This is a genomic window from Abyssibacter profundi (genome assembly GCF_003151135.1).
GTDB classification, from domain to species: domain Bacteria; phylum Pseudomonadota; class Gammaproteobacteria; order Nevskiales; family OUC007; genus Abyssibacter; species Abyssibacter profundi.
In genome coordinates this window covers 1-228,451 of the sequence record NZ_QEQK01000003.1, presented here as the reverse complement: position 1 = coordinate 228,451, position 228,451 = coordinate 1, and the positions used below count along the sequence as shown (strand labels likewise).

The 228,451-nt window shown below is 63.9% G+C and carries 221 protein-coding genes, 2 tRNA genes, 1 other RNA gene, 1 pseudogene and 1 CRISPR repeat array (1 of these 226 cut by a window edge); of the genes and pseudogenes, 103 read left to right on the top strand and 122 right to left on the bottom strand.

The genetic code is table 11. The features are described from left to right. The 7 genes from hflX to DEH80_RS04260 form a co-directional block, all read right to left on the bottom strand. Positions 1-646, bottom strand: partial view of a ribosome rescue GTPase HflX gene (gene hflX / locus DEH80_RS04290; protein WP_109719233.1) — the 5' portion only. Its footprint begins 638 nt before the window's first position; 646 of the gene's 1,284 nt are visible here — the first part of the coding sequence; its start codon is at positions 644-646; its stop codon lies off the left edge, out of view. Positions 647-741: 95 nt separating this feature from the next. Beyond that, positions 742-990: an RNA chaperone Hfq gene (gene hfq / locus DEH80_RS04285; protein WP_109719232.1), complete on the bottom strand. Its 249-nt coding sequence runs from the start codon at positions 988-990 to the stop codon at positions 742-744. Between the two features lie 83 nt (positions 991-1,073). Beyond that, positions 1,074-2,027, bottom strand: coding sequence for a tRNA (adenosine(37)-N6)-dimethylallyltransferase MiaA (gene miaA / locus DEH80_RS04280; protein ID WP_109719231.1), 954 nt, complete (start codon positions 2,025-2,027; stop codon positions 1,074-1,076). Further along, positions 2,024-3,877, bottom strand: coding sequence for a DNA mismatch repair endonuclease MutL (gene mutL, locus DEH80_RS04275; protein ID WP_109719230.1), 1,854 nt, complete (start codon positions 3,875-3,877; stop codon positions 2,024-2,026). Before mutL ends, miaA begins: the two co-directional genes overlap by 4 nt. A 66-nt stretch (positions 3,878-3,943) precedes the next feature. Next, positions 3,944-5,284 (bottom strand): N-acetylmuramoyl-L-alanine amidase, encoded by a 1,341-nt coding sequence (locus DEH80_RS04270; protein ID WP_109719229.1) that lies wholly within the window; start codon positions 5,282-5,284, stop codon positions 3,944-3,946. Between the two features lie 99 nt (positions 5,285-5,383). Beyond that, positions 5,384-5,869, bottom strand: a complete 486-nt coding sequence (gene tsaE, locus DEH80_RS04265) for a tRNA (adenosine(37)-N6)-threonylcarbamoyltransferase complex ATPase subunit type 1 TsaE (protein WP_109719228.1) — start codon at positions 5,867-5,869, stop codon at positions 5,384-5,386. Then, entirely contained in the window at positions 5,866-7,362 is a 1,497-nt protein-coding gene (locus tag DEH80_RS04260) for an NAD(P)H-hydrate dehydratase (RefSeq protein WP_109719227.1), read from the bottom strand. The genes tsaE and DEH80_RS04260 overlap by 4 nt, the downstream gene beginning before the upstream one ends. Before the next feature lie 12 nt (positions 7,363-7,374). On the opposite strand from DEH80_RS04260, the gene queG reads away from it, so the two are divergent. Further along, positions 7,375-8,466 (top strand): tRNA epoxyqueuosine(34) reductase QueG, encoded by a 1,092-nt coding sequence (gene queG, locus DEH80_RS04255; protein WP_109719226.1) that lies wholly within the window; start codon positions 7,375-7,377, stop codon positions 8,464-8,466. Positions 8,467-8,611: 145 nt separating this feature from the next. Here queG and DEH80_RS04250 read toward each other — a convergent pair whose 3' ends face one another. The 9 genes from DEH80_RS04250 to pcnB all read right to left on the bottom strand — a co-directional run bounded on the left by DEH80_RS04250 (position 8,612) and on the right by pcnB (position 16,356). Beyond that, positions 8,612-9,448, bottom strand: coding sequence for a PA2778 family cysteine peptidase (locus tag DEH80_RS04250; protein ID WP_165831286.1), 837 nt, complete (start codon positions 9,446-9,448; stop codon positions 8,612-8,614). Positions 9,449-9,531: 83 nt separating this feature from the next. Further along, the gene (locus DEH80_RS04245; RefSeq protein ID WP_109719224.1) at positions 9,532-9,900 is read right to left on the bottom strand and encodes a PA2779 family protein; all 369 of its coding nucleotides are present in this window, start codon (positions 9,898-9,900) and stop codon (positions 9,532-9,534) included. A 69-nt stretch (positions 9,901-9,969) separates the two neighbouring features. Then, a complete protein-coding gene (gene pgi, locus DEH80_RS04240) occupies positions 9,970-11,616 on the bottom strand; it encodes a glucose-6-phosphate isomerase (protein ID WP_109719223.1) in 1,647 nt (548 codons plus the stop codon). A gap of 49 nt (positions 11,617-11,665) precedes the next feature. After that, a complete protein-coding gene (panD, locus tag DEH80_RS04235) occupies positions 11,666-12,046 on the bottom strand; it encodes an aspartate 1-decarboxylase (RefSeq protein ID WP_109719222.1) in 381 nt (126 codons plus the stop codon). A gap of 160 nt (positions 12,047-12,206) precedes the next feature. Further along, complete coding sequence (panC, locus tag DEH80_RS04230) at positions 12,207-13,067, bottom strand: pantoate--beta-alanine ligase (RefSeq protein ID WP_109719221.1); 861 nt, start codon at positions 13,065-13,067, stop codon at positions 12,207-12,209. Continuing rightward, a complete protein-coding gene (gene panB, locus DEH80_RS04225) occupies positions 13,064-13,888 on the bottom strand; it encodes a 3-methyl-2-oxobutanoate hydroxymethyltransferase (RefSeq protein ID WP_109719220.1) in 825 nt (274 codons plus the stop codon). The genes panC and panB overlap by 4 nt, the downstream gene beginning before the upstream one ends. Positions 13,889-13,937: 49 nt before the next feature. After that, the gene (locus DEH80_RS04220; RefSeq protein ID WP_165831285.1) at positions 13,938-14,561 is read right to left on the bottom strand and encodes a deoxynucleoside kinase; all 624 of its coding nucleotides are present in this window, start codon (positions 14,559-14,561) and stop codon (positions 13,938-13,940) included. Beyond that, entirely contained in the window at positions 14,558-15,058 is a 501-nt protein-coding gene (gene folK / locus DEH80_RS04215) for a 2-amino-4-hydroxy-6-hydroxymethyldihydropteridine diphosphokinase (protein ID WP_207774461.1), read from the bottom strand. Before folK ends, DEH80_RS04220 begins: the two co-directional genes overlap by 4 nt. A gap of 2 nt (positions 15,059-15,060) precedes the next feature. Beyond that, entirely contained in the window at positions 15,061-16,356 is a 1,296-nt protein-coding gene (gene pcnB / locus DEH80_RS04210; protein ID WP_207774471.1) for a polynucleotide adenylyltransferase PcnB, read from the bottom strand. A 118-nt stretch (positions 16,357-16,474) separates the two neighbouring features. Between pcnB and DEH80_RS04205 the strand changes: the two genes are divergently transcribed. Together DEH80_RS04205 and DEH80_RS04200 are read left to right on the top strand one after the other, a co-directional pair. Continuing rightward, positions 16,475-16,550, top strand: a tRNA-Glu gene (locus tag DEH80_RS04205). Positions 16,551-17,187: 637 nt separating this feature from the next. Beyond that, on the top strand, positions 17,188-18,594 hold the full coding sequence (locus DEH80_RS04200) for a DegQ family serine endoprotease (protein ID WP_207774459.1): 1,407 nt from the start codon (positions 17,188-17,190) through the stop codon (positions 18,592-18,594). Positions 18,595-18,652: 58 nt separating this feature from the next. Here the strand turns inward: DEH80_RS04200 and DEH80_RS04195 are convergent, their stop codons facing one another. Together DEH80_RS04195 and DEH80_RS04190 are read right to left on the bottom strand one after the other, a co-directional pair. Then, positions 18,653-19,330, bottom strand: a complete 678-nt coding sequence (locus DEH80_RS04195; protein ID WP_133249113.1) for an NUDIX hydrolase — start codon at positions 19,328-19,330, stop codon at positions 18,653-18,655. Between the two features lie 5 nt (positions 19,331-19,335). Further along, positions 19,336-19,746: a hypothetical protein gene (locus tag DEH80_RS04190; RefSeq protein WP_133249112.1), complete on the bottom strand. Its 411-nt coding sequence runs from the start codon at positions 19,744-19,746 to the stop codon at positions 19,336-19,338. A 4-nt stretch (positions 19,747-19,750) separates the two neighbouring features. Between DEH80_RS04190 and DEH80_RS04185 the strand changes: the two genes are divergently transcribed. The 3 genes from DEH80_RS04185 to DEH80_RS04175 all read left to right on the top strand — a co-directional run bounded on the left by DEH80_RS04185 (position 19,751) and on the right by DEH80_RS04175 (position 22,518). Then, positions 19,751-20,158 carry an RDD family protein gene (locus DEH80_RS04185; RefSeq protein WP_109719214.1) on the top strand — a complete coding sequence of 136 codons (408 nt, stop codon included), beginning with the start codon at positions 19,751-19,753 and terminating at the stop codon, positions 20,156-20,158. A gap of 72 nt (positions 20,159-20,230) precedes the next feature. Then, positions 20,231-22,003 carry a cellulase family glycosylhydrolase gene (locus DEH80_RS04180; protein ID WP_109719213.1) on the top strand — a complete coding sequence of 591 codons (1,773 nt, stop codon included), beginning with the start codon at positions 20,231-20,233 and terminating at the stop codon, positions 22,001-22,003. A gap of 26 nt (positions 22,004-22,029) precedes the next feature. Then, on the top strand, positions 22,030-22,518 hold the full coding sequence (locus DEH80_RS04175) for a DUF1579 family protein (RefSeq protein WP_165831284.1): 489 nt from the start codon (positions 22,030-22,032) through the stop codon (positions 22,516-22,518). A gap of 27 nt (positions 22,519-22,545) precedes the next feature. Here the strand turns inward: DEH80_RS04175 and DEH80_RS04170 are convergent, their stop codons facing one another. From DEH80_RS04170 to DEH80_RS04160, 3 genes are all read right to left on the bottom strand, one after another. Beyond that, entirely contained in the window at positions 22,546-23,175 is a 630-nt protein-coding gene (locus tag DEH80_RS04170) for an outer membrane beta-barrel protein (protein ID WP_133249111.1), read from the bottom strand. 101 nt (positions 23,176-23,276) lie between these two features. After that, positions 23,277-23,909, bottom strand: a complete 633-nt coding sequence (locus DEH80_RS04165) for a peroxiredoxin (protein WP_109719308.1) — start codon at positions 23,907-23,909, stop codon at positions 23,277-23,279. A gap of 104 nt (positions 23,910-24,013) precedes the next feature. Further along, positions 24,014-25,318 (bottom strand): MATE family efflux transporter, encoded by a 1,305-nt coding sequence (locus DEH80_RS04160; RefSeq protein ID WP_165831283.1) that lies wholly within the window; start codon positions 25,316-25,318, stop codon positions 24,014-24,016. Positions 25,319-25,608: 290 nt separating this feature from the next. On the opposite strand from DEH80_RS04160, the gene DEH80_RS04155 reads away from it, so the two are divergent. After that, on the top strand, positions 25,609-27,855 hold the full coding sequence (locus DEH80_RS04155) for an Ig-like domain-containing protein (RefSeq protein WP_133249109.1): 2,247 nt from the start codon (positions 25,609-25,611) through the stop codon (positions 27,853-27,855). A 15-nt stretch (positions 27,856-27,870) separates the two neighbouring features. Here DEH80_RS04155 and pspF read toward each other — a convergent pair whose 3' ends face one another. Then, positions 27,871-28,890, bottom strand: a complete 1,020-nt coding sequence (pspF, locus tag DEH80_RS04150; RefSeq protein WP_109719208.1) for a phage shock protein operon transcriptional activator — start codon at positions 28,888-28,890, stop codon at positions 27,871-27,873. Positions 28,891-29,074: 184 nt separating this feature from the next. Between pspF and DEH80_RS04145 the strand changes: the two genes are divergently transcribed. The 4 genes from DEH80_RS04145 to DEH80_RS04130 are packed head-to-tail and all read left to right on the top strand — an operon-like array spanning position 29,075 to position 30,687. Then, on the top strand, positions 29,075-29,314 hold the full coding sequence (locus DEH80_RS04145) for a hypothetical protein (protein ID WP_109719207.1): 240 nt from the start codon (positions 29,075-29,077) through the stop codon (positions 29,312-29,314). A gap of 37 nt (positions 29,315-29,351) precedes the next feature. Beyond that, positions 29,352-30,026 (top strand): phage shock protein PspA, encoded by a 675-nt coding sequence (gene pspA, locus DEH80_RS04140; protein WP_109719206.1) that lies wholly within the window; start codon positions 29,352-29,354, stop codon positions 30,024-30,026. Between the two features lie 32 nt (positions 30,027-30,058). Continuing rightward, positions 30,059-30,286 (top strand): envelope stress response membrane protein PspB, encoded by a 228-nt coding sequence (gene pspB / locus DEH80_RS04135; protein WP_109719205.1) that lies wholly within the window; start codon positions 30,059-30,061, stop codon positions 30,284-30,286. Beyond that, a complete protein-coding gene (locus DEH80_RS04130; protein ID WP_109719204.1) occupies positions 30,283-30,687 on the top strand; it encodes a PspC domain-containing protein in 405 nt (134 codons plus the stop codon). The genes pspB and DEH80_RS04130 overlap by 4 nt, the downstream gene beginning before the upstream one ends. Before the next feature lie 15 nt (positions 30,688-30,702). Here the strand turns inward: DEH80_RS04130 and DEH80_RS04125 are convergent, their stop codons facing one another. The 3 genes from DEH80_RS04125 to queA are packed head-to-tail and all read right to left on the bottom strand — an operon-like array spanning position 30,703 to position 33,322. Beyond that, positions 30,703-31,128, bottom strand: coding sequence for a PaaI family thioesterase (locus DEH80_RS04125; protein WP_109719203.1), 426 nt, complete (start codon positions 31,126-31,128; stop codon positions 30,703-30,705). Between the two features lie 59 nt (positions 31,129-31,187). After that, the gene (gene tgt / locus DEH80_RS04120) at positions 31,188-32,285 is read right to left on the bottom strand and encodes a tRNA guanosine(34) transglycosylase Tgt (RefSeq protein WP_109719202.1); all 1,098 of its coding nucleotides are present in this window, start codon (positions 32,283-32,285) and stop codon (positions 31,188-31,190) included. After that, a complete protein-coding gene (gene queA / locus DEH80_RS04115) occupies positions 32,282-33,322 on the bottom strand; it encodes a tRNA preQ1(34) S-adenosylmethionine ribosyltransferase-isomerase QueA (protein WP_109719307.1) in 1,041 nt (346 codons plus the stop codon). Before queA ends, tgt begins: the two co-directional genes overlap by 4 nt. Positions 33,323-33,435: 113 nt before the next feature. Here queA and DEH80_RS04110 point away from each other — a divergent pair, with 113 nt between their 5' ends. From DEH80_RS04110 to hemH, 3 genes are read left to right on the top strand one after another with little or no spacing between them, the layout of a single operon-like run. After that, entirely contained in the window at positions 33,436-34,764 is a 1,329-nt protein-coding gene (locus DEH80_RS04110; protein ID WP_109719201.1) for a sodium-dependent transporter, read from the top strand. Then, on the top strand, positions 34,764-36,401 hold the full coding sequence (locus DEH80_RS04105; RefSeq protein ID WP_109719200.1) for an alanine/glycine:cation symporter family protein: 1,638 nt from the start codon (positions 34,764-34,766) through the stop codon (positions 36,399-36,401). The genes DEH80_RS04110 and DEH80_RS04105 overlap by 1 nt, the downstream gene beginning before the upstream one ends. After that, positions 36,394-37,485, top strand: coding sequence for a ferrochelatase (gene hemH / locus DEH80_RS04100; protein WP_109719199.1), 1,092 nt, complete (start codon positions 36,394-36,396; stop codon positions 37,483-37,485). The genes DEH80_RS04105 and hemH overlap by 8 nt, the downstream gene beginning before the upstream one ends. 79 nt (positions 37,486-37,564) lie before the next feature. On the opposite strand, the gene DEH80_RS04095 is transcribed toward hemH, so the two are convergent. Beyond that, positions 37,565-38,281, bottom strand: coding sequence for a thrombospondin type 3 repeat-containing protein (locus tag DEH80_RS04095; RefSeq protein ID WP_165831282.1), 717 nt, complete (start codon positions 38,279-38,281; stop codon positions 37,565-37,567). Between the two features lie 120 nt (positions 38,282-38,401). Further along, positions 38,402-39,556 (bottom strand): OmpA family protein, encoded by a 1,155-nt coding sequence (locus DEH80_RS04090; RefSeq protein WP_109719197.1) that lies wholly within the window; start codon positions 39,554-39,556, stop codon positions 38,402-38,404. Between the two features lie 221 nt (positions 39,557-39,777). On the opposite strand from DEH80_RS04090, the gene sohB reads away from it, so the two are divergent. From sohB to DEH80_RS04050, 8 genes are all read left to right on the top strand, one after another. Further along, the gene (sohB, locus tag DEH80_RS04085) at positions 39,778-40,812 is read left to right on the top strand and encodes a protease SohB (RefSeq protein ID WP_109719306.1); all 1,035 of its coding nucleotides are present in this window, start codon (positions 39,778-39,780) and stop codon (positions 40,810-40,812) included. Positions 40,813-40,852: 40 nt separating this feature from the next. Then, positions 40,853-41,485, top strand: coding sequence for a YbhB/YbcL family Raf kinase inhibitor-like protein (locus DEH80_RS04080; RefSeq protein ID WP_109719196.1), 633 nt, complete (start codon positions 40,853-40,855; stop codon positions 41,483-41,485). A 19-nt stretch (positions 41,486-41,504) separates the two neighbouring features. Next, the gene (locus DEH80_RS04075; protein ID WP_438938286.1) at positions 41,505-42,866 is read left to right on the top strand and encodes a DegQ family serine endoprotease; all 1,362 of its coding nucleotides are present in this window, start codon (positions 41,505-41,507) and stop codon (positions 42,864-42,866) included. A gap of 46 nt (positions 42,867-42,912) precedes the next feature. Beyond that, complete coding sequence (locus DEH80_RS04070) at positions 42,913-43,104, top strand: hypothetical protein (protein WP_109719194.1); 192 nt, start codon at positions 42,913-42,915, stop codon at positions 43,102-43,104. Between the two features lie 26 nt (positions 43,105-43,130). After that, positions 43,131-43,442: a cell division protein ZapA gene (locus tag DEH80_RS04065; protein WP_109719193.1), complete on the top strand. Its 312-nt coding sequence runs from the start codon at positions 43,131-43,133 to the stop codon at positions 43,440-43,442. A gap of 62 nt (positions 43,443-43,504) precedes the next feature. Next, a non-coding RNA gene (gene ssrS, locus DEH80_RS04060) (6S RNA) lies at positions 43,505-43,688 on the top strand. Further along, a complete protein-coding gene (locus DEH80_RS04055) occupies positions 43,685-44,290 on the top strand; it encodes a 5-formyltetrahydrofolate cyclo-ligase (RefSeq protein WP_109719192.1) in 606 nt (201 codons plus the stop codon). Before ssrS ends, DEH80_RS04055 begins: the two co-directional genes overlap by 4 nt. Positions 44,291-44,497: 207 nt before the next feature. Beyond that, positions 44,498-44,974, top strand: a complete 477-nt coding sequence (locus DEH80_RS04050; RefSeq protein ID WP_109719191.1) for an EVE domain-containing protein — start codon at positions 44,498-44,500, stop codon at positions 44,972-44,974. A gap of 22 nt (positions 44,975-44,996) precedes the next feature. Here DEH80_RS04050 and ilvA read toward each other — a convergent pair whose 3' ends face one another. Further along, positions 44,997-46,550 (bottom strand): threonine ammonia-lyase, biosynthetic, encoded by a 1,554-nt coding sequence (ilvA, locus tag DEH80_RS04045; RefSeq protein WP_109719305.1) that lies wholly within the window; start codon positions 46,548-46,550, stop codon positions 44,997-44,999. Positions 46,551-46,610: 60 nt separating this feature from the next. Between ilvA and proC the strand changes: the two genes are divergently transcribed. The 5 genes from proC to DEH80_RS04020 are packed head-to-tail and all read left to right on the top strand — an operon-like array spanning position 46,611 to position 50,167. Next, positions 46,611-47,462, top strand: coding sequence for a pyrroline-5-carboxylate reductase (gene proC, locus DEH80_RS04040; protein WP_109719190.1), 852 nt, complete (start codon positions 46,611-46,613; stop codon positions 47,460-47,462). Beyond that, entirely contained in the window at positions 47,462-48,016 is a 555-nt protein-coding gene (locus DEH80_RS04035; protein WP_109719189.1) for a YggT family protein, read from the top strand. The genes proC and DEH80_RS04035 overlap by 1 nt, the downstream gene beginning before the upstream one ends. Beyond that, on the top strand, positions 48,016-49,140 hold the full coding sequence (gene metX / locus DEH80_RS04030; RefSeq protein ID WP_109719188.1) for a homoserine O-succinyltransferase MetX: 1,125 nt from the start codon (positions 48,016-48,018) through the stop codon (positions 49,138-49,140). Before DEH80_RS04035 ends, metX begins: the two co-directional genes overlap by 1 nt. After that, on the top strand, positions 49,137-49,736 hold the full coding sequence (metW, locus tag DEH80_RS04025; RefSeq protein ID WP_243412744.1) for a methionine biosynthesis protein MetW: 600 nt from the start codon (positions 49,137-49,139) through the stop codon (positions 49,734-49,736). Before metX ends, metW begins: the two co-directional genes overlap by 4 nt. Further along, a complete protein-coding gene (locus tag DEH80_RS04020) occupies positions 49,733-50,167 on the top strand; it encodes a DUF4426 domain-containing protein (protein ID WP_109719187.1) in 435 nt (144 codons plus the stop codon). Before metW ends, DEH80_RS04020 begins: the two co-directional genes overlap by 4 nt. A gap of 24 nt (positions 50,168-50,191) precedes the next feature. Here the strand turns inward: DEH80_RS04020 and DEH80_RS04015 are convergent, their stop codons facing one another. From DEH80_RS04015 to DEH80_RS03990, 6 genes are all read right to left on the bottom strand, one after another. Then, positions 50,192-50,650 carry a tellurite resistance TerB family protein gene (locus DEH80_RS04015; RefSeq protein WP_109719186.1) on the bottom strand — a complete coding sequence of 153 codons (459 nt, stop codon included), beginning with the start codon at positions 50,648-50,650 and terminating at the stop codon, positions 50,192-50,194. After that, positions 50,650-51,360 (bottom strand): hypothetical protein, encoded by a 711-nt coding sequence (locus DEH80_RS04010; protein ID WP_109719185.1) that lies wholly within the window; start codon positions 51,358-51,360, stop codon positions 50,650-50,652. Before DEH80_RS04010 ends, DEH80_RS04015 begins: the two co-directional genes overlap by 1 nt. Before the next feature lie 75 nt (positions 51,361-51,435). After that, a complete protein-coding gene (locus tag DEH80_RS04005; protein ID WP_109719184.1) occupies positions 51,436-52,074 on the bottom strand; it encodes an alpha/beta hydrolase in 639 nt (212 codons plus the stop codon). Further along, complete coding sequence (locus tag DEH80_RS04000) at positions 52,071-53,975, bottom strand: cation:proton antiporter (protein WP_109719303.1); 1,905 nt, start codon at positions 53,973-53,975, stop codon at positions 52,071-52,073. The genes DEH80_RS04005 and DEH80_RS04000 overlap by 4 nt, the downstream gene beginning before the upstream one ends. Positions 53,976-54,193: 218 nt before the next feature. Beyond that, positions 54,194-54,865 carry a TIGR04211 family SH3 domain-containing protein gene (locus DEH80_RS03995; RefSeq protein WP_165831280.1) on the bottom strand — a complete coding sequence of 224 codons (672 nt, stop codon included), beginning with the start codon at positions 54,863-54,865 and terminating at the stop codon, positions 54,194-54,196. A 101-nt stretch (positions 54,866-54,966) separates the two neighbouring features. Then, positions 54,967-56,349, bottom strand: coding sequence for a hypothetical protein (locus tag DEH80_RS03990; protein WP_109719182.1), 1,383 nt, complete (start codon positions 56,347-56,349; stop codon positions 54,967-54,969). A gap of 213 nt (positions 56,350-56,562) precedes the next feature. Here DEH80_RS03990 and DEH80_RS03985 point away from each other — a divergent pair, with 213 nt between their 5' ends. Both DEH80_RS03985 and DEH80_RS03980 read left to right on the top strand, forming a co-directional pair. After that, on the top strand, positions 56,563-57,012 hold the full coding sequence (locus tag DEH80_RS03985) for a hypothetical protein (RefSeq protein WP_133249108.1): 450 nt from the start codon (positions 56,563-56,565) through the stop codon (positions 57,010-57,012). Between the two features lie 69 nt (positions 57,013-57,081). Further along, entirely contained in the window at positions 57,082-57,888 is an 807-nt protein-coding gene (locus DEH80_RS03980; protein WP_109719180.1) for a TatD family hydrolase, read from the top strand. Here the strand turns inward: DEH80_RS03980 and lptG are convergent. After that, on the bottom strand, positions 57,878-58,954 hold the full coding sequence (lptG, locus tag DEH80_RS03975) for an LPS export ABC transporter permease LptG (RefSeq protein WP_109719179.1): 1,077 nt from the start codon (positions 58,952-58,954) through the stop codon (positions 57,878-57,880). The two genes, DEH80_RS03980 and lptG, sit on opposite strands and share 11 nt — an antisense overlap. Then, on the bottom strand, positions 58,951-60,045 hold the full coding sequence (gene lptF / locus DEH80_RS03970) for an LPS export ABC transporter permease LptF (RefSeq protein WP_109719178.1): 1,095 nt from the start codon (positions 60,043-60,045) through the stop codon (positions 58,951-58,953). The genes lptG and lptF overlap by 4 nt, the downstream gene beginning before the upstream one ends. A 222-nt stretch (positions 60,046-60,267) precedes the next feature. Between lptF and DEH80_RS03965 the strand changes: the two genes are divergently transcribed. From DEH80_RS03965 to DEH80_RS03950, 4 genes are all read left to right on the top strand, one after another. Then, entirely contained in the window at positions 60,268-61,788 is a 1,521-nt protein-coding gene (locus DEH80_RS03965; protein ID WP_109719177.1) for a leucyl aminopeptidase, read from the top strand. Positions 61,789-61,878: 90 nt separating this feature from the next. Next, the gene (locus tag DEH80_RS03960) at positions 61,879-62,385 is read left to right on the top strand and encodes a DNA polymerase III subunit chi (protein ID WP_207774455.1); all 507 of its coding nucleotides are present in this window, start codon (positions 61,879-61,881) and stop codon (positions 62,383-62,385) included. Further along, on the top strand, positions 62,378-65,158 hold the full coding sequence (locus tag DEH80_RS03955; RefSeq protein WP_109719175.1) for a valine--tRNA ligase: 2,781 nt from the start codon (positions 62,378-62,380) through the stop codon (positions 65,156-65,158). The genes DEH80_RS03960 and DEH80_RS03955 overlap by 8 nt, the downstream gene beginning before the upstream one ends. Positions 65,159-65,201: 43 nt before the next feature. Beyond that, positions 65,202-65,624, top strand: coding sequence for an FxsA family protein (locus DEH80_RS03950; protein ID WP_109719174.1), 423 nt, complete (start codon positions 65,202-65,204; stop codon positions 65,622-65,624). On the opposite strand, the gene DEH80_RS03945 is transcribed toward DEH80_RS03950, so the two are convergent. Next, entirely contained in the window at positions 65,621-67,093 is a 1,473-nt protein-coding gene (locus tag DEH80_RS03945) for a patatin-like phospholipase family protein (protein ID WP_109719173.1), read from the bottom strand. The genes DEH80_RS03950 and DEH80_RS03945 overlap by 4 nt on opposite strands. A 184-nt stretch (positions 67,094-67,277) precedes the next feature. Here DEH80_RS03945 and DEH80_RS03940 point away from each other — a divergent pair, with 184 nt between their 5' ends. The 3 genes from DEH80_RS03940 to DEH80_RS03930 are packed head-to-tail and all read left to right on the top strand — an operon-like array spanning position 67,278 to position 71,174. Further along, complete coding sequence (locus tag DEH80_RS03940; protein WP_109719302.1) at positions 67,278-68,210, top strand: AAA family ATPase; 933 nt, start codon at positions 67,278-67,280, stop codon at positions 68,208-68,210. A 22-nt stretch (positions 68,211-68,232) separates the two neighbouring features. After that, positions 68,233-69,219, top strand: coding sequence for a DUF58 domain-containing protein (locus DEH80_RS03935; protein ID WP_109719172.1), 987 nt, complete (start codon positions 68,233-68,235; stop codon positions 69,217-69,219). Continuing rightward, a complete protein-coding gene (locus DEH80_RS03930; protein WP_133249107.1) occupies positions 69,216-71,174 on the top strand; it encodes a transglutaminase TgpA family protein in 1,959 nt (652 codons plus the stop codon). Before DEH80_RS03935 ends, DEH80_RS03930 begins: the two co-directional genes overlap by 4 nt. Here the strand turns inward: DEH80_RS03930 and DEH80_RS03925 are convergent. The 4 genes from DEH80_RS03925 to DEH80_RS03910 all read right to left on the bottom strand — a co-directional run bounded on the left by DEH80_RS03925 (position 71,105) and on the right by DEH80_RS03910 (position 76,077). After that, positions 71,105-72,991: a M14 family zinc carboxypeptidase gene (locus tag DEH80_RS03925; protein WP_109719170.1), complete on the bottom strand. Its 1,887-nt coding sequence runs from the start codon at positions 72,989-72,991 to the stop codon at positions 71,105-71,107. The genes DEH80_RS03930 and DEH80_RS03925 overlap by 70 nt on opposite strands. Then, entirely contained in the window at positions 72,976-74,043 is a 1,068-nt protein-coding gene (locus DEH80_RS03920) for a hypothetical protein (RefSeq protein ID WP_133249106.1), read from the bottom strand. Before DEH80_RS03920 ends, DEH80_RS03925 begins: the two co-directional genes overlap by 16 nt. Then, positions 74,040-75,275, bottom strand: a complete 1,236-nt coding sequence (locus DEH80_RS03915) for an MFS transporter (protein WP_109719168.1) — start codon at positions 75,273-75,275, stop codon at positions 74,040-74,042. Before DEH80_RS03915 ends, DEH80_RS03920 begins: the two co-directional genes overlap by 4 nt. Positions 75,276-75,336: 61 nt before the next feature. After that, positions 75,337-76,077, bottom strand: coding sequence for a sulfite exporter TauE/SafE family protein (locus tag DEH80_RS03910; protein WP_109719167.1), 741 nt, complete (start codon positions 76,075-76,077; stop codon positions 75,337-75,339). A gap of 144 nt (positions 76,078-76,221) precedes the next feature. Between DEH80_RS03910 and DEH80_RS03905 the strand changes: the two genes are divergently transcribed. From DEH80_RS03905 to dksA, 3 genes are all read left to right on the top strand, one after another. Beyond that, a complete protein-coding gene (locus DEH80_RS03905; RefSeq protein WP_109719166.1) occupies positions 76,222-77,037 on the top strand; it encodes an SDR family NAD(P)-dependent oxidoreductase in 816 nt (271 codons plus the stop codon). Between the two features lie 60 nt (positions 77,038-77,097). After that, positions 77,098-77,182: transfer RNA gene (locus DEH80_RS03900), tRNA-Leu, on the top strand. A 293-nt stretch (positions 77,183-77,475) separates the two neighbouring features. Next, positions 77,476-77,853: an RNA polymerase-binding protein DksA gene (gene dksA / locus DEH80_RS03895; RefSeq protein ID WP_330408655.1), complete on the top strand. Its 378-nt coding sequence runs from the start codon at positions 77,476-77,478 to the stop codon at positions 77,851-77,853. Positions 77,854-77,924: 71 nt separating this feature from the next. Here the strand turns inward: dksA and DEH80_RS03890 are convergent, their stop codons facing one another. Next, a complete protein-coding gene (locus tag DEH80_RS03890) occupies positions 77,925-78,506 on the bottom strand; it encodes a putative outer membrane beta-barrel protein (protein WP_109719164.1) in 582 nt (193 codons plus the stop codon). A 143-nt stretch (positions 78,507-78,649) separates the two neighbouring features. On the opposite strand from DEH80_RS03890, the gene DEH80_RS03885 reads away from it, so the two are divergent. Genes DEH80_RS03885 through fdxA form a run of 3 tightly spaced genes read left to right on the top strand, consistent with a single transcriptional unit; the run spans position 78,650 to position 80,634 of the window. Continuing rightward, positions 78,650-79,690 (top strand): L,D-transpeptidase, encoded by a 1,041-nt coding sequence (locus DEH80_RS03885; RefSeq protein WP_165831279.1) that lies wholly within the window; start codon positions 78,650-78,652, stop codon positions 79,688-79,690. A 21-nt stretch (positions 79,691-79,711) separates the two neighbouring features. Continuing rightward, positions 79,712-80,266 (top strand): NUDIX hydrolase, encoded by a 555-nt coding sequence (locus tag DEH80_RS03880; RefSeq protein ID WP_109719162.1) that lies wholly within the window; start codon positions 79,712-79,714, stop codon positions 80,264-80,266. Between the two features lie 44 nt (positions 80,267-80,310). Then, positions 80,311-80,634 (top strand): ferredoxin FdxA, encoded by a 324-nt coding sequence (gene fdxA / locus DEH80_RS03875; protein WP_109719161.1) that lies wholly within the window; start codon positions 80,311-80,313, stop codon positions 80,632-80,634. 79 nt (positions 80,635-80,713) lie between these two features. On the opposite strand, the gene DEH80_RS03870 is transcribed toward fdxA, so the two are convergent. Both DEH80_RS03870 and xerD read right to left on the bottom strand, forming a co-directional pair. Then, on the bottom strand, positions 80,714-81,529 hold the full coding sequence (locus DEH80_RS03870; RefSeq protein WP_133249105.1) for a DsbC family protein: 816 nt from the start codon (positions 81,527-81,529) through the stop codon (positions 80,714-80,716). A 63-nt stretch (positions 81,530-81,592) separates the two neighbouring features. After that, the gene (gene xerD, locus DEH80_RS03865; protein WP_109719159.1) at positions 81,593-82,522 is read right to left on the bottom strand and encodes a site-specific tyrosine recombinase XerD; all 930 of its coding nucleotides are present in this window, start codon (positions 82,520-82,522) and stop codon (positions 81,593-81,595) included. A gap of 61 nt (positions 82,523-82,583) precedes the next feature. Between xerD and DEH80_RS03860 the strand changes: the two genes are divergently transcribed. After that, positions 82,584-83,306: a lysophospholipid acyltransferase family protein gene (locus DEH80_RS03860; RefSeq protein WP_165831278.1), complete on the top strand. Its 723-nt coding sequence runs from the start codon at positions 82,584-82,586 to the stop codon at positions 83,304-83,306. Then, a complete protein-coding gene (gene zapE, locus DEH80_RS03855) occupies positions 83,303-84,403 on the top strand; it encodes a cell division protein ZapE (RefSeq protein ID WP_109719158.1) in 1,101 nt (366 codons plus the stop codon). The genes DEH80_RS03860 and zapE overlap by 4 nt, the downstream gene beginning before the upstream one ends. A 27-nt stretch (positions 84,404-84,430) precedes the next feature. Here the strand turns inward: zapE and DEH80_RS03850 are convergent, their stop codons facing one another. Then, entirely contained in the window at positions 84,431-89,203 is a 4,773-nt protein-coding gene (locus DEH80_RS03850; protein ID WP_109719157.1) for an NAD-glutamate dehydrogenase, read from the bottom strand. 144 nt (positions 89,204-89,347) lie between these two features. On the opposite strand from DEH80_RS03850, the gene DEH80_RS03845 reads away from it, so the two are divergent. Continuing rightward, the gene (locus tag DEH80_RS03845; RefSeq protein WP_109719156.1) at positions 89,348-89,851 is read left to right on the top strand and encodes a hypothetical protein; all 504 of its coding nucleotides are present in this window, start codon (positions 89,348-89,350) and stop codon (positions 89,849-89,851) included. Positions 89,852-89,863: 12 nt separating this feature from the next. On the opposite strand, the gene maiA is transcribed toward DEH80_RS03845, so the two are convergent. The 16 genes from maiA to msrA form a co-directional block, all read right to left on the bottom strand. Next, entirely contained in the window at positions 89,864-90,511 is a 648-nt protein-coding gene (maiA, locus tag DEH80_RS03840; protein ID WP_109719155.1) for a maleylacetoacetate isomerase, read from the bottom strand. Positions 90,512-90,519: 8 nt separating this feature from the next. Continuing rightward, complete coding sequence (locus DEH80_RS03835; RefSeq protein WP_279323112.1) at positions 90,520-91,413, bottom strand: ROK family protein; 894 nt, start codon at positions 91,411-91,413, stop codon at positions 90,520-90,522. 196 nt (positions 91,414-91,609) lie between these two features. After that, positions 91,610-92,017, bottom strand: coding sequence for a type IV pilin protein (locus tag DEH80_RS03830; protein WP_165831277.1), 408 nt, complete (start codon positions 92,015-92,017; stop codon positions 91,610-91,612). Further along, positions 92,014-96,519 carry a pilus assembly protein gene (locus tag DEH80_RS03825; RefSeq protein WP_109719153.1) on the bottom strand — a complete coding sequence of 1,502 codons (4,506 nt, stop codon included), beginning with the start codon at positions 96,517-96,519 and terminating at the stop codon, positions 92,014-92,016. The genes DEH80_RS03830 and DEH80_RS03825 overlap by 4 nt, the downstream gene beginning before the upstream one ends. Continuing rightward, positions 96,519-97,106 (bottom strand): pilus assembly PilX family protein, encoded by a 588-nt coding sequence (locus DEH80_RS17290; protein ID WP_165831276.1) that lies wholly within the window; start codon positions 97,104-97,106, stop codon positions 96,519-96,521. Before DEH80_RS17290 ends, DEH80_RS03825 begins: the two co-directional genes overlap by 1 nt. Then, positions 97,103-97,957 carry a PilW family protein gene (locus DEH80_RS03815; RefSeq protein ID WP_109719299.1) on the bottom strand — a complete coding sequence of 285 codons (855 nt, stop codon included), beginning with the start codon at positions 97,955-97,957 and terminating at the stop codon, positions 97,103-97,105. Before DEH80_RS03815 ends, DEH80_RS17290 begins: the two co-directional genes overlap by 4 nt. Next, positions 97,954-98,484 (bottom strand): type IV pilus modification protein PilV, encoded by a 531-nt coding sequence (pilV, locus tag DEH80_RS03810; protein WP_109719152.1) that lies wholly within the window; start codon positions 98,482-98,484, stop codon positions 97,954-97,956. The genes DEH80_RS03815 and pilV overlap by 4 nt, the downstream gene beginning before the upstream one ends. Beyond that, positions 98,481-99,122: a GspH/FimT family pseudopilin gene (locus DEH80_RS03805; protein WP_165831275.1), complete on the bottom strand. Its 642-nt coding sequence runs from the start codon at positions 99,120-99,122 to the stop codon at positions 98,481-98,483. Before DEH80_RS03805 ends, pilV begins: the two co-directional genes overlap by 4 nt. 168 nt (positions 99,123-99,290) lie before the next feature. Further along, positions 99,291-100,649: a DUF1329 domain-containing protein gene (locus tag DEH80_RS03800; protein WP_165831274.1), complete on the bottom strand. Its 1,359-nt coding sequence runs from the start codon at positions 100,647-100,649 to the stop codon at positions 99,291-99,293. 273 nt (positions 100,650-100,922) lie between these two features. Further along, a complete protein-coding gene (locus tag DEH80_RS03795; RefSeq protein WP_109719150.1) occupies positions 100,923-103,298 on the bottom strand; it encodes an EAL domain-containing protein in 2,376 nt (791 codons plus the stop codon). Positions 103,299-103,420: 122 nt separating this feature from the next. Continuing rightward, positions 103,421-104,089 carry a glutathione S-transferase family protein gene (locus tag DEH80_RS03790; RefSeq protein ID WP_109719149.1) on the bottom strand — a complete coding sequence of 223 codons (669 nt, stop codon included), beginning with the start codon at positions 104,087-104,089 and terminating at the stop codon, positions 103,421-103,423. 837 nt (positions 104,090-104,926) lie between these two features. Beyond that, positions 104,927-107,032 (bottom strand): M3 family metallopeptidase, encoded by a 2,106-nt coding sequence (locus tag DEH80_RS03785; RefSeq protein ID WP_207774451.1) that lies wholly within the window; start codon positions 107,030-107,032, stop codon positions 104,927-104,929. A gap of 137 nt (positions 107,033-107,169) precedes the next feature. Then, a complete protein-coding gene (dinB, locus tag DEH80_RS03780) occupies positions 107,170-108,249 on the bottom strand; it encodes a DNA polymerase IV (protein ID WP_109719148.1) in 1,080 nt (359 codons plus the stop codon). 94 nt (positions 108,250-108,343) lie between these two features. Next, complete coding sequence (locus DEH80_RS03775) at positions 108,344-108,937, bottom strand: hypothetical protein (RefSeq protein WP_109719147.1); 594 nt, start codon at positions 108,935-108,937, stop codon at positions 108,344-108,346. Positions 108,938-109,106: 169 nt separating this feature from the next. After that, a complete protein-coding gene (locus tag DEH80_RS03770) occupies positions 109,107-110,897 on the bottom strand; it encodes an acyl-CoA dehydrogenase C-terminal domain-containing protein (protein ID WP_109719146.1) in 1,791 nt (596 codons plus the stop codon). A 67-nt stretch (positions 110,898-110,964) separates the two neighbouring features. Beyond that, positions 110,965-111,585 (bottom strand): peptide-methionine (S)-S-oxide reductase MsrA, encoded by a 621-nt coding sequence (gene msrA, locus DEH80_RS03765; protein ID WP_109719296.1) that lies wholly within the window; start codon positions 111,583-111,585, stop codon positions 110,965-110,967. 129 nt (positions 111,586-111,714) lie between these two features. Here msrA and DEH80_RS03760 point away from each other — a divergent pair, with 129 nt between their 5' ends. After that, positions 111,715-112,131: a hypothetical protein gene (locus tag DEH80_RS03760; RefSeq protein WP_109719145.1), complete on the top strand. Its 417-nt coding sequence runs from the start codon at positions 111,715-111,717 to the stop codon at positions 112,129-112,131. Positions 112,132-112,184: 53 nt separating this feature from the next. On the opposite strand, the gene DEH80_RS03755 is transcribed toward DEH80_RS03760, so the two are convergent. Continuing rightward, positions 112,185-112,991 (bottom strand): substrate-binding periplasmic protein, encoded by an 807-nt coding sequence (locus DEH80_RS03755; RefSeq protein WP_109719144.1) that lies wholly within the window; start codon positions 112,989-112,991, stop codon positions 112,185-112,187. 221 nt (positions 112,992-113,212) lie between these two features. Between DEH80_RS03755 and DEH80_RS03750 the strand changes: the two genes are divergently transcribed. Next, on the top strand, positions 113,213-113,689 hold the full coding sequence (locus DEH80_RS03750) for a DUF4864 domain-containing protein (protein WP_109719143.1): 477 nt from the start codon (positions 113,213-113,215) through the stop codon (positions 113,687-113,689). 91 nt (positions 113,690-113,780) lie between these two features. Here DEH80_RS03750 and DEH80_RS03745 read toward each other — a convergent pair whose 3' ends face one another. Beyond that, positions 113,781-114,488 carry a FecR domain-containing protein gene (locus DEH80_RS03745; protein ID WP_109719142.1) on the bottom strand — a complete coding sequence of 236 codons (708 nt, stop codon included), beginning with the start codon at positions 114,486-114,488 and terminating at the stop codon, positions 113,781-113,783. Between the two features lie 131 nt (positions 114,489-114,619). Here DEH80_RS03745 and DEH80_RS03740 point away from each other — a divergent pair, with 131 nt between their 5' ends. The 3 genes from DEH80_RS03740 to DEH80_RS03730 all read left to right on the top strand — a co-directional run bounded on the left by DEH80_RS03740 (position 114,620) and on the right by DEH80_RS03730 (position 117,619). Then, positions 114,620-115,969 carry a hypothetical protein gene (locus tag DEH80_RS03740; RefSeq protein WP_109719141.1) on the top strand — a complete coding sequence of 450 codons (1,350 nt, stop codon included), beginning with the start codon at positions 114,620-114,622 and terminating at the stop codon, positions 115,967-115,969. Between the two features lie 2 nt (positions 115,970-115,971). Next, positions 115,972-116,844 (top strand): hypothetical protein, encoded by an 873-nt coding sequence (locus DEH80_RS03735; RefSeq protein WP_109719140.1) that lies wholly within the window; start codon positions 115,972-115,974, stop codon positions 116,842-116,844. Positions 116,845-117,247: 403 nt separating this feature from the next. Continuing rightward, positions 117,248-117,619, top strand: coding sequence for a DUF423 domain-containing protein (locus tag DEH80_RS03730; RefSeq protein WP_109719139.1), 372 nt, complete (start codon positions 117,248-117,250; stop codon positions 117,617-117,619). On the opposite strand, the gene DEH80_RS03725 is transcribed toward DEH80_RS03730, so the two are convergent. Beyond that, positions 117,614-118,009 (bottom strand): hypothetical protein, encoded by a 396-nt coding sequence (locus DEH80_RS03725; RefSeq protein ID WP_109719138.1) that lies wholly within the window; start codon positions 118,007-118,009, stop codon positions 117,614-117,616. The genes DEH80_RS03730 and DEH80_RS03725 overlap by 6 nt on opposite strands. A gap of 155 nt (positions 118,010-118,164) precedes the next feature. Further along, positions 118,165-118,644, bottom strand: a complete 480-nt coding sequence (locus DEH80_RS03720; RefSeq protein WP_165831273.1) for a Spy/CpxP family protein refolding chaperone — start codon at positions 118,642-118,644, stop codon at positions 118,165-118,167. Between the two features lie 124 nt (positions 118,645-118,768). Between DEH80_RS03720 and DEH80_RS03715 the strand changes: the two genes are divergently transcribed. Genes DEH80_RS03715 through DEH80_RS03705 form a run of 3 tightly spaced genes read left to right on the top strand, consistent with a single transcriptional unit; the run spans position 118,769 to position 121,518 of the window. Continuing rightward, entirely contained in the window at positions 118,769-119,482 is a 714-nt protein-coding gene (locus DEH80_RS03715) for a response regulator transcription factor (protein ID WP_109719137.1), read from the top strand. Beyond that, positions 119,472-120,821 carry a sensor histidine kinase gene (locus DEH80_RS03710; protein WP_165831272.1) on the top strand — a complete coding sequence of 450 codons (1,350 nt, stop codon included), beginning with the start codon at positions 119,472-119,474 and terminating at the stop codon, positions 120,819-120,821. The genes DEH80_RS03715 and DEH80_RS03710 overlap by 11 nt, the downstream gene beginning before the upstream one ends. After that, a complete protein-coding gene (locus DEH80_RS03705) occupies positions 120,796-121,518 on the top strand; it encodes an SAM hydrolase/SAM-dependent halogenase family protein (protein WP_109719135.1) in 723 nt (240 codons plus the stop codon). Before DEH80_RS03710 ends, DEH80_RS03705 begins: the two co-directional genes overlap by 26 nt. A gap of 8 nt (positions 121,519-121,526) precedes the next feature. Here the strand turns inward: DEH80_RS03705 and dusB are convergent, their stop codons facing one another. The 4 genes from dusB to purD are packed head-to-tail and all read right to left on the bottom strand — an operon-like array spanning position 121,527 to position 125,357. Continuing rightward, positions 121,527-122,531 carry a tRNA dihydrouridine synthase DusB gene (gene dusB, locus DEH80_RS03700; RefSeq protein ID WP_330408654.1) on the bottom strand — a complete coding sequence of 335 codons (1,005 nt, stop codon included), beginning with the start codon at positions 122,529-122,531 and terminating at the stop codon, positions 121,527-121,529. A 34-nt stretch (positions 122,532-122,565) separates the two neighbouring features. Then, positions 122,566-123,048 (bottom strand): hypothetical protein, encoded by a 483-nt coding sequence (locus tag DEH80_RS03695; RefSeq protein ID WP_133249104.1) that lies wholly within the window; start codon positions 123,046-123,048, stop codon positions 122,566-122,568. 57 nt (positions 123,049-123,105) lie between these two features. After that, positions 123,106-124,056 carry an alpha/beta fold hydrolase gene (locus DEH80_RS03690; RefSeq protein WP_109719133.1) on the bottom strand — a complete coding sequence of 317 codons (951 nt, stop codon included), beginning with the start codon at positions 124,054-124,056 and terminating at the stop codon, positions 123,106-123,108. Positions 124,057-124,064: 8 nt separating this feature from the next. Beyond that, the gene (gene purD, locus DEH80_RS03685) at positions 124,065-125,357 is read right to left on the bottom strand and encodes a phosphoribosylamine--glycine ligase (RefSeq protein WP_109719132.1); all 1,293 of its coding nucleotides are present in this window, start codon (positions 125,355-125,357) and stop codon (positions 124,065-124,067) included. Positions 125,358-125,480: 123 nt separating this feature from the next. Between purD and pepF the strand changes: the two genes are divergently transcribed. From pepF to DEH80_RS03635, 10 genes are all read left to right on the top strand, one after another. Next, positions 125,481-127,352, top strand: a complete 1,872-nt coding sequence (pepF, locus tag DEH80_RS03680; RefSeq protein ID WP_165831271.1) for an oligoendopeptidase F — start codon at positions 125,481-125,483, stop codon at positions 127,350-127,352. Positions 127,353-127,356: 4 nt separating this feature from the next. Then, the gene (locus DEH80_RS03675; protein WP_109719130.1) at positions 127,357-127,878 is read left to right on the top strand and encodes a YIP1 family protein; all 522 of its coding nucleotides are present in this window, start codon (positions 127,357-127,359) and stop codon (positions 127,876-127,878) included. 92 nt (positions 127,879-127,970) lie between these two features. Next, entirely contained in the window at positions 127,971-128,570 is a 600-nt protein-coding gene (locus DEH80_RS03670) for an RNA polymerase sigma factor (protein WP_165831270.1), read from the top strand. Continuing rightward, complete coding sequence (locus DEH80_RS03665; RefSeq protein ID WP_109719128.1) at positions 128,543-129,061, top strand: hypothetical protein; 519 nt, start codon at positions 128,543-128,545, stop codon at positions 129,059-129,061. The genes DEH80_RS03670 and DEH80_RS03665 overlap by 28 nt, the downstream gene beginning before the upstream one ends. Then, positions 129,058-130,218 carry a PDZ domain-containing protein gene (locus DEH80_RS03660; protein ID WP_109719127.1) on the top strand — a complete coding sequence of 387 codons (1,161 nt, stop codon included), beginning with the start codon at positions 129,058-129,060 and terminating at the stop codon, positions 130,216-130,218. The genes DEH80_RS03665 and DEH80_RS03660 overlap by 4 nt, the downstream gene beginning before the upstream one ends. 125 nt (positions 130,219-130,343) lie before the next feature. Further along, on the top strand, positions 130,344-130,544 hold the full coding sequence (gene thiS / locus DEH80_RS03655) for a sulfur carrier protein ThiS (protein WP_109719126.1): 201 nt from the start codon (positions 130,344-130,346) through the stop codon (positions 130,542-130,544). 70 nt (positions 130,545-130,614) lie between these two features. Continuing rightward, on the top strand, positions 130,615-131,418 hold the full coding sequence (locus DEH80_RS03650; RefSeq protein WP_109719125.1) for a thiazole synthase: 804 nt from the start codon (positions 130,615-130,617) through the stop codon (positions 131,416-131,418). Beyond that, complete coding sequence (gene trmB / locus DEH80_RS03645; protein ID WP_109719124.1) at positions 131,415-132,128, top strand: tRNA (guanosine(46)-N7)-methyltransferase TrmB; 714 nt, start codon at positions 131,415-131,417, stop codon at positions 132,126-132,128. Before DEH80_RS03650 ends, trmB begins: the two co-directional genes overlap by 4 nt. After that, positions 132,121-133,014 carry a phosphoribulokinase gene (locus tag DEH80_RS03640; protein ID WP_109719123.1) on the top strand — a complete coding sequence of 298 codons (894 nt, stop codon included), beginning with the start codon at positions 132,121-132,123 and terminating at the stop codon, positions 133,012-133,014. Before trmB ends, DEH80_RS03640 begins: the two co-directional genes overlap by 8 nt. A gap of 3 nt (positions 133,015-133,017) precedes the next feature. Beyond that, positions 133,018-134,049 carry an NADP(H)-dependent aldo-keto reductase gene (locus DEH80_RS03635; protein WP_109719122.1) on the top strand — a complete coding sequence of 344 codons (1,032 nt, stop codon included), beginning with the start codon at positions 133,018-133,020 and terminating at the stop codon, positions 134,047-134,049. Between the two features lie 171 nt (positions 134,050-134,220). After that, positions 134,221-136,889: a CRISPR direct-repeat array (repeat unit 28 nt; unit sequence TTTCTGAGCTGCCTACGCGGCAGTGAAC). Positions 136,890-137,016: 127 nt separating this feature from the next. Here DEH80_RS03635 and cas6f read toward each other — a convergent pair. The 9 genes from cas6f to DEH80_RS03585 form a co-directional block, all read right to left on the bottom strand. Then, entirely contained in the window at positions 137,017-137,586 is a 570-nt protein-coding gene (gene cas6f / locus DEH80_RS03630) for a type I-F CRISPR-associated endoribonuclease Cas6/Csy4 (RefSeq protein WP_109719121.1), read from the bottom strand. Positions 137,587-137,591: 5 nt separating this feature from the next. Then, the gene (gene csy3 / locus DEH80_RS03625) at positions 137,592-138,632 is read right to left on the bottom strand and encodes a type I-F CRISPR-associated protein Csy3 (protein WP_109719120.1); all 1,041 of its coding nucleotides are present in this window, start codon (positions 138,630-138,632) and stop codon (positions 137,592-137,594) included. Positions 138,633-138,656: 24 nt separating this feature from the next. After that, entirely contained in the window at positions 138,657-139,631 is a 975-nt protein-coding gene (gene csy2 / locus DEH80_RS03620; protein WP_207774449.1) for a type I-F CRISPR-associated protein Csy2, read from the bottom strand. A gap of 26 nt (positions 139,632-139,657) precedes the next feature. Beyond that, entirely contained in the window at positions 139,658-140,983 is a 1,326-nt protein-coding gene (gene csy1, locus DEH80_RS03615) for a type I-F CRISPR-associated protein Csy1 (protein ID WP_109719119.1), read from the bottom strand. 115 nt (positions 140,984-141,098) lie between these two features. Further along, complete coding sequence (gene cas3f / locus DEH80_RS03610) at positions 141,099-144,458, bottom strand: type I-F CRISPR-associated helicase Cas3f (RefSeq protein WP_109719118.1); 3,360 nt, start codon at positions 144,456-144,458, stop codon at positions 141,099-141,101. Further along, positions 144,455-145,570, bottom strand: coding sequence for a type I-F CRISPR-associated endonuclease Cas1f (cas1f, locus tag DEH80_RS03605; protein ID WP_207774447.1), 1,116 nt, complete (start codon positions 145,568-145,570; stop codon positions 144,455-144,457). Before cas1f ends, cas3f begins: the two co-directional genes overlap by 4 nt. A gap of 201 nt (positions 145,571-145,771) precedes the next feature. After that, positions 145,772-145,957 carry a hypothetical protein gene (locus tag DEH80_RS03595; RefSeq protein ID WP_109719115.1) on the bottom strand — a complete coding sequence of 62 codons (186 nt, stop codon included), beginning with the start codon at positions 145,955-145,957 and terminating at the stop codon, positions 145,772-145,774. After that, positions 145,954-146,454, bottom strand: coding sequence for a DUF6036 family nucleotidyltransferase (locus DEH80_RS03590; protein ID WP_109719114.1), 501 nt, complete (start codon positions 146,452-146,454; stop codon positions 145,954-145,956). The genes DEH80_RS03595 and DEH80_RS03590 overlap by 4 nt, the downstream gene beginning before the upstream one ends. A gap of 16 nt (positions 146,455-146,470) precedes the next feature. Then, positions 146,471-147,457: a helix-turn-helix transcriptional regulator gene (locus DEH80_RS03585; RefSeq protein WP_109719113.1), complete on the bottom strand. Its 987-nt coding sequence runs from the start codon at positions 147,455-147,457 to the stop codon at positions 146,471-146,473. A 286-nt stretch (positions 147,458-147,743) separates the two neighbouring features. Between DEH80_RS03585 and DEH80_RS03580 the strand changes: the two genes are divergently transcribed. The 3 genes from DEH80_RS03580 to DEH80_RS03570 all read left to right on the top strand — a co-directional run bounded on the left by DEH80_RS03580 (position 147,744) and on the right by DEH80_RS03570 (position 149,844). Continuing rightward, positions 147,744-148,028, top strand: coding sequence for a DUF6763 family protein (locus DEH80_RS03580; protein WP_109719112.1), 285 nt, complete (start codon positions 147,744-147,746; stop codon positions 148,026-148,028). Between the two features lie 188 nt (positions 148,029-148,216). Then, a complete protein-coding gene (locus tag DEH80_RS03575) occupies positions 148,217-148,840 on the top strand; it encodes a MarC family protein (RefSeq protein ID WP_109719111.1) in 624 nt (207 codons plus the stop codon). Positions 148,841-149,367: 527 nt separating this feature from the next. Continuing rightward, a complete protein-coding gene (locus DEH80_RS03570; RefSeq protein ID WP_109719110.1) occupies positions 149,368-149,844 on the top strand; it encodes a VOC family protein in 477 nt (158 codons plus the stop codon). 17 nt (positions 149,845-149,861) lie between these two features. On the opposite strand, the gene DEH80_RS03565 is transcribed toward DEH80_RS03570, so the two are convergent. The 6 genes from DEH80_RS03565 to coaBC all read right to left on the bottom strand — a co-directional run bounded on the left by DEH80_RS03565 (position 149,862) and on the right by coaBC (position 155,150). Further along, positions 149,862-151,469, bottom strand: coding sequence for an alkaline phosphatase PhoX (locus tag DEH80_RS03565; RefSeq protein WP_109719109.1), 1,608 nt, complete (start codon positions 151,467-151,469; stop codon positions 149,862-149,864). Positions 151,470-151,599: 130 nt separating this feature from the next. Further along, on the bottom strand, positions 151,600-151,968 hold the full coding sequence (locus DEH80_RS03560) for a hypothetical protein (RefSeq protein ID WP_133249103.1): 369 nt from the start codon (positions 151,966-151,968) through the stop codon (positions 151,600-151,602). A 118-nt stretch (positions 151,969-152,086) separates the two neighbouring features. Beyond that, entirely contained in the window at positions 152,087-152,536 is a 450-nt protein-coding gene (locus tag DEH80_RS03555; RefSeq protein ID WP_109719107.1) for a YaiI/YqxD family protein, read from the bottom strand. A gap of 39 nt (positions 152,537-152,575) precedes the next feature. After that, positions 152,576-153,451 carry an acetylglutamate kinase gene (gene argB, locus DEH80_RS03550; RefSeq protein WP_207774445.1) on the bottom strand — a complete coding sequence of 292 codons (876 nt, stop codon included), beginning with the start codon at positions 153,449-153,451 and terminating at the stop codon, positions 152,576-152,578. Further along, the gene (gene dut, locus DEH80_RS03545; RefSeq protein ID WP_109719106.1) at positions 153,451-153,906 is read right to left on the bottom strand and encodes a dUTP diphosphatase; all 456 of its coding nucleotides are present in this window, start codon (positions 153,904-153,906) and stop codon (positions 153,451-153,453) included. Before dut ends, argB begins: the two co-directional genes overlap by 1 nt. After that, positions 153,903-155,150 carry a bifunctional phosphopantothenoylcysteine decarboxylase/phosphopantothenate--cysteine ligase CoaBC gene (gene coaBC, locus DEH80_RS03540; RefSeq protein WP_109719105.1) on the bottom strand — a complete coding sequence of 416 codons (1,248 nt, stop codon included), beginning with the start codon at positions 155,148-155,150 and terminating at the stop codon, positions 153,903-153,905. The genes dut and coaBC overlap by 4 nt, the downstream gene beginning before the upstream one ends. Positions 155,151-155,280: 130 nt before the next feature. Here coaBC and DEH80_RS03535 point away from each other — a divergent pair, with 130 nt between their 5' ends. The 11 genes from DEH80_RS03535 to cls all read left to right on the top strand — a co-directional run bounded on the left by DEH80_RS03535 (position 155,281) and on the right by cls (position 165,116). Beyond that, positions 155,281-155,613, top strand: coding sequence for a DUF1330 domain-containing protein (locus DEH80_RS03535; protein ID WP_109719104.1), 333 nt, complete (start codon positions 155,281-155,283; stop codon positions 155,611-155,613). Continuing rightward, the gene (locus DEH80_RS03530; protein ID WP_109719103.1) at positions 155,610-156,401 is read left to right on the top strand and encodes a class I SAM-dependent methyltransferase; all 792 of its coding nucleotides are present in this window, start codon (positions 155,610-155,612) and stop codon (positions 156,399-156,401) included. The genes DEH80_RS03535 and DEH80_RS03530 overlap by 4 nt, the downstream gene beginning before the upstream one ends. Continuing rightward, the gene (locus tag DEH80_RS03525) at positions 156,394-157,065 is read left to right on the top strand and encodes a hypothetical protein (protein ID WP_109719102.1); all 672 of its coding nucleotides are present in this window, start codon (positions 156,394-156,396) and stop codon (positions 157,063-157,065) included. Before DEH80_RS03530 ends, DEH80_RS03525 begins: the two co-directional genes overlap by 8 nt. 85 nt (positions 157,066-157,150) lie before the next feature. Continuing rightward, positions 157,151-157,768, top strand: a complete 618-nt coding sequence (locus DEH80_RS03520; protein ID WP_165831269.1) for a peroxiredoxin-like family protein — start codon at positions 157,151-157,153, stop codon at positions 157,766-157,768. Next, positions 157,765-158,334 (top strand): GNAT family N-acetyltransferase, encoded by a 570-nt coding sequence (locus DEH80_RS03515; protein ID WP_165831268.1) that lies wholly within the window; start codon positions 157,765-157,767, stop codon positions 158,332-158,334. Before DEH80_RS03520 ends, DEH80_RS03515 begins: the two co-directional genes overlap by 4 nt. Positions 158,335-158,477: 143 nt before the next feature. Beyond that, the gene (chrA, locus tag DEH80_RS03510; protein ID WP_109719099.1) at positions 158,478-159,662 is read left to right on the top strand and encodes a chromate efflux transporter; all 1,185 of its coding nucleotides are present in this window, start codon (positions 158,478-158,480) and stop codon (positions 159,660-159,662) included. Positions 159,663-159,742: 80 nt separating this feature from the next. Next, positions 159,743-160,342 carry a hypothetical protein gene (locus DEH80_RS03505; RefSeq protein ID WP_133249102.1) on the top strand — a complete coding sequence of 200 codons (600 nt, stop codon included), beginning with the start codon at positions 159,743-159,745 and terminating at the stop codon, positions 160,340-160,342. After that, a complete protein-coding gene (locus DEH80_RS03500) occupies positions 160,300-161,301 on the top strand; it encodes a hypothetical protein (RefSeq protein ID WP_133249101.1) in 1,002 nt (333 codons plus the stop codon). Before DEH80_RS03505 ends, DEH80_RS03500 begins: the two co-directional genes overlap by 43 nt. A 188-nt stretch (positions 161,302-161,489) precedes the next feature. Continuing rightward, positions 161,490-162,872: an oxygen-independent coproporphyrinogen III oxidase gene (gene hemN, locus DEH80_RS03495; protein ID WP_109719096.1), complete on the top strand. Its 1,383-nt coding sequence runs from the start codon at positions 161,490-161,492 to the stop codon at positions 162,870-162,872. Between the two features lie 109 nt (positions 162,873-162,981). Next, the gene (locus DEH80_RS03490; RefSeq protein WP_165831267.1) at positions 162,982-163,641 is read left to right on the top strand and encodes a helix-turn-helix domain-containing protein; all 660 of its coding nucleotides are present in this window, start codon (positions 162,982-162,984) and stop codon (positions 163,639-163,641) included. A 41-nt stretch (positions 163,642-163,682) separates the two neighbouring features. Further along, positions 163,683-165,116: a cardiolipin synthase gene (gene cls, locus DEH80_RS03485; protein WP_207774444.1), complete on the top strand. Its 1,434-nt coding sequence runs from the start codon at positions 163,683-163,685 to the stop codon at positions 165,114-165,116. Here the strand turns inward: cls and DEH80_RS03480 are convergent, their stop codons facing one another. From DEH80_RS03480 to ccoN, 10 genes are all read right to left on the bottom strand, one after another. Continuing rightward, positions 165,117-165,971: a universal stress protein gene (locus tag DEH80_RS03480; RefSeq protein WP_165831266.1), complete on the bottom strand. Its 855-nt coding sequence runs from the start codon at positions 165,969-165,971 to the stop codon at positions 165,117-165,119. A gap of 153 nt (positions 165,972-166,124) precedes the next feature. Continuing rightward, positions 166,125-166,742, bottom strand: coding sequence for an urease accessory protein UreH domain-containing protein (locus DEH80_RS03475; protein ID WP_109719093.1), 618 nt, complete (start codon positions 166,740-166,742; stop codon positions 166,125-166,127). Beyond that, the gene (ccoS, locus tag DEH80_RS03470) at positions 166,742-166,909 is read right to left on the bottom strand and encodes a cbb3-type cytochrome oxidase assembly protein CcoS (protein ID WP_109719092.1); all 168 of its coding nucleotides are present in this window, start codon (positions 166,907-166,909) and stop codon (positions 166,742-166,744) included. Before ccoS ends, DEH80_RS03475 begins: the two co-directional genes overlap by 1 nt. Further along, positions 166,906-169,128 carry a heavy metal translocating P-type ATPase gene (locus DEH80_RS03465; RefSeq protein WP_109719091.1) on the bottom strand — a complete coding sequence of 741 codons (2,223 nt, stop codon included), beginning with the start codon at positions 169,126-169,128 and terminating at the stop codon, positions 166,906-166,908. Before DEH80_RS03465 ends, ccoS begins: the two co-directional genes overlap by 4 nt. Positions 169,129-169,240: 112 nt before the next feature. Then, positions 169,241-170,596 (bottom strand): cytochrome c oxidase accessory protein CcoG, encoded by a 1,356-nt coding sequence (gene ccoG, locus DEH80_RS03460; protein ID WP_109719090.1) that lies wholly within the window; start codon positions 170,594-170,596, stop codon positions 169,241-169,243. Continuing rightward, complete coding sequence (locus tag DEH80_RS03455) at positions 170,593-170,886, bottom strand: hypothetical protein (RefSeq protein ID WP_109719089.1); 294 nt, start codon at positions 170,884-170,886, stop codon at positions 170,593-170,595. The genes ccoG and DEH80_RS03455 overlap by 4 nt, the downstream gene beginning before the upstream one ends. After that, the gene (gene ccoP, locus DEH80_RS03450; protein WP_109719088.1) at positions 170,883-171,767 is read right to left on the bottom strand and encodes a cytochrome-c oxidase, cbb3-type subunit III; all 885 of its coding nucleotides are present in this window, start codon (positions 171,765-171,767) and stop codon (positions 170,883-170,885) included. Before ccoP ends, DEH80_RS03455 begins: the two co-directional genes overlap by 4 nt. Next, on the bottom strand, positions 171,764-171,925 hold the full coding sequence (locus tag DEH80_RS03445) for a cbb3-type cytochrome oxidase subunit 3 (protein ID WP_109719087.1): 162 nt from the start codon (positions 171,923-171,925) through the stop codon (positions 171,764-171,766). The genes ccoP and DEH80_RS03445 overlap by 4 nt, the downstream gene beginning before the upstream one ends. After that, on the bottom strand, positions 171,922-172,533 hold the full coding sequence (gene ccoO, locus DEH80_RS03440; protein ID WP_109719086.1) for a cytochrome-c oxidase, cbb3-type subunit II: 612 nt from the start codon (positions 172,531-172,533) through the stop codon (positions 171,922-171,924). Before ccoO ends, DEH80_RS03445 begins: the two co-directional genes overlap by 4 nt. A 3-nt stretch (positions 172,534-172,536) precedes the next feature. Then, positions 172,537-173,976 carry a cytochrome-c oxidase, cbb3-type subunit I gene (gene ccoN, locus DEH80_RS03435; protein WP_109719290.1) on the bottom strand — a complete coding sequence of 480 codons (1,440 nt, stop codon included), beginning with the start codon at positions 173,974-173,976 and terminating at the stop codon, positions 172,537-172,539. Positions 173,977-174,129: 153 nt separating this feature from the next. On the opposite strand from ccoN, the gene DEH80_RS03430 reads away from it, so the two are divergent. After that, on the top strand, positions 174,130-174,915 hold the full coding sequence (locus tag DEH80_RS03430) for a GGDEF domain-containing protein (protein ID WP_109719085.1): 786 nt from the start codon (positions 174,130-174,132) through the stop codon (positions 174,913-174,915). A 72-nt stretch (positions 174,916-174,987) separates the two neighbouring features. Then, on the top strand, positions 174,988-175,662 hold the full coding sequence (gene radC / locus DEH80_RS03425; RefSeq protein WP_109719084.1) for a RadC family protein: 675 nt from the start codon (positions 174,988-174,990) through the stop codon (positions 175,660-175,662). Positions 175,663-175,706: 44 nt separating this feature from the next. Here the strand turns inward: radC and DEH80_RS03420 are convergent, their stop codons facing one another. Further along, the gene (locus DEH80_RS03420; protein ID WP_133249098.1) at positions 175,707-178,385 is read right to left on the bottom strand and encodes a hypothetical protein; all 2,679 of its coding nucleotides are present in this window, start codon (positions 178,383-178,385) and stop codon (positions 175,707-175,709) included. A gap of 166 nt (positions 178,386-178,551) precedes the next feature. Here DEH80_RS03420 and DEH80_RS03415 point away from each other — a divergent pair, with 166 nt between their 5' ends. From DEH80_RS03415 to mutM, 5 genes are all read left to right on the top strand, one after another. Next, entirely contained in the window at positions 178,552-179,019 is a 468-nt protein-coding gene (locus tag DEH80_RS03415) for a hypothetical protein (protein WP_109719082.1), read from the top strand. Next, positions 179,016-180,500 carry a hypothetical protein gene (locus DEH80_RS03410; RefSeq protein WP_109719081.1) on the top strand — a complete coding sequence of 495 codons (1,485 nt, stop codon included), beginning with the start codon at positions 179,016-179,018 and terminating at the stop codon, positions 180,498-180,500. Before DEH80_RS03415 ends, DEH80_RS03410 begins: the two co-directional genes overlap by 4 nt. A 145-nt stretch (positions 180,501-180,645) precedes the next feature. Further along, positions 180,646-180,882 (top strand): 50S ribosomal protein L28, encoded by a 237-nt coding sequence (gene rpmB, locus DEH80_RS03405; RefSeq protein WP_109719080.1) that lies wholly within the window; start codon positions 180,646-180,648, stop codon positions 180,880-180,882. Continuing rightward, entirely contained in the window at positions 180,882-181,052 is a 171-nt protein-coding gene (rpmG, locus tag DEH80_RS03400) for a 50S ribosomal protein L33 (protein WP_109719079.1), read from the top strand. Before rpmB ends, rpmG begins: the two co-directional genes overlap by 1 nt. 82 nt (positions 181,053-181,134) lie before the next feature. Then, positions 181,135-181,956 carry a bifunctional DNA-formamidopyrimidine glycosylase/DNA-(apurinic or apyrimidinic site) lyase gene (gene mutM / locus DEH80_RS03395; protein WP_109719078.1) on the top strand — a complete coding sequence of 274 codons (822 nt, stop codon included), beginning with the start codon at positions 181,135-181,137 and terminating at the stop codon, positions 181,954-181,956. 8 nt (positions 181,957-181,964) lie between these two features. Here the strand turns inward: mutM and DEH80_RS03390 are convergent, their stop codons facing one another. After that, complete coding sequence (locus tag DEH80_RS03390; protein WP_109719077.1) at positions 181,965-183,242, bottom strand: DUF445 domain-containing protein; 1,278 nt, start codon at positions 183,240-183,242, stop codon at positions 181,965-181,967. Between the two features lie 178 nt (positions 183,243-183,420). Here DEH80_RS03390 and DEH80_RS03385 point away from each other — a divergent pair, with 178 nt between their 5' ends. Next, entirely contained in the window at positions 183,421-184,260 is an 840-nt protein-coding gene (locus DEH80_RS03385) for an SDR family NAD(P)-dependent oxidoreductase (protein ID WP_109719076.1), read from the top strand. 4 nt (positions 184,261-184,264) lie between these two features. On the opposite strand, the gene ggt is transcribed toward DEH80_RS03385, so the two are convergent. Genes ggt through DEH80_RS03345 form a run of 8 tightly spaced genes read right to left on the bottom strand, consistent with a single transcriptional unit; the run spans position 184,265 to position 195,233 of the window. Next, positions 184,265-185,968 carry a gamma-glutamyltransferase gene (gene ggt, locus DEH80_RS03380; protein ID WP_109719075.1) on the bottom strand — a complete coding sequence of 568 codons (1,704 nt, stop codon included), beginning with the start codon at positions 185,966-185,968 and terminating at the stop codon, positions 184,265-184,267. After that, positions 185,965-186,459, bottom strand: coding sequence for a pantetheine-phosphate adenylyltransferase (coaD, locus tag DEH80_RS03375; RefSeq protein ID WP_109719074.1), 495 nt, complete (start codon positions 186,457-186,459; stop codon positions 185,965-185,967). Before coaD ends, ggt begins: the two co-directional genes overlap by 4 nt. Continuing rightward, positions 186,456-187,067 (bottom strand): 16S rRNA (guanine(966)-N(2))-methyltransferase RsmD, encoded by a 612-nt coding sequence (gene rsmD / locus DEH80_RS03370; RefSeq protein WP_109719073.1) that lies wholly within the window; start codon positions 187,065-187,067, stop codon positions 186,456-186,458. Before rsmD ends, coaD begins: the two co-directional genes overlap by 4 nt. Then, positions 187,045-188,493, bottom strand: a complete 1,449-nt coding sequence (gene tldD, locus DEH80_RS03365) for a metalloprotease TldD (protein WP_109719072.1) — start codon at positions 188,491-188,493, stop codon at positions 187,045-187,047. Before tldD ends, rsmD begins: the two co-directional genes overlap by 23 nt. Continuing rightward, complete coding sequence (locus DEH80_RS03360; RefSeq protein WP_109719071.1) at positions 188,490-189,329, bottom strand: carbon-nitrogen hydrolase family protein; 840 nt, start codon at positions 189,327-189,329, stop codon at positions 188,490-188,492. Before DEH80_RS03360 ends, tldD begins: the two co-directional genes overlap by 4 nt. After that, positions 189,326-193,129 (bottom strand): YhdP family protein, encoded by a 3,804-nt coding sequence (locus DEH80_RS03355; RefSeq protein WP_109719070.1) that lies wholly within the window; start codon positions 193,127-193,129, stop codon positions 189,326-189,328. The genes DEH80_RS03360 and DEH80_RS03355 overlap by 4 nt, the downstream gene beginning before the upstream one ends. A gap of 41 nt (positions 193,130-193,170) precedes the next feature. Beyond that, a complete protein-coding gene (gene rng / locus DEH80_RS03350; protein WP_109719069.1) occupies positions 193,171-194,631 on the bottom strand; it encodes a ribonuclease G in 1,461 nt (486 codons plus the stop codon). Then, a complete protein-coding gene (locus DEH80_RS03345) occupies positions 194,628-195,233 on the bottom strand; it encodes a Maf family protein (protein ID WP_109719068.1) in 606 nt (201 codons plus the stop codon). The genes rng and DEH80_RS03345 overlap by 4 nt, the downstream gene beginning before the upstream one ends. A 93-nt stretch (positions 195,234-195,326) precedes the next feature. On the opposite strand from DEH80_RS03345, the gene DEH80_RS03340 reads away from it, so the two are divergent. Next, a complete protein-coding gene (locus DEH80_RS03340; protein WP_109719067.1) occupies positions 195,327-195,866 on the top strand; it encodes a GNAT family N-acetyltransferase in 540 nt (179 codons plus the stop codon). Here DEH80_RS03340 and rlmH read toward each other — a convergent pair. From rlmH to holA, 5 genes are all read right to left on the bottom strand, one after another. Then, complete coding sequence (rlmH, locus tag DEH80_RS03335) at positions 195,863-196,327, bottom strand: 23S rRNA (pseudouridine(1915)-N(3))-methyltransferase RlmH (protein ID WP_109719066.1); 465 nt, start codon at positions 196,325-196,327, stop codon at positions 195,863-195,865. The genes DEH80_RS03340 and rlmH overlap by 4 nt on opposite strands. After that, positions 196,327-196,707, bottom strand: a complete 381-nt coding sequence (gene rsfS, locus DEH80_RS03330) for a ribosome silencing factor (RefSeq protein ID WP_109719065.1) — start codon at positions 196,705-196,707, stop codon at positions 196,327-196,329. Before rsfS ends, rlmH begins: the two co-directional genes overlap by 1 nt. A gap of 119 nt (positions 196,708-196,826) precedes the next feature. Then, positions 196,827-197,423 carry a nicotinate-nucleotide adenylyltransferase gene (gene nadD, locus DEH80_RS03325; RefSeq protein ID WP_279323111.1) on the bottom strand — a complete coding sequence of 199 codons (597 nt, stop codon included), beginning with the start codon at positions 197,421-197,423 and terminating at the stop codon, positions 196,827-196,829. Between the two features lie 48 nt (positions 197,424-197,471). Beyond that, the gene (locus tag DEH80_RS03320; RefSeq protein ID WP_109719063.1) at positions 197,472-198,758 is read right to left on the bottom strand and encodes a glutamate-5-semialdehyde dehydrogenase; all 1,287 of its coding nucleotides are present in this window, start codon (positions 198,756-198,758) and stop codon (positions 197,472-197,474) included. A gap of 54 nt (positions 198,759-198,812) precedes the next feature. Further along, entirely contained in the window at positions 198,813-199,862 is a 1,050-nt protein-coding gene (gene holA / locus DEH80_RS03315; protein ID WP_109719062.1) for a DNA polymerase III subunit delta, read from the bottom strand. Positions 199,863-200,040: 178 nt separating this feature from the next. Between holA and coq7 the strand changes: the two genes are divergently transcribed. Next, complete coding sequence (coq7, locus tag DEH80_RS03310; RefSeq protein ID WP_109719061.1) at positions 200,041-200,691, top strand: 2-polyprenyl-3-methyl-6-methoxy-1,4-benzoquinone monooxygenase; 651 nt, start codon at positions 200,041-200,043, stop codon at positions 200,689-200,691. Positions 200,692-200,821: 130 nt separating this feature from the next. Here coq7 and DEH80_RS03305 read toward each other — a convergent pair whose 3' ends face one another. From DEH80_RS03305 to DEH80_RS03295, 3 genes are read right to left on the bottom strand one after another with little or no spacing between them, the layout of a single operon-like run. Further along, a complete protein-coding gene (locus DEH80_RS03305) occupies positions 200,822-201,343 on the bottom strand; it encodes a hypothetical protein (RefSeq protein WP_109719060.1) in 522 nt (173 codons plus the stop codon). A gap of 45 nt (positions 201,344-201,388) precedes the next feature. Beyond that, positions 201,389-202,159, bottom strand: a complete 771-nt coding sequence (gene speD, locus DEH80_RS03300) for an adenosylmethionine decarboxylase (protein WP_109719059.1) — start codon at positions 202,157-202,159, stop codon at positions 201,389-201,391. Between the two features lie 48 nt (positions 202,160-202,207). After that, positions 202,208-203,188, bottom strand: coding sequence for a DUF3187 family protein (locus tag DEH80_RS03295; RefSeq protein ID WP_109719058.1), 981 nt, complete (start codon positions 203,186-203,188; stop codon positions 202,208-202,210). A gap of 216 nt (positions 203,189-203,404) precedes the next feature. On the opposite strand from DEH80_RS03295, the gene DEH80_RS03290 reads away from it, so the two are divergent. Together DEH80_RS03290 and DEH80_RS03285 are read left to right on the top strand one after the other, a co-directional pair. After that, entirely contained in the window at positions 203,405-204,478 is a 1,074-nt protein-coding gene (locus DEH80_RS03290; RefSeq protein ID WP_109719057.1) for a 3-deoxy-7-phosphoheptulonate synthase, read from the top strand. Positions 204,479-204,510: 32 nt separating this feature from the next. Then, positions 204,511-206,334 carry a DUF885 domain-containing protein gene (locus DEH80_RS03285; RefSeq protein ID WP_109719056.1) on the top strand — a complete coding sequence of 608 codons (1,824 nt, stop codon included), beginning with the start codon at positions 204,511-204,513 and terminating at the stop codon, positions 206,332-206,334. A 94-nt stretch (positions 206,335-206,428) separates the two neighbouring features. Here DEH80_RS03285 and DEH80_RS03280 read toward each other — a convergent pair whose 3' ends face one another. The 3 genes from DEH80_RS03280 to DEH80_RS03270 all read right to left on the bottom strand — a co-directional run bounded on the left by DEH80_RS03280 (position 206,429) and on the right by DEH80_RS03270 (position 210,649). Continuing rightward, complete coding sequence (locus DEH80_RS03280) at positions 206,429-206,815, bottom strand: hypothetical protein (RefSeq protein WP_109719055.1); 387 nt, start codon at positions 206,813-206,815, stop codon at positions 206,429-206,431. A gap of 27 nt (positions 206,816-206,842) precedes the next feature. Continuing rightward, the gene (locus DEH80_RS17285; RefSeq protein WP_109719054.1) at positions 206,843-208,549 is read right to left on the bottom strand and encodes a TonB family protein; all 1,707 of its coding nucleotides are present in this window, start codon (positions 208,547-208,549) and stop codon (positions 206,843-206,845) included. 99 nt (positions 208,550-208,648) lie between these two features. Further along, entirely contained in the window at positions 208,649-210,649 is a 2,001-nt protein-coding gene (locus DEH80_RS03270) for an SDR family oxidoreductase (protein ID WP_109719053.1), read from the bottom strand. Between the two features lie 249 nt (positions 210,650-210,898). Here DEH80_RS03270 and DEH80_RS03265 point away from each other — a divergent pair, with 249 nt between their 5' ends. After that, positions 210,899-211,561 (top strand): NAD(P)H-binding protein, encoded by a 663-nt coding sequence (locus DEH80_RS03265; protein WP_165831265.1) that lies wholly within the window; start codon positions 210,899-210,901, stop codon positions 211,559-211,561. A 196-nt stretch (positions 211,562-211,757) separates the two neighbouring features. Here DEH80_RS03265 and DEH80_RS03260 read toward each other — a convergent pair whose 3' ends face one another. Next, positions 211,758-212,174 (bottom strand): SufE family protein, encoded by a 417-nt coding sequence (locus tag DEH80_RS03260; RefSeq protein ID WP_109719051.1) that lies wholly within the window; start codon positions 212,172-212,174, stop codon positions 211,758-211,760. Between the two features lie 93 nt (positions 212,175-212,267). Between DEH80_RS03260 and DEH80_RS03255 the strand changes: the two genes are divergently transcribed. Beyond that, a complete protein-coding gene (locus DEH80_RS03255) occupies positions 212,268-213,386 on the top strand; it encodes a transporter substrate-binding domain-containing protein (RefSeq protein ID WP_109719050.1) in 1,119 nt (372 codons plus the stop codon). Between the two features lie 21 nt (positions 213,387-213,407). On the opposite strand, the gene DEH80_RS03250 is transcribed toward DEH80_RS03255, so the two are convergent. From DEH80_RS03250 to DEH80_RS03235, 4 genes are all read right to left on the bottom strand, one after another. Continuing rightward, positions 213,408-213,545, bottom strand: coding sequence for a DUF3096 domain-containing protein (locus DEH80_RS03250; protein ID WP_109719049.1), 138 nt, complete (start codon positions 213,543-213,545; stop codon positions 213,408-213,410). Positions 213,546-213,566: 21 nt separating this feature from the next. Further along, complete coding sequence (locus DEH80_RS03245) at positions 213,567-213,776, bottom strand: DUF3185 family protein (protein WP_109719048.1); 210 nt, start codon at positions 213,774-213,776, stop codon at positions 213,567-213,569. Between the two features lie 70 nt (positions 213,777-213,846). Beyond that, positions 213,847-214,716, bottom strand: a complete 870-nt coding sequence (locus DEH80_RS03240) for a PPK2 family polyphosphate kinase (RefSeq protein WP_109719289.1) — start codon at positions 214,714-214,716, stop codon at positions 213,847-213,849. A 50-nt stretch (positions 214,717-214,766) separates the two neighbouring features. Beyond that, a complete protein-coding gene (locus DEH80_RS03235) occupies positions 214,767-216,179 on the bottom strand; it encodes a mannose-1-phosphate guanylyltransferase/mannose-6-phosphate isomerase (RefSeq protein ID WP_109719047.1) in 1,413 nt (470 codons plus the stop codon). A 492-nt stretch (positions 216,180-216,671) separates the two neighbouring features. Between DEH80_RS03235 and DEH80_RS03230 the strand changes: the two genes are divergently transcribed. The 5 genes from DEH80_RS03230 to DEH80_RS03210 all read left to right on the top strand — a co-directional run bounded on the left by DEH80_RS03230 (position 216,672) and on the right by DEH80_RS03210 (position 222,565). Then, positions 216,672-219,671, top strand: coding sequence for a ribonucleoside-diphosphate reductase subunit alpha (locus tag DEH80_RS03230; RefSeq protein ID WP_109719046.1), 3,000 nt, complete (start codon positions 216,672-216,674; stop codon positions 219,669-219,671). 72 nt (positions 219,672-219,743) lie between these two features. Further along, entirely contained in the window at positions 219,744-220,922 is a 1,179-nt protein-coding gene (locus DEH80_RS03225; protein ID WP_109719045.1) for a ribonucleotide-diphosphate reductase subunit beta, read from the top strand. Between the two features lie 35 nt (positions 220,923-220,957). After that, positions 220,958-221,302 carry a type II toxin-antitoxin system RelE/ParE family toxin gene (locus DEH80_RS03220; RefSeq protein ID WP_109719044.1) on the top strand — a complete coding sequence of 115 codons (345 nt, stop codon included), beginning with the start codon at positions 220,958-220,960 and terminating at the stop codon, positions 221,300-221,302. Next, entirely contained in the window at positions 221,299-221,628 is a 330-nt protein-coding gene (locus DEH80_RS03215; RefSeq protein WP_109719043.1) for a helix-turn-helix domain-containing protein, read from the top strand. Before DEH80_RS03220 ends, DEH80_RS03215 begins: the two co-directional genes overlap by 4 nt. A 136-nt stretch (positions 221,629-221,764) precedes the next feature. Beyond that, positions 221,765-222,565 (top strand): IS30 family transposase, encoded by an 801-nt coding sequence (locus tag DEH80_RS03210; protein WP_279323110.1) that lies wholly within the window; start codon positions 221,765-221,767, stop codon positions 222,563-222,565. Here the strand turns inward: DEH80_RS03210 and DEH80_RS03205 are convergent. After that, positions 222,544-222,744: an alcohol dehydrogenase catalytic domain-containing protein gene (locus DEH80_RS03205; RefSeq protein ID WP_109719041.1), complete on the bottom strand. Its 201-nt coding sequence runs from the start codon at positions 222,742-222,744 to the stop codon at positions 222,544-222,546. The two genes, DEH80_RS03210 and DEH80_RS03205, sit on opposite strands and share 22 nt — an antisense overlap. 211 nt (positions 222,745-222,955) lie before the next feature. Here DEH80_RS03205 and DEH80_RS17145 point away from each other — a divergent pair, with 211 nt between their 5' ends. Further along, the gene (locus tag DEH80_RS17145; protein WP_133249096.1) at positions 222,956-224,566 is read left to right on the top strand and encodes a hypothetical protein; all 1,611 of its coding nucleotides are present in this window, start codon (positions 222,956-222,958) and stop codon (positions 224,564-224,566) included. Between the two features lie 136 nt (positions 224,567-224,702). Then, complete coding sequence (locus DEH80_RS17140) at positions 224,703-225,056, top strand: hypothetical protein (RefSeq protein WP_133249095.1); 354 nt, start codon at positions 224,703-224,705, stop codon at positions 225,054-225,056. A 10-nt stretch (positions 225,057-225,066) separates the two neighbouring features. On the opposite strand, the pseudogene DEH80_RS03200 reads toward DEH80_RS17140, so the two are convergent. After that, a pseudogene (locus DEH80_RS03200) lies at positions 225,067-225,252 on the bottom strand (IS30 family transposase); the annotation flags it as partial. Between the two features lie 40 nt (positions 225,253-225,292). Between DEH80_RS03200 and DEH80_RS03195 the strand changes: the two are divergent. From DEH80_RS03195 to DEH80_RS03175, 5 genes are all read left to right on the top strand, one after another. Next, entirely contained in the window at positions 225,293-225,985 is a 693-nt protein-coding gene (locus DEH80_RS03195) for a transposase (protein ID WP_109719040.1), read from the top strand. A 101-nt stretch (positions 225,986-226,086) separates the two neighbouring features. Further along, entirely contained in the window at positions 226,087-226,344 is a 258-nt protein-coding gene (locus DEH80_RS03190) for a type II TA system antitoxin, ParD family (protein ID WP_109719039.1), read from the top strand. Next, positions 226,341-226,658 carry a type II toxin-antitoxin system RelE/ParE family toxin gene (locus tag DEH80_RS03185; protein ID WP_109719038.1) on the top strand — a complete coding sequence of 106 codons (318 nt, stop codon included), beginning with the start codon at positions 226,341-226,343 and terminating at the stop codon, positions 226,656-226,658. Before DEH80_RS03190 ends, DEH80_RS03185 begins: the two co-directional genes overlap by 4 nt. 138 nt (positions 226,659-226,796) lie before the next feature. Then, positions 226,797-227,339 carry a TlpA family protein disulfide reductase gene (locus DEH80_RS03180; protein WP_165831264.1) on the top strand — a complete coding sequence of 181 codons (543 nt, stop codon included), beginning with the start codon at positions 226,797-226,799 and terminating at the stop codon, positions 227,337-227,339. Between the two features lie 157 nt (positions 227,340-227,496). Continuing rightward, a complete protein-coding gene (locus DEH80_RS03175) occupies positions 227,497-228,273 on the top strand; it encodes an SDR family oxidoreductase (RefSeq protein ID WP_109719036.1) in 777 nt (258 codons plus the stop codon). Positions 228,274-228,451: the final 178 nt, after the last annotated feature.

Sequence of the window (228,451 nt, the reverse complement as noted above, 5' to 3'; positions counted from 1 at the left end):
CATTGAACAGCGTCGACTTACCCGCGTTGGTGTAACCGACGAGGGAGACCGTCGGCGCCGCATTGCGACGCCGGGCCTGCCGGCCCAGCTCGCGACGGGCGCGGACCTCGTCCAAACGGCGCTTGAGATTTTTGATGCGCTGCGCCAGCAGGCGCCGGTCGGTTTCCAGCTGGGTCTCGCCGGGGCCACGCAGGCCGATGCCGCCCTTCTGGCGCTCCAGATGTGACCAGCCGCGGACCAGCCGCGTCGCCAGATGTTCGAGCTGCGCCAATTCGACCTGCAGCTTGCCTTCGTGGGAGCGTGCGCGCTGGGCAAAGATATCGAGAATCAGCCCGGCACGGTCCAGCACGCGCGCCTTGACCCGCGACTCCAGATTGCGCTCCTGGCTCGGACTGAGGTCGTGATTGACGATGACAACCTCGGCCCCCTCGGCCTGCACGCGCTCGGCAATCTCTTCAGCCTTTCCGGAGCCGACAAAGTAGCGCGGATCGGGTGTTTGCCGACGCCCACCGATCTCACCGACGAGTTCTCCGCCGGCAGAGACGACGAGCTCAACGAACTCGCGATGCGATTCGTCGAAATCCCAGTCGTTGAAGTCCAGGTGGACGAGCAGCGATCGCTGCCCGAGCTGAGGGCGTTCAAACATGGATGCTTGCCTCCGGACGCATCAGCGCGCCCAGTTGCGGCCAGGGCGTGTTCAGACACACCCCGCCGTCAAACGAGCATCCCGGGCGCCGCGGCTTATTCCTCGTCGCCTGTGCTATAGCCCAAACCTTCCGTCACACGGACGTTGCGGGCGGGCACGACGGTGGAAATCGCGTGCTTGTAGACCATCTGGCTGACGTTGCTCTTGAGTAGCACGACAAACTGGTCGAACGACTCGATCTGCCCCTGCAACTTGATGCCATTGACCAGATAGATAGAAACCGGGATGCGTTCCTTGCGCAGGATATTAAGAAAAGGCTCCTGCAAAATTTGTCCCTTAGACATGACCAATCCTTTTGGCGCGAGCCGGGCGTTTGAAACCCAAAGTTATTATGTTCAGTCGGTGGTGACCGCGAGCGATTAGCCTATCACAAGCTGTTGCCACCCCTTCCCCGTAAATGCTGTTCCACATGGCCGATCGCCTGCTGAACAGGGGCCTGATCGGCCGTCAACCAGACGAGATCAGGCTCTTTACGCAGCCAAGTCCACTGCCGCCGCGCCAGCTGACGCGTGGCTGCCTTGCCCGCTTCGACCGCTTCATCCAGAGACCGTTCACCCGCCAGATGCGACCACAGCTGGCGATAGCCCACACTGCGCATCGACGGCAGTTCCGGGTGCAGGCCCGGCCGCCTGCGAAGGTCGCGAACCTCGTCCAGAAAACCCGCCGCCATCATCGCGTCGAATCGCCGATCGATACGGGCATGCAGCGCGGCTCGGTCGTCGTCGGCCACCGCCATGCAAAGCACAGACCAGCCTGTCCCCGCTGCCTGCTGGGCGCTCTTGGCGTAGTGCGCGCTGGGCGGACGCCCCGTCAGCGCGATGATCTCCAGTGCCCGCTGAATCCGCTGCGCATCATTGGGATGCAACCGCGCGGCGGTTTCCGGGTCGTGTTCGGCCAGCGCCTGGTGCAAAGCCGGCCAGCCCTGCTGTTCGGCCCGCGCACTGATTTCGGCTCGGGTGGCGGGATCGGCGCTGGGGAGTTCGCTCAACCCCCGCAGCAAAGCCCGGTAATAAAGATGGGTTCCGCCCACGAGCACGGGCAAACGCCCCTGCTCGTGAGCCGCCGAGACCAGCCGCCTTGCATCCTCAACAAAGCGGGCGGCTGAGTAGGCCTCTTCCGGCTCGCAACAGTCGATCAGCGCATGGGGATAAGCCTTTAAGGTTGCCGTATCAGGCTTGGCAGTGCCGATGTCCATTCCGCGATAGACCAGTGCCGAATCCACGCTGATCAACGACACGGGAAAGCGGTCGGCCAGTGCCAGTCCGATGTCGGTCTTCCCGGTGGCGGTGGCCCCCATCAGGCAGACGACCGGCGGCTTCATCGGCCACGCTGGAACAAACGATCCAGTTCCTTGAGACTGATTTGCACCCAGGTGGGACGACCATGGTTGCACTGGCCGCTGCGCTCGGTGCGCTCCATGTCCCGAAGCAGCGCGTTCATCTCCGCTGTGCTGAGCTGGCGATTGGCGCGGACCGAGGCATGGCAGGCCAGGGTCCCCAGGCGCTCGTCACTCAAGCGCTTGAGCTCACGGCCGGCACCAGCCTCCTGCTCCATCCGTCCCAGCAGGTCCGCCAACAGCGAAGCGATATCCAGATCTGCCAGCACGGTGGGAACGCGCCGTACGGTCACCGTGGTGGGTCCGGCCCGGGTCAGCTCGAACCCTCCCTGAGCCAAAACAGCCTCGCAGGCCTCGGCCAAGTCCGCCTCACGCTCCGAAACCGACACATCCAGCGGCACCAGTAGCGGCTGACTGGGCACGGTCCCGGCATCCCGTTGACGTTTGAGCGTCTCGTAGACAATGCGCTCGTGGGCAGCGTGCATGTCGACACAGACCAGCCCCTCGGCATTTTCGGCCAGGATGTATACGCCATGCAGCTGGGCGCGGGCGTAACCCAGTGGGGGGACGGTCGCCTCATCCGGCGACTCAACAACGGGTGACGTCTCCAAGGCCGCCTCCTCCGAAGCTCCGGTCAATAACTCGCCGGTGTCCGGGTTGACCTGGGGAGCATCGACCGGGTTATCCGCAACCGGCCGCGTGGCCCAGTCATACAGCCCACGCGACTCCCCGGTCCCGAAGCGCAGTCCCGACTGGCCGCCACCCAGCGCAAAGGCGGGCGCAGCATGGGTCGAGGCCGGCGCCGCAAACTCGGCATGGTGTGGCTTGGTCGGCGCCGCACCGGCCAATGCCTGGGACACGACATGGGACAGAAACCCGTGAATCTTGCCCTGGTCCCGAAACCGGACTTCGTGCTTGGCGGGATGCGCATTCACATCGACGCCGGCCGGGTCCATCTCCAGGAACAGCACATAGGCTGGTTGCCGCGCGTGGTGCAACACATCACCAAACCCCTGCTTGATGGCATGCGTGACCACCTTGTCTCGGATCGCCCGCCCATTGACGAACATGTACTGCCAGTCAGCCTGCGAGCGGGCAATGCTCGGCTGGCCCAGCCAGCCCCAAAGGCGCAGACCGGCCCGTGACGTATCCACCTCGATCGTCTGCTCGACAAAGCCCTTGCCCACCACATCGGCGATGCGGCTGGCCCGGCGGGCATCCGTGGTGGCCGCTGGATAGTCGCGCACCACCCGACCATCGTGTGACAGGCGAAAACCGGTTTCGAACCGGCTCAACGCCGTGCGCCGGAGCATGCGGTCGATATGACGGAATTCGGTCTGCTCGGTGCGCAAGAACTTGCGCCGGGCAGGCACGTTGTGGAACAGATCGCGCATCTCCACCGTGGTGCCGCGCGGATGCGCGCAAGGCGCGGCCTGCTGACCGGCCCGGTACGGCCCGGTTGCCTCCCAGCCCCCATCGCCGTCGGTGGATGAGCGAATGCTCAGCCGCGATACCGAGGCGATGCTGGGCAGGGCCTCACCGCGAAAGCCCAGCGTGGCCACACGCTCCAGCTCATCCAGCGAGGTGATCTTGCTGGTGGCGTGCGGCGCCATGGCCAGGGGGATTTGTTCCGGGGGGATGCCATGACCGTCGTCTCGTATCCGCAGCAGGCGTATGCCGCCGCCACCGGCCTCGACATCCACCTGCCTAGCCCCTGCATCGATGGCGTTTTCGAGCAGCTCCTTGAGAACGGAGGCCGGTCGTTCGATGACCTCCCCGGCAGCAATCTGGTCGATAAGATCAGCGTTGAGCTGACGGATGATTCGCTTTGACATGCGCGCATGGTAGCGATGCGTCGCCGCCCATGCGATGGACCCGCGCGCCCAGGCGCTCGTCGTTGACTAGCCGCCAGATGGAATCGTCAGCACATCACCGATTCGGATGGTGTCCGAGGCCAGGTCATTGGCCAGGCGCAGGGCCGACATACTGGTCCGAAATCGCGCCGCGATTTCCGACAGGGTATCCCCGCGCCGCACCGTGTAGGCCTCGGCTGGAGCTGGCTCCACCGGTCCGTCGACGCGGGCGGAAGCCAGCGTGGTTCGGGGACGGTAATCCGAGAAGTAACCCTGGATGCCAGCCAGCAGATTTCTCGCCAGCCGCTCCTGAAAATTCGGATCGGTGAGTCGCCGTTCCTCATCTGGGTTGGAAATGAAGGCGGTTTCAACCAGCACGGAGGGAATATCCGGTGCCTTGAGCACCATGAAGTTGGCCTGCTGGACCGTCTCTTTGTGCAGTCGATTAATGGCACCCATGTTGGAGAGCATGCGCTCGGCGGCATCGAAGCTCGCTTCCAAGGCGGCCGTTTGCGAAATGTCGATGAGCACCGACGCCAACACATCGTCCTTGTCATCCAGACGCACGCCGCCGATCAGGTCGGATTCGTTCTCACGCCGGGCAAGTGTCCGGGCATGCTCCGAGGAAGCGCCGCGCTGCGACAACACATAAACACTCGACCCGCGGGCACGCCGATCGGTGAACGCATCAGCATGAATCGAGACAAACAGGTCAGCCTGGGCCGCGCGCGCACGACGGGTCCGCTCTCGCAGGTCGATGTAATAGTCACCGTCCCGAATCAACACCGCACGCATGCCGGGTTGGGCGTCCACCAACCGTGCCAGCTTGCGCGACACAGCCAACGCCACGTCCTTTTCCTTGGTGCCGCGCGCACCGCGGGCACCCGGATCTTCGCCGCCGTGGCCCGCATCGATTGCGATGATGATGGGCTTGTCCTGCAGCTCGACCGCCGGCTGGGGTGCAGCCACGGGCCCGATCTTCGCCGGCCCGGTATCCAGATCGACAACGAGGCGATGCCCGTAGCGACCGCTGGGCGGCAAGGTAAATGACTTGGCACGAACCGAAGACTCCAGGTCCACGACCAGCCGCAGGGTGTCGGGCGTGCGCTGTCCGGTACGCACACGTTGGACGATGCCGCGCCCGTCAGCACCCGCCACGGTGCCCCGAGTGGCATTTGGCACATCGATCACGACCCGCGCGGGGTCATCCAGCGTAAACAGCTTGTGATCAATATCGCCGGAGAGGTCGAACACGACCCGCGTCGAATCCGGCCCGGGCCATACGCGCACATCCTTGAGCACCACGCTGGCAGACACAGCTGGGCTGGCCAGCGACGCCAGCAGCACGAAGACAAGTTGCAGTGTGTTCAGTCGAAGGCACCGTTGCATGGCGATCCCCTCTGCACCCAGATGTACGAGACGATAACGAGGCCATGCGGCACTGGCAAGTGTTTTGTTGAATTATTTTAGTGGTTTACGTAACAAAACTCAGGTGATGGGTTGGAAATAGCCCCTAAGCCTCGACAGCCACTGCGCTCCGGTCGGGCTACTCGCCTGCAGCTGAACCACCCGACTGGCCTCGCGATAGTCCAAGCTGACGTGCAGGTCGAATCGGGACGCCAGCTCTGGAATACGTTCCGGCCACTCGATCAGCAAGCAGTCGGGCGCGGCATCCTCAACGCCCAATTCATCCCACTCAGAGGCATCGCCCAGCCGGTATAGGTCCAGGTGCCAGACCTCGCGGTCCACGGTGTAGGGCTCGACCAGCGTGTAGGTCGGACTCGGTACCGGACCGTCCCAGCCGAGAGCCGCCAACGCGCCACGAACAAGTGTCGATTTACCCGCACCCAGCGGGCCGTGTAACGCCACCCAGAGTGTGCGTCCACCCGCATCTGGCGCCTGGTCGAGCAGCGCTGCTCCCAATGCCCGGGTGGCCGCCTCATCCGGCAGATCGAAGTTGATGACCGTTGTCATGGCCGCGGGATAATGTTGGGCAGGGATGCGATCAAATCGCTGGGCAATAGTCCCGCCTGCCCCAGGCGATCTGCCGCCTCGTCCCCTGCCAGCGCATGCGCCAACACGGCCCCGCCCACCAAGGGCGCCAGTGCCCCGGCACGCATCGGCCCTGCTAGGGCGGCTCCGAGCAGACCGGACAGCACATCGCCCATCCCCCCTGTGCCCATACCGGGATTGCCGGCCACGCAAAGCGATGGCCGCTCACCCGGTGCGCCCACCCAGCTACCCGCGCCCTTGAGCACGACCGCCCGCCCCGACCGGGCCACCAGCGCCGACAAGGCCCGCAGACGGTCTGCCTGCACATTTGCGGTCGTCGTGCCCAACAACCGAGCCGCCTCACCGGGGTGCGGTGTTAGCACGCTGCGCTCAGGAAGGTCCACGGGCGAACTGGCGAGCAGATTCAGCGCATCGGCATCCAGCACCACGGCGCGAGGCCCCGCACTCACGCAGACCGTCTCCAGCAGGGTCCGCGCCCACTCGCTTTGCCCCAGCCCCGGCCCGCAAACCACGGCGGTGGCAGGCTCGATGAGATCGACCAGGGCCGCCGGGTCATCCATGGCGTGGCTCATGAGCTCCGGCTGCGCCAATGGCAACAAGGCCGCATGCGCCGGGTGCGTCGCCACGCTGACCAGCCCGGCGCCACTGCGCAACGCCGCCCTTGCCGCCATGAGCACCGCACCGGGCATGCCGGCCTGACCACCCACGATGAGTACATGGCCGAAATGCCCCTTGTGTTGGTGTGTGGTCCGCGTCGGCCAGGTCTGCCGCAAAGCCCTGGGACCCAACAACTGCGCCGCAGGCTCCACCGCGTCGAAGGCCGCCGGCGGCACATCACAATCGGCCAGCACCACCTCGCCGACGCAATCGGGTCCGTCGGCCAGATAAAGCCCTAGCTTGCGGGCGATAAATGTGACCGTGACAGCGGCGCGGATCGCCGGCCCCAGCATCTGGCCAGATGACGCATCCAGCCCGGACGGGCAGTCCAGCGACAGCACCGGAACCTTCGCGGCGACAACCGCTTCAATCCATCGCGCGGCCCTGCCTTCGACCGGCCGCGACAATCCAATCCCGAACAAGGCATCGACCACCAGGTCTTCAGGATGCAGATCACCCAGTTCGTTCGCGGGACTTGGACCGTCGTCTGCCTGCCAGGCCGCCCAGGCCTCGGCGGCGGCCCCGGTCAGGGACGCGGGATCGCCACCGAGTAGCAGCTGAACGTTGCGCCCGTCAGCGCGCGCCAAGCGTGCCAGCTCAATGCCATCTCCCCCGTTGTTGCCCAGACCGGCCAGCACAACCCACCGAGAGGCCGCTGGCCAGCGCTGTACCGCCTCCTGATAGGCGGCAGCGGCCGCACGCTGCATCAAGACATAGCCGGGGATGCCGCATCGCTCGATCGCCGCCGCATCGATTTGGCGCACATCGGCTGGCTGATAAAGCGCAAGCTGGTTCATGCACGGCATTATATGAGGGTGAAGACCCAGCCCCCCAACGCCACCCCCTCACCCGAGGTCCTCGCCGGCCGTATCCGCGACTGGGCGACAGAGCTTGGGTTTGATGGCGTCGGCATCACCGGCTTTGACCTCGCTGAAGACGTGGAACACCTGCACCAATGGCTGCGCGAAGGCCGCCATGGCAGCATGGACTACATGGCTCGGCATACCGATCTGCGCGCCGACCCGGCCCGGCTACAGCCCGAAGCGATCCGCTGTATTTCGGTGCGCATGAATTACCGGACGCAGTCGGCCGACGCCATGCAGGCCTGCCTCGATGACCCGGACCGTGCCTATGTCTCGCGCTATGCACTGGGCCGCGACTATCACAAACTCATGCGCGGCCGCCTCAAGCAGCTGGCGCGGCGACTGCAAGAAGCGGCACCTGAGGCACTGTCGCGCCCCTTTGTCGACAGCGCCCCGGTCCTGGAAAAGGCACTGGGACGAGATGCGCGCCTGGGCTGGATCGGCAAGCACAGCCTGTTGCTGCATCGCGATGCTGGCTCCTGGTTCTTTCTGGGCGAGATTCTCACCAATGTGGCCTTGCCGGTGGACGATGACCCGCCGGTCAAAAACCTCTGCGGCAGTTGCACGGCGTGTATGGAGATCTGCCCCACGCAAGCGATTACCGGGCCCCAGCAACTCGACGCCCGGCGCTGTATCGCCTACCTGACCATCGAACATAAGGGGTCTATTCCGGAAGGCCTGCGAAAGCCCATGGGCAACCGGATTTTTGGCTGTGACGACTGCCAGCTCGTGTGCCCGTGGAATCGCTATGCCCAGGCGACACGCGAACCGGATTTCGCACCACGCCACGGCCTCGACACCGCCCGCCTGGTCGATTTATTCGCCTGGTCAGAGGACGAATTCCTCTCGAGGACAGAAGGGATGCCCATCCGCCGGACGGGCTACGCCGGCTGGCGACGGAATATTGCGGTGGCCCTGGGCAACGCGACAGCCAGCGACGAGAGTCGGCAGGCGCTGCGGGGGGCGCTGGATGATCCCTCGCCATTGGTCCGCGAGCATGTGCAATGGGCCTTGCAGCAACTCGAAGCCGCGGATTAGTTCAGCCGTCTCGCCCACCCCGCAGCACAGCGGCGACCCAGACGCTGCAGAAACACTGGTCGCAGCCAGGCGCTTTTGCCGCCCGACCAGCTGCCCGCACCCAAGGGACGGCTGGCCGCCCGGCCCGGGCCTTGCTCAATGCGCATTATTGGGGGTCATAGCGACAGGGGCCGGTCGCCTGATGGGCTTGAAACTCCGCCAGGGTCTTCGCCGCATAGTCTTCGGGCGCGGAGGCCAATCGGGGCATCAGAGGACGCGCGCGTTCGGGACAGTCCAAGCTCAGCCAGACGGTCGCGAGGTTATTCATCGCCGGTGTCCAGTCCGGGCGTAGCGCAACGGCGCGCGTGAGCGCCTGGGCCGCAGATGACCAATCGGTTGCTGCGGCTTGCTGGTTGCCATAGGCAAACCACGCCAGCGCGGCATCCGGCCAGCGACCTGTGGCCGAGGCCAGTGCTTGCTCGGCAAGCGCGGAGAAGCCGACACGCGCCAGGTCATCCGCGGCACGAATCCAGGCTTCGAGGTGGGCCGGACGCGGCACATGACTGGGATGCGCGGCGATCACCGCCCAGCGCCCCCCGCCGTGCCAGGCATGCTCAAACGCGCGATGATCCATGAATCGTCGCGGTTCGGTCCCGGAGCGCAATAGCCAACCATCCTGACTCATCCCGATGACGACGGCGTAATGCCACATCGGCCACCAGCGCGGCCCCAGGTTCAGCAGCACCAGTGCGGGGTAGCCCGCTTCAATGGCCGCCCCCAGCGCATCCAGCTGCGGTTCAAGCACCACCGGTAGCCGCCCGGCCCGGCGCGTGGCGGCGAGTAACTCTGGCTGCAGGCTCCCCTGACGGCCCTCAATCCAAACCTGATCGATCAGGGTCGCGGGCGAGGTCTCCACACCGCTATCAACCAGCAGTGTTGCCAGGGCCGCCGGACCACATTGATAACGCTGCTGTGGAAAGAACGGCGTCTGGTGCAGTTCCAACAGCGGCCCTGACCCCGCACGCTCGGCGGAGGGGAGATGCGCGCAGCCGCCGAGCACGACGGCTGCGAGCAGGATCAGTCGGTTCAGAAGCTGCTGAAGACGTTGGTGACGCCGACCAGCTCCAGAATGATCAGCACGATGAAGACGATCCCGACGACCTCGACCAGCCCGGCGCCAGCCGGCATCTGCTCGAATTCGTCGGCCAGCTGCGCCAACTCGGCATCGGTCATGGCATCCAGCCGGGCATCCACGCGTTCCTCGGAAACGCCATAGGCCAGCAGCGTCTGGCGAACATCATCGCGGGACAGCACCCGATCGATCTGCGCACGGTGATCCCCACGCATGGCTTCCTGCGTCCCCACCATGGCGGCAGAAGCCGCGCCCAGCACACCCATATTCACCAGCACGCTGACCAGCCCGGCCACGATCCAGCGGTTTGCAGTTCGCATCATTTCGCACTCCATTGCTCGTAAGAGGGGCTCATACAGTACCGGAAGGCCCCACAACTAGCAGCAGACGGCTCAACCTTCGGCAGTCCGGCCATCCACAATGCGGTGCAGCAGTGCGGCCGTGGAGGGATCGTGCTCGCCGGGCACGGCCAGCCGCAGCTCGTCGTCGATGACGCTGGCGAGCTGCTTGCCCAGCTCGACACCCCATTGATCAAAGGCGTTGATTCCCCAGACCACGCTCTGGACAAACACCTTGTGCTCGTAGAGCGCCAGCAAGGCGCCCAGCGAACGGGCGTCGATGCAGGACATTAAAATGGTGGTGCTGGGCCGGCCGCCTTCGAACACGCGATGGGGAACGGCGTCCTCCAAAGCCTGGCCCGACAAACCTTGAGACCTCAGCTCCTCACGCACCTGGCCTGCCGATTTACCCTGCATCAGCGCCTCGCTTTGCGCGAGACAGTTCGCGATCAGCATCCGGTGCTGATCGGGATGACCGTGGTCCAGCGAGACGGGCAGGATGAAGTCCACCGGCAGGGCCGTCGGCCCCTGGTGCAACATTTGGAAGAAGGCATGCTGGCCGTTGGTGCCCACGTCACCCCACAGCGCAGGGACTGTTTGTTGCTGCACAGCCACCCCGTCACTGTTGACAGTCTTACCGTTGGACTCCATCTCCAGCTGCTGCAAATAGGCCGGCACGCGCGCCAGGGCCTGGGCATAAGGGACGATCACCTGGGATGGCAGCTGCAAACCATTGGTATTCCAGATACCGATCAACGCCATCCAAACCGCCGCGTTGCCCTCCGGCGGTGCGTCACGGACATGCGCATCCATGGCATGGGCACCGGCAAGCAAGGCACGGAAGCCGTCCATACCCAGCGACAAGGCGATCGACAAACCCACCGCCGACCACAGTGAGTAGCGCCCACCTACCCAGGACCAGAAACCGAACATATTGTCGACATCAATGCCGAAGTCAGACACGCGCTCGGCCGCCGTCGACACGGCCACGAAATGCTTGGCGACGGCGGCATCCCCCAATGCATCCACGAGCCAGGCCCGAGCGCTGCGCGCATTGGCCAGGGTTTCTGCCGTACCGAACGACTTGGAGGTCACGACGAACAGCGTCGAAGCCGGTCGCAAGCCGGCCAACACCCGGGAGAGCTCCGTAGCATCGACATTGGAGACAAAATGCGGCCGCGGCCCGCGCACCTGCTCGGCCAGCGCCTCGCAGACCATGCGTGGACCCAGGTCGGAGCCCCCGATTCCGATGTTGACAACATCGGTGATGGGCTCTCCCGTCGCGCCAGTCCAAGCCCCGGAGCGCACCCGGTGCACAAAGGCTTCCATGCGATCGAGCACCTCATGGACGGCCTCGGCAATCGCCGGCCCGCCGGGGGGCTGATGCGCATTGCGCGGTGCGCGCAAGGCCATGTGCAGCGCGGCGCGATCTTCGGTGAAATTAACCGCATCGCCCGCAAACTGCTGACGCAGATGGTCCGTGACCTGAGCGCTCTGGGCGAGCGACCACAGGGCCTCGAGGCCGGCTGCGTCCACGCGCTGCTTGGAAAAATCCAGGTAGAGGCCAGCCGCCTCAAGGCTCATGCGCTCGACGCGATCAGGCTCTGCCGCGAACAGCTCGGGCGTGCGTCGCTGGCCGAGGGCCTCGACCGCAGCTCCGAGCTGGGACCAAGCGGCCGCCGAAGCACCCTTGGGGCGCATCAGCAGCGGGTTTCTGTTGTCTGGTGACGGATGCGGCCAGACAACCGCATCAGGCTGCCTGCACCGGAATGACGTTTCGCGAATGCGTCACCTGATTGGTCTCATCCAGGTACACCAGCCGCGGTTTGTGGCGCTTGGCTTCGGCCTCGTCCATGCCGCAGTAGGCGCAGATGATGAGCCGATCCCCCGGCTGCGCCTTGTGGGCAGCGGCGCCGTTGACGGAAATCACGCGCGAGCCACGCTCGCCCAGAATGGCGTAGGTTTCAAAACGCTCGCCATTGGTGACGTTGTAAATCTGCACCTGTTCGTATTCCAGAATGCCGGCGGCATCCAGCAAATCCTGGTCGATTGCACAGGAACCCTCGTAGTCCAGCTCGGCATGCGTAACACAGGCACGATGCAGCTTGGCTTTCAGCAGGGTGACGTTCATAGGGCGAACCTCGCCAATATCTTGACCAAACTCAATGGTTTGCGTCAGTTGGAATCAATCGTGGGGATCTGGTGCGTAAACCGGGCTCGCAGGACGGCGCGACCACTGTTGTCAGAACCCCCGCACCAGCCGGGTAGTTTAGACGGCCAGCCAAACTGCCTCAAGCACGCAAGTCGGGATCTTGCAGCGTGATGTTGTCGATGAGCCGGGCGGATCCCAGCACCGCGGCCGCCAGCACCACGAAATCGTCCGCCTCCGGACCGGGCGAATCCAGCGCGGGTGTTGCGATCTTCAAGTACTGCGGATCGAACCCCGCTTCAGCAAGCTGCTGGAGACCATCGGCTTCCAAAGCCTCAAAGTCCCGACGACCGGCGAGCAGCGCCCGACCGGTTGCCAGCAAGACCTGCCGCAGCGTGGACGCCTGGTCCCGCTGTGCCTGCGTCAGGTAGCGGTTGCGGCTACTCATGGCCAGCCCGTTGGGCTCGCGGATGGTTGCACCGGACACGATGCGCACCGGCATGTGCAGATCCGCCGCCATGCGCCGGAAAATCAGCAGCTGCTGGTAATCCTTCTCACCGAAAATTGCCAGATCCGGCTGCACCAGATTGAAGAGAATCGTCACCACCGTCGCAGCGCCGGTGAAGTGGCCTGCCCGGAACGCCCCGCAGTAACGATCGACCAACGGCTCGACCGCGACCCGCGTCGCAATGGGGTAACCCGTCGGGTACATCGCCTCGACCGACGGCGCAAAAACCACGTCGGGCCTCAGCGCGTCCAGCTTCGCCAGGTCTTCATCCAGCGTGCGCGGGTACTGCTCGAAATCCTCACCCGGCGCGAACTGCAAAGGATTCACGAAAATGGTGACGATGACGCGATCGGCCTGCGGCTGAACCTGCTCGACCAGGGACAAATGCCCGGCATGCAGATTCCCCATTGTCGGCACCAGGGCCACGGTTTCACCCGCCGTGCGCCAAGCCGCACGCAGGGCGTGCAGTTCGGCCAGGTCATGAACAAGCTTCATCCGAATCCGTGCGTGGGTTGCGGGTAGGCGCCGGACTTGACCTCACGCACATACGCGGCAAAGGCAGCCTCAACCCCACCCGTTTCGGCCATGAAATCCTTGACGAAACGCGGCTTGCGCCCCGTGGTGACGTTGAGCATGTCGTGCATCACCAAAATCTGTCCGTGGGCATGCGGCCCGGCGCCAATGCCGATCACGGGCACGGAGGTTGCCTCGACCACGCCTTGGGTCACGGCATTGGGCACGCACTCGAGCAGGATCATGTCTGCGCCCGCCTGCTCCAAGGCCTTGGCGCGATCCACGATCGCCTGCGCGGCCTCGGCTTCACGCCCCTGGACCTTGAATCCGCCCAGCTTGTAGAACAGTTGCGGCTGCAAACCCAGATGCCCACACACCGGGATCCCCTGATCCGCCAACGCACGGGCAACATCGACCTGCGACTCACCGCCTTCGAGCTTGACCATTGCCGCGTCGGCCTCCTGCATCAGTCGGCCGGCCTGCTCCACCGCGTAGTCTGGTGACCGCACGCTCAAGAACGGCATGTCCGCAACGACCCACGGCCGGGTCACAGACCGCGTCACGCAGCGCGTGTGGTAGAGGATGTCGTCCACGGCCACCGGCACGGTGCTGCGGTGACCCTGAATCACCATGCCCAGCGAATCTCCGACCAGGATCAGGTCGACCCCGGCGGCTTCCTGGGCGGCGGCAAAGGCGGCATCGTAGGCAGTAAGACATGCGATGGCTTCCCCATTCGCACGCATGGTTCGGAAATCACCCAGGTTTAGCGGTTTGCTGTCCACGGGTTGTTCAGCGGCGCTCATGCTCGCTCCGGATCTAAAAACGCGCGCGATGATAGCACCGCGCTTTGCATCATCCGGGCAGATGAAATCGACCGGGCGGCCCTTCAATCGCCTCGCGCACGGCCCGATACGCTGCGGGATCGCCAACCAGATCAAGGGCCTCGGCGTCGACCACCACGACATGCGGATGTGCGTAGTCGGCAAAAAGCGACCGGTATCGCGCCGCGACCTGATCGAGATACGCCGCGCCCAGTGCCTGTTCGCTGTCACGTCCACGTTGCCGCACGCGCTGCACCAGCACCTCGGTCGATGCGTGCAGATAAACAATCACGTCCGGCGCCGGAGCCGCCCAGGCCAGACGGTTGAACAACTCCCGGTACAAACGGTAGTCGCTGGCGGCCAGTGTCATTTCCGCGAACAGCGGATCCTTGTCAAAAAAGAAATCGGCAACGGTCACGGGCCGGGCAAACAAGTCGCTTTGGCGCAGGCCATCAACCTGCCCCGCCCGCTGCAACAGAAAACACAGCTGGACCTGAAAGGCATGTCGCTCCGGGTCATCGTAAAACCCCTTGAGAAACGGGTTGTCGTCCGGCGCCTCCAACAGCAGATTGGCCTGTAGATCAGCCGCCAGACGACGCGTGAGCGTGGTCTTGCCGACCCCGATGGGGCCTTCCACCGCAATGTAACGCGTCAAGGCGCCCAGTCCTGTACACGGCGAAGAGGCTCCGCCTGGAGCTGTTCCGCCACGGCGGCCAGCCGCTGCCCACCAGGCAGCCGCAGGCCCGGCGCCAGATCCATGAGCGGAAAGACGACAAAGGCACGCTCTGCCAGCCCTGGGTGAGGGACGCGGAGACTGGGCGTTTGAATCTGCGCATCGCCGTAGAGCAAGACGTCGATATCCAGACTTCTTGCGCCCCAGTGTTCGCGACGCACACGGCCGAATGCGGACTCCGTCTGCTGACCCAGAGTCAGCAAGCCGGCAGCCGGTTGGGCGGTCTGAATCTCAAGCACGGCATTGCAGTAATCCGGCTGATTCTGCGGCCCCATGGGTGCCGAGTGGTAGAGCCGACTCACACCGCAGACCTCGACATCCGGCCAATCGCGAATCGCCTTCACCGCCGCCGCCAGGGTCTGCTCCGGCTGGCCCAAGTTCGCACCCAACCCGAGATAGGCGGTGACCAGTGACGGCACGGCTACTCCGAAGCGCTGTCCGCAGCCGGACGGCGACGGCGGCGCCGGCGTCGACGCTTGGGGCGATCCGACGATGTCGGCGGCGTCGGGGCCTGACCCTCCTGATACTCGGTCCACCACTGCGCAAGCTCCGGATCCTCTTCCCCGGCAGCTGTTCGCAGCAGGAGAAAGTCATAGGCCGCTCGGAACCGCGGATGCGCGGCCAGGCGCTCAGGCCGCCGGCCATTGCGGCGATAAAACCGCGGCTGCAGCGCCCAGATTTCACGCATGGGCGTGGAGAAGCGTCGGGGAATTGCGACCGTCTCGACCTGCTCGGTCACGACATCGCCAGAGAAAGTTGGAATGGCCTGCGCCAGGCTTTGCCCTTCGGCCAACGCAGGCTCCATGTCCTGACGGACCACCGGCCACAGCAGCGCCGCGTACAAGAATGCGGGCGTAACCGGCTTGTCCTCGAGCACGCGCTGGGCCGTACCCTGCAGCGCGCCTCGGATCAGTGTCTCAACGCCTGGCCGCTCCAGGCAGGCGCCGGTGCGCGGAAACAGCTGCTGAAACAGGCCGTAGTCAACCAGGTCGTCAAAGTTTTTTTCGGCCTGGGCGGATAGGAACAGTTTGAGCACCTCATCGAACAGCCGTGCAGAGGGCACGTCGGTCAGCAAAGGCGCAAGCTCGCGAATCGGTGCGGCCGTGGCCGGCTCAATGCCGAAGCCCAGCTTGTTCGCAATGCGGACAGCCCGAAGCATGCGAACGGGATCTTCACGGTAACGCGTATCCGGATCACCGATGAGTCGCATCTGGCGCGCCGCCATGTCGGCCATGCCACCGACATAATCGACCACCGAGAAATCCGTGACCCGGTAGTACAGCGCGTTGATGGTGAAATCTCGGCGGAAGGCATCGTCTTCGAGCGTGCCGTAGACGTTGTCGCGGAGAATTCTGCCCCCCTCATCCAGCAGATGGTCGTGATCCTCACCGTCGTCTTCCACCAGCGCCTCGCCTTCTTCTGGCGAGCGCGGCTGCGCACGGAAGGTCGCCACCTCGATGATCTCGCCGCCCGCACGCACATGGGCCAGGCGAAAACGCCGACCGATCAGACGGGCCCGGCGAAAGACCTCTTTGACCTGCTCGGGGCTGGCATCGGTCGCGACGTCGAAGTCCTTGGGCTGAAGCCCTGCGAGCAGATCGCGAACGCCACCGCCAACCAGATAGGCCTCGTAGCCGGCTCGGCCCAGGTCATAAAGCACGTCCAACGCGCCTTGGGAAATATGCTGCCGCGAGACGTTATGAGCGTCTCTGGGAATGATCGTGGGTTCAGAAATGACCGTGTCCTTTTTAATCGCCCCGTCGCCGGCGCTTGCGCGCGCGAGTCGGGATTGAAATGCGCTTGTCGCTCCCTATAATACCGCGCCCCGCCACGCTGCTCCCATCGTCTAGCGGTCTAGGACGTCGCCCTCTCACGGCGAAAACAGGGGTTCGAGTCCCCTTGGGAGTACCATTTTCCTGGCCAGGCGCTGCCCTAGCCCGATGCTCGGCGCCTCACCAGTGCGCGGGCTGAACGCATTGCCGTCCCGTGCGGCCGCGCCGCCTGGTCGGTCTGACCGGATCATGAGCCCCCGGCAACGTTCAGCACCACGCCATTTTATAGCCAGCCACAAGCCCCCTCACCCATCTGAGGGGCAGCGCGCCGCCACCCGACCCGGCTAGGCTTTCGCCCAACCGAAACAATTTGACGTTAACTTTCCGTCAACTCGCATGTTTCGTGCATTAATGGACCTGGATGGACAGGGGGTCTCATTCGCCGCTGCGCTCGGCGCACGGCAGGGTCTTTTCAGCTGGATGGGCACATGCACTACTACGACTCGACGGGTCGGCGCCGCCTGAAACGGCGCTATGTCTGGGGCGGCTATGGATTCGCCTTCGGGGTGATTGTAGGTCTCACCCTGGCCGCGGGCCTCGGATGACTCGACAGCGCTAATCGTTAGGGAGCATTCCGGACCGATTGTGGTCAGACTGGGCAGCTCTGACGGATTCGCCGTCGGGGGAGAGGGGCGATGCAACGGTTGACGAGGCTGTTGCATCCACGCTTAAACGACGCCCAGACGTCCATGACATTCAATCGAAAGGATTGCCAAGTGAAGCGACGCAAACCATCTTTGCTGATCGCGGTCTTCGCCGCATGCGCAGCGCTGCTGGCCGTTCCGGCCCAGGCGCAGAACCTGCCCGACTTCCGCACACTGGTGAAACAGAACCAGGCGGCCGTGGTGAATATCAGCACCACACAGTCTCGCCCGGAAGGCGCCGAGGGCTTCGGCTTCGACCTGCCGGAAAATCACCCCTTCAACGAGTTCTTCCGCCGGTTTGGCCAGCCCAATATGCCGGCGCCGCGACCGGCGCAGTCGCTGGGCTCGGGCTTCATCATCTCTGACGATGGCACGGTGTTGACCAATGCCCATGTCGTCAAGGATGCCGACGAAATCGTCGTACGCCTATCGGATCAACGCGAACTCCAGGCCGAACTCGTGGGGCTGGACGAGCGCTCTGATGTGGCCGTCCTGAAGATCGATGCCAGCGGCTTACCCACGCTGAAGCTGGGCAACTCGGATACGCTGGAGGTCGGCGAGTGGGTGCTCGCCATCGGATCTCCGTTCGGCCTGGACTTCACCGCCACGCAGGGGATTGTCTCGGCGCTGGGCCGCAGTCTGCCGTCGGACTCTTACGTGCCGTTTATTCAGACTGACGTCGCCGTCAACCCGGGTAACTCCGGCGGCCCGCTACTCAACACCCAGGGTCAGGTTGTCGGGATCAATTCCCAGATCTACTCCCGCTCAGGGGGCTATCAAGGTGTGTCGTTCGCGATTCCGATCAATACCGCCATGCAGGTTGCACGGCAGATCGAATCGCAGGGCTACGTCAGCCGCGGCTGGCTCGGTGTCAGCATCCAGAACGTGACGCAGGATCTAGCCCGATCCTTCGGACTGGACCGCCCGCGGGGAGCCTTGGTCGCCAACGTGCTGGAAGACAGCCCGGCGGCCAAAGCCGGCATCGAACCCGGCGACATCATCCTGGAGTTCAACGGCCAGAGCGTCAGCTCGTCCTCTGCCCTGCCTCCGATTGTTGGCGAGACGCCTGTTGGCAGCCGCGTCCCGGTGCTGGTGCTGCGTGACGGCAAGCGCAAGACGCTGAAAGCCAAGATTGAGGAACTCAAGGATCAGGATGGACGCGCCGTCCCCGCACGTAGCAGCCAGGACGAGAGCATGACCGGCCTGGGCGTCCAGGTCCGTGACCTCACGGACGACGAACGTGAAACCTTAGGCATCGAGCGCGGTGGCGTGGTCATCGTCGGCATGGAACGTGACGGACCGGCTGCGCGCGCAGGCATTCGCAAGGGCGACGTCATCCGTCGCGTGGGCCGCTCGTCCATCGATTCGGCGCGGCAACTGCGCAAGCTTGTCGACGACCTGCCCAAGGGCAAGCCGGTGTCGGTGCTGGTTCAGCGCGGAGACAACCCGCTGTTCGTGGCCATCACCATCGACGACTAGTTCGCAGGTCCTGCAAGCAACAAGGCCCGGTTCATCCGGGCCTTGTTCGTCTTGGGGGCTAACCTGCTCGATTCTGGAGCACGGCAGGCCCGGCCTGGGCCCAATCCAGCAGGCGCTGGCGCTCAGCCAATGCAGCGAAATGGCGCAGTTGCGCCGACTGGGGTGGCAGCAGCGCAAACCCACCTTGCCGATGCCGCTGCAATGCGTCAGCTGGGGTCATCCAGCAGGCATCGACAATCTCCACCCCATCCACCTCGGGGTTCAATCCGTGATCGGGTGCGGCCGTCATGAAAAATCGCGTGGAATAACGCAGTGGAGACATCGGCGGCGTGGTCCAAAACCCCACGTAGTGCAGGGTGGGCAAGGCGGGCTCCACACCCTCGGCGGCCAGCGTCTCCATCAGCCCGCCCCCCGCCAGCAAGCGCTGACGGACCGTTGCCATGACCGCCGGCTCGACGGCCGCCTCAAGACAGGCCACACCGGTTTCTTCAAGGCATTCACGGACCGCCGCCACCCGATAAGCATCCAAGGCCAGCTGTGACGCCGACTCATCGGTGACTTCGCGATTGTCCAAACCGTCATGGGTTTCGACCAAGCCGCCCGGAAACACCCAGGCGCCTGGCGCGAAGCGCGCGGTCGTCGGGCGCTGCGCCATCAGAACACGGTGATCGTCGTCAACAACAATCAAGCCGGCGGCAGCTAGCGGGACGGCCGGCTGCTGAGCATCACGGGCCACGCGAATCAGGACGCGTCCGTGCGCTGGCCGGCCCAACCGGCATCGGCCTCGGTCAGCCGGTAGGTGACGCGCTGTGAGAATCGGTCGCCCGCCTTGGCGTTGCGGAAACGACGATAGGCCGCAAAGCCGTTTTCACCCAGCCCGCCAACGCCATCGGTTTTGACCCAGTCGGCCACATCCTTGAGCAACCGCAGCTCGACTTCAGCCTCGACCTCGTAGGTGGAGTCATTAATCGCGTGCTTGCGAACAATGTCCACCGAGGTGATCTCATATAATCCGGGAAACGCGCGCAGCCCTGGATAGGCGAAAGCTTGGTCCAGTTCGCTGCGCACCACGGCGCGAGGATCTGGCCCGGTGGCGCAACCCGCCAGCATCAGCAATCCCGCACCCAGCCAAATAGCTAAGGACCACTTCATCGTCATGGCTTCCGTCACGTCGCCTGCCAGTCTCTGGATTCGTCTCGCCGCCATAGTCTACGACAGCCTCCTGGTTGCCGGGATCTGGATATTGGGCACCTTTGCATTAATGCCCTTCACCGGCGGCGCGGTGGATGCACCGTGGTATCGGATCTATCTGTTCACATTAACTGCCCTGTTCTTCGTGGGTTTCTGGTGCCGTGCGGGTCAAACCCTGGGCATGCAGGCCTGGCGGCTACGGGTGCGCAGCCGCGATGGCCAGCGGCTCATGCTGACCCAAGGCGTCGTTCGGCTCACCGTCGCGTGGCTGACGCTGGGCGCCAGCCTGCTCTGGTGCCTCTTCGACCCGGAGCGCCGCGGTCTGCACGACCTGGTTGCGAATACCGAAGTGGTCCGCGAACCCCGGAGCTAACAACCGTCATGGAATCGATGCGGGCGCCCGTGGTCCAACCCGACTCGACCGACACCGATCTGATGCAACCTCATGCTTCGATGGCTGGCCTGCGGGCTACTCGCACTGACACCCATGCTCGCCGCTGGCTATAGCGCACAAGGCGGCAGCCTCGTCGATCGGCACGGCCAGCCTGTGCAGCTTCGGGGCGTCAACTGGTTTGGCTTCGAGACTGAAACGCATGCGCCACATGGCCTCTGGGCCCGGTCGTGGCGCGACATGCTGGACCAGATCGAGTCCATCGGCGCCAACGCGATTCGCGTACCGGTCTGCCCTGCCACGATTCACGGCACCGCCACGCGCGGCATCGATCCCGACCTGAACCCCGATCTCATTGATCTGGATTCGGCCGCATTGCTGGATCATCTCGTCCGAGCGATGAGCAACCGTGGGTTGTACGTCCTGCTCGATCACCACCGCCCTGACTGCCAGCAAATCTCGGAGCTGTGGCACACCCCCGATTACAGCGAACAGGACTGGATTGACGATCTGGTCACGCTAGCGCGCCGCTTCCGCGACGTGCCGGGTGTTATCGGGATCGACCTCAAAAACGAGCCGCACGGTGCGGCAACCTGGGGCGCTGGCAATCGTCGGACCGACTGGAACCGGGCAGCCGAGCGTGCCGGTGCGGCGGTGCTGCGTGTCGCCCCGCGCTGGTTGCTGTTTGTCGAAGGCATTGCCGACGCCGGCCCCTGCACCACCGGCGGTGGGCCCGCCTTCTGGGGCGAGAATCTCGAACCGATGGCCTGCACCCCGCTGGATCTTCCGCCGGACCGCCTGGTGCTGGCCCCGCATACCTATGGCCCGGACGTGCACCCGCAGCCCTACTTCGACGACCCGCGGTTTCCCGCGAACATGCCGGCGATCTGGGAACGCCGCTTCGGTCAGTTTGTCGACCAGGGCTACACGGTCATGCTGGGCGAGTTCGGGGGACGCTACGGCGAAGGCGATCCACGCGACCGCGCTTGGCAGGACGCGCTGGTGCACTACCTGATCAGCAAGCGCGTTCGGTCGGGCTTCTACTGGTCATGGAATCCGAACTCCGATGACACCGGCGGTTTGCTCCAGGACGACTGGCACAGCCTGCATGCTGAGAAGGTCGCCCTGCTCCGTCGACTCTGGTTTGCCGAGGAACGCCCCGCCGATGAGGACGCGCCATTGGCGCAGACCCACATCGCCACCGCGCCGGAGTCAGCGGCCACGCCACAAAGGCCCGCCGACGCCCCCTCGACCCGACCGATCGAGCGTGGGCAGCCACTGCACACGCAGGTCGACCGCCTATCCACCTGGGGCCAGGGGCTTTGCGAACAAATCACCGTTCGCAATACCGGCAACCGGTCGCTGCGCTGGGAGGTCACCGAGGCGCTTCCGGGGCACATCACCCAAGTCTGGAACGCGGAATCGAGCGCGCAGGGCGAGCCAGTCCGGTTCCGAGGGGTGGCCTGGAACGCCACGCTAGACCCCGGTGCCTCCGCCCATTTCGGCTACTGCCTGGAACACAGGCCGCAGCGCCCATCCCGGCAACCGCTCGAGACCGCGCGGGATATCGACAGCCAGCTAACCGTGCAATCCGACTGGGGCCAGGGCTACTGCGTGCAGGTTCAGGTCCGCAACACGGGCCGCGACGCCCGATCATGGCAGCTGCGTGTACCGATCGAAGGGCGACTTCGCGAATTATGGAACGCGCGCCACACCCGCTCGGGCGATCAGCTGCAGGTCAGCGGGCTTTCGCACAATGCCCGGCTGCAGCCTGGCGCACAGACCACTTTTGGCTTTTGCGCTCTCCGCGAGGCCGATGCAAGATGATGAATCTGTTCACTGCGATCCGCCCCATGCGCCTTTGGCTCTTTCTCGCGCTCTTCGGCTTAGCTGGCCCGGCCTGGTCCGGCAGCGCGAACGACTTCGACTTCTGGCTAGGCCAATGGAATCTGACCTGGGGCTCGGATGGGCAGGCCACTAATCAGGTCTCCCGAATTCTGGACGAGCAGGTCATTTTGGAGCAGTTTGATGCGCGTCCCGGCGACCAGTTGGCGGGCATGAGCGTCACGGTTTACGACGCCAAGGCCGATCAATGGAAACAGACCTGGGTGGACAACACCGGAGCCTATCTCGACTTCACCGGCGGGCTGGCACCTGACGGCAGCATGGAATTGTTCCGCCCTGCCCAGACCGCGGAAGGCCAGCCCATGCTCCAACGCATGGTCTGGTACAACATCCGGCCGAATTCACTGGACTGGAACTGGGAACGTTCCACCGACGGCGGCGCCAGCTGGCAAACCGTCTGGAAGATCCACTATGAGCGCCAGCCCGACGGTCGCTAAACGTCGCACCATCGGGCCCGCCTGGCCTCAGAAATCGACAGCCAGACCGAGACGGTAGTCGGTGGTGTCGAGGTTGTCGTAATCCCGAACCGAGGCAACCAGCGAGAATTCATCGCTCACCCCGAGCCGAAATCCGGCCAGGATGATCGATTCGTCCTCTTCATCGGTGTCTGTATCGGTCAGGTCGACCAGCGTGTAGCGCCCGAACAGCTCGCTGCGGTCACCCACCGGCCAGGACAACCCCAGCGATCCGCCCACACCGTTGTGACGAATCGTGGTGACTTCAGTCATGGCAGTGGCCGGGTCGTCATCCTGTAACCGGATACGCATGTGCTCAAAGCTCACCGCCAGTTGCAGGGACAGCCCACCCAGGGCCTCCACGGCGTAGCGCGGCCCGGCGCCCAGGCTGCCGGTCACCAGATCCAGTTCCGGCGCATCATCGTCATGCCGCCAATCGACCTCGCCGTACCAGGCGGCATGCTCCCAGAACGACTTGGCGAAGCTGAAACCCAGCCCCCCGTTGCTGGTCCGGCCGTCTCCTGCGCCACCGAATTCGCTCTGCACGAAATGCAGTTCAAAATAATTAGCCTGTGTCGAGCCCGCCGCACTGGCGCCCGCCCACAGCACCAGGCCGGCGATGACCATTCCCTTGCTCATCGTTGTCTCCTCAGTTGTTATCTTGGCGCCGACAATGGCGCGGCACCGATCATATCGAACCGCCGGCCGCGGCGAGCCACCACGGCCGGCGCGTTCATCACCTACTGCGGCTGCTTGACCACACGTAGATAGGGTCGCTGCTCGTCCCAGCCCTCGGGGAAACGCTCGCGGGCCTCCTCATTGGAAACTGTCGGAACGATGATGACGTCATCACCGGGTTCCCAGTTCACCGGCGTGGCCACCTGGTGCTGATCCGTCAGCTGCAGCGAATCGAGCACCCGCAGAATCTCGTTAAAGTTGCGACCGGTGGAGGCAGGATAGGTAATAGTCAGCCGGACCTTGCGTTGAGGGTCAATAATGAACACCGAGCGCACCGTGGTGGTGGCGCTGGCGTTCGGATGCAGCATGCCGTAGAGCGTGGACACCTTGCGGTCGGCATCAGCGATCATCGGGAAATCCGGGCGCGCGCCCTGGGTTGCTTCGATGTCCTCGATCCAGCCGTGATGATCACCCAACGGGTCGACAGAGAGGCCAATCACCTTGGTGTTGCGCTGGGCAAACTCATCTTTCAGCTTGGCCGTGTAACCCAATTCCGTGGTGCAAACCGGCGTGTAGTCCTTGGGGTGCGAGAACAATACGCCCCAGCTGTCTCCCAGCCAATCGTGGAAGCGGATGGTGCCGAGGGTCGTCTCGGCCTCAAAATCCGGGGCGGTGTCTCCGAGTTGCAGTGTCATGGTCATCGTCCTTGCGTTGAACCTGTCGCGACGATGCGCCCGAACCCCGCCTGACTCAAGGCATGTGCTTATACGACGTGGTTACAAGCAACCGCGCCGGCGAATCAAGCCGTTTGTGACACCACCCGGCCGGAGCGACGCGCCAAGCGCCAGCAGAGCAACACACCCGCTGTCCCCAGCCCCAGGATAATGCCCCACCACAAGGCGTCCGGACCGTAACCGCCGGCGAAGGCCAGCGTGGCCCCGACCGGCATACCGACAATCCAATAGGCCACCAGCGTGATCAGCATGGGCCAGCGCGTGTCCTTAAATCCACGCAAGGCGCCGGCCGATGAGGCCTGCAGGCAATCAAAGAACTGGAACAGTGCAGCCCAGAACAATAGCCGCACGGCCAGCGGCGCCACCGAGGCGCTGTCGGTGTAGAGGCCGACGATCCAGCCAGGCGCCAACAGCATCAGCGCTGCCGAGAATGCTGCAAAGACCAGACTGAGCCCGACGCCCGTCCAGCCAGCGCGTCGCGCGGCCTCCGGGCGCCCTCGCCCGATGGCATGTCCCACCCGCACGGTGGTGGCAAAAGCAATGCCCAGCGGCACCATGAAGCAGACCGAGGAGTAATTCATCGCGATCTGATGCGCCGCGGCAGGAATATCTCCAAAGCGCGCCATGACCAGTGCCGTTGCACCAAAAAACCCGGCCTCGAAGGTCAGCATGACGGCGATTGGCAAGCCCACACGCATCCAATCCACCACGGTCTCGCGCTGCGGCATCACCCGGCGTGCGAACACCTGCAGCGCGCGCAGGGGTTTGTGCACGCGATACGCCAACAGAAACAGCAGTAACATCACGATGTCCGCCACGGCGGTGGCATAGCCGCAGCCCACCGCACCCAGTTGCGGCGCGCCTAGCCGCCCCCACATCAGCATGTAGTTCAACAGCACGTTGACGGCCAATCCGGCCAACCCGATCAGCAAAAACGGGCGCGCCTGGCCCATGCCATCAGCGCCGAAGCGCAGGACCAACATCACACTGGTTGCCGGCGCTCCGAGCGCGACGGCCTGCAGATAACCGGTGGCCGCCTGCGTTGCCGTGGGCGACAACCCCAACTGAGTCATCAGCGGAGCGGCCGTCAGCCACATCAACACCAGCCAGGCCGTACCGATGAGAATCGCAACCCAAAGACATTGCTGGATATACGATCCGATCTCCGTCGCCGCCACTCCGCGCCCGCGCTGCTGTGCCACGATCGGCGACAGGCCGTTGGCCAGCCCGATCACCAACAGACCGAGAATCATCCAATAACTGGCCCCGGACGCGACAGCCGCAAGATCCGTGGCCGACAACCGCCCGGCCATGATCGTATCGGCCACCCGCGAGCCCATCATCGCCAGCTGCGCCAGCACGATTGGCACAGCCAACTGCAAACAGGCTCGGATTTCGACCCACACGGCGTTCACAACCAGGCCCTGAAATGACGGAAGGGCGCGGGAGTCTAGCTGACTCGACCGTCTGTCGGCGGCCGTCGACTGCGCCGCTGCGAAACGGGTTAACTGAGGACGCAGTTGTTTATCGCTAAGTACTTCATTTAACGGCGGTTTGGGCAGGCCGCGCTATTGTTTGGCCTGTCGGGCTCCATTAACCTGCTCGCCAAGGGTCTTGGGTGCGCGCCTGTAACCGAACGCGCACCGCGTCGGGGGTTTTCATGAATATGCAGTTTTCCGTCTGGCTTCGTGCGCTTGCGCTGGCCATTTTCAGCCTGGGGCTGGTCGCCTGTGGCAGCGAGGACACCCTGTCCGGGACCGCCGACGCCGGGGACGAAACCCCCACCGACCCGACCGAACCGACGGATCCCGTCGACACCACCACCCTGCGCATGGGCGTGCTCGATCAGGCCAATGGCAACTTCATCCAAAATGTCATCGCGGTGGGGCAGTCACCCATCGCCGATGGTGTGGGCACCACAGTGCGCGTGGATATCGTTGACGAAACCGGCGCGCTCTACACCAGCGACTCCGTGACGGTTAGTTTCACGGCCGCCTGCGCGGATGCCGATGCCTTCCCTGGGACCCGTTCCACCGGCGCGACGGGCTCGGCCTCGACGGTGTACACCGGCACAGTGCCCTGCGTCGGCGAGGACACACTGACAGCCACGGCCACGTTCGGTGACCAGACCTTGAGCGCCACAGGCGTCGTCGAGGTGCGGGCCGTGCGCATGGGCGTGCTCGATGGCGGCACCTTTACCGAAGGCCGCGTGCACGTCGGGCAGGACCCAATCGCCACCCGTGGCTCCTCCGGCCTGCGGGTCGATCTGGTCGACGAGAGCGGCGCCTTGTTTACGTTGGATAACTTTGAAGTGGCGTTCACCAGCTCGGTCTGCGGCGGCTCGAGCGAACTGGACTCGCCCGTGACATCGGTCAACGGCGTGGCCCGGTCAACCTTCCAGGATGCCGGCTGTGCCAGCGGCGCCCAGACCACCGACACCATTACGGCCACCGCGAGTGCGTATGGCAAGGCCTTGTCGGCCACGGGGACATTGACCATCGAGCCGGCGAACATCGGGGCGTTGGAATTTGATTCCGCGACACCGACGGTGATCGGGCTCAGGGGCACGGGTGGTCAGGGTATTCAGGAAACCTCCACCGTCACCTTCGTATTGCGCGACGATGTGGGCGACCCGGTGGAGGGCGAGACGGTGCGGTTCACCCTGGACCGCACGTCAGGCGGTGTCGAACTGTCGGATTCGCAGGGCATCTCCAACTCTGAGGGCAAGGTATCGGTGGTTGTGCGGTCCGGCACCGTACACACCACCGTGCGTGTGCGCGCCGAGGCCACCGATCCCAATAGCGGTGACACCATCTTCAGCCAATCCGACCAGTTGGTGATCTCTTCGGGCATCACCGACAACGACAGCTTCTCGTTGACGGCCAGCTGCTTCAACCTGGAAGCCTTCGACTACGACGGCGTCGAGGCGGAAGTGAATATCCGTTTGGCCGACCGGTTCAACAACCCCGTCCCGGAAGGCACGGCCGTCGCCTTCACCACCGAAGAAGGCTCCATCGATGGTCAGTGCTTCGTCGATGCAACCGGTGCCTGCTCCGTTACCTGGCGCAGCCAGGGGCGACGCCCCGATGATGGACGCACGACCGTGCTGGCCACCGCAACCGGCGAAGAGAGCTTCTTCGACGCCAATGGCGACGGCATCCACCAGTCCGGCGAACAACAGGCCTCGACCCAAGATCTGGCGGAAGCCTTTCTGGACCGTGACGAAGATGGCGTCTATGACGTGGCCGGCTTTGGCACCAATGGGCGCCAGACCGAAAATCGCCCATTTACGGCCATCGCTGCTGACTCCAACGTCGACTTTAACGACAACGGTCTGCACGACGCAGCCAGTGGCGCCTTTACGGGTTTGATCTGCGAATCCGGCTGTGATGCCGCAGAAGGGACGCTGCTCAATGTCCGCGAGTCGCTGGTCTTGATCTTCTCCGGCTCCGGCGCATTCCTGGATGACCAGTTCATCGCAGACCAGGATGGTGTCAATGACAGCTTCCTGGACGACCCCAGCACCAACACGCCGGTCGACTCCTCAGGCTACGACACGACCATGAATCTGGGCCTGCCACCGGGCAGCACCGATGCGGCCGACTTCGTGGGTGGTGCGAGCATCGGACTGGTGCTGCGCGACGAACGCGGCCAGCCGCTGCCGGTGGGCACCACGATTTCGGTTGAAACCGACGTCGGCACCGCGGTTGGTGTCACCTCGCGGGAGGTGCTGTGCTCGACCAACGACTCCATGGCCGCTAACCGCTACTTCTTCAGTATCGATGCGCCCGCACCGGATGCGGAGGCCGACTCCGGTTCTCTACGGATCACCGTCACCACGCCGCGTGGCGTGATCACCGAGTACAGCTACGGTGTGACCTTCAATCCCGTTCCCGAAGGCCCCTGAATAACAGCGGGGCTGCTACCGCCCGATCTGGTGCTTACGTAGCAGCCCCCGCAGCTTGTCGTAGCTCAGCCCCAGGGCATCGGCCGTGCGCCCCTGGTGGTGCTGATGGGCATCCAGGGCCAGACGCAGGCGCTCCGCCTCGAATTCGGCGACGGTCTCGGTGAAGTCGTACGGATAGCGAATCGGCGCATCCTGGCTGGCCGTCGCAGGCGCCGAGGCTAAGCCTTCTGCGCGGCTATCGGGCATGCGTTGCTGCGGCCGATACGGCGAGGCAAAGGGGTCGAATTCGATACGGGAGACCGGTTTGCCGCTGGGCGCGCGGTACACCGCCCGCTCCACAACGTTCTTAAGCTCGCGAATGTTGCCGGGCCAGTCGTAGTTCATCAGTGTCGCAGCCGCGCCACCGGTGAACCCTGCGAAAAACTCCTGTCGCAATTGCTTGACCATGCCCTTGGCGAAGTGCTCTGCCAGCGGAAGGATGTCCTCTTGCCGGAAGCGCAGTGGCGGCAGGGTTAGCACATCGAAGGACAATCGATCGAGCAAATCCTCGCGAAACCGACCCTCTGCCGCCAACGCCGGCAGGTCTGCGTTGGCGGCACCGACAATGCGAACATCCACCTCCCGCGTCTCGTTCGAACCCACGCGCTCGAACTGCCCGTACTCCACGACTCGCAACAGCTTTTCCTGTAATCGCAGCGACATCGAGGCCAGTTCGTCGAGGAACAACGTGCCGCCATCTGCCGACTCGAAGCGCCCTGCCCGAGATTTGCTTGCGCCGGTGTAGGCACCGGACACATGACCAAACATCTCGGACTCCAGCAGCTCCTCGTTAATAGCAGTGCAGTTGAGCTTGACGAAGGGTCGGTCCCATCGCTCAGACAGATAGTGCAACCGAGCGGCGATGAGCTCCTTGCCGGTGCCACGCTCGCCGATCACAAGCACGGGCTTGGACAGCGGCGCCACCTGAGACAGCCGCTCCAGCAAGTCGAGGAAGGCCTCGGACTCGCCGATGAGTGATTCCGGCTCTCGATTCATCGCTGCACCAATCGGTAAATTTCACCGAATATTGGCCTAATAAACCTTTAAGCACAATTCAGAGAACGGACCGAAAATAATTATTTGTTCAAAAACAATGGCTTATCGATTGTCCGTAGATTGGCACAGGTGTTGGAATGTAGTAGGGGCAAGCCTAATTTACTGACCCCCAGGGAGCCCGACCATGATCCGCACACTCGCCATTGCCACTGTTCTCGCCGCCAGCCTGTCCACCAGCGCGCATGCCGCGCCGAACGTGCGTGAGGCGATTCACGCTGCCACGTCGCAAGCCATTGCCTCGCAGGGCAACCGCGCGTTGCAACTGATCAAGGACGAGGCCTTCCGGGTGCTACGCCCGGTTCTACCCGAGCCGACGCAGTCTCCGAACGATCAACAACAGGGCACGGCCAACCGTTCGAACTAGGCCACCCTCACCTCTTACCCCCCACTTGGAGCCGACCATGGGAATCTACTCACGACTGTCCGACATCATCAACTCCAACATGCACGCCATGCTGGATAAGGCCGAAGACCCGGAAAAGCTGGTCCGCCTGATCATCCAGGAAATGGAAGACACGCTGGTTGAGGTCCGCTCGACCTCCGTGCGAACCATCGCCCGGAAAAAAACGCTGGAGCGCAAGCACAAGGCCCTGAACCGCGATGCGGCCGAGTGGGAGCGCAAAGCCGAGCTGGCGATTCGCCATGAACGCGAAGACCTGGCCCGGGCCGCCCTGCTGGCCAAACAGCGCATCGTCGACGTGCAACAGGAAATCACCGACGAGCTGAAGGTGCTGGATGAAGAGCAGGAAAAGCTCGACACCGACATTACCAAGCTCAAGAGCAAGTTGGCCGATGCCAAGGCCCGGCAGAAGTCCATCGTGATGCGCAAGCGGTCTGCCACGGCGCGCGTTCGCGTGCAGCAGCAGGTCAACAGCGAGAAGATCGACGACGCGATGGCGCAGTTTGAGTCCTATGAACGCCGCATCGATTCGCTTGAAGCCGAGGCGGAATCGTATGATCTGGGCCGTCAGGACCTGAATGACGAGTTCGCCGAACTGGAAAGCTCCGAGCAGGTCGAGGAGGAACTGGCCGCACTCAAGGCGCGCATGCGCCCGGCGGACAAGCCCTCGGACTAGTACTCAATCCGTCACGACAAGGCTAGGAGCCGATGGACGAACTCTTTCCACTGCTGGTTATTCTGCTGGTGGTTGTTGCCCCCATCTGGATCGCGTTTCACTACATCACGATCTGGAAGAAGCACAAACCGGTCAGTTCGGATGACCAGGATGCCAAGATTCGGCATCTGGAGCAGACCGCACGCCGTATGCGGCATCGACTGGATGCGCTCGAAGCCATCCTCGATGCCGAAGTCCCCGACTGGAGACACAAGACATGAAACGCACACGCCCAATGAACCTGCACCGCGACCCGGATCACGGCTGGATTGCCGGCGTCTGCGCCGGGCTGGCGACCTACTTCGATGTCGACCGCAAGGTCGTGCGCATCCTGATGGTCCTGGGCCTGATCTTCTTCGCATGGCCGACCTTCATCGCCTACCTGGTCGCCGCGGTGTTGCTGCCGCGGCGCCAGCGTCCGGCGGTGGCCGAAGCCACGCGCGCCGCCCCGCCTGAGCCCGAGTTGGACGACGACCTCGATGACTTGGCGTATACGCCGCAGCTCAACGAGGTGGAGGACGATTTCGACCACCTGGAGCGCAAGCTACGCGGCCTGGAAGCCTACCTGTCGTCCAAGGATCTGGAACTCAACCGCGCCTTCCGCAACCTGGAGCGCGGCTGATACGACGCGCCCGTTCTAAACGGGCGCGGGACGGGGCGGCAGTGAGTACGTGCCGGTTGCAACCGCCACCGGCTCAGCCTCGTCAACCGTCCGGATTTCCACCTGGCAAATCACCAGTCGACGCCCCAACTTGAGAATGCGCGCCTCGGCGTCGACATCACGCAGCGGAGGCCGGCGCAGAAAGTGAATTGTGGTATCGGTGGTGACCGCGAGCAGTTCCGGCCCCAGGTGCCCCAGAATCACGGCATACATCGCCGAATCTGCGGCGGCAAACATCATCGGGCCGGACAGCGTCCCACCCGGACGCACCATGGAAGCGTCAACCGGCATACGAATCGTCGCACGCCCTGCCTCCAGCTCCAGGACCCGCAACCCGGCCGCACTCGGCAGACCATCGTGTAACAGCCGCTCGACTTCAGCGGGGCTTAGAACAGGCTTCATCGTTTCAGCTCCCATGCGCTGGATTGTGCCACCGGCCACAGCGGCGACCCAAGGGCTGCTCAGTCGGCCCAGCGCTTGAGCTCGCCATCACGGAAACCAGCCCAACGCCCCTGCTCGATGGCCTCACGCGCCCGGCGCATCAGGTCCAGATAGAAGTGCAGATTGTGGATCGTGTTCAGGCGGGCGCCCAGAATCTCGTTGCAACGATTCAGGTGGTACAGGTAAGCCCGAGAGTAGTGCTGACAGGTGTAGCAGCTGCAGTCCGCGTCCAGTGGCGCGGGGTCTTCCCGATGACGCGCGTTGCGAATACGTACGATGCCGCCGCTGGTGAACAAGTGCCCATTGCGGGCGTTACGCGTCGGCATGACGCAGTCGAACATATCGACACCACGATCAATCCCCTCGATCAGATCGCGGGGCGTCCCGACACCCATGAGGTAACGCGGTCGGTCTGCTGGCATCAGCGGAGACAGCGTCTCCAGGACATGCAGCCGCTCTTCGCGCGTCTCCCCGACCGATAAGCCACCGATCGCGTAACCATCAAAGCCGACGGTCTCGAGCCCTGCCAGCGATTCTCTACGCAAATCGGCATGCATGCCGCCCTGAACAATCCCGAACAACAGGTTCGGATTATCTGCATGCGCCTGACGACAGCGATCCGCCCAACGCAGTGACAGACGCATGGACTCCGCCGCCTCCGCCTCAGTGGCCGGATAAGCCGTGCACTCGTCGAATTGCATGACGATGTCTGAGCCCAGCGCATGTTGAACCTGGATGGACCGCTCCGGCGTGAGTTCAACGCGATCGCCATTAACCGGTGACCGAAAGACCACGCCCTGCTCGGTGAGCTTGCGCAGTTCGGTGAGGCTCCACACCTGAAACCCGCCTGAGTCGGTCAATATGGGCCCGTCCCAGTGCATGAAACCGTGCAGCCCCCCCAGCGCCTGCACGACCTGTTCTCCCGGGCGCAGCATCAGGTGGAAGGTGTTGCCCAGGATGATGCTGGCCCCCAGCGAATCCAGCTCTTCGGGCGTCATGGCCTTGACGGTGCCGTAGGTCCCGACCGGCATGAAAATCGGGGTTTCTATCACGCCATGCTGTGTGGTCAAGCGCCCCCGACGCGCGCCGCCATCGGTTTGCAGACAGACAAAGCTCATGCACGGGCCTCTGGCTGGGGGGTGAGCCACATGGCATCACCGTAACTGAAGAACCGATACTGCTGCGTCACGGCATGGCGGTAGGCATGCATGACGGTGTCGTAGCCGGCAAAGGCGCAGACCAGCATGAGCAGCGTCGATTCCGGCAGATGAAAATTCGTGAACAGCGCATCCACAACCCGGAACTGATCTCCCGGCTTGATGAACAGGCGGGTGTCGCCATCCATGGCGGCCAGTTGCCCCTGGGCGGCAGCGGCCTCCAGCGCGCGAACCACGGTGGTGCCGATCGCCACCACACGCCCGCCGCGGGCCCGGGTCGCCTCGACGGCATCAACCGTGGCCTGGGGCACCTGGACACGCTCCGCGTGCATGCGATGCTCATCGATTCGCTCACTGCGGACAGGCTGGAAGGTGCCCGCGCCCACCCAGAGTGTGGTTGACGCCAGCTCGGCGCCGCGGGCCTGTATGGCCGCCATGAGTGCATCGTCAAAGTGCAACCCGGCCGTGGGTGCCGCCACAGCACCGGGCTGCCGGGCAAACACCGTCTGATATCGCTCGGCATCATCTGGCGTATCCGCCCGCCGGATATAAGGTGGCAGCGGCATGTGCCCGACTGCTTCCAGCACCTCCGGCCAAGTGCCCTGCGCCAGCTCGAGCACGAACAAGCCATCGTCCTGTCGCCCCCGCACCTCGACCGCATGGCCACCCTCCAGCACCAGCTGGCCGCCCGGTTTCGGCGTCTTGCTCGCGCGCACATGCGCCCAGGCCACCCTTGGCTGGACCAGCCGTTCGATCATGACCTCGACTCGCCCACCACTGGCCTTGCGCCCGAACACGCGCGCGGGCATCACCCGCACATCGTTCGTGACCACGAGATCACCGGGCTGCAGCCGCTCGGGAAGGTCGAGCACACGGGCATCACGCAGCTGGCCCGTCGCGCCATCGACATCCAGCATTCGGGCACCGGAGCGGTCGGGCAAGGGATGCTGGGCGATCAAGTGATCCGGCAGGTCGAAATGAAAATCGGATTTCTGCATCAAGAACTGGAAGGAATCGAACACCCGGGCCGCGGATCATACGTGAGCTGCCGCCACGGCATGAGCCGTGCTTTACAATCGGGCCAAACAAGATCACTGAATTTGGGGGAGTCGTGGCTGCAGCACGCGAACACTGGGGGAGCCGGTTCGGCTTCATCATGGCCGCCGCCGGGTCGGCTGTCGGTCTGGGGAATATCTGGAAGTTTCCGTACGAGACAGGCGCCAACGGCGGTGGCGCGTTTCTATTGCTCTATTTGCTGTTCATCGTCATCTTCGGCGCATCACTTATTCTGGCCGAGATGGTGCTGGGTCGCGCCAGCGGCCGGAATCCGGTGGGCGCGTTCCGCCTGCTGGGCGGGGGCGCATGGCCCGGCGTCGGCTATCTCGGCGTCTTCACGGGCTTCGTCATCCTGTCGTTCTACATCGTGATTGCCGGCTGGACCGTCGCCTATATGGGCTTCATGCTCGACGGCAGCCTGATGTCATCGACGCCCGAAGCAATCGGTGCGCAATTCGGCGGGTTCATCAGCGGTGGCGTGACACCTGTCGTCCTCGCCGGGCTGTTCATGGCGGCGACGGTCGCGGTGGTGCTCGGCGGCATCGGCAAGGGCATCGAGCGGGCCTCCAAGTTATTGATGCCAGTTCTGTTCGTCCTGCTGCTGGTCCTGATTGCCCGGGCCGTATCCCTACCCGGTGCCGGCGAAGGCATCCGCTTCTTCCTGGTGCCGGACTGGAGCAAGGTCACCGGCGCGACGGTGACATCCGCGATCGGGCAGGCGTTCTTTTCACTTTCACTGGGCATGGGGGCGCTAATCACCTACGGCTCCTACCTGCCCAAGTCCACGCCCATGCCGGGCTCTGCGGCGATTATTGTTGGGCTGGATACGATGGTGGCCGTGCTGGCCGGTTTCATGATCCTCCCCGCCGTGTTTGCGTACAGCCTCGATCCGGCGGCCGGCCCGGGGCTGACCTTCGTCACCCTGCCCGTGGTGTTTTCGCAAATGCCCGCCGGCACGGTGTTCGGGTTCGTCTTCTTCGCCCTGCTGTTTGTTGCCGCGTTGACCTCCGCCGTCTCGCTATTGGAAGTCGTGGTCACCTACCTGGTCGACGAAACGCCGTTGACGCGGCGCCAGGCGGCACTGGGAGCCGGTCTTGTCTGCTTCGGACTGGGCGTGCCGTCATCGCTGTCCCAGGGCGCGGTCGACATCCAGGTATTCGGCATGGACTTCTTGAGTGCCGCGGCGGCCCTCACGGACCTGCTCCTGCCCATTGGTGGCCTGCTCACCGCATTGTTCGTCGGCTGGAAGCTGGGGCCCAAGGCCCTGGCCCTGGTCACAGACGAGGGTCGTCAGGCGTTTCCGCTGGCCCGTGTCTGGTTATTCATTCTTCGCTTTGTCGCCCCGATCGGCATTGCCTATGTCCTGATCAGCGGGTTGATCTAATGCAAGAATTTTTTAATGTCATCAACGCCATTAATGGCGTCATGCTCGGCGTGCCCATGCTGCTCGCGCTGCTGGCCGTTGGGCTGATCTTTACGGTCTGGACACGGTTCTGCCAGTACCGATCTCTGACGCATGGCGTGGGCTTGCTAACGGGGCGCTGGACCGGCAGCAAGGGTGAGGGCGCCATTTCGCATTTCCAGGCCTTATCGGCTGCGCTGTCGGCCACAGTCGGCCTGGGTAACATCGCGGGTGTGGCCATTGCGGTCGAACTGGGTGGGCCGGGGGCCGTGTTCTGGATGTGGCTCATCGGCTTGGTCGGCATGGCGCTCAAGACCACGGAAGTCACGCTGTCCATGCTGTACCGGGACACCAGTGATCCCAACAATCCGCATGGGGGCACGATGTGGGTGGCCAAACGCGCGCTGCCCGAACTCAGCGGACGCCTGAAACAAGCCGGCCCAATCATCGGCGCCCTGTTCACGTTGCCGCTCATCCTCTTTGCGCTGACCGGCGGCAATATGTTTCAGGCCTGGAGCGTGTCGGACACCACCCATGCCTACTTTGGCGTCGAGCCCTGGATCTCCGGCGTTGTCCTGGCGGTGATTGTCGGATTGGTCATTCTCGGTGGCATCCGCCGCATTGGCCTGATCGCCGGCACGCTGGTGCCGCTGATGTGCGTGATCTACGTCATCGCGGGCCTGTTCGTCATTTTCATCAATCGCGATGTGGTCCCCGAGGTGCTCGCACTCATCTTCACCTCGGCCTTCTCGCCCGCCGAGGCCACCGGCGCGTTTGTCGGCGCCAGCTTTGGCACGGCCTTCATCTTCGGGATGAAACGCGCCTTGTTCTCATCGGAAGCCGGCCTGGGCAGCGCCCCGATCGCGCATTCGGCCGTCAAGACCAAGGAACCGGTTACCGAGGGTGTCGTCGCCGGCCTGGAGCCCTTTATCGACACGGTGGTGGTCTGCACGATCACGGCCCTGGTGATCCTGACCAGCGGTGTCTGGCAGCGCGATGCACAGGCCAGCTTCGACCAGCCACCCGCCATGGTGGAGACGGCGGCAGGCTGGGCACCGGCGGTGAGCACCTTGCCCGAGGGCAACTGGCAGACCGGCAGCCAAGTGTTCATGGTGGTGGAATCCGATGCGCGTCGGCAACGCCTATTCGGCACGGTGGAACCCGAAGGCATCGCCTGGCGCCCCATCGCGGCGGCGGAGCCACTCCGCACGGTGGACGCGGGCCTTTATGCGGACTACACAGGCGCAACGCTCACGGCCAAAGCCTTTGACAGCGGAGCCGATGGTCTCGGCAAATGGATGGTGACCCTGGCGGTCTGGTTGTTCGCCATCTCCACCATCATCACGTGGAGCTACTATGGCGAACAGGGCGTGATTTACCTGGTCGGCAGCAAGGGGGTCATGCCCTACCGTGCGTTCTGGTGTTTGCTCATTGTTGTGACCTGTCTGGGCTTTATCCGGACCTCGGCAGAGTTGGACTCAATCAGCACCGTCGCACTGGGCTTCATGCTGGCGATTAATCTGCCGATCATGCTGGTGCTGGGGCACAAGATGACCCGACAGTACCGCGACTATTTCGCCCGGATTCGTTCAGGAGAGATTCGACCCAACAATGGATGATTCGCGCGCACCTCATGGCCGCACGCCCCGCTTGGGCGTGCTGCTCGTCAACCTCGGCAGCCCGCAAGCGCCGACTCCCGCGGCCATTCGCCGCTATCTGCGCGAGTTTCTCTCCGACCCGCGCGTCATCGAGTTGCCCCGCATTTTGTGGCTCACCATCCTCTACCTGTTCGTGCTCCCTCTGCGCCCCCGGCGCATCGCCAAGGGGTATCAGGCGATCTGGACCGCTGAGGGGAGCCCGTTGGCGGTGCATACCCGCGACCTGGCCAAGCGCCTGAACAAGCGACTATCGGACGAGCTCCCTGGCCCCGTAACCGTTGACTGGGCCATGCGGTATGGCGAGCCATCAGTGGCATCCAAACTCGAACAGCTGCGCGAGGCCGGCGCCGAGCGCCTGCTGGTGGTACCGCTCTATCCGCAATACTCGGGGTCGACCACGGCCAGCGTGTTCGACGCGGTCACACGCACCCTGCAAGGCTGGCGCTGGGTACCGGACCTGCGTTTCATCACGGCCTACCATGACCACCCGGCGTATATCGCAGCCTTGGCAGACTCCCTGAAAGCCTTCGAACAGGCCTCTGACCAGGCCGCCCCACCGCATCTGGTGATGTCGTTTCATGGTGTGCCCGAACGCTATATCGAACAGGGCGACCCCTACTTCTGCCACGCACACAAGACAGCCCGCCTGCTGGCGGAATCGATGGCGCTGCAGGACCAGGACTATTCGGTCAGCTTCCAAAGCCAGTTCGGGAAGGCCAAGTGGGTTGGCCCCTCCACGAGCGAAACCCTCCAGCGCCTGGCGCGCGACGGCGTTCAACGTGTTCGTGTGATCTGTCCTGGCTTTGCCGCCGATTGCATCGAAACACTGGAAGAAATCCAGATCGAGAATGCCGACGTGTTCCGTGAGGCAGGCGGCCAGACGCTGGAGTACGTGCCTGCGCTCAACGCCAGCGATCGCCATGTCGAGCTCATGAGCGAGCTGATTCGGCAACACACCAGCGGTTGGCCTGAGCGGAGCAACCAAGACGCGCAGCTGGATCGCAGCGGTGTTCCAGAGCGCGTGGAGCGACTGGGGACGCACTGAGCTTTTCGCGCCGGTGCTTGCGCGGCTTCTTCGGGTCAGCGAGACGAGCCGACCCGGCGCAGAGTCGTTTCGCTAGCGCTCAGGGTCCGGAAGCGCGCTCGACTTCATAACCCCATAGCGCACGATCAACAGCCGCCTGCACGGTCAGGGGCGCCGAGCTTTGACTCACCGAGCGAGAGCTTGTGGGCGGCTGCGCCTGCGTCGCCGCAAGGGCAACGTCAGGCTGGCCCGCAGGCGTTTGACCGGAGCGGCCACGCGGTACAGGCACCCCCATCGCCCCGGCTTGCGGCGTCGCCGGCTGGGCGGCCTCCGCCGAACGCTGGGCAACCGTCGATGCCGGTTCAACCCGCGTGGCCGGTCTGGGCATCTGTGTATCCGTCACCGGACGCCCCACAATCACCTCTGGCGCCCCCCCAGCCAGTCGCTGAGGCGCGGAGCAACCGCGCCGGTCCGGCACCGTAGAAATTGCCGTTTTCGGGCACTGATCAATCCCATCCGGTACGCCATCACCGTCCGAATCGATGGAACAGCCCTCCGGGTCGGTTCGCGCGCCCGGCGGGGAAACCGGACAGCGGTCATCCACATCGGGAATGCCGTCTTCATCCGCATCCGGCAAGTCCGAGCATCCCATGATGTTCACGGGCTGACCCGGACGTGTGTACGGACATTCATCCAGCTCGAATGGCACGCCATCACCGTCACCATCGACGATGAATCCGCCCCCCCAAGCCGAGACGACAAACAGACTGGCCAGCAACCCTGCCAGCCGATGGTAAACAGTGGATTCCCCGAGCATGTTCAAAAATCTACCTGTTTCCCGTGGACCGGTCCATAAAAAAACCCCTGAGGGCGGAATTGCCATCAGGGGTTTTGGCGACCGGGTGACCCGCAGGCCACCCGGTGTATCCGTATCGGACTACTTGCCGCGTGCCCGAACTTCTGCGCGGCGGTTGAGCAGACGACCCTGCGGGGTCTTATTGCTCGCCACCGGCTGGGTTTCCCCGAAGCCGAGGGTCACGATGCTGTCAGGGTTCACACCCTTGCGGACCAGGTAGTCGCGCACAGCGTTCGCACGGCGGGTCGACAGTCCGGAGTTGTACTCCTTCGTGCCCACGCTATCCGTATGACCGGTGATCTGCACGGTGACTTCCTTGTACTTCTCCTGCAGAGCGCGGATTTCGGCAGCGGTGTTATCCAGCAGCACCGAGGCGTACTCGCTGATCGCCGAGCTGTCGAAGGCGAAGTTCACGTCCTCGAATCGACGCTCCACCGGCTGCGTCTGACCGGCAGACTCGACCGGCACGCCGAACTCATCGACAGCCACACCGGACGGCGTCCGCGGGGAACGATCCAGATCATCCGGCACGCCATCGCCATCGGAATCCAGCGGGCAGCCAACGGCGTCAACCGGTACACCCGAAGGCGTGCCCGGGCAGCGGTCGTAGCGATCGCCAACACCGTCGCCATCAGAATCGGTCACGCCCGTCGGCGCCGGCAGCGCCGGCGCTTCCTCGGCCTTGCGGCCGACCGGGAAGACCAGACCCAGGCTCACGACCATCTCACCGAAATCGTTGCCGTTGTAGGCATTGTCATCGGCAAAGGTGTGACGGTAACGGGAATCCAGCCGAAGCCCTGCATCAACACCGGAATCCGGCTTGTTGAGGAAGAAGCCCAGGCCGATATCCGCAAACCCGTCGAGCGAGTTATCAAAACCCGCTGCCTGGATTTCCTCGTGCATCAGCCCGAAACCGATCGATCCGTACGACTGGATCCAGGGGGTGGCTGGCAGGAAATACAGGTTGTTGACGCGGTAGCCGTAGGTCTCCCAGTCCAGCGCGCCGTCGTATTCTTCATAAAACAGGCCTAGCTCGAAACCCCATTTCTGGGTGACGGCCATGCCGAACGCGGCTTCCAAGCCATAGCCGGCATCGGTGTTCCGATCGTCATCTGAGTTGATGATGCGGAACTGGGGCGAGACGTAAGGCCGCAGGTCGCGCGCCTCGGCTGCTGCGGATGCAACACAGCCAGCGATGGTGGCGGCGGCAACTCCCGCACGAAACAAGTCGATCATTCTAGTTACTCCCTTAACGACGTCGGGGTGCAAGACGCGTGGTACCGGTCCGGATTATAGACCATCCCCCCGCAACGAGTGCAATGAAACTTTGACAATTTGCTCACATTTCCAAGGTCGTTCGTAAGCAAGGCCCAAATGGATGCATGCAGCGAATCGCCCTGGCTTGGCGCGTGGACAGCCGTTGCTACACTCCCCGGCCCACCGGAAGGATGATTGGCATGGAATTGCTGGCTCACTATCTCTTGTTTCTGGCTAAGGCCGTGACCGTTGTCGTCGCCATCGGCGCGGTCGTGACCCTCATTGCAGCAGCCGTTCGCCAACAGCGTCACGGCCAGCAGGACCGTCTTGAGGTCGAGTCGCTTAACGAGCGCTACAGCCATCTCAATGACACGGTAGAAGATGCCATTGCCGATGCGCGGGGACGCAAGGCCAAGCGCAAGGCGCGCAAGGCCGAGGAAAAAGCACGCCGTAAGGCATCCAAACTTGGCAAGACCGACGCTGCGAGCAAGTTGTTCGTGCTCGACTTTGACGGCGATATCAAGGCGTCGGCCACCGATGCCTTGCGCGAGGAGGTCACCGCGGTGCTCCAGGCGGCACAACCCGGTGATGAAGTGCTGATCAGACTCGAATCCAGCGGCGGCATGGTCCATAGCTACGGCCTGGCCGCCTCACAGCTCGCCCGCCTGCGCGAGCAGGGCGTGCGGCTGACGGTTGCGGTCGACAAGGTAGCCGCAAGCGGGGGCTACATGATGGCCTGCGTCGCAGATCGGATCTGCTGCGCACCCTTCGCGATCATCGGCTCCATTGGTGTGATTGCGCAGCTGCCGAATTTCAATCGACTGCTGCGCGAGCATCACGTGGACTTCGAGTTGCACACCGCAGGTCAGTACAAGCGCACCCTGACCATGTTCGGCGAGAACTCGGATGAAGGCCGCGCCAAATTCCGGGAAGAGCTGAACGAAGTCCACGATCTGTTCAAGCGCTTCATCGAGCAGTTCCGGCCTCAGCTCGACCTGGATGCGGTGGCCACGGGCGAACACTGGTTCGGCACCCGCGCCAAGGAACTTCAACTGGTCGATGACGTCATCACCAGTGACGATCTGCTGCTGAAAGCCAGCCGCGACAAATCAATTTACCGACTGGAGTTTCACCCCCAGCGTAGCTTCCAGGACCGACTGACCAGCGCGGTGGACGGTACCTGGAAGCAGTTCATCCAGAATCTGCGGCACGAATCAGGGCGCACCTGGCCCTGAACGGACAGCAAGCACCCTCATCCCAACAGGAGACCGTTGCATGCAATTGACCAGCGAAAGCTTTACCGACAATACGGCAATCCCGGGGCGCTGCGCCTTCGCGGTGCCGCATCCGGACACACATGTCCAGTTCGCCGACAACCGCAATCCGCACCTCAGCTGGTCGGGCGCGCCGGAGGGGACGCAGTCCTTCGTATTGCTCTGCATCGACCCCGACGCTCCCACCCAACCGGATGACGTCAACCAGGAAGGCCGCACCGTGCCGGCCGACCTGCCCCGAACCCGGTTCGTGCACTGGCTCATGGCCAATATTCCGGCCACCGTGACGTCGCTGTCCGAAGGGGCTTGCAGCCAGGGCGTAAGCCCGCGCGGGAAGACCGACCTGGTCGGCCCGGATGGTGCGCGCCAGGGCGTGAACGACTACAGCAGCTGGTTTGAAGGCGACGCCGACATGGGCGGCACGTATCGGGGCTACGATGGCCCCTGCCCGCCATGGAACGACGCCATAGCGCATCGCTATGTGTTCACCATCCAGGCCCTGGATGTCAGCGAGCTTAGCCTGCCCGACCCGTTCACGGTCGATGATCTCGAACAGGCCATGGCGGGCCACGTGCTGGCCTCGGCTGATCTGACTGGCCTGTACAGTCTGAATCCGGATGTCCGCATCGATTAGGCCGCACGCCCTCAATGGGTTGAGGCAGGCGATGGCCTGCTTGTTATGGGCATCCGCAGCATTTGTAACGGCCAGCGCTCGCGCGGGGGTTCCACTGCCACTATTGGCCGATGGCACCCCGTCACTGGCGCCGATGCTCGAGGAGGTGCTACCGGGTGTCGTCAATGTAGTGGCGACTGGGCGGGTGCGTGAACAGGCGCACCCGCTGCTCGACGATCCGTTCTTCCGGCACTTCTTCAACGCGCCACGCCAACCGCGGTACCGGGAGACGCAGTCAATCGGCTCGGGCGTGATTGTCGATGCACAGCAGGGCTATGTAGTCACCAATCATCACGTGGTCGAATCCGGTTCGGAGTATCTCGTTCGGCTCGGCGACGACCGCGAGTTTCCGGCCACACTCATCGGTGTCGATCCGGAAACCGATCTGGCCGTCGTGCAAATCGAAGCCGATCAACTAACCGCCATCCCCTTCCCGCGGACCGATGATTTGCGCGTTGGCGATTTTGTCGTGGCCATCGGCAACCCCTTCGGCCTGCGCCAAACCGTGACCTCGGGCATCGTCAGCGCGCTGGGCCGCCACGGCCTGGGGCGCGGCTACGAGGACTACATCCAGACCGACGCCTCCATCAACCCGGGCAATTCCGGGGGCGCACTGGTCAATCTGCGCGGAGAACTGGTCGGCATCAACACGATGATCTACTCCAACAGCGGCGGCAGCATCGGCATCGGTTTTGCCATCCCGGCCAGCATGGTGCGCCGGATCACCGATGCCATTATCGCGGACGGTCGCGTCATCCGGCCCTCGCTGGGCGTCGTGGGTCAGGACCTCACCGCCGAGCTGGCCCAGGCCTTCGACCTGCGCCCTCGAGACGGCGTGCTCGTTACACGCATCCTCGATGGCTCCCCGGCAGACCGCGCAGGCCTGGAACCCGGCGATGTCATCCAGCAACTGGGTGACGTGCGCCTGCGTGACACCCAAAGCCTGCGCCGGGCGCTGGGCCTGGCCAGTGCGGGTGAACGACTGCCCCTGATCTATCTCCGCAATGGCCAGCGGCGCACCGCCCAAGTGACGCTGGTCAAACCGCAGTGGACGCAGCTGGATGGCGCCGAACTTCATCCGCTGTTGGCCGGCACCTGGCTTAGCAACATGACCGAACATCATCCGCAGGCGGGCCGGGCGCAGGGCATTGTGGTTGAGCAGGTCGATGCCCGCTCGCTGGCCGCGCGCTCCGGACTGGCGGCGGGCGATATCATTTCGCAGATTGGCCGAACGCCCATCGGATCGCTCGCTGATGCGCGCGCAGCCGCAACACCCAGATCCCGCGAGCTTGTCCTAAGAATCCAGCGTGACGGACGTTCCGCGTTCATCGTGTTGCGATAACCCGGCGCGCGGTCGCTATACTCCTCAATCGAAGAGGTGAGCGCAGATGAACGATTCGGAACTCAACGGGCTGGAAACCCGCGTGCAGGCATTGCTCGCGGACTATCGCCGTCTGGCCGAACAGAATCGAAGCCTGGATCGCGAGCTGTCCGAGCTGCGCGCGTCCAATGCCGAGCTCAAAAGCCGACTGGGCTCCATACTCGAGCGCATCCGTGCGCTGGAAGTCGAGACGGCCTAGCCTCGTACACGAACCAGGTTGCGCGCATGATGGATGAAGCCAGATCGATTACCGTCACGATCTTGGGTCGCGAGTACCAGATCGCCTGTCCGCCCGAAGAGCAGGAGCGGCTACTGGAATGCGCTGACTATCTCAACGGCCGCATGAACGCGATTCGCAAGCGCGGGCGCTCAATGGGCATCGAGCGCATCGCCATCATGGCGGCGCTCAATATCGCCCGAGACTTCCTCGACCATCGTGACCAGGGTCCGAGCGGTGACGTGGACGATTCCACGCGGCGCCGGCTGCGGCAAATGGAACTCTCCATCGATCAGGCCCTGTCCGAGCGCAACAGCTAGATCGCAATCCACCGGCTGCTCACGCTGGCATCCATCCACGAAATTCGTTGTAATGTGCGTGGTATCTCCTGCGGTGTTCGATAGTGTGCCGGGTTACCTCCTGAGCCAATGCACCACACCGGGGAGGGTTGGTTGCCCGTGGTGAGCACGTCCACTTCGGGTGGAAAGCCTAAGCGGGCGATCCGAATCCCCACCTGAGATCATGTCTCAGGGTCAAAGGCACGCAACGGCACAGGCGGGAGATGCCTTCCCCAGTTTCAATCTCTGAGGCGCGTCGCGACCTGCGACGCCAGCTGCTGCAGGCACGGCGCGCGGTTGACGACACACAGCGCGACCAGCTGCGCCAGAGCAGCGAACGATTGGCGCGTCAGCATGTCTGGCTGCGCCGCGCCTCGCGTGTCGCTGCGTATCTGTCCCTGCCGTCGGAAGCCCCGACCGACCGGTTGCTAGACACCCTCTACGGGCTTGGCAAGCAGGTGTTCCTGCCCCGGGTGGTAGGCCGCCGCATGTACTTCGTGCCTTACGTGCCCGGTGCACGCATGCAGGCACACCGGCTTGGCATGACCCAACCCCATGGCCCGCGGTTGACCGCACTGCAGTTACTTGATGTCGTCATCCTGCCGCTGGTGGGCTTTGATCGCCTGGGCAACCGGATGGGGCTGGGCGGCGGCTTTTACGACCGCTGCTTCAGCAGTCGCCTGCGGAGCAGCCACTGGCCACGCCCCCGGCTTATTGGTCTGGCATTTGAGGCGCAGGCGGTCGACCGCCTGCCCGTTGAACCACACGATGTCCCGCTGGACGCCGTGATCACCGAACAAGGCATCACCCCGTTCCGGCGCAGCCGCTAGGGAAACACGGAACGGGTCGGTTTTCCCGCGATCCTGCGTTGCGAAGCGCGTCCCATACGCGTTCGTGTCATTCGCTGACTTGGAATGACCAAGCGGCACTCACTCCGCCTGGGCTCGCGCGAAAACCGGCTCCGTCTTGGTGGTGCGAATCGATCAGTGTTTCCCTAGACTGCGCCACCCAGCACACATTTAGGAGCGTCTACGACCATGCAGTACTGGCTGATGAAATCCGAACCGGACGAGTTCTCTTTTGACGACCTCGAGCGGCGCCCGGATCAGAAAGAGCCATGGGATGGCGTGCGCAACTACCAGGCTCGCAACATGATGCGAGACAGCATGCAGGTGGGCGATCAGGTGTTCTTCTATCACTCCAACTGCGAGGTGCCGGGCATCGTCGGCATTGCCCAGGTCGCGAGTGCCCCCCGCCCTGACCACACGGCCTTTGATCCGGACGACAAGCATTTCGACCCCAAGAGCGACCCGGATAACCCCCGCTGGTTTCTGGTCGACGTGGGTTTTGTGCGTCATCTGACGCGGAAGATACCGCTCGCAGAGATCAAGCAGCACGCCGAATCCCTGGAGGGGCTACCGCTAATCCGCCGCGGCAATCGCCTGTCCGTCATGCCGATCGAGCCGGACCACTGGGACTACATCCTCGACCTGGAAGCGGGTGCTACCGAATAGATCGGCCTAGGGAAGCGCTGCCTTATCTCAAAAACAATCGATAGGCCGGGTTTTCGGACTCGTCCCAGAACCGATATCCGATCGCTCGCAGACGCTCTAAAAAGGTTTCAAACTCGGCATCCGGCACCTGAAAGCCCGCCAGTACGCGCCCGAAGGCCGCCCCATGATTCCGGTAGTGGAACAGAGAGATGTTCCACTGCCCACCAAGCTGCTGCAGAAAGCGCATGAGCGCACCGGGGCGTTCGGGAAACTCGAAGCGGAACAGACGTTCATCGGCCAGGCTGTCGGCGCGCCCGCCCACCAGGTGCCGTAGATGTTCCTTGGCCACCTCGTTGTCGCTGAGATCGGCCAATGCGTAACCCGCCTGCCTAAACTCGGTGCATAGCGCATCGCGCTCGCGATCACCGTCCCGGATGGCCACGCCCACGAAGACCTGCGCGCGCTGGGCATCGGCATAGCGGTAGTTGAATTCGGTCACCGCACGCTTGCCGATATGCGCACAGAATGCGAGGAAGCTGCCCGGTTGCTCCGGCAGCGTCACGGCCAGCAAGGCTTCCCGGTGTGCGCCGAGCGCTGTTCGCTCGGCCACATATCGCAGCCGATCAAAGTTGATATTCGCGCCGCTGACCACGGCCACCATCGCACCCGGCGCCGCGCCGCGCGCCATGACATCACGTTCCAGCCCGGCCAACGCCAAGGCGCCCGCAGGCTCAGGAACACTGCGCGTTTCTTCGAACACGGCCCGCATGGCAGCGCAGATCTCGTCGATGGACACCTGCACCGTGCGGTCCACACATTGCCTGGCAACGGCGTAGGGGTACGCGCCGATCTGTCGCACCGCCACGCCATCGGCAAACAGGCCGACCTGATCCAGCACCACCCGCTCGCCGGCGGCCAACGCATGGTGCAGACAGGCGGAATCCACGGGCTCGACGGCCACGACCTCGATCTCCGGCCGGCGTTGTTTCAGATAAGCGGCCATTCCTCCGACCAGCCCACCACCCCCCACCGGGATATAGACCCGGGCGATCGGGTCAGAGTGCTGATCCAGCAACTCCCTGGCCACCGTCCCCTGGCCCGCCATCACCCAGGGGTCGTCGTAAGGATGGATAAAGGTTTGCCCGCGCTGCTCGACCAGCGTCATGGCATGCGCCAAGGCATCGTCATAGGCATCGCCGATCAGCACGACCTCGGCCTCCAGCGCACGCACCGCATCCACCTTGATCGATGGCGTGGTCTCGGGCATGACGATGGTGGTCCGGATCCCCAGCGTCTGGCCGGCCAGCGCCACACCCTGCGCGTGATTACCGGCGGAGGCAGCCACGACTCCGGCCTCGCGCTGCGACGGACTCAGCCGCGCGATCCGGTTGTAGGCGCCGCGCAACTTGAATGAGTGAACCGGCTGCGCGTCTTCACGCTTGAGCCACACGGGGGCGCCCAGCCGCGCCGACAGTTTACGGGCCGGCTGCAGCGGCGAGACCTGCGCAACGTCATACACCACCGCAGCCTCGACCTCCTGCGCAAGCTGGGCGAGGTCAACAGCGGGCCAAGCCGCAGCGTCAGCAGCATCTGTCATCAATCGGGGCACCGTGAACGGCATATCAGAAGGTGAGCTCGTTTATCATACGGCGTCATCATGATCGCAACGAATCCACCAACACCCCGCATCGGCTTCATCGGCGCTGGAAATCTGGCGACGAGCCTGATCGGAGGGCTGATCCAGGCCGGCTGGTCGCCTGACTCGCTATGCGCAGCCGATCCGGCGGACACGACCCGACGGCAGCTGACGGAACGCTACGGCCTGCTGGTCTCACCAGAGAACCAGGACATCGTCCACCAGGCAGACGTCGTGGTGCTGGCCGTCAAACCACAGGTCATGCAGCCCGTGGCCCGCGCGCTGGCCGAGGCGATCCGCCCAACACAAACCGTGGTGTCCGTCGCCGCTGGCATCGAGGGCCCGGCCTTGTCTCGCTGGCTGGCCAGCACCCTCGGCACGCCCGGCATCATCCGGGCCATGCCCAACACCCCCGCCCTGCTGGGGGCCGGCGCCACCGGTCTGGTCGCCGTAAACGCCGTCAGCGAGATGGGGCGCAGCACCACAGAATCGATTTTCGCTGCGGTGGGGACGGTGGAATGGTTGGAGCGCGAGGCCGACCTGAACGCTGTGATCGCCGTCGCTGGCAGCGCCCCGGCGTATTTCTTTGCCTTCATCGAGGCACTGACCCGCGGCGGAACTAACCTCGGTTTGCCGCAGACCATGGCGGAACGTCTAGCCATACAAACCGCGCTGGGCGCAGCCCGTATGGCATCGGAGACGGATGTCCCCGTCCAGACTTTACGCGAGCGAGTCACCTCACCCGGCGGCACCACCGCCGAAGCACTCAAAGCACTGCAGGCCGGCGATTTGGATGCGCTGGTTCGCAAGGCCATGCAGGCAGCCGTGGACCGCGCGGGTGCCATGGCCGACGAATTCGGAGCATCGGACTAATGGGTCAAGCACAAAACGCCGGGCTGTTTCTCGTCAATACACTCTTCACGCTCTACATGAGCGTGGTCTTCCTGCGCATCGTGCTGCGCTGGGTTTCGGCGAACTTCCACAATCCCTTGTCTCAGTTCATCTGGCAGGTGACCAATCCGCCCGTCGCCCCGCTTGCGCGAATCGTCCCGCGCTGGCGCCAGCTAGACACTGCAGCTATCGTCCTGCTGCTTGCGCTGTCGGTGCTGCACATCGTCATTGTGCTGGCGCTCACGCCCTATCAGCTCGGCCCCCTGGCGGTCGCCTGGTTTGCGCTGCTCAAGCTCGTGGTGCTGGTGCTGAACGTCTATACCTTCACGATCTTCGTCCAGGCCATCATGAGCTGGCTCGGGCCGCAGCAAAGCAACCCGGCGAATGCGCTGCTGTGGAGCGTCAATGAACCGGTGCTTGCGCCAGTTCGCCGTGTCATCCCACCGATCGGCGGACTCGACCTCACGCCACTGGCCGTCATTCTGGGATTACAAGTCCTCAGCCGGCTGATCAATCTGCCCTATTTGTTTCGTTGATGACCGACTCCGACGGCGTCGGCCTGGTTACGCCGAAACAGCTGCATTTCGATGCGCCGCTGGAGCTGGAGTGCGGCACCACGCTACGCGGCTACGACCTGGCCTATGAGACCTACGGCACACTCAACGAGGATGGCAGCAACGCCATCCTGATCTGCCATGCCTTGTCCGGAGACCAGCACGCCGCGGGGCGTCACCGCCCGGATGATCGCAAACCGGGCTGGTGGGACAACTGCATTGGCCCGGGGCGGCCGATCGACACGAATCGCTATTTCGTCGTCTGCTCGAACAATCTGGGCGGCTGTGGGGGCTCGACGGGCCCGACCAGCACCATGCCGGGCACCCACCGCCCCTGGGGGCCCGATTTCCCCATTGTCACGGTTGGCGACTGGGTCCGGACCCAAGCGCGCCTTGCTGATGCCCTGGGCATCACCAAATGGCACGCCGTGGTCGGAGGCAGCCTGGGCGGCATGCAAGCGTTAGATTGGTCGATTCGCTACCCGGAACGGGTTGCTCGCGCCGTGGTGGTTGCGGCAGCTCCGCGGCTGTCCGCACAGAATATTGCGTTCAACGAAATCGCGCGGCACGCGATCCGATCCGATCCGCAGTTTCACGACGGCCGCTATCTCGAGCACGATGCCGTCCCCGGTGTCGGCCTGCGCCTGGCGCGGATGCTGGGACACATCACCTACCTGTCGGACGACGGCATGCGCGCTCGCTTCGGGCGAGATCGCCGGGGCGAACAAGCGCGCTTCAATTTCGACGTGGAGTTCGAAATCGAGTCCTATCTGCGCTACCAGGGCGAGAGCTTCGTCAACCGCTTTGACGCCAACACCTACCTGCTGATGACCAAGGCGCTGGACTACTTCGACCCGGCCCAGTCCACCGGCGGTGATCTCGCACAGGCACTGGAGCCGACCCAGGCGAGATTTCTGGTGATCGCGTTCTCCAGCGACTGGCGATTCTCACCCGAGCGCTCCCAGGAGATTGTCCAGGCGTTGCTTGCCCGCAAGAAACGGGTCAGCTACCTGGAGATCGAATCGGACTTCGGACACGACGCCTTTCTGATGCCCATTGACCTGTACCACCGGGCGCTCCACGCGTTCATGGACGTTCCTGCATGAGCCTGCGCGCCGATCTTGCGCTGATGAGTCGCTGGATTCCCGCCGGCGCTTCCGTGCTCGACCTGGGCTGCGGTGACGGCACCTTGTTGCACAGCCTGACACTTGATCGGCAGGTCGTCGGCTTTGGCGTGGAGATCAAGCCTGAGTTGGTCACCACCTGCATCGAGCGAGGGCTGAACGTCATTCAGCGAGATCTCTCGGGTGGCATGGCGGATTTTGCCGACGGCGCCTTCGACTTTGTGGTGATGACGCAGACACTGCAAGCCGTTTCGCAGCCTGAGCGTTTGCTCAAAGAGATGGTGCGGGTGGGGCGCGAGGCGGTGATCACCTTCCCGAACTTCGGACACTGGCGCACCCGCTGGGCACTGGCCATTGGCGGTCACATGCCCACGACCGAGGCCTTGCCCCACCCCTGGTACGCCACCCCGAACGTCCGCTTGTGCACCGTGCGAGATTTTGAAGACTTGTGTACGGTCCAACGGGTCCGAATTTTGGAGCGCGTCATGGTCGATCAACGACATCGATCCAACCGACTCATGCAGGCCATGCCCAATCTGCTGGGTGAAATCGCTGTCTACCGGGTTGCGGCCCGATGAGGTGGCTGACAGCGCTCAGCCTGCTGTGCGGCTTGATGTGGACCGCCTTGGCGTCGGCAGAGCAATCCGTGCGCGATGGCCAGATTGTGGTGCACTACAACGCCATGACCGCCGCGGACCTAACACCCGAGATCGCCGGTGCCCTGGGCATTCCACGTAGTCGTAAACGCGCCCTGGTGGTGGTCCATGCGCAGCGCCTGGAGGGCGATCAACGCCAGTCGCGCGAGGCCGAGGTCACCGGACAAGCGCGTAACTTGGTCGGTCAGACGCGAACGCTGTCCTTCCGAACCATCCGTGACGCCGACGTGGATTACGCCATCGCGACGCTACCCGTCGCCAATCTGGAAACGCTCATCTTCGATTTGGACATCACCGTCAACGGACATCCCCGACCGCTAACCGCAACGTTTCGGCGCCAGTTCTACCACTGAACCGGCCACGAATTGCGCTGAGGCCTAGTCCGGCGCCACCGCCAACTTACGCTGTATCCAATCCCGATGCGGGATGTGCAGCAGATCCGAAAACCGCCGCATGAGGTGCTCCTCATGCTTGTCCAGTTCGCCGTCGGCATAGGCCACGCGCCACAGCTGCGTCAGCACGTCGAGCTTGTCAGCGTAGGACAGCGATTCGTTCATGGTGGCAACAAACCGATGCAGGGAGATGGCCTCATCTGCCCGTTGTGTCGCCGCATCCATCAGGCGCTTGACCTGTGTCGAGTCCAGCCCGAAGGCGCTGCGCAGTTCGTGCTCGACCGCGCGGCGTTCCACCGCGTCTTCCGAAAAGTCCGCGCGGGCCACTTCGACCATCAGGACCGCGGCGGCGAGCTGAACGTCATCCAGATCCGCCGAAGCGTCTTGCTGTTCAGCTGGCGTCGAAAACAGTTTCGACGCCAGCTGCTTGAGTGCAGACGGCATTAGAAGCCGAATGCGACCCGCAGGTTGAACGAGGAGTTGTCACCGATCTGCTCGGCCTCAGCCGTGATCTTAAGCAGCGCCAGCGACAGCTTCACGCCACCGAATACACGGTCCAGGTCGTAGTCCTCATCCGAAAAACCGGCGACATCCGTCGTCACCTCGGAATCAACGCGGCCATAACCGACATACGGCGTGGCCAGCAGGAAGCCCTTGGAGACCGACACATCGTAGGACAGCGACTCGACCTCGATATCGTCCTCGCCGGTTGCAGACTGATACCCCACGCGCAGCGACACGGCGGGAATGGCCACGTTGCCGGAAACGAAGGAGTAGCGCGCCTCGCCGCCCAGCAGGGTGACATCGGTGCCGGGCACCAGACCCAGCTGTGCACCCACCTCGACGTTGATCAGCGGGATGCCCTTACTGGCCACCAGATTCACAAAGCCCAGGCCGCTGGGGTCTTCTCCGACCAGATCCTGCCAATCGTCACCGTTCTCGACCGTGGTGTAGCTGATCATGCCGCCGACATCGAAGCCCAGCAGGCCCTTGGTCTCGGCCGGGCTGGCCGAGCGGTAGGCGAAAGCCGCGGCCAAGTCTTCCCCAACACCGCGGAAGTCAGACTGATCTCCCCCGGTGAAGTCCAGATCAACCGCCATCGCAGATGCGGGCAGCAAACCCAGACAGGCTGCCGCGATCACTCGTTTCGACATTGCGTTGCACTCGTGTTGGAAAAAGGCCGCTGGAGAATAGCAAACCCTTCGGACTATCCGTTGACGGCTGCCCGGTTAGAGTGCGGACCAGCGCTCATCCAGCACCGCCGACACCCGGCGCCGCAGGTCAGTCAGATGCCCATGAAAAAAGTGCCCGACCTCCGGCAACCAGACCTGGTCCGGTGTGGTTTGCAAGGTTTCGAGGATGTGGCGATTACCCTGTGCTGGCACGACATCGTCGGCTTCTCCATGGATATAAAACCAGGGACAGCCCGGCGCCGGCAGGTCGCCAAGTGCGGAGTACGACAGCGCCGGCGCGACGGTAATCAGCTGCTCTGCATCACTGCGGGCCGCCGCGTGCAGGCTAATCCAGCCCCCGAAAGAGAATCCAGCAACCAGCAGCGGCTCGCCCGGGCCAAACAGCTCGCGTGCATGCGCAATCGCCGCCAAGGCATCATCCAGCTCTCCGGCGCCGCCATCGTGGAGACCTTCGCTGTCGCCAACACCACGGAAATTGAATCGCACCGACGCCAGACCCTGCTGCTCGCTCGCGCGGGCCAGGGTATACGCCACCTTATTGTCGAGCGTGCCGCCATACAGCGGATGCGGATGACAAATGACGGCGACGCCCCTGCGATCCCCCTCCGGCTCGCCCAACGCCACCTCCAACGCGCCGACTGCCCCCTCAATGGTGTAGCGCTTGGGGTCGGTCATGATGAGGTCAACGCGTCATCCGCCGGATCGGCGCTTAGCACGTCGTTGCCGGTCTGCTTGCGCTCCTCTGCCCGGCTACGGGCTTCGGACTCAGCCGCACCGGGCTTCTTCGGCGCGTAATAAACCACCGTTTCACCTGCCTTGGGCTTAATCGGCGCGTGCGGAGCATGGAAGGTGAGCCGCTTGCCCTCGCGGACCACACCAATGCAAATCGACTCGTCCGGCAGGTCGGCCAGAAAATCGTCGTAGGTGAAGGCATCGGTGATCTTGGTCTTATAGAACTTCCAGTTCTGGAAATGCCGGCGCCAAAGTTCTTCGTACTGGGCGTTATCCGCGAAGGCCGGAATACCGGTAAATGGTCGCGCCACCGCCTTGCTTTTCTGACGATTGCCCTCGTCCGGCGCATACATGGGCAACTGGAACACACGATCATGCTCCAAGCGACCGGCAAAGTTGCGGCAGACCAGGGCGTTGTAGGCGTCGTTACTGGTCGCTGCAAGCACGACATTGACGCCGTTGAGCTGCAGGGATAGCTGCAGTTCGTCGGACAGGATCTCTCCGTAAATCACGTTGACACCTGCCAGCCGTGCTTCACGTAGACGGTGCCAGGACGAGTCCACCAGCAACACGGACAGATTGAGTTCCTTGGACAGCGACTCGGCCAGCTCGGTCGTCCACGGGGATGCGCCGACAATAAGCACACCGTCATCCGGCGTCGCCAAATCCAGGCGCTTGGCCAGCCAGCTGATCGTAAAGCCGTGCAGGGTGACCGTGGACAGCACCATGGCGAACACCAGCGGCAGCAACAACTCGGCGTCCTCGTAACCCGCGTCAAGCATCTCCGGGCCGAACAGGCCAGCCACGGCCGCCGCCACGATCCCTCGAGGGGCAATCCAACTCAACAGCAGCCGCTCATTCCACTTCATGTCGGCGCCGATGGTCGCCAGCAGAATCGCCAGCGGCCGCACAATGATCAGCATGGAGGCCACCAATGCGATGGCATGCCAATCCAGGTGCGAGATGGTCACCGGATCCAGATCCGCCGTCAGGAGCACAAACACCGAGGAGACCAGCAAGATGGTGATGTACTCCTTGAACCGCCGCATCTCCTCGAAGTTCGGCAGCTCCAAGTTGCCCAGCACCATCCCCATCAGCGTGACCGCCAGCAGGCCCGCCTCGTGCTGAACCATGTTGCTGGCTGCAAAGACGACCAACACGCCCGCCAGCATGACCGGTGCCTTGAGGTACTCGGGCACGTAGGCATTGCGGAATGCCCAACCGATTAACAAGGCGGCGCCGCCACCGATCAACACGGCAGCCACCGAACCGATGCCCAGAGAGATCAGCACCGAATCCAGCGGGTCGCCCCCACCGGAGTACACGAAGAATTGGAAGATCAGCACGGCGGCCAGCGCGCCGATGGGATCGTTGATGATCCCTTCCCATTTCAGGTAGCTGGCCGTGCGGCGATTGAGCCGTGCCTGGCGCAGCAGCGGGATAATCACCGTCGGACCGGTCACCACCATGATGGCGCCAAATACGAGGGCCACGGGCCAGTCCAGATCGCCAATGCCCTTGGCCGCCAAGCTGCCCAGCCCGAAGGCGAATATCGCCCCGATACTGACCAGCCGCTTAACGCCTGAGGCCGCCTCTTTGAATTCGTGCAGACGCAGCGTCAGCCCGCCCTCGAACAGGATGACGGCAACACAGAGGCTGACCACCGGACGATAAACGTCACCCAGATCAACACTGGGTCGCACCCACCCGAAAACAGGTCCGACAATGACGCCAGCAATCAGGAACAGGACAATGGCCGGCAGGCGTAGGCGCCAGGCAACCCACTGCGCGATAACGCCCAGCGAGACCACCAGCACGAGTACATTCAGTAGGTCGTGAGTCATGAATTCGACATGGTCGCCAACGGCGGGCGGCACCCGGTTATAGCACAGCCGCCGACGCTGGCAGGAAAGGAATGATTGAGTTTGCTTGCTGGCACGACGACCGGATCAGCGCAGACCTGCGGCAATCGTCCGACACCGGTCAGGATGTTAGCCCGAGGCATGCCGGACAGGCTGAACAAGACAGGCTGCCCGCAGCCCCGAACGCCTGACGGCGGCGGCTAGCCGAGGCCTTCCCAGCCGGATTTGCGACGACGCAGATGGGGCGCCAGCAGGCCGACCGCCAACCCGAGAAACGCGATGGCAGCGCCGGTGATCCAGTTGTCGCGCAGACTTTGCTCGGCGCGTAACTCCATGCCGAGTCGATCCCGCTCTTGCTCCAGCGTCCGGACCTCCTCGACGAGCTGCTCGTTGCGACGCTGAATTTCCATCGGCCTGGCCGCCGCTGAAGACACCCGACGCAGCTCGGTTTGCAAATCAGCCACCTGCGTCTCCAGCCCAGAAATCTGGGCACGCATGTCGGCGTTGGCCGACTCGACAGCTTCCAGCTCCGCCACGGCCTCGGCGGCTTTTTGCTCTGCCGCCGTCTGCGCCTGTCGCGCGGCGGCCAGCTGTTCCCGCGCCGCGGGCTGGTTCTGCAGGTAGCGCGTCAGCACCCAACCCTCAGTGCCGGAGGCCGTCCGCACCTGGGTGTAGCCCGACGCCTCATCCCGACCAAGCACCTCCACCCGCGTGCCACTGTCCAACATGGCCCGGATGCCGAATTGGGTTCCCTGCCCCCGTCGCAGCGTAATCTCGAGTTGATCGCTGACATACGCCGTCTCGGCCGTGGCGACGGTCGGCACCATCATCGCCAGTGAAAACAGAGACAGCAGGATTACTCGATGAGCCACAGATTCCTCCATGAAGCGTGACGTAGGGCGGCATGAACGCGGCCGCGGAGTCTATCAAAGCGCCTGCTTCGACCGGAGTCCGCTCGTTTTGATCCCCACATCTATCGCCCGTCATCCACCAGCAGCGTGGCCATAAGATCCGGATCATCAAAATGCCGCGTCCCGACAAATGCCGTTGCATGCCGCCCCCAGATCCGCATTGCGCCGGGAGACAGCACGCCGCTGGGCCACAGATACCAGCGCTCGGGGCGCGCCGAAGCCGTGACCAGGCCCCGGGCGTCAAACAACGAGCGGCTGCGACCTGACGGGGTCGGCATGGCTAGCAAGGCGTTGTAGTCGGCCAGCGGTAATGCCTGCCCGGTGGCGGGACGCTCCGCAACCGGCCGCACGTCGACCAGCATGTGGTCGACCGCGCGCAGCGCCAACTCGACCCGAGCCTGCCCAGCGACCACTTCTGGAAGCAGCGGCGGTTCGTCCAACCCCGGCGCCGCTGCGACGGCGTCGGGCGGAAAAACCAGATGGTAACAACCGCAAGAATGGATGCTGTCACGCATCCGAACCCGGCCCTTGGCGTCGAGCATGACCCGCCAAACTACCCCGTCCAGCGCGCCGGCGTAGGGGTCGACGCTAGATACCGGTGCCCGGCCGGCAAACCAGACGGTGAAGACCAGCTGCCAGATCGCCGCACCCCGATCGCGGCCTGGCAACAACTGAACATGCAGGACCGGCCGCGACACATCGAACGCCAGGTCCTCTCGCCACACTGGCTGCCCTGGCCGATCTGCAGAGGAAGCCATCTGTACGCGCAGACGGGGCGCGTGTTGTCTTAGCCAAACCTCGAACTGATCAAGAGAAGGCGGCGCAAGCCCCGGCAGGACAGGCGCCTGAGCCAGCACGCGTTGCGCCACCTCGCGGCTGACCTGAGGCTGCCACCGCGACCATGCAGCCTGATCCGGGCGCGGCCCGTAGTCTGCGAGAAACTGTTGCTGCCAGGCCCGCACCCCGGCACGCAGCCCGAACCGGCTCAGCGGGTAGACCCCCAGCATGCGCTGCCAGGTGACGTACTCCGAATCGAAACGGGCGCTTTGCCGCCATGCCTGCCACTGCGACTCGTCGGAGACCGCCGGCAACTGCTGTTTCGCGCAGCGCTGCATGTCCGCCATCAGGGCCGGGGCGCCGGCATTACGCAACTCGGCCCGCCAGACAGTCTGGCCAAGTGTCGCGGCCGCCTGCAGCCATTGGGATCGCTCCTCGTCCGTCCGGACGGGCCAGTCGGCCCAACCGCGCAGAACACGAAACCACGGTGCACCGGCCAAGGGCTGGCCGTATGCAGAGGCCACATCGGCCTGTCGGATCAATCGGGCGTAGCGATCCGCAACCCTGTGACAAGACAGCGCGGTCGAAACGCCCGCCAGCGCAAAGGATTCTGTCGACGGCGCCGGGGAAACACAGCCCGCGCTGGTCAGCGCACTGAGCAGCACCATGCCAATCCAGCCCAGGCCCCGCTTGTCGCACCGAAAACGGGCGTCTATAGTCAGCCGACGGTGCGCACAGGGAGTGTTGCGCCTGAATTTCACATTGAACGGAATGCGGAGACAAACATGCGTCGCCACACTTTAGCAGCAATGTTGTTGGGACTTGCGGCTTCGGCCCCGGCAGCCGCGGGCAGTTACGGACACGCCTCGCCGGAGGGCCTCATGTTCTTGGAAATGGGCTTCGGTGACGCATCGGCCCAGCCGCTCGTGCAGAAACTGCGGTATGGATTCCAGTTCGACGTGGCCCACGGCTTTGAGCAGATCGAACGGCCGAAGATGCTGCGCATGGAGTTCAACGGCAACCAGATGGCACCGATGGGCATGAACCGCCTCGAAGTCGGTGGCGTCAACGTGCTAACGACACATTATCGACTGAACGCGGCCGGAGCATTCGAAGGCTACTCCGTGATCGACTTTGGCCTGCTGGCTGTCGGCATCGCCGGGCTAGCTGCCATCGGCACCGAAGTGTTCGACACCGAAGAAACCGAAGAGGTCGACACCCCAGATGACGGCGGTGATGGCGGCGACGGGGGTGATGGTGGCGACGGCGGCGACGGCGGTGATCCGTCCGATCCGGTCTGTGACCTCGTGCCTCTGCCCGGCTGCCCGTAGTTCACAACCGCGCCATCGCGCCCACTGCGGCCCGGCTCTCGCCGGGCCGCAGTCGTTTAGGACGCCCGCATGATCGATATCGGTGCCAACCTGGCAGACGACAGCTTTGACCTTGACCGGGCCGCGGTACTGGAACGCGCCTGGGCCGCCGGCATCCAGCACATCGTGCTCACCGGCTCCTCGCAGAGGAGCAATCGTCGCGTGCAGGAGATCCGAGCGCTGGCACCGCAGCGGCTATCCGCCACGGCCGGCCTGCACCCGCATTACGCCGCGCAGTGGACAGCGGCCCTGGACGAAGATATTCGCAGCCTCGCGGAACGGAACCGCCTGGTCGCCGTCGGAGAATGCGGCCTGGATTACTTTCGCGACCTGTCGGACCGCGGCGACCAGCGCAAGGCCTTTGTTGAGCAGTTACAGATCGCAGTGGACTCGCAGCTGCCGGTGTTTCTTCACCAACGGGATGCGCACAGCGATTTCGTCGCCATCATTCGTGAGTACCGACCGCAGCTGGCTGACTGCGTGGTGCATTGCTTCACCGACACCGCCGAAGCGCTGGACGCGTATCTGGCACTGGACTGCCACATTGGCATCACCGGCTGGATTTGCGACGAGCGGCGCGGCACGCACCTGCTGGACTGCGTCCACCGCATCCCTGCGGACCGACTCATGGTCGAAACGGATGCACCCTACCTGTTACCCAGAACCCTGCGGCCCCGGCCCAAGTCTCGGCGCAACGAGCCCATGCATCTGCCGCGAGTGCTCGAAACCCTGGCGCAAGCGCGTGGCGAACCCATCGAGGCGCTTGCCACCACGACGACGCAGACCGCACAGCGGTTCTTCCGCCTGCCCGGACCGTTGGACGACGCTACCGCATAGAGCGCAGGCGCAGGCCCACAAGCGCGGCCACGGTCAGTGTTGGGAGAAAGGCCGTGAGCGCCGGCGACAGCCCGTAGATCAGCCCGGTGCTGGACGTCACCTCGTTGACGAGGTAGAACCCCACTCCGAACAGCACGCCGACAAATAATCGCTGACCTGCACCGCCCTGGCGCAGTGACCCGATGACAAAAGGTACGGCCACCAACATCATGACGATGACCGTGATGGGTGCCGCCAACTTGCGCCAGAACGCCAGCGCAGAGCTCTCGGCGTCCAACCCATTGCGGTCCAGATACTCCACATAGCGCCAAAGCCCCCAAACCGACAGGCTCTCGGCCTCGAGGACGAACAGGCGTAGAACATCCGGTGTCAGCTCGGGCGTCAGGTCCGTTGGCCAGGGTTCGACTTCACGTTGCTCCACCGCCACGGCATCAGGCCCGAACTCGGTTCGGCGCACACCCTGAAATGCCCAGTGATCGTCCTCATAGCGGGCGGTGTCAATAGCAATCGCCGCATCCAGGCTGCCGTCATCGGCCAGACGGAATAACTCCACCTGTCGGATTTCGCGTTCGTTGACCAATTCGCCAATAAACACGAAATGGCGACCATCACGCAGCCAAACCCCATCCTTGCTCCCGCGCGCACTCTCGCCGTAGCGGGCGACACTGCGAATTTCATCCGCCAAGGGCGTCGTGACGGGAACGAGGAACTCCCCCAATGAAAAAGCAAACCCGCCAACGATAATACCCGCCTTGGCCACGCCCCATGCCAGCCGGGTCACCGACACGCCAGCTGCGCGCATGGCCACCAGTTCTGCGTTTGCGGCGAGCGCGCCCAGGCCCATCAAGGTTCCCAATAAGGCGATCACCGGAAACATGATGTAGACCGTCTCCGGAATCTGCAGCGCCACGTACTGGAGAATGGCGCCGATGCCGTACTGGCCACGGCCCAGGTCCTCGAGTTCCGTCACAAAGGTGATGAACGTCGAAATGGCCAGCAACGCGGCCCCGACCACCAGCGTCAGCGTGAACACCGACTGTCGCAGATAGGCATCGATGCGCCTCATGCCCGCCGCCTCCCGGGCCAGCGCACCCGACCGTCGCGGTACAGATAAAGCCAGACCACGGCTAGCGCCACGAGGGCATGGACCCACCACATTCCGAGCCAAGCGGGTATCAGCCCCTTGCCAACCCAGGCCTGCGCCACACCCAGCACGTTGACGTACACAATGTAGGCACCGATGCCCAGAATCAGCTTGGCATATCGACCCTGACGCGGTGAGGTATGCGCCAGCGGCACGGCCAACAACGCCAGGAGTAACACGGTGATCGGCGAGGACGCGCGCCACTGTAATTCGGCAATGTCCTCAGGCTGTCCTGATGCCACCAGATCGGCGGTCGCGGCGATCTTCCGTTTGCCCACCTCATACACAAAACTGGGCGCGGGGAAGCGAAACCCGTTTTCGGCAAAACTCAGTACTCGGAAGGCGGCCTGACCCGGTTCGCCTTCGTAGCGATAGCCATGACGCAATGCGAGCGTGCGATCCCCAGAATCGGCATCCACGGCCTCCTGGCCTTCTGCCGCCATCAATACGCCGGCGCGCGCATCACCGTAGCTGCGCACAAAAATCTGCTCCATGGTGCCTTCCGCCGCATCCCTGCGCTCGACGTAGAAGACGGCAGGAACACCCGGAATCGTCCGGAATTGGCCGGCCTCGAACGCCGAGAATGCCAACTCCTGCTGGGCCTGCTTGATCAGAAAGTCAGCGGTACGCCCCGCCCAGGGCGAGAGCGCAAAACTGAGAATTGCCGTAATCGCAGCCAGGGCAATCCCCAAGCGGATAAACGGTCGGTACAGCGTCGCCATACTGACGCCACAGGCGGCCACCGCAGCCATTTCGCTGTCTCGATACAGCCGGCCAAGAGCCAGCATCACCGCCAGTAGCAGCGAGACCGGGATCAAGATCACCAGATACTGCACGCTGGACAGTGCCACGACCTGAAGCAGCAAGGTTTCAGGCAATTCCCCGCTGGCAGCCAGGCCGAGAAAGCGAGCAAACCGCGTCGACAGCATGATCGCCAGCAACACCAGCGTGACGGCCAACCAGGTCAGCCCGGCTTCGCGAAAAAGGTAGCGATCGAGAATCAGGGGGCGCATGGCCGCACCCCCTGAGTTGTGAAATAGATGTTCAAAAACCGCTCGGGATGAAAAAAATGACAAACCGCCTAGAATGGGCGCCCCCGGCGAAAGTGCCGGACTTCAACGAATGCTCGCCAGACCGATGCCCGGAGGCTCGGCCTGGCACATCAGCGGACCGCTCCCATGCAGAGCGTTGCCGTCTGTTCGTGTCAGTTTAATACCAAGGAGAAAGGACGACACATGGAATACTTTGTCAAGAGCGGCCACCCGGAGAAACAGCGCGTCGGCTGCGTGGTCGTGGGCATCTTCGAACGCCGCAAGACCTCGAACGCCGCCGGTACGCTGGACCATGTCAGCGCGGGCGCGATTGGCAGTGTCATGCGTCGTGGGGACATGGACGGCAAACTGGGCCAGACCCTGATGCTGCATAACCTGCCCAACATGTTTGCTGACCGCGTGCTGCTGGTTGGCATGGGTAAGGAACGCGATCTGGACGACGCCGGTTTCCGCAAGGCCTGCGAGGTCGCGGCCAAGTCAGTCAAGCAGTCAGGCGCAAAGGATGCGGTGAGCTATTTGACACATGCCGGTGTCAAGGGCCGATCCCATGGCTGGAAGGTCAAGCAGGCGGCGCTGGTCACCGAGGCCACCTTCTACGAATTCAATGAGTGCCGTGGCGAGGACGCACGCGCGGGGCTGGAGGCCCCGAAGATCGAACGCATGACCTTCGATGTGCCCCGTCGCAGCGACCTGGAAGAAGGCGAGGCCGGACTGAATGACGCACTGGGCATTGCCCGAGGCGTCGACACGGCCAAGCGCCTGGGCGACCTGCCGGGCAACATCTGCACCCCCACCTACCTGGCAGAACGGGCCGAGCAGCTGGCCAAGGACTACAGCAGCATCAAGACCAAGGTGCTGGAAGAGGCCGATATGGAAGCCCTGGGCATGGGCGCGCTGCTGTCCGTCTCCCGGGGCAGCCGGCAGCCGGCCAAGCTGATCATCATGGAGCACATGAAAGGCCCCAAGGATCAGAAACCGGTCATCTTCGTGGGCAAAGGTCTGACCTTCGACGCCGGCGGAATCAGCATCAAGCCGGGGCCCAAGATGGACGAGATGAAGTACGACATGTGCGGCGGTGCCTCCGTGTTCGGCGCCATGCATGCCATCGCCGAACTCGACCTGCCCATGAATGTTGTCGGCATCGTGCCCAGCTCGGAGAATCTGCCCGACGGCGATGCCAACAAACCCGGCGACATCGTGACCAGCATGGCCGGCATCACCATCGAGGTGCTCAACACCGATGCCGAAGGCCGGCTGATTCTCTGCGACGCCCTGACCTACGCCGAGCGTAACTACGATGCCGACGTCATCGTCGACATGGCCACGCTCACGGGTGCCTGCGTGGTCGCGCTGGGCGCGCATGCCACGGGGCTGTTCTCCAATCAGCCGTCGCTGGCTAAGGCGTTGTTGTCGGCTGGCGAGTCGATTTACGACCGCGCCTGGGAGATGCCGCTGTGGGAGGACTACCAGCAGCAGCTCAAGAGCCCCTTCGCCGACGTCGCCAATATCGGCGGGCCGGGCGCTGGCGCCATCACCGCGGCCAGCTTCCTGCACCGCTTCATGCGCAAGCAGAAATGGGCACATCTGGACATCGCCGGCACGGCCTGGACGAGTGGTGGCAGCAGCAAGGGCGCCACTGGCCGTCCGGTCGGTCTGTTGGTGCAGTTCCTCCTGGACCGCCTGGAGAAGCAGAAAGCCGCCTGATCGATCCAAGACCCAGGGGTTTGCGATCAAGGCCGGCGGCCTAGCTGCCGGCCTTGTCGTTTGCGCCAGCGCCCGGTCACGACCCGCCGCATGACGCCATCCCGGCGCTGCGCTACCCTACCGGGTTCTCGCGATGCCGGAGACGCCGGCGACGCCGTAGCTAACGCCTGCATGACCCGTATCGGCTTCTACATTTTGCGAGCCTCAGAGCCGCACGCTTTTGTCTGCCGGCTATGTCAGCAGTTACTGCGACGCGGTCAGCAGGTGTATGTGCATGCCATGGATGCGCAGCAGGTCCGGCGCATCGACGAAGCGCTCTGGACCGAGCGCCCCGAGAGTTTTATTCCGCATGACGTACTGGGCGCGGGTGAGGATGCGCAAACACCTATCCTCATTGGCCAAACCGAGCCGCCCGAGCACCATGCAGACATCCTGATCAATCTCGCGCCCGACGTGCCGCTGTTCTTCAGCCGCTTCGCGCGCGTGGCTGAAATCATTCCTTCCCATGACAGCCTGAAAGCCGCCGGTCGGACACGGTTCCAGTTCTACCGTGACCGGGGCTATCAGCTCGACACCTACCAAGACGTTGATGGATAAGACCTACGACCCGTCCGAGATCGAACCCCGTTGGTACCAGACCTGGGAGTCTGCCGGCGACTTTGCCGCACAGCTCAACGAAGACCGGGCGGCGTACTGCATCGTCATCCCGCCGCCCAATGTCACCGGCAGCCTGCACATGGGGCACGCGTTTCAGCACACCATCATGGACGCGCTGACCCGCTACCACCGCATGCGCGGCGACAACACCCTGTGGCAACCGGGCACCGATCACGCCGGCATTGCCACGCAAATGGTGGTCGAACGCCGTCTGGCCGCCGAAGGCACCTCGCGCCATGACCTGGGCCGGGAGGCCTTTGTCGACAAGATCTGGGACTGGAAGGCGGAGTCCGGCGGCAACATCACCCGTCAGATGCGACGCATGGGCAGCTCGGTGGACTGGTCGCGCGAACGCTTCACCATGGACGAGGGCCTGTCCAAGGCCGTCACCGAAGTCTTCGTCCGACTCTACGACGAGGGCCTGATCTATCGGGGCAAGCGCCTGGTCAACTGGGACCCTGTCCTCAAGACAGCCGTCTCCGACCTGGAGGTCGAGTCCAGCGAGGAACAGGGGCACCTCTGGCATCTGCGTTACCCCCGCAGCGATGGGCAGGGGCATGTCATCGTTGCCACCACACGCCCTGAAACCCTGCTGGGCGACAGCGCCGTGGCGGTGCATCCTGAAGACGCCCGTTACCAGGACCTCATTGGCCAGACGCTGGAACTGCCACTGACCGGCCGGCAGATTCCAGTTATTGCGGATGACTACGTCGATCCGGAGTTCGGTACCGGCTGCGTCAAGATCACGCCGGCGCATGACTTTAATGACTACGCCATGGGCCAGCGGCACGATTTGCCGCTACGCAATATTTTTGACGATGACGCCTGCATTAACGATGAGGCGCCAGCCGCCTATCGCGGCCTGCCACGTTTCGAGGCGCGCAAGCGCATCGTCGCCGACCTCGAAGCTGCGGGGCTGCTGGAGCGCATCGACGACCACACCCTCATGGTGCCGCGCGGCGACCGCACCGGTGAAGTGCTGGAGCCCTATCTGACCGACCAGTGGTTCGTGAAGACCGGGCCCCTGGCCGAGCCCGCCATCGAAGCGGTGGAATCGGGTCAGATCCGCTTCGTACCGGACAACTGGAAGAACACCTACTTCCAGTGGATGCGCAACATCGAGGACTGGTGCATCAGCCGCCAGCTGTGGTGGGGGCACCGCGTGCCGGCCTGGTATGACGACCAGGGTCGCATCGTCGTCGGTCGAGACGAAACCGAAGCACGCCAGCGCTGGCAGGAACAGTTTGGCGGCGAGGCACCGCAGCTGCGTCAGGACCCCGACGTCCTGGACACCTGGTTCTCATCTGCGCTGTGGCCGTTCTCGACCCTGGGCTGGCCCGACAAAACGCCGGAGATGCAGGCGTTCTACCCCACCGCCGTGCTGGTCACCGGCTTTGACATCATCTTTTTCTGGGTTGCCCGGATGATCATGATGGGGCTGAAGTTCGCCGGCGACGTGCCCTTCCGTGACGTCTATATCACCGGCCTGATTCGCGACGCAGAGGGTCAGAAGCAGTCGAAATCCAAGGGCAACGTCATCGACCCGGTCGACCTGATCGACGGAATCGACCTGGAATCGCTGGTCGCCAAGCGAACCGCCGGGTTGATGCAGCCCAAGAAGGCGCGCGCCATCGAAAAGGCCACGCGCAAGGACTACCCCGAGGGCATTCCAGCCTTTGGCACCGACGCCGTGCGCTTCACATTCGCGGCGCTGGCCTCGACCGGCCGCGACATCCGCTTCGACCTGGGTCGCGTCGGCGGCTATCGCAATTTCTGCAACAAGCTGTGGAATGCGGCGCGCTACGTGCTGATGAACACGGAAGACCAGGACACCGGGCTGGACTCCCACGCAGATGTCACGCTGTCAGCGGCTGATCGATGGATTATCTCCCGACTCCAGGCCACCGAGGCCACGGTCTCCCAGCATCTGGATGCCTATCGCTTCGACCTGGCCGCCCAGGCCTTGTACGACTTCACCTGGAACGAGTACTGCGACTGGTATCTCGAACTGTCCAAGCCGGTGCTGACCGGCGATGCCGATGCGGCCGCACAACGCGGCACGCGCCGCACACTGGTGCGGGTGCTGGAGGCATTGCTACGCCTGTTACACCCGCTGATGCCCTTTATCACCGAAGAAATTTGGCAGAAGGTCGCACCGCTGGCAGGTGCGACCGGCCGGTCCATCGCCTTGGCCCCCTGGCCAACCGCCGACAGCGACAAGCGCGACGAGGCCGCTGAGGCGGACGTGCAATGGCTCCAGGACTTCATCCTCGGCGTGCGACGCATTCGCGGTGAAATGGACATCGCTCCCAGCAAGCCGATTCCGGTGCTGCTGGAGCATGCCTCGCAAGCTGACATCGAGCGCCTGAGCCGATTCGAGCCACTCATCGCCTTCCTCGCGCGGACGGAATCCGTGACCGTGCTGACCGAGGGGGAGCAGGCACCGGAAGCCGCCATGTCGCTGCTGGGTAGCATGCGAATTCTCGTGCCCATGGCTGGGCTGATCGATAAGGACGCGGAATTGGCCCGACTGGAGAAGCAGATCGCCCAGTCCGAGGGCGACGTCAAGCGCTCAGAGGCCAAGCTGGGCAACGAGCGGTTCGTCGCCCGGGCCCCGGAAGCGGTCGTGAATCAGGAGCGCGAGCGCCTGGAACAGCACCGACAAACCCTGGCCGAACTCAAGAGCCAGCGGGAACGGATCGCGGCCTTGTAGGTCGGACTCTCTGCAAACCGCCCTCACTTCACAGGTCAATTCCATGGGTACCCGTCTGTTTGTTCTGCTCTTCGTTATCCCGCTGGCGGAGACCTGGCTGCTCATCAAGGTTGGCGGCGTGATCGGCGCGGTGCCCACGATCGCCCTGGTCGTGCTCACCGCTATCGTGGGCACGGCCGTGGCGCGGCGACAGGGGCTTAGCACCATTCGGCGAATCCAATTGGCGCAAGCCGAGGGTCGGTTGCCGGCGGCTGAAATGGTCGAGGGGGTGCTATTGCTGTTGGCCGGCGTGCTGCTGATGACGCCGGGTTTCTTCACCGACGCCATCGGCTTCTCCATGCTGTTTCCCAAGCTGCGCGGCCGCCTGGCCGAACGCACGGTCGGCTCGTTGGCCACGGCGCGGCCCGACCTGGATCAGCCCGTCATCATCGAGGGTGACTACGAGCGACAGCGCCCGCCGCGCTAGCCTGTCTTCAACTGCCGGCGCTGGACTCCGGCATCGCCTGCTTGGCGCGCGGCGCCCTGCACCTGACGCACGGCCGCATCCAGTGTCTGTGAGATGCGGGTCTGGTGAAGAATCATCGACAACTTCGGCCAGGTGGCCCGCTCCCCGGCCAGAATCATGTCCCGCGTCGCCTGCAGGCTGGGGTTGGTGATCATCTGCCGGAACTGTCGCAACCTGAAATTGGGACCGATGGTGATGTTGCCGCGGTATTCCTGCTCCAGCAGCCCGTGAACGGTGTCCAGGCGATTACGCAGCCCACCTGGCGGCAGTAGATCACGTCCCAGGCCCGCCAGCAGCTTGGACTGCTCTTTCAACGACTCCAATGCATAGGCGCGCAGAATGCCCGCGCGGCCCCCGCGTGAGCGCGAGCCCCGCATCGCCAGAAACGGCACCACATGTGGGTTGGTCTGGCTAACGATGAAGTGATTGACGTTGTGCAGCCGCCGCAGTCGCAGCCGCGGCAGGTCGCTTTTCATCGACCCATCGACCCACTTCACATTGGGCAGGAACGGCAACTTGGCACCGTGTTGATCGCGCTGATACAACAACACCGGCTCGAACACCAGCGGCACCGCACACGACGCCAGCACCGCCTCGCGCATGCACAGATGCGGGAAGGTAACGTGATTGACCAGCTTGGGTGACTGCGCTGTGTTGGCCGGTGAGACCGTGACATTGACCACCCGACCGGTGCGCCGATAGGACTCTTCAAAGGTCATGTCGGCGACGAAATGTTGAATCCCACGGCGAACCTGTGCCTGATCCATCAGCGCACGGCGCTTGATGATCGAGCTGGGGCTGAGGCCGCGCCAAAAGCCAAAGCGCGCCATATCGGCATCGAAAATCGCCTCGACCTCATCGTCGGTATGCGTGCCCAACGTGGCCGCGACGACCGACCCGGCACTAGATCCTGAAATCACCCTGGGCAACGCCTGGTGCTCCCAGAGGGTCTTGATGACACCGATGTGGAACAACCCCAGTGTCGCGCCGCCGGACAACATCAGCCCCGTGCGCCCAAAGGACAGTGCGGTTTCCTCAAGGAAATGCTGCCGCTGCTTGGCGTTGGCCGGGGTGGCCGTTGCGGCGAGCTCGGTCAGTGCGCAGCAAACTTCATCGATGTAGTCCGACACCAGACGCTTGGTGCCAATCAGGGACTGTGCATACAGGTAGGGGCTACCGATTCCACCCATGTTCCAGTGCAACCCCTGCCGCAACTCGTGCATCAGCCCGGCTGTATCACCGCGCTCACGCAATCGGCGCAGCTGGCGCTTGCGCGCCCGGATCATGCGAAAGTCATAAAGTGCCGATTCGTCTTCGGCCTTCCAATCCTCTCGGCCGGTCAGCGCATCGAGTTGTTGGGCGGCATCGGCCCAGGTGCCATAGTCCGGCGCATGACGCATGGCGCGGCGGCATTCACGTGCGTTGGCCATTCAGACCCGCCTTGTGGTTCGATTCGTTCATCACGAGCTTAACGTTAATCTCATCGCAGGGTGTAAACGTTTCGCGAAGTGCTGGCGGAGACCAGACCACAGACGCCACCACCCCTGCAGAGCCTGTCGCACGTCGGTTAGTCTTGGCTGGACTTCATGCTGAGCCCGCACCGTGGACGACCTGATGACCCCGAGCACGATCGCTGGTGTTGAATTGCTAACCACCGTCCAGGCCCGAGCGGCCGAAATTATCGTCGGCAAACAACCACAGTTGCGGCTGGCCATCGCCTGCCTGATCGGCGGGGGGCATCTGCTGATTGACGATGTCCCGGGCATGGGCAAAACCACGCTGGCTCATACCTTGGCGCGGCTGCTGGGGCTGCGTTTCAGCCGCGTGCAGTTCACCAGCGACATGCTGCCGGCCGATATTCTGGGCGTCTCGGTGTTCGAGGGCTCAGAGGCCGGCTTTGTGTTCCACCCCGGCCCGGTCTTTTCGGAGGTTGTGTTGGCTGACGAGGTCAACCGTGCCAGCCCCAAGACACAAAGCGCATTGCTTGAGGCCATGGAAGAGCGCCAGGTGACCATCGACGGAACCACCCGGGCCCTGCCCCAACCCTTTTTCGTCATCGCCACACAAAACCCAGGGGAGCAGATCGGGACATTCCCGCTGCCCGAGTCCCAGCTGGACCGGTTCATGATGCGCCTGGAGCTGGGATACCCCTCGGCCGAGGCCGAACTGGAACTGCTGGCCGGACGCAGCCGCCGCGCCTTGCTGGAGGAGATGTTGCCCGTGGCCGGCCCCGAGCAGCTGGTCGCCGTCCAGGCAGCCGTCGAGACCGTGGAAACCCGAGAGCCGGTGCTGCGTTACATTCTGGCGCTCATCCGGGCCACACGGGCATCCGCGGAGGTCCGCGACGGTTTGTCCCCGCGAGCGGGGCTGGCGCTTAAGCGTGCGGCCCAGGCCTGGGCCTACATGGATGAACGGCCATACGTGCAGCCGGAGGACGTGCAGGCGGTGTTCTCCGCGGTGGTTGCGCATCGACTACGCAGCGCGGATCGGCGCCCGCTCTCGGCCGAAGCCGTGCAGGGCATCGTCGAACACGTCGCCATTCCCTAGCGCTATCGCGAGGCGCCTGCACATGGCCTGGAATCCGGTGCGCGGTATCAACCGGCGTATCGAGCAATGGGTGACGACCCGGGTCCAGCGCCTGCCTGGTCCGGTCGCGATTCGACGGCAGCGGATCTACATCCTGCCCACGCGTCAGGGCGTGGTGTTTGGCGTGATGACCTTTGCGCTGCTGCTGGGGTCGATGAACTACTCCAACAGCCTCGGCTTTGCCCTGACCTTTCTGCTCGCGGGGCTGGGACTGGTCTGCATGCACCACACCCATGGCAATCTCGTGAATCTGCGCATCTCTGCCCGTGGATCAACACCGGTGTTCGCTGGCGAGACCCTGCGCTTTGTCGTGGCCATCCACAACCCCAGCCGTCGCCCCCGTCATGTGATCGGCACGGGGCTGCGTCAGGGTGAGTGGAGCGATCACTGGGTCGATGTCCCTGCGGGGGCGGATGTCGCCACCGGCCTGGATGTCCCGGCACCACGGCGCGGACGCATTCCCGCTCCCCGGTTTGCCGTCTCGACCCGATTTCCGCTCGGCCTGTTCTATGCCTGGACCTGGCTTGAACTGGATCAAAGCGGCATCGCCTACCCCAAGCCCCTGGGAGCGAGCCTGCCGGCTACGCTGGAGGGCGATGAGGGGGCCGATCACAGCAGTCAGCAGACCGGAAACGACGACTTTGCCGGCGTGCGCGACTATCACCGTGGCGATGCGCTCAGCGCCATTCACTGGAAGGTGACCGCGCGCACCGGAGAACTCGTGGTCAAGCAGTTTGCCCAGGCGCGTCGGGACGAAATCGTGCTCCACTTCGACCGGTTAACCGCCCCCGATCCCGAGCAGCGCCTTTCGCAGCTGGCCCGCTGGGTGCTCGATGCGACCGAACGCGGCCTGAGCTGGTCCTTGGTGCTGCCAGATCAACGCGTCCCGGCCGGCTCGGGACCGGACCATTGCGCCCGCTGCCTGACGGCCTTGGCGCTTTTTCAAAGCTCCAGCGCGGTCGCCTCGTGAGCCAGCAGCCCCCGGTTTCGGTGCGCAGCCTGCCCCGGCTACTGGCCGTGCTGGCCGTGGTCATCCTCCCGCATGTCCGCAATCTGCCGATCTGGATACCGGCATTCGCGCTGGCCATGATGCTCTGGCGCCTCGGCGTTGCGCGCCGGGGCTGGCGCATGCCCGGCACGCTGGTACGTGCCGGCCTGGCTGCCCTGGCCTTCGCCTCGGTCCTCGCGTCGTTCGGCTCGATTAATGGCCAGACACCAGGCGCGGCGTTGCTGGTGCTGATGGTCGCCCTCAAGCTCACCGAAACCCGGAGCCTGCGGGACTACACCGTGTTGACCTTCCTGGGCTATTTCCTGCTCGGCACGCATTTCCTGTTCGATCAGAGCATTCCAATGATCGGGTTTCTACTGGTCTGCGGCGTGCTGCTCACCGCCGTGCTGGTCGATATCAACCATCCCGACGGCGGACTGCCGCCGCGCACCAGCCTGAGAACCGGCGGTCTGCTGGTGGCCCAGGCGCTGCCGCTGATGCTGATCTTCTTCGTGCTGTTTCCCCGAATCCCGGGGCCGCTGTGGGGCTTGCCGGCCGACTCCGGCTCCAATGCGGTGACGGGGCTGAGCGAACGCATGTCGCCGGGGGACATCTCACAGCTGAGTCAATCCGATGAGGTGGCGTTTCGGGTGCGCTTCGAAGACCGCATTCCACCCCGCCCGGACCGTTACTGGCGTGGCCCGGTGCTGTGGTCCTTCGACGGCCGCGCCTGGGAGCCGGGTTATTCGCCCAATCGCCAGCAAGCGGGCACGGTCGCCAACGCCGAACGGCTGCTGCGCTACGACGTCACGCTGGAGGCGCATCGGCATCACTGGCTTTTGGCGCTAGATGTTCCGATGTCCCTGCCCGCCGACGCCCGGCTGACCTCGTCCCGGCAACTGATCTCACGCAAACCTGTTCGCGAACGCAGGCTCTATACGGTTGAGTCGGCCCTGGACTACAGGCTGGACCCCACGCTTGGGGACTGGGCGCGACGCATTGCCCTCAGCCTGCCCGGTACCGGCAACCCCCGCACACGCGCCCTGGCGCAGCGCTGGCGCGATGATGGCCTGGACGACGCGGAGCTGGTGAACCGCGCCCTGCGCATGTTCCGCGAACAGCCGTTTGTGTACACCATGCAGCCGCCTGCACTGGGCGAGAACAGCGTCGACGAATTTCTGTTCTCCACCCGTCGCGGCTTTTGCGAGCACTACGCCAGCGCATTCGCCGTGCTGATGCGCGCTGCGGGTGTGCCCGCGCGCATCGTCACCGGCTACCAGGGTGGCGAGATGAGTGCGAATGACCAGTACATGATTGTGCGCCAGTCAGATGCCCACGCCTGGACCGAGGTCTGGCTGCCGGGACAGGGCTGGCAGCGGGTCGACCCCACGGCGGCCGTGGCGCCCGACCGTGTGGAGGTGGGTCTGGGTGCGGCATTGCCCGAGGGTGAGCCCGTACCGTTTCTGGCCCGAGGAACCGCCTCATTACTCTCCGTGCTGCGCCTGCAGTGGGACGCGATCAATACGCAGTGGAACTACTGGGTACTGGCCTATGGCCCGGAGTTGCAGCAATCCGTGCTGTCTCGCATCGGGCTACCGGATTGGCGCAGCATGATTCTGGCACTGACCGGGCTGGTGTCCCTGCTGCTAACCGCGCTGGGGTTGTGGTTGCTGTGGCAATCACGCAGCGCCGCCCCGGTCGATCCGGCACGCCAGATCTGGAACCGCGCGACGAGGCGGCTGCAGCGGCTCGGGATCGGTCCTGCGCCGGCCGAAGGCCCCAGTGACTACGCCGACCGTGTGCGCGAACAGGCCCCCGACCTGGCCCCAGCAGTGGACGCCCTGGTCCAGGCCTACGTGGCGACGCGCTACGCGGGTCGCGCCGAGCTGACCCGGCTGCAGGCAGCTGAACGCGCGCTGCCCCGCCGCCGACGCTGACGCCAGGCCACGAGTAACCACCCACCCAGCCCCAGCAGCGGCGATACGGCGCCCGAACCCCCACCACCGCTGGAGCTAGATGGAACCGGCGCATCCGGACCGCCGGCGCCGACCAGACGGAAGGCCGCAGAGGCGCCGCCGACATCCCCGCTGCGACCATCGGCATCTTCATACCGCGTCCATCCGCCGTCCGCCCAGTCCGCGACGGTCGCCGGCAAGGCGTCCAGCCGCTGGCCGGACAAATCCTGCGCGTCGACGACGACGTCCAAGCGCCTCGCCGCAGCCAGACCCGAACCGGGTTCCACATCCAGCGTGATGAACAGCGTGTCGGCGCGATAGCGGGCCGAATCGCTCACCCCGCTCCAGCGCATGTCTGCAGCGGCCACGGACCACTCAAACGGCTGGTCGTCGGCGTCTCGGCCCACAAGCGTCACGGCAGGCAACAGCGGGACCGACTGGCCGCGATACTGCAGGACCTGCTGACCGTCGTGCTGACGCATGGGGCGGTCAAACTGCAGTGCCAGGGTCAACTCGCCGGTCGGCAGCTGCGTGGCGGGCTGATCATCCAATTGCCGCGCCTGCTGACCATCGGGCTGCCACGCGCCCTCGGCCAGCATCATCCCGTCAGCAGCCTCAAGGCGGAAGGCATGGACAACGGGCGGACCGGCCTGTCGATAGGCGCCGAGCAATAGGGCCGAGGCCAACTCGTCGCGGACCCGCGTCACCTGGTCTTCCGGCAGGATAAAACCGTCGTGGGTCACGCCGTTATGGCCGTACTCGCTGGCGCCGGCTGCGCCGGGTTCGATTTCCAGCGTGTACGAAGGGATTTGGTAGCGATAGGCAAAGTACTCGTCCAGGGCACCAATGCCCCCACCCGCCGGACTGGGGTCGTAACCGTAGCCGCTGGTGGCGGCCCCCATGATGTTGGCGACCTGCCGTGCAATGGCGTCGCGCCGGGCATGTCCGGTGTCGGCTGCGAAAAAGACCCGGGAGAACGAATGAATGTCGACGAACAGTCGCAGCCGATCTTCCCAGTCGGCCACCGCCGCCTGTAGAGCCAGAACCTCCGGCTCAGACGCCGGGCCGGCGCCGTGGTACACCAGCGACGCCGTGTCGCGACTGGAGCGGCTGCTGGTGGCCCAGAACGGACTGTTATTCCGGTTCAGGTCCACGCCCAACATCCCGTCGGCCTCGGTGGTCAAGTCGTTATCGACCCCGCGCATGTTCTTCCGTCGCATCCGACCATCGCGCGGCCAGTTCGAGGGATCCCCGCTGTAGCGGGTGCGCAGCACCTGGGCGGGTGTGCGTTGGGTGTGCAAAAAGCCGTCGATATTGAGGACGGGGAGCAGAACGATGGTGGTTTGATCAATCAGAAACTCGATGAACGCGCCGTCCTGTGCGCCGGCAGCCAGTGTCTCCAGCAACGCCGTGGCCACCTCGGGGCTGGCCCATTCACGCGCATGGGTGCCGCCGTTGAAGACAATGGCGGGCTCCCGGCCGCTGCCATCGGCCAATCGCAGGTCGGCGTCGCCGATGACGTAGGCCCAGATCGGCCGTCCCTCTAGCGTGGTACCGACACGCCGCTCTTCGATGACGCCAAGACCGGCAAGATCCCGGTGCCGCGCCAGCAGGCTGGCGTAGCTGCGAAATCCAGCCACCGGCAAGGCACTGTCGACCGGCGTGGGCACCGGATAGCCCAGTTCGATTTCGTTGGTCCCGGCACCCGACTCCACGTAGGTCTGTACCGTGGCGGTTGCTGACGTGTGGACCAGCAGCGCCCAGCACGCGATGGCGACGAACACTAGTCCCCGAGCCATGCCAACACCTCCTCGGCCAGTTCAGCGTGCTGCTGCCGCCGCGATTGCACCCAGTCTCGAAGCACCGCGGACTCGTCTTGTTCTGCCAGCGCGATCAAGACCCGCCGCAATTGCATACGCGGCAAACCGGGCTCTTCGAGTTGCTCCAGCAGCCAGCGTCGGCCATCGGGACGCCGCGCCAGGGCCCGCAGCGCGTCCAGTCCATATCGCGTGTCGGACACCTCGTTCTGTAGGGCGGCTCGGCTGCGGGCCCCGGTGTCGGCGGCCAGTGCCTGCAGCCAGGCGGCGCGCAGGCCGTCATGGGCAAGCGCGGCCTCTGCCAGCTGGTCGAACAGGGCTGCCTGGCCGGTGGAGAGCACGAACCGACAACCCGCCACGCGACGCGAGGCGCTGGCCCGCTCGTCAGCACGCATCTCGGCAGCCAGCCAGTCGGACAGGCGATCCACATCGGGGACGACACGTAACAAGGCCAGTGCCCAATCGGCTGGCAGCGGCCGTGGAAGTCGATCGCGCAGGGCGCGCAGTTGCTCCGTCGTCAACTGCGCCAATAGCTGTGGCGTGAGTTCGAAGTCAGGCAGGACTGCGCCTTGATCGAGTCCCTGCTGAATCCGGGCGGCCGCCTCACGGGCCTGCCACACACGCAGGGTGGCGCGCGCGGCCGCACCCGCCGGGAAGGCCGGCACCGGTATGCCGCGCCCGGCGTCTGGCAAGGCCACCCGTGTGAGGACGGGCCACTGCGCGACCTGCGCCAACCACTGTCGCCCCATCGCTGTGATCGGCGCCTGCCGCAGTGCAAGAGCGAGTTGCTCGGCCGCCAGCTCGTGCGACGCGTCGCGCGGCGCCGCTGTGGGTTCAACTGCCGGAATCGCAGCCAGGACGGTCTCCCAGTCGCCGGCCGCCACGTTGACCTGCCAAGTCAACAGCGGCGACGCCGCACGTAGCGCGTTGAGCCGCTCCACCGTCATCGTGGCCGCCTGCGCGGCCGGCGCCGCCAGGCAAAGCCCGACGGCCAGCGCAGCCGGCCAGGACATCCTCATGCTTCGCGTATTCATCGCCTGCCCTCCTCCGCCGGCCGAACCCTTAGCAGGCACACCATACCCAAGATAAACAGCACGGCGATGGACAGAATCGACAAGCGCGAGCTACCCGTCACCACCGCGGAGACGCCGACCAGCACGGGGCCCAACACGGCCGCGAATTTGCCCATCATGTTGTAGAAGCCGAAGAACTCGCCGGCGCGCTCTGCGGGAATCAACACCGAGAAGTACGACCGGGACAAGGCCTGCACACTGCCCTGCACCAGACCGATCACCGCCGCCATGACGAAGAACTGGGCCTGCGTCTGCAGGAAAAACCCCCAGACTGTGACCGCGATGTAAATGGCGATGCTGACGAACAAAGCCGGCCGGGTGCCGACCCGCCCCGCCAGGCGCGCCATGAGCAACGTGGCGGGAAATCCGACGAACTGGGTGATCACCAGCGCCTGGATCAGCGCGTTGGTATCGAATCCAAGCTTGGCGCCGTAGTCGACCGCCATCCGCGCGATGGTGTGGACACCGTCGATGTACAGCCAGTAAGCGATCAGAAAGGTCACCACATCGGGGTACTGACGCAGTCTGCGCAGGGTCTTCGCCAGCTGGCGCAAGGCCCCCAATGCCGCTTGCGTCATCGGCACCGACACCGGGGGCCGCGACTCACGAACGTGCCGGAACAGCGGCAGCGAGAACAACACCCACCACAGCGCGACCGACCCGAAGGCCACACGCACGGCCGCTGTGGCATCCGGCAACCCGAACCAGGCGGGCTTGAGCGTCATCACCACGTGGACCACCAGCAGCAGCCCGCCCCCCAGGTAGCCGAGGGCATACCCCAGCGCCGACACGCGATGGCGTTGCGCCGGCTCGCAGACGTCAACGATCAGCGCGTCATAAAAGGAGATGCCGAGTGCGAATCCAACCTGAGCGATGACAAAGGCGGTCATGGCCCAGCCCCAGGCGCCTGGCCCGATCCAGCAAAGCGCGGCAGTCCCCGCCACACCCAGGGCGGTCATCACCGCCAGCAGGCGTTTCTTGAGGCCGCCCCGGTCCGCCACAGCACCGAGCATGGGTGACAGCAGTGCGACCAACAAGCTGGCAACTGAACTGCCGATACCCAGCCAGAATGTGCTGTCCTGGCCCGACAAGTCACTGCCCCAGTACCGGGCAAAAAAGACCGGGAAGAACGCCACGAGCACCGATGTGGCGAACGCCGAGTTCGCCCAGTCATAGGCGGCCCAGGCCCACATGGGCTTGCTCGACTTTACCGCCACAGTGCCAGCCCGGTCAGGCCGTATGCCCTAGGCAAACTCATCCGAACGCCAGTGCCAGTCCTGCCGCCAGCAGCACCAGCTGCACGGCCACGGCAAATCCACGTTCCGACGCGTGATGATGCAGCCAATCGCCCAACCAGATGCCCGGCGGGACCAGCAGAACCAGCCATGCGGCCCGCAGGCCCATGTCGACTGTCCAGAACCCGCCGCTGAGATAGGCGATGCTCAACACAAGGTTCAGCGTGAACCAGATGGTCATCAGTGTTGCGCGAAAACGCGCCCGCGGAATCTCCATCCGGGCCAGCGCGTGAACCAGTAGCGGTCCGCCGGAGGCATACAGGCCCTGGACCAACCCGGCCAGCAAGACCCACAACCGCGCCGGCCGGGACTGCGGCACCGCCCCAGACGCCGCCTGGACCCAGCCCGACAATCGCAGCAATTCACGCAAGGCCAAGAGCACGACCAACACGCCGAAGCTGGTTCGCAGCCAGTTGCCCGACAGCACAAAGGCCGCCGCCACCCCGACCGCAAACCCCACAGCCATCACAGGGAGAATCTGCCTGAGTAACAGCGCCCAATCGATGGCGTCACGGTTCCGCCAGGCCACCCAGGCTGACATCGGCAGGTTGAGCGCCACGACCACGGGCAGCCAGATTTTGATCGGCAACAACAAGGCGCCCAGCGTGACTGCAACGACATTGAAGCCGAAGCCCGTCATGGTCTGAATGACCAGACCGGCCAGCACGATCATCGCCAGCGCCAGATCCAGCGGAATCATCGAGATATTCTCTTCACGTCGCTCGTTCGCTCTTGGGTGCGTCTGCCCCGGATCGTAGCACCGGTGGACGCCCCGACCGTCTCGGGCAATGACCAGCCATCCCGACTACACTGGCGCGTCTCGCCCGATGACGGAAACCCGGCTATGACCCGCTTTGACTACCGCGAAAAGACTGCTCTGATCACAGGTGCTTCATCCGGGATTGGGGAAGCCTTTGCCCATCAACTCGCCGCCCGCGGCATGCACCTCATCCTCGTGGCTCGATCCCAGGACAAGCTGCTGTCGCTTGCGGACGCGCTTGGCCGCGAGCACGGCTGCCGCACCAAGGTGCTGGTCGCTGACCTGAGTGATCCGGATCAGGCCAGCGGATTGGCCGATCGCGTCAAGAGTGCCGGTCTGCAGGCCGATCTCATCATTAACAACGCCGGTTTCGGCACGCACGGTCGCTTTACGCGCCAGTCCGCCGCGCAGGAGCGCCGTGAGGTCCTGCTCAATGCGCTGGCGCCGCTGGAGATTGCCCATGCCTTCGTACCCGGCATGGTGGAACGCGGCGGGGGCGCCATCATCAACGTCGCCTCCAGCGCCGGCTTTCAGGCCACCCCATACATGAGCACCTATGGGGCGACCAAAGCGTTTCTGCTGCACCTGTCCGAGGGGCTCTGGGCGGAACTGGAACCGGACAACATCCAGGTCATGGCGGTGTGCCCTGGCCCGGTGGCCACGAATTTCTTTGAGGCCTCCGGCAGTCCGACACTCAAAAAGGCCTTAAGCACCACGCCCATGATCAGCGCAGAGCGCTGCGTGCGTGAAAGTCTGGAGGCCTTCGACAAGGGGCGCCCGGTGGTCGTGCCCGGTTTGAGTATCAAGCTCATGACCCAAAGCGGGCGTTTCATGCCGCGTGCACTGCTCACAAAAATCAGTGCGCGCATGCTCGGCCCCAAGAAGCGCAAGACCGGATGACCGATTCGGCACAGACCATCCCCGATCGCCACGCCTTGTTGTAGACTACGCGTCCCCACTGGGCCAGTGGCGGAACTGGTAGACGCGCAGCACTCAAAATGCTGTTCCTTCGGGAGTGTGAGTTCGATTCTCACCTGGCCCACCATCGCCTGACTCCAGGCGCCCCTAACGGATCATCCTCCAACGACAGGTCACGGCCACGCTGGTCGGCGATGGGCGCTGCGCTTAGCAGACCGTCATGGACCTGTCACGCGTTTTGATATACCGTCTCGCGCCCGTCACCGAGTCGGGTTGATCACAGCAGCCAGGGCTCGGACGGTTTTTCCGAATTAACAGTGGGTTAGAAAATCCATGGCCAACGCGAAGAAAAAGACAGCGCAGGCGGCAGATGCGCAAGCCAGTCAGGGCGGACTGCTCACCGAAGAGCAGATTCGGGCAATGTCCGAAGACGAGTACATGAACGACGCGCAGTTGGCGTTCTTTCGTCAGCGGCTGCTGGAACAGCGCGCTGAGGTGCTGGAACGCGAGCGCGAAATTCGTGAACGCCTCAACCATCGCGAATCCGCTGCCGACCCTGTCGACCGCGCAGCGACCGAAGAAGAGCGCTGGCTGGATCTGCGGCTGCGCGACCGGGAAAGCAAGCTGCTGCGCAAGATCGACTCTGCGCTGGAAAGCATCCGGCACAAGGAGTACGGCTATTGTGAGCAGACCGGCGAGCCCATCGGCATCCCGCGGCTGCTCGCCCGCCCCACGGCCACGCTTTGCATCGATGCCAAGGACACGACCGAGCAGATTCAGGCGCAGTATCGCGACTAGGCGCATCAACCATATGCGCTAGACACAAAAAAGCGGGCACCAGGCCCGCTTTTTTGTGTCCGTCGCCGGCCTTATTCCTCGTTGCCGAACAAGACCTTCAATCCGAAGTTGAAGCCGTCCACGCGCTCGTCGTCGCCACGGTAGTACACCATGAACCCACCGCTGAGCGAGACCAGCTTGGAACCGTCCTCGTTGAAGACACGCAACGGATAGAAGTTCAGATTGGCGCCGTACGCGCGATCGCCTTCGCTTTCCGCGCCGTCGAACTCGACTTCGCCGTAACCGATGGGCACTTCAATTTGCATGTAGTCGGTCAGGTAGGCACTGGGCACAAGAAAAACACCCAGATAACTCTCTAGCGCGACCTGCGGCGGATCCTGGGACAGGTCGGTGTCATCACCTTCCAAACCGTACTGGATCTCCAGCGCCAGATTCTCGTTTACCGCGATACCACCGCGCAGGCGAATCATGGATGACTCGGCCTCGACGCGCTGCTGCTGCGGCGTGGCGGGATCCCCATCATTCCCCAGGTTGACGAAGGTCACCACGTCCAGCTCAGCCTGATCCGCACCCAGATAAAAATGCAAATCATCGATGGCTGCGGCGGTCCCTGTTGCCAGCATCCCGGCCGTCAACACCAAAAACTTCTTCATCGGTCTCCCCCAATGTGCATGAAACACCGGTCACGGCATCGCGATCTGCTGTAATTTATGCCGCGATGCACCTGCCTGTCCTGAGACGCGATCATCGCCCATATCGGGCTGTCTTTCTACCCCGTCAGCGGGCTGAAACTCCCGTGCGTGCAGCGGATGAGGTCCGTGGCCAGCCCGCCCTGGGCATTCCAACTGCGTCTGCTTGCCCAGCCAGGGCTTCAGCCCGCACCGAACGACTCGCCTGCGTTGCGCTGGCAACGACCGGGCGCTCCCGCCTCTCCGCATGGATTTGGGCCGCTGTCGCCATCGGGCTGCAGAGCTTGTTTGCCAGCTCTGCACAGGCAGCGGCGCAAACCCTGCAACCCAACCTGATCCGCAGTATTGAGCTGAGCACGCCGGCACCCGCAGGCATCGACCGCGGCCTGGGACGATTCCTGGGCATGCCCCTGACACCGCAGGTGCGTCGCGCGACGCGTCAACATCTGCTGGCCGTTCTGGCCGAGCCGCAGGCTGAATGGGACGTGGACACCTCCGAGGGCCTGGATCAACACGGCCGCTGGCATATCCGGTTGACTCCGCCCCCTCGGCCGGCCGCGCCCACGCTGCAACGCCAGGCCCGGCCCGCCGCCTACACGACCGCCTTCCAGCGCTGGGTCGACTCCGGTAGCCAGGCGCTCATTGATCGCTCCGCCCGGCAGCTCTGGCTGATGACACCCGATGGCCCCCGGTCGTTTCCGGTGGCGGTCGGGCGACCGGGCCATGCCACACCGCTGGGTCGGCGCACGGTACAGGCGGTGTCGGCCAATCCAACCTGGTATCCAACCCCTGCCATGCACCGCGATGCGGCCCGGCAGGGCCGCCGACTGCCTCGTCGTGTACCGCCCGGCCCCGGCAATCCGCTGGGCAGCCACTTCATTGCCCTGGGTGATGCGATTGGCATTCATGGCACGAACGCCCCTGCGTCGATCGGCCGCGCGGTCAGCCGAGGTTGTGTTCGCATGCATCCCGACGACATTCTCATCGTCGCCGCCAGCCTGCGGCCTGGCGATGCCGTCTGGATTGTGGCATCCATCAACGACAGCATGGCCCCGCTCGCAAACCGAGCGGCCCGGCAAGACAGATCTGCGCAATCAACATCATCTCGCCACTTTTTACCCACCCTGCCCGCAGAGGCAGGCGCTTGATCGGAGCGTGCCCAGCACACCATGAACTACTGCAGCCACTGCGCCGAACCCGTCGGCTTCCGCATCCCCGAGGGCGATAGCCTGCCCAGACATGTCTGCGATGCCTGCGGGACCATCCACTACGTCAATCCCAAGATTATTGTCGGCTGTCTGGCCGAGTGGCAGGGACGCATCCTGCTCTGCAAGCGCGCCATCGAGCCGCGGCACGGCCTGTGGACCTTGCCCGCGGGCTTCATGGAACGGGAAGAAACAGCGGCCGAAGGGGCCGCGCGAGAAACCCTGGAAGAGGCCGAGGCCGAAGTCACTGACCTAAGCCTCTATGCGGTGCTGGATGTGCCCCAGATCAGCCAGCTCTACCTGATCTACCGTGGTCAATTGGTGGCGGGCGCACACGGCGCAGGACCGGAGAGTCTGGAGACTCGCCTGGTCCATCCGGATGAGATTCCCTGGGATGAACTCGCGTTCCCGACCATGCAGGTGACGCTGCAACACTATGTCGACACCGGCGGCGCAGCGCTGGGGGAAACGGGCCCGCTGACAAGAACAATTCGTCGACCTGCCCGCAAACCGCGCTGATCCGTTACCATACCGCCCCGATTTGTGATCCGGAGAAGCCCCGAATGACCTTCGTCGTCACCGAAAACTGCATCAAGTGCAAGTACACCGATTGTGTGGAGGTGTGCCCGGTGGATTGTTTTCACGAAGGCCCGAACTTCCTCGTGATCGATCCAGAGGAGTGCATCGACTGCACGCTCTGCGAGCCCGAGTGTCCGGCCGAAGCCATCTATGCCGAAGATGATCTGCCAGAGGATCAGGCGCACTTCCTGGAACTCAACGCCGATCTGTCCAAGAGCTGGCCGGTGATTACCGAGCAGAAAGATCCGCCGGCCGATGCCACCGACTGGGATGGCAAGCCCGGCAAGTTGGAACTGCTGGAGCGCTAGCGCGCAGCCTCGGTCCAGTCTCAACGAAAAAGCCCGGTCAAAACCGGGCTTTTTCTTGTTTGCGCTTGGTGGTGGGTGCCTAGAGCCCCTTCGCCAGAATGCGCTGCTCCAGCGGCTCCGCCGGCATGTAGCCGCTAATCGATGTGCCATCCGCCAGCAGAATGAGGGGCGTGCCCCGCAGGCCCACCTGCTGCCCGGCGACGTAGTGAGTCATGATCGGGTTGTCACACTGCTTGGGCGTAATGCTTTGATTGGCCTTGGCCCGGGTCAGGGCCGTCTGGCGGTCGTCCGCGCACCAGACCGACTCGGCTGTCTTGAACGAGGCTGTACCCGGGCCGCTGCGTGGGTAGAACAGGTAGCGCACCTCGATACCCCGGCTCAGATAGTCGTCCAGCTCGCGGTGCAGCTTGCGGCAGTAGCCGCAGTCCACGTCCGTGAACACGTAGATCACGTGCTTGGTCTCACCTTCCGGCGCGAACGTGACCATTTGCGCCTCGCCGATCTGGTCGATGACTTGCTTGCGACTCTCATTGCGTCGGTTCTCGGTGAGCGACTCACCCGACTGCAAATCCACAAGATCACCCTGAACCAGATAACGACCGTCACCGGTGAGGTAGCCGTAGGCCGTCCCCTGGCTGACTTCCCAGAGACCTGCCTCGGTCTGGCGCATGTTCTCGATGTCCAGCCCCGGATAAATCTGGGTCAGCAACTCAACGTCCGGGGCGCCTTCGGGTGCCATCTGCTCGGCCGACGGTTCGGTCTTGGTCTCGGCTGGTGCCTCCTCACGGTCGGCAGTGGCCTTGGCGGTGTATTGATTCTGGCCGGCCTGCCCGCAGCCAGATGCTAGCGCCAGCAACAGAAAGGTGACGACCCCGGCGGGAAATACTGATTTCATGATGATATTGGTGTCTTGGTTGCAGAGATGGGACCGTCCGAAGACCGCCCGGTTCACACGCGGTTATCCGCGCGGATGATGGCGCGCATGTAATTCGGCGAGCCGTGCTTTGGCCACATGAGTATAAATCTGCGTGGTCGACAAGTCTGCGTGACCGAGCAACATCTGGACCGCACGCAGGTCGGCCCCATGATTCAACAAGTGGGTCGCGAAGGCGTGCCGCAGCGTATGCGGCGAAAGCGGGCTGCTGACGCCGGCACGGACCGCCGTTTGTTTGATGATGCGCCAGAAATTCTGGCGGGTCATGGCCTGGCCGCGCTGGGTGACAAACAAATCATCGCTGCGGCGCATTTCCACCAAGGCCGGCCGGGCCTCTCGCAGGTAGCGGTCGACCCATTGGGCGGCGGTCTCTCCCAGCGGCACCAGACGCTCACGCCCGCCCTTGCCTGTCACACGCAGCACGCCATGGCGCAGGTTGACTTCGTGGACCTGCAGCCCCACCAGCTCGGACACACGCAGCCCACTGGCATAAAGCGTTTCGAGCATTGCGCGATCACGCAGGCCCAGCGGGGTGCGGGTATCCGGCGCGTTGAGCAGGCGTTCCACGTCCTGCTCGGTCAAGGTCTTCGGCAAGGGGCGCCCCAAGCGGGGCGACTGGATCAGCGCCGTCGGGTCGGCCTCGATGATGGCCTCGCGCACCAGGTAGCGATAAAACCTGCGCAGGCTGGATAACAGCCGAGCCACCGTGCGCGGTTTGTGTCCGCGTTGCAGTCGCGCCCCCAGGCAGGCCTGAACGGCAGCCGCATCTGCTGACAGCAGGTCCGCAATGCCCTGCTGATAGAGCTGACGCGCAAACCCTTCCAGATCGCTGCGATAGGCCGTGAGCGTCAGATCAGACAGCCCGCGTTCCATCCACAGCATGTCGACAAACCGGTCGATCAGACGGGCATCGACATCGGGCAACGGCGTGGAGGCGGCAGGCATGCCCGCCATGATAGGCCGCGCGGATGCCTGCTGGCAGCCAGCCCGGTTCAGAGTTCTTATAATCCCCGTCATGGCTCCCCTGCTCCGCGCCCTTTACGGTGGCTACGCCCTCACCACGTTCCTGCTGGCCGCTGTGATCGCCACAGCGCTGCTGGCCGTCGTGCCTGGGCAGATGCGCCGCCGCCGGCTGGGTCGTCACATCATGCGGCTGACCCTGCTGCTCATCGGCGTGCCCGTCCGCGTCCAGGGTGGTTTGCGCCTGCCCGAAACGCCGGCGGTTTGCGTGAGTAACCATGCCAGCCAGCTGGATGGACTGGTGTTGTTCGCAACGCTACCGGCGCGCTACACGTTCGTGGTCCGTGCCGAGTCCCGACGGACACTGCTGTTCGGTTTCATGCTCGAACGGGTCGGCGTGATCTGGATGGATCGCGCCGATGCACGATCGGGTTCACGGGCGATCCGGGTGCTAATCCGACAGCTGCGCGCCGGCCGATCCGTGGCGATGTTCCCCGAGGGCACCATCCGGCCCGAGCCCGGCCTCCAACCCTTTAAGATCGGCGCGTTCCTGCTGGCGGCCAAGGCAGCGGTCCCGCTGGTGCCCGTCTGGATACGGGGCACGCGCGTGCTCTTTCCGGACCAGGCGCGCCTGCCAGCCCGCACCGCCCTCGATTTGCATGTGCTAGAACCCATCATGCCGTCAGGCCCCAGCCGCGAGGATGCCCGCGCGTTGCTGGCGCAGGCACGCGTGAATTTACTGGCGCTGGGCCATGAACAGGATCGCGCCGCGGCATGAACGCGCCAAGCAACCCACGGGGCCCGCGAAACCGGTATCAGGCCGCGCTGAGCACCGGCGAGTTCGTGCCGGATGCCGCCCAGGCATCGGCGGTGGACACGCTGGAACGCGTGTATCAGGAACTTATCGCCTACCCGCCCAAATCGGGCCTGGCGCTGCGCTGGCTGCCCGGTCGCATGACCCGCTGGCCACCGGTGCGCGGCGCCTACCTCTGGGGCGGCGTGGGTCGGGGCAAGACCTGGCTGATGGACGCCTTTTTCGGTGACCTGCCCTTTAGTCGCAAGCGGCGCACCCATTTTCATCGCTTCATGCGCGATGTTCACCAGCGCCGACGCCAGTACGCCGACCGCAGCGACCCGCTCGACCCCATTGCCGAAGACCTGGCGCGTGAAGCCCGCGTGCTGTGCTTCGACGAGTTCTATGTGTCCGACATCGCCGATGCCATGATTCTGGGACGGCTAACCGAAGCCTTGTTCGAGCGCGGCGTCACGCTGGTGGCCACCTCCAACTGCGCGCCGGATCAGCTCTACCAGGGCGGTTTGCAGCGTGCGCGATTCCTGCCGGCCATCGAACGGATCGGTCGGCACTGCGATGTCCTGGCGGTAGATGGGGGCACCGACTACAGGCTGCGCGACCTCGAGCAGCTGGCGCTTTATGTCACCGGCCCGGACCTGAGCCCGGTGCTGACACTGTTCCGGCGGGTTGCTCCCCAGGCACAGGCGAACATCGACCTGGAGATCAACGACCGGGTGCTACCGACCGAGCAAGCCGGCGATAGCGCGGCCTGGTTCACGTTCGAAACCCTATGTACCGGCCCCCGCGGCGCCGACGACTACATCGAACTGGCCCACCTGTATCAGTGGATCGTGGTCAGTGACGTCCCTCAGCTGGGCGGCGAACTGGAAAACGAAGCCCGACGCTTCATTAATTTGGTCGACGAATGCTACGACCGGCGCGTGAACCTGGTGATCCAGGCCGAGGTCGGTGTGGACGCGCTTTACTGCGGTCAGCGGCTACGGTTCGAGTTTGAGCGCACCTATAGCCGGCTGACCGAAATGCAGACGCGCGCCTATCTGGACGAGCCGCACCGCGCCTAGGGAATCAATCAGTGTTTGCTTAGTTTCCTAGCCGCCGCCGTCGTCCATTAGGCGCAGCTTGCGCAGCTCGCGGACGGCCACCGATAGCCCCAGAAAATCTGCAGCATCCGAACTGTCCTGAATCTCGCCGATCCGGCGGCGGGCAAAGGCCACGGGTTCTTCGTAGCGCTGTGCCCAGGCTTCGAACAAGTCCTCAGGTGCCTCACCGGATTCACGCAAGACTTGCTCGGTGATGAGTCCGTGCAGCCGATGCGCATCGTCACGCAGGGTGGCGCGCGCCAAGGCAGGCCAGCGACCCGACACTTCCAGCGAGTTGATGGCGCGATGCATCCAGAGCATTGAGAAGGCCTCACCGACATGGAAGAACGTCCGTGCGACCAATTCCAGCGGCCGCCCACTGGACTGACGCAGCGCCGAAATCTCCAATGCGGGGCCCAGCACTCGGGTACTGGCGATGCGCAGCGCCAAGGCTTCCGGAACCGACTGGTCCTGCCAATGCTCGGCGGCGGAGGTCCAGTCCGAGCGATAGTCAGTCGGCAGCAGCTGCGGCAACCCGGTTTCGATAGCCTCCAGGTCCTGGTGGTAACCGCTGACCTGCTCTTCGATGGACAAGGCCCGGTCCGGGTGCAGCAGGAACACCGTGCAGGCGTGCTTGATGAGACCGGCAACGCGAGACATCAACTGGTACTGCACCTTGGCATGCAGTTCGCCGTCCAGTGCCTGGATGTCCTCATAGTAGCTCTGCGCCTTGAGCACGCGAGTCGCGACAACAAAGGCACGTGCCACAGCTGGCAGCCCCACACCCTGCTCGGCGGCAATGCGATGCGGAAAGGCCATCCCCATGGTATCCACCAGATGGTTGGTCACCTGGGTCGCGATGAGCTCACGCCGCAGGCGGTGCTCGGCAAATGCGTCCGGCCGCTGACCGCGCAATGACTCGGGGAAGTAAGCTGTCAGCAGGGGCTCAAGGCCGGGATCATCAGGCAGCTCGCTGTCGAGCAGCGTCTGGAACAGCGCGATCTTGCTGTAAGCCAGCAGGACGGCCAGCTCGGGGCGGGTGAGCCCGATGCGGCGGTTACGCCGTTCCGCCAACTCATCCTCGTTGGGCAGGAATTCGATGGCCCGATCCAGCAAGCCCTTGCGCTCCAGCATGCGCATCAGGTTCGCGTGCTCGTCGAGCCGCACGGCTGCCGTGGTCTGCATCATCGAAATGACACGACCCTGCTCGTAGGCATCACTCAAGACGAACCGCGCCACATCCTCCGTCGCCTCGGCGAGCCAGTCGTTACGCGTTGTCTCGTCCAGATCGCCCGCCCGAATCGCCTCATTCAGCGGGATCTTGATATTGACCTCACGATCCGACGAGGCGACGCCCCCGACATTGTCGATGGCATCGGTGTTGATACGGCCGCCCTGCAGCGCGAATTCGATCCGCCCGCGCTGGGTCAAGCCCAGATTTCCGCCCTCACCGATCACCTTGCAGCGCAGCGACCGCGCGGTCACACGCAGCACATCGTTGCTGCGATCACCGACGTCGGCATTCGCTTCGTCCGAGGCGCGGACATAGGTGCCGATCCCGCCGTTCCACAACAAATCAACCGGCGCGGTCAGCATCGCCTGGATGAGCTCATTCGGCCGCAGGCTTTCGGCATCAGTGCACAGCACGCGGCGCATGGCGTCGTTGAGCTCGATGCGCTTGGCGCTGCGTTCGAAGATGCCGCCGCCGTCCGAGAGCTTGCTCTGGTCGTAATCCGTCCAGCTTGAGCGCCCCATTTCGAATAGACGCTTGCGCTCGGCGAAACTTGAAGCCGGGTCGGGATCGGGGTCGATGAAGATATGCAGATGATTGAAGGCGCCGACCAGGCGAATCTGCTCGGATAACAACATGCCATTGCCAAAGACGTCACCCGACATATCGCCGATGCCGACCACGGTGAAGGGCTCGCTCTGGGTATCCCGACCCATTTCGCGGAAGTGTCGCTTAACCGATTCCCAGGCCGAGCGAGCGGTGATGCCCATCTTCTTGTGGTCGTAGCCTGCTTTGCCACCCGAGGCAAAGGCGTCGCCCAACCAGAAGCCGTAGTCCTCGGAAATGCCATTGGCGATGTCCGAGAACGAGGCCGTCCCCTTGTCGGCAGCCACGACCAGATAGGGGTCATCGTCGTCATAGCAGACCACATGCTCCGGCTTGACGATGTCATTGCCCACCCGGTTGTCGGTGATATCCAACAACCCGCGGATAAAGGTCTTGTACGCGGCGATACCGGCCTGTTGGTACGCATCGCGATCATGGGGCGCAACGCGCTTCTTGACCACGAACCCGCCCTTGGCGCCCACCGGCACGATCACAGCATTCTTGACCATCTGGGCCTTCATCAAGCCCAGCACCTCCGTGCGGAAGTCCTCGCGTCGATCTGACCATCGCAGCCCGCCTCGCGCCACCATCCCACCGCGCAGATGCACGCCTTCGACGTCTGGTGCGTAGACAAAGGTTTCGATCTTGGGCAGCGGCTTGGGCAGTTCCGCGATGCGGGATGGATCCAGCTTGAACACGATCCAAGGCTTGGGCTGCCCGTCTTCCCCACATTGGTAGTAATTGGTCCGCAAGCAGGCCCGGACAACATCCAGGCAGGCGCGCAGCAGCCGATCGGCATCCAGGCTGTCGACAGCATCCAGGGCCGACAGCACGGCCTGCTCGTCGGCGTCGTTCTGTTCAGGTGCTGCGGACTGAGGATCGAAGCGGCGTTCGAATAGCGCCACGATCTTGGCCATCAACTCGCCATGCGACGACATGATTTCGGCCATGTACGACGGTGAGTACGGCATCCCCGTCTGCACGAGATAGCGCAGCCAGGCTCGAACAAGGCCGATACGGCGCCAATTCAGACCCGCCGAGAACACCAGCGAGTTGAGGTGATCGTTCTCATGGAGACCGCTGCGGACAACCTCCATGACAGCCTCAAATCGCCTGGCCGCCTGCTCGTCGGAATCGTCGGGCACGCCGCGGCACTCGAACTCCTGAATCCACAAATGCCGAGCATCACCTGCCAAGCGATACGGCCGCTGCGTGGCGACGGACAAACCGAAGTGCTCCAATGTGGGCAGCACGTTCGACAAGGCATCCGGCTCGCCGGAGATATACAGCTTGACCCGGGCCGGGTCACCGAGCAGCAGCCGAGGCCGCCATGGGGTGTCGTCGTCCAGAGATTCGAGGACGGCGATGTCGTCAGCCGCGTCCGCCGCGGACACGGTGCTGATGTATCCGGCCTGAAACGCGTCGCCGTACCGGGACATGAGCCGCGCGGCCTCCTGCGGCGTCGCCCGCTGGGTGAGTTCTTCGCGCAGGGCATCCTGCCAGGTGCGTGTGGCCTCCAGCAGGCGCGACTCGATCTCGGCCGCGCTTTGTTCGATCTGCGTCCCGGTCCGGGTCCGGACCAGGAAATGAATCCGCGCGAAGCCATCGCGCATGAACTGGACCTGGCGCTCAATACCGGTGGCATCGAAGACCTGCTGCAAGATCTCCTCCATGCGGCCGCGCACCTGCCAGCCGTAGCGGTCACGCGGCATGTAGATCAAACAGGAGTAAAACCGGCCGTAGCGATCGCGACGCATCAGGAACTTCAGTTGCTGGCGGTCGCGCAAGGCCCGGATCGCCAGGGCCATTTCATAGAGTTCGCCTTCGCCGCCCTGAAACAATTCATCTCGCGGCAGTGACTCGATGACATCCCGCAGACTCTTGGCCGCGTGACTGTCGCTGGGCAACCGCGTTTTGGCCACCACGTAGTCGAGCTTGCGGCGCACGATCGGAATGCTGTTGGTCGGGCTGACGTAGACGTTGCTCGCGAACAGGCCCAGAAAGCGATACGTGCCAACCACCTCGCCCCGCTCGTCGTAATGCTTGAGCGAGATTGAATCCATGTAGTCGGGGTGGTGGATATGCGAGCGTGCGGCGGACTTGGTGATGACGACCAACCGTGAGGAGTTCGCATATTTCTGCAATTCCTGCGGGGGCGCGACATAGGGTGCGTCCAGGTCGCGCGTCCGCTCGTCGCGCAGCAGACCGAGGCCGCTGTCTGGCACGAACTGCAGCTCGCGCTGCTCACCATCACCGATGAGCTGGGTTTGCCGGAAGCCCAAAAAGGTGAAGTGATCCTCATCCAGCCATTCCAGAAACGCCTGCGCTTCGGCGAACTGTTGTTCGTCGCAGCCCGGTGCCGGATATTTGAGTTCCGCGATGATGCTTTGCACCCGACGACGCATGGGCACGTAGTCTTCGACCACGGCCTGCAGGTCCGCCATGACCCGGTGTACGCGTTGCTCCAGCTGCTGATAGGCGTCGTCATCGGCCAGCGGATCGAAGATGAGCCGGATATAGGACTCCTCCTGTCCGCCATCCGCGTCCCGAGGCACAACCCGCTGCCGACGCCCCTGATCATCGCGCTCGACGCGAATCACCGGATGAATCAGCCAGTCGATGGATGAACCGGTGTCACGAACCGCCATGGACAGGGAATCGACAAGGAATGGCCGGTCGATACAGGCGGTGGACAAATGCGCCATCGGCGATTCGTCATCCGGCCGCCGAATCGACACCAGCACACCATCCAGTGTGGCGGTCTCGTCGTATAACGAACGGGCCAGCGCCACCAGGGCTTGGGGTTTCGACCCCTCCAGCGTTTCCAGCGGCGCAAGGTCCACGCACTGGCGGAGGAATTCCCGAAAATCGTCAGAGGCATCGCTGACGTCGTCTAGCAGCGAGTCGATCAGCTCTCGCTGTCGCTCAAATCGATTGCTTGCCAAGGCTCGTCTCCCGCATTGGCGCGTGTGGTTCAGGTCTATGCCTGATGGCCACCGAGTATACGCCCGCGCCCGGCCGCGTCACGAGCAGGACGGGCTGCGTATACTCAGCGCCTTCCCCGTTTCAGCTGCTGCCGAGAGACGCCCATGAATCTCAGGACAATCCTGATCACCGCTGCCCTGCTCATCTGGGCGCTTTGCGCCTGGTTCATCGGAGATCGGATCGCCAACACCATTGAGTTCCGCGTCAACAATTTCGCGATCTACCCGGGCGCGGGAACCATCCAGCGCAATGCCGAGGGCTACTTCTATCACGTGCTGCCCAACAACACGGCGCGGCAGATTTACCCGACGCTGGCGCCGCCCACGTACTTTGAGCAATGTGCGGAATGCCGCCTGGTCCGGGAAGACCAGCTATCGGCCACGAATGACTTCTGCGCCACCGCCGCGCGCACCACCTTGCCGGATATTTCCTTTGAGGTGCCCTGCGCGACCGGCATCACGCTCAACGACGGGCCGCTGGTGATCGCCAGTCTCGTGTTCGGTCTGCCGATTCTGCTGGTGCTCATCATCATCGGTGCCCGCCGCGGCGTGTTCAAACCACGCGAAATCAGGCGGGATGTGGGGCGTAGCCGCTATGACGTGCGTTAGCGCGGTGGGTCGTCAGGATTTGAGCGTGTCGGACTGGGTTTCAGGCGCCGCCGCCTGAAAGGCCGACAACGACAGGCAGCTTCGGTACACGCGCCGCAGGTTGGTGTAGTCAGACAGGTCCAGCCCCGTGGCCAATCCGTTGTGCACCTGCGGCACCAGGCAGACATCGGCCAGGGTCGGCGACATGCCGAAGGCGAAGTCCTGCTCCGGCTCCTGCGCGAGCATCCATTCCATGGCCGCGAATCCTTTGTGCGCCCAATGCTCAAACCACTTGCGGCGGGCGTCGAACGGCACCTGCATCTGGTCTCGCATGTAACGGAACACCCGGACGATGTTCAGCGGGTTCATGTCGGCGACCGCAACCTGGGCAAATGAGCGGATTTTTGCGCGTTGCCTCACATCTTCGGGCAGCAGTGGCCGCTCGGGGTAGCGCTCATCCAGGTACTCCAGAATCGCGAACGATTGCGTGATGATCAGGTTCTGATCCACGACCAGCGCCGGCACCAGTCCCTGAGGGTTAAGCCACAGGTACTCCATCTTCAGATGCTCGCCAGCATCGGAATCAACATAAACCGGCTCGTAGGGCACACCCTTGTGGTTCAGGGCAATACGCACCCGATGCGTCGAGACGCTGCGATAGTTGGTATAGAGCTTTAGCATGCGATGTCTTAAGTACTTGGCCACAACCAGGCGGCGCCACGCACGCCTGAGGAATCCCCGTGGCGGGCGCGCAGCAAACGTGTGTGGATCACGTCGCTGAATACCCACTGTTGCCACAGTTCCGGCACGCGAGCATACAGCCAATCCACATTCGACAGCCCGCCCCCCAGCACAATGGCATCGGGATCAAGCAGGTTGATGATGGAGGCCAAGCCGCGGGCCAACCGATGGGCATAGCGCTCGCGCACCGCCAGGGCGTGAGCCTCGCCCGCCTCGGCCCGCTCGATCACCTGCTGCCCCGTTATCTCGCTCCCGCCACTGCGTTGGTACTCCAGGGCCAGCCCGGTGCCGGACAGATACGTCTCCATGCAACCCCGACGTCCACACCAGCAGACATGGCCCGGTGATTCCTGTGCATCAGCGGGATCCGGCCACGGCAGCGGATTGTGTCCCCATTCGCCGCCCACACCATTGGCCCCGGCCCGCAGCCGGCCATCGACGACCACGCCGCCACCACAACCGGTGCCGAGAATGACACCAAACACGACACCGCATCCGGCCGCCGCGCCATCCGAAGCCTCGGACAGGGTCAGGCAGTTGGCATCGTTGGCAATCCGCACTTCCCGGTCGAGCCGAGACTGGATGTCCGCAACAAAGGGTTGGCCATTCATCACCACCGTATTGGAGTTACGCAGGCGTCCGGTCGCCGGCGACAGGCTGCCCGGCGTCCCGATACCCACCGGCAGTGGGCCAGCGGTCACATCGGCTTCAACTGCCCCGACCAGCTCGGCAATGGTGTCGAGGATGCGCGTGTAGTCGTCACGAGGCGTGGGGCGGCGTTGTCGGGCCACGATTTGCGACGCGTGGTCCATGACCACGGCTTCGATCTTGGTGCCACCCAGATCAACACCGACACGCAGACCTGATTGCTCGGAAGTGATAAGCCATCCCTGTGCTTGGATATTCAGGGACTAGTGTTCACAGCCCGGCGGCGCACGGCAAGCGAAACCCACCACGGCGGCTGCACGGGCCCGTTAGGGGGCCGCGGTCTGCGGCCTGCGCTCAGGCTGGACCCACCCGACGAGGCCATCGGTCAGCCTAGTTCCAACAGGCTGCAGGGGTCTGATTGCCGATGGCGGTCAGGGTGAGCGTGGCACAGGACTGGCCGTCTGCAGAATCGCTGGTCTGGGGCCCGGTGGCCGTCGCCGTGATGCTGTAGTCGGTGTTACGCCCATTGGTCTGGGTGAATGCAATGGCGACGTTATATCGATCGGTTCCGGCCGCGCTGACCTGGGCGGCGCTCTGCGCCGCGGTCGGATATTGGTTGTTCTTGCTGTACTGACGCTCCAGCCATTGCGCCATCTCACTCATGTTGGCGATCACCTCGGACCGATGGGTGCGCTGCACATACTTCTCATAAGAGGGAAAGGCGATCGCAGCAAGAATGCCGATAATAGCCACGGTGATGATCAGCTCGATGAGCGTGACGCCCTGATTCTGGTTCATCGCAGTTCCCGCCATGTTGCACGCTGACGCTCGAAGCCCCCCGGCTCGGTGAGCACGGCATTGATCTCACCGCCTTCGTCGCGGGCCAGGTTGACCTCCTGCCCCGTTGGCGTCAGCAAAACCTGCGGCAGCTCGGAAATCGCATCGTTCTGAATGGCTGACGGCGGTAGATCATCAATGTAGTTGTTATAGGGCGCGATCAGCGTGCGACCGCCCGAACCAGCGTCCAGTCTGAAGAACCAGGACTTGCCCTCGAACAGGCACTGCGATTCACCCGGTATAACCGTGGCAAAACTGATCTGCCCGTTGCGCAGCCGCGGGTCACCGAGAATGCGCTCCCCCTGGTTGTCCGTCTCGCCGTCCACCAGCATGTCCAGCTTCCAGCCCAGGTGGGTATCCGCCCCGGTATTCGTACCGGTGCGCCAGCTGGGCACATTGTTGCTGGTCACTCGGAAGCGAGTGGGCTCGGTCACGCCATCACCGTCCACATCCGCTTCGATGGTCGACTCGTCATCAATGGTCTGTTCCAGCAGATCCGCGTCATCGATGTCCGGTGCGGTGCTCCCGCCGGCGTACTGATCCCAGATGCCGTAGAAGCTCTGCGTATCCAGGCCGGTGGCAGACAAATCTTCAACTTCATGGAATTTGCCGGTCCCGAACAACACCATGTAACCCGGCAGTGTGGGGTGGAACGTGACCTCCGGCCGCGTGGTAATCGGCTGTAATCGTGAGGAGGCCACCGAGGCATCGAACAGGGGCTCGGGGGTGCTCCCATCGGCAAAGGCGAAGCGCCAGTTGTCAGGGTCTGCGTCATCCACATCGATCCGCCACAGGGCACCGCGCTCGTCCCCGGCATAGAGCCGGTCGATAATGCCGTCACCATCGAGATCCACCGGGGCGACATCGGCCATGCCATTGGGTCGCGCCGCCGGTACACCCAGCTCGCTAAGCGCGCTCACATCCTCAAGCAACGGCACGCTGGCGCTGACCGGCGTGTCACCGGGGTTCGTCAACTCGCTTGGAGAGATCCACGATCCCGAGCCGGTATCGAACTGGCCACCCTGATCATCGGGGTCGAACAGCCCGGTGGCCAGGTCCACGACGAAGACCACCGCGTTGCCCGTGGCGCTAAAGCCCAGATTCGCCAGCGCGGGGCTGCTTTGATCACTCACGCGCAGATCGATGTCGGTGCTGTGGTAACCGTTACCGGTCACCATGGCCCAGCGCCCATCGGCCAGACGAACGATATTCGGCTGGGCGAAGGTGTAGCCCAGTTCCGGCGAACCCGGATATTCGTCCATGCCCAGCAAGACCTCCAGTAAGTCATCGACCAGATCCGTGACGGTGGGCAGCAATGGCAGATCTGTGACCACCGCCGACAGGCCTAGCAGGTCGGACAGCAGCGCCAAGACCGGGCTGGCAATGGTGATGAGCAGGTCCGACAGATCAGAGACCAGGCTACAGGTCACGCTCAACGGCCCCAGAATCGCCTCGCAGGCCGGCTCCACCGTGCTCTCGATGACGCTCTCGACAAACGCCGGATCGAGTACCTCGCCCAGCACGTCATAAAGCCCGTCGGTCAAAATGCCCTGGAGCAGGAACTTGGCTCCTGACACCACACCCAGCAAACCGGCCCCGGGAGAGTCTGTGAACTCCCACAACACGATGGATTCGGCCAACGCCTGCTGCTCGCTGGGCGTATCCGCCGCGATGAAGGCTTCCGGATCGGTGATATCCAGCGCGTAGATGCCCTGGCCACCACCCCGCAGACTGCCCACCAGAATCGTGCGCCAGCACTCCGCGCCATTGCCACCGCAGGCAGGAAAGGCGTCATAGGCGTCCACCACGCTCATGCGGCCATCGACGAAGGTGCCCGCCTCATAGTCCGGCTCGGTCAGCTCGGAGACCTTGCCTAGCAAGCGGCCGGGCACATAGGCGAATAACTCCTCTCCGGTGGTGGCGTCGAAGCCATGCAGCATGCCGTCATTGGCCCCGACGTACACCATGCTGCGCCGATCGGCATAGGCCGCGCGGAACGTGCTGTAGCGATCCTCCACCGGCGTGACATCGCCGAACAGGTCATCCAGGAACTGATCGGAGTAATCCGTATCAGGCGGCCCGACGACCACGGGACGCGAATGATAAATTGGCCCCATCCGGGTGGTTCGATCACGGAACCCGCCGCCATTCTGCTCTTCCAGCGACTGATCGCCCCGCAGGTAATCCACCCGCCCTTCGCTAAGCTGACGCGACAGGCCGAGCAGGCTATACACGTCGATTTCGTTCAGATAAAGCGGTGAGACTGCCGTATCGACCAACTCGGACACGCCCAGACCATTGAGCGCGGTCTGTTCCAGGATCGGGTCCAGCAACTGTTGCTGCACCGGCTCGACAACCGACTCCAGAATGGTGCCCTCAGCTGCCAGCACCACATCGAGAATCGGGTTCGCCAGGTCGACCAGAGCCTCCAGCGTGAGTAACAGCTCCGGCGGCAGTTGCAGCGACTGCACGGTCTCCAGCCGATAGGCCGGATCGCTGAACTGCCCCCAGGTAAATGGAATGCCCCGGCGCAAGGTCGGATCGTAGGTCAACACCAGCCGCTCGTCCGCCCCCTGCGAGTCCAGCTTGTCGTCGAGTTCCTGCGCAGCGCTCCAGACCGGATCGCCCAGCGTGCCATCGAGATTCAGGTCATAGGCCAGCAAATCGCCGGTGAGGGATTCGGCATCGTAGGTGGCCAGGAACACACGCTGATCCGACAGGATCGACCCGGATGACAGGCCGACCGAGGTCGTACCCTGGGCCTCGCCCACGCGCACACGCAGCGCCTCGGCAAACTTCTCGGCCAGAGCCGGGTCGTCCACGCCACATTGCTGGCCTCGACCGTTGTAGGCCGCATGTAACAAATCGTCGAAGCGATTGGCGGGCACGAAGCTGGCATCGCCCGGATCGGGATTCCCCCAGGCCACCAGCTCAGAGGTACTGGTCGGCCGTGACAAGCTCCCGGACAGCCCCAGGTCCAGCACGTAGGTCTCGACGAACTGGCGGCTGTCCAGGGCGGCGTCCAGATCACGCTCGTAAAAGTGCATCGCGACATCGGCCAGCGTATCGCTGAAGCTGTCGCCGTAGGCGCCTCCATCGAACTCCGAGGAATCATCCCCGTCAGCATTTGTGGCCACACCCCCGAACGGGGCATTGCCGACGCTGTGAGCCGAACCCGCCGAACCATGGCTGCCGGGTGTCCCGGTGCTGGTCACGGCGGCACCATCAGAGCTGGCGTAGCCGTCAGTGATCAGCATGATGGCGCCTTGCTGGCACTGGCCATCGTCCTCTTCGGCCAGGCGCGGACAATTGGTGTTGCCAAACAAGTTCGTGCCGCCGGTGCACTCGAGATACTCGCCGACGTCGTACAGCGCCGACTGCAGCGGCGTGCCGGCCGCGTTGCCACGCGCACTGAAGATGGCATTCATCACCTGGCGGCGATTCCCGATGCTGGGGTCTTCGTTCAGTGCCAGGACTTCGGTGCGCGCGGTGCTGTTGTTATTCACCGTGGCCACGCCCATGTAGGCCTCGCCCACCCCGGCCATGAACTCGGACAGCCGTCCTTTGAAGCGAAGCTCACGCGACCGGTGATACTGGAACCAATTGGCGAAGTTCTGTAACTCGGCCGCATCGGTGATGTTGACCCGGGTATGGGCATCATCCGCATCTACCACGCCATCGCCGTCGGTATCGGTCCAGGTGTAGTAGTGCGCGGTCGTCTCACGCAAATCGACGTAATTCGCCGGATTCAAACAGCCCAGGCCGGATGTGGTGCAGCGAATCTCGTGTGTGGCCGACACGATGTCGCCGTCTTCGGTAACCACCGAGGTCGTGAATGTCTGTGCCGCGCGCAGATCCAGTGTCTGGCTGGGGTTATAGGGATCGAGCCGCGCGGCACTGGCCGAGGCATCGGCAAAGGGAGCACCGGCGGCATCGACGCCGTAGGGCCAAGGCTCGTAGGTCTCAGCCGGATCGTAGTAGAGACTGTTGTATTGAGCATTCCGTGCGCGCCAGACACCGGCGTATTCCGGCCCCAGCATGGCTTCGGAGCCGCGCAGAAAATCGTTGTCTTCGTCGTTCCAGGCGTTGACAAATGCTTCGGTCGGCACCGCCAACCGGTGCAGATAGGCGTTGCTGTAGGCGCTGTTACTGCTCGGTGCATCCACCGGCAGGGGGTAGATCCAGCGATAGGTCAGGGCCTGGACCCCGAACTCGCGCTGGGCGTCCTCGTCATCCACCAGAAAATTCGATGACATCGACAGAGAGTCATCGATAAGCAGCATGACCACCGGCGGCGGCGACACACCCAGCTCGATCGGGCCATCCGGAATCTGGGAGCCACCACCGGACAGCGTATCCAGCGGCAATTCCACGGCCAGCGCCGTTCCCGCCGACAGGCACAGCGCTGCCGTGGCAGCCAGTGCCCGGGATCCCCACAGCCGATTACCAAACCTGGTCATCATCAGAACCGCCGGATGAAGGTGGATTGCAGCACGCGTTGGCTGTCGGGTTCGGCGCCGACGCCAATGGCGGTGACCTCGTAGAGGTGGCGCTGGGTTTCATCCCCACGCCCCAATGTCAGGCTGTCGCGAATGATTCTCGCCTCCCGGATCAAAAATCGCGGCTGCTCGGCGACCCCCTGAACCGGGTTGGTCGAGTAAATGGGGTTTTGCAGCGGTTCGGCCTCGACTACCCAATCATCCAGGGTCATCGCCAGCAGGTCGCTCACCGAGTCGAAGCGGGGTTCGACGGCCGAGATCATGAACACGCCGGAGAAATCCGCCCCGCGGCAGGGGGAATCGCTGATACAGGTCAGCTCATGGGGTAGCTCGGCCTGTTGGTTAATCCAACGCTCGCCGTCCCGCAGCCCGATTTCGGCAGCCTGGAACGCGATCTGGCTGTCACGGTCGTTGGCGGACATGCGCTCCTGGCTCACCGTGGTACGCAGCGTGGTAATGCCGATCACGGTCAGAACCAGCAACATGACCAGGCTGATCAGCAACACGCTGCCCTGCTGACGCGCAAGACTCGATGGGGCCGGAGCAATCATGACAACAAATTCCTCAAGCTGATGGTGCGCACGAACTGACGTCGCAACTCGCGCTCAACCACGGTGTCCGCATCGGCATCCAACCGATCCAGCAGCGACAGCGGCCGTGCGCCATACATGGTGATGGTCATACGCACGCTCACCACGTCTTCCATGTTGAGTCCGGCTGTCGACGGCGAAACGAAGCGATCGGCCGCGCCATCCCCGTCACTGTCGTCGCCCAGTTCGATCTGCAGATTCATCACATCGTTGGCGATGGCCAGCGTCGTGGGGGCCGCCGCAACCCCCGACGCATCGATGAGGGTGGCCGAGCAGTACAGCGCGAGCCGCGAGGCCCGTGCCTGTGCGGCCTCGGTGCTGGTCGCCGCCACCGTGGCGCCCTCGGCCACAAAGAACGTATCCACACTCACGGTTTCGGCTGCAACCGTCTGCCCCAGACAGTTGAGAACGCTATCGTCATCCAGCCCCTGGTACTGCACGGTGATGGTATCGGCGTTGGCCTTGACCGCATCCAGCGTGGTGTCTGCGCCGCCCATGGTCACCTCGACGCTGCGCGGTGATGCCGTGTCGAGCGCCTCGTCATCGCCGTCGCTGGCGGTGACGGCCGGGTTTGTGGCGCCGAAGATCAGGGACGGCAGATCTTCCGGCGTACTGCGATGCCCGGTCATCCGCAGCGTCGTCGCGACCGTATCCACCGCAAATCGCGAGTTCTCGGTCAGTCGGGCCTCACCCATGATGATGTCGTTGGACGCTTGGCTGCCAGCAAAGATCTGGATCACGCCCAGCGCCAGTATCGAGCCCAGCGCCAAGCTCACCATGATTTCGATAATGGAGATGCCCTGCTGCTTCATGGCGCGAACTCCAGGACAAGCGTCGGGTCGGCCTCGATCGCAGGATCGGATTCTGTCGCTGCGACATCCGCCGCATCGATTTGTCCATTGCGATTCTCGTCCCAGGCCAGGGAGATGGTGTATGGATTTCCGCTACCGCAGCCGCCGGTGCACACGACGGTCGCGGTTGCGCCGGGCAAACCGGAGTTGGCATCGCCCAGCATCTGGTACCAGGCATATAGGTCCGCCTGGGCCAGTTCTGCCGGGGTGCAGGTCGTCCCGTCCGGGAAACTGGTCCGACAATCGAAGCCAGGGTCATCCGGCGGCTCGCTGGCGGCATAGCTGCCCGCGCGGGCCTCTTGGAGGTTGGCGCGCATCCGGTCGGTGAGATCAGCTGCGATGCCGGTCGCCTGGGAGCGGTAGTACGCGTTGTGATTGCTGCGCAGGCCGCCTAATTGCAACGAGGCCATTCCCAACATGCCGATGGCGATGACCACCAGCGTGATCAACACCTCGAGCAGCGTAATGCCCTGCATGCGACGCATCATGACGGCGTGTGATAGCAGGCGTCGGCCGCCGAACCCGGGTTTTCCACCGAGCGGCTGACAACGGCGCGCCCCGTCAGCGCCACATCGACAAAACGGGCGCGGGCCAATACGTCTTCATCATCGTCCGTCCCGGCCCGGTCGTTAATGCACAGCGCAAACCGCGCCGTGGTCCCGCCCAGTGCGCCCCGGCTGTTGAAGGCCACCAGATGGTCGCCGTCGGCCTCCCTGAACGTAATGGGTTCAGGCAGCGCCGGATGCACGCCGACCAGCGTGTCGATGGATGCCGCACTCAAGGCATTGTCCCCGTCAAAGTCCACGAACATGATCCAGCCATTCTCCCAGCGCGCCTCCTCATCGCAGGCGCAGGCAGCGGAGTCCTGAGTCGTGGTGTCGCAAAGCTCGGCCGTGCCGCCGCGCGCACACATGACGACGGTGCGTCGCTGCCGGGTCGCCTCACCGCGAGCCACATTCAGATCCACCAGAAAGTCATTGATACCACTGGCCGCGCGCTTGCGCATGACAAAGTCGGTATAGGCGGGCACGGCCAGACTCGCGACGATCGCGAACAGGGCGATCGCCACCATCATCTCGACCAGCGTGAAGCCGACCATGGTGATGCGAACTGATTGGCGAGGCATGACATCCATGCTGGGCAGCCTACGCGGCCACGTAAAGAAGCTGTGAGCAAAGGTGACGATACGTGAGTCGGGTCCGACGAGCGGCGAACAAAAAAAAGGGCCTGCGATCGCAGGCCCTTTTTGTGCCGATGAGCGGTTACGAACCCCGCGAAACGGCGACTCGTCGAATTACTTACGAGCGAGCTTCTTGACGTTACCCGGGGCAAAGTAGCCCTCGTCAAAGTCCTCGGCGATGTGCTCGTCTTCCTCGTTATTCATTTCCTGCACGAGGTAGCGGTTTGCCAGCAGGTCGTAGACGGTACCGGCGATCTGCGCGGTGGCCGGATAGCGATAGAAGTTCATCGCGTGAGCTTCCTGCACACGCCACAACTGACCACGCTTGTCATAGATGTCCACCAGGGCAATCTGCCAGGTGTCTTCATCCACGTAGAAGGTCCGGCGGTCGTAGATATGGCTGGTGCCATCCTTGACCGTCGCATCGACCACCCAGACGCGATGCAACTCGTAGCGCGTCAGATCCTGGTCGATATGACCGGGCTTGATGATGTCGTCGTACTCGTTGTCGTCGCTGTGCAGCTCGTAGGCGTTGTACGGGATGTACATTTCCTTCTTGCCAACCAGCTTCCAGGTGTAACGATCGGTGGCGCCGTTGAAGGTGTCGAGCTGATCGTTGGTACGCAGACCGTCAGAGCCGGTGCCCGGGTTGTCGTAGGCCACGTTCGGCGCGCGACGCAGGCGACGCTGGCCGGGGTTGTAAAGCCATGCACGACGCGGCTCCTTCACCTGGTCGGCCGTTTCATGAACCAACAGGATCTGACCCGCCTGGCGCGGCGGCTCTTCAATGCTCTGCAGGAAGTACAGCAGCACGTTGTTCAGGCCGTCCGGGGTCATGCCCTTTTCGGTGTAGTTGAAGCGGACATCTTCCTTCAGCTTGAACAGCGAGAACGCACCACTGGTCTGCACCGCCGCCTGGACGTTGTAGCGAACCAGCGACGGACCACGGTAACGCGTCCGGTGGTTCCAGATGATCTCCTTGCCGGATTTCGGAATCGGGAACGGCGCACCGATGGCCGCGTTCACCAGGGTTTCGCCATCGTTAGTCAGCTCGGCGCGGGTGGCGTTTTCCTTGGTTGCATCGTAGATGTACTGCGGATTGGCCGCAGAACGACGCGTCTCGTAAACCGGGATCTTGTACGTGTCGTACTTCTCGAGTATGGCCTTCTGGCCTTCGCTCAGATTGGCCGCGTACTGGCTCATGTTCGATTTGGTGATCTCGAACTTCGGCTTGTCGTCCGGCCACGGATTCTCGAATCGCTTGCCTTCCGGCCAGTCAGGATTGTGGTAGCCACCATCCCATGCAGGGATGGTCCCTGCGGAGTTGCCGGCCTGTTCGGCACCCAGCGGGGTCAGTTCACTCCCCAGCTTAGCCGCCTCTTCCGCCGATACCTTTGCGTGTGCATTCAATGACACCACGGCGGTCGCAGCCGCCAAGCTCATGCCGGTGAGGCGAGCAATCGATCGGGACATAGTCTCCTCCGATGTGAGTACATAAGACGTTTTGGACTTCGCATGCCGCCTCTGCCAAGCGAGGCGACGGTGTTGGAACAATCCCTGTCCCGGATCAAAACACCGCCTAGCCATTCAGGCGATGCCGCTGTCGGGCAAGGCGTGAAAACGCGCCTAAGTCCGAATGGGCGGCAGATGATAGCGGGACATCCGTTGCCGGTGTACCGACGCATAGCATTTTTTGAACTGCAACCCGCCGCGCTGTCGTAGAAGACCGGCACCAGCTGCAAAGGTTCAAGCGCCTCGCGCCATCACCGCGGGGATCTCGTCGATGGGCACGGCCGGGCTAAACAACCAGCCCTGGACCATATCGACCCCCAGTTCGGCCAGTGCCTGCAACGCCGCCGGGCTATCGACGAACTCGGCGACGGTCTGCTTACCTAGCACCTGGGCCGTCTCGTTGATCGACCGCACCAGCTGATGCCGGACGGGGTCATCTTCCATGCCCTGAACAAAGCTGCCATCGATCTTGACGTAGTCGGCAGGTAGATCGCGCAGGTAGTGGAAGGAGCACATGCCGGCGCCAAAATCGTCCAAAGAGAACCGGCAGCCCAACTCCCCGATGTGGCGCATCAAACGCCGCGCCTGCGCGATATTGCGAACGGCAATGGTTTCGGTGATCTCGAAGCAGAGCTTGTCAGGCGCGATCGACGATCCCTGTACGGCCTCTGCAAGAAACTCTTGAAACAGGGGATCGGAGACCGAATTGCCCGACAGGTTAATCGCCACATGATCGATTTGATCCACCACGGTCTCATGTGCCGCCATCCACGCCAGCGCGCGCCGGACCATGTAGCGATCGAATCGATCCATCAGGCCGAAGCGCTCGGCCGCGCTGAGCAGATGGACCGGGAAAGTGGCCCGGTCACGGTCCTGAAAACGCGCCAGAATCTCAAAGCAGTGCGGCTGCCCCGACTCGGCGCCTGCCGTGCGGTAAATCGGCTGGGCATACAGCAGGACGGCCTCCTGCGACAAGGCGTTACGCACCGACTGCGCGGCCGCCATCACCGTCCGGGCATCCTGGGAGTCACCCGGCTCCTCGGCGGTGTATTCGCGAATACTGCCGCGCGCGGCGGCCTTGGCCGCGTAACAGGCCGACCCGGCGGCCGTCAGGGCATGTAACCACCCGCCGTCACCCAATGGCGCGTAGCCGACGCAGCCTGTGAGCGACAGCGCGGTATCGGTGGGGGGTGTTTCGACCTGCGCCAGCGCTTCGAGCAAACCCGTCGCATGCTGACGCGCATCGGCATCGCCGGTATCAAACCGCACCACCACGAATTCATCGGCACCCACCCGGGCAATCGCCGCACCCTCGCCCTGCAGGCGGCGGCGCAACATATCGGCGATACGCCACAGCACCGTGTCGGCCTCGGTCTGGCCGATCAATTCGTTGATGTAGCGAAAATAATCGATATTCAGATGGAAGACGTACCCACGCCTATCCTCATCACCTGCCCGCTGCTTGAGGACGCGTTCCAGCCCCCGTCGATTCAGCAGGTCGGTGAGCACATCGTGATCAAGCTGGTAGGTGATCTCGGCCTGTAGTCGGTTGTAGTCGGTCACATCTTCGAAGGCCGCCAGCAGAATGCGATGCCCGCCTCGTCCCAGCACCCCACGAACTGTGACCGCGACGTCTAGCGCCGTGCCGTCGCGCCGCTCGATACGGGCGTTCCAGCGCTCCAGCGAATCTTCGCTGTAGGCGTACTCGAGCCGGAATGCCGCCTCCTCGAAGGCATCGTCATCCATGAACCGGTGCAGATTCATGCCAATGAGATCGCCCGCGTCCCGCCCCAGCAACACACCGGCGCGCTGGTTCGCCGAGACGATGTCGCCGCTCATTTCCAGACCCAGCAGCGCCACGGGAGTGCCATCGAGAATATTGCGCAACGTGCGTTCGCTCTCTCGCAGCGCGGCCTCGACGCGCTGTTCGGCCGAGGTGTCACGCGCAAAAATAGCGATATGCCCCTGGCCGGCAGTCTGCTCGCGCGCCAGGCGCACCACATGCATTTGCATGGGCAGTCGCCGACCATCAGCCGACAGCCACACGCTATGTCCCGACCAGTCCGCGCCCTGGGACAGGGCCGACATCACCTGCCCCCGCCACTGACGCTGCGCCGACTCGGACAGCAGGTCGTCAACCGCAATGCGGCCCGACACGCCCGTGGCAAAGTCGCGCACAACAGCCGTGTTGGAATCGACCAACTGCCCTTGCTGATCCACCACCAAGATGTAATCCGGGTGCTGATGCATCAGATGCTGCACAAGCCCCGACGTCGCAAACCGCTCCTGCAGCGTATCGATGAACACAACCCGCGCCCCGGCGTAAGCACCATCCAGGACCGTGCTACGCACACGAACCGCCAGGGTCTTGCCCGCCGCGCTCAACGAGACATCGAAGGACTGGCGCTGCTCGGCCGCCTGCCGGTTCAAGGCCTCCAGCAGCGCCTGGGAACCCTCCGACCAGATGTCATCAAGGCTGCGCTCGATCAACTGCCGCGCCGGCGCACGCGAAACGGGATCCTGACCCCAGGCCGCGATCACCCTATCGCCAGCGTCCAGTGCGATGATGAGTTCGCCAGCCTGCCCGATCAGGTGTTCCGCAAGACTCACGAATGCCCACCAGACACTTCCGGGACATGTCCCCAGCCCTGCAAGCCGCGCACGGCATTAAAGGCCAGCCGACAGGGACGGGACACGCCGCTGTGGATGCTCGCAGGCACCGACCCCGCGCCCTAGGCCATGAGCTCGTAGGGGCCACCGCGCTCCAGCGCGCGCTGATAACTGGGCAGCGCGTGAATCTTTTGGGCGAATGCCTGCAGGTTGGGATATTGCTGACCGCCGCCCGTGCGTGCGCTCGCGGCCTCGACCGGGAAGCTCATCATGATGTCCGCCGCCGTCATGGTCTTGCCCGCAAACCAGCCGGTCTCTGCCAGGGAAGCCTCCATATGCGCGAGCATGCGTTCCAGGCTTGGGTTAATGAACGAACCCTTGACCTTGGCCGAAATGCCCTTGGCAATCGGTCGGATGAAGAACGGCATCGGCGCGGTTTCGACGCGGTTGAACACCAGCGTCATCACCAGCAGAGGCATGACACTGCCCTCGGCTGCATGCATCCAGTATCGATAGTCCAGGCGTGCTGACTCGTCGTCTGGCAGCAGCCTGCCCTGACCCTCGCGTTCGATCAGGTATTCGATGATGGCCCCGGTCTCCGCGATGACACGATCGCCATCGGTGATGACCGGCGATTTACCCAGCGGATGGATCGCCTGCAGCTCCGGCGGCGCCAATGAGGTTTTGGGGTCGCGGGCGTAACGCTTGACCTCGTAGTCGACCCCCAATTCTTCCAGCAACCAAAGAACCCGTTGCGAGCGGGAATGCTCCAGGTGGTGGACGGTTAGCATGCGGGCTCCCCAGTTGATCGTCGTGTCCGGAAAGGTACCGGTCGCAAGGGGCTGGCGGCAATTGGCCAAGTTGGTGTAGGCACACGTCGGGCGCAGGCGATCCCTCGCAGCGGCCCGATTGCAAGGCAGGCCTGCTCGATTGGGTCGCTCCCCACCATGGCCATGACCGAGGCTCTACACTGGCACCATGACCCGCGCCACCGTCCAACACTGCCAGCTATGTGGCCGCGAAACGCCACTGCAGTTTCACCACCTGATCCCGCGCAAGGTTCACAAGCGGGCTTACTTTGCCCGCCGCTACGATCGGGAGACCCCAGGGAAGCACTGATTTACTCGCGCCGCCAAGTTGCTGCCTGCAAACAGGCCAGGCAAGGCGCGAGGAGCGAAGTTTGGTCATTCCAAATGAACGACGAGCAACGCAGTCTGGCCTGTTTGCAGGCGCAATCCTGATGGAACGGGCCGGTTTTCCCGCGATCCTGCGTTGCGAAGCGCGTCCATGCGCTTCGCCCTTCGGGCCGGCCTACGGCCGTCCGAATGCGTTCCGTACGCATTCGTGTCGTTCGCTGACTTGGAATAACCAAGCGGCACTCACTCCGCCTGGGCTCGCGCGAAAACCGGCTCCGTCTTGGCGGCGCGAGTAAATCAGTGCTTCCCTTAGCCACCGAGGCATCTGGCTTTGTCGACTGTGCCATCGCTTTCTGCATCGACAGTTCGACGAGGTCACGCTGGGCCGTGAATACGCCACCTTGGAGGCCATCTGCGCTGACGAAACGGTGCAGCGACACATCCGGTGGGCGGCCCGTCAGCGCCCGGATAAGCGCTGACGGGCCGCTGGCACTAGTTGGCGGTTAGGCCGCGCCGCTCCAGCAGCGGGCCGATCTCGGCCGCACGCCCGCGGAAGGCCTCATACATGGCCTGGGCATCCATGGTGCCGCCTTTCGACAAAATGCCCTGCCGCATGCGATCGCCGTTCTCACGGCTGAGCCCGCCGGTGGCCTTGAACCAAGCCACCGTGTCGGCATCCAGCACTTCAGACCAGACGTAGGAGTAGTAACCGGCCGCGTATCCACCGGCGAAGACGTGGGCAAAGTAGGTGCTGCGATAGCGCGGCGGCACCAGTTCCAATGCGATGCCCGCCTGCTCCAGCGCCTCAGCTTCGAAACGCTCTACGTCTTCGACGCTGGCATCGGCCGGCAGCTGATGCCAGGCCTGATCCAGCAGCGAGGCCGCGAGGTATTCAGTGGTGGCGTAACCCTGATTGAACTGCTCGGTCGACTTGTAGCGATCAATCATCGCCTGTGGCAACGGTTCGCCGGTTTCATGATGACGGGCGTAGCGCGCCATCACCTCCGGCCAGAATGCCCACATCTCATGGACCTGTGAGGGGTACTCGACAAAATCCCGCGGGACTGAGGTGCCGTAGAAGTACGGATAGTGCACGTTGGAGAACAAGCCATGCAGGGCATGGCCGAACTCGTGAAACATCGTGTTCACTTCACCCGGGGTCAGCAGCACGGGCTCATCACCCGCCGGCTTGGTGATGTTCAGATGATTGGCGACCACCGGCCGCTTGCCCAGCAATCGCGACTGCTGAACATAGCTGTTCATCCAGGCACCGCCCCGCTTGGTCTCGCGGGCAAAGGGATCAAAGATGAACAGCCCCAAGGCGTCTCCATCTTCTTCGAAGACCTCGTAGACCGTGACGTCCGGGTGGTAGACCGGCAGATGATCTCGACGCTCGAAACGCAGGCCGTACAGCGCCTTGGCCATGTAGAACACGCCCTCGGTGAGCACGCGCTCCATCTCGAAATAGGGCTTGAGTGCATTCTGGTCGAAGTCATAGTCCGCCTGACGGACGATCTCGCGGTAGTAGGGCCAATCCCAGACCTTCAGATCCACCGCCTCGCCCGCAGCCTGCCGCAGACGCTCGGCCTCCTTGCGAGCATTTGCCACCGCAGGCGGCGCCAGCTTGGCCAGCAGGGTGTTCACAGCATCTGCTGTGCCCGCCGTGGCGTTGGCCAGAACGTAATCCGCATGAGTGTCGTAGCCCAGCAACCGAGCCCGTTCGGCTCGCAGCGACACGATTTGCAGAATCACTGGCCGGTTATCCAATGCCCCGTCCGTGAGACCGCGTTGAACCGAGGCGCGATGAATGCGCTCACGCAGCGGGCGATGGTCCAGATCGGCCAGCTGGGGCTGCAATGTCGGAAGCTGCAGCGTCAGCACGTAGCCCTCGACACCGCGGGACTTGGCCGTCGCAGCCGCGGCCTCGATCTCGGTATCGGACAGCCCCGCCAGTTCCTCGCGATCGGTCACGACCACCGCCAATTCATTCGTATGCTTGAGCAGGTTTTGCTGGAACTGCGTCGTCAGGGCCGACAGCTCGGCATTGATTTCGCGCAACCGCGCCTGCTGCGGCTCGTCCAACTGGGCGCCCGCACGGACAAAGTCGGTGTGGTAGCGCTCCAACAGGCGGAGCGATTCGGCATCCAGCCCCAGCGATGCGCGCTTCTGGTACAGGGCATCGACACGGGCAAACGCGGCCGCATTGAGGTAGAGCTTGTCCTGGTGCGCCGCCAGCTTCGGCGAAATCGTCTTGTTGATTGCCTGCAGCTCGTCAGTTCCGTGCGTGCCTACCAACCCGTAGAAGATCGTCGCCACCCGCTGCAGCGTCTGCGCGCCCCGCTCCATTGCCACAATGGTGTTTTCAAAGGTGGGTTCGGCATCCTGAGACACCAGCGCATCGAGCTCCGCCAACGACTCCTGCATCCCGACCTCAAAAGCCGGCAAAAAGTGCTCAGCCCGGATCCGGTCGAAGGGTGGATATTCGTAAGGCAGCGGACTCGGCTGCAACAGCGGGTTCGCATCGGTTTTCATAATGGGTAGCGGTTGCTGGGCGCAGGCCGTCAAGGCTGCAGCCACAAGAACAATAAGTCGTCGCATGGTGTCCTGATAGGTTGGAATGAGATGGACAGACGAGGTGCGAGATCGCCCTCCAGTCAGTCCCATGCGCGCCAGTCTAGCCGAGACGCCGGAGGAAGGCCGGCTCGCAAAGACACTGCACAAACACCCGCAGCCGGTCAGCAGCCTTCGAGATCGAACAGCGAGGGCTGCAAGTCGGGCAGCGCCGGACCCGGCGGCTCGATCTGGGCAAAACCCACACCGACCAACCGATACAAGGTGCTGGCCGGTCGATCCACGCGACTGCGGAGCTGGAGTAATGCCGCAACAAAATCCGCTTGCGTGGCGGGCGGAGTCGCCAGCGTTTGCTGACGTGTCAGCGACACGAAATCAGCCGTCTTGAGCTTCAACACCAAAGTCCGGGCCACGTAACCCTGGCGCTGCGCGCTGGCCCAGACCTTATCGGCCAGCCTGCGGATCACCGGCTCTAGCGCCTCGAGCGGCTGATCCACGGCAAACGTGTCCTCGGCTGACAGCGACTTGCGCCGGCGCTCGGTGCGGACAGGCGAATCATCCTGCCCCTGGGACAGGCGCAGCAGCCGCGACGCAAACTGGCCCAGGGCTTGATGCAAAGCCGCCGCATCGCAGCGGCGCAGGTCACCGACGGTGCGCACCCCCAGGGCCGCCAGCTTGGCCTCGGTCACCCGGCCAACACCGGGAATCTTGCCGACCGGCAATGGCTCCAGGAACGCCTGAACGCGCTGCGGCGGAATCACGAATTGCCCGTCCGGCTTGCGCCAATCCGAGGCGACTTTTGCCAGAAACTTGCTGGGTGCCACACCGGCCGACGCGGTCAAATTGAGTTCTTCGCGGATGGCATCACGGATGGCCGACGCGACATCCGTGGCTGTTTCCAAACCACCACGCTGTGCCGTGACATCCAGATAGGCCTCATCCAGCGACAGCGGTTCGATCTGGTCGGTGTAGCGACGAAAAATCGCGTGAACCTGCTTCGAAACCGCCTTGTAGCGCTTGAAATCCGGCGGCACGAACACGGCGTCGGGGCAAAGTCGAGCAGCCCGCATTGCGGGCATGGCCGACCGGATGCCGAAGCGCCGCGCCTCATAGGACGCCGCACAGACCACGGACCTGGGCCCTTTCCAGGCCACGACCACAGGCTGACCCACCAGGCGGGGGTCATCGCGTTGCTCCACGGAGGCGTAGAACGCATCCATGTCGATGTGAACGATTCGGCGCACCGGCGTCAGCCTAGCGCCTGACGGAAGGCTTGCCGAGCCCCCGGCATCCTCGCGGATTCATGGGCATGCCGCCGGCGCGTCAGCCGGCCGCAGATCAGGTCAAGGGCTTGCGGAAGTCGACATCGGGCGCGGCCGTAATCGCCTGGATCCAGCGTGCCACACGGCGGCGGCGCGAGCCGATCAACAGCGCAGTGCTAACGGCCCAGAGCACCAGCGCCGCGACTCCGAACTCGGCCCAGGAGCCGATGACATACAACAGCGACAGGACATAGGTCACCGCCAGACTGCCCAGCGCGGCCAGGGAGATCCGCCCCACCATCTCGGCAGAGGATTCGGTCAGATGGCAGTCGACCACAGCACGGCTCAAGGCATTGACGGTGATGCGCTGGCCCGTTCGGCTGTTGAACACGCTGAGAAAGCGAATGACCTTGCCGTCGGTCAGCATGCGTGCCTGCACCGTGTCGCCGACGCGGGCGTCGAACAGTCCCGGCTCCAATGTCAGCTCGTGATCGAAACCGTCCTCATCTTCCAACCAGACGGCGTGAAACGTCACGGGATCGTCCAGGATGTCGTCCCCTTCGCGACGTCCCGGACGTAAATGGCTGCCGGAAACCTGCATCGTGGCGAGTTCAACCCGGGCACGGCGCTCATCGATTCGGATTTCGTAGGTGCGACGGGGCTCTGACATGGGAGGGTACAAACGCAGGCTGGCGACCAGCTTAGGCCTTAGCGATGGCCCCGCCCATCGTAGATTTAACGCGCGACGCCCTCCCTCAACACACAAGGCCGCGACGAGCGCGGCCTTGTGGTGAGAACAACGGGACCGCGTGGGTCCCGTCTGACGCGGCTCCGACGGTTTAGAACGCGGCCGCGTCCAGGGCCATGATGGTGTCGGCACCGGTCTGCACGCGCGCCAGCAGAGAGCTGTGCTCCGAGACGTACTGCTCGGCGAAGAACCGGGCGAGCACGGGCTTGGCGGCGTAGAAGTCCTGCTCGGCCGAACCCGCGTCCAGCGCGTCTTTTGCCGTCATGGCCGCCTTCAGCCACATGGTGCCGACCGCCGTGACGGCAAACAGCCGCAGGTAATCCGTAGCGCCACTGCCCAGGTTGTTGGGAGCGCTGCGGCCCTGTTCGGCCAGATACTGCGTTGCGGTCTGCAGCGATCCGAAGGCGGCCTGGACCTGCTCGGCCACATCCTTCAGGTCGTCACGCCCGGCAGCGGCGGCCAGGGTCTCGCTCATTTCCTGGAAGTAGGCCTTAACGGCACGGCCGCCATGCCAGAACAGCTTGCGGCCCACCAAATCCATGGCCTGCACACCGTTCGTGCCCTCGTACATCATGCTGATACGCGCATCACGGGCGATCTGTTCAGCGCCCCATTCCACGATGTAACCGTGGCCGCCGTAGCACTGCATACCCAAGTTCGCACCGCGGAATCCTTCGTCGGTGAAGAAGGCCTTGATGACCGGCGTCAGCAGGCTGACGATGTCTTCAGCGCGCGTCCGGCTCTCCTCATCGGGGTGCTTGTGCCGCACATCCAACATCATGGCGGTGTAGCCCGCGAGCAGTCGGCCGCCTTCGACGAAGCTGCGAATCGTCAGCAACATCTTGCGGACATCCGGATGGACCAGAATATTGTCGGCCGGCTTGTCGGGATCCTGCGGGCCGGTGAGCGCGCGACCCTGGATCCGCTCCTTGGCGTAGCTGGTGGCGTACTGGTAGGCCAGCGCAGCCTTGGCCAGACCCTCGACACCAACACCCAGGCGGGCGGCGTTCATCATCGTGAACATGGCCTTGAGTCCGCCATGCTCGGCCCCGATCAGGTAGCCCGTGGCGCCCTCGTAGTTCATGACGCAGGTGGCCGACGCCTTGATGCCCATCTTGTGTTCGAGGGAGCCACACTTCAGCGAGTTACGCTCGCCCAGCGAGCCGTCATCGTTCACCAGGAACTTGGGCACGATGAACATGGAGATGCCCTTGGTGCCTTCCGGTGCGTCCGGCAGCTTGGCCAGCACCAGATGAACAATGTTCTCGCTCATCTCATGCTCACCGCAGGAGATGAAGATCTTGGTGCCGGTAATGGCATAGCTGCCGTCACCGTTGGGCTCTGCGCGGGTCTTGAGCATGCCCAGGTCCGTACCGGCGTGGGGCTCGGTCAGATTCATCGTGCCCGTCCACTCACAGGTGGCCATCTTGGGCAGGTACTTGGCCTTTTGCTCGTCGGTGCCCCAGGTCTGGATCGCACTCACCGCGCCATGGGTCAGCGATGCATACATGTACCAGGAGTGGTTGGCGGCAGAGAACATTTCGTCGACAAGAACCGCGACAAGATGCGGCATGCCCATGCCACCGAATTCATCGGCCGCATGCAGCGATGCCCAGCCGGCCTCTTTGTACTGGTCGAACGCATCCTTGAAACCTTCGGGCAGCGTCACGACACCGTCGTTCAGCTTGGCACCCTCTGCATCACCAATCTGGTTCAGCGGGTGCACGACTTCGGAGGCCAGCTTGCCCGCTTCCTCAAAGACCGCGTCAATGGTGTCGGCGGTGGCATCCTCGTAGCCTAGCGTCTCGCGCAGTGCATCGAATTTGAGAACCTCGTTGACGACAAAACTCATGTCGCGAACGGGGGCTTTGTAATCAGCCATGATCTGGACTCCTTAGAAGGTCTAGTTGTGAATTCCGGATTGCCCCGCTGCTGCGGGGACAGCAATGTCAGGATTCGCGCAGGCGATCCCCGAAATAAGCACGCAGCTTGTCCACCTTGGGCAGGGCCGCAGCCTGGATGTAGCCCTGCCCGGGATTAAGCGCTGCGTAATTCTGATGGTAGGCCTCGGCCTCGAAAAACTGCTCCAACGGCTCCAAACGGGTGACGATCTTGCGACTGAAGACGCCGGCCTGCTCCAGCTGTTGGATGTAGCGTTCCGCCACCTCCTGCTGTAGCGCATCAGCATAGAAGATCGCCGAGCGGTACTGGGTCCCCATATCGTTGCCCTGTCGATTCAACTGGGTTGGATCATGGGCCACCGCGAAGAAAATTTTCAGGATCTGTCCGTAACTGGTCTGTGTTGGATCGTAGGCGATCTGAACCACCTCGGCGTGTTCGGTTTGGCCGGTGCAAACCGTTTTGTAGTCCGCCGTCTCGGCCGTTCCCCCCGAATAACCGGACACCACCTCGGTGACGCCGGCGAGCTCGCGATACACGGCCTCGACACACCAGAAGCAGCCGCCGGCCAGCACCGCCAGTGCCGAATGGCTGTCCGGCGTCGGGTCATAAACCGGGTCTGGCACCTCTTTGGGCGAGACGGTCAGGCTGGATCGGGCGAACAAACTCATGGTGCTGGCCACCGCGGGCGCTGAAGTACGGCCGCGTATATTATCGCCACAACGCGCGCAGTGCGCGACGAACAGGTTCGGCGGTCCGTTGGGCGACCGAATCGCTCATGAACTCTTGGGGAGACGAACATGGCCTATGGCAAAGCGTTTATTGGCGGATTTCTGGCAACGCTAATCTTTCATCAAGGCGTCTACGCCCTGTTTTATCTGGTCGGGGCAGATCTGCCCGCCCCGCCATTCAACATGGCCGCAACGGCTCCGCTGGGCATCCCGGCCGTGATCTCGCTGGCGTTTTGGGGTGGGGTCTGGGGCCTGCCGATCTGGCTGTTGATCCGCCATGCCACGGGCAGTGCCTATTGGCTCCGCGCAGCCCTATTCGGCGCGCTGCTGCCTAGCGCGGTTGCGCTGTTCATTGTCTTTCCAATCAAGGGCCTGGGCGTCGCTGGCGGCTGGAACCCCCAGGTCATCGTGGGTGCGCTCATTCTCAACGCGGCCTGGGGCATCGGCCTGGGCTTGTTCATGCGCCTGGCATCGGCGCGCAGCTAGCAGCGCCGCCGCTCCCACCGTCACGGACGACCGTGACGGTGGGAGCGGTCGTGTTAGCTACCGCGATAACGATCCAACGTGCCCGCGATGTGCCCGGCTGACTCCAGGCGATCCAGCGCGGCATTCATGGCCGCCACTTGCGCTTCACTCACGCTCTCGCGCGAAAACATGAATGTGACCGCGCCGGAATGCACATGCCCACGCAACTGCTCGATTGACGCACCCAGCCCGGTCCGGCGCAGCACGGCACTGGCCACGTAGGGGTCGCCGATGACCACATCCACGGTGCCCTCCTCCAAATGGCGATAATTCGCCTCGGGTACAGGCGCCGCGACGATCTGGGCGTCGAACTGCGGATCGGACAGCAACGCCTGAACACCATCGCCGTAGTAGTAGCCGTCTGTAATCCCGATACGCTTGCCGTCGGCAAGTAGCGATTCCAGCGACGCCCCCTGGTACATCTGTACCTGGTCCTGCGGTGCAAACAGGGCGAAGGACTCGTCGCGATACGGTTCGGAGAAATGCGCAAAGCTGCGGCGGTCCGTGGTGGGTGTCGCGGCCATGAGCACGTCGATCTGCCCCGCACGCAATTCGTCCAGCAACGCCACCCAGTTGCCCTTGTGGAACCGCACTTCGCAGTCCGCGGCGTCGCTCATCTGACGGACAAGATCCACGTCCAACCCGGTAATCCGCCCTTCCAGGCTCTCGTAGCTGTACGGCTCCCAGGGATCCCAGCCCACCGTCAACAGACAATCGGGTGAAGCCGCCTCGGGCGAGGTGGCAGCGGATTCGGTGCTGGCCGGCTGACAGCCCACCAGCAAGCTGATTCCGGCCAGTGCCGGCAGCATCCATCGCGTCATTGTTCTCCTCCTTGCTCTGTTTGCGGCCCGTGGCGCTCTGCTGGCACCGTTCGATGCGACCGCTTGGCCAGTCTATGCCTCTCGAGCGCCCGGCGGTAGCCGCCAGACCCGCCGGTCATCTGTCAGATGCGCCAGCGCCCTGGTTGGTTGCATCCTGAACGGCGGCGGCTTGCCGAGGCCGGTGCACGCATACTGAGGCCCTGTTCTTGACGAGTCTTGCCATGTCGCTGCGTCTAGCGGTTCTGCTCATGCTCGGTGCCGGGCTGTGCCTGGGCTGCTCCCGGTCACTCGACGACCCGGCGAAGCCGCATGCCGACCTCGCGCCGCGAGCGGTGGTCGAAACGGTTCTCCGGGCCCTGCAATCCAATGATGAGCCCACGCCCGACAGCGGCATTGCCACCGCCTTTGCATTTGCCTCGCCGGGCAATCGCGCGCAGACCGGTCCGTTGCCCCGCTTTGCGGCGATGGTGAAAACGGGCTACGCACCGCTGCTCGATCACCGACGGGCCGAGGTCGGTCCTCCCGTTGCGACCGATGGCCGGCTGGTCTTCCCGGTCCGGGTCTACCCCAAGGAGGGCGCGGTCCGACTCTACCTCTTTGTGTTGGCCGAATCAGACTCCGCTGACTGTCCCGGTTGCTGGATGACAGACGGGGTGGTGGATCGCACGGATCAGGCCCCGGCTGAAGTGGCGGCCTGAATCCCTGGCCTCGTTCCGAATGAACGACGAGCCCCGCAGTCTGGCCTCTTTTCAGGCAGCAACTTGGCGCTGCGAATCAATCCATGCTTCCTCAATAGTCGCGCCGAGGGCGTAGGTAGGGGTCATCCGTGATGGTGAACGGCACCTCTCGGCCCACCAGCGCCTCCAGCATGCGCAGCTCGAGATCGCTGTGATCGATGAATGGCGCCGGCACAATCCAGCGCCCCTCGCGAGGCTGGGCCAGCACATAGCGGGGTGCATCGTGATGGGTGGCCGTGATCTGCTCCACAGCACCGGGCTCGCCCCGCGCCGCCAGTTCGGTGCGGCCGTAGCAGGTGCATAGGTAGGAACGATCCGGCTCAGATGTGGCGTAAACACCCGTGCCGCGCACCCCGATAGTGGCGATGGGCGTGTGGATGGTCAGTGATTGCCGTGTCCGGCGCCCGAACACCGAGAGCATCGCGCCGGTGATCAAACGTAGCGCTTGCTTGGCCTGCCCCAGCCCGAGTTGCACGCTGGACTGGCGACGAATCAGCAACGCATCCGAACCCACGACGGCGACGAGTTCACCGCGCTCGCCGGTTTCGATGTGATCGTCCATGCCGATGCGGGTCTGCCGGTCGGCAGGCTCGCCATTGACGCGAACATCGCCCACCACGCGGAACACGGACTGCTCTGGGCCCAGGGGTGCTGGCACTTGGCCAAACGGCGCAGCCTGCAGCACGCGCGGCCATGCCGCACCCAGCCAACCGCCCGCCAGCGCCCGGATCAGCCAGCGTCTGCGCGGGTCGTCCACCATTGCCGCCTCTCTGAATGCGATCAGCCGATCTTGACGGTAGCAGGACCGCACGCGCAGGACGATGGTCTGGCAGAGACAAGCTGGTTATGCTGCGGGCGACCGGGGGACAACCATCACAAAAAGGGGAGACCATGAACAACACCCGTGCCCGCGAACAGGCGGGCTGGCGCTGGGGCCTGTTTACTCTGCGTGTGCCGTTTCTGCACACGCGCTTGTACTGGCAGGAATTCCTGCAAGGCCTATTCGTCTCGGCGGCGACCGGACTGGCGCTCGTTCCGTTGATGACAGGCGTCTTTGGCCTGACCTTCGAAGAAGCCGTCGCCTGCTCGCTCATCCATGCCTTTCTGATCTCGTCGGCATCGATCATCTTTGGCGAGCCCTATGCCCCCGGCTGGGTCACGCCCGCCCTGCCGCTAGTGCTTGCGGTGGTCATCGGCGAAATGAGCGACCCGGTCGAACGCTGGCAGGCCATGACCGCCATGTCACTGGATTTCGCGGCCCTGGTACTTATTCTCGGCATCACCGGCCTCGGCAAGCGGTTCATGCTGTGGCTGCCGGACACGCTCAAGGCCGGCATCATCCTCGGCGCCGCCATCGCGGCGTTCAAGCGGGTGTTCATCGACGACGCCGAGCGATTTCTGCATGTGCAGCCCATTGCGACCACGGTGGCCTGCGCGCTGTGCCTGATCATCACCTTTTCGCTGCCGCTGCAGGCGTTGAAGGAGCGGCACCGCTGGCTGGCCTTGATCGGCGCGTTGGGGCTGTTACCCGGTTTTCTGGCCGCGGCCATCGTCGGACCGCTGGTTGGCGAAGTGGACTACGACATCCAGTGGGGCATCCTGATTCCGCCCTTTGCAGACCTGTGGGCGAAGGTCTCGCCGTTTGCCATTGGCTGGCCCAGTGTCGAGATGTTCATCCAGGTCATGCCACTGGCGCTGATGACCTACATCATGCTGTTCGGCGATCTGGTGACCGGCAACGAGGTGATTCGCGAAGCCGCCAGCGATCGACCCGACGAGCATGTGGACATCAACCCCACCCGCTCGCATCTCTCTGTGGGTATCCGCAACGCCATCATGGGCGTGGCCGCGCCGTTCTTCCCGACGCAGGGCGCGATGTGGACAGGTGTGCATGTCATCATCGTCCAGCGCTGGCGACAGGGCCGTGCGGGCATGGACAGCCTGCACAGCGGGATTGCCTCGTACTATTTGATGGGTCTGCCCATCATCTTCCTGCTGCTGCCGCTGCTCACCGGACTGAAGCCGCTGATGGGCATTGCCTTGTCATTAACGCTCATCCTCACGGGTTTCGCCTGCGCTTATGTCGCCATGGCCATCCCCCGGGAGCCGGCTGAGCGCGGCACCGTCCTGCTCATCGGCATGGCCATCGCATTGTTCGCGCCGTGGATTGGACTGCTGATCGGCATCGTGGCCACGCTGGCCATCAGTGGTTGGTCACGGCGAGAACCGCAAGCACCCTGACCATGGCCCGCACCCCGTCCCGGCCGTGGCCCTGTGCCCGGCCGGGCGCACTATCAGCCCTGCTGGGGATTGCACTGAATTTGGCCCTGCCCGGGATGGCCTCGGCCGTGACCTGGCAGTGGCAGGGAGATCACGGTATCCGGCTGGACAGCAATGCCGGGCTGGCTGCAGACGGCCTGCGATCGCGTGATTCGCTGGAAGTCAGCCAGCGCCTGACCGGTCAACGCCTGCTCGCCCGCGGGTCACAACTGCGGTTGAACGCCCGCATGGGGCTGCAGGCGGTTCAGGCCCTGCACTATCCGCGACTTTCTCGCGTGGAGCCCGTCATCGGGGTCGAGAGCCACTGGCAACACTCGGCCGCTTTTGGCGCCCCACGCTGGTCGGCCGGACTGCGGGGCGGCGGGCGATGGTCGGCCGACACCCGGCGCGACGGCTGGCATCTGCAGCTGCATGCGGGGGCGCAAAGACAGTTCACCACGCGGCTTCGCGGTGCGTGGCAGCTGGCCTCTCGCTGGCGGCAAACCCAGAGCAAAGCGTTTGACACGCGACTGCATCGCCTGTCCCTGCAAATCGACTGGCAGCCCTCCGCTGCCCAGATTGTCTACGGTCGCCTGGATGCCTTGAACGGGCGCTTCACGACCACCGTGACTGGGGGCAGCATCCAGTCAGGTCAAACGGTCGATCGAGCCTTCGACCCCGCCGGCGAGCCCGCCTATCGCCGCGACGGCACGGGCGGCGGATTGCTGCTGGGCCTGAATCGGCAGATTTCGCGGCAACTGGTCATCGATGCCGCCGCACATCACGTCATGCTCCGCCGCGGCAGCACGGGCTACTCGCGCACCCAGTGGATGCTGAATCTGCTCTACACGCTGTAGCCAGCTGGGGACGCCCGGCCAGATTCCCTACACCAGGGAAACACTGATCTATTCGCACCACCAAGACGGAGCCGGTTTTCCCGCGAGCCCAGGCGGAGTGAGTGCCGCTTGGTCATTCCAAGTCAGCGAACGACACGAATGCGTACGGAACGCATTCGGACGGCCGTAGGCCGGCCCGAAGGGCGAAGCGCATGGACGCGCTTCGCAACGCAGGATCGCGGGAAAACCGGCCCGTTCCGTCTGGATTGCGCCTGCAAACAGGCCAGACTGCGTTGCTCGTTGTTCATTTGGAATGACCAAACTTCATTCCTCGCGCCTTGCCTGGCCTGTTTGCAGGCAGCAACTTGGCGGCGCGAGTAGATTAGTGTTTCCCTAGCGGCCCCTTTTCGCAGGACATTCCGACATGCCTAACCCCTGGCTGGCGCTGGCCGCTCTCTTTGGTTTTCTCGGCGTGGCGTTTGGCGCGTTTGGCGCCCATGCGCTGAGAGCGCGGCTGTCATCCGACATGCTGCGGGTCTGGGAAACGGCGGTGAACTACCAGTTCTGGCACGCCCTGGCCCTACTGGCTGTCGGGATCCTGGTGCTACGCGGTAGTTCGGCCTGGCTAACGGCCGCCGGCAGCCTGTTTGCACTGGGCGTGCTGCTGTTTTCGGGCAGTCTCTACGCGCTGGCGCTATCCGGTGTGCGCGGACTGGGGGCCATCACGCCCGTTGGCGGGGTGCTGCTGCTCGGCGGCTGGATTTGCTTGCTGGTGGCCTCGACACGACTGTCATGACGGCTCGTCCGGGCCTCTGCTGACGCCAGGGGGTCGCATGTCCTTAAGCGGCAAACCCGGTGCCGGCCGGCCTCGCTCCAGGCGCACATCGGCCTGCACACCGTAGTCCAGCAGCTGATCCTTGAGAATCTGCACCGTGCGGGTGTGAACCAGCCGCCGTACAAAATTGGGGGAGATACCGGCCAGCGTTCCGGCCAGCCAGGATTGCCGCCGCGCCAATTCCATGGGGTTGAGAATACGGATGGCGATGTAGGTGTCAGATCCGGCTTCCGGATCTCTTTCGCCCGCGGTCCGGGGCTGGGTGCGCTGTTGCCGTAGCTTCCAGAGCGCAACCGCCAATGCGGAGGCCAGCACGACTTCGACAAACCAATGCAGGTGGGACAGGGTCATGCGAATGGGCGGCCTTTCGTGCAACGGCGGGAATCAATCAGGGCGTCCCTAGTGTATCGCGCGATCCACCTCACCTGCCGGATGGTCAACGGGTGGTGGCCGATGCCTGCACTGCGCATCGGCCACCACGTGCCGCCTGGCGACCAACGCCGGGCCTAGGCGTCCGGTTTGGATGCCCAGCGTTCCGCACGTTCGCGGAACCGTTCCTGCTTGGCCTCCATCTTGGCCTCGAGCTCAGCCCGTTGCTCGGGAGTCAGCACCGCGGCGATCTGTCGGCGTAACTCGCTGCGATGCAATACCTGCTCGCGTTTCAGTTCCGCCGCCTGGTTCGCCAGCATCTGGGTCTCGGTGCTGTAGTCCGAAGCCATCGGGTCGAGTTCGGACATCTGCTCGCGCAGTGTCTTGGAGCGCTGACGCAAGGCCTGGCCATCCGCTTTGTTGGCCTGGAGAATGCCCTCGATCTGGGACCGCTGCGCATCGCTCAAATCCAGACCCTTGAACATCCGCATCATGTGTCCCGGCCCCTCATGCGGGCCGTGTCGGCGATTGTCATGGTCGGGGCGAGCCATCGCGGGGCCGGCCATGGCGACCCAACCCGTGGCTGCAATCAGCAAAGCGGTGATTAGTCGTTTCATCTTCGTACTCCTGGGGTGATTGACGACACATTTGTACCGATTGCCCACGTCAAGTTGCGTTGCGATGAGGTAAAGAAAGGTAAAGCCCTCGCCGAAGCCCGATTGAACTCGGCACACTGCCGACATGAACAATCCGCCAGACGTCCTGATCGCAGACGACGATGTCGCCCTTTGCGATCTGCTCATCGACTATCTCGCCACCCAGGGCATGACCGCCCGGGCGGTGCACAGTGCCGAAGCAGCCCTGGCCGCGCTGGAGCAGGAACAGCCGCTGCCCGATGCGCTGGTGCTCGATGTCATGCTGCCCGGCATCTCCGGACTGGACGCGCTGACCCGAATTCGTGCCCGTTGGCATCTGCCCGTGCTGATGTTGTCCGGGCGTGGCGAACCGGTGGACCGCATTCTGGGCCTGGAACTTGGCGCCGACGACTATCTTGCCAAGCCGGCCATGCCCCGCGAACTCGTCGCGCGCCTGCGCGCCCTCCTGCGACGTCAGGCGGTGCGTGCAGGCCCGGAAGATGATGCGGACACCGGCCTTCGTCTCGGGCGCCTGGTGCTGGACCCGGCTGACCGGTCGGTGCGCAGTGGTGACGTGCCCCTGACTCTCACCGGCGCCGAGTTCGAAATTCTGCGCCACCTGCTCCGGGCCCAGGGCCGGACTGTCAGCCGGGAAACACTGACCGAGCAGGCCCTTGGCCGCCCGCTGGAGCGCTATGACCGCGCGGTGGACGTGCACGTCAGCCGCCTGCGGCGAAAGCTGGGTGAGGTCGAGGCCGGCGTGCGTATCGACACCCGGCGCGGCGCGGGCTACCTGCTGGTGGATGACCATGCGCGGTAGCCTGACCCTGCGATTGCTGGTCGCGTTCTGGCTGGCCTTGGTGGTGACACTGGTGCTGACCCTGCTCATCACGCAGCAAATGGGTCGCTATCGCGCCCTGACGGCGCTGGACCCCGACACCCTGGCCGACGCAGTCACCGCTGCCCAGTACCGGGGTCGCGAAGGCATGGGTGCCGTCCACCGCCGTCTACGTCACCGCGGTTTCCGTCTGCTGCTGATGCGTGAATCACGGCCCCTGCCGCCCGAGTTGCAGCGGTGGAGACAACGCCTGATCGAGGCGGCTCCAGGTGTCGTCGAACTCCCCCGGGGGCGTCTGGCCGTGGTGGTCGAGATCTTCGCCCCGGACGGCCAACCCTATTTTGCGGTCGCGCTGCGGCGCGACGACGCCCGACCGATGATCGCCCCGCCGCTGGCCATGGGCCTGCAGTTACTCGTCTCGCTGTTGGTCATTACGGCCGTCGCTGCCTGGATGGCGCGCAGACTGACCCGCCCCGTCCGCGCCATTCAGACGGCCGTCCGCCAATTCGCCGACGGTGACCTGGCCGCCCGGGTGCCTGCAACGGCCACCAACGGGTCGGATGACTTGGCTGCACTGGCCAGAGACTTTGATGCCATGGCCGGGCGTATTCAGGCGCTGGTGACCGACCGGGACCGACTCCTGCATGATGTCTCCCATGAGCTGCGCTCCCCCCTGGCGCGCATGCGCCTGGCGCTGGAGTTGGCGCGCAGCGGGCAAAGCTCCGCGCTGGATCGCTGTGACGAGGACGTGCAGCGCATCGACGAACTCGTGGAAGAGGTCCTCACGTTTGCCCGCCTGGACCCCGCGCATCGTGGCGCCTCCGTGAACCGGCTGGACCTGCAGCCGCTCTCGCTGCTGCAGCTCGCCCAGGATGCCGTCAACCGCCATCTCATCGCGGCGCAAGAGCAATCACTGCAACTCGGGGTGGACTCCACAGCGGATGATGTCACCGTCAAGGCGGACCTGCGCCTGCTCGATCGCGCCCTGGACAATCTGATCGGCAACGCGCTGCGCTACGCTCAAGACACCATCCGGATCGAGCTGCTCAGGCAGGACAGCTGGATCGAAATCGCCGTGGTCGACGACGGGCCGGGTGTCGAGGAGACTGCGCTACCCCACCTATTCGAGCCATTCTGGCGGGGAGCCGCCCAGCCCGATGCCGGCTATGGCCTGGGCCTGGCCCTGGTCGAACGCGTGGCGCGTGCCCATCAGGGCCGGGTCGTCGCCCGGAACATCGACCCGGCCGGATTTCGCATCGCGTTACAGTTGCCCTCCAGCCTTCATCTTCACGACGATGCGCCCGGTCATCCTGTTCACTGATTTCGGATTCGATGGCCCTTATGTGGGTCAGCTACGCTTGGCTGTCCATCGCCTTGCACCGCAGGTCCCGGTCTTTGATCTCATGCACGATGCGCCGGCCTTCTCGCCGCATGCGGCGGGCTGGCTGCTGGAAGCCTTCACCGAGCGCCTGCCCGAAGATGCCGTGGTCTGCGCCGTCATCGACCCCGGCGTGGGGACGACCCGGCATCCGGTCATCGTCGAAGCCGGCAACCGCCTGTTTGTCGGTCCCGACAATGGACTGCTGAACGCGGTCGCCGTCGCCCATCACCCGAGTCGATGGTGGCACCTGGCGTGGCAACCCGACGGGATGTCAGCCAGCTTTCATGGTCGGGACCTGTTTGCCCCCTCGGCGGCGCGTCTTGCCCTGGGTGACTGGCCACCGCATCACGAATGCGCCGCCCCCGAAGACGGCATGCCGCAGGACCGCGCCCGCGTGATCTATGCCGATGCCTTCGGCAACGCCTGGACCGGCCTTCGCGACATGGCGCCAAACGCCACACTGATGGCCGGCGGCCTGTCCTTCGCGCCCGCGCGCACCTTCGGAGATCGCCCTCCGGGCCATGCGCTGTGGTACACGAACTCCAATGGATTCATCGAACTGGCCGTCAACCAGGGCTCGGCCATGCAGGCGGCTGGATTGAACCTGGGCGACCCGGTCCAGGTGCGGATGCCCTAGCCGGTCCGTCAGGCAGCCTGACCCACCGAATCGCGATCCGGGTGGGCCTCGCCCTCGAAATAACGGCGCACGGCGACCAGCTGTGCATCGGCTGATTCCAGGCGCATCGCCTGCTTGAGAAAAGCGGCGCGTGCCGGTTGATCGGCCACATACCAGCCGATGTGCTTGCGGGCGATGCGCACGCCGCGATACTCGCCGTATAGCCGGTAGATGCCATCCAGATGCTCGGTCAACCATGCGCTGATCTGGCGGGCATCCGGCGACGGCAAATGCTCGCCCGTGCGCAGGAAATGATCGATCTCGCGAAAAATCCAGGGCCGACCCTGCGCCGCCCGGCCAATCAGCAGGCCATCCGCGCGGGTGGCTTCCAGGACCTGCAAGGCCTTCTCGGGTGAATCGATGTCACCGTTGGCCAGCACCGGAATCCCGACGGCCTGCTTGACCGAGCGAATGGTCTCGTACTCCGCCTGTCCGGCATATTTCTGATCGCGGGTTCGGCCATGGATGGCGATGGCGGCGATGCCGCTGTCCTCGGCGATGCGTGCAATGCGCACGGCATTGCGATGCCCGGCCGCCCAGCCCGTGCGGGTCTTAAGCGTCACCGGCACATCCACGGCATCGACCACCGCCGAGAGAATCCGTGCGACCAGCGCCTCGTCCTTCATCAGGGCCGACCCGGCATCGCGCTTGCAGACCTTCTTGGCGGGGCAGCCCATGTTGATGTCGACAATATCGGCCCCGTGGGCCACGTTGTGGCGCGCAGCATTCGCCATCATCGCCGGGTCGTAGCCGGCAATCTGGACGGAGATCGGCCCGGGTTCTCCGCTGTGATCCATGCGCGCGCGCGACTTGGGTGTCTCCCAAAGTCCGGGGTCGGCGGTCAGCATTTCTGAAGGGGCCAACCCTGCTCCCAATCGGCGACACAGCTGACGAAACGGCTTGTCGGTCACACCGGCCATCGGCGCCAGCACCAGCGCCGGGGCGATGCAATGCCTGCCCAGCTGCAGGGTCATGGCTTCGCGATTGGGGTGCTCGTTCACTACCACGCTAGTCGTCCAGGCTGTGATCGATGCCCGAACGGTCCACCGTGTCACGCCGGGGCGAGACCTCGATGGGCGTCGGATCATCAGGGTGACCCTCGTCTGCCGGCTCTTCGTCGGCATCCATGTCTGCGTCGGTCTCCGGCGGGGGATCGAGAATGTCCTTGGCGGCCTGTGTCAGCTGCCACTCGGACAGGTTGTAACCGGCCTGCTTCATCTTCTTGGCCAGCCCGGCCACCCCTCGCGACGTGCCGTGGGTCGTCGTCACCGACGTGCCACGCCGGACAATCGCCGTTTCCAGCCGCTCAAGAAACGTGGTGCGGTCCCGAACCACATTGCCGCTGGAAATCCGCGAAAAGGCCCAACGCTCGGCCGAGCGAAATCCCAGGGTATCGGTTGCCACCGCACCCAGGCCATCAAACACGATGAGTGTCACCTCACCGGCCTTGCGCACCTGAACCCGGCGCAGCGCACTGTCGAGCAAGCTCATGGCCATGTCAGACAGACGCCCGGCTCAACGAAGAGTTCATTCTCAGCGAACAAGGCATCACACCGCTGCCGGCCTGTCATCACCCGCGGCCTGGCAGCGCCGCGCAAACGCCGCAATGCGCTCGGCGATGTCCTCGGGCGCGACGTGATGCGGCGCGTGGCCCATGCCCGGCAGCAGCTGGACCTCGGCCTCGGGCAGCAGGGCCGTGAGCCGCTCGCCGTGGTTCCAGAACGGCACCACCGCATCGTCCTGGCCGTGGATGACCAGCAAGGGCTGGGTAATCCCCCGATAGCGTGTGCTCTGGGTCTGTAGAAAGCGGTTCAGCCGCACGAGGTCGCGCGCATTGGACCAAAAGGCGCCGGGACGCAAAGCCAGCGGCGCGGCAATGCGTTCTGCGTAGCCTTCCGGCACGGTGTTCGGGCGAAAAATCTTGGCAATGGCCGCCGGCATCATCGTCGGCCCCAATAAGGGCACGACGGCATGACAAAACAAGCGCCCCAGGATCGGCACCCGCGCCAGATGCGTCGGCCAGCCGATTCCGCCCACCCAATGGCTGGCCACGCCCGCCAGGCTCACTGCACCGGCAACGCGGTGACCCTGGTCGGTTAATGCGGCCAGCGCCACCGAGCCCGACCAGGAGTGCCCGACGATGACCGGCTGCCGGGCACCCAGCTCATCTGCGGCATTGAGGACGAAATCCGCCAGATCGCCAGGGTTCAGCCAGTCGCGGGACGCCGCGCTATGCCCCAGGCCAGGCCGATCAATGGCGATCACGCGGAACTCGCGGGCCAGCAGCGGAAGCAGACTTTCAGTCCAGTCCCGCAGATTCGAACTGGCCCCATGCAGCAGGATGATCGCCGGCCCCTCGCCGGCCTCCACCACGTGGACTTCGCGCCCATCCAGCCGGCGCAGTTCGCCCACAGGGGGATAGTCCTGTTCGATTAGCCGTGCACGCCGCCTTCCGGCAAACACCAGCAACGCCAGAACAACAAGCAACCAGAACAACATCCTGGCACCTAGCCGCGGGCAATCGCCTTGGCGCCGATGTCGCGACGCAGATGCACGCCTTCCCAGCAAATCTTGTCGGCTGCGGCATAGGCGCCAGCCTGGGCGGCGGCCACGTCATCGCCCAATGCGGTGACGCAGAGCACACGCCCCCCCGCGGTCACGACCTGGCCGTCAGCATCCAGTGCGGTGCCGGCATGGAAGACCTTGGCCCCGGTGCCGGCGGCGGCCTCCAGTCCCTCGATCACCTGGCCCTTGTCGTAGGCGCCGGGATACCCGCCAGCGGCCATGACCACGCCCAGTGCGGCCTGTGGATTCCACCGCGCGCTCATCAAACCCAGGTGCCCATCGACGGCTGCCAGACACAGGTCGAACAAATCGCTATCCAGACGGCTCAGCAGCGGCTGGGTTTCGGGGTCACCGAGTCGGCAATTGAACTCCAGCACCTTGACGCCACCATTCGGGTCGATCATCAGGCCGGCGTACAGAAAGCCCAGATACTCGATGCCGTCAGCGGCGAACCCGGCCAGCGCGCGATCGATCACGTCGCGACGAATCGTGGCATGAATGTCAGGCGTCACGACAGGTGCCGGCGAATAAGCCCCCATGCCGCCGGTGTTCGGTCCCCGGTCACCATCCAGCGCCGGCTTGTGATCCTGTGACGAGGCAAACTCGACCACGGCATCACCCGCCGCCATGACGATGAAGCTCGCCTCTTCGCCGGGCAGGAATTCCTCGATGACCACCTTGGCGCCGGCCGCACCGAAGCTGCCGTCGTCGAGCATGTCGCGCACGGCGGCCTCGGCCTGCTCCAAGGTCTGGGCCACAACCACACCCTTGCCTGCGGCCAGGCCATCGGCCTTGATGACGATCGGCGCGCCCTGCTCGCGCAGGTAGGTCAGCGCGGCGTCGGTGTCCGTGAATTCGGCGTAGGCGGCCGTCGGAATCCCATGACGCTCCATGAAGGCCTTGGCGAACGCCTTGCTCGATTCAAGCTGGGCACCGGCCGCCGTCGGGCCGAAGCATTTGAGCCCGGCGTCCCGGAAACGGTCCACGATGCCGGCAGCCAACGGCGCCTCCGGCCCGACCACGGTCAGGGCCACGGCTTCACGGTCGGCCAGTGCCAGCAAACCGTCCACGTCTTCGGCGGCCACGGCCACGTTCTCGCACAACGGCTCAATGGCCGTGCCCGCATTCCCGGGTGCCACCAGCACGCGGCTCACCTTGGGTGACTGTGCAAGTTTCCAGGCCAGGGCGTGTTCGCGGCCTCCGCCGCCAACGACGAGAACGGTGTGATCAGACATAAGGAGTCAGGCAACCGCAGGGGTTGCGATGCATACAGTCAAATGGTGCGCGAGTTTACCACCGCCTTGACGCGCTGCCCGGCCCGAATCACAGTCACTGCAACCATTTCAAGGGGAGCGCTCATGCGCATGGGACTGCAGGCTGCCATCGCGGCCATCACCCTGTTCGGCGCGGTTTTGACCACGGCCAGCGCCGCGACCGACCCGACCAATGATCCGAATCGCTGGGATCTTCGCGATTTGTTCCGCGATGTCGCCGAGTGGAATACCGAACGTCGCAAGCTGGAGCGTTACTTCGACGCGCTCGCCGAATGCGAAGGCCGGCTGGGCAATCCCAAAGGATTGAACACCTGTCTGGAGCGCTACTACAGCGCCTTGCGCAGGCTTTACCGCGTGGGCGTCTATGCCAGCCTGCTGGCCGATCAGGACACCAGCCAGCCCATCCCGGCAGAAATGCGCCAGCAGGTACGACGCCTGTACACCCGCTTTGGCGAAGTCACCAGCTACATGGCGCCGGAGATCATCGCATTGGGCGGCGAGACCATTGCGGACTTCACGCAGCGCCTGCCCAAGCTGGAGCGCTACGACCGGCTGCTAGAGACGACCTTACGCCGGGCGCCCCACACCCTCGACCCGGCCCGGGAAGCGCTGCTGGCGTCCGCGGGCGCCATGGGCGGCTCCCCGGCCTCGATTTATCGCACCCTGGCCAATGCCAATATCCCGTGGCCCAACATCGAGTTATCCGACGGCCAGACCGTGCGTCTGTCGCAGGCGGGCTATGCCAAACACCGGGCGGCAGCCAACCGCGCCGACCGTGAGCGGGTCTTCGAAGCGTTTTGGGGCACCTGGAACGACTACGAGCAGACCATGGGTGAAACCTTCCACGCCCATCTGCAGCAGGCCAAGTTCTTCGCCGACGCCCGTGGTTACGACAGCACCCTGGCCGCCAGCCTGGGCGGGACTCACGTCCCCGAGGCGGTGTATCGCAACCTGGTCGATCAGGTGAACGCCAACCTGGCCGTGCTGCACCGGTATCTGAAACTGCGCGAGCGCATTCTCGGGCTGGAGCAGATTCGCTACTACGACATCTACCCACCGCTGGTCGAACTGGAGACGAACTACCCCATCGAAACGGCCCGTCCCTTAATCATCAAGGCCATGGCGCCGCTGGGTCCGGATTACGTCGCCAAGCTCACCCGCGGCCTCAACGCCCGCTGGATGGACCTGTACCCGCGCGAGGGCAAGGTTTCGGGCGCCTACATGTCGGGGTCGGCCTACGACGTGCACCCCTACGTGCTCATGAACTACAACGACGACTTCGATTCAGTGTCGACACTGGCGCATGAATGGGGCCATGCCGTGCACACCATGTTGTCCAGCGAGACCCAGCCGTTCGAGACCGCGCGCTACCCGATTTTCCTGGCCGAGATTGCCTCGACGGTCAACGAGGTGTTGCTCATCGACAACCGGATGCAGGCCGCCACCTCGGACGAAGAACGCCTGTTTTATCTCGGCTTTCTGCTGGAGCAGTGGCGCGGCACGTTTTTCCGGCAGGCCATGTTTGCAGAGTACGAACTCACCGTGCATGAGGCCTACGCAGAAGGCACCCCGCTGTCGGGGGCGCGGCTATCGGAGTTGTACGGCGACATCCTCAAGCGCTACCACGGTCACGACGAAGGGGTGCTGACCATCGATCCCGCGTTTCACATCGAGTGGGCCTACATTCCGCACTTTTATCGCAATTTCTACGTGTACCAATACGCCACATCCATCACCGCTGGCGCGGCATTTGCCGAGAAAATCCTGGCAGGCGATACCACGGCCCGAGACGGCTACCTGCAATTGCTGCGCGCCGGCGGCAGCGACGATCCACATGACCTGCTGGTCGCCGCCGGCGTCGACATGACCACCGCCGCGCCCTACGACGCGGTCTTCGGCAAGCTCAATGCGGTCATGGATCAGATCGAGACGATTCTCGACCGCCAGGAGGACTAACCCCATGAGCCAGACCTTTGTTCAGCGCATCGTCGGTGCCGCCCGGCTGGATGCGGCCACCTACGAGGAAGTCGAGGCCGACCGGAGCGCGACCGCACAGGCAGCCGCAGTCGTCGGCCTGGTTGCCGTGGCCTCCGGCCTGGGTCTGCTGGCGGCCGGCGGATTCATGTCACTGCTCATGGCCGCCGTGGGCGCGCTGCTCGGCTGGGTGGTCTGGGCCGTGGTGATTTACGTGGTGGGCGCCAAGTGGCTGCCCGAAGCCGGCACCCGTGCCGACGTGGGCCAGGTCATGCGCACGCTGGGCTTTGCCCAGGCGCCGGGCCTGCTACGCGTCTTCGGCTGGGTGCCGCTGGTCGGCGGCCTGGTGTATCTGGTCGCCACGTTGTGGACGATTGCCAGTACGGTCGTCGCGGTGCGCCAGGCGCTGGATTACGGCAGTACGGGCCGCGCCCTCGGGGTGACGATTCTCGGCTTTGCGGTGAACGCGCTGGTCTGGTGGCTGCTGCGGGGGCTCACCGGCCTGTAATCACGCCGTCCGGCCGCGGGCGCGAACCCAGCGGCGACGCGAAGACCCGGCTGACGCGCGACCCTTTCCACCGCCACCGCATCATGGGTGTTGTGAGTAGCCGATTCGACATTCCCGTTTCCGAACTAACCGTGGCCGCGCTTCGGCGGGGCGACCTGCGTGCCCAGGAAACGATTTACCGTGCCTTTGAACGCCCGGTGTTCGATCTGGCCAGCCGGATGGCGGGTTGTTCCCACCTGGCCGCCGACATCACCCAGGACACCTTCATCCGCGCCTTTGCCAAGGTGAAGACCTTCCGCGGTGAATCGCCGTTCTGGGGTTGGCTGCGCCAGATTGCAGTCCGGGAAACGCTGCAGGTGCTGCGCAAGCGCAAACGGTGGACGACGCTGATTCCAGAAGCCCACGAGGCCGATAGCGTCGCGCCCGATCAGGACGACACGCTACTGGAACAGGCACTGACACTGCTGCCGGACACCGCCCGGGCGGTGGTCTGGCTATATCACGTAGAAGGCTACACGCACCCAGAAATCGCCGAAATGATGGGCAAGACGCCCAGCTTTTCGAAATCCCAGTTATCCCGCGCCCACGCCAAGCTGCGCGGCATCCTGAATCCGGATGTCCTGCCCAGGCCCAGCGCACCCCCATCGCTACCGGAGACCGAGCCATGTCTGAAGCCTTTGAGCGCGAGCTGACCTCGCGGCTGCAGGCCTTGCCGGCCTGCTCGCCCCCATCGGATGGATGGGAACGCCTGCAACAACGTCAACGTCGACGCCGGTCGACACCTGCGCTGGCCATGGCCGCCACTGTCGCCGGCGTGGCCGTGCTGGTGGCCGCCCTATGGGGCGAGCCCGATGCCATTCCGACGCTGCGCACCTCGGCGCCTGAGACCACCGCGGTGGCTGCCTCCCCGAACCCGCTACCGACGTTGATCGCCCAGTCCCAGGCCCTGGAACAGCAGTGGCGGCAACGCAAGGTCGCCATGGGACAGACCCCTGACTCCACGCGCATCCAGCGCCTGGAAAAGGGGCTCGCCATGATCGATGTCCAACTCAATGCGGCGGCCCCGGGCTCGCCGGAAGAACTCGCGCTGTGGCGCAACCGTGTCCAACTGATGTCCGCCCTGGTGGCCAGCCCCCAGCAGGATCGCGGCCTTCGGACCGCTTCGTATGAGGTCCCCCTATGAAATCACTCACCCACTCCGTCGCCCGGGCCTTGCCCCGCCTGCGCACCGATTTACAGCCGCTAGGCTGGATGTTGCTAACGGCCTCGGCATTGCTGCTGGCCCAACCCGCACTCGCCGGTGACCGCGCCCATGACTTCGCCGAGGCCCGCGCTGAACTGGCCGAGCGTCAGGCCGAGCTGGCCGAACGCAAAGCCGAGATCCAGAGCCGCCGTAGCGAATCGGTGGAGCGCGAAATCAAGATGGCCGAACGTGCTCTGGAGCACGCCGAGAAAGAGTTACAGCTGGCCGCTGAGCGCCTGGCCGAGCTGTCTCTCAAGCACGAAGCCAATGCGCCACGGGCCTTCGCCTACCGCCTGCTCGGTGGTCGTAAGCGCGCCATGCTGGGCGTGACGGTCCGCCCGGCGGATGATCACTCGGGCGTGCACATCAACGGTGTGACGCCCGGTGGCCCGGCCGAGAAAGCCGGTCTGCATGCGGGCGACATCATCGTGGCCGCCAACGGCGAGGCCTTTGAGGGGAAAAAAGCGCTGAAGGCCCTGTCTGGATTCATGGAAGGACTCACGCCAGGCGATGAGGTTGATCTCACCGTGATCAGAGGGGGTCAACGCAAGCAGATTCGCGTCAAGACCGACGACATGTCCTGGCCCAGCGCCAAGATCGCGGCTGCCCCGCCTGCGCCCCCAGCACCGGGTGTGCACGTGTTCGCGGGCGACGCCGACAGTCATTGCGCCGGCCTGACCATGGACCTGCAAGACCTCGGCGAGGGCCGCCGGGTGATTCGTATCGACCCCCCGGCTCCGCCGAGCCCACCGGTTGCACCCAATGCCGAGGTGGCCACGCTGGGTGGTGCGCTGACCCTGGCGCAGCTCAACAAAGACCTGGGCAGCTATTTCGGCACGCCGACCGGCGTGCTGGTGGTGGCCGCAGACCAGGGCAGCCTGCTGGGCCTGGAAGCCGGCGACGTGATCCGGTCGGTTAACGGGCAGGCCGTCCAACGACCGCATGATGTGATCGACGCATTCCGGCAAACCCCACGGGGCGAACGACTCAAGCTGGCGGTGACCCGCCGGGGCGCCAGTCGCCAGTTGGCCTCGGCGCGGCCGGACGCCTTGCTCGACCGGATTCATGTCGAGTCCTACGCGTCGCAGCCGGACTAGCCACCGGCCCGACGGCTGGCTCCAGCCCCAAAGGCCCGGCTCTGCCGGGCCTTTTCTATGGCGCATCGCGGCATCCAACCTGGCCGGCTCGTGGGTTTCGCCGCCGGATTGGTAGAATCCGCGACATGAACATCCACGTGAACGGACAGCCCTACGACGCACCGGCGGATTGCACCCTGACCGCGCTGATCGAACGGTTGGGCCTGCAAGGCCAGCGCCTGGCGATCGAGGTCAACGGCGCGATCGTGACGCGCAGCGCCCACGCCTCGCATGCACTGACCCCCGGCGACCGGGTGGAAATCGTGCAAGCCATCGGCGGCGGCTGAACCGACACACCGTCTGCACAGAACCTGGCGGTTCTGACAGAGTACCCCTCCCCAACCTGACGACAATCGCATGGCATTCGGAACCGACGACAGCAGCGCTGACACCCTGACCATCGCGCATCGCAGCTACCAATCCCGCCTGCTGGTAGGCACGGGCAAGTACGCCTCGATGGAACAAACCGGCGAGGCGATTCGGGCGTCGGGCGCGGAGATCGTGACCGTTGCGATTCGCCGCACCAACATCGGGCAATCTGCCGACGAGCCCAATCTGCTGGATGTGATCCCGCCCAGCGAATTCACGCTGCTGCCCAATACGGCCGGTTGCTACACCGCCGAGGATGCCGTGCGCACCTGCCAGCTGGCCCGTGAACTGCTCGATGGCCACAAGCTGGTCAAACTGGAAGTGCTCGGTGATCCCAAGACGCTATTTCCGGATGTGCCCGCCACGCTGGAAGCCGCCAAGACGCTCATCGATGACGGTTTCGATGTAATGGTCTACACCTCGGACGACCCCATCGTCGCCAAGCGCCTGGAAGACATGGGCTGTGTCGCCGTCATGCCGCTGGCTGCGCCTATCGGTTCGGGCCTGGGCATTCAGAACCGCTACAACCTGCTGAGCATCATCGAAAACGCATCGGTCCCGATCCTGGTGGATGCCGGCGTGGGCACGGCGTCGGATGCATCGATCGCCATGGAGCTGGGCTGTGACGGCGTGCTGATGAACACGGCCATTGCCGAAGCCAAAGACCCGGTGATGATGGCGCGCGCCATGCGCCTGGGCATCGAGGCCGGCCGGCTGGCCTATCGAGCCGGGCGCATGCCCCGCCGGCGCTACGCCAGTGCCTCATCACCGCTGACCGACATGATCGAATGAGCACGCCAACCGACGCCTCGACCACCGAACATCCGCCGGCACACCACCGGCGGATTCGCAGTTTTGTGCGCCGCGAAGGCCGGCTCACCCCGGCTCAGTCGCGGGCCCTGGACGCGTTGCTGCCGCGGTACGGCGCAGCGGTCGCCGCGTTCGCGCAACCGACCTCGCTGTTCGAGCGCGTGGCCCCCATCACCATCGAAATCGGCTTTGGCGACGGCGACAACCTGCTCGCGGCCTGCCAGGCGCACCCCGAGCGCAACTACATCGGCTTTGAAGTCCACCGACCGGGTGTCGGCCGGTTGCTGGACCGAGCCGACAAGGCCGGCGTCACCAACCTGCGGGTTTGCAGCGAGGACGCGGCCGAAACACTGGCCGGCTCGGCAGCCGAGCCCTGGATCGACCAGGCCTTCGTGCTGTTCCCCGACCCCTGGCACAAGGCGCGGCATCACAAACGCCGTCTGATCCAGCCGGCGTTCCTGGACATGCTGGCCCAGCGGATGGCGCAGGGGGCGCAGCTGCGGCTGGCCACCGACTGGGCCGACTACGCCGAGCACATGGCCGAGGTCTGCGACGCGCACCCGGCCTTCGTCAACGCCCACGGGCCCGGCGGACAGATGCCGGAGGCCGGCGACCGCATCGAGACCAAGTTCGAGCGTCGCGGGCTGCGCCTGGGCCACACGATTGCCGACTTCGACTATCGGCGTGTCTGAACGACATCCCATCATCGCGGTCACCGGCTCGTCCGGCGCCGGCACCAGTACGGCCGGGCGGGCCTTCGCCCAGATTTTCGAGCGCCTGGGCATTCGCGCCGCACAAATCGAAGGCGATGCGTTTCATGCGTTCGACCGCGTGCAAATGCAGGCGGCCATACAGCGGGCCCGGATTCGTGGTGAGAACTTCAGCCACTTCGGGCCGGCCGCCAACCATTTCGACAAGCTGGAGGCCTTGTTCCAGCAATACGCCGAAGACGGCTCGGGCATGCGCCGTCGCTACCTGCACAGCGACGAGGAAGCGGCCGCCCTGGGGCAAGACCCGGGCACCTTCACCGATTGGGAGCAGCTGCCCGCCGACACCGACGTGCTGTTCTACGAGGGCCTGCACGGCGGCGTCATTACGCCACGCGTCAATGTCGCCCAGCACGTTGACCTGCTTATTGGCATGACGCCAACCATCAATCTGGAATGGATCCAGAAGATCGACCGCGACACCCGTGAGCGCGGGTACAAACCCGAGGATGTGGCCAAGACCATCCTGCGACGCATGCCCGACTATGTGAATTACGTGGTTCCGCAGTTCTCGCGCACGGATGTCAATTTCCAGCGCGTGCCCCTGGTCGACACGTCCAACCCCTTCCACACGATCCAGGTTCCCACCAACACCGAAAGCTTTGTGGTCGTGCATTTCGCGCGCGTCTACCGCGCGCCGCTGGACATCGACCACCTGGTCAACTCCATTCCCGGAGCCTTCATGTCCCGCGAGAACACCCTGGTCGTGCCCGGCACGCAGATGCAAACCGCCATGGAGCGAGTGCTCGAGCCCATGGTGCAACGCCTGATGAACCTGCGCGCCCAACACCTGAATCCGCAAGGAGCCTGATCCATGGAATACCGCCCGCTGGGCCGCACCGGCCTTGATGTCAGCGTCATCTGCCTGGGCACCATGACGTTTGGCGAACAGAACACCGAAGCCGAGGCCCACGCGCAGCTGGACTATGCGGTGGATCAGGGCGTGAACTTCATCGATGCGGCCGAAATGTACCCCGTGCCACCCCGGGCCGAGACCCAGGGCCGGACCGAGCAGTACATCGGCAGCTGGCTGGCCGGACGTGGGCGGCGAGACGACGTCATCCTGGCCACCAAGGTCACCGGCCCCGGACAAATGGACTGGATCCGCAGCGGGCCACGGCTCAGCACCGAGCAGGTCACCGCCGCCATCGACACCAGCCTGCAACGCCTGCAAACCGACTACATCGACCTGTACCAGGTGCACTGGCCAGAGCGACAGACCAACTACTTCGGCAAGCTGGGCTACACCGGCAGCGCGCACCTGGGCGTGCCGATAGAAGAAACACTGACCGCGCTAGACCGCGCTCGCCAGGCTGGCAAGATCCGCCATATCGGCATTTCCAACGAAACACCCTGGGGTGTCGCCGAATACCTGCGACTGGCCAATACCCAGGGGCTGCCCCGCGTTGCGTCCATCCAGAACCCCTTCAACCTGCTCAACCGGACCTTCGAGATCGGCCTGGCCGAATTCGCAGAACGCGAAGCCGTGGGCCTGCTGGCCTACTCCCCGCTGGCCTTCGGCACGCTCAGCGGCAAGTACCTCGACAATGCCCAACCCGCCCGTGCACGCCTGACACTCTACGAACGCTTCAAGCGCTACACCGGCGACATCGCCGAACGCAGCATCGGCCGCTACGTACACCTGGCACGCGAACACGGCCTGGACCCCGCACAAATGGCCCTGGCCTGGGTCAACAGCCGCCCGTTTCTCACCAGCAACATCATCGGCGCCACCACCATGGACCAACTGCGCAGCAACATCGCCAGCGCCGACCTCAAACTCCCCCCAGCCGTGCGCGAGCAAATCGAAGCGATACACGCATCGCAGCCGAACCCCTGCCCTTAAGGGGACGGCGGGAATCTTGCGCCGGAAGCGCGACCGAGGAATCGCCCTGCGCTCGCACGCCTAGTAGCTAAAATGAAGCTGGAGCGTTTCAGCTCCGGAAACTCGCACGTAGCCGGGGTCTGTCCCTCATTGCGTTAACCTCCGCTGCTGGGCTGCTCGATCTCGGTATATTTTCTGAGCTGCCTACGCGGCAGTGAACGACGACCGCGCCCTTGTCGTCGCGGCGATATATTTCTGAGCTGCCTACGCGGCAGTGAACTTTTCCGTCATCTGCCGGCCCTTGTGCGGGTCTTTCTGAGCTGCCTACGCGGCAGTGAACGAAGAGTTCCGCCACCTTTCCACGCGAGCTATTTTCTGAGCTGCCTACGCGGCAGTGAACGGTAACGCTGGATAGCGGTGAAGTCCTCATCCTTTCTGAGCTGCCTACGCGGCAGTGAACTCACAGGCCTGATGGCCCTGCTCGCATTCCTTTTTCTGAGCTGCCTACGCGGCAGTGAACGAGATGGCGGCGACGGCGGAGACGGCGGCACATTTCTGAGCTGCCTACGCGGCAGTGAACCAACTGGAGGCTGGCATCGGCTGCGAGGAAGTTTTCTGAGCTGCCTACGCGGCAGTGAACGGTCCCCAGCGGGCGGGAGCGAATCAGGACGATTTCTGAGCTGCCTACGCGGCAGTGAACTGACACACTGGTCGGGTGGCGGCTCCGTGGCTTTTCTGAGCTGCCTACGCGGCAGTGAACCGATACGAAGGGCTGGACGCCGCACATGCTCATTTCTGAGCTGCCTACGCGGCAGTGAACACGTTACGTGCCTCCTGGATCATCCGGCGCAATTTCTGAGCTGCCTACGCGGCAGTGAACTGGATGGACGAGGACGGCTCCGGCATCCGCATTTTCTGAGCTGCCTACGCGGCAGTGAACACGGATTCACGATTCGGCCAGCCCACCTGATATTTCTGAGCTGCCTACGCGGCAGTGAACTGGTGCCGCCTGGAGATGCCGCACGATCGGGATTTCTGAGCTGCCTACGCGGCAGTGAACTTGCGCAAGATCAGCGAGGTGTTCGTGTGGCTTTTCTGAGCTGCCTACGCGGCAGTGAACCAACATTGCCGGCGTGTGCAACTACGATTCCTTTTCTGAGCTGCCTACGCGGCAGTGAACGGCACCCCACCCCCGCTGTCGATGATGTCGTATTTCTGAGCTGCCTACGCGGCAGTGAACGGCAGTTGGTGACCGACACCCTGCCGGTGGTGTTTCTGAGCTGCCTACGCGGCAGTGAACATCATCCCCGGCCACCTCACGGGCTCGGCACTTTTCTGAGCTGCCTACGCGGCAGTGAACGCGGTACCGTGCGTGAGGCCGCAGCGCGGCAGTTTCTGAGCTGCCTACGCGGCAGTGAACCCAGGGTCCGAAAGCCGACGCCAAATGCAAATTTTCTGAGCTGCCTACGCGGCAGTGAACATTCTGGCCGTTGGCGCATTGGCCGCCTTTGTTTTCTGAGCTGCCTACGCGGCAGTGAACACAAGTGGGACGGCCTGATCGGCAACTGCGGTTTTCTGAGCTGCCTACGCGGCAGTGAACAGCGGCGGGTTGACGGGTCCGGTGCAGCGCCTTTTCTGAGCTGCCTACGCGGCAGTGAACGCTACAGCCGCACGTACATCGCCACACGTCACTTTCTGACCTGCCTACGCGGCAGTGAACGAGGCCAGCGAGCTACGTGCTGCAGGCGAGCATTTCTGAGCTGCCTACGCGGCAGTGAACCAAGTGGTGGAGAAGATTAGTGGGTGGACGCTTTTCTGAGCTGCCTACGCGGCAGTGAACGTCGCACCAATCGGTGCTCTTCTTGTCGGTCTTTTCTGAGCTGCCTACGCGGCAGTGAACCTGATTCTCATTGTCGAGCGCAGCCGCGATCTTTTCTGAGCTGCCTACGCGGCAGTGAACCGTATCCCGCAGTCGCTGTCGTTCGAGTCGATTTTCTGAGCTGCCTACGCGGCAGTGAACCAGCAGGGCCGCCGCTGCGTCGTTGCGTCGATTTTCTGAGCTGCCTACGCGGCAGTGAACACGACGACGGCAACGCCACCATCTACATCAACTTTCTGAGCTGCCTACGCGGCAGTGAACTTCATCGACTACTGGAAATCGCTTCACCGAGATTTCTGAGCTGCCTACGCGGCAGTGAACTCCGTCGTGTGGCTCAACCAGCGCGGCGAGGTTTTCTGAGCTGCCTACGCGGCAGTGAACGCCAGGCTGGATCACCTCGTTCAGCGTGTTCTTTTCTGAGCTGCCTACGCGGCAGTGAACAGCACTGTCGCTGATGGCAGCGATGAACGCGTTTTCTGAGCTGCCTACGCGGCAGTGAACCTGGTGCTTCTTCGTTGGCCTGCTTGCTCTTTTTTCTGAGCTGCCTACGCGGCAGTGAACCCCTCGGTCTTGTACTTGCCGGCGCTGATCATTTTCTGAGCTGCCTACGCGGCAGTGAACAGACACGGCCCGCAGCGCCGGCATGGCCCCATTTTCTGAGCTGCCTACGCGGCAGTGAACGTGCCAGCCGTGGGTGAATGCCGCCTGCAGCGTTTTCTGAGCTGCCTACGCGGCAGTGAACTTTCAATGCCTCGTTGTAGAGTTTTCTTCCGATTTCTGAGCTGCCTACGCGGCAGTGAACGAGAAAAGCAGCCAGGAGTGAAAGGACCAGAATTTCTGAGCTGCCTACGCGGCAGTGAACGCGATGGTCAAGCCGTACCTGACGATCAGTCATTTCTGAGCTGCCTACGCGGCAGTGAACGCTTCGCCCTGGGCGCTGCGGCGGATGGCGTTTTTCTGAGCTGCCTACGCGGCAGTGAACTAGCCTAGAATTCACATAGATCAATGATTCTAATAGCAATAAAGAAAATAGGCGCTCGGGACCAATCCCGAACGCCACATTTAAACCTTTGATTTTATTGAAATAAAAATCGACCCGACAAAAAGGGTCAGTCAAACAGCGGTAGAGTTGCCGTCTTGCTAATGCCAAAGGTGTTGAATTCGCCATCCACTCTTTCCGGAGCCGGCATCTGTTGGATAAATAGTCGGTATACCTGTCCTGTGCTTGTACTCCTTAACGAGAGAAATGGCAGCGCAAGACGCTCGGCTGCTACATTCGGAATCCGTTGCTCTGCTTCCTCCACGGAGCAGCCGGTCCGAGTGATCAGTCGACGACGAAGGCGGCGAAGGTCGCTTCCCCCCAAAGGCTGCACACGGCGTACCTGCATGTAACTGCAATCATCCGGAACACGCTGCACACCCGAACTTTCGACATGATCTCGAACACTCCTAAACCAACTTTCCTGTAGGAACGGATGCAGCACCGAGCCTGCGCCGTGCAGCCTGAGTATGCTGCCCATTCCCTTCGCCTTAGCGCCCGCCTCAGGAAATGTCACACCGATCTGCGGGTTGTTCAGATCAACGAGCGCACGGTGCAACTTGGCGAACAAGGCATTCATCAAGTGGTGAACCGAAAATTCTGGATCAGGCAGCAGCCTAAACTCAGCATATTGCTCCATCGGGATTAGCCTGCATCGCCAAAGACGCCACCGCGAACTAACACGGCGACTACAAAGTGCTGATTGTTCGTATCTGGCGCTTCATCTTTGAGCAGCCAGCGATCCAACAGTGAGTAGAAATCCTGCTTCTGCTTGGGCTGGCGATAGGCCTTGCCCTGCGTGGTAACCGACCCATACGGCTCAACCGCAATCGCACCTAGTTCAGCGGCATCTGGATACCAAGTATCAATCGTTCGAATCGCGTTGCCGATCTTTTGCGAATGAATCGCGGCGACGGCCTTGTCACCCTCACCCACTGCGTACAAGGTTTTGCTCTTGTCTCCACGACCACGGTCGAGAATCAGCTCTTGGGATGGGAATACTTCCTGCCCGGCACCCATTCGGACGTACGCGGTCACCTGCAAAAGCACATGGGCCTTGCTGGCAAGACCAGCTTCGATCAGCGCTGCCAGCTCGGAAACTTGTCCGGCTTCCGCCTGGGGAGCTTTCAGTTGTCGCAACTCGTGCTCAAGTGCGTCGAACACCCATTGCTTCTCGGCGCTGCCTTGCTGGAGGTGGGCGACATGCACTTCAACCTGCTCGGCGCCGACACGGTTGCGCCACAGGAAGCGGCCGTTTGCGAGATTGGCAGCGTAACGCTCAGCGAGCTCGACAAACCCATGGTCCTGGACATAGCCGGCGACGGTCTCAACTAGCTTTGCGCGATAGCCGGCGTTGTTGCAGGCCGACGGCTGGCCCGTGCCACCCAGAACTCGCAGCGTGAATTGCACTTTCAGCGTGTCGCAGTCCGACGGTAAGGCGGCCACATCAACCGTTTGCAGATTCGGACTTTCAATCGCCGCATCCAGCTTGGCCGGATCCTGGTCTTTGGCCTTGAGTCGATTGGAAATCGTTCCTCGGACCGACTTTTCGCGAATCTTGACGGGCTGCCAATTGGCGGGCTGTCCACGCTTGGCCCAGTCACCGGCGAACAACAAGGCGTCGGACGGATCAAGCTTGCGTTCAAACGCCAAAACGGACGCGGTTTTCAGATTTTGTGTGGTCATGCGGTACTCCTCGAATCAATGTGATTAGTCGAACGACGCCTCGAAGAGGTCGAATTCAGGCGTGGGTAGAAAATCGTTGCGGCAGCGATACAGGCCGTTGTCCGGCTGGCTGTCGGCGTACCACAGCATCTGCTGTGGATCATGCAGACGGTGCGGGCTGATCCACTGCCCCACCGAATAGAGACTTTCGACGAAGCGAAACGGCGTGCTTGCATCACGTGCATTCGCCACCGCCCCAGCGGGATACACATCTCCCAGCGCGCCATAGCCAACGGGAATCGGCACGATCCAGCCCAAGCCGTCTCGATCATGCTTCCACGCATCACGGCGCGCTTGCGCGGTGTCCTTTTCCGGTGTCTCGTAGCGCCAGTTGATGCGGCACAGTGATAGCCACGCATCCAGTCTGGTGGCTTCGGCGTCGTCCTCGTGCAACTCAGCCAATCGCGTGTCGATCAACTCGTCTCGCGACACCAGCGTGAAGCCGGGTAACCAGCGCATCCGCAGCTTGCGGAAAGACTCCCAGCGCTTTTCGCCGTGCATCGGCTCGGAATACGGCTGATAGCGATGCCAGGTTGGGTTTTCCGGCGGCATGATCGTGCCGCCGGCCACACGCATCTGGCTCACCAGTTCGGCCACTGTCCCGGTATCCGCTTGCCGCGCATCCGGATCACGCAGCCATCGTTCGCTCTCAACTGCGAAGACCAGGCTCAACTCCAGATGAATACGACCTTCCTCGACAATCGCGGCGGTCTTTCCATGTTTGTCGATAGGGTTGCGCGTCAGGCGAAACGATTTGACGAACCAGTCGTCACTCACCTGTTCCTGATGGTCGTGACACACCACGCCGACCGCGCGAAATGTCAGGTCCAGGCCCGCAGCCCGGCACCGGCGTTCCAGTGCCCACATCAGGCCCAGAAAAGCCGTCATGGACGGAAAGCCGTGTGTCAGCGGGCTGGATACGGCGTTGGCGTTCTGCACTCTCAGGTGTGGTAGCACCATCAAGTAATCGAAGGATGGGCAAGCGCTCATGCCGATGCCCTCGCCTGCATGGGCACAGGCCATTGCGCCTCAATGACTGCCTGCCTCGCCCAATGATGGTATTCGGCATCCCCAACCCCGGACAGTCCGGCATCACGCAGACGCGCATTGATCCAGTTGGCGAAACGACCAGCCACCTCGTCACGCCAATCGCCCTGGTGATAGTCGTCGATGAATGCCTGGTCGATCTCGGCATGGTCTTCACGAAGTGGAAGTTCCACCCTGTCTGAATCCAGCCATAGCTGCTCACAGCGCGGGAGCCGGCAGGCAGGGTCACGTGTCCAGCCGGGTGCCAACCCCGCCCGGATGGATGCAGCGAACACCGGCAGTTCCTGACTCAACGCCTGCTCGATGGCCTCCCGCCTGTTCCGCGTGGCTTCATTATTCGGAGGGTCCTTCAGGAGAAAATCTGTGAGAACTCGAATCAGGTGGCGCACACTGCCGAGCTGCCCAATGCGATCCAATACAGAATCGGTGTTCAGTAGTCTCGGGCTTGTTTCCTTGTGCCAGCGTGGTGGAACGGACGCCAACAGATAGTTCACACCGCCGCGTTCGCTGTTCAGTTGGGAGATGTTCTGTGGCTTGGTGCCGCCCAGCTTGCGTGCAACCACACCGCGATAATCACGGTACGGCCCGTCAGAAGCTGTTTTCTCGCGATGCGCCTTACGCGCGACCTTGTTCTGCTCACCGAAGCGCGCGTCGTTGATATCGGCATGGATGGCGTGCATCAGGCTGCTGGAGAACAGCGGCTGCAACAACTGGTAGTGACCGTCATCGGCGGGGGCATCGCCGACACACCAGTAAACCTGCTTGGCCAGTGCATGAGACTTCGGTTGCACTGCAGTCCGCAGCAGCCCACCGAATGCCTCCATCCACTCGGCAGCCGTTTCGGCGTCCGGACTCAGCGCTCGCTGCAAATCGACGTCTTTCTCCAGCACCCAGTCGAACAGCCGACGCCCATCGACCTCCATCTTCAGGAATTTGAAAACATCCAGAGCGGCCGCGTTGCCCACGATGTCCTCGGCGAAATCGGCCGCGAGGGTGTGAGAGCCAATCTCGGAATGGGAAGGTAGCGACTGAGGAGCAGCATGCAAACTGCTGCCACGTGCATCGGGATGCGTCGCCTTGAGCACATGGGTAACCGCCTGAATCTGGCTGACGCGGCGGGCGGCATCCGCCAGCCAAGTGGCGTACTCATATTTCGCCGCCTTGTCGGCGTCGTCGTCGCCTTTCAGCTTGGCGTCACGACGCTCATGAATGAACGTCGTGATGGCCTCCCTGAAGACCCGCACTCGATCATTTTCTTCTCGCATTCCAGCCTCCGCCTTTCTCAATCAAATTCGATCTTGAGCGATACCAGTTCGTGAATTCGCTTGCTGTCTCTAAAGATGGGCTCTGCGACCAAAATCGCGTTCACGCCTCTGGGATCTAGCACGCGGTCAAACCTAGACAGGGGTGATAACGCCACCCCTGGTCACTTTTCGGTGCACGAACCGTCGCCAGCTTCTCTGCACATCGATGCAGCGACATGTCGAGGTGGTCCGACTGCGCAACCAACAATCCAAGCAAGTCGTGGTCTCCCCAGTTGCTGATGCCTGGACCAAGCGCCACGTCCACGTCATGCCGGAGGCTTTGGTCGACTTCCACGTAAAGCGTCCGACCACGACGGCCACCCTCTTCTTCCACCCGGTGAAGCAGCAGCCGCTCTTCCTCGTCATCCGGGAGAAACGCCAACATGACGCCTGGCTGGGCGTCGTCCCGAAACCGTTGCGTCTGTTGAAGCATTCCAGTCAGCGCGGCCTGCGGGTGCAGCCAGGCGGTTGCGGCGTTTGGTTTTGGTGTTGAACCTCCGCGCGCGGTCTGCGCGCTTGCACTCTTTTGTGGAGGCAGCATGCGGTCCTGCATACGCGCGTGTTCCAGGTCGACCAACCGGTGTTTGGGTTTCAGCTCGGCCAGTGGCCTGGAACAGACGCGCGGCAAGGCACTGATCGCGGTGTATTCCTCAGGCGCCATCAGTTTGCTCAGGTGATGCGACAGCAACCGAAACGGATGCACGACCGGTTCGCGCCAATGCTCGAAGCCGGGGCGGAGGAAAATCGGCCCTGGTTGTCCGTCCGGCCCCCGCCCACCTTTGAAATGACGCAGGTTGGTGTCGAAGATCAGCAGGTTGGGTTTGTCACCGCGCTTTCGCCGATGTCGCTGTACTCGTCCCGCCAACTGGATCAACGCCCGCATTGACGACGGTTCGGCGACAGCCCAGTCCGCATCCCAATCCCGGCCGACCTCACAGACCGGTGACGCCAGCGCAACAAACACGTGGTGTTGTTCCAGGTGCGTATCGATCGCCTGGCGAATCTCCGGCAACGCGAAGACCGACTCCGGCTGACGCCGATTGAAAGCTTGGTCAAGCTGATGCTCGATCGCCGAGCGTTGCACCTGCGGAAATCGTGCGTGGTACACGCACAGGTGTATGCGCACATTGTCCAGCCCGCCAAGTTCAAACAAGGCCTGCGCAACACCGACCAGGGGCTCGATGTTAGCCATACGCACGATGCCGAAACTGACGTGCTTGCCGCTATGTGGGCACACTTCGGCGTGGTCTTGATGCAGACGAACGCAGGCGTCGCGTAGCGGCTCGGCAAACTCGGCGTACCGCTGTTCGTCGGGCGCTCTCATCGCGATGTTCAGTGGCAACAATGCGCCACGCTGCAGGGGCTCGGCGGCCGTCAGAGCTTTCACCCGCCGCTGCACGAAGGTCGCGTGCTGTTCGGTGAACCTCTCGGCGTCGGGGCAGTGCTCGCGCTGCACTCCGAATTCATCTACCCACAAGCAGGCGATCTGAATCTCTCGGTTGGTCTGACCACCGTCGACACCGCGATTGTCTCGGTAGTGAAGGCGGCCGGCGCGATACGCCATGAACATCCCTTCCACCAGCGCAGGCGGCAACGTGGCGGAGGACAACACCACCCGCGTGCCCAACAGGCCGGCCCAGTGGACCAGCCGCGTCAGTGCGGGAAGATCGTCCAGGGCGTAGTCATCCAGCTCATCGAGTACCAGGTCGCTGCTCATCAGCCGCAGCATTGGTGCGATCTGGCGGCCGGCGCGCAGCGATTCGGTAACGGGGGCGATGTGATCGACGGTGCATACGAGCACCGGGGCCGAGATCAGCTTTCGGATACTGGCGTCCTGCATCGCACGTGAGAGCAGCGGATGATCGGCGGTATTGCCCTCGAACAGGACGTGACTGTCTTCCTCAATGAGCGCCTGTGCGGACGCCGATCCCTGATCCTCGGCCTGACGTTCGTAGTACTCGAACAGCGACCGACTGCCCGAGCCGCCGACCAGGATTGCCAACTCGTCCTCACCCAGACGCAGATCCTCGCGATAGCTGCGCCCGGTTTGTAGGGTCAAGGTGCGCAGTCCCAGCGCGTAGGTGGCCCGCAGACCCTGGTGGGGATCGGCCAACGCGTTGAGCATTCGCAGGTTGGCCAGGGTCTTGCCGCAACCCGTGGACGCCATGTTCACGATGAACGCGCCGTGTTCCGCCGACACCTCTCGCAATGAGACCGCGGCATCGGTCGCCTTGTCCTGCCAGGCGAACTTTCCCGCGCCACTGCGCTTGCGCAGGCCGCGATGTCGCGCCAGACGTGGCAAGTCCTGCTCGAAACCCGGCAGCGCATGGGCGATCTGGCCGGCGTCTCGCGCCACGCCCAGCAGGTGCTCGTCCAGTGCTTGCTTAAGCGACCCGCCCGCTCCCGTATTGGCATACAGGGATGAGTCCCCGTCTCCCGCGACACGCTGCGACGCATCTTCCGGAAGAGACGAATAGTGGTGATCCGCCAGCATCAGGCTGAGGCGAGCGAGGTGCATTACGTAGGGGTTTTCCAGCCACTGCGCTGATCGCTGATCGCACAGCTTCAACAGCTGCCGCGCGAGCCGTGCAGCCTTGGCGCGCCATTTCGGCCGGACCACTGGCAACTGGTCCGCCATAGTCCAGTACTTACGAACATGCTCGGAATCGACGGACTGCTTGCGTTCGTTCCATTCGTGATCCACGAGCGACAGTGGCTGTTCCAGCCAGCGCACATTGAAATCCGAGCGCTTGTCTTCCGGGATCGTCGGGAGGCGATGATGAGTGACGACCAGCCAGGCGACGGCGGCAGCCAGCGGAGGCAGTTGATTGAATGGTCGGACAACACCTTCGTCCAGCCCGTCCCGTTGAAACCGATCCGCCGCGATCCAAAGCGCCTCATCGTCGCTGCCCGCATGCGCCAAACGGCGCAGCCACGAAACATCGTCACAATCACCGACGAACGCCTGAAACAAGCGTAGCGACACCCACTCGTGGCGATAGAGGTTGCGTTCCTGCAACTCGCCACGAAGGCGCTGTTGAAAGGCGATGCTGGCCTTTCCCAGATCGTGCAGGAGCCCGGCGAGCTGAGCCAGCAGACGAATGTCCTGCGCCGTGTGCCAATCGTTCTCGCGGGCACGGCGGAGCACATCACGCTGAGTCGTGTTGGTCGGGACCGCGCCCTCGGCATTGAACCGCGCAGCATTGCCGACAATCCAGAGCAGTTCGCTGTGGTCGCGTCCCCGTATCCAGTGACAAGCCACCGCGGTGTTCTTGCGTGCCGTCTTACGCAGCAACCGCCTTAGCGTATCCAGTCCGGCCTGTGTGATCGGCGTCTGCCACGTGCGATCACCACGGCGCTCGGCAAACTGATCGAGGATGCGGCGAGTTTCCGTCAACGCACGTTTTTCACATTGCGAAACCAGCAGCACATTCATGTCGCACCGCCCGCTTCCATCGCGACTCGCTTGAGCGTGTCGATCATGAAATCCAGCGACCCGGTCTGTGTGAGCGATTCTATACAGGCTTGGCGAAACGCCTGCTCTTCATCGCCCCGTACCGCGGACACAAACGCCTGCGGCAGGATGACGGCATCCTTGATCAGGTCCGCGACGTCGAACACCAATCCGCCACGCCGTGTCTTGCCGTGCAATACAGCCAGACCATGTGGAAGACCAAGCACCCAGGTCGCGGTTGCTGCAAGCCCGTAAGCGAGATAATTGCCGTGATCCAGAAATCGATTGGCGGGGTCCACGCCGCCGCCTCGCTTGGCACGAGTGAATACACCGTAGCCGGATGCCCGTGCGGCGGTCTTGAACAGGTCCTTGGTCAGCCGGGCTTCGGCGGTGAGCAGCGCCTGGGTATCGGGTGCGGATGAAACTTCGGAGTCCGCGCGGCGCAAGAGGCTGTCAAGCTGTTCGCCGGATACCGCAAACCCGGCGTCACGTAAGGCGCGGCTACTCAGCCAGTGGTCCGCGATTCGCTTCAGCCGCGCCCGCTGAAATCTCCGCGCGGCATCGAGCCTACCTGCCTCCTCAAACCAGAACCCAACCCATGCCTGGAGGTATTCGGTAGGGCGATATTCACTCTGCGGCGATAACCAGGCGACTTCGACATCAACCTCGTTGGCACTAAATAACGGCGTGCCTCCGCCCCCACAGAAACCGACCAGCACACCGGCCTTGGCCAGCTCACGCATTGCGGCCTGAGTGATCGACGTACCAGTCCCCAACAAGACCGTCGTCGTATTCGCGATCGGGATATTCCAGTATTGGGATTCACGCCCTGCCTCGGTGACGTACTCCACCCGACCACCATTTACGAGTACCCGGCAACGTTCCAGGTAGTAAATGTTCGCCCGCTTGGAGTGCAAGATGCTCTTGAGAGACGATGGCGTGAACTCGTCCATTAGATGACCGAGAAGTATCCGACGTTCACGACAAGCCCGCGGAGAGCGCGGCCAGCCATATGAGATCGCGCAGGACTCTGCCCAGTTTCCGCCACGCTTGTTCCTGCCGCTCAATCTCACGGCGAAGTGCTTGTCGCTCACGCCACGACAGTCCTCGCGCATCAATCACTTCGATCTCCGCATCCTCGTCACCCTGGTAATACGAGCTGCGCCGTAAAACCCGGACATCGCAGGCTCGGAGGAACAGTCGACGATCCAGCATGGCGGCAACCGAAAAGAATTCGGTTTCAGCATGCGCGACCGAGTTGCCAAAACGTGTCCACTGGAGTTTTCGTCAGTGGACTAGGATGGCTCCGGCTTTGTATTGACGGGCACGTTTCCCGGTCGACGGGCTGCGTATTGCTCCATCTCTTCCAGCGCAGCAACGATGCGATCCAGCGGGAGTTCGGCCCAGCGCCGCATCTGTTCGATCCGAACGCCTTCGAAGGTGGTCAGCGACCAATCGATGTCGTCGTCCGATCGGCTCATGCGTCGGGGTCCAGCAGGCGCAGGTTGTCGATGTCCGCGAGGTCCTGGACACGGCCTGCGGCTTGTTTCATGCGGATCAGCGTGTCGCGGGAGACGATGGGAATCTCGAGAGTTTCGCCAAAGGGCCTGCGGGAAGCGCGGTCGTATTCGGTATCGAAGTTGAAGGGTTCGGCCACGAACACGTCGATAGGCGTCTCACGGTGTGCATCGCTCCACAGCTGAAACACCTGCATGTTCCTTTCGTGCACCCAACGTGTGCGCGTATCGGCATCGGCGAACTGTTCCGGTTTCACCGGTAGCAGGGGGCGGTATCCCAAGGGTTCCAGGGCCTGGAAGGCGCGCAACACATTGTCCGTGGTCAACTGGATGACCAAGTCGATGTCCTTGGTATAACGGGCGTAGCCATGCGCATTCACTGCAAGCCCACCAACAACGAGATAGCGAACGTTGGCGTTTTCCAGTGCGGTGAGCACCCATTCGACACTGTTGAGTCTCATCGCCGCTAGCTCGTTCTCAGGGGAGGCATGACTCGTCATCCTCATACAAGGAAGCCGCCGCCTTCAACCGTTCCGCCACCGCCCGCCTGAGCTCCGTCGGCGCCTCAACCAGAACATCCGGCCCATAACGGCAGATGTCCAGCACGAGTTCCTCGCTGCGATGGTAGGGAAACCGCAGGCGGAAGCGACCATCGTCCAGAGACTCGCCCTGCTGCCGCGGGTGCCATTGCTCGTCGCCGATCCACTGGGCACGGTGGGCTGTGAACAGCAGGCTGGCTTCACGGGTCGGGGCACCCGAGAAGATGCCGAAGCTGGTGGCGAGCACGTCTTCCAGTTGCTCCTGCGGAATATCGAGCACGGGTTCTTCGCTCAGCTGCGCCGCCTCGATGCGATCGACGGAGAACGTGCGTAGTTCCTCCTTGGCATGACACCAGGCGTCCAGATACCAGTTCTCTCTATAGTGGGTCAGCCGCTGCGGAGACACGGTTCGAGTGGATAGGGCTCCGTCGCTGCGTGCCCGATACCGGATCAAGATTCGCTGGTGTCGGACGAGTGCATCAGCCACCACGCCAAAGCATTGTCCGGCCGGGCGACCAGCCATTTGGACGATCCGAATGCGGCGCTCCCAATCCGGCAGCCCCACACCGCGCCGGCTCAAGAGCTCGTCAATGCGCTTCGATATCGGCGCCAGGTAATCGTCAAGCAAACCCGGCTGGGCCTGCCGCAGTAATGCCTGCACGCCCACCAGGGCAACCAGCTCATCCTCGTTGAACCAGAGACCAGGCAGTTCGAATACGGGTTCGTTGGGATGCCGGTCATAGAAGTAACCCGTGGGGCTAAAACGAATCGGCGCGTGGAGGGCCTCGATCATCCACTGTGCGGTCCGGTGCACGGTGCGTGTCGAACAGCCGCCCATGCGCTCGGCAAGCACCGCCTTGGTGACCGGCCTGCGACGCGTGCTGAGTTCGCGATGCAGTACGAAGACGCGATCCAGCTTGTCCACCCTGCAGGCTCCTTCATCGTTGACTTGCCCGTCACCAAGCCTAGCCGCAAGCGTTTGGCTTGTGTCGGGGAAACGTCATCCGTCGTCGGCAGGCTGACGCGGTTGACCGGGATTTCACGCCCGCTCAGGCCACCGGTAATCGACTCGCCAATCCGCCCATCGCAGCAACCTCTCCGTGAATCAATCACTTGCCTGCCGTGGGATGGCAGACGCCTTGTCACAGGACTGTCACTTGCCTATATCCGTTAGAAGCTGAATCACCCAGGATTTGGCAAGGAGAAGCAAGATGGCGATGTGGTTACATGAACTCAGCGTCGGTGACTGGTACCAGGTGGGTCAGAACTCACCCTTCGAGATTGTCGCGATCGATTTGAGGGCCGAGACGGTCGAGGTGCAGTACTTCGACGGCACGGTGGCCGAGATTGATTTCGACAGCTGGATCGAACTGGCTGCCACGCCGGCCGCCCCTCCTGAGGACTGGAGCGGCGCCATGGATATGGAGCGCGACGTGTATCTCGACGTGTCTCGTCCAACCCGCTGGGACAATCCGCTGGATTACGTCGAACTGTAATCCGCTGCTGCCGATTGTTTGGCATTAGGGTTCTGCGCGACCGGACTGACCGGGAGGGTGGCTTGCTGCCCAGCCGCTCAACGCGCCCGTCCAACGTTGAGCGCGAATTGAATCTTTAACGACAGCCGTGGTCCGATGATCCGGAGGCCTCGCCGCACCGGTGATGCCCGCGCCCGCAACGGACACGGATGACCGACAAACTGCTGCGTGATGCCCTCATCCTCTGGGCAACGATTGACCCTGTTGGCACGCTCGCCATTTTTGCCTCCCTGACGGGACACCTCAGCGACGCCGAACGCCGCCGCACCGCCATCAAGGCGATTGCCTATGCCGCGGCGATTCTCATCGGGGCCGTCATCATCGGCCAGTTCTTGTTGTCTGCCATGGGGATTCGCTTGGTTTCACTCCAGGTCGCCGGTGGCATCATCCTGTTTCTCTTCGGCCTCAAGATGGTGTTCGGGACCCCGCTTACGCAGGGCAATGCGCAGGGCGAACCCGGCCACGACATCGCGGTCTTCCCGCTCGCTGTGCCGTCGATTGCGACACCCGGCGCACTGATGGCGGTGATCATCCTCACCGACAACCACACCTATCCAATCCAGGTCCAACTGGCGACCACCGGTGTCATGCTGGTGGTGCTGCTAGCAACGTTTGTCTTCATGCTGGCGGCTGGTCACATCATCCGGGTCATCGGCCACAACGGGTCGGCGATTCTGGTGCGGGTCATGGGCATGCTGCTGGCTGCGCTGTCCATCGAACTGGTGATGGAAGCCCTCAATATCTTCGACTTGCTGGCCACCAGCACCAACTGAGCCACCCCCGAGCGGGACCGGTGTCCGGCAGACGTCATCGCAGTGACATGCCGATGACTACACCAGGGAAGCACGGATTGATTCGCGCCGCCAAGTTGCCGCCTGCAAACAGGCCAGGCAAGGCGCGAGGAGCGAGGAGCGAAGTTTGGTCATTCCAAATGAACGACGAGTACCGATTCGCCGGGAGCGAATTGAAACCGCCGAAGGCGGGCCCACCGGGGGAGGCGCATGGATGCGCCGACTAACGCAGTCTGGCCTGTTTGCAGGCGCAATCCTGACGGAACGGGCCGGTTCTCCCGCGATCCTGCGTTGCGAAGCGCGTCCATGCGCTTCGCCCTTCGGGCCGGCCTGCGGCCGTCCGAATGCGTTCCATACGCATTCGTGTCGTTCACTAGCTTGGAATGACCAAGCGGCACTCACTCCGCCTGGGCTCGCGGGAAAACCGGCTCCGTCTTGGTGGCGCGAATCAATCCGTGCTTCCCTAGGCCGTGATGCCACGTGGCGTCGTATGTTGGAGACCGAAGCCGATGACTGTTCCAGCCATTCCCGCGGGGTATCACAGCGTGACCCCCTACCTGTTCGTGTCCGGCGCCAGTGAAGCCATCGCGTTCTACATTGAGGCCTTTGGCGCCGAAGAGGTCATGCGCCTGCCCACCGCAGACGGCCTGATCATGCATGCAGAAATCCGCATCGGGGATTCCCACATCATGGTGGCCGATGCCATGCAGGAAGCCGGCGTCGACAGCCCCGACACGCTGGGCGGGGTGTCCAGCAGCCTGATGCTGTACGTCGATGATGTGGATGCCGTCTACCAGCGCGCCATCAACGCCGGAGCAACCGAGCTGCGGGCCATTGAGGACCAGTTCTGGGGCGACCGCATGGGCACGGTGGTCGACCCGTTCGGGCACCAGTGGAGCATCGCCACGCATATCGAAAACGTGGACGACGACGAGGTGCAGCGCCGGTTTACCGCAATGATGGATGCGATGAGCGGGTCGGACTAAGTCCGCCACCGACCGGCTCAGGCGTCGGGTGCATCGTCCTCGGCGGCGGGCGTCTCGTCTGCCTCAGCGCCTTCGCTGAGCTTGCTCAGCAAGGCGGCGGCGCCCAGCGCACCCAGCGCCGCCATACCCAACGACCCGCCCTGGCTACGCTGGATGGTAATCGGCGGCGGGGTATCACCCACCGGCTCGTCCGGCGTCGGTTCGTCCGGCTCCTCCGGCGGGTCGGTGGGTTCCTCTGGCGTGTCCGGCACGTCCAGCACGGTGTTGCGAAACGGTCCGGTGATCTCGAAGATCTCGCCCCGCACCTCCTCGCCAGTCGCCTCATCAACCCGGTGCCGCTTGGCCTGACTGGCAAAGTACAGCCGCGTGCCGGAGGCATCGAAGCCCGGCCCGGCAATCTCGGAATGTGGTACGGGGTAACGCATGAACGGCGCCACGGTGCGGTCATCGGTAATGACGACCAGCTCCATATTGCCCCCGTCTTCGGCGACGTAGAGGTCGTGACTCTGGGCATGGACCACCATATTGTCGACGCCGCGCAGCGGGGCGTCGTCGCCGATCTCGTTGGCGTCGTAGAGAATCTCCATGCGCTCGGCCGCGGTGTCGTAATACCACACCCGGTTTGAGCCCTTGCAGGTGAAGTACACGAGCCCGCTGTCGTACCAACAGCCCTCTCCGCCATCGAAAATTGCGGCGGTGGGCACCTGGTAACGGCATTCGATCGGTAGACCCAGTGGGTTGAGGATCGGCACCCAGGTCACGCTGCCCGGCTCGGTTTCGGTGACTTCGCCCAGCACGCCCGTGGGGTCAAAATCATCGAAATCCACGCCTGCCTGGGCAAAGGCATCACGCAGTTCCTCGCCATAGGGCACGCGTAGCGGCGGGTTGTCGCCAACCACCGCCACTTCCAGCACGCCCAGTGTCAGGTCCGGACGCCCATCGTCTGGCCAGATGGCCGGACGGAACCGGTAGAACGCGCCATCGCCCTGGTCCTCGGTCAGGTAGATCGCCTTGCCCACGGGATCTACCGCCGCGGCTTCGTGCGCAAACTGGCCCAAGCCCGGCAGCCGGATGGGTGCATTCAGACCCGTGGGGTCACATTCGTAGACAAAGCCGAAGAAATTTTCCTCGCAGGAGAGCCAGGTGCCCCAGGGGGTGAGCCCGCCGGCGCAATTATTGTTCGTGCCCTGCAGAACGGGGTAGGCATCGATCACCTGTCCGTCGGCATCGAAGCGCACGGCGCCAACGCCGCCCTGCTCGCCGCACATGGGCGAGTTGGGGTCGTCGAAACACTCGTCCGCGATGATGGGAATCTCCGAGTTGCTCACGTAGACCCAGCCGCCATCATCCTGAGGGATGACCGCACCACCATCCGGTGCGCGATGCCAGATGTAAGTGGACTCGCCCCCATTGGCCAGCTGAACCGGCGAGTAGGCCTCGGCGATCTTGCGAGAGGTAAATCCAGGCGGCAGGTACAGACCGTTCTCATCCGGCCCTACCAGTTCACCATAAGGGCTAGGACCGGGCTGGGCAGGGGCCGCGTAGGCCCGCTTCCAGAAGTCTTGGCCCAGGGTGAAGCTGCCGGCCACGGAGAGACCGGCCTGAAGGAACTGGCGACGTTTCATGCGCAATGCTTGGGGGACTGATCAGCCCGCAAGCCTGCCATTCAAAGATGATTAAACGATGACAGTCGCCTGATGTAGAAACACGCAGCGACCACGGACGCCGGCGCAGCGCCCCGGCCAACAATCGCGACTAATGCTTGACCCGGGCCCGGGCGGTCATCAGCGAGCGACGGTCCATCGGCGCCAGGGCATTCAGCCCGGATGTTCTCGCGAAGTGAATGGCCCGCGACCGGCCAAGCGGTGTGACGAAAAACGCTTCGCCGCTGGCGGTGTCTATCGTTTCTAGTGCGCGGTCATGCACAAGTTTCATCAGCGCATCATGCAAATCGGACGCGCGATAACAGCCTCGGACACGGGGATCGGACAACAGCTGCTGCTTCGGCACCGAACCTCGGAAGACCTTGGTGGCTTCCCAGCAAATCAGGCACAGCTCAAGCTCCGCCGCAAACGCAAAACTAACCGTTTGCCGATCGGGATTCCGGCGTTCGTGGTGTGTCATCAACATCCCCTCACATGGCCCTGTCCAGGCTAGCCGGCTTTCAAGCAATTTTGTGTGAAACCGGCTCCCGGCCCGAATCGATCGGGATCGCGCCCTGCCCAAGGCAATGCACTGGCGCTTATAGGCGGGCGAGAAACCGGTCCAGATGGGCCGCAAACGCCTGACGGTCGCCCTGATTGAGCTTGGCCGGTCCGCCACCGACCTCCACGCCACTGGAGCGCATGGTTTCGAGAAAGTCCCGCATGTTCAACCGCTGGCGGATGGTGTCGGGGCTGTGATGCTCACCCCGTGGGCTAATGGCTGTCACGCCCTTTTCCACCACCTCGGCCGCCAGCGGAATATCGCTGGTAATCACCAGGTCTCCGGGCTGGGCCTGCTGGGCAATCAGGTTGTCGGCAACATCAAAGCCTGCGGCCACCTGCAAGAGCTGCACCGAAGGAATCCTGGGTACGGCCATAAAGTGGTTGGCCACCAGCCGCACATCCACCCCGGTCCGGCGGGCGGCGCGAAACAAGATGTCCTTGATCACCGCCGGGCAGGCGTCGGCATCCACCCAAATCGTCGCCATTTAGCCCAAGCCCTTGTTGCATGCGGTCACGGACCGCGCCTATCGGGATCGGATGAGCGTGCCGACACCTTCATCCGTCAGCAGCTCCAGCATGACGGCATGCTCAACGCGGCCATCGATAATGTGGGCGGCATCCACGCCGCTGGCCACGGCATCCAGCGCGCAGCGCACCTTGGGCAGCATGCCACCCGAAATCGTGCCATCGGCAATCAACTCGCCGACCCGTGTCGGCGTCAAACCGGTGAGTGTCTGCTGCTCGGCATCCAGAATCCCCCGGGTGTTGGTCAACAGGATTAGCTTTTCAGCCTTGAGCACCGTCGCCAGCTTGCCGGCCACCAGGTCGGCGTTGATATTCAGCGACTCACCATTGGGCGCCACGCCCAAGGGGGCAATCACAGGAATGAAGTCACCGGACTCCAGCAGTTCGACCACGGCCGGATCGATGCTGGCGACCTCACCCACCTGACCCAGGTCGGTGCGGCCATCGTCTGCCTTGATGCGCCGGGCGCGGATGAGCTGGCCGTCCTTGCCGGACAAACCGATCGCCCGCCCCCCGGCCTGATTGATCAGATTGACGATGTCCTTGTTGACCAGGCCACCGAGCACCATCTGGACGACATCCATGGTCTCACCATCGGTGACGCGCATGCCGTCGATAAACTCGCTTGGCTTGCCCAGGCGCTTGAGCAGGCTGCCGATCTGCGGTCCGCCCCCATGCACGACCACGGGGTTTAGGCCCACCGCCTTCATCAAGGTCACATCACGGGCAAAGCCGCGCTTGAGTGCCTCGTCCACCATGGCGTTGCCGCCGTATTTGATGACCACGGTCTTGCCGGCGAAACGCTGGATATAGGGCAGCGCCGTGGTGAGGACGCGGGCAACCTCCATGGCCGCCGTTTCGGTTAACGACTCCATTAGCTGCGCCCCGAGGAGCCGAAGCCACCCTCGCCCCGGTCCGTGGCTTCAAAGCTCTCGACGGCGTTAAAGCGCGCCTGGACCACCGGCACGATCACCAGCTGGGCAATGCGCTCGCCGGGCTCGATGGTGTAGGCCGCCTGCCCGCGATTCCAGCAGGAAACCATCAGCGGCCCCTGATAGTCCGAATCGATCAACCCCACCAGATTGCCCAGCACCAGGCCGTGCTTATGACCCAGCCCCGAGCGCGGCAGAATCATCGCTGCCAGCGACGGGTCGGCCAGATAAATCGACAGGCCGGTGGGGATCAGCTCGGCCTGGCCCGGCTCGATGGTCAGTGGCGCATCCACGCAGGCGCGCAGGTCCAGCCCCGCCGAGCCCTCCGTGGCGTAGGTGGGCAGCGGAAACTCCTTGCCAATGCGGGGGTCGAGAATGCGGTAGTCGATCGTGGTCATGCGTTGTGGCTCTGACGATGAGAAGAAGAGGACTGCGCAGACCGACGGGCATCCAGCCGCTGCGCAATTAATGTCACCAGCGATCGTGCCAACGCGGTCTTGGGTGCCGGTGCCAGCGATTCTTCGCCGTCGGCCCAGGCCACCCACAAGGCGTTGTCGTCGGTGTCGAAACCGCGCCCCTCGCCCACCCAATTGGCGGCGATCATGTCCAGCCGTTTGGCCTCTAGCTTGCCTCGGGCATAGCCTTTGAGATCATCGGTTTCGGCCGCAAAGCCGACCGTGAACAACCCCGGGTAGCGGCGCGCGACATCGGCCAGAATGTCGGTGTTGCGGACCAGTTCCAGCTGCTGACGATCGGCGGATTTCTTGATCTTGGAGGCCGCGACATCGGCGGTGCGGTAATCGGCCACGGCCGCGGTGGCGATGAATACCTCGGCTTCGGGCACTTGCTCCAGCACGGCCTCGTGCATCTGGGCGGCGGTTTCCACATCAATGCGCGTCACGCCGCGCGGGGTGGGCAGGTTCACCGGGCCGGCCACCAGCGTGACCTCAGCCCCTGCCGCCGCACAGGCTGCAGCGAGGGCAAAGCCCATTTTGCCGGACGAACGATTGGTCAGGAACCGCACGGGGTCCAGGGGTTCCCGCGTGGGACCGGCGGTGATCAGCACACCGCGGTGGTGCAGCGCCCCGCCGGGTTGCGGCGGGTTGAGCGCGGCCTCTACGGCCTCAACGATCTCGGCCGGCTCGCTCATGCGTCCGGGGCCGGACTCGCGCTCGGCCAGCTCGCCCACGCCCGGACCGACCACGGCAACGCCCCGTTCGGTCAGCGTGGCCATGTTGGCTTGCGTAGCCGGGTGTTCCCACATCACATAATTCATGGCTGGGGCGACGAGTATTGGCGCCGTCGTCGCCAGACAAAGCGTGGTCAGCAGGTCACCGCACTGCCCGGTCGCCAACTTGGCCAAGGTGTCGGCACTGGCCGGTGCAATCACAACCAGATCGGCCCAGCGCGCCAGCTCGATATGCCCCATGCCCAGCTCGGCAGCCTCGTCCCACAGACTGGTGCGTACGGCACGACCGGACAGCGCCTGCAGGGTGAGCGGCGTGATGAAACGCTCGGCATTAGCGGTCATCACGACCTGCACCTCGGCACCTTGCTTGACGAGCCGACGTGTCAGTTCGGCCGTTTTGTAGGCGGCAATTCCGCCGCAAATGCCCAGCAGAATCTTGGGTTGTGCGGACATGGCCGCTCCGACTGGAAATCCGAAGGCGCGAATTGTAGCGCGTGGCTTGACGGGGTTTTTGCACTGCGGCGAAGCTCGCCGACCACGCGACCGGTTCACCCAAGCCGGCGAGCCCCACAGGGAGACTCCGATGACCCAGCCCGTATACGCCCTGAATCTGTTCAATGTCCGTGACAAGGCCGAGTATCTCGCCTACTCGCGCCGCTCGGCCCAGGCCGTCGCCGAGCGCGGCGGCCGCGTCGTGGCCCTGGGCAAGTTTCGTGAACAGGTGGCAGGCGACGAAACACCACGCCGCGTCATGATCCTGGTCGAATGGCGCAGTCTCGAAGCTTTCCGGCACTACTGCGACGACCCGGAGCTGGCCGATCTGCATCCGCACCGGGAGAACGGCACGGCCGACTACATCTGGCAGCTGTTCGACCGACTCGAAGACCTGCGCCCCATCCTCAAAGCCGCGTCATGACCGAACCCGACTACCTCGGCATCAACCGCGCCGCCTGGGATCATCGCACCGAAATCCACGTGGACTCGGCGTTCTACGACGTGCCCGGCTTTCTGGCCGGTGGCTGCAGCCTGCGCGACATCGAGCTGGCTCAGCTGGGCGATGTCACCGGCCAACGTCTGCTGCACCTGCAGTGTCATTTCGGCCTGGACACGCTGTCCTGGGCGCGCCGTGGCGCGCGCTGCACCGGTGTGGACCTGTCGCCCCGGGCCATCGAGCAGGCCCGCCGGCTGGCCCGCCAAGCCGGTTTAGCCGCCGATTTCGTCTGCAGCGATGTCTACGCTTTTGAAGCGTCCGCCCAGGCCAGCTTCGATATCGTGTTCACCTCCTACGGCGCCATTTGTTGGCTACCCGACCTGAGTCGCTGGGCTGCAAAGGTCGTACAGCAGCTGGCGCCTGGGGGGCGATTTCACATGGTCGAGTTCCACCCGGTTTACGACCTGGTTGCCGGCTACGGCTACTTTCACCGGGATGCGCCCGACATCGAAACCGAGGGCACTTACACCGATGGCGGTGACCGCGCCGCCGTCCAGACCAAGCTGGCAACCTGGGTGCACCCACTGGGCGATGTTGTCCAGGCGCTGATCGACGCGGGTCTGCGCATCGACAGCCTGCGCGAGTACCCCTACAGCCCCTACAACTGTTTTGATGGTCTGGAGGAACGCGAGCCCGGCCGTTACTTCATGCAGCAGGCGGGGCATGACCTGCCGCTGACTTACGCCATTGCCGGCACCCGGCTGGATGGCTGAGTCCACCCTCTCGACTGACACGGGTTACGCCATCGGCGTGGATGTGCAGCTGCGGCGCGGCTGCCCCTATGCCGTCTTGGGTGCCGAAGGCCGACAAGCCGAGGCCGGCTGGCTGACGCCTGGCCCCAGTCTGGCGAGCGACGTTGCCGCACTCTGCCGCCGCTACCCCGGCGCTGTCGTCGGGCTGGACTGCCCGCGCCAGCCACTCCCGGCACCGCGCCCGTGGTACTGGCGCCAGGGCCGCTGGCAGCCCCGGGCACAGGAGGTCGGCTGGGGCCGGCACTGCGAGGTGGTCATCCGCGCCCTGGGCCTGGCCAACCCGCAGTGGACAACCACCCTGGCCGAGGCCCCTGCCTGGATGCAGCTGGGATTCGAGTTGTTCGCGGCCTTCGAACGTCATTGCGAAACCCACGAGGTGTTTCCGTCGGCCAGTTACCGCCAGCTGGCACAGGCCCCGGAACTGCGCATCGAGATCAGCCTGGACCAGTTTGGGCCGGGCCCCAAAGACCTGCTCGACGCCTTGGTCGCCGCGGTGACCGTCCGTGAGTTCCGGGCGGGTCGTGGCAGCGCCGTCGGCAACGGTGACGGTTTCGGGAGCATTGTGCTTCCGCGCCCCGTGCAGGCACCGGCAGCGCTACTACGCTGGCCGGACACACCCCGATGAACAGGACTGTCATGTCGGCGGGAGACAATCGCCCCAACACCGGTCTGTGCTGGTCTCATCCCGAATCGTTTGAATGGAGCACCTCATGCTGAACCGATGCTTGGCCTTGCTGCTTTGCTGGCCCTTGCTGCTCGCCGCAGCCCCCGACCGCGCTGAAGACATCCAACCCCTGCCGCTGGGTAGCACCCTGCCCGACGTGTCGGTGCAGACGCTGGACGGCGAGACCGTATCGGCCCGCAAGGCCGTGCAGGGCCAACCCACGGTGCTGGCGTTCTTCCGCGGCGGCTGGTGCCCGTACTGCAACCGGCAACTCGCCGAGCTGCGCCTGATCAAGGATGACCTGGAAGCGCTGGGCTACCAGCTCATTGCCATCAGCCCGGATCGCCCGGCCGCGCTGCGCGAGGGCCTGGACAAGACCCCCGTGGACTATGCGCTGCTCTCCGACGCCAGTGCCGCGCTCATCCAGGCGCTGGGCATCGCATTTCGTGTGGATGACGCCACCGTCGAGCAGTACAAGACCTACGGCATCGACCTGGAGGCCGCATCGGGCCAGGACCATCATCTGTTGCCGGTCCCGACCGTGCTGGTCCTGGACGAGCAGGGCGTGATTCACTATCGCTACTCAAATGCCGACTACAAGGTGCGCATGGACCCGGACGACCTGGTCCGCGTGGCCACCCGACTGGTGAACCCAAGTCCGTGACAACAACCGCCGACAGCCCACCCGACCTGCAACCCACACTCAAGGGGCAGCGGGTGTGGCTGCGGCCACTCACCGCCGCTGACTTTGAGGGCTGCTACCGGGCGGCCGCCGATCCGGCCACCTGGGCCCAGCATCCGGACCGGCTGCGGTACCAGGAAGCGATTTTTCGCGCGCGGCTGTTTGACTCTGCCGTGACCTGCGGCGGCGCGCTGGTGGTCCTGAATCGCAGCGACGACCAGATCATCGGTGCCACGCGGTACTACGACTGGAACCCGGCTGATCGGGAGATTGCGATTGGTTACAGCTATCTCGCGCACGACCACTGGGGCACAGGGGCCAACACCGAGGTTAAGCGCCTGATGCTCAACCATGTGTTCCAGTGGGCCGACGTGGTCTGGTTTCATGTGGCCGAAGACAACATCCGGTCCCGGCGCGCGGTCGAAAAACTGGGCGCCCATTCTGTGCGCAAACTGGCCCAAGCGGTCGACGGGCGCCCTTTCGTACAGTGCAATTACCGTTTGACGCGTTGCGGCTGGACGGGCCGCGTCAATGGCCAAACGCATTGAGCACGGTTTGAGCGTGTTGGCCTGCAGCCGTCTGGCACCACGCTGGAGCGGATCCTGGCCGCTGCGTGGAGCGATGCCATGCCCGGCCTGTTCGCGGGTTTACGTCCCATCTCAACGCCCGGCCTGAACGCCTCACACAGTCCATGTCACCATCTCCTGCCACGGCATTCGAAGTCTTCCGCGTGTTTCTGCGGCTGGGCCTGACCTCCTTCGGCGGTCCCATCGCCCACCTGGGCTACTTCCGCACGGAGCTGGTCGAGCGACGAGGCTGGGTGACCGAGAGTCAGTTCTCCCAGCTGCTGGCGATTTGCCAGTTCCTGCCCGGCCCCGCCAGCAGTCAGCTGGGGTTTGCACTGGGGCTGGTACGCGCCGGCTGGCTTGGCGCTGCGGCCGCGTTTCTGGCGTTCACGTTGCCCTCTGCGCTGTTGCTCTTCGGTTTTGCAGCGCTGGCCCCAGCACTGGCGAGTTCCAGCGGCGAGGCCATCATCCACGGACTCAAGCTGGTCGCGTTGGTCGTGGTGGCCGGCGCGGTGCTGGGCATGGGCCGCAAGCTCTGCCCCGACCGGCCCCGGCAGCTCATTGCGGCGCTGGCGATGGCCGGCGTGCTCATGACCCAGACGGCCTGGAGCCAGCTGGCGGTGGTGCTGGCAGGCGCCGCCGCAGGCTGGTTGAGTTGTCGACAGGTCCAGCCGACCGAGGCCGATGCATTTCCCATTCGTCACGGGCGAGGGCTGGCCCTGACACTTGCCGGGTTGTTTGCGCTGCTGTTGCTGACGCTGCCTCTGGTCGCCGGCCCATCGGCTAGTCTGATGGCCGTGGCCGATGCGTTTTACCGCGCGGGCGCACTGGTGTTTGGTGGCGGCCATGTGGTGCTGCCCCTGCTGGAGGACAGCGTCGTGACTCCGGGCTGGGTCAGCGAGGAGCAGTTTCTGGCGGGGTATGGCGCGGCGCAGGCCATTCCCGGGCCCATGTTCGCGTTCTCGGCCTATCTCGGCGCCAGTATTCCTGCCGACGCACCCGCTTTGCTGGTCGCCGGTGTCGCATTGCTTTTCATGTTTCTGCCGGGTTTTCTGTTGGTGTCTGCGGTGCTGCCGGTCTGGGCCTCGGTGTCCCGGCATGCAGGGATGGCCCGCGCGATTGCCGGCGTGAACGCCGCCGTGGTCGGCTTGCTCGCTGCCGCCCTCTACGACCCCATCTTCACCGCAGCGGTGACCGGCGCGAGCGATGTCGCGATTGCCGCGGTGGCCTTTGTGCTGCTAGCCGGCTGGGGACTCTCGCCCCTCTGGATTGTCTTCGGCTGCGTCGGGGCATCGCTGGCCCTGACCTAGGGATGCGCTCGCGCCCCCGGAACCGCAGCGCCGACAGCGGCCGGGTACACTGAGACCCAACGGCGTAATGGATGAGACCGATGCCGAGACGACCACGCCACGGATTACAGGCCGGGCTCACACTCGGCCTCGCATTGCTGCTGACCACGCCGGCGCCCGTCGCCGCTTGGCAGTCAGATCTGGCCGCGGTGCTGCAGTTCCGCGAACAGAATCGCAGCATCATCACGCACTGGCCTTCACGCCCCGACCGGGTCCGTGATGAGCAACGCGCGCTACGGCCCGAGAACCTCACCGACGAGGAGGTCGGCCAGATCACGCGCAGCGTGCAGGCCCAGGTGCCGGGCGCCATGGTCAACATCGGTGGCGCCACTGCCGGTTGCAACTGTCAGAATGGCCCGGACTGCAGCAGTGAAGTCTGGGCGGTCGCCTACCGGCCGGATGCGAGTCACGGTCTGCGACTGGCGCGCATCAACGACGAATGGCAAATCGGCCCTCTACAGGCCTGGTGGATAGACTTTGAAGCGCTGGCCCGCTTCCCCGCCGATGGGCTGACACCAGACGACGAGACCGCGCGCGCCCGGACCCAGGCCTGGTTGGACGCCCGCGCGGCCCTATTAGACGCTTACCCGACATGCACATGGCAACTCGACACACCCACGCTCTCTTCCGCCGCCGACTGACCGCCCTGCCTGGCGTTTGCGCGGTGTTCCCGACCCTACTGATCGGTCTGCTCGCCGGCTGCGCCACCACGGGTGCGCCGGAGCAGCGACCGGCGCAAGCCGTGACGACCAGCGGTCTGCAGGTGCAATCCGTTGGCTGGTCACGCCAGCGGATCCATGCACTGGCCACGGCCTTGCCGACGCTACAACAGCAATATGCGGTGCCGTCGCTGGCCGTGTCGCTGGTCTCGGAGTACGGCGAGGGCTGGAGCCGCACGTTCACCGGGCCGGGGTCGGTGAGCAGGCCTGTCTCCGGCTTTCCAGCCGATGGTCTGGCGATGCCGCTGCTGGCCTCGCTGACCTTGGCGGCCAGCGAATCCAGACCCTGGGGACTACGCACCCCGCTGGGCCAGATCGCGCCGCGACACGCGGAGATCCAACCCTATGCCGAGTCGCGCCCGGTGGATCTGCTAACCGCACCCTATTTCGAGTCGCCGGCCCAGGCACGCACGGCGTTGGCCGCGGCCCTGGAGGCCGCCACCGGCAACGCACTCAACGCGCTGCTGCGCGGCCTGGTGCCATCCGTCACCCATAGCCAGCTCGAGCGGCGAGCCGGCGATGTGCGATTGACCACCACCGCGGACGATTTCGGTGCCTATCTTCAAAGCTTGATCCAGGCGGGCGCGCGCGACCCTGCCACGGCGGCCTTGCTGGCAGCCCATGGCACGGTCGATGCCCGACGCGGGCTGTATCAGGGCCTGGGCTGGTCGTTGGAGCGCCAGCCCCAGGGTGGCGTCATTGCCTACCAGTGGAGCAACGCGGCCGGCTACCACCACCTTGCTCTGCTGGACATGCACCGCCGACGCGGCCTGGTGTTCCTGACACAGGGTCAACAGGGTCGCTCACTCATCGAAGCCGCGCTGCCGCTGATCGACGAGACCCCACATGCGCTGCTGTCCCGTGGTGGCGATGGTCGCTAGCCGACTCCAGTGTGAGCGCCGAGGCTATCGACTCCTGGTGGCAGTGCTGCAATAGCCGAGCAGACTCGCGACCACCCTGGCAAGACCGCTGGCCGCGAATCAGTCCGCCATTCGTTGATGCAGGTCAACATGCCCGTGGCGACGCGGCCTTAGGGTGATCCGCTCAGCTTGCCGCACGACCGCCGCTCATGTCTGTCGCCACGATTGCCCCGCCGCCACTGGAACTGCTCGCCATGCGAGCCCCGCGCTATACCTCGTATCCCACGGCCCTGCAGTTCGATGAACGCATCGGCCCCGACGACGCGGTGCGCGCCTTGCGGCAGTCCAACGACGATTGGTTGCCGGCGCCGCTATCGCTTTATCTGCATGTCCCGTTCTGCCACTCCAATTGCTTCTACTGCGGCTGCCATCGCAAGGTCACCCGCAACGTCGAACGCATGGCGGCCTACGCGAACGACCTGGCGCGGGAACTGGGACAGCGGGCGGCCTTGCTGGATGCAGATCGCCAAACCGTCCAGGTCCATTTCGGCGGCGGCACCCCCAACCACCTGCCCAGCGCCGATCTGTGCCGCGTGATGGAGACCCTGCATCACCACTACGCGCCCGATGAGCAGGCTGACATCAGCCTGGAGATCGACCCCCGACTGGTCGAAGGCGAGGAGCCCGCACTGTGGGCGTCGCTGGGGTTCAACCGCATCAGCATCGGCGTGCAGGACGTGGACGATCGCGTGCAGCGCCTGATTAACCGGGTGCAGCCTGCCGAGCAGGTGGCGCGCTGCGTTGAGCAATGCCGTCACACCGGCTTTGAGAGTATCAATTTCGATCTGATCTACGGGCTGCCCGCCCAGTCCATGCAATCGATCGACGCCACGCTCGACTTCGTCGAGCAGCAGCGCCCCGAACGCGTTGCGGCCTTTGGCTATGCCCATCTGCCCGATCGCCTGCGCGCGCAACGCGCCATCAACCGGGTCTGGCTACCCGACGCGACCGCCCGGCTGGCCCTGCGGAATCGTATCGAGCAACGACTGCTCGCCGCCGGCTACGTATCCATCGGGCTGGACCACTACGCCCTGCCAAGCGACAGCCTGGCACGCGCACATCGTGAGCAAAGCCTGCATCGCAATTTCCAGGGCTACACCACGCATGCCGGCTGCGATGTCATCGGTTTTGGCGTGAGTTCGATTAGTCGCATCGGCGACACCTTTGCCCAGCACAGCAAGTCGATCGATGATTACCACACGGCCATCGACCAGGGCCTGTGGCCGGTCGTCCGCGGGTATCGCCAGTGCGACGATGACCGGCTGCGCGAACAAATCATCATGGCACTGATGTGCGACCGCCCGGTCGATTTATTGGCGCTGGGCCGCCAGTACGGCATGGACCCGAATGCCCGATTCGAGCCGGCCCTGGAGGCCATCCAATCCATGGCACCGCGCACGCAGCCGCTGGTGGTCTGCGAAAGCGGCGTGCTGCGGGCAACGCCAGAGGGTCGCCCCTTCCTGCGTCTGATCGCCGCCCAGTTCGATGCCTTCGCCAGCGCGCAGAGGGGGCACACGAATGTTGCAGTCTGATCGCGTGCGGGCTTCAATAGCCGAGACTCCCCAGTCAACGGTGCGCGCAATCGCAACCCAACAATCTCCGAGCTTTCGGCAGGTCGCCCAGGCTTGCAGCCGCTGTGTCATGGTCGGCCAATGCCTGCCCGCCGGCCTCACGGCCGATGAACTCCAGCGCATGGACGACATCGTCGGTGTGAACGGGCAGTGCCGGCGCGGCAACGATTTATACCGTGCAGGCGACGCCATCGAAGCGCTCTACGCCGTGCGCAGCGGCTCGTTCAAGAGCTATCGACTGTCGGAGACCGGCGAGGAGCATGTCACCGGCTTTTTCCTGCCCGGTGACCTGCTGGGGCTGGATGGCCTGCACAAGGGCACGCATGCCAGTTTTGCGGTACCGCTGGAAGACAGCGTGGTGTGTCGATTCCCGCTGGAGAAGCTGGACGACATCATGGCCGAAACGCCCCGGCTGACCCGCAAGATGACCCGCGTGGTGTCCCGTGAACTCGACAATCAGATCGAGCGCGCACGCAATCGCACCGCCGACGCGGCTGTCAGCGCCTTTCTGCTCGATCTTCGCGAACGCATGGTGACCCGGGGTTTCGATGCCGGGCACCTCAGCCTCAAGATGAGCCGTCGCGACATCGGCAATCATCTGCGCCTGCGGATCGAAACCGTCAGTCGCGCGTTTAGCCGGTTGCGTGATCAGGGCATCATCGACGTCGACGGGCGCAGCCTCAGATTTCTCGACCCGGACCGCCTGCGTACACTGGCGCGCCAAGACTAGGACCACGCGGGCCATTGGCCCGGTGTCGAGGAGGCAATGGATTGCTGACGATTCCCTGGGAGGCTTTTGCGCTGACCGGCTGGCTGCTGGTTGCGATCGCTGCCGGACTGCATGCCCTGCTCAAACTGCCTGACCCACGCGCCGCCTGGGGCTGGATTGCCGTCACGCTGCTGTTTCCGTTCGCAGGCCCGGTGCTCTACGTGCTGTTCGGAATCAACCGGGTCCAGACCCGTGCACGCCAGATCGTGCAGGCGCTGCCGGAGGCGCTGCGCAGCCCGGATCACGAGGACGCCCGCGAGCAGACAGCCCTGCGCGATCGACTGAATCTACGCCTGCCACTAGTGCACACCGGCGACACCGTGACCGGCAGTCCGCTGCTGTCTGGCAATGGCATTCGCCCGCTGAGTAACGGCGAGCAGGCATTCCCGCCCATGCTTGCGGCCATTGATGCCGCGGAGCACTCGATTGCCCTGGCAACCTATATTTTTGAGACCAACCGGGCCGGGCGTGATTTCATCGCTGCGTTGGAACGCGCCCACGAACGCGGCGTGGAGATCCGGATCCTGGTGGATGGTATCGGCGAGCTTTATTCCCTTCCAAGAGCCGTTCGTTTGCTGCGCCGCCGCGGCATTCGCTGCGCCCGGTTTCATCCGCCACAACTGCTGCCGCCGTCACTGCACGTCAACCTGCGCAACCACCGCAAGGTGTTACTGGTCGACGGGCGCATCGGCTTCACCGGCGGCATGAATATCGGCAGCCGCTATCTGGTGGAGCAGCCACAAAGCACGCAGGCGGCCGACACCCATTTCGAAATGACCGGCCCGATTCTCAGCCAGCTGGCCACCGTTTTCTCGGCCGACTGGTATCTGGCGACGGGCGAGACCTGGGCGCCGACTTGCTGGGACACAGACCAGCCGGCTCAGGGCGAGTCGATTTGTCGCGTCATTACCGATGGCCCCAACGAAGACCTCGATCACCTGCGCCTGGTGATGCAGGCCGCCATCGGGTCGGCGCGTGAGCGCATCCGCATCATGACGCCCTACTTCCTGCCGCCACCCGAGCTGGAAGCCACCCTGACCGGGGCCGCGCTGCGAGGCGTACAGGTCGACGTGCTGCTGCCGGCGAAGAACGATGTTCGCGCCGTGCATTACGCCAGCCGCCACAAGCTCGCCCGGATGATGGAGTCGGGGCTGAACATCTGGTACCAGCCGCCGCCATTCCGACACAACAAGCTGTTTGTCATCGATGACGACTACGCGCTCATCGGTTCGGCCAATCTTGACGCTCGCAGCCTGCGGCTGAACTTTGAACTGGCCGTCGAGGTATACGACGAGGCCTTCGCGGCCAGTCTCCACACATTATTCAATCGCTCGATCGACGACAGTCAGCGCCTAACGCGGGAGACGCTCAACCAACGGGGCGCCCTGGAACGGGTCCGCGACGCAGCCTGCTGGCTGTTCTCGCCTTACCTGTAATCAACCCGCCGGCTTGTAAATCCACACCGGCACACCGGACAGGCGCAGGATTTTCTCGGCCACGCTGCCCAGCGCCAAGCGCATCAGCCCATGCAGCCCTCGGGTGCCGGTGACGATCAGGTCGAAATCCTGGTCTTCGGCCAGGCGACAAACGCCTTCGGCCACCCGGCTGCTCAGCACGTGCACCGGCACATCCTGATCCGGGAGCTGCTTGCGGACGAACTCGACCACGGCGCCGCGCACCTCGTCAGGCGCCGGGGCGCAGTAATCCAGCGGGAAATAAGGCGGCACGGTCAGTGGTTCGACCACATGCACCACCGCCAGCTCCGCGCCGAAATCCTCGGCCAGGCTGGCCGCGTACCGCAGCGTCGCGCCCGACCGATCCGACAGGTCGACGGGCACCAGTATCCGCCGGTACGGCGCATGCGGCGTGGTGTAGTGCACCGAGAGCACGGATACGGGGGCATCTCGCACCACCCCCTCGGCCACGCTGCCCAGCGCCAATCGGCCCATGCCGGTGCGCCCGTGGGTCCCCACGATGATGAGATCGGCGTCCACCGACTCGGCCGTTCGCAGCAGTGCATTACGAGCCGAGACATCCCGCTCCACCCGGGATTCGAAGTCGACCTGATACTCGGACTTTAGGGCCGCGAAACGCTCGCCGACACGGTCGCGGAATTGATCCCACTGGGCGTCCAGCACACCGGCTGACAAGTCGTCATGTAGCACCTGTGCGAACAGCGCTGTCAGGTTGGCCTGGCACAGCTGCGCCAGGGCATCGGCATGTAGCACCGCGTTAATGGACGGTTCCGAAAAATCCGTGCCGACCAGAATCTGTTGAATCGAGTTGCTCATGACGGCCACTCCTGCTGAACGAGTGCCCATGATGGCGCGGCCATGCGCCGACACGATTGACCTGCATCAACGGCTCAGCCAGTTTCGTTCACTCACTCGGGAAGCACTGATTGATTCGCGCCGTCTTGCTGGCGCGAATCAATCAGTGCTTCCCTAGCCCAGCTGGCAAAGCCAACGCCCCCAGTCGCAGCCCCAGGCCAGCCCCAGCGCCAACAACAGGCCCGCAGCCGTCATCCCGGCCCGAAGCCGAGGCCAGACACGGCCAGAAAGGCGAGGCGCGACCCAGGAGGCGGCGATCATCACCAGGGCCACACCGACGGCCGAGCCCAAGGCAAACGAGCCGGCTAGCAAGCCGCCCTGCAGCACATCCCCGGTGAGCACCACGTAGCCGAGCACCCCGTAGAACACCGGGCAGGGCAACAACGCCATGGCCGCGCCCAGCCCGGCGATGGATCGGGTCGTCGCTGCCGATCGCGAACGCAAACGGTCCAGTGCCACCCATAAACCCAGGCCGGCGGCCAGCGACATCATCACAATCGGCAGCCAGGCACCAGCTGTGGCTCCCACCCCGGCTGTCAACATGCCCAGAGCCACCAGGACCAGCTGCCGGGCCGACAGCGCCACCGCGACGCAGCGCCCACAAGCCGGTGCCGGCTGTCGGGCATGGGGTTGAGTGCCCGAGAAGACCAGCCCGCAGGTCATCGCATAATGCGGTGCGGCCATCAGCCCCAGCGCAAGAAAGCCCCCCGCGGTGAGTGCTGTCGGCGTCATCACGGTCGGGGTTCCGGTGGCTCGTCGACGCCGTCGCCCTGCTCCACATCCGGCATGCGATTATCCAGGCGGTCGTACTGCCCGGAGTTCAGCGCCCACATCAGCACGGCGATGGCAGCGGCAACCAGCACCAGGCTGATCGGAATCAGCAGCAGCAGACTGCTCATGCCGCCACCGCGCTTGGGTGGGTGGCCGGCCGTGTCCGGTCAGGGACGCGACGAATCGCGTTGGCCACGACCCAGGCCGAGCTGGTCGCCATGCCGATAGCCGCACCCCAGGGAGGTAGATATCCCAGCGCAGCCAGCGGATAAACCGCCGCGTTATAACCCAGCGCCCAGACAACGTTCTGGGTGATACGGCGACGCACCGTGCGGGCTGCGCGCAGCAGGTCAACAACGCCACCCAGCCGCCCGTCCATCAAGATGGCATCGGCACTGGATTGCGCCAAACCGGTCCCCGAGCCCAGCGCAATACCCACATCGGCGGCCGCGAGCGTTGGCGAGTCGTTAATGCCATCACCAACCATGGCAACGCGGTGGCCGCGTGCCCGCAGCGACTGCAGGTAGGCGAGCTTGTCGGCAGGGGTACAGCCTCCGGTGGCTGCGTCCATGCCCAGTGAGGCCGCGAAATGGTTTGCGGCGGCCGGCGTATCGCCACTGAGCAGATGGACATGACAGCCCATGGCCTGGAGCTGCTGGACGGTTTGCAGGGCATCGGAACGCCGCGTCGCGGCCAGACCAAACACCGCCTCGAGCACGCCATCCACGCGCAGGGCGATCCAGGTCAGCTCCGGACTGGGCTCGACATCGAGCTGCCTCAAATCCTCCGACCCGGCGGTGCTCAGCACGACCTGCAACCCCGCCACCTCGCCGGACACCGACCCGCGATCGACGCAAGCTGCATGGGCTGGCGCGGCTTCGATGTCGTCGAATGCCCGGGCAATGGGGTGGGTGCTGGCTCGCTCAACGGCCGCGGCGAGCTGCAGCGCCTGTTCGGCATGGCAGCCGGGCCGCACCCGGACGACCTGCCGGACCAGCCCGTCCTCGGTGAGCGTTCCGGTCTTGTCGAACACCACGGTGTCGATGCGGCCAGCCGCCAGCAAGGCACGCGCCCGGGCTGGCAGCACGCCCAGCCGCGAGAGCCGGCCGATGGCTGCGGCCAACACCGCAGGCACGGCCAGTGACAATGCACAGGGGCAGCTGGCCACCAGCACGGCCAGCATGATTTCCACGGCGCGGTCCGGCCCGGCAGACCACCAGGCCCAGCCGGCCGCGGCAGCCCCCACGAGTACGGCCAGAATGAACACACCGGCAATGCGATCGGCCAGCACCTGGGCGGGCGGCCGCTCCGACAAGGCCCGGTGCATGGCCCGCCCGATGGCGGCCAGGGTGGTGTCGGTTCCGGCAGCGGTTGCCGTCAAGGTCACGGGGGCCTCATCGACCAGCACAGACCCGGCCAGCACGCTGGCATCGACGTCAAACCAGCGCGGAGCCGGCTCGCCGGTCAGCACGGCCTGGCTGAGGTGTGCACCGCGGCCCACCAGGCGTCCGTCCACCGGCACGGTTTCGCCCGGCCTGACCTGCACCTGCATGCCGGGAACAACGGTGGCGACAGCCTGTTCTGTCCAGCCGTCCCCGTCTCGAACCCGCGCCATCGTGGGCTGGTCGGCCAGCACATGCCGCACCCGCTCGGCCGCCTGCAGCCGGCCCCGCGCCTCCAGCAGACGGCCCAGCGACAGAAACAGCACAAACATGACGGCCGAGTCGAAGTACACGGTGCCGGCGCCACTCACCGTGTGCCAGGCGCTGAAGCCATAGGCCGTGATCAGGGCCAGGCCCACCGGCAAATCCATGGACGGCGTGGCGTTGCGGACATCCCGCCAAGCACCGGATAGAAACGGCCAGCCGGCGTAGAACACCACCGGTGTGGCCAGCAGCCACTGCGCGAAGGTCAACAGCCGATCCACGCCGGGTTCCAGCGTCCCGCCGGACAGGTAAGAAGGCCAGGCCAGCATCATGACCTGCATGGTCAGGAATGCGGCCAGCACGACCCGTCGAACGCTGCGAGCATAGCTTTGCCGGCTGAGATCGGCCGCGGCAGGGGCCGCCACCGGCCGACCTGGAAACCCGGCTTGCTCCAGGGCATCGACCAGCGCCGTCAGTGGGCTGCGCCTGGGGTCGAATTCCAGCTCAACCGTCCGGGTCGCCAGGGACGGTCGCATCACCACCCGATGGACGCCAAGCGCCGCCTCGATGCGGCGGACACAAGCCCCGCAGTGCATGCCAGGAACAGCAAGAATGACGGAGCGCCGACCACCGGCCACCGGCACGCCTGGCAGGTCGGTGGCAACCGGCGGCTCCACTGTGGCTGTCGAGACCGGGGTCATGGGGTCGGGGCGGAGAAGCCGGTGGTCGTCGCCGTGACCACCAGATAGGTCGATGCCACCAACGTGAACACCAGCACGCCAATAATCACCCAGCCGGCAGGCGGTATGCGTTTCATTGTTTCGGCCTGAAAAAGTTGGTGCTCCGATCGGCCACGACCTCGCCGGTCGCGTCCTGAAGCTCGATGGTCATGGTCTCGACCCGATAGCCAAGCAGCGGTGCGCGAACACCCACCACCAGACCGCGGGTTTCCCCAGGGGCCAGTTCGATGGCGTCCGGGCTGATCGTGGCGAGGGACTGCTCGCCGGTCACGCTGATGCGGTAACGCACCGGGCCGTCCTGTTTGTTGGTGACCTTGAGCGTGTAGACGTTTTCGATGTGCTGGGTATCGATGACGCGATACAGATTCTTGCGGTCACGGATGACATCCAGTTCCACCGAACTGCGCAGCAAGACCAACGCGACAAAGCCCAGCAGCAGTCCGGCCCAGATCACGCCATAGCCGATCGAACGCCCGCGCAGCAGCCGGTAACGGCCGCCAGCGTCGTGATTCACGGTGGTGTAGCGAATCAGGTTGCGTGGCTTGCCCACGGCATCCATCACATGGTTGCAGGCATCGATACAGGCTGCGCAGGCAATGCACTCGTACTGCAGGCCGTCACGTATATCGATCCCGGTGGGACAGACCTGCACGCACATCTGGTCATCCACACAGTCGCCCGCCAGCACATCCGAGAGCTTGCGTGCCTTGGACTTGCGCGGCTCGCCCCGCTGCTCGTCGTAGGCAATGATTAGCGTGTCCTTGTCGAACATCGCGCTTTGGAACCGGGCGTAGGGACACATGTACTTGCAAACCTGCTCACGCATAAAGCCGGCGTTGCCCCAGGTCGCAAAGGCATAAAACAGTGTCCAGAACAGCGGCCAGCCTCCCAGCTCCAGCGTCACCAGATTGGCGGCCACCTGCTCCACCGGCACGAAGTAGCCGACAAAACTGACGCCGGTGAACAATGCGAAGAGCATCCAGGCCAGGTGCTTGCCGCCCCGCCGCAGGATCTTCTGCGATGTCCAGGGCGCACGATCCAATTTCATGCGCTTGTGACGGTCGCCCTCAATGTGATGCTCGATCCACAGGAAGGCCTCGGTCCACACCGTTTGCGGACAGGCATAGCCACACCAGAGACGTCCGGCCAGCGTGGTGAACAGGAACAGGGTCATGGCGGCCAGAATCAGCAGCCAGGTCAGCAGGAACAGGTCCTGTGGGACCAGTGTCAGGCCGAAGACATGGAACCGACGCGCGGCCAGGTCGAACAACACGATGTGCTCGCCACCGACGCGAATCCACGGCACGACATAGAACAGCCCCAGCAGCGCGAGCATCGCAATCACCCGCCACTGGGCGAAGCGGCCCCAGACCGCGCGTGGATGAATGCGCGGTGCGGACTCGTACAGGCTTTGTGGTGTCTGGCTCATGCGTCGGTAAAGTCTTCAGATCGATGCAACGGAGCACGCCGGGGCGCACGCCCCGACAGCAACCAGCTCATGCCGGCCGGCACGACGGCGGCCGCCCAGGCCGCGAGGAACACCACCGACAGTTGCCCCAGGCCCTGACCGGGCATGGCGCTGGCGTAGAGATACACCGGCGTGGCCACGACCGCACCCAGAAAGGAGGACCAGCCCACCGCTGCCATCGCGCGAACACGCGGTGACAGCGGCGGTTGCGGGGTGTAGAACGCCTCCCGGTCGGCCTGGGGAGCACTCACGGCGCCAGTCCCAGCACGTAGCCGGCCAACAGCTTGATCTCCTGCTCACTAAGCAGGTCGGCATGCGCGGGCATCTTGCCCTGGCGACCGAACAGAATGGTCTCGCGGATGCTGGCGTCGTCACCGCCATATAGCCAGGTGTCGTCGGTGAGATCGGGTGCACCCAGCGCCTGGTTACCCCGTCCGTCCTGACCGTGACAGGCCGCACAGCGTTGGGCGAAGACGGACAGCCCCTCTGCCTGCTGGCCACGCGGCGCCCCCTCGGGCCAATCCCCCACCAGGGCGATAAGCTGGGCCACCTGCGCCTCGGACAGCTGCGATAAAAATGGCGTCATCACACCCTGCCGCCCGCGGGTGATCGAGGCCACCACGGCTTCGGGGTCACCGCCGTAGAGCCAATCGTCATCAGCGAGGTTGGGATAGCCCCGAGCCCCTTCGGCATTCGCGCCGTGGCAGCCGGCGCAGTAGCTGCCGAACAGCTCCTGACCCAGCCTGCGGGCATCCGGATTGGTGGCGATATCGGCGATGGGCGCGGCGGTCAGCGCATCGAGTTTGCGGGTGCGACGCTCGGTGAGCTCGGCCAGCTGTTGCTCCATTTCACCACGCGTGGACCAGTCCAGCACGCCGGTGTAATGCCCGAGACCGGGAAAGACCACCATGTATCCGACAGCAAATACGATGGTGATGATGAACAGGTTCAGCCACCACCGCGGCAGCGGATTGTTGAGCTCGCGCAGGTCGTCATCCCAGACATCGGCCTTGATTTCACCCTCGGCCACATCGTTGGGGTTGTTGCGGCTCGTGGCCCAGATCAGCCAGAGACAGGCCACGATATTGAGCAACGTAACGCCGGCGACCAGCCAGCCTGTCGCCGCCGTCATGATTGCACCTCCACCTGTCCCTGGGTGGCCGGGGCCTCGTCCTGCAGAGGCAGTTGCTCGGCCTGCTTGAACCGCTCGCGGCTGTTCGGTCCATAGGCCCACCACACCACGGCAGCGAAGCCGAGCATGGCGAGCACGGTGATGATTCCGCTGGTCATTGCGTCACCTCCTGATCACTGGCCTTGAGCGACTGCAGATAGGCCACCAAGGCATCGAGCTGGGTCTGGCCGGTCACCGCCTCGGCGATGGCGGCGAAATCGGCGTCGGTGTAGGGCACGCCGGCCGTCCGCAGGGCCTGCATCATCCGGCGGACCTCGTCGGGCGAGACCCGCTGCCGGATCAGCCAGGGATAACCAGGCATGTTCGACTCGGGCACGACAGCACGCGGGTCCATCAGGTGCAGCTCATGCCACTCGTCGTTGTAACGCCCGCCAACCCGCGACAGATCCGGCCCTGTGCGCTTGCTGCCCCACTGGAAGGGGTGCTCGTACACCGACTCCCCGGCCTTGGCGGCGGGGCCGTAGCGCAGCACTTCCTCGGCCAGGTAGCGCACCTGCTGCGAATGGCAGTTGTAGCAACCCTCGCGGATGTACACGTCACGTCCGGCCACCTCCAAAGGACCCAGCGGCTCGATACCCGGGGCCGGCTGGGTGGCCGATTTGCTGATCATCAGCGGGACGATCTCGATGATGCCGCCGACGCTGATCACCACGGCGATCAGGATCGCCATCAGGCCGATGTGCTTTTCAATCTTTTCGTGATTCATGACTCAGGCTCCCGCCGGCACGGTGGCCGTTTCGGCGACCGGCTGCTCGACCGGCGTGCGCATGGTCTTCCAGGTATTCCAGGCCATGACGAACATGCCCGACAGGAACACCACGCCCCCGAGCAGGCGGATGAAGTAGAAGGGATACGTCGCCTTCAGGGACTCGATGAAGGTGTAGACCAGCGCGCCGTCTTCATCGACCGCCCGCCACATCAGCCCCTGCATGACACCGGCCACCCACATCGCAGCGATGTACAGCACCGTGCCGATGGTCGACAGCCAGAAGTGCAGATTGATGGCCGGCACGCTGTGCATCTCGGTCTTGCCGACCAGACGCGGGATCAGCACGTACAGGGATCCGATGGAGATCATCGCCACCCAGCCAAGGGCGCCCGAGTGGACATGGCCGATGGTCCAATCCGTGTAATGCGACAGGGCGTTAACCGTCTTGATCGACATCATCGGCCCTTCGAAGGTGCTCATGCCGTAGAACGACAGAGACACAATCAGGAACTTGATGATCGGATCCTCACGCAGCTTATGCCACGCCCCGGACAGCGTCATGATCCCGTTGATCATGCCGCCCCAGCTAGGCGCCAGCAGAATCAGTGAGAACACCATGCCCAGCGACTGCACCCAGTCCGGAATCGCGGTGTAGTGCAGATGATGCGGGCCGGCCCACATGTAAATCGAGATCAGCGCCCAGAAGTGGACGATGGACAGCCGATACGAGTAGATCGGCCGGCCCGCCTGCTTGGGCACGAAGTAATACATCATCCCCAGGAATCCGGCGGTCAGGAAAAAGCCGACGGCGTTGTGGCCGTACCACCACTGCACCATGGCATCCACGGCGCCCGGATAGGCCGAGTACGAACGCATCGGGCCATAGGGAATCGAGATGTTATTGACGATGTGAAGTACGGCCACCGTCAGGATGAACGCCCCGTAAAACCAGTTGGCCACGTAAATATGTTGGACCCGGCGCTTCATGATCGTGCCGAAGAACACAATGGCGTAAACCACCCAGACCACGGCGATCAGCAGATCGATGGGCCATTCGAGCTCGGCGTATTCCTTGCCCTGGGTCAGGCCCATCGGCAGGGTGATGGCGGCTGCGACGATCACCGCCTGCCAGCCCCAGAATGTGAACGCCGCCAGCTTGTCGCTGATCAGCCGCGCCCCGCAGGTCCGCTGCACCACCCAGTACGAGGTCGTGAACAGGGCGGAGCCACCAAAGGCGAAAATCACCGCATTGGTGTGCAACGGCCGCAGCCGGCTATAGGTGAGCCACGGGACGTCGAAGTTCAGGGCAGGCCACATGAGCTGGGCGGCGATCAACACACCCACCGTCATGCCAACAATGCCCCAGACAAGCGTCATCACCGCGAACTGCTGAATGACCTTGTCGTTGTAGACGACGGTCGATTGCGCTGAGTCGGTCATGGTCGGGTCTCGAAGGGGAAGCAGACGCCGGCCAGTCTGTTGCAGTGGCCCACGCACCGTGTTGACATGGATCAACAACCTGCCGGTGGATTGCGCAGACACTGACTCGACCCCGGCCAACGCCGCCGAGTCACGACCCAAGGACACCCCGACATGCACGTGGAACAGATGGAGCACTGGCTCCAACGGCGACTGGCCCTGACCCGTGCGTTGCAGGGCGCCTGTCTCGGCACGGGTGCCCCGCTGGGCTGGCTGCTCATTCTCGCCATTGACGGGGTATCCCCCTTGTCCGCGCTGGCCGATCAACCGGGACTGTTTGCCTACATGTTCTTCGGCACCTGCAGCGTATTCGCGGCCTTTGGCTGGACTCTGGGCCGACGCGAAGAAGAAGAGCGCGAGCACGGACTCCACGATGGGCTGACCGGGCTCTACAACGCCGAGTATTTCCAGGCGGCGCTGGCCAAGGCGGCACGGCGGCTCCAGCGCGATGGTGAACCCCTTGCGCTGATCATCTTTGATCTCGACCACTTCAAGCGCGTGAACGACCAGTTCGGGCATCGCGTCGGAGACACCGTGCTTCGCCGCCTTGGCACCGTCGTCCAGCGCGTGGCGCGTCGTGACGAGGTGGCCGCACGCATTGGCGGGGAGGAATTCGCCCTGCTCATGCACGGCGCCACGGAAGACGAGGCCTGTCAGGCGGCCGAGCGCCTGCGCCGGGTGATCGCAGACACCGTGTACTGCGAGGTCGATGACCAGCGTCATCATGTGACGGCCTCGCTGGGCTGCGCGGCACGCTCCACTTGGTCGGACGACCTCGCACAAACGCTATACGAGGCCGCCGACGCAGCGATGTACGCAGCCAAGCACCGTGGCCGCAACCGGGTTGAATGTGCATCCCGTCAGCCCTCTCAGGATGACCCGAACCCGGCCGCCGCCTAAGCCCGCGTAGCCATGTCCGCCTTAACTGCGAGATTGCGTATTGCCTGACAGGCTTCTGACCCGGTGTTGTCCATGGCCATACGCGACTGGCCTGCCGCCGAACGTCCACGCGAAAAACTGCTGGCCCGCGGCGCGGCTGCTTTGTCCGATGCGGAGTTGCTGGCGATCTTCCTGCGCACGGGCGTCACGGGCAGCACGGCGGTGGACCTGGCCCGCCAACTGCTCCAGGACTTCGGCGGGTTGAGGCCTCTGCTGGCGGCCGACCGACGCAGCTTCTGCGCCGGCCGTGGTTTGGGCGATGCCAAGTATGTCCAGTTGCAGGCGGTGCTGGAGATGGCCCGCCGGTATCTGGATGCCGAATTACGCGAGACACCGCGGATCACCGATGCCCGCAGTGCCGAGCGGTATCTGCAGGCGCAGCTGGCCCACCGCCCCTACGAGGTCTTCGCCTTGCTATTGCTGGATACCCGCCATCAGGTCCTGGGATTCGAAGAGTTGTTCCGCGGCACCATAGACGGAGCGAGCGTGTACCCGCGGGAGGTCGTCAAGACCGCGCTGGCGCATCACGCCGCTGCGGTGATTCTGGCGCATAACCACCCCTCCGGCGTCGCCGAACCCAGCTCGGCCGATCGCCGACTGACCGAGCGACTGGTCCAGGCCCTGGGGCTGGTGGATATCCGTGTACTCGACCACCTGGTCGTCGGTCACGGCGACACCGTCAGCTTTGCCGAACGCGGTTGGCTATGAGCACCGCGCCGGTGCATCCGGTGCGGTGACACGGATCGGCCCGCCTAGGGCGCGATCTCGCCCTCGGGCGGTGCAGGCCGCAGCACGCCATCCGGCACTTGCAGACCGTTGGCCTGGATGGCGGCTTTGGACGCCTCGGTGCGCTCCCAGGTCTGGAGGTAAACCTCGGCGGAATTGAACAGGTGCCGCATCTGCTCAGGCGTGCCCTCAAGGCGAATTTCCTCGACGAATCCGCTGAGCATCCCGTGGTGGGCGTTGCCGTCAATATCCTCGTGCCAGGTCCGCTGGACCACGCCATCGGCGTCCACCGAGCTGGGCTGGTGGAACACCACCGGGTCAACCGCGGCGAACTCGGGCAACTCGTCAAACACCTCACCGGTGTACAGCGTGTAGGGATACACCACGGCGTCCTCTGGCTCGAAATTGCCGCGGGGTCCTGTCTGGGAGGACAGCCCATTGGTATCCGTGCCGTACCCGAACCCGAACAACGGGCGGGACTCGGCGGGTAGGTCGGCCACCGCAGCCTGATAAATCGCGAAGGTTTCGTCCATATCGGACCGGAATCCTCGGCTGGAGCCATTGCTGGGGTACAGATGTCCGCCGCCACGCAGCACGCGCGCCGCCTGGTCAATGGTCGTCCCGCCGAACGTGCCGTGTGTGGACACCAGGGGATACACCGGCGTCTGGGCCTCGGCCAGTTCCAGGGCCTGGGTTTTCATGCCCATTTCCATGTGGTCGAAGTCGAAGATGAAGCCCAGCTCCATCATCTTGCCGTAGGTGTAGAGACCGGCCGGGGTCATCCAGCGGGCGTTGCACTGTCGAACGTCGGCCGGATAGCAGGGGGTGGTCCCACCCGAGCGGCCACCCTGACCGGTCGGCACGCACAGCGGCGGACTCAGGAAGCTCTGGGTGCTGCCACCGGTGCTACTCCACAAGTACCCCGTGAAGTTTTCCGTCTCGCCCTCGATGGGGCAGTCGTAGGTGGTCCAGAACTCACCGGTCGGCGTTTCTGTAGTTTGCAGGTTCTCCGCCAGCTCGGTGACCTGCGCCGGGTCGAGACTGCCACTGAGCAGGCCGGTGATCTCGGCCACGTCACCCGAGGGGATACCGCCGGAGTTCTCACGGTTACCGACATTGAGCACCAGCCCGTCGAAAATACCGTTGCCGCCAAAGGCGTTGTCGAATTCGTGGATCGAGATGATCTGGCGCACACCCCAGGCGTGAATGCGCTCCATCTGCGTCAGAATGGAATTGGGCTGGCCTTCCTCGATGGTGCAGCCATAGCTGTTTTCGATGCCGCCGGACCCGTCCTCGACTTCGGGCGTCTGGGTCCGTGTGGGCTGGTACGTCAGCTTGCAGTCAAAGAGGTTGGAGATCTCGATGCCCAGCACCACGGCCATCTTGCCGTCTTCGATCACCGCACGCGCCTCGGCCGGGTCGTGGACGATCTGGAAGAAGCCCTCGCCGCGCCCGCCATACTGGGCGTCGATGTAGTCCTGCATGCCGTACATCGTGCCGGCCTGACGACCCGCATTGTTCATGGAATTGCAGTCTTCGGTGACATTGCCAGCGGCATTACGCTGCAATTCACATAGCGTTTCGTTGTCGACCAGATCGTTGACAGCCACACGCAGGCCGGCCGCCCAGGAGCGTTCCAGCCATTTCCAGTAAATCGCCTCGTGGGTCAGCATGCCGCGTGCCGGCCACTCGGAGAATGTCGGATAGCCATCCGTCGCATGGCCATCCGGATCATTGGTAAACAATCCGCCGACCAAGTCCATCTGACCGGTTTCTCCATGATCCACCGAGCAATTGCCCAGCGCATGCTCCACGCCGAACTTGTGGTACGGGCGCCCCCATTGCGCGCCACCGAGAAACTCGCTGGCGCTGATATGGACATGGACATCGGCGTGACCCAGAACCGTACCGTCGGGCTGGGTGCCGGAAAACGGCGTGCCCGTGAAGTTGCTCGAGGCCTCCGGGTAAGCCGCACAGCCCGTGGTCGGTTCGATCGCAAAGGCCTGGGCATCCTCATCGGCGGCGGCCACAGCGACCAGCTGTCCGTCACCATCGACGCCCAGCCGGGTGGCGGTGGTGTCCGATGCCAGAGTGAAGGCCTCGAACAGCAGGTTGGGGTCTTCAAAGCCGTGGTATTCGGCCACGTACTCCGGTGTGGGTTCGGTGTGATACGCCGGTGTTGCCGGATAGGCCGTCGTGTCACCGACACCCAATACCGTGAACTCGGCAGCATCGGTGGCGTCTGCGCTGGCGGTTTGCGTCAACGCGGGTGGCGTGTCGACCGTGATCAGTTCGCGCTGGCTGTCATACAACACGTACTTACCCAGAGCTGTGGCCTTGAAGAACAGCGGTTCGGCCTCTGCGATCGCGTCGGCCGAGGCGCTGTAATCGCTACCGCTGCGCGCGACATACTGGCCCGTGGCCACCGAGCGCAGCGCCCAGCATTGGCTGGCCATGGCATAACGGGTCTTGGTGTCGGCAGATGCGAGGTTGTCCTCGCTGTCGTCGTCGGCACTGTCACAGCCGGGATCATCGGGAAAATCCACCAGGCCATCGGCATCGTTGTCCTGCCCGTCGGCACAGGCCGCAAGCACCGGGTCCGGACCGCCCGGCGTGCCGGCGCTGTCGTCCAATGATTCCGAGCCGCTGCAGGCGGCCATCAGCCAGATCGCCGACAGGCTCACTATACAGGTCGATGCACGCATGATCTCTCCTCGCTAAACCAACCTATTCGCACGGAGAATCCCGCGCCGCCGACGGCCGGTGTTGTCGTTATCGGTCGCGACAGTATCGCGGCCGGCATTGAATCGCCTATCGTAAATATGCCCTCAGCGCGGCGAAGACCGCGTGAACAATGACTCGAGGAGTTCCGTGAACAAACTATCTCTGGCCCTGGCCATCATCGGCGTCGTCCTGTTGTCCGCATTGTTTGTGCTGCTCAGACCCTCGGCACCGGCGGGCCCCCAGACCGGTGGCGCCGCCGCCCCGCCCCCCGCGGCCCGATCACCCGAACCGCCGGCACCGCCGAGCACAGAGGAGCCGCCAGCCCAGCGCCAGGCCGCCACACCGATCCGGCTCGTCATCCGCGACGGGCATCTGGTGGAAGGCCCTGCAACCGTCCAGGTCGCGCAGGGCGCGGAGATCACGCTCGAACTGGCCAGCGATTCTGAGGGCGAATGGCACCTGCATGGCTATGACATCCACGCTGAGCTCCGTGCGCAGGCCCCGACGCGGGTGACACTCAAAGCCGAGCATGCCGGGCGCTTCGAACACGAGCTGCATGGCAGCGGTGCCCATGGCGCGCTGGGCGTGATCGAGGTCTACCCGGCCACGCAGTGACCTCCACCTGGTTCGCCCGCCTCGGCGGCTTCTGGCTGTTCTGGGTCTGCCCCAGCGCGGCGCTCGCGCATTCCTTCGGCCAGGTCTACAACCTGCCCGTGCCCTTCTGGCTGTACGCCTGGGGTGCAACCGGGGCGCTGCTCGCCTCGTTTGTCATGGTGGCCGTCGCACTCACCAGCGCACGCGCCACCCAAGCGCCGGCCTATCTGGCCTGGGCACCGGCGGGTTCGCGAACCCGTGCCCTGCTGCGCCTGACCCACCGATCAGCACAGGCCATTGCGCTGGGGCTGATGCTGCTGTGCATCGCCACCGGGCTCTGGGGCGTCAACAGCCCCTACGGCAATTTCAACCTCACCGCATTCTGGATTGTCTTTGTGCTGGGGTTGACCTACGTGGTGGCACTCACCGGCAACCTTTATGCCTGGATCAACCCCTGGCGGAGCCTGACTGATCTCGGTGTGGCCGCAATCGCCGTGCTGCGCGCGGACCGTGCACCGTCCCCCTGGCTGCGCTACCCCGCATGGCTGGGACACTGGCCTGCCGTCGCGCAGTACATGGCGTTCATCTGGATCGAGCTCAATGCCCGCCACACGCCGCAAGCACTGGCCGAGGTGTTGCTGGTGTATACCGCCCTGACGCTGGGCGGCTGCCTGTTATTCGGTCGGCAAGCCTGGTTTCGCCAGGCCGACGTCTTCGCCGTGTTCTTCCGACAGGTTGCCCGGCTAGCCCCGCTGCAGCCTGACCCGGATCGACCGGGCGGGCTGCGGCTCTACTGGCCCATGCTGGCGGTCGCCCAGCGTCCGGCCGAAAGCCTGTCGGTGCTGGTCTTTATTCTGTTCATGCTGTCGTCGACGGCGTTTGACGGGCTGAGCGACACGCTGGCCTGGCGCCGCTGGCTTTGGGCCGATCTGTACAACGCCGGGCTTAAGCACTGGGTTGGCACGAACCCGCTGGCGGCTTTCCCGCAGATGCAGCAAATCGACCGGGTCTGGCGCAGCGTCTGGCTACTCGCCTCGCCCTGGCTTTATCTGGTGGTTTACCTCGCCGTCATTGCCCTCACCCGGCGCCTGACTCGCTCGGGCCACAACACGCGAACGCTGGCCCTGGCCTTTGCCCCCACCCTGCTCCCGATTGCCCTGGCCTACCACTTCACGCACTACTACACCCTGCTCCAAACCCAGGGCGTGAAGATTCTGCCGTTGATGTCCGACCCCTTCGGTCACGGCTGGGACCTGTTCGGCACCGCCGACTGGTTGCAACGGACCATCATTCCCAATCCCGGAACGGTGTGGCATGTGCAGGTGGTGCTCATCGTGCTGGGCCATGTGATCAGCGTGTACCTGGCCCATCGCGTCGCTTTGCTGTACTTTCCGTCGCGCCGCCAGGCCGCCATCAGCCAGCTGCCCATGCTGTTGCTGATGATCGCCCTGACGATCGGCGGGCTCTGGATTCTGTCGCAGCCACTGGCCAGCGGCGGATAGTCGACTTCCCCCCGGAACGCGACGTTCGTCGGCCCGATTCACCGATTACGCATCAGGGCTTGTGGGAAACCGGTCTGATCGTTAAAATCCGCGGCCTTTCGCTAGCGGGGCCTCTTTGTTTTGGCCCGTCCCCGAGGAAGCAATCATGTCCAGAGTGTGTCAAGTCACCGGCAAGCGTCCGATGGCCGGTTTCAACGTGTCGCACGCCAACAACCGCACCAAGCGGCGTTTTCTGCCGAACCTGCGGGAACATCGTTTCTGGGTTGAATCCGAGAAGCGTTTCGTGAAGCTGCGTGTCTCCAGCAAGGGCATGCGCATCATCGACAAGAACGGCATCGACACCGTTCTTGCTGACATCCGCAAGCGCGGGGAGAAGGTCTAATGGCGAAGAAAGGCGTACGCGACAAGATCAAGTTGGTGTCCACCGCTGATACCGGGTTCTTCTACACCACGATGAAGAACAAGCGGAACACCCCCGGCAAGATGGAGATCAAGAAATTCGATCCCGTCGTTCGGAAGCACGTGATGTTCAAGGAAGCCAAGATCAAGTAGGCACCGCCTACCCGATCCTGCTCCGACGAAAGAGCCCGCTGCGCGCGGGCTTTTTTGTGCCCCCAGCCCAGCGACGCAGCCGATGCCAGAACTGCCTGAGGTCGAGACCATCCGCCGCGGCGTGGCGCCCCATGTGGCGTCGCGCAGCATCGAGCACGTAACGGTGCGCGATCGCCGACTACGTTTCGGCATCCCGGAAGATCTGGAACAACGCCTCGAAGGTCAGCCCATTACCGCGCTGTGGCGGCGGGCGAAGTACCTGGTGTTCGAAACCCCTGATGGCGCCCTGCTATTGCACCTCGGCATGTCGGGGCGGCTCCATGTGCTCCCCGCCGAGGACATTCCGCCACCCGGCGCCCATGCCCACCTGGACCTTCGTCTGGATGACGGCACGGTGCTGCGTCTGACCGACCCCCGCCGCTTTGGCATGGCCCTCTGGGCCACCCGCCCCGTCGAGCAGCACAAGCTGTTGCGCTCGCTGGGCCCGGAACCGACGCAGGCAGACTGGCCGGCCGATGCGCTCATCCAGGCGTGTCAGGGACGCACCGCGCCCATCAAGTCGGTGTTGATGGATCAACGCGTGGTGGTCGGTGTGGGCAACATCTACGCCAATGAAGCCCTTTTCCAGGCGGGCATCCACCCCAAACGCGCGGCCGGCCGCATCAGCCCGGCGCGGCTACGCCGCCTGCATGCCGCCGCGATCGAAGTGCTGGACGCCGCCATCGCCCAAGGTGGCACCACGCTGCGCGACTTCAGTGGTGCAGATGGTTCACCGGGTTATTTTCAGCTGGTGGTCTCGGTCTACCAGCGCGACGGCCAGCCCTGCCGACGTTGTCAGACGCCTATTCGGCGCATGGTGATCGGACAACGGGCGACTTTCTGGTGCCCCAGCTGCCAACGCTAGCCGCTCTGTCAGCCCAGCCCCAGTACAGCGGCTGCACCGGTCATAGCGGGCGTGACGGCAATGGCCTTGAAGACGATGAGCTGGCCAACACCCACGCAGAAACCCAGCGCCGCGCCGACCGCGATCAGCATCCACTCGTCCTCCTGAAAGGCCGGCCGCAGCATTTTTTCGAAGGCTGGCGGCGACAGGCGCTCGAGTCTGGATGACAGGATGGAGGCGATATCCATGGCCTCTTTGGCGTAGTTGTCGACCACATGCAGGGTCTCGGGCAGCCGCTTGACCAGCCGGTCCACGGCGGTCTGCTTCATCTGGATGTACTTGCGCGACCCGACGGCCAGGGCCACGAAGGGCCGCGCGAAGCCGGCCTGCTCATCAATGGCCCGCTGCACATTGCGGGCGATCAACGTGAAGACCCGATCAGAATGCACGCCCGTCAGCACGGCCTCGAGAATCTTGCGGGGGGTGACGATCTCATCGGCGATGAGTCGCGCATAGTCCCGCGCCACTTCCTTCTGACGCTTGTGGAATAGACCCTGGATGGTCAACGGGCCGAACTTCTTCGGCAATTGGGGCCGGAAGATCATCCGCAAGGCGATGAAGTTGGTCAGGTAGCCAACCAACAAGCCGAATAGCGGCAGCTGAAAATCGCCCTTGTAGAAGGTCCAGCCAATCATCTGGAACAGGCCGAAGATGCAGCCAAAGTAGAAACCCGAGCGCCCGATGAACACGAACTCGTCGCGCCCGGTCTCGAGAAACACTTTATTGATCAGCGATTTGTCTTCGGTCAGCGTGCTGGTGACCATGCGCTTGAGATCGAAGACCTGATCAATACTGTCCTTGATCTGATCCATGATCTCGGCCACGACCTCCGGGGAGTCCTGCTGGGCACGCCGGACCATCATGTCGCGGATGCGCAGAGGGATGGTCTCCCAGATCGTCGGCTCGAACTCCGACATGATCTCGTCAATCAACTGATCGACCAGCTCCAGCACCGGGCCTTCCAGCTCCTCGGCCACCCGGTCCGGGTCCAGGCGCTCGAACACCTCGCGCTCGGTGACCAGATTGGGCACGAGCGTGTCACAGGCAATACCGGCCATTTTCTCGGCCTTGCGCGGCACCACGCCCTGCCAGCCGAACAGCGGCGGCTTGCCGATGAAATCCTTGGGGTAGAACATCATTTTGATCGCCAGCACATTGGTGGCGTAGCCAACCAGACCGCTGGTGATGGGCATCGACAGATACAGCCAAAGATTGGCCTGAAAATCCGCCCAGGCTGATGCAAGCATGAGAACGCGTCCTTGTGATGGTCGCGGGCTGGCCCCGAGGACGCCCGAACCGCATTTTTCGCCCATGGTACACCGCTACCCAGCCTTGCTGACTGGTCGCGGCGCCGGGGTCAATGGCGCACCCGGGCCAGTCGGTAATACTCAGGGCTTACATGAACTCGCGAAGGGAGACGCTTGCATGAAAACATTCGGAAACAAGACCGCCGCCATCACCGGCGCCGGCTCCGGTATCGGGGCTGCCCTGGCCATGCGCCTAGCCGCTGACGGCTGTCACCTGGCGCTGTCGGATGTCGACGCCAAGGGCCTGGAGCAGACCGCTGAAACGATTCGACAAAAGGCGCCAGCAGGCCGCGTGACCACGACACGCCTGGATGTGGCGGATCGCGAGGCCGTGCATGCCTGGGCCGACGAAACCGTGGACAAACACGGCGGCGTGAACCTCATTTTCAACAATGCGGGCGTCGCCCTGGGGTCGACGATCGAGGCGGCCAGTTACGAGGACCTGGAGTGGATCATCAACATCAATCTCTGGGGTGTGATCTACGGGACCAAGGCGTTCCTACCGCATCTGAAAGCCTCGGGCGAAGGCCACATCATCAATATTTCCAGCGTCTTCGGCCTGATCGGCGTGCCGTCACAAGGCGCCTACAACGCGACCAAATTCGCGGTCCGCGGCTGGACCGAAGCGCTGCGTCAGGAGCTTGAGATCGAAGGGGCACCGGTCTCGGCGACCAGCGTGCATCCGGGCGGCATCAAGACCAATATCGCCCGCTCGGCGCGGTTCAGCGGCATGGAGGGGGTCACGGACATGGACGAGGACAGCGGCAAGGCGCGCTTCGAGAAGATGTTCATCACCACCCCGGACAAGGCTGCAGCCACCATCCTCAAGGGCGTACGACGCAATGCCCGCCGCGTGCTGATCGGCCCCGATGCCCACGCCATCGACTGGATCTCGCGTCTGGCCCCGACGGGCTATCAGACGTTGGTGGCCCGCGGCACCCGCCGGCTGTTCAGCTAACCGCCTAGGGCGACTCGGCGGCCGGTGCCAGACGCACGGCCGCCGTTCCGATTCCACGCGGATCAGCGGCAGCATCCAGCTGATGGTCTGCGGTATTCCACAACACCGCGTGGAAGTTGCCGTACTCGCGGCCCGCGCTGCGCAGCGTGAACCCGCGCGCCTCCAGTTCCGCCTGTTCGGCCTCGGTGAACGCGCCCGGCTCGTAATACACGGCATCCGGCAGATACTGATGGTGGTAACGCGGCGCAGACACGATGGTCTGGGCATCTGCGCCATCCAGCGTGGCCAGCACGCCCAGCAACACCATGGTGATGATCCGGCTGCCGCCGGGTGTTCCCAGCACGGCGACGCGATCACCGGTTTCCACGAAGGTTGGGGTCATCGAGGACAGCGGTCGACGCCCCGGACCCACGGCATTGGCCTGCGTGCCGACCAACCCGTAGGCATTGGGCACACCCGGCTTGGCCGAGAAGTCGTCCATTTCGTCATTCAGCAAAATGCCGGTGCCCGGCACCATATACGCCGAACCAAAGGACAGGTTGATCGACAGCGTCGCCGCCACGCGATTGCCCTCGGCGTCGATGATCGAAAAATGTGTGGTGTTGGGCCGGTCCGCATAAAGCTGCTGTGGGGGCGCCAGGTCAGCGCTGCGGCGTGCCTGTTCCAGGTCGATCTCGGCTGCAATCTCGGCCGCGTACTCCGCGCTGGTCAGCCGCGTGATGGGCATGTCCACGTGATCGGGATCGCCCAGCCAGGCCGCACGGTCCCGGTAGGCGGTGCGCAGCGCCTCGATGACCAGATGCTTACGATCCACCGGCGGCCGCGACAAGGCCTCGGTCAGCGACAACACCTGCATGACCTGGCTTAGCACAACGCCACCAGAGGATGGCGGCGAGGCACTGACCAGCCGCAGGCCGTCGAGTTCGAGCGTGATGGGCTCGCGCTCACGAACTTGATACCGGGCGAGGTCTTCCATGCGCCAGATCCCTCCGGCTGCGCGGACCCCATCGACCAGACGGCGTGCGTACTCACCCGTGTAGAAGCCGTCCCGCCCCTCACGGGCCAGACGCTCCAACATGTCGGCCAGATCGGGCTGCCTGATCAGGCTGTCGGGTGCCGGCAAGCCGCCGTCGGGCAGGAAGACCCGTGCGGCAGCAGGCGACTTCGCCAGGGCCTGAAAACGGTACGCCAACCGCGCCAGTAGCGGCCCGTCGACCGGGAAACCGTCCCGGGCCAACCGGATGGCAGGTGCCAGCGACCGGGCCAGCGGCAGCCGACCATATTCCTTGGCCAGGTGGACCAACGCCGCGGGCTGACCGGGAATCGCCGCTGCCAGGGCGCCATCGCGCGACAACTGCGGGACAACTTCGCCGGCGTCATTCTGATAAAGCGTGGCCGTGGCGGCCGACGGGGCTTCCTCACGGCCATCGACCATGACCTGGCGGCCGGTGTCGGCCAGATGCAGCAACCAGAACCCGCCACCGCCCATGCCCGATCCCGTGGGCTCGACCACGGCCAGCGCCGCCGAGACCGCCACCGCCGCATCAAAGGCATTGCCGCCGGCCTCCAGAATCTCAACACCCGCAGCGGTGGCATCCGGGTGGGCGCTGGACAGCGCAAAGCCAGGCGGTGTGTCCGCCGCGGCCAGTGCCAGACCCGCCCACAGCGCGCCTGTCAGCAGGCACAGCTGGGCAAGCCGACGCATCATGACGTGCCGTAGTGGTCGTGCAGGGCCTGGGCAATCGGCTCCGGCACCACGCCCTCGACATTGCCGCCCAGGCGGGCCAGCTCGCGAACCAGGCTGGAGGACAGATGGGCGTACTCCTTGGACGGCGCCAGCATGACCGTGTCCACCGACGCCGACAGATAGCGATTCATGACCGCCATCTGCTTTTCATAGTCGAAATCGGAAACGCTGCGCACGCCACGGACCAGCACGGTCACCCCGTGCTCGGAAGCGAAGTCCACGACCAAGCCGGTGAAGGGCACGACGTCGACATTGGGTAGATCCTGCAATGCCTGACGGGCCAATGCCACGCGCTCATCCAGCGAAAACACCGGCCCCTTGGGCAGGTTTTCGCCAACGGCGACAATCAATTTGGGAAACATCGCGGCTGCGCGATGGATGATGTCGGTGTGGCCGTAGGTCATCGGATCGAATGTTCCGCTATAGGCCGCAATCACGCCGTCGCCAGTCATGGCGTCTCCTTGGGGCTGTCGGTGCTGGGTTGAAACTCCAGCAAATGATAACGGACCTGCCCGGCCCGCCCGTCGCGCAGACTTTGCCAGCCGCTCGACCAGCGCACCGTGTCCGATGTGCCGTACTCGATATAGACGCGATGTCCCGGCGCCAGATACGGAACCAGCTGATCCAGTGTGGGCTGTAGCAGGCCGGCCCCGAAGGGCGGATCCAAAAACACGCAGTCGAACGGCCCGGGGCAGCGACTCAGCATCTGGGGGGCTGCGCCATTGACGACCGTCGCCCGCTCACGTCCGCCTAGCTGCGCCAGTTGATCTTGCAGCGCCGTGGCGATGGCCGGTTCCGATTCAACAAAGCAGCAATGGGCCGCACCACGCGACAAGGCCTCCAGGCCTAACACGCCGGTTCCGGCAAACATGTCCAGGCAGCGGGCACCCGGTAGCCGCGGCGCCAGCCAGTTGAACAGGGTTTCCCGAACCCGGTCAGCCGTCGGTCGCAGACCCGGTGCGTCGGGGACGGGAATCTGCCGCCGTCGCCAATCCCCGCCGATGATCCGAACCTGCTGCGGCCGGGTCGGCCGCCGCCTAGCCGGCCTGCGTGCCGCCAACGGTCAGCTCGTCAACCTTGATGGTGGGTTGGCCGACACCCACGGGCAACGACTGGCCGTCCTTGCCGCAGACACCAATGCCATCGTCCAGCGCGAGATCGTTCCCAATCATAGAGATGCGTGCCAGCGCATCCGGTCCATTGCCGATTAGCGTGGCGCCCTTGATCGGCGCGGTGACCTGGCCCTGCTCGATGAGATAGGCCTCGGAGGTGGTGAACGTGAAATTCCCGGAGGTGATATCAACCTGACCACCGTCGAAGTTCACGGCATAAATACCGCGATCCACCGACGCGATAATCGATGCGGGATCTGCCTGACCGGCCAGCATGAAGGTATTGGTCATACGCGGCATCGGCAGATGGGCATAGCTCTCGCGGCGCCCGTTGCCCGTGGGGTCCACCCCCATGAGCCGAGCATTTTGCTTGTCCTGCATATACCCCCGAAGAACCCCGTCTTCGATCAGTACGTTGCGACCGGATGGGGTGCCCTCGTCGTCGATGGTCAGCGACCCACGCCGGTCGGCCATGGTGCCGTCATCGACCACGGTCACGCCCTTGGCGGCAACCTGCTCGCCAACGCGGCCGCTGTAGGTGGAGCTGCCTTTGCGATTGAAGTCGCCCTCCAGGCCGTGACCCACCGCCTCATGCAGCAGCACACCGGGCCAGCCCGGCCCCAGCACCACCGGCATGGTCCCCGCCGGGGCGGGACGCGCCTCCAGCTTGACCAGCGCGATACGCACGGCCTCGCGGGCCATGGCCTCGATGCGGTCCCCATCGGCCATCTGCCCATAACCGAATCGGCCACCGCCACCGGCATGCGCCCGCTCACGACGGCCATCCTGCTCCACGGTCACCTGCACACCAAACCGCACCAGCGGGCGGATGTCACCGGCCAGGGTGCCGTCGGAGGCCGCGACCAGGATCTCCTCGTGGACACCCACGACATTGGCGATGACCTGAATCACGCGTGCATCGGCCGCCCGCGCCGCCTTATCCGCGCGCTCCAGCAGGCTTAACTTGTCCGGGGTGGGCAATGAGGTCAGCGGATCCACCGGCCCGTAACGGGCTGGCGCCTGGGCCTGCTCGCCGCGAATCGCGGTCATCACGCCACCGGACCGGGCAATGGCGCCCGCCGCCGATGATGCCGCCTCCAGCGCGGGCAGATGCAATTCATCGGAGTACGCAAAGCCGGTCTTCTCACCCGACAGCGCGCGTGCCCCCATGCCCTGCTCCAGATCGAAGCTTCCGCTGCGCACCATTCCGTCCTCGATCATCCAGGACTCGGACCGGCTGCGCTGAAAATACAGGTCGGCGTAGTCCACGCCTGGCCGCATCATGGCCCCGAGCAGGTCGTCGAGATCGTGGTCCCGCAACCCGGTGGGCTCCAGCAAGGCGCTACGCGCCTGGTCTATGGTCTGATCGCTCATGCGTCCTCAATGCGGTCGGCGGACAGGCGCCGGTGAGTCAATGCGGGAAAGCGGGTGCGCGTCGCACGCTGCTGCTCCAGATCCAGGTCGGCGAGCACAAAGCCCGGCAGGGTTTCGGCGGCCGCCAGCACGCGGCCCCAGGGATCGACAATCTGCGAATGCCCCCAGGTCTGGTGTCCTCGCGGGTGCACGCCGGTCTGGTTGGCGCCAATCATGAACGCCAGGTTTTCGACCGCCCGTGCCCGTAGCAGCAACTCCCAGTGTGCCCGACCGGTCTGGGCCGTGAACGCCGACGGCGCGACCAACACCTGAGCCCCGTGGTCAACCAACGCCCGGTATAGCTCGGGAAAGCGCAGATCGTAACAAACGGACAGCCCGACACAGACATCGTCCATCTGCACCCAGCGCAAGGCCTGTCCGGGCACGAAGTCATCCGACTCGCGGTACTGCCGGCGGCTGTCCCCCGGCACTTCCACGTCGAACAAGTGGATCTTGTCGTAGCGGGCCACCATCTCGCCGCGGGGGCTGTACACCAGCAATGCCGGCGCCACGCGGTCTGGCTCACCGTCGACACGCAGCGGAATCGTGCCGCCCACCAGCCAGACCTGATGCCGGACCGCAGCCTCGGCCAGCGCGTCCTGAATCGGCCCCTGCCCCTGTGCTTCCGCGGCGTGGACCCGACTCTCCTGCGAGCTGGGCATCAAGGCCATGTTCTCTGGCAGCACGACCAGCCGGGCGCCGGCATCGGCGGCCTGGCCGACCAGCTCGCGCATACGGGCGAGGTTGGCCGGCACCTCCGGCCCCGAATTCATCTGGATCGCTGCAACTCGCATCATGATCGTGGTCCTTTGTCGGGCGCGGGCGTCGGCGTTTCGGCCCCCTTACGGGTGATCACCGGATCATCCCAGGTCCCGCCCAGATGGTAGGACAGCTGGGTCGCCTGATTAAGCGGACGGTCCAGGAGTTCCTGCGCGATCATAAGAATCGCTCCCATGGCCGGGCCGCCGAACAATGCGCCGGCCAGCGTGACGCCAGATGACACATCCGGGTACACGGTAATGACCTGATCGTAGGTGCGCGTGCTCAGGCCGACCTCGCCTTCGACATCAATCGAAACCGACGGTGCCGACACGACGAAATCCTCGGTTTGCGCACGTCCGCCGCTAATGCGGAAGTGCCCATCAATACCGTCGAAGGTCAGGCCTGTTTCCGTCATGTCCCTGAAATCCAGGAGCAGCCGACGCGGCAGGGCGTAAAACGAGAACAGTCCCAGCACACGCCCGGCCCCGGGGTCCACGGCCGCCAGCGCGCCGTCCCGAAAACTGATATCCAACGCGCCGGTCGCGGTCTCCAGATGCAAGCCTTCGGGCGAGTCCGGCCAGCCGATATTCAAGGCGATCCGTGCGGCTTCCGCCCGGACATTGGGCACGAAACCGGCCGCGAACATCACCTTGTCGATGCGAGGTGTCTCGAGAATGCCCGTCAGCCCGGCCCGGGTCATCTCATCCGGCCGGGCGGCGTAGCCCCCCAACTCTAAATCGATTTCGCCACCCTGCATGCGCGCAGTCTCCAGCGAAATGCCCGATGGCCGGGGCACGGCACGCAGGGTTAGACGACCGGCATTGAGATCGGCGACCTGCAAATGCCCGATCTCGACGTCGATCTCGGGCCAGTGCTGAGGCACATGCGTCGGGGCCTGCTTGGCGGGATCGCTCTCGACACGCGCCAGGCGCTCCATGAACAGCCGCTCCAATCGGGCATACCAGCGCCCGCGGCCGCTGCGATCCCAGCGCAGCTCGCCATCAGCCGCACCGGCCAGCGTGAACTGCGCACCCTGCGCATCCAATGTTCCGCGTAGGGACTGCCGCCCCAGACGCATGGCGCCCACACGCAAGCGACCGGCCGTCAGGTCGAGCAGCATCGGTGGCAGGGTGGCCGGCTGCCCGGACGCGCCCTCATCGGATTCAGCCAGCTTGGGCAACCATTGCGCCCACTGCAGGACATCGACGGCAGGCGCGGTCCCGACAACCGTCATGCCCCGGTCCGGAATCGCGGGCTCCTGGCTGCCGCCAAACGACAGGGCGGCGCGGTCCAGCCACCGCTCGGGCACGCTACGCACCGTTGCGGTCAGCCGGTCACCCAGCACGACGCGCGTGTCACGCGGCCACCGCTTGTGGATCGGCAACTCAAGCGTCAGCGGCATGGCGGTCGCCGGGTCCGGCTTGTCCAGCGGTGCGGGCAGCTGTGAGACCACGTCCACCATGTCGGATCGTATGGTCAGCACATCGGGCACCGCACCATCCAGCAGGACCTCGGCGTGCAACAGGCTGTGGCCATCCAGCCCGCTCCGCACGGCGTCGGGCAGCAGCCGCGCCCAGGGGTCATCCGGCGTGTCGAACCGAATGGGCGACTCCAGCGCCAGCCGTGTCACCGGGGCGTCCGGGCCACCGACCGTCGACAAATCCACCCGCACGGGTGCATCACGGAACACCCCCTTAAGGCCCGTGGAACTCAAGCCCGCGTGGCTAAAGCCAATCGTGCCCTGCACGTCGCGAAACGGATCTTCAAGACCCTGGGTGGTCAATTCCACGCCGGTTAGCGTGACCGATCCCGACCACTCGGTCGCATGGATGTTCTTGAGCGGAATGCCCAGCGTCAGATCCAGGTGGCCGTACCCGCGCGGATCCAGCAGCTCGTCGAGAAATCCGACGCGCGTCGATAACGGCGATTCGGATAAAAAGCTCAGCATGCGATCCACCGGACCGTTGGCACCGCCTTCGACCTGCAGCAGCGGCTCACGCAAATCGGCAATCTCGACGCTGGCCGGCGTCAGCGCGACACCCAGCATGCGGCCAGACACCGCATCGACGGTCAGGCGATCGCTGTCGATCACCAGCTGCGCCACCGCATCGTCAATGCTGGGCCAGCCCTGCCCGATGCTCAGACTGGCCGGGTTCAGGTTGAGCTCGAGCCGGAAGATGCCGTTGTCCTCGCGATACGGGAATGCGTCAGCGGCGCCGGCAATCCGGAGCCGGCCGCTGCCCACACGTCCGCTGACAATGGCTTGATCCAGCCAGGCCCGCAGCTTGGGGTGCCAAAACGTCGGCACCAATGGCTTGAGCGCCGTGACGTCCTCGCTGGCCATGGCCAGGTCGATATCCAGCTGCACCGGCTCCGGCCCGAAGACCAGCGCGACCGCGCCGTTGATATCCGCGCCGTGCCCCCGGGCCGACAAACCGGTGGCCTCTACGGTCCAGCGGTCTCCCTGGCGGGCCCATTGCACCGCACCGGTCAACTGATCGATCCGAGCCTGCTCGGACAAGATGGCCGGCAGCTCCACCGTGACGGCTTCACTGGCCAGTTCGATCGCCCCCCGGGCCTCGGTCAGGCTGAGCGATCCCGACAGCCCGTAGACTGCGGGCTGCTCATCACCCGGCAACAGACCCGCGTCGTCCAGCTGTGCAGTCAACGAGATGGCCGGCATCGGGTCGTTGGTCGACCACTCCAGTTCGGCCAGCAAATCGCGAACGGTGCCGGTGGCCCGGTGCCACGGGGCCGTTTCGGACTCGGCCGGCACCCAGGGCAGCAGACTTTGCAATCGCAGCGTCGACGCCTGGACCGCCAACCAATGCCGAGCCCCGGTCTGACGATGCTCCACAGCCACGCGCTCGGCGGTCCACTCGGAATCACGGTCGCGAACCCGCAGGTCCTGCAAGGTCACGGTCTGGCCGCTAGCGGCGAGTTCGGCCTCGAACCGGCCGGCCACCTGCTGCAGAGAGCCCGGCCCTTGGAACTGTCGGAGCTGGCCGGTTTCGAACTGCCCTTCCAGATCCAGGCCGCCGCCCGCCGTCCAGCGGAATCGGCTGTCGATGTCCACCGGCTCTCCCACCAGGTTCAATGGCTTGGGCAACCAGGCGTCTATCCACGGACCCGGCGCCAACCGCTCCACCTGTGCCCGGCCACCGATCTCGAGCAACTCGCCGTCCGTGGACTGGGCGATGCGAAACCCGGCATTGATCAGTCCGTTGCCCAGCTGGGAGACACCGCTGACCTCCACATCCAGGTGCGGACCGACACGGTCGATGTCCATTTCAACCCCCCGCAGCCACAAGGGGGGGCGGCCCCGGTACTGGTCGTGCCACAGCACGCTGGCGTCTCGCATATCGACGCTGACCAGGCTGGCCAGTTGCCGGGCGATCGGGCGCTGGGTCTGGCCAACGGGGCGGGCGCTAATGCCGCGGATGCGCAGCGTGCCGGCCGGATCGCGAACAATCTCGACCACCGCACCGACGACGTTGATCGCCACCGGCATGACTTGTCCGCGCGCCAGATCGGCCAGCGAAAAGCCCAGCTCCAGTTCGGCGACCTCAAGGGCCGGCGTCGCAGGACTCACGCCCTGCAGTGCCACATCGCTGAATTTGAGCGTGGGTCGCAGCGCACGCCAGGTCAGGTCCATGTTGCCGATGTCGACGGGCCGGTTCATGACCTCGGCGACCCAGTGCTCGATCTCCTGCTTGTAGCTGGGCGCCACAAGCACGGACAACCGGAACACACCCACAACCAACGCGGCCAGCACCAGGGCGCTGGCCACGGTTGTGACGGTCCAAGTCCAGAGCCGGCGACGGCTACGCAACATGCAATACGAACTCCTAACGCGGGGCAGCGGCGGCGGCTGGACTAGACCAGCACCACATCAAACTGCTCCTGGGTATACACGGGGTCGGCCTGCAGACGCACCGGCAAACTGACGGCATCCTCCAGCTCGGCCAGGGCCGTGGACTGCTCTTCCAGCAGGCGGGTAATGACCTCCGCCGAGGCCATGACCAACATTTCCCTGGCCTCGAATTGACGGGCGCTGCGCATGATCTCCCGGAAGATCTCGTGGCACACCGTTTCGACGGTCTTGACCGAGCCGCGGCCACCACAGGTGGGACAGGCATCGCAGAGAATATGTTCCAGCGATTCGCGGGTCCGCTTACGCGTCATCTCCACCAGTCCCAGCGGCGAAACACCCGAAATGGCGTTGCGGGCAGGGTCGCGGGCCATGGCCCGCTCCAGCACGCGCAACACCTGCTTGCGGTGCTCTTCGTCCTGCATGTCGATGAAATCGACAATGATGATGCCGCCGAGGTTGCGCAGCCTGAGCTGGCGCGCCAATGACTGTGCGGCCTCCAGGTTGGTCTTGAAGATCGTCTCTTCCAGATTGCGATGGCCGACAAACGAACCGGTGTTCACATCCACCGTGGTCATCGCCTCGGTCTGGTCGATGATGAGATAACCACCGGATTTGAGCATGACCTTGCGATCCAGCGCCCGGTTGATCTCGTCCTCAACGCTGTAGAGATCGAAAATCGGCCCCTCGCCATCGAATAGTTCGATGCGATCGGAAGCCTCGGGAATGAACCGGCGCGCAAAACGCACGACCTGCTCGTAACTCTCCGGGGCGTCGATACGCACCCGGTCGACGTCCGTGCCCAACAGGTCGCGCAGAATCCGCATCACCATCGGCAGATCGCCGTAAACCATGGAGGCCTTAGGTGCATCCTTGGCGCTGCGGCGAATCGAATCCCACAGCTTGGTCAGAAACTGGACATCCGAGCGCAGCGCTTCCAGCGAAGCACCCTCGCCGGCCGTGCGCACGATGAAGCCCGTGGTGGTTTGCTCCTCGGCCAGCACCTGCTCCAGGGCCGTCTTCAGCCGGCCCCGCTCGCCATCGTCTTCGATACGCGCGGAGATGCCGACATGGTCCGAGTACGGCAGCAACACCAGGTACCGGGACGGAATGCTCAGCTGGGTGGTCAGGCGTGCGCCCTTGGTCCCCAGCGGGTCCTTGACCACCTGGACCAGCACATCCTGACCTTCATGAACCAGCTCATTAATCGCCGGCTCCTCACCCACCGAGGCTTCGTCGCTGGGGATGATGTCGTGGGCATGCAGAAACGCCGTGCGCTCCAGGCCCACATCGACAAACGCTGCCTGCATACCGGGCAGCACGCGCCGCACCACGCCCTTGTAGAGATTGCCGACGACGCTGTACCGGGATTCACGCTGGACGAAGACCTCCTGGACCAGCCCGCTTTCAACCAGCGCGACGCGGGTTTCCTGGGTGGTGACGTTGACCAGAATTTCGGTACTCATGCGCAAACCGCCGTCACCCCGTGGGCCGCCAGCAATTGCCGGGTTTCGGCCATGGGCAGGCCGACCACGCCGGTATAACTGCCTTCGATCGCCTTGACCCAGCCGCCTGCAATGCCCTGAATGGCGTACGCACCAGCCTTGCCATCCGGTTCGCCGGATCGCCAATAGGCTTCGATGTCAGCTTCGCTCCAAACGTCCATTTCCACAGCCGTGACCGTGAATAGGCTGTCGATGCCGTCAGCATGCGCCAGCGCCACACCGGACAACACGCGATGTGACCGACCCGACATGCGCCGCAGCATGGCGGCCGCGTCGGCTGCATCCCGGGGCTTGCCCAGCACATCGCCATCGATTTCCACCACGGTGTCAGCGGCCAGGACCAGCCCCTCCACACGCTCGGCCACGGCTGCCGCCTTGCGCTCGGCCAGTGCCACCACGAGCACATCGGCCTCGGGGATGTCGGCCGTTTCATCCACGTTGGACACCTCAACAGCAAAGCGATACCCCGCCTGCGCCAGCAACTCGCGCCGCCGTGGCGACCCCGAGGCCAGGTAGAAGTCGATGTCGGGTAATTCGGTCGAAGAAAGCAAGCGACTGTTCATGCAAGAAATTATCGCATGGTCGCCCTGTCACCGGCCCTTTGCACCCGCAAGCGGCTAAGCTGGGGGCAGACCACTTCCGGACCGCTTGGCGTGATGTTGCATTCGACCGACCCAGAACCCCGGGCACCCGGCTCGGACTCGCTGCCACGCCTGGACTTTCGCGCCGGCGGGCTGAACCAGCCCGATGTCCTGGCCTTGCTGCGAACCCATCTGCACTCGGCGACCGAACATTCGCCGGCCGACAGCATCCATGCGCTGGACCTCGACGGCCTCCGAGCGCCGGACATGCAGTTCTGGTCCGTCTGGGCCAAGACCGACCTGGTGGGGATGTGCGCGCTGAAGTCGCTGGACGACGAACACGCGGAGATCAAATCCATGCGCACGGTCGCGACCTGGCGCCGCCGCGGTGTGGGCGATGCCATGATGGCGCATCTGCTCGCGACCGCAGTCGCCTCCGGTTTGCGTAGGCTCAGCCTGGAAACCGGCACCGCAGCCGCCTATGCACCCGCGCGGCGGCTCTACGCGCGACACGGGTTCACACCCTGCCCGCCATTTGCTGGCTACCGGCTCGACCCGCATAGCTGCTACATGCGCTGCGAGCTACCCGCGGCCGGCAGCCCGACGCCGGACTAGCGATGGTACGGGTGACCGGAGACGATGCTCCACGCCCGGTAGACCTGCTCGGCCACGACGACGCGAACCAGCGCGTGCGGCAAAGTCATCTTCGCCAACGCCCATGTGTGATCGGCACGTTGAAGCACACGCTCATCCAGCCCGTCGGGACCTCCGATGATGAAGGCCACATCACGGCCACTGTGCAACCAGGACTCGAAGGCGTCCGCCCAGCCGGCACTCGTCGCCTCCCGGCCCAGTTCATCCAGGGCTATCACATGGTCGCGCTCGCCCAGTTTGTCCAGAATCCGGTCGGCCTCGGTCTGCCGGGCCCGCTGCACATCGCCGCCGCTCCGGTCACCAGGATTGAGTTCGACCAGCTCCAGCCGACACTCGCGTGGCAGGCGTTTGGCAAATTCTTCATAGCCGGCGACCACCCATTTGGGCATGCGCCGACCCACGGCGATCAGGCGAATCCGCATCAGGATCCGGCGCCGAGATCCTCACTGCCGGCTTCAGGCTCGCTGATGTCCCCCTCGCCGGGCGCACTCCAGAGCTTCTCCAGCTGGTAGAAAGCGCGGCTTTGCGCGGTCATGACGTGCACCACCACATCGCCCAGGTCCACGAGCACCCACTCGGCCTGGTCCAGCCCTTCGATGCCCAGCGGCCTTCGGCCCGATTGCTTGGAGGCCATGATCACCGCGTTGGCGATGGACTTGACGTGGCGGTTGGAAGTGCCGGTGACCAGCAGCATGCGGTCGGTCACGGATGTCAGATCGGCAACCTCAAGCTGACGCAGATCGCGCCCTTTGAGATCGTCGATGGCCTCGGCGGCCAGGTGGGTCAGTTCGTCAAGCGTCATAGACTTGTGGGGATTGCTCCGGGTTTGAGTAAAGGAAACGCTGTTTCATTCGCACCGCCCAGTGGCCGCCTGCTCCAAGGCTTGCGGGAAACCGGCTCCGTCCGGGCGGCGCGATTCAATCAGCGCGCCCTTAGCGCGCGCCAGACCGGGTCTGGCACGAGATAGCGAACACTGCGTCCCTGCACCAGCAGCCGACGCACTTGGGTGGAGGACACGGCCAACGGGGTCACGTCCGCCGCCAGCAGGCATCCCTGCAGGCGGTCATGCAAATCTTCAACGCGGTCGGTGCGCGTCAGTCCCGGCAGCGACTCCACCGGCGAACGCGGCGTCCCTGGGCGAGGCACGACCACGACATGTGCCAACGAACCGATGTCTTCCCAGCGGTGCCAGGTGACCAGGCCATCAAAGGCGTCCTGGCCCAGCACGCAAACCAGCGGCCGGTCCGGGAATCGGGCGCGCAGGCTGGCCAGGGTATCGGCGGTGTAGGACGGCCCCTCGCGCTCCAGCTCCAGCGTGTCCAGCACCAGGCCGGGCTCGTCGGCGATCGCGTCGGCAATCCAGCGGGCGCGAACCTGGTCACTGGCACGCGGCGCATCACGATGCGGTGGCACGCGATTCGGCACCAGGCGGACATGATCCAACCCCAGCCGCTCGCGCAGTTCCACGCAGATCCGCAAATGGCCCAGGTGCACGGGGTCGAACGTGCCACCGAGAATGCCGATGGGCGCGCTCAGCGGGCCGCTCCGGTCATGGCCCTGCGGCGTTTAATACCGGCAATGGCCATCGCCATACACCACGTATTTCTGCGAGGTCAGCCCTTCCAGCCCCACCGGGCCACGGGCATGAATCTTGTCGGTGGAAATGCCGATCTCGGCCCCGAGCCCATACTCGAACCCATCGGCAAAGCGGGTCGAGGCATTGACCATCACCGAGCTGGAATCGACCTCGCGGATAAAACGACGCGCGGTGCCCAGATCTTCCGTGAGGATGCTCTCGGTATGGCCGGAGCTGTAACGGGCGATGTGATCCATGGCGGCATCGACATCGTCCACCACACGAATCGACAAGATGGCATCCAGATACTCGGTGGCCCAGTCCTCATCGGTTGCGGGCAGCATGTCATCGACAATAGCCCGAGCCGCCTCGCAGCCACGCAGTTCAATGCCCGCATCGCGGTAGGCCTGGGCGAGTCTGGGTAGCAACTCGGCCGCTCGGGAGCGCGCAATCAGCAGCGTCTCCAAGGTATTGCAGGTCCCCAGACGCTGGGTCTTGGCGTTCACTGCGACCGCGACGGCCTTATCGGCATCGGCGGCTGCATCGATGTACACGTGGCAGATACCGTCGAGATGCTTGATGACCGGTACACGTGCATGCTCGGCGACGAATGCGACCAGTCCCTTGCCGCCCCGCGGCACGATGACATCGACGAATTCGGGCATCGTCAGCAAATGACGCACGGCGGTCCGGTCGGTGGTTTCCACCACCTGCACGGCCGTCGCCGGCAAGCCTGCCGCCTCCAGTGATTCCCCGATCAGCGCGGCAATGGCCTGGTTGGAGTGAATCGCCTCCGACCCCCCACGCAGAATCACCGCATTCCCGGCCTTGAGACAAAGCGCCGCGGCGTCGGCCGTGACGTTCGGGCGTGATTCATAAATGATGCCGATGACCCCCAGCGGCACACGCATGCGCCCAACCTGAATACCCGACGGCCGGGCAGCCAGATCGGAGATCGCCCCGACCGGGTCGGCCAGGCCGGCAATCTGGCGCACGCCATCGGCCATGGCCTCGATGCGGGCGTCGGTGAGTTCCAGACGGTCCAGCAGTGCCGCATCCAGTCCGGCCGCTCGGCCTGCGGTCATGTCCCGCTGATTCGCGGCGATGATGCGCTCGCGCTGCGAGACAATGCGCTCGGCCAATTCCAGCAGCGCCGCGTTCTTGGCGCCAGGTTCAGCCACGGCGATGCGTCGCGCAGCCGCGCGCGCACGCCCGCCCACGTCGCGCATGTACTGCGCAACATCTTCAATTTCGACGGCGGTCAGGGTGTCGCTCATGGTCTTCGCGTCTCGCTAGCTTCGGTCCGCGGATCACGCGGAAGCCGACGGGCATCAGGCAATTCTGGGTTCCAGCTGCGCGGCAGAAGCCGCCATCCAGCCCCGCGCCTCGCGGCCAGCGGACAAAACCCAGACCAATGTTACCAAGTCGTCCCAGGGATCATGTCGATCCACGCCTTTGGCGCCTCGGTCCGCACGGCCGGCGACGGCCATCATCCAACGTACAGATGCCGGCGAGTGTCGACGCGCGGCCTGCACCATCAGGGGTATCCGGCGGCGGAACACACCAATCTGCGCGCAGACGGCCTCGGCATCCCGGGCGCTGACCACCCGTGCCAGCTTGCGCAGCTCGGCCGCCAGCAGGGCCACAATCGGAAACGGTTCCACGCCCTCTTCCCGCAGTCGGTCCAGCGTGCGCAGCGCCGCTTCAGGCGGGCCGGCCAGGGCCTTGTCCAGCAGGTCGAACACCGCAAACCGGGCATGGTCGGCGACGGCATCGGCCATATGCTCGGCGGTGACACGTGCGCCGGGGTGCAGAAGCGCCAGCTTGGCGATGTCCTGTGATCCGGCCAGCAGGTTGCCCTCGACACGCTCGGCCAGCAGATTGAGGGCATCCGGTTCGGCGCTCAGGCCCTCGCGGCGCAGTCGTTGCTCCAGCCAGCGTGTCAGCTCGCGGCCCTTGGGCGTCCATGCGTAGAGAGTGACCCCGCGCTTGTCGACCGCCTTGAACCAGGCGCTATTGCGGCTGCGGCTGTCCAGCTCGGCGCAGATGATCAGGATGACCGTGTCCGGTGGCGGCTGCTCGGCAGCGGCCTTGATCGCCGCGCCGCCGTCACGCCCCGGCGACCCGGTCGGCAAATGCACCTCGATGAGCGTCTTTTCCGCAAACAGCGACAGGGCCTGCCCCGCCGCCCGCAGCTCGGACCAGTCGAAGCCTGACTCGGCATGCAGCACGCGCCGATCGGTGTACCCGTCTGCCTTGGCCGCGGCGCGGATCGCATCAGCGGATTCGGTCACCAACAGAGGTTCTTCACCGGCGACCACATAAAGCGGCGCGAGTCCGCGCGACAGGGCGTCTTCGAGTCGGTCTGGACTGAGATTCATTCAGGGATCATCTGGAGGTTATGGCACAGGAGGAAGCCAGGGCAGCGGGCAATGCCATCAGCTGCTAAAACACGCATGATTGCCCGTTCCTCACGGCTTGCCGCGCCCGCCGGCGTGGCGGCATCGTGACAGGCACAGTATTTCAACTTCTGCTCCACGAATCGCCCAGATCATACCCATGAGCACGCGCCAGTTGACGAGTTTTGACCGATGGATGGTGGCCGCCCAACGCGGCCTCGAAGTGGCGCTAGCGCCGGACCCAAAGGGCGCGCGGCCCAGCCCAAAGCCTGCGGATGACGCCATGGGCGCGCCGCTGGAGGGCGTGGCCCGGGCGCATGCTGCGGGGCTGATGCGCGTCAACCACGCCGGCGAGGTTGCGGCCCAGGCGCTGTACCACGGGCAGGCATCGGTCACCCGCGACCCATCGCTGCGCAAGCATTTGCTCGAGGCCGCGGTCGAGGAACAAGACCATCTGGCCTGGTGCGCCGAGCGGCTGCGCGAACTGGATAGCCGCCCGAGCCGGCTGGGCCCGCTGTGGTACGCCGGTTCCTACGCCATTGGGGCCATGGCCGGCCGTGTCGGCGACCGGGTCAGCCTGGGCTTTGTGTCCGAGACCGAACGCCAGGTGGAGGAGCATCTGCACAGCCACATGGATCGCCTGCCCGCCGAGGATGCCCGCAGCCGGGCGATCGTCGCCCAGATGAGCGCCGACGAAGCCGCCCACGGCGCGGCGGCCCGCGCGGCCGGCGGCATCGAACTCCCCGGCCCCGTGCGCCTGGCCATGCGCGGCGTGGCCAAGCTGATGACCTCGCTGGCCTACTGGGTCTGATCGTCCGTTTCTGAGGCGGCCCCTCGGCCGCCGGGCTGTGGCGTGGGCGCTGGCCCGGCCACGCGTTGCTTCAGAGGGCTGCTGCGGCCCGGCGCGCCGAAACAGACGGCGCGCCCGGACGGCTGCTGGCCTAGCGCCGCGCCGCGTGCAAGCGCGTCAGGGCGTCCTGTGGGTTATCCACCGTCAGCAACAGCCCGCCGTCTGTGGTGCGGATTTCCAGCACAGGCGTCAGGGCGGGTCCCACGACGAACACCCGGCCGTACGGCATGGCGAACCAGCCCAGGTGCACCCCGGGCAGTGACACCCCGCGTGCGCGCGGGCCCAGCATCTGTCCCAGATGACGCGGCGGGTAGTGAATCTGCACCTGATCCAGGCGCAGGCTGTCCAGTGCCAGTTCGTGACGGAACAGCCCCCCCGCATTCAGGATTAGCCGGCCGTCGTGGATGTCCAGCCGACTGGCGCGGGTCATCCACATGCCCAGCACCACCCAAAGCAGCCCCACACCCGCGGCAATGGCTAGGCCCGCCACAGGCAACCCCAGGGCACTGCTCAGCAACCAGTAGCCCAGCGGCAGCAGCACGCCCAGGCCGACCAGCCAAACATCGGTCAGCCAGCCGGTGGGTGCCAGAGCGATACGAGTGGTGGTGGTCATGGGTGCATGTGGATGCTGGGGCGACGCGGATGCGCCGCGCGGGCATCACTTGGGCATGTTGCGCCCGTAGAAAATCTCTTCGAACTCGTGGTGAACCTGCCGGCGAATCCGCCGCTGGGTCTTCTCGTCCAAGTCCTTCACGCCCTCGCCAAACAGGTAGTCGTCGAGATCGAACTCCTTGACCCGCATTTTCGTGTGAAACAGGTTCTCCTGGTACACGTTGACGTCCACCATCTGGTAGCGCTCCTTGGTTCCCCGGTCCAGGAAGTTCTGGATGGAGTCGATCTTGTGATCGATGAAGTGCTTGCGACCGCGCACGTTGCGCGTAAAGCCGCGCACCCGGTAGTCCATGATGACGATGTCGGACTCGAAGCTGTGAATCAGATAGTTCAGGGCCTTGAGCGGCGAGATCACGCCACAGGTCGACACGTCAATATCGGCCCGGAAGGTGGAGATGCCGTGATCGGGATGCGTTTCGGGGTAGGTGTGGACCGTGATGTGGCTCTTGTCCAAATGCGCGACCACCGATTCCTTCTCAGGCCCATCGACGGGCTCTTCGGAAATCAGCATGGTGACGCTGGCACCCTGCGGCTCGTAGTCCTGACGGGCCACGTTGAGGATGTTGGCGCCGATGATATGCGCGACCTCGGTCAGAATCCCGGTCAGCCGCTCGGCGTTATAGGCCTCATCGATGTACTCGATGTATTCCTTCTGCTGCTGCGCAGTGCGCGCATAGCTGACGTCGTAAATATTGAACGACAGGCTCTTGGTCAGATTGTTGAAACCGTGGAGCTTCAGCTTGCTGCTTGGGGACATGGCGAACCCGATTGAAGAAATGGCGCCAGCCGGGGAGGCGGTGACGTTTTAGATGGCATGCCGCAGCGCGAAGTGGAAACTCACATCCGGCGAACTCTTGGCGACCGGGTTTTCGGCGACGGCAAAATCCAGCGATGTCTTGTCCGAGAGGCGAATGGCACCCCCGGTCGTGATGACCAGCGCGCCCCGGGCAAGCTGGCCAAGCGCGGAATCTTGATACAACGGCGTATGGCCGTAAAGCTCCACTTTGGCCTCCAACCGCTCGTGCAGGCGCAAACCCAGCCCCAGTGCGCCGACTCCCGCCCAGCGCCGTTGCTGCCGCGGCAGCAAATCACCGTCGCTCATGACCAATGCCCCCACGCCGCCCCAGGTGCCCCACCAGTCCCCGGCCGGACCCCGGAAATCGACGGTCATGCTGCCGCCCAGCCCGCCACTGCCCGTCAGCTTGTCGGCATCCCCCGTCGGCAGTTTGACCGCCATGCGCACCACGGTCTGCCCGACCGGCCTTGCGACACCCAGCTGGATATCACCCAGCCCGCCCGTGGCCTGCTGCAGATCGATGACCGCCTGGCCATCACGCTCGTAGCGGATCAGCAGCCGGTCTCTTGGCGCCTGCTCACGCCCACCGGTGGGTAGGCCGGTGAAGTCATGCCAGTCGTCGATGAAGCCATCGAGACCACCGCCGCTATGCGTGATGTAGGGGACATCGGCCTCCAGCAGCCAGCCACCCAAGCGAACCGAACCGCGTAGGCCCAGGTTGACGGTCTCCGCGTCGAGCACGATGGCCTCGCTGCCAGGCATGCCGGCAGCGCCGCTGCTATCGGCGGTGTACTCGCTGGTCCAATCCAGATCTAGCGCCCAGCCGGCTTGCCCTTCCTCGGGAGCCAATGCGCGCCCCAATTCGGGCAGGCCTTGGACCTGCATCAGCACGTGCTGATTGCTGTGAGCAAACCCCACCGGCTCGTAGGCCAGCGTGGTTGTGGGCGCGCAAAGCAGAGTGGCCAATGCCGGCCAGAGTGAATATCGCATTCCTTCGCAACCTTCTGTCGCTCACCGGCCGTCTGCCGGCAAGGGTATGGGCAGGCCATCCACCCGCATGGCATCCGGCCCGCTCGCCCCGACCCAGATCGACGGGCCGTCTGCGTGATCCCGTTCGTCTCGACGGGCTTTGAAGGTCTGAAGTATAGCGAGCCACTTTGCTAGCATGGCGACCCTTTGCGATCCGACAGTTCTGGCAGCCTCACCATGCAACCCACCGAAAATCTGCGCATCGACTCCATCCGCCCGGTCGCCACGCCGGCTCTGATCCAGGCCGAGCACCCGCTGACCGAAGCCGCCAGCGACCTGGTGTCGCGCACGCGGACCGAAGTCCAGCGAGTGCTCACCGGCGACGATGATCGGCTACTGGTCGTGGTGGGCCCCTGCTCGATTCATGACCCCGAGGCCGCCATTGATTACGCCCGGCGGCTGCAGCCACTGCGCGAAGCCCTGGGCGAAGACCTGCTCATTTTGATGCGGGTGTACTTCGAAAAGCCCCGGACCACCGTGGGCTGGAAGGGGCTGATCAACGACCCGGACCTCGACGAGAGCTACCGCATCAACAAGGGCCTGCGCACGGCGCGACAACTACTCATCGACCTCAATGACATGGGGGTGCCCGCGGGTGTGGAGTTCCTGGACATCCTCACGCCGCAGTACGTGGCGGATCTGGTCAGCTGGGGCGCCATCGGCGCCCGCACGACGGAATCCCAGGTTCACCGCGAGATGGTGTCGGGCCTGTCCTGCCCGGTGGGCTTTAAGAACGGCACGGATGGCAGCGTGAAAATCGCGGCCGACGCCGTGATGTCCGCACAGCATCCGCATCACTTCCTGTCCATGACCAAGGAAGGGATGACCGGCATCTTCAACACCACGGGCAACCCGAACACGCATGTCATCCTGCGCGGCGGGGCCTCAGGGCCAAACTACGACGCCGACAGTGTCGATGCCGCAGCCAAACTGATCGAGGCGGCTGATCTGCCGCCGCGCATCATGATCGACTTCAGCCACGCCAATAGCCGCAAGCAACATCGGCTGCAAATGGATGTGGGCCGAGACGTGGGCCGGCAGATCGCCGGTGGTGATGCCCGCATCATGGGCGTGATGATCGAAAGCCATCTCGTCGAAGGCAATCAGAAGATCGGCCCGCGCGAGTCGCTGACCTACGGTCAAAGCATTACCGATGCCTGCCTCGGCTGGGAGGATTCCGACGGCTTGCTGCGGGAGCTGGCCGGCGCGGTCCATGCGCGTCGCTCACGGGCTCAGCGCGCCAGCGCCTGACCCGCACGGATTGCTTGGGGAGGGGAGACAAAATGTTGAGACGATTTGGATGGCTAACCGCGTTTTGCCTGCTGGCCGCACCCGTGGCCTGGGCCGATTACACCAGCGAGCGACAGGCGCTATTGGAACGCGAAGCGGCGCTGGCCGAGCCCGGCAGTGCAGAGAGCGAGGCCGCCCGTTTTAAAGCCCTGACGGATCTGTACTTCGACTGGGTGCTGCTGGAGCAACCGGAGTTCGGGACCTACTTCGGTATCGACCGCTACCAGGATCGCTGGACCGACAATTCCCGCGTGGCCACGCGCCGCCGCGAGGCAGACACGCGGCGGTCGCTGCAGATTCTGGAATCGATTGATCGCCGGGCTCTGGATGCCGAAACGCGCTTCAACTACGACCTGATCGTCAGCCAACTGCGCATGGACGTCGCCTCGCAGCGGTTCTTCAATGATGAGATGCCGATCAACCAGCTCTCCGGCATTCATCAGAACCTGGCCCAGATTCTCTCGATCATGCCAACCCGCAGCGTCGATGATTACCAGACGCTACTCAGCCGTATGGATGGCATTGAGTCACTGGTCGACAACACCTTGATCTGGCTGCAACGCGGCCTGGAAGTGGGGGCCACCCCGCCGCGGATCACGCTGCGTGAAGTCCCGCAGCAAATCCTCAATCAGATTCCTGAAACGCCGGCCGACAGCCCGCTGCTGGCTCCGTTCCAGCGCATGCCCGAGTCGATATCCGCCGACCAGCAGGCATTGTTGAAGCAGCGCGCCGAAGCCCTGTACCGCACCGAGCTGCGTCCGGCCTTCATGCGTCTGCATGAGTTCTTCACCACGGTCTACCTGCCGCGCGCGCGCGAGTCCATCGCCATGACCGATCTGCCCGATGGCGAGGCCTGGTACGCGCATAACGTCAAGGTTCGGACCACAACAGATCTGACACCGCAGCAGATTCACGACATCGGCCTGGCCGAAGTCCGCCGCATCCGCCAGGCCATGATCGCCGTGATGCGCAAGACAGGCCATGCCGGTGACCTGGCGTCGTTCTTCGACAAACTGCGCAGTGACCCAGCGTTCTACTTCGACACGCCCGAGGCCCTGCTAAGCGCCTACCGCGACATCGCCAAGCGCGCCGACCCCGAGCTGGTCAAACTGTTCGGGCATCTGCCCCGCACGCCCTACGGTGTGGTGCCGGTGCCGGCCTATGCCGAAAAATCCCAGACGACGGCCTACTACCAGCCCGGTTCGCTGGAAGCCGGCCGGCCGGGCAATTTCTTCGCCAATACCTACGCACTGGACACCCGCCCCAAGTGGGAGATGGAAGCGCTGACGCTGCATGAGGCGGTGCCGGGCCATCACCTGCAAATCGCCATTCAGCAGGAGCTGGGCGATCTGCCCTGGTACCGCCGCTATGGCTGGGGGCACACCGCGTTCGTCGAAGGCTGGGGGCTTTATGCCGAAAGCCTGGGCAAGGAGATGGGCTTTTACACCGACCCCTACTCCGAATTCGGTGCACTGACCTATGAAATGTGGCGGGCCATCCGCCTGGTGGTGGATACCGGTATGCACGCGCTGGGCTGGTCGCGCCAACAGGCCATCGACTTCTTCAAGGCGAATGCCGGCAAGACCGAACACGACATTACGGTGGAAGTCGACCGCTACATCGTCTGGCCGGGCCAGGCGCTCGCCTACAAGATCGGACAGCTACGCATCAAGCAACTGCGCGAAGAGGCCGAAGCCACACTGGGCGATGCATTCGACATCCGCGGCTTCCACGACACCGTGCTGGGCGCCGGCGCCATGCCGCTGGACCTGCTCGAAGGCCGCGTCAATGACTGGGTGCAAGCGCAGCAAGACTAGTAGCCCTGCGGGCGAGGCTGCTTCAGACCCACAGCCGGTGCCTGCGCACCGGTTGTGGGCCTTGCCCTGCAAAGGGAGCGGCGCCCCCAAGCGGCTAAGCCGGTTGGCGGCGCTCCACTGAGGGCCTCACCACGGTCCCAGCGCAGACCTGACGGGCGCGCTGGCGCAAGCGCCGCCGCCGCAAACTCAGCGCATTGCGCAGGCCCGCCGGCGACCACAACGCTCGCTGCTTGCGCAGCTGACTGGCGCCTGCAGGCGTGAGTGAAAGCAGCCAGTCGCCCTGCCCCGCAGCAAAACGCAGACAGGCACCTCGGCGCTGGACCAGGCGATCGACACAGTGGTCCAGGTCCGATCGACGCAAGCCGGTTTTTGCCCAGCGCTCAGCCACACAGGCGTAGCGCACCGGCCGGCGCCGCCGTGCCCCGACCGCCGCCAGGGCTTCGGCCAGGGCCGCACGTCGTAATCTGTCGTCAATCTGCACGGCTAGTTGCGCTCCATCAGTGTTTCCCTAGCGGGCCACCACGACCGGAAAGGTCAACTCCAGTGTTTCGCTCACCATGTCCTGCGCCAGTGCCGGCATGGGCGACGCCCGCCAGATCACTTCACGCGCCGCCTGATCCAGGCGGGCATCCCCGGAGCTACGCAACAGGTCCACGGTCATGACCCGACCGGCCCGGTCAATGGTAAAGCGCACGTCGAGGAATACCCGCGGCGCATCGGGTGGCAGTCGCCCGATAAAGCGATCGTTGGCCCGGAAGATGTGGTCGGCGATGCGAGAGAAGAAATCATTGGCATCGACCGAGTAGGCACCGGGCCGCCCGTTGGGGTCGTAACGTGGGTCGGCGCGGCGTCCCGACACGGTGCCTGCCGGGCCACCGGCCAGGCCGGGCGTCGCGCCAGGATTGGGGGTAGCCGCCGCTGGCGGTTGCGGTGGAGCGGGCACCGACGAGCGACCCGAGTGACCCGAGCGAGCCTCAGGGCTCGGCGCGGCGGCCGGCGGCGGCAGGTTCGGCACGCGCTCGTCACGTCCGAACTGCGACTGCACCCCCGTGAGCGCACGGGAGATCTCCGCATTGCGGTTGGGTGCGCGACGCTGCGGAGTTTGATCCGCCGGATCAGGCTCGAAGGACGGTGGCGGCAGCCGATAGTCCACGGGCGGTGACCGGCTTTCCGGCCGCACGCGCGCGAGCTGATCCAGCGTCTCGCTCAATGCCCGGTCCACGTCGCCACTGGCCGGTGCCGCGCGGGTCGCCGGTGGTGGCGTCGGCGTGGATGGCGGCGGGAAATCCAGGGGCTCGATCGGTTGCACCGTCTGCGCCAAGGCCTGATCGATGGCCTGATCCAGCTCGGCCACACGCGACGGCCGGTCCGGCTGCGACTGCGACTGCGACTGCGACTGCGCAGGCTCGGCGGTCGGCGGTGCGGAATCCGCCTCCGTCGGGGCTTGCTCCGGCGTGGAAACTTCGCTGGCGCTGGGCAGACCCAGCGAATCCGACAACCCCAGTGCAGGCGCGACCGACGCCTGTTGGGCAACAGCATCCTCCGGCGTCTCCACCGGGGCGGTCGCCGGCTCCGGCAAGGGCTCGTCGCGCGCATCCTCCTCGTCCTCTTCCTCATCGGCATCCGGTGCCCGCACCAGACGCACCTGATCCGGTGGCGCAGGACCGGGCACGACGGCAGCTGTCGTCGCCGGCTCGACGGGCGCGGTCGGCTCAGCGGGTTCTTCCGATTCCGCGACAGCCGTCGCCGGGGGCGGTTCGCTGCGAGCCAGCCCGGCAGACACACCGCCGGAGGGGGTCGCTGGCCGGGGCGCGGGCGGGGGCGGCGCTGGTGTGGCCGCCGGCTGCGAGGCCGGCGCGCTGGCGGCGAGATCAGCCGCCGCGGCCACCGCCGGCCCGGTGAGCGCCTCCAGGCCCAGCGACTGGCCACCCAACGTGGCCGACAGCGCGCCGCCGCGCCCGGTCGCAGGAGGCGGTGTATCGGGCAGTGGTCGGGTGGTGTCCGGCTCGGCCCCCAACTGCCAGGCAAAGGCCAGCGAGCTGGGCAGCGATACCGGCACGGGATCGGGCAGATTATCGGGGGTCTGCAAATCCAGCGTAACCACGCTGCGCTGAACCTGGCGCTCGTTCCAGCCCCAGCGCAAGGCGAGCAAGCTCGCATGCAGTAGCACGGCCACCGCAAACGCAACGCTCCAATGTCGCCAACCGAGACTCATGGCAAAAGGCTACAGAATTTTGCTGTCAATGAACGAAGAACCCCGACCCGGCCGGCGCCGGATCGGGGTTCGTCCTGCAAGATGCAGTGGGCCGAAGGCCTACCAATAAGTACCGCGGAACAGATTTGCAAAGATCACACCCTTGGGTGTGAGTCGATCATCCACGTTCTTGGGCTCGCCTCCGCGCGCCGCCGACGACGACGGGAACAGCGCATAGCCCTGCGACAGGATGAAATCGTTGACCTTGGGCCACAAGGCGTAGGACAGCTCGCCCGCCTGCCCCAGCGCGGTCTTGATGCGCTTGGGCCGTTCGACAATGGCCTTGACCAGCAGATCGGCCGCCTGGTCCGGCGTATAGGTCGGCACATAGTCATACAACTTGGTCGGCGCGATCATCGGTGTGCGCACCAGCGGCATGTAAATCGTGGTGATCTCGATCCCCGTGTGCTTGATCTCCGCCGACAGACAGCGACCGAACGCATCCAGAGCCGCCTTGGAGGCCACATAGGCGGAGAATCGCGGCACGTTCGTCAGCACCCCGATCGAGGAGACGTTGATGATCTGTCCCTTCTTGCGCTTGGTCATGGACGGCAACAGCGCCAGGATCAGCCGCACGCTGCCGAAGTAGTTCAGCTGCATGGTGCGCTCAAAGTCATGGAAACGGTCCAGCGATTCGGCCACGCTGCGGCGGATCGAGCGGCCGGCGTTATTGATCAGGATATCGACGTGCTCATGCTCGGCGATCACCTGCTTGGCCATCTCGTCGATGGCCTCCATGTCGTTGAGGTCGCAGGGATAAACCCAGGCCTGTCCACCCAGCCGCTCGATGACCTGCTGGGTCTCTTCCAGTTTTTCGCGGGTGCGGGCCACCAGCAAGACCTTGGCGCCCGCCTTACCCAGCTTCTTGGCGGTGGTGAAGCCGATCCCCGAAGACGCACCGGTGATCAGCACCGTCTTGCCACTCACACGCTTGAGCAGCGACTTGCTCACCGAGACGTGGGTATCCAAATGGGTTTCCCAGAAGCGCCACAAGACCTCGGCATAGCTGGACAGCGGCGGGCAGCTAATGCCCGAGTTGGCCAGCGCATGGCGGGTCTGCGCATCGTCAAACTCGGCCTGGCTGCGGATGTAGCCGAATACGGAGATCGGAATTCCCAGCGTCTTGGACAACCCACGCTTGGCCAGATCCAGCCCCGGCAGCTGGCCGATTCGGCCGCGCAGTGCACCGGGTAGTGTCGGCAGGCCCTGGGCATCGAAGGTGAAGGCCATCTCCGGGCCGTGGGCAGCGCTGAAAAAGGCCGACATCACCTCGGCCACGCTGGGCGCCGGGGTTTCGACCAGGTGGAAGGTCCGGCCATCCAGCCCTTCCTGATGCGCCAGATAGACCATGGCGTCGACCACATAATCCACCGGCGCCAGCGGCATCTTGCCGCCATCGACACCCAGCAGCGGAATCCACTTCGGGATGTGGTCGCGAATCTGCTGGATGGCCTTGAAGAAGTAGTACGGGCCGTCGACCTTGTCGATCTCGCCGGTTTCCGAATGGCCCAGCACCATGCCCGGCCGATGGATGCGAATCGGTACCGTGGCCTCGTCGCGCACGATGCCTTCTGATTGGTACTTGGTCCGGAAATAAGGGTGGTTGAGCGACTGCCCCTCGTCGAACATGTCTTCGGTGAAGGTGCCGCTGAAGTCGCCGCCAGCCACGGCCACGGAACTCACGTGGTGCAGAATCGGCGTGCGCTCTTTAGAGGCCAGCGCATTGACCATGGCCACGACATTACGCGTGCCCTCGTTGTTGATCCGGTCGGCAACCTCATCGTCCATGTTCATGTCATAGACGGCCGCCAGATGGAACACATGGTCGATCTTTCCGACCAGTGCCTTGCGCGCCTTGGCGTCGGTAATCACCGGTGACTCGGCAATGTCACCCCAGACCGGCTTGAGCTGATCGGCCAGGTCGCCCAGCCGCTGTTGCAGCCCCTCGAACTTATCGGCCGATTGCGGGCGCACGAGCACGTGTACCGTTCCTCTCTTCGCAAGCGCCTCCACCAGAAAACGTCCGATGAAGCCGGTAGCCCCCGTGACCAGATAATCCATTGCGTCCTGTCTCCTTGTCGGTCAGTCCGATTCTTTGATGAGCCGCAATCCTGCGGCCAGAACAGTCGTGGGGATTATCAACGCACTCGGCCAACAGTTCCATGACAGACCCGCCATGCCGACAGCCGGCCGTAGCAAGGTGATGCCGTGCTAGGGTGCACCGGCGTGGATGGCGACCCGTCGTAGGGCCGGGCCTGAGTCCGAATTCTGCTGACGCGCCTCCGGATTCACTGCGAGGGAGACACCGCATTGACCAAACAGCATGCAGCCGACGTCGCTGTGCTCGGCGCCACGGGCGCTGTCGGCCGCGCGGTCTGCCGACAACTGGCCGCCGCCCAGACGCCAGGCCATGCCATCGTGCGCAGCCATACGACTGCCGTCGAAGGCTTGCCGGCGCGGGTGGTCGACTTCGACCGAGCACCGGAGCTAACGGACGCGGTCCGTGCCCGTGCGGTGATTTGCTGCCTGGGGACCACACAGAGCAAGGCGGGCCGCGATGGCCTGCGTGCCGTGGACTGCGATCTGGTTCTGCACTGCGCCGAACGGGCTTCGCGGGCCGGGGTTGAGGTTTTTACCGTCGTCTCGGCCATGGGCGCCAGTCGACGCTCGCCCAGCTTCTACAGCCGGGTCAAAGGCGAGATGGAGGCGGGCCTGCGCCGGATTCGCCTGGACACGGTCCATATCGTCCGACCATCGCTGCTGCTGGGTGACCGGGATGAACACCGCACGGCCGAGGCCGTGGGGCAGCGGCTGGCACCACTGCTCAATCCGCTCCTACCCATGCAGTACCGAGCCATATCGGTCGATGCCGTGGCCAAGGCGCTGATCCAGCTGTCCGGCCCCTCGACACCGGGAGTCTGGCTGCACGAGCTCCCGCTAGGTGGCCGACGCTCGCGTCGCTTGGATGTTTAGGGAAGCCTTAGGGAAGCACTAACTCATTCGCACCACCAAGACGGAGCCGGTTTTCCCGCGAGCCCAGGTGGAGTGAGTGCCTCTTGGTTAGTCCAAGTCAGCGAACGAGGACGCAGGATCGCGGGAAAACCGGCCCGTTCCGTCTGGATTGCACCTGCAACTTGGCGGCGCGAATGAGTCAGTGCTTCCCTAGAACTCAGGCGGGCGTGGATGCGCCCGCCAGGCTGCGAATCCGTTCCACCATGGCGTAGAAGCCATTGCGTCGATTCATCGACAGGTGGCTCTCCAGACCGAGGCGGCCGAACAACGCCTTGATATCGGTCTCCCGGATCTCTTCGGCCGTCTTGCCGGAATAAGCCATGAACAGCAGGGCGATCAGCCCCTTGACGATGTGCGCATCCGAGTCGCCGCGAAAACGAAAGCGTGGTGGCTCATCGTCGGTCACCTCGTGGGTCAGCCAGACCTGGCTCATGCAGCCACGCACCCGCGTCTGCTCGGTCTTCTCCGACTCGGGCATCGCGTCTAACTGGCGGCCCAGGTCGATCAGGTAGCGGTAGCGCTCTTCCCAGGGGCCCAGGAGTTCAAAATTGTCGGCGAGGGTTTCGATATCCATGGCGTGATTTTAACTGTTTCACGCCTGCTGGCCGTGAACGGGCGTGCTAATTTGCCGGCAAACCTGCCGAAACCCGCACCAAGGTCCGGACGCATGACGCTCACCGCTCGCCAACCCGCCCGCCCGCTCATCGGTCTACTCGCCACTCTACTGGCCCTGCTGGTCACGCCGGCCTGGGCGCAACCCCCTACCGGTCCGCAGACCTTGCCGCTGGACAATGCCGAGTTGCGGGTGGGCATCAAACAGGCGCCGCCGTTCGTCATCAAAGGCGAAGACGGCCAATGGTCGGGCCTGGCAGTCGAGCTGTGGCGACGCACGGCCGCACGCACGCAAACGCCCTATGTTTTGGTGGAGCAGCCCTCTCCGGGCGCCATCATCGAGGCCGTCAGCGCCGGCCGCATCGACGTGGGTGTCGGCGCGCTGTCGGTCACGCCGGAACGGGAACGCAGCATCGACTTCACGCTGCCCTACTTCAACGCCGGGCTGGGCATTGCCACCGCGCGCGCCGACCGCGGCGTTCTGACCACGCTGAAACGGCTGCTGTCCTGGCAGTTTCTGTCTGCCGTGGCCGTGCTGGTGCTGGTCCTGCTGGCTGTCGGCGTGCTGATCTGGGCGCTGGAGCGCCGCCGCAACGCCGAGCAGTTCGGGGGGCGCGCCAGCCAGGGCATTGGCAACGGGTTCTGGTGGTCGGCCGTCACCATGACCACGGTGGGTTATGGCGACAAGGCGCCGGTCACGCCGGCGGGTCGCCTTGTTGCGCTGGTCTGGATGTTCGTCAGCGTCATCACCGTATCCGGCTTCACGGCGGCCATCGCGTCCTCGTTTACCGTTGACCAGTTATCCAGCCGCATTCAAGGCCCGGCTGACCTGCCCACGGTGCGGGTGGGCGCACTGGCCGAGGCCGCCGCCGTGGCGTATCTGCCTGAACTGGGTGTGCGCCCCCGCCGCTTTGCGACCCTGGAGGCGGCCGTGCAGGCGTTGGGCGGCGGCGATATCGATGCCGTGGTGCACGATGCGCCGATACTCCGGGCGACCCTGGCCGAAGGTGGCCACCACAACCTCGTGGTGCTCGACCCGCTGCTGCGCCCGGAGGACTATGCCTTCGTGGTCGCCCAGGGCTCACCGCTGCGGGAGCAACTCAACCCCGCCCTGCTGGAGGTCATCCAGGGCGAGGACTGGGCCGGGCTGCAGGCGCGTTACATCGGCCGGTAGCCCGCCCGGCGGCCGCCGAGACTACATGCCGAGCATATCCAGCACGCCAACGGCGATGAGGTAGATGGCCACGATGTAGTTCAACAGTCGCGGCACGACCAGAATGGCCACGCCGGCGGCAATGGAAATCAGCGGAATCAGTTCGATGTGGATGGTCATGTCAGGTCCTTGCGGAGGCGATTAGCGCCGCTGCCCAAACACGGCGAGCAACAGACCCAGCGTCGCGCTGGCCGCGCCGATAATGAAGTACCAGGTAGTTTCGTCAGAATAGCGGCCCGTCAGCGACTCCGAGAGTTCTTCGGTGAAGGACTGCGAGGCGTTGTAACCCATGATGATCAGGATGACGCCAACCACCAACGCCACCAGACCGATAATCCGTATCGGATGCATCTTGCGCTCCTTGCAATAGTGGCCTCAGCGTAAACGAGGTCGCGCGACCAGGCGAGTACAGCGGCTGGGGTCAGTCCGGGTCGAGTTCCTGCGCCAAACGCTGCAGCCGTGCTGCACGTTCATCGCTCACTGTCGGAAACTGTGGCCCCATGGCCTCCAGCGTGCCCCGAATGACCTGGGCCACCATCAGCCGCATCGCCGGCTTGTCATCCGCGGGGATCACATACCAAGGTGCCCAGTCCATATGGGTCGTGGCGATGGCCGCCTCGTAGGCAGCGATGTAGTCGTCCCAATGCGCTCGCTCACGCACATCCGACTCATCGAACTTCCAGTGCTTGTCCGGCTTGCGCAACCGCCGTAGAAACCGCTCCCGCTGCTGTTCGGGGGACAGGTGCAACCAGAACTTGAGCACCACCGTGCCGTTATGTGCCAGATGGCGCTCATGGGCGGTGATGGAGCGCAGCCGCTCATCCCAAAACCCCGGCGCATCGGCGCCGTCACCGGCCAGCTCCGGATGGACACGGGCGATGAGCACGTCTTCGTAGTAGCTGCGATTGAAGACGCCGATCTGCCCCCTGGCCGGCAGCGCCTGAACCGTGCGCCAGAGAAAGTCATGCGAGCGCTCGAGATGCGACGGCGCCTTGAACGAGGTGACACGCACCCCGCTGGGGTTCACCCCGGAGAACACCGCACGAATGGTGCTGTCCTTGCCGCCGGCATCCATGGCCTGGAACACCACCAGCAAGGCCTGTCGGGCGTCGGCATGGAAACGGCGCTGCAGATCATGCAGCGCCTCCACCTCTTCGCCTAGTGCCGCCTTGAGCTGCGCCTTGTCCGGGCCGCCCTGCGCCGGCCGGGTCGGCCAGTCAGCCGGGCGAAACTGCGCGGGCTCCTGCACGCGCTGCGGCGTGTCGGGAAAGTCTGTAAACGGCCAGGGCATGAGGGTGACGCGCAGGCGGCGTGGCGGCGCGTGCCGCCACACTCGACCAATCAGGCGCGGTTGTAATCGTCCTGGAAGCGGACGATGTCGTCCTCGCCCAGGTAACTGCCGGATTGCACCTCGATCAGCACCAGCGGAATGACGCCGGGGTTGTCCAGCCGATGCGTCGTGCCCAGCGGAATATAGGTGGATTGGTCCTCGGTCAGCGTCAGGGTCTCGTCACCCTTGGTCACGATGGCCGTGCCCTGGACCACAATCCAGTGCTCGGCGCGGTGATGATGCATTTGCAGCGACAGCTTGCACTTGGGCTTGACCACGATGCGCTTGACCTGGAAGCGATCCCCCAGGGCGATGGTTTCGTAGCTGCCCCAGGGGCGATAGACCACGGCGTGGTGCTTGGCCTCTTGGCGGTCGGCCGCCTTGAGTTGCTTGACGATGGCCTTGACGTCCTGCACCCGGTCACGGCTGGCCACCAGCACGGCATCGGTGGTGTCGACAACCACGGCATTGTCCAGGCCGACCGTCGCCACCAGCCGACCATCGTTGGATCGGACAAAGGTATTGGTGGTGTCGTGGGTCAGCACATCGCCCTGCAGCACGTTGCCATCGGCATCTGCCTCGTTCACCGTGCCGAGGAAGGTCCAGGAGCCGACATCATCCCAGCCGACGCTGAGCGGCACGACGGCCGCACGGGCGGTTTTTTCCATGACCGCATAGTCGATGGAATCCTCCGGGGACTTGGCGAATGCGTCCTTGTCCAATCGCAGGAAGTCGAGATCTTCCTGGCCCTGGCTGACAGCCGCCATCGCGGCATCGAGAATCTCGGGCGCATGCTCACGCAGTTCATCCAGCAAGGTGCCGGCCTGGAACACAAACATGCCGCTGTTCCACAGGAAATCACCACTGGCGATGTACTGCTCCGCGGTCTTGGCGTCCGGCTTTTCCCGGAAGGTCTTGACCCTGAAGCCGGTGCCCACGGCATCGCCGGTTTGGATGTAGCCGTAGCCGGTCTCGGCGCGGGTGGGTGTCACGCCAAAGGTCACCAGATGACCCTGGGCCGCCAACTCGGCCGCCGCCTCGGCGGTGCGCGCAAAACCTTCGGCGTCGGTGATTACATGGTCGGCCGCCATCAGCATGAGCACGGCATCACGCCCGTGCTGCTCGGCCACCAGCGTGGCCGCCACGGCGGCCGCAGGCGCGGTGTTGCGCCCCATGGGCTCCAGCACAATGGTCGCGTCCTGCTGCCCCATTTGCTGAAGCTGCTCGGCAACAATAAAGCGGTGATCGTCCCCGCAGATGACCATCGGAGGCTGCACGCCTTTCAGCGATTCGCTCCGGGCCACCGTCGCCTGCAGCATGGTCTGATCGCCCACCAGCTTGAGGAACTGCTTGGGGAACAGGCCTCGAGACATGGGCCACAAACGGGTGCCGGAACCACCGGCAAGCAGGACGGGAACAATCATTCTTCTTCCTTGAGCGCGCTATAGAGGAGGTCTGGCGACGCCGGTCGCCATGAACAGGACGACGATCATAGCCCGGGTCGCGCCCCCTGTTGCAGGGGGCCGGGGCAGCCGCGAACGGATTGTCGTGATCCAGGCCCGGTTTCAGTGCTGGCTGACCACGTGAAGCGCGGGTGAAATCGGGCTGCGCATGTTGCGCTGCGATAAGCCCGATTAACCCTGTACAGCATTGCGCAAATCACCCCCCGGCCGACGACCGGTCAGTGCGGTTATGCACCGAAATCCACACCCGCAGCAAACGCTTGTGCGCCAAGGATTTGACGCCGCTCACCCACGGCTTATCCACAGGCTTGTTATCAGGCCGACACTACATCTAGTGGTCTGCGGCGCTGTCAACCACAATATTTGGGGTTGACGCCATTTACAGATGAATTAACGTCGGCCGCGTCGCAGGACCACGGGTCGGTCCTCGCTGAAGCTCCAGAGGGACTCCGCATGCAAACAGAGGCCAGCAACCTCCAGAACGATACGCCGCGCACGCCTGCCGCTGTGCGCGATACCCACCACAACCAGCCGGAACTGTCCGCCACCGCACCGGGCGGTTACAAGGTCATTCGTCGTAACGGCAAGGTCACGCCATTCGACGCCAGCAAGATCGAAGTGGCCATGACCAAGGCCTTTCTGGCCGTGGAAGGCGGCGGGGCCGCCGCCAGTGCCCGCGTGCACGAAAAGGTCCGCAGCCTGGCCAAGCAGGTCGCCCAGGCCGTGACCCGCAACCTGACCGGTGGCGGCACCGTGCATATCGAAGACATCCAGGACCAGGTCGAACTGGCCCTGATGCGCTCCGGTGAGCACAAGGTTGCCCGCTCCTACGTCATCTACCGTGCCGAGCGTGCCCGCGAACGCGAAGTCGCCAAGTCGGCCGATCTGCCACTGGGCCAGTCGTCGCTGCGCGTCACCAACGCGGCCGGTCAGCTGGTGCCGCTGGATGAGATGCGCCTGCGTCGCGTAGTCACCGAAGCCTGCGAGGGCATCGAGGACGTCGACGGCGAAAAGGTCATCGAAGACACGCTCAAGAATGCCTACGACGGCATCAAGGAAAACGAGCTGGCCACGGCGCTGACGCTCTGCGCCCGCACGCTGATCGAGAACGAGCCGAACTACTCCCAGGTGGCGGCGCGTCTGTTGCTGGACAACCTGCGTCACGAGGCCATGGCGTTTCTCGACATGCCCAACGCCTACCCCACCCACGGGGAAATGCGTGGGCTGTACGGCGACTACTTCAAGGCCTACCTGAACCGCGCGGCCGAACTGGAGCTGGTGGACCCCACCCTGTGCCAGTACGACCTGGACAAGATCGGCGATGCGCTGCTGCCCGACCGGGACAACCAGTTCACCTTCCTGGGCCTGCAGACGCTTTACGACCGCTACTTCATCCACAGTGACGAAACGCGCTTTGAACTGCCGCAGGCGTTCTTCATGCGTGTGGCCATGGGCCTAGCGATCAACGAGATCGACCGCGAAGACCGCGCCATCGAGTTCTACCAGCTGCTGTCGTCCTTCGACTTCATGTCGTCGACGCCGACGCTGTTCAACTCCGGCACGCTGCGTCCGCAGCTGTCGTCCTGCTACCTAACCACGGTGCCGGACGACCTGGGCGGTATCTACGGCGCCATCCATGACAACGCCATGCTGTCCAAGTTTGCCGGCGGCCTGGGCAACGACTGGACCCCCGTGCGTGCACTGGGCGCCCACATCAAGGGCACCAACGGCAAGTCGCAAGGTGTTGTCCCCTTCCTCAAGGTCGTGAACGACACGGCCGTGGCGGTTAATCAGGGTGGCAAGCGCAAGGGCGCCGTCTGCGCGTATCTCGAAACCTGGCACAAGGACATCGAGGAGTTCATCGAACTGCGCAAGAACACCGGTGACGAGCGTCGCCGCTGCCACGACATGAACTCGGCCAACTGGATTCCCGACCTGTTCATGAAGCGGGTCATGGAAGAAGGCCAGTGGACGCTGTTCTCACCGAACGACGTGCCAGACCTGCATGATCTGACCGGCAAGGCGTTCGAGGCGGCCTACACCGCCTATGAGGCCAAGGCCGACGCCGGCGAGATCGCCGTGTTCAAGCGCATCCCGGCGCTGCAGCTGTGGCGCAAGATGCTCGGCCTGTTGTTCGAAACCGGTCATCCGTGGATCACGTTTAAGGACCCCTGCAACCTGCGCAGCCCGCAGCAGCATGTCGGCGTTGTGCATAGCTCTAACCTGTGCACGGAAATCACCCTGAACACCTCGCCGGGCAAGGAAATCGCCGTCTGCAACCTGGGTTCCATCAACCTGCCGCAGCACGTCGAGGAACTGCCGGACGGCACCGTCGGCATCAACCGCGAAAAGCTGGCCAAGACCGTTAAGACGGCCATGCGCATGCTGGATAACGTGATCGAGTACAACTACTACTCGGTGCCGACCGCACGCGCCTCCAACCTGCGTCACCGTCCGGTGGGCATGGGCCTGATGGGCTTCCAGGATGCGCTGTACAAGCTGCGTCTGTCCTACGAATCCGACGAAGCGGTCGAGTTTGCGGACACCTCCATGGAGCTGATCAGCTACTACGCCATCCAGGCATCCAGCGACCTGGCCGAAGAGCGGGGCACCTACCCCAGCTTCGACGGCAGCCTCTGGAGCCAGGGCATTCTGCCGATCGACTCCATCGAAAAGCTGGCCGATGCCCGTGGGCAGTACCTGGAGCAGGACCGCACCCAGCGCCTGGACTGGGATAGCCTGCGCGAGCGCGTCAAGACCGTGGGCATGCGCAACTCCAACTGCATGGCCATCGCGCCGACGGCCACCATTGCCAACATCACCGGCGTGAGCCAGTCCATCGAGCCGACGTACCAGAACCTGTACGTCAAATCGAACCTGTCGGGCGAGTTCACCGTGGCCAACCCCTACCTGGTCGACGACCTCAAGGCGCGTGGCCTATGGGATCAGGTGATGGTCCACGACCTCAAGTACTTCGATGGCTCGGTGCAGCCCATCGACCGCGTGCCGGACGACATCAAGTCGATCTACAAGAACGCCTTCGAGGTCAACCCGCACTGGCTGGTCAAGGCCGGCAGCCGTCGTCAGAAGTGGCTGGATCAGGCCCAGAGCCTGAACCTCTACATGTCCGAGCCCAGCGGCAAGAAGTTGGATGCGCTGTACAAGGACGCCTGGCTCTCCGGCCTCAAAACGACCTACTACCTGCGCACCATGGGTGCGACCCATGCCGAGAAGTCGACGATTACCGACCATCGCCTGAACCAGGTCGGCAAGGGCGCCAGTGCCCCAGCTGCATCACCAGCAGCGGCCTCGCCTGCGGCCAGCCCGTCGCCGAGCCCATCACCCAGCCCGGTGGTCAATGCGTCGCCCTCGCCGTCACCGAGCCCGAGCCCGAGCGCCGAGGCGCCACCGGCCTGCTCGATCCTCGACCCGGACTGCGAGGCCTGCCAGTAAGGCAGCCACCACCCGACAGACCTGCGGCCGGCTCCGGCCGGCCGCATCACCCGAATTCGTCAGGAGTCAGACATGCTTGATTGGGAAGACAGCAACAAGCCCCAGCTCAGCACCACCACCCGCGCCGATGATGCCGCCGCGGCCGCCGTCCACCACCCGGATCCCTTCGCCGTGAACGCGGCTGCCGCCGAAGGCGCAGGCGCCACCGGTGCCGAGTCCATCGCCATGGGCGCCGGTCGTATCCAGGTCGACGACAAGAAAATCATCAACTGCAAGGCCGACCTCAACCAGCTCGTGCCGTTCAAGTACGGCTGGGCCTGGGAAAAGTACATCGCCGGCTGCGCCAACCACTGGATGCCGAACGAGATCAACATGTCGGCCGACATCGCCCAGTGGAAGAACCCCACGGCGTTTTCGGACGACGAGCGCCTGATCGTCAAGCGCGCGTTGGGCTTTTTCGCCAGCGCCGACTCGCTGGTCGCCAACAACCTGGTGCTGGCCGTCTACCGCCACATCACCAACCCGGAGTGCCGCCAGTACCTGCTGCGTCAGGCCTTCGAAGAAGCGCTGCACACCCACGCCTACCAGTACATCGTCGAATCCCTCGGCATGGACGAGGCCGAAGTGTTCAACATGTACCGCGAAGTGCCCTCGGTGCACGACAAGGCCGCCTGGGCCCTGCCCTACACCCAGTCACTGGCCGACCCGATGTTCCACACCGGCACACCGGAAGACGACCAGCGCCTGCTGCGTGACCTCATCGCGTTCTACGTGGTCTTCGAAGGCATCTTCTTCTACGTCGGCTTTGTGCAGCTGCTGTCCTTTGGCCGCCAGAACCGCCTGACCGGTGCCTCCGAGCAGATCCAGTACATCATGCGCGATGAGTCCATGCACATGAACTTCGGCATCGACGTCATCAACCAGATCAAGATCGAAAACCCGCACCTGTGGACCGCCGAGTTCCAGGAAGAGATCAAGGACATGATCCGCGAGGCCACCGACCTGGAAATCCGGTACGCCCACGACACCATGCCGCGCGGCGTGCTGGGCCTGAACGCCAACATGTTCCACGACTACCTGCACTTCATCGCCAACCGGCGCTGCAACCAGATCGGTATCGCCGACATCTTCCCGGGCGCCACCAACCCGTTCCCGTGGATGAGCGAAATGATGGACCTGAAGAAGGAGAAGAACTTCTTCGAGACGCGGGTGATTGAGTATCAGGCGGGTGGGACGCTGAGCTGGGATTGACTCTATACGTAACTTGCGTATAGTTTGACACTCGCTTGAAGGCCGTCTTCGTTGAGCTACCGGCGTTTGAACGCCACCGCGCAAGCTATCTGAGCGACAAGGCGTTCACATCGCTGCAAGACGCATTGATGAAGTCCCCGAACGCCGGGGACGAAATTCAGGGGACCGGCGGACTGCGCAAGCTTCGGTTCGCCGATCCCCGGCGCGGCAAGGGCAAACGTGGCGGCCTCCGGATCATCTACTACTGGTGGTCCGGCGGTGCACAGTTCTGGCTGTTCACCGTCTACGACAAGGATGAGATGGTTGATCTCACCCCGGACCAACGCCGCAGCCTGAAAACGCTGATCAAGCGTGAACTCGCGGCACGGAGCAGGACATGAGCGAGCAACAAGCCCAGAAACGAAACCTTCTCGGTGAGCTCCAGGAAGGCTTCGACGCGCTGGCCGACGAACGCAAGGGCAAGCGGACACTGCGTACGCATGCGATAACCAGCAAACCGCTGGACACACCGTCCGCGCCCGAGCTGATCGCTCTACGCGAAAAGCTCAACATGTCCCGCGCCGTGTTCGCGGTTTATCTGCGAACCAACGTCCGCACACTGGAAAACTGGGAACAGGGGCGCGCCAAACCGAACGCGCAAGCCACCGTACTGATTCGCATGGTCGAGTGCTATCCCGATACGATTGAACGGCTAGCAGCAATATAAGGTTCGCTTGCGAATTGACCGACTGGTTAAACAGACGGCGGAACTCGCCGTAGACGCCTATCTGCTGACGTTGGCACCGGCCGCGAATCGGAGGACCGTAGCGCGATGATATAGCGGCTGTGGCCGACCGTCTAAGCTGCAAGCCGGTACGCGCTTGTCAGATCGGGTCGTCTGCATGCTTGAGCATCGCCAGTGGTCGCCAGAGCAAATTTCAGAAAAGCTGAAACGGGAACACCCGGACGATCCCTCCATGCACGTGAGCCACGAGACCATTTACTCATGGGTCTACGCGCAGCCGAGAAACCACCTGAAGCGGCTGCTGGTGTCCCAACTGCGCCAGGGCAAGCCCAAACGTGGGCGCAGAGCCAGCGCTTCGAACTGCTCGGCGATTCAGGTTCCGGATCACCAGACGATTCATCAGCGACCGGCCGAAATCGAGGGTCGAGAATTTCCAGGCCACTGGGAAGGCGACCTGATCATCGGCCAGCTGAACCAGTCCTGTATCGGCACGCTGGTTGAGCGTAAGACCGGCTTTCTGGTGCTCTGCAAGATGGAGAATAAGAGCGCTGCAGCCGTCCGAGAGGGCTTTGAACGGCAGCTGAAGAAGATCGACAGCTTTCTACGGCTGTCGATGACTTACGACCGGGGCTCCGAGATGGCTGAGCATCCGCTGATGAGCAAGCATCTGAAGATGGCCATCTACTTTGCGGATCCGCACGCCCCTTGGCAGCGAGGCAGCAACGAGAACATCAACGGCTTGCTCCGGCAGTACTTCCCGAAAGGCACCGACCTGTCAGGTGTAAGCCAGGTACGCTTGAACGACGTCGCATGGTTGCTGAACACCCGACCAAGAAAACGTTTTGACTTTCAGAGCCCGCAGGAACTTTTCGATCAGGCAACGGCGGATTATCTCAATCATGTTGCACTTGATTCTTGAATCCAAGCACCCACCCAACCCAGAAAGGCCTTCATCTCATCGCAGGCATGCCGCAAATGCAGATCCGAGCCGCAAATCCCGCAGCGCGCCACCTCAATCAACACCTGCCCCTCGGCAGGCACCAGCTCTGGTAAACCCTCCACCGTCATCGCGGTGTTCTGGCAAACCACTGCTCGCACGGGTTTCTCCCTGATGTTGTCGTTGTCTGTCCCTCTGAGGCACTGAGACTACCAACGCCCAAGGCCCGCGGCACGGCGGCTACAGCTCGTGCGAATTGGAGCCCTGTCCGGTTAAGGCGCAGGTTCTCGTACTAATGAACTGAGATCGGCCGTATCAAACCACGACCGGTGGACGCAAGTTTCATTAAAATAAAACACCTTTGGAAAAAACATGAAATTCTTAATATCGTTTTCCTTAATGATCTGGCTATCCGCAGCCAGTGCTGCGCCGATTGATCGCTTTGAAATCCACGAAAATTTCCCCCGTTTTGCGGAGTACCTTGAAGGGATTGATGATTCACTCCTGAATGATTGGTTGAAAGAAGTCGAGCGGCTAGCGGAGCAACGCAACGTTGAAGTAACTAACATACATGAATTAACCGGCCTAATTGAAAACGACCCAATTATTCAAACTGGGTGGAACAATGCACAACTAGAAGCGCTGGATCAACTAGCTATGGCCGCGCTAGCCCGTCATTTAATTGATCCAGAGCAGAAAAGCGAGAAAGTGACTCCAGATGTTAAGTCGGCACTTCAGTTTTTGACTGTCGCGACGGCATTCAACCCAGCCGGGAGAGTTTGCGTGAATAAAGACGCCCGAATTGAGGGGCCATGCATTAACTCAACTGGTGGATCGGAAGCTTTAACGGCGCATGGGACGTTGAGAACTAGCGACTCATCAAGTAAGAATCCAGTTCACTTCAGCATTAATCATCGCACACCAGAAGTCACCGAACCGCCGCCAGAAGATTTCATCGCGAGGTCGCAAGCGGGACCTATCGAACTTCCCGTAAGTATTTCCGCGCTTCTTGTCGCACCAAATGTGACCAGCCTATGCCGTTTAGGGGTTAACGATTTTAACCCTATTGAGGTCCCTCGCGAACTGAGATTGAGCGAAGATAATCGCGAAACACTTAAAATATTTACCGACAGTGCAGGTCAGGCGGCGCGTTTATACGGACCCCCGTTTCGTTGTTGGGACGGACAGAAAATATCCCTGGCAGAGGGGATCTTCACAGCAAAACTTTCATATGGGCTGACCACAGTCGACTTAATTCAGGGAGTCGTACCACTATATGTGGTCTGCGGCTTTGGAGTGGGCGGCTGCAAAACAGCTGTTTCATTTTGCGTCGCAGCTAATGTGCTCATGGGTAACGATGTTGACATACCGAGCTGCTTCGAAGCTGTGTCAACAGTTTTTCCTGGCCGCGTGAATTTCGGTGGCGACCTGTCACTATCGCTTGCATCTGAATGCGGTGTCGTTCCTGGAACGCCACCCATCTCACGCCCAGGATTTATTGAATCTCAGTCGGTTTTGGAGTCTGCAGGATTCAAATACGGAACGAATTATCAACTACCCCCAGTTTCTGGCTCCACTTCGTTCCATGTATTCCCTACACCGACATTCACTGGCTCTCGCGGAACAGGCGTTCTTACAAGTACATTCCGTTTTCTTGACCTTCAGTCCGGCGAGCCAAACTTTATTTTTCTTGCAGCAGACTCTTTGCGTTTTTATCGAGATCTTACGCTCGCAGACTGTAGCGTGGCGGTCGACGGGAAGAGATCTACCAGCGACATTATTATTGATCATGAGTACCACGCCACGATAGAAACTGTATTTTTTCAAATTCCTCCGTTTTTTGTCGACCTACGGGTATCCGCTAGACGGGTTAATAATAACTACATACCACCGCTGAATTTAGCGGCAACCTCAGCAATGCCTAGTGAAGACGTGAAATGTAGCCGCTTGAGTGCCGGCACCATTCAATGCATGCCTCACTGACGGTGCGTCGGCTAAGATTCCTGAGCTGAGAGTTCAGCGCTGAGCGCGTGGCGGGGACACTTGCAGACCCCCACCGCGCCGCTCAGAGACAGAGTGCAGTGAAGGAGCGCATGGTTCGGAGCCAGGAGAATAACCAATGAAAAAGTTCATTTCTTTAATTCTGGTCATTTTGACTTTTGGAATTATCAACGGATGCGCCACTCATCGAGTCGTGTCGAGCGTGTCGGCGCCACCGGAGGCTAGTGAATCCAAGGGTGAACACAGATTTATTGAAACAGCGATCATTCATTTCAATGATGGCTCGAAGGTGAAGGCTGACCTGACCGCTTACGATAATGAGCGACTGTACGCGACCGATGGCAATTGGCTGTGGTCGTCCATTGACCGAGTGGACCTTCTGGAAAGGCGTCCATCAAGTGGATTCGCGGAGGCGTTCGGTCGATTCTTATCGATATTACCCAGTGCGGCCGGATCGTGTAGAGGGTGCTAACTGCTTAGATTCAAGGATCAAGTGCAACATGATTGAGATAATCTGCCGTTGCCTGATCGAAATGCTCCTGCGGGCTCTGAAAGTCAAAACGTTTTCTTGGCCGGTTGTTCAGCAGCCATGCGACGTCGTTCAAGCGGCCCTGGCTCAAGCCAGATAGGTCGGTGCCCTTCGGGAAGTACTGCCGCGCATTACGGTGACACCTTACCAATTACACCATTTAACGCTATGTTGGCCGCATGGCTCGCCTGCCCCGGATCATCGTTCCTGACTACCCGGACCACGTCACGCATCGGGGGAATCGTCGCCAACGTATTTTCCTGGTCGAGGATGACTATGCGGTTTATCGGGACATGCTCGCCGAGAATTGCCGAATGCATGGTGTGGAGGTGTGGAGTTATTGCTTCATGCCGAACCACGTCCACCTCATCCTGACGCCATCTTCGTCTGATGGGTTGTCCCGTGCGGTCGGGGAAACGCATCGCCGCTACAGCGGCTTCATCAATGCGCGGCTGCGGGTGACGGGGCATCTGTTTCAGGGACGGTTTGGCTCTGTCGCGATGGACGAAGCACACCTCTATGCGGCATTTCGTTATGTGGCCATGAATCCGGTCAAGGCGAATCTGGTTGAACGACCTGAAGCCTGGCCTTGGTCAAGTACGCCCGCATATCTGGCTGGTCGAGACGACAGTCTGGTCACGGTTAAACCGTTTCTCGATCGCATCGAAAACCCGCAAGTGTTTTTCAGCGCTGCGGCAGATGAGGTTCGGGAAAGAAACTTGGCATCTGGGCAGAGCATCGGAAGGCCCTTGGTGGATGACGACACGCTGGCAGCACTGGAGAAGGCGATGGGTATTCAGTTGAGGCCGAGGAAACGTGGGCGGCCACGCAAGGAAAAGCCAGACGCGGGGCAGGTTAAATTCACGGAGTAGCTCAAGCTTTACTACAGTCAGTCGAGACAACATTTGTGTGTTTTGTTGTGTTGCGTGATAGCGTGGTCTCCGTCGACGATCGAACATAGGACGACGCCATCATGCGTTTATCAATTGAGGTGACACCCGAGCAGCACCAATGCTTGAAAGCCGCTGCTGCCTTGCAGGGCAAATCGTTGAAAGCCTTTGTACTGGAGCGTGCCTTGTCCGACCTGAGCAGCGGTGGGCAGGCCGACGATCTACATGCCTTGGAGCAGGTCTTGCGCGCGCGTATGGACGCGGCCGCCAAGGGCTCACGCTCCAGCAAGTCTGTTGCGGAAATCGCTGACGAGGTGCAGGCGGAAGAAAACCGCGCTTGAAGCCCCGCTACCAACTCACGTTAGAGGCCGAACAGGACCTGCGCGGTGTGTTTCGTTACACGCTGCGCGAGTGGGGCTCAGCCCAGCTAGAACGCTACCGTCAGGCACTGACGGAGACCTTGAACGCCATTGCCGATGGCGAAGTGCCACGGCGGGTGGTTTCCGACAATCTGCCGGGTGTCTATGTGGCGCGTTGTCAGCACCACTTCATTTTCTACGTGGTGCCAGAACGTAAACCACCACTCGTACTCGCGGTGCTTCACGAGCGGCAAGACCTTGTTGCCCGTTTGGTTGAGCGGTTTGAAGGGTACTAACCGTGATCACGCTGCAGTTAAAGGGGTCAGAGTCCTTGAAAGCTGGTAGTACCAACTACCGGCTGACTCGCCTGATGATGACATCACACTCCTGATGCGAGTAACGTCAAAGCTGCCCTCCTGTGTGAGTTGTTTATCGTGAAGGCAACCCGCGGTTCCAACAATCGACTTGTCGGCCTCGTCGTCAGTCTGTTGATTGCTTTCAGTGCCGCGGCGGGGTCTCCGCAGCCCGGCGATGTCCCCCCGGCTTTGGATGGAAACGATCAGCACGGTGGAATCGCTGACCTAGGCGCACTGCGTGGCCATGTGGTGGTGCTGACATTCTGGGCATCTTGGTGTGGCCCCTGTCTCAATGAGATGAGCATGCTCGCTCGGTTGCAGGGTGTCGCAAACGAGCGTGGCCTTGATCTTTCGGTTGTGTCCGTCAACTACAAGGAAGACAGCCGAACGTTCAAGAAGATCGCGAAGGCGCTGGCCGATCTTCCCTTGCGCTTAATTAAGGACAGCGATGGCACGAACGCGTCCCGCTACGACGTTGACCGAATTCCCAATATGTTTCTCATCGGTCGTGACGGTCTAATCGTCAGCCATCATGTGGGTTATACGGATAAAGCGCTTGATGGGCTGCTGGCTGAAATCTCCGCCGAGCTTCAGAAAGCGCCTCCGGATGCAAGTTCGTGACAAGTGTGACCACCTCACGCCCCGCGGTAATCGACAAGCAACAGCCCTCGGCTCGACCCCACTGGTTTTTGGTTGGTGTGTTCCTAGCGCCACGACTTGAATTATTCGCACAGCGGCTGGCAGTTCCCCAGACAATCGATTGTTGGAGCAAATAGGCATGCTAGAACGACTCTTTTCCATGCAAGGAAAAATCTGCCTCGTGACAGGTGGTTCGCGCGGTTTGGGGTTTAGCTTGGCGCAAGGCTTTCTCGAAGCGGGGGCCGCTCGGGTGTATATCACCGCACGAAAGCCAGAGCCTTGTGAGCAAGCCGCCCGTGAGCTGTCGCGCTACGGCGAGTGCATCGCTTTGCCGGGCGATATGAGCGACATGTCCAGCATTCAAGCGTTGGTAGATACGGTAGCCGAGCAATGCGATCAGCTAGATGTGCTGGTCAACAATGCCGGGACCGCTTGGGGTGCACCGTTTGGTCAGTTTCCAGAAAGTGGCTGGGACAAGGTGATGGACCTCAACGTGCGTTCTCCGTTCTTTCTGACGCAGGCACTCCATGCCTTGCTCAAGCAAGGGAAATCACCCGAAAACACTGCCAGCGTGGTCAATATTGGTTCGATCGCGGGCATTGTGGGCGACCCAATCGGTGCCTACAGCTACGGCCCCAGCAAAGCCGCCATGCACCAGATGACCCGCAATCTTGCACATGATTTAGCCGAACATCACATTCGCGTGAACGCCATCGCGCCAGGGCGTTTTTTCTCAAAAATGACCGAATCAGTCAGCCAAGACCAAGCAACCTATGAAGCCGAATGTGCGGAGATTCCATTGCACCGATGGGGGACGGCAGACGACATCGCCGGTCTGGGCATCATGCTGTGCAGTCGAGCCGGCGCCTATGTCACCGGGCAGATTTTTGTCGTCGACGGAGGTAGCTCGCTTTAGTGCATCCCTCCAGCGGTAAAGGGGTCAAAGCCTGAGGATTCCCCACATCTCATGGCGTTGCAACTGCTTGGCTTGCAAGCGAACAGAGTCGCCTGAGGGCTTGGTCGGGTGCGGGTATCCGGGCACTCGATTTTCGTAGATGCTCCCAGCCTCGGCGGAGCATTGAGACTCGGAACCT

Bases quoted from the DNA above. Each gene is read 5' to 3' on its own strand.
- DEH80_RS03270 (WP_109719053.1), bottom strand. From the start codon at position 210,649: ATGGATTATCTGGTCACGGGGGCTACCGGCTTCATCGGACGTTTTCTG.
- DEH80_RS03175 (WP_109719036.1), top strand. From the start codon at position 227,497: ATGCTAGAACGACTCTTTTCCATGCAAGGAAAAATCTGCCTCGTGACA.
- DEH80_RS03940 (WP_109719302.1), top strand. From the start codon at position 67,278: ATGACCCCGAGCACGATCGCTGGTGTTGAATTGCTAACCACCGTCCAG.
- DEH80_RS03580 (WP_109719112.1), top strand. From the start codon at position 147,744: ATGGCGATGTGGTTACATGAACTCAGCGTCGGTGACTGGTACCAGGTG.
- pgi (WP_109719223.1), bottom strand. From the start codon at position 11,616: ATGCGCCCCAAGGGTGCTTCGGCGGCCGCTTGGTCCCAGCTCGGAGCT.
- DEH80_RS03295 (WP_109719058.1), bottom strand. From the start codon at position 203,188: ATGCGATATTCACTCTGGCCGGCATTGGCCACTCTGCTTTGCGCGCCC.
- DEH80_RS03910 (WP_109719167.1), bottom strand. From the start codon at position 76,077: ATGATTCCGCTGGATCTGGCGCTGGCGATGATCGTGCTGGCCGGTCTG.
- DEH80_RS03570 (WP_109719110.1), top strand. From the start codon at position 149,368: ATGACTGTTCCAGCCATTCCCGCGGGGTATCACAGCGTGACCCCCTAC.
- cas6f (WP_109719121.1), bottom strand. From the start codon at position 137,586: ATGGAGCAATATGCTGAGTTTAGGCTGCTGCCTGATCCAGAATTTTCG.
- DEH80_RS03390 (WP_109719077.1), bottom strand. From the start codon at position 183,242: ATGCTTGCATCAGCCTGGGCGGATTTTCAGGCCAATCTTTGGCTGTAT.
- coaBC (WP_109719105.1), bottom strand. From the start codon at position 155,150: ATGTCCGCACAACCCAAGATTCTGCTGGGCATTTGCGGCGGAATTGCC.
- DEH80_RS03245 (WP_109719048.1), bottom strand. From the start codon at position 213,776: ATGCATCCGATACGGATTATCGGTCTGGTGGCGTTGGTGGTTGGCGTC.
- holA (WP_109719062.1), bottom strand. From the start codon at position 199,862: ATGAATCTCAGTCCAGACCGACTCGAAGACGCCCTGTCGCGCGGACTC.
- DEH80_RS03935 (WP_109719172.1), top strand. From the start codon at position 68,233: ATGGCCTGGAATCCGGTGCGCGGTATCAACCGGCGTATCGAGCAATGG.
- rpmB (WP_109719080.1), top strand. From the start codon at position 180,646: ATGTCCAGAGTGTGTCAAGTCACCGGCAAGCGTCCGATGGCCGGTTTC.
- DEH80_RS04015 (WP_109719186.1), bottom strand. From the start codon at position 50,650: ATGCCGTCTGCACTCAAGCAGCTGGCGTCGAAACTGTTTTCGACGCCA.
- DEH80_RS03760 (WP_109719145.1), top strand. From the start codon at position 111,715: ATGGCCTATGGCAAAGCGTTTATTGGCGGATTTCTGGCAACGCTAATC.
- DEH80_RS04190 (WP_133249112.1), bottom strand. From the start codon at position 19,746: ATGAAGTGGTCCTTAGCTATTTGGCTGGGTGCGGGATTGCTGATGCTG.
- DEH80_RS04070 (WP_109719194.1), top strand. From the start codon at position 42,913: ATGAACGATTCGGAACTCAACGGGCTGGAAACCCGCGTGCAGGCATTG.
- DEH80_RS03790 (WP_109719149.1), bottom strand. From the start codon at position 104,089: ATGCTAACCGTCCACCACCTGGAGCATTCCCGCTCGCAACGGGTTCTT.
- coaD (WP_109719074.1), bottom strand. From the start codon at position 186,459: ATGACTGGCGACGGCGTGATTGCGGCCTATAGCGGAACATTCGATCCG.
- DEH80_RS03880 (WP_109719162.1), top strand. From the start codon at position 79,712: ATGAACTACTGCAGCCACTGCGCCGAACCCGTCGGCTTCCGCATCCCC.
- DEH80_RS03525 (WP_109719102.1), top strand. From the start codon at position 156,394: ATGGCTGAGTCCACCCTCTCGACTGACACGGGTTACGCCATCGGCGTG.
- DEH80_RS03960 (WP_207774455.1), top strand. From the start codon at position 61,879: ATGACGCCATCCCGGCGCTGCGCTACCCTACCGGGTTCTCGCGATGCC.
- DEH80_RS03250 (WP_109719049.1), bottom strand. From the start codon at position 213,545: ATGACCATCCACATCGAACTGATTCCGCTGATTTCCATTGCCGCCGGC.
- dut (WP_109719106.1), bottom strand. From the start codon at position 153,906: ATGACCACGATCGACTACCGCATTCTCGACCCCCGCATTGGCAAGGAG.
- pilV (WP_109719152.1), bottom strand. From the start codon at position 98,484: ATGATGCGTCGCATGCAGGGCATTACGCTGCTCGAGGTGTTGATCACG.
- rlmH (WP_109719066.1), bottom strand. From the start codon at position 196,327: ATGCGGATTCGCCTGATCGCCGTGGGTCGGCGCATGCCCAAATGGGTG.
- DEH80_RS04065 (WP_109719193.1), top strand. From the start codon at position 43,131: ATGATGGATGAAGCCAGATCGATTACCGTCACGATCTTGGGTCGCGAG.
- ggt (WP_109719075.1), bottom strand. From the start codon at position 185,968: ATGATGCGTCGGCTTGCCCAGCTGTGCCTGCTGACAGGCGCGCTGTGG.
- DEH80_RS04010 (WP_109719185.1), bottom strand. From the start codon at position 51,360: ATGTCGAAACGAGTGATCGCGGCAGCCTGTCTGGGTTTGCTGCCCGCA.
- DEH80_RS17290 (WP_165831276.1), bottom strand. From the start codon at position 97,106: ATGATTGCTCCGGCCCCATCGAGTCTTGCGCGTCAGCAGGGCAGCGTG.
- panB (WP_109719220.1), bottom strand. From the start codon at position 13,888: ATGAGCGCCGCTGAACAACCCGTGGACAGCAAACCGCTAAACCTGGGT.
- DEH80_RS03340 (WP_109719067.1), top strand. From the start codon at position 195,327: ATGTTGCATTCGACCGACCCAGAACCCCGGGCACCCGGCTCGGACTCG.
- DEH80_RS03915 (WP_109719168.1), bottom strand. From the start codon at position 75,275: ATGTGGGCCTGGGCCGCCTATGACTGGGCGAACTCGGCGTTCGCCACA.
- DEH80_RS03675 (WP_109719130.1), top strand. From the start codon at position 127,357: ATGAGCCAGACCTTTGTTCAGCGCATCGTCGGTGCCGCCCGGCTGGAT.
- DEH80_RS03595 (WP_109719115.1), bottom strand. From the start codon at position 145,957: ATGAGCCGATCGGACGACGACATCGATTGGTCGCTGACCACCTTCGAA.
- DEH80_RS03785 (WP_207774451.1), bottom strand. From the start codon at position 107,032: ATGCGACGACTTATTGTTCTTGTGGCTGCAGCCTTGACGGCCTGCGCC.
- DEH80_RS03235 (WP_109719047.1), bottom strand. From the start codon at position 216,179: ATGATTGTTCCCGTCCTGCTTGCCGGTGGTTCCGGCACCCGTTTGTGG.
- DEH80_RS03665 (WP_109719128.1), top strand. From the start codon at position 128,543: ATGTCTGAAGCCTTTGAGCGCGAGCTGACCTCGCGGCTGCAGGCCTTG.
- cas3f (WP_109719118.1), bottom strand. From the start codon at position 144,458: ATGAATGTGCTGCTGGTTTCGCAATGTGAAAAACGTGCGTTGACGGAA.
- DEH80_RS04260 (WP_109719227.1), bottom strand. From the start codon at position 7,362: ATGAACCAGCTTGCGCTTTATCAGCCAGCCGATGTGCGCCAAATCGAT.
- DEH80_RS04005 (WP_109719184.1), bottom strand. From the start codon at position 52,074: ATGACCGACCCCAAGCGCTACACCATTGAGGGGGCAGTCGGCGCGTTG.
- xerD (WP_109719159.1), bottom strand. From the start codon at position 82,522: ATGGCGGGCATGCCTGCCGCCTCCACGCCGTTGCCCGATGTCGATGCC.
- DEH80_RS03965 (WP_109719177.1), top strand. From the start codon at position 60,268: ATGGAATACTTTGTCAAGAGCGGCCACCCGGAGAAACAGCGCGTCGGC.
- DEH80_RS03215 (WP_109719043.1), top strand. From the start codon at position 221,299: ATGAGCGAGCAACAAGCCCAGAAACGAAACCTTCTCGGTGAGCTCCAG.
- DEH80_RS03725 (WP_109719138.1), bottom strand. From the start codon at position 118,009: ATGACCCTGTCCCACCTGCATTGGTTTGTCGAAGTCGTGCTGGCCTCC.
- DEH80_RS03190 (WP_109719039.1), top strand. From the start codon at position 226,087: ATGCGTTTATCAATTGAGGTGACACCCGAGCAGCACCAATGCTTGAAA.
- DEH80_RS03590 (WP_109719114.1), bottom strand. From the start codon at position 146,454: ATGAGACTCAACAGTGTCGAATGGGTGCTCACCGCACTGGAAAACGCC.
- DEH80_RS03360 (WP_109719071.1), bottom strand. From the start codon at position 189,329: ATGATGCGAGTTGCAGCGATCCAGATGAATTCGGGGCCGGAGGTGCCG.
- DEH80_RS03480 (WP_165831266.1), bottom strand. From the start codon at position 165,971: ATGAGCAACTCGATTCAACAGATTCTGGTCGGCACGGATTTTTCGGAA.
- DEH80_RS03705 (WP_109719135.1), top strand. From the start codon at position 120,796: ATGCGCCCGGTCATCCTGTTCACTGATTTCGGATTCGATGGCCCTTAT.
- tsaE (WP_109719228.1), bottom strand. From the start codon at position 5,869: ATGACAACGGTCATCAACTTCGATCTGCCGGATGAGGCGGCCACCCGG.
- DEH80_RS04145 (WP_109719207.1), top strand. From the start codon at position 29,075: ATGATCCGCACACTCGCCATTGCCACTGTTCTCGCCGCCAGCCTGTCC.
- sohB (WP_109719306.1), top strand. From the start codon at position 39,778: ATGGAATTGCTGGCTCACTATCTCTTGTTTCTGGCTAAGGCCGTGACC.
- argB (WP_207774445.1), bottom strand. From the start codon at position 153,451: ATGGAGTCGTTAACCGAAACGGCGGCCATGGAGGTTGCCCGCGTCCTC.
- speD (WP_109719059.1), bottom strand. From the start codon at position 202,159: ATGTCCCCAAGCAGCAAGCTGAAGCTCCACGGTTTCAACAATCTGACC.
- DEH80_RS03720 (WP_165831273.1), bottom strand. From the start codon at position 118,644: ATGAAACGACTAATCACCGCTTTGCTGATTGCAGCCACGGGTTGGGTC.
- DEH80_RS03225 (WP_109719045.1), top strand. From the start codon at position 219,744: ATGCTTGATTGGGAAGACAGCAACAAGCCCCAGCTCAGCACCACCACC.
- pspB (WP_109719205.1), top strand. From the start codon at position 30,059: ATGGACGAACTCTTTCCACTGCTGGTTATTCTGCTGGTGGTTGTTGCC.
- queA (WP_109719307.1), bottom strand. From the start codon at position 33,322: ATGCAGAAATCCGATTTTCATTTCGACCTGCCGGATCACTTGATCGCC.
- DEH80_RS03715 (WP_109719137.1), top strand. From the start codon at position 118,769: ATGAACAATCCGCCAGACGTCCTGATCGCAGACGACGATGTCGCCCTT.
- DEH80_RS03980 (WP_109719180.1), top strand. From the start codon at position 57,082: ATGATCGATATCGGTGCCAACCTGGCAGACGACAGCTTTGACCTTGAC.
- DEH80_RS03565 (WP_109719109.1), bottom strand. From the start codon at position 151,469: ATGAAACGTCGCCAGTTCCTTCAGGCCGGTCTCTCCGTGGCCGGCAGC.
- panD (WP_109719222.1), bottom strand. From the start codon at position 12,046: ATGAACGTCACCCTGCTGAAAGCCAAGCTGCATCGTGCCTGTGTTACG.
- DEH80_RS04000 (WP_109719303.1), bottom strand. From the start codon at position 53,975: ATGACTCACGACCTACTGAATGTACTCGTGCTGGTGGTCTCGCTGGGC.
- pspF (WP_109719208.1), bottom strand. From the start codon at position 28,890: ATGAATCGAGAGCCGGAATCACTCATCGGCGAGTCCGAGGCCTTCCTC.
- pepF (WP_165831271.1), top strand. From the start codon at position 125,481: ATGCGCATGGGACTGCAGGCTGCCATCGCGGCCATCACCCTGTTCGGC.
- lptF (WP_109719178.1), bottom strand. From the start codon at position 60,045: ATGCGCCCCCTGATTCTCGATCGCTACCTTTTTCGCGAAGCCGGGCTG.
- DEH80_RS04170 (WP_133249111.1), bottom strand. From the start codon at position 23,175: ATGAGCAAGGGAATGGTCATCGCCGGCCTGGTGCTGTGGGCGGGCGCC.
- DEH80_RS03520 (WP_165831269.1), top strand. From the start codon at position 157,151: ATGCTGAACCGATGCTTGGCCTTGCTGCTTTGCTGGCCCTTGCTGCTC.
- DEH80_RS04175 (WP_165831284.1), top strand. From the start codon at position 22,030: ATGCGCCTTTGGCTCTTTCTCGCGCTCTTCGGCTTAGCTGGCCCGGCC.
- DEH80_RS03990 (WP_109719182.1), bottom strand. From the start codon at position 56,349: ATGGTGCTGCTCAGTGCGCTGACCAGCGCGGGCTGTGTTTCCCCGGCG.
- DEH80_RS03195 (WP_109719040.1), top strand. From the start codon at position 225,293: ATGGCTCGCCTGCCCCGGATCATCGTTCCTGACTACCCGGACCACGTC.
- DEH80_RS03745 (WP_109719142.1), bottom strand. From the start codon at position 114,488: ATGGTGGACGACCCGCGCAGACGCTGGCTGATCCGGGCGCTGGCGGGC.
- DEH80_RS03500 (WP_133249101.1), top strand. From the start codon at position 160,300: ATGGCAACTCGACACACCCACGCTCTCTTCCGCCGCCGACTGACCGCC.
- csy2 (WP_207774449.1), bottom strand. From the start codon at position 139,631: ATGGTGCTACCACACCTGAGAGTGCAGAACGCCAACGCCGTATCCAGC.
- DEH80_RS03955 (WP_109719175.1), top strand. From the start codon at position 62,378: ATGGATAAGACCTACGACCCGTCCGAGATCGAACCCCGTTGGTACCAG.
- DEH80_RS03690 (WP_109719133.1), bottom strand. From the start codon at position 124,056: ATGTTGTTCTGGTTGCTTGTTGTTCTGGCGTTGCTGGTGTTTGCCGGA.
- DEH80_RS03355 (WP_109719070.1), bottom strand. From the start codon at position 193,129: ATGTTGCGTAGCCGTCGCCGGCTCTGGACTTGGACCGTCACAACCGTG.
- DEH80_RS03770 (WP_109719146.1), bottom strand. From the start codon at position 110,897: ATGGCTGATTACAAAGCCCCCGTTCGCGACATGAGTTTTGTCGTCAAC.
- DEH80_RS03260 (WP_109719051.1), bottom strand. From the start codon at position 212,174: ATGGATATCGAAACCCTCGCCGACAATTTTGAACTCCTGGGCCCCTGG.
- DEH80_RS03490 (WP_165831267.1), top strand. From the start codon at position 162,982: ATGGTCGGCCAATGCCTGCCCGCCGGCCTCACGGCCGATGAACTCCAG.
- DEH80_RS03290 (WP_109719057.1), top strand. From the start codon at position 203,405: ATGCAACCCACCGAAAATCTGCGCATCGACTCCATCCGCCCGGTCGCC.
- hemN (WP_109719096.1), top strand. From the start codon at position 161,490: ATGTCTGTCGCCACGATTGCCCCGCCGCCACTGGAACTGCTCGCCATG.
- pspA (WP_109719206.1), top strand. From the start codon at position 29,352: ATGGGAATCTACTCACGACTGTCCGACATCATCAACTCCAACATGCAC.
- purD (WP_109719132.1), bottom strand. From the start codon at position 125,357: ATGTCTGATCACACCGTTCTCGTCGTTGGCGGCGGAGGCCGCGAACAC.
- proC (WP_109719190.1), top strand. From the start codon at position 46,611: ATGATCGCAACGAATCCACCAACACCCCGCATCGGCTTCATCGGCGCT.
- DEH80_RS03920 (WP_133249106.1), bottom strand. From the start codon at position 74,043: ATGAATACGCGAAGCATGAGGATGTCCTGGCCGGCTGCGCTGGCCGTC.
- DEH80_RS03575 (WP_109719111.1), top strand. From the start codon at position 148,217: ATGACCGACAAACTGCTGCGTGATGCCCTCATCCTCTGGGCAACGATT.
- DEH80_RS03735 (WP_109719140.1), top strand. From the start codon at position 115,972: ATGGCCCGCACCCCGTCCCGGCCGTGGCCCTGTGCCCGGCCGGGCGCA.
- DEH80_RS03320 (WP_109719063.1), bottom strand. From the start codon at position 198,758: ATGAGCGACACCCTGACCGCCGTCGAAATTGAAGATGTTGCGCAGTAC.
- DEH80_RS04055 (WP_109719192.1), top strand. From the start codon at position 43,685: ATGCCTTCCCCAGTTTCAATCTCTGAGGCGCGTCGCGACCTGCGACGC.
- radC (WP_109719084.1), top strand. From the start codon at position 174,988: ATGGCCATACGCGACTGGCCTGCCGCCGAACGTCCACGCGAAAAACTG.
- DEH80_RS03305 (WP_109719060.1), bottom strand. From the start codon at position 201,343: ATGACCACCACCACTCGTATCGCTCTGGCACCCACCGGCTGGCTGACC.
- hfq (WP_109719232.1), bottom strand. From the start codon at position 990: ATGTCTAAGGGACAAATTTTGCAGGAGCCTTTTCTTAATATCCTGCGC.
- DEH80_RS03860 (WP_165831278.1), top strand. From the start codon at position 82,584: ATGGCTCCCCTGCTCCGCGCCCTTTACGGTGGCTACGCCCTCACCACG.
- thiS (WP_109719126.1), top strand. From the start codon at position 130,344: ATGAACATCCACGTGAACGGACAGCCCTACGACGCACCGGCGGATTGC.
- DEH80_RS03635 (WP_109719122.1), top strand. From the start codon at position 133,018: ATGGAATACCGCCCGCTGGGCCGCACCGGCCTTGATGTCAGCGTCATC.
- DEH80_RS03385 (WP_109719076.1), top strand. From the start codon at position 183,421: ATGAAAACATTCGGAAACAAGACCGCCGCCATCACCGGCGCCGGCTCC.
- DEH80_RS04020 (WP_109719187.1), top strand. From the start codon at position 49,733: ATGAGGTGGCTGACAGCGCTCAGCCTGCTGTGCGGCTTGATGTGGACC.
- DEH80_RS03345 (WP_109719068.1), bottom strand. From the start codon at position 195,233: ATGAACAGTCGCTTGCTTTCTTCGACCGAATTACCCGACATCGACTTC.
- queG (WP_109719226.1), top strand. From the start codon at position 7,375: ATGAGGGTGAAGACCCAGCCCCCCAACGCCACCCCCTCACCCGAGGTC.
- DEH80_RS04090 (WP_109719197.1), bottom strand. From the start codon at position 39,556: ATGATCGACTTGTTTCGTGCGGGAGTTGCCGCCGCCACCATCGCTGGC.
- metW (WP_243412744.1), top strand. From the start codon at position 49,137: ATGAGCCTGCGCGCCGATCTTGCGCTGATGAGTCGCTGGATTCCCGCC.
- DEH80_RS04185 (WP_109719214.1), top strand. From the start codon at position 19,751: ATGGCTTCCGTCACGTCGCCTGCCAGTCTCTGGATTCGTCTCGCCGCC.
- DEH80_RS03420 (WP_133249098.1), bottom strand. From the start codon at position 178,385: ATGCGTGCATCGACCTGTATAGTGAGCCTGTCGGCGATCTGGCTGATG.
- DEH80_RS03845 (WP_109719156.1), top strand. From the start codon at position 89,348: ATGAATCTCAGGACAATCCTGATCACCGCTGCCCTGCTCATCTGGGCG.
- DEH80_RS03255 (WP_109719050.1), top strand. From the start codon at position 212,268: ATGACGCTCACCGCTCGCCAACCCGCCCGCCCGCTCATCGGTCTACTC.
- metX (WP_109719188.1), top strand. From the start codon at position 48,016: ATGACCGACTCCGACGGCGTCGGCCTGGTTACGCCGAAACAGCTGCAT.
- DEH80_RS03775 (WP_109719147.1), bottom strand. From the start codon at position 108,937: ATGTCAGAGCCCCGTCGCACCTACGAAATCCGAATCGATGAGCGCCGT.
- DEH80_RS03950 (WP_109719174.1), top strand. From the start codon at position 65,202: ATGGGTACCCGTCTGTTTGTTCTGCTCTTCGTTATCCCGCTGGCGGAG.
- csy1 (WP_109719119.1), bottom strand. From the start codon at position 140,983: ATGCGAGAAGAAAATGATCGAGTGCGGGTCTTCAGGGAGGCCATCACG.
- DEH80_RS03890 (WP_109719164.1), bottom strand. From the start codon at position 78,506: ATGAAGAAGTTTTTGGTGTTGACGGCCGGGATGCTGGCAACAGGGACC.
- DEH80_RS03870 (WP_133249105.1), bottom strand. From the start codon at position 81,529: ATGAAATCAGTATTTCCCGCCGGGGTCGTCACCTTTCTGTTGCTGGCG.
- miaA (WP_109719231.1), bottom strand. From the start codon at position 2,027: ATGAAGCCGCCGGTCGTCTGCCTGATGGGGGCCACCGCCACCGGGAAG.
- DEH80_RS03530 (WP_109719103.1), top strand. From the start codon at position 155,610: ATGACCGAACCCGACTACCTCGGCATCAACCGCGCCGCCTGGGATCAT.
- mutM (WP_109719078.1), top strand. From the start codon at position 181,135: ATGCCAGAACTGCCTGAGGTCGAGACCATCCGCCGCGGCGTGGCGCCC.
- maiA (WP_109719155.1), bottom strand. From the start codon at position 90,511: ATGCTAAAGCTCTATACCAACTATCGCAGCGTCTCGACGCATCGGGTG.
- DEH80_RS03710 (WP_165831272.1), top strand. From the start codon at position 119,472: ATGCGCGGTAGCCTGACCCTGCGATTGCTGGTCGCGTTCTGGCTGGCC.
- DEH80_RS03230 (WP_109719046.1), top strand. From the start codon at position 216,672: ATGCAAACAGAGGCCAGCAACCTCCAGAACGATACGCCGCGCACGCCT.
- rpmG (WP_109719079.1), top strand. From the start codon at position 180,882: ATGGCGAAGAAAGGCGTACGCGACAAGATCAAGTTGGTGTCCACCGCT.
- msrA (WP_109719296.1), bottom strand. From the start codon at position 111,585: ATGAGTTTGTTCGCCCGATCCAGCCTGACCGTCTCGCCCAAAGAGGTG.
- lptG (WP_109719179.1), bottom strand. From the start codon at position 58,954: ATGAGGCGCATCGATGCCTATCTGCGACAGTCGGTGTTCACGCTGACG.
- DEH80_RS04080 (WP_109719196.1), top strand. From the start codon at position 40,853: ATGCAATTGACCAGCGAAAGCTTTACCGACAATACGGCAATCCCGGGG.
- DEH80_RS03285 (WP_109719056.1), top strand. From the start codon at position 204,511: ATGTTGAGACGATTTGGATGGCTAACCGCGTTTTGCCTGCTGGCCGCA.
- DEH80_RS03505 (WP_133249102.1), top strand. From the start codon at position 159,743: ATGCCGAGACGACCACGCCACGGATTACAGGCCGGGCTCACACTCGGC.
- DEH80_RS03755 (WP_109719144.1), bottom strand. From the start codon at position 112,991: ATGACGCGATGGATGCTGCCGGCACTGGCCGGAATCAGCTTGCTGGTG.
- DEH80_RS04245 (WP_109719224.1), bottom strand. From the start codon at position 9,900: ATGATGCGAACTGCAAACCGCTGGATCGTGGCCGGGCTGGTCAGCGTG.
- DEH80_RS04095 (WP_165831282.1), bottom strand. From the start codon at position 38,281: ATGCTCGGGGAATCCACTGTTTACCATCGGCTGGCAGGGTTGCTGGCC.
- zapE (WP_109719158.1), top strand. From the start codon at position 83,303: ATGAACGCGCCAAGCAACCCACGGGGCCCGCGAAACCGGTATCAGGCC.
- DEH80_RS04130 (WP_109719204.1), top strand. From the start codon at position 30,283: ATGAAACGCACACGCCCAATGAACCTGCACCGCGACCCGGATCACGGC.
- rng (WP_109719069.1), bottom strand. From the start codon at position 194,631: ATGAGTACCGAAATTCTGGTCAACGTCACCACCCAGGAAACCCGCGTC.
- DEH80_RS03555 (WP_109719107.1), bottom strand. From the start codon at position 152,536: ATGGCGACGATTTGGGTGGATGCCGACGCCTGCCCGGCGGTGATCAAG.
- ilvA (WP_109719305.1), bottom strand. From the start codon at position 46,550: ATGACAGATGCTGCTGACGCTGCGGCTTGGCCCGCTGTTGACCTCGCC.
- DEH80_RS17140 (WP_133249095.1), top strand. From the start codon at position 224,703: ATGAAAAAGTTCATTTCTTTAATTCTGGTCATTTTGACTTTTGGAATT.
- DEH80_RS03445 (WP_109719087.1), bottom strand. From the start codon at position 171,925: ATGACCAGCGGAATCATCACCGTGCTCGCCATGCTCGGCTTCGCTGCC.
- DEH80_RS03240 (WP_109719289.1), bottom strand. From the start codon at position 214,716: ATGCCCTGGCCGTTTACAGACTTTCCCGACACGCCGCAGCGCGTGCAG.
- tldD (WP_109719072.1), bottom strand. From the start codon at position 188,493: ATGAGCGATCAGACCATAGACCAGGCGCGTAGCGCCTTGCTGGAGCCC.
- DEH80_RS03815 (WP_109719299.1), bottom strand. From the start codon at position 97,957: ATGAAGCAGCAGGGCATCTCCATTATCGAAATCATGGTGAGCTTGGCG.
- DEH80_RS04035 (WP_109719189.1), top strand. From the start codon at position 47,462: ATGGGTCAAGCACAAAACGCCGGGCTGTTTCTCGTCAATACACTCTTC.
- DEH80_RS03430 (WP_109719085.1), top strand. From the start codon at position 174,130: ATGCACGTGGAACAGATGGAGCACTGGCTCCAACGGCGACTGGCCCTG.
- DEH80_RS03905 (WP_109719166.1), top strand. From the start codon at position 76,222: ATGACCCGCTTTGACTACCGCGAAAAGACTGCTCTGATCACAGGTGCT.
- DEH80_RS17145 (WP_133249096.1), top strand. From the start codon at position 222,956: ATGAAATTCTTAATATCGTTTTCCTTAATGATCTGGCTATCCGCAGCC.
- DEH80_RS03985 (WP_133249108.1), top strand. From the start codon at position 56,563: ATGTTCTTGGAAATGGGCTTCGGTGACGCATCGGCCCAGCCGCTCGTG.
- DEH80_RS04155 (WP_133249109.1), top strand. From the start codon at position 25,609: ATGAATATGCAGTTTTCCGTCTGGCTTCGTGCGCTTGCGCTGGCCATT.
- mutL (WP_109719230.1), bottom strand. From the start codon at position 3,877: ATGTCAAAGCGAATCATCCGTCAGCTCAACGCTGATCTTATCGACCAG.
- DEH80_RS03805 (WP_165831275.1), bottom strand. From the start codon at position 99,122: ATGCCTCGCCAATCAGTTCGCATCACCATGGTCGGCTTCACGCTGGTC.
- DEH80_RS03800 (WP_165831274.1), bottom strand. From the start codon at position 100,649: ATGTCCCGATCGATTGCTCGCCTCACCGGCATGAGCTTGGCGGCTGCG.
- DEH80_RS04125 (WP_109719203.1), bottom strand. From the start codon at position 31,128: ATGAAGCCTGTTCTAAGCCCCGCTGAAGTCGAGCGGCTGTTACACGAT.
- DEH80_RS03925 (WP_109719170.1), bottom strand. From the start codon at position 72,991: ATGGCTCGGGGACTAGTGTTCGTCGCCATCGCGTGCTGGGCGCTGCTG.
- DEH80_RS04165 (WP_109719308.1), bottom strand. From the start codon at position 23,909: ATGACACTGCAACTCGGAGACACCGCCCCGGATTTTGAGGCCGAGACG.
- DEH80_RS03945 (WP_109719173.1), bottom strand. From the start codon at position 67,093: ATGGCCAACGCACGTGAATGCCGCCGCGCCATGCGTCATGCGCCGGAC.
- DEH80_RS03650 (WP_109719125.1), top strand. From the start codon at position 130,615: ATGGCATTCGGAACCGACGACAGCAGCGCTGACACCCTGACCATCGCG.
- DEH80_RS04180 (WP_109719213.1), top strand. From the start codon at position 20,231: ATGCTTCGATGGCTGGCCTGCGGGCTACTCGCACTGACACCCATGCTC.
- DEH80_RS03830 (WP_165831277.1), bottom strand. From the start codon at position 92,017: ATGAACCAGAATCAGGGCGTCACGCTCATCGAGCTGATCATCACCGTG.
- DEH80_RS03475 (WP_109719093.1), bottom strand. From the start codon at position 166,742: ATGACGCCGACAGCACTCACCGCGGGGGGCTTTCTTGCGCTGGGGCTG.
- DEH80_RS03560 (WP_133249103.1), bottom strand. From the start codon at position 151,968: ATGACACACCACGAACGCCGGAATCCCGATCGGCAAACGGTTAGTTTT.
- ccoG (WP_109719090.1), bottom strand. From the start codon at position 170,596: ATGAGCCAGACACCACAAAGCCTGTACGAGTCCGCACCGCGCATTCAT.
- DEH80_RS17285 (WP_109719054.1), bottom strand. From the start codon at position 208,549: ATGAGTCTCGGTTGGCGACATTGGAGCGTTGCGTTTGCGGTGGCCGTG.
- dksA (WP_330408655.1), top strand. From the start codon at position 77,476: ATGTCCGAAGACGAGTACATGAACGACGCGCAGTTGGCGTTCTTTCGT.
- trmB (WP_109719124.1), top strand. From the start codon at position 131,415: ATGAGCACGCCAACCGACGCCTCGACCACCGAACATCCGCCGGCACAC.
- DEH80_RS03730 (WP_109719139.1), top strand. From the start codon at position 117,248: ATGCCTAACCCCTGGCTGGCGCTGGCCGCTCTCTTTGGTTTTCTCGGC.
- DEH80_RS03660 (WP_109719127.1), top strand. From the start codon at position 129,058: ATGAAATCACTCACCCACTCCGTCGCCCGGGCCTTGCCCCGCCTGCGC.
- ccoS (WP_109719092.1), bottom strand. From the start codon at position 166,909: ATGAGCAGTCTGCTGCTGCTGATTCCGATCAGCCTGGTGCTGGTTGCC.
- DEH80_RS04050 (WP_109719191.1), top strand. From the start codon at position 44,498: ATGCAGTACTGGCTGATGAAATCCGAACCGGACGAGTTCTCTTTTGAC.
- chrA (WP_109719099.1), top strand. From the start codon at position 158,478: ATGTCACCATCTCCTGCCACGGCATTCGAAGTCTTCCGCGTGTTTCTG.
- DEH80_RS04270 (WP_109719229.1), bottom strand. From the start codon at position 5,284: ATGCAACGGTGCCTTCGACTGAACACACTGCAACTTGTCTTCGTGCTG.
- ccoN (WP_109719290.1), bottom strand. From the start codon at position 173,976: ATGACCGACTCAGCGCAATCGACCGTCGTCTACAACGACAAGGTCATT.
- ccoP (WP_109719088.1), bottom strand. From the start codon at position 171,767: ATGACGGCGGCGACAGGCTGGCTGGTCGCCGGCGTTACGTTGCTCAAT.
- panC (WP_109719221.1), bottom strand. From the start codon at position 13,067: ATGAAGCTTGTTCATGACCTGGCCGAACTGCACGCCCTGCGTGCGGCT.
- rsfS (WP_109719065.1), bottom strand. From the start codon at position 196,707: ATGACGCTTGACGAACTGACCCACCTGGCCGCCGAGGCCATCGACGAT.
- DEH80_RS03740 (WP_109719141.1), top strand. From the start codon at position 114,620: ATGAACAACACCCGTGCCCGCGAACAGGCGGGCTGGCGCTGGGGCCTG.
- dusB (WP_330408654.1), bottom strand. From the start codon at position 122,531: ATGACCCTGCAGCTGGGCAGGCATTGCATCGCCCCGGCGCTGGTGCTG.
- DEH80_RS04105 (WP_109719200.1), top strand. From the start codon at position 34,764: ATGCAAGAATTTTTTAATGTCATCAACGCCATTAATGGCGTCATGCTC.
- tgt (WP_109719202.1), bottom strand. From the start codon at position 32,285: ATGAGCTTTGTCTGTCTGCAAACCGATGGCGGCGCGCGTCGGGGGCGC.
- DEH80_RS03535 (WP_109719104.1), top strand. From the start codon at position 155,281: ATGACCCAGCCCGTATACGCCCTGAATCTGTTCAATGTCCGTGACAAG.
- DEH80_RS03825 (WP_109719153.1), bottom strand. From the start codon at position 96,519: ATGATGACCAGGTTTGGTAATCGGCTGTGGGGATCCCGGGCACTGGCT.
- fdxA (WP_109719161.1), top strand. From the start codon at position 80,311: ATGACCTTCGTCGTCACCGAAAACTGCATCAAGTGCAAGTACACCGAT.
- ccoO (WP_109719086.1), bottom strand. From the start codon at position 172,533: ATGAATCACGAAAAGATTGAAAAGCACATCGGCCTGATGGCGATCCTG.
- DEH80_RS03465 (WP_109719091.1), bottom strand. From the start codon at position 169,128: ATGACCCCGGTCTCGACAGCCACAGTGGAGCCGCCGGTTGCCACCGAC.
- hemH (WP_109719199.1), top strand. From the start codon at position 36,394: ATGGATGATTCGCGCGCACCTCATGGCCGCACGCCCCGCTTGGGCGTG.
- DEH80_RS03695 (WP_133249104.1), bottom strand. From the start codon at position 123,048: ATGAGCTTGCTCGACAGTGCGCTGCGCCGGGTTCAGGTGCGCAAGGCC.
- coq7 (WP_109719061.1), top strand. From the start codon at position 200,041: ATGAGCACGCGCCAGTTGACGAGTTTTGACCGATGGATGGTGGCCGCC.
- DEH80_RS03750 (WP_109719143.1), top strand. From the start codon at position 113,213: ATGTCGCTGCGTCTAGCGGTTCTGCTCATGCTCGGTGCCGGGCTGTGC.
- csy3 (WP_109719120.1), bottom strand. From the start codon at position 138,632: ATGACCACACAAAATCTGAAAACCGCGTCCGTTTTGGCGTTTGAACGC.